Genomic DNA, 204,965 nt, shown 5'->3' with positions numbered 1-204,965 from the left:
TTTGGTGCCAAACACACCCTTGGGGGGGGCCCCCCCATGCTGGTGGGACTGGGCGGCCCCGAGCCGCCGCTCGGCGCGGCCGAACCCGTAGGCCTGGGCGGTGTCGAAGAAGTTGATGCCCGTCGACCTCGCGAGTCCGATCGTCTCGATCGCGGCGCGCTCGTCGACGGGTCCCCAGTCCCCGCCGAACTGCCAGGTGCCGTAGGCCAGAGGGGTCACCTTCAGGCCGGATGCTCCGAGTGTCACGGTTCGCATGTCGTCCTCCTTGGGCGAGTGGGACCTTCTGTCTCGAAGCTCACACCCGCCGCAGGCCGCCGGTAGTGGCCGTGCACTTGGCGCCGTACAAACCGGTCTTGTACCTGGCCTGCGCCCCATCTGAGCAGGCCGTGGGAGACCGCTCCACGAGCTCGTCGTCCACGGAGCCCTACGCCGGCCCGTCCCCTTTCCCGCACCCAGTTTTGCTGTTCCGGCAATTTTTTGCGGCACCGGCAACGAAAGTGGCGTCGTCCCGTGCGCCGTCGCACGCTGGCCGCAACCGAGCGAGAGGCAGACCGACATGGCACACGACCACCAGGCCCCCCACGGGCACCCCGCACAGCACGGCCACGGCCACGGGGGCGACGTCGACTGGGCCGCCATGGCGGCGCTGCTGGAGGCGGAGGCCGAGCTGCTCGGCCCGCTGTACGCGCGCGCACTGAACTGGCTGGGCACGGACGTGACCGAGCCCGGGCTGGTCGTGGACGCGGGCAGCGGGCCCGGGGTGATCGCCTGCCTGATGGCGGAGACGTTCCCCGGCGCGCGCGTGGTCGCCGCCGACGGCTCGGAGCCGCTGCTGGAGCGCGCCCGGGCCCGTGCCGCCCGCCAGGGCTTCGCCGATCGGTTCGACACCCTGGCCGGTGAACTCCCCGGATCCCTGGTGGAGTTGGAGTATCCGGTGGACCTGCTGTGGGCCAGCCGCAGTCTGCACCACCTCGGTGACCAGAAGGCCGCGCTGGCCGCGTTCGCCGACGGCCTCGCCCCGGGCGGCACGCTGGCCATCCTGGAGGGCGGCCTGCCCAGCCGCTGTCTGCCGCGTGACCTCGGCTTCGGCCGTCCCGGACTGCAGGCCCGCCTCGACGTGGCCCAGGAGGAGCGCTTCGCGCGGATGCGCGCCGAGCTGCCCGGCTCGGTCGCCGAGACCGAGGACTGGCCCGCGCTGCTCGCCGCGGCCGGCCTGAAGCACACGGGCACCCGCAGCTTCCTCCTCGACCTGCCGGCCCCCGCCACGGAGCGGACCCGCGCCTTCGTCGTCGGCGCGCTGACCCGCGCCCGGGAGGTCCACGCCGACGCCCTGGACGCCGAGGACCTCGCCACCCTCGACCGGCTGCTGGACCCCGCCGATCCCGGCAGCGCCCACCGACGGCCCGACATCTTCGTCCTGACGGCCCACACGGTGTACCGGGCCGTACGGCCCGTCTGACCAGGCGGCGCCGGGGGCGGCGTACGACGGTGCGCCGCTTCCGTCCGGGGGCCGGAGGGGCCCGGCGGTTCGCCTACGAGCCGCGCAGACGGCGGCCGAGGCGGGTACCCCGACCTGCCGGGCGACGTCGGTGTCGTACCGCCCTGCCCGGAGGGGCACTTGACTTCGAGCGCGCTCCACGTGATGGACTCCCGTGCGTCACCGACACACAGGGGGAAACCGTGAACGACTCTCCGGTCGCACTCGTCACCGGCGGCGCCACCGGCATCGGCGCAGCCGCCGCCCGGCAGTTGCTGGCCGCCGGCCACCGGGTCACCGTCACCGGCCGTACGGAGGCCCGGCTGCGAGACTTCGCCGACGGGCTCGGCAACCCCGAGGGCCTGCTGACCGTCGCCGGCAACGCCTCGGCGTTCGACGACATGCGAGATGCCGTCGGCCGTACGCTCAAGGCGTACGGCCGACTGGACACCGTCGTCGCCAACGCCGGCTTCGCCACCCACGACACGGTCGCCGAGGGCGATCCGGCCGGCTGGACCGAGATGGTGCTCACCAACGTCCTCGGTCCGGCTCTGCTGATCCGGGCCTCCGTCGAGGCGCTCAAGGAGTCCCGCGGCCGGATCGTGCTCATCGGCAGCGTCGCCGGGTTCGTGAACACCCCGGGCAACCTCTACGGCGCCACGAAGTGGGCGGTCACCGGGCTCGCCGAGAACACCCGGCGCCAGGTCACGGAGTTCGGGATCGGAGTGACGCTGGTCGCCCCCGGCCGGGTGGAGACCCCTTTCTGGGACGGCCTCGGCAGCCTGCCCCCGGGGAATCTGCTGACCGCCGACCAGATCGCCGACTCGGTGGTCTGGGCGATCCGGCAGCCGGCCGGGGTGGACGTCAACACCGTGGTCGTACGCCCGTTGGGTCAGCCCAACTGACGTACGGGGGAGGTCAGTTGTTGGCCAGGAACTGCTTGGCCAGCTGGTCCCCGAGCGAGACCGCGGCGCTGTGGCTCTCGATGGGGGAGACCTTGGAGTTCTTGAAGAGGATGTAGGTCACGCCCGAGTCGGCGCCGCCGGTGGCCGGGTCCGGGTCGATGCCCAGCGCCTTGGCGGTGGCGTACGAGGCCTCGCCGATGATCTGCGTGGGGCCGGTGTCGCCGACGACGGCGTACTCCACCTTGTTGTTGTAGATGACGGCGACCACGCCGCCGCCCTTGATGCCGGCGCTCGAGTAGTTCCAGATGCTGCTGGAGCTGGGCACCACGACGTACGGGAGCGACTCCGCCCTGAGCGGCTTGCCGTCGGACTGGTGGAAAGCGGTGTCGTCCTGATACCAGGGGTCGCGGTTCTCGTTGCAGTCGGTGGTGCGCTGGCCGTCGCAGTCGATGTCCATGTCGGCCTTCCAGAACACCGCGCCGTTCTTGCCGCACACGGGGACCGTGGCCGACGTCTCGTCGTCCGTCCTGTACTTGCCGTTCGATATCTGCGAACACGTCTTGACCTTGGCGAGCAGGTCGGCCGCGCTGACCGAGCCCTCCTGGGCGGAGGCCGGGACGCTCCGCGCCGTCGAGCCGGCGGAGGCGTGGGCGGGAAGCACTCCGGCGGCGAGCAGGGCGGCCCCGGAGGCCGCGGCGAGGGTCAGGGTTCGAAGGCGCACTGTGGGGGCCCTTCTGTTAGGAAAGTTTCCTTACCAGGTGCCGTACACCGTGGACCCATCGCCATGTCCTCGTCAACCCTACGGTTGCGGACTCCCGAATCCTGTGCGCATTGCGGTGATTTGAGACCCGTGACAAGACTGAAGAAAGCGGTCTATCCGGATATGTCTGCCGCCGTCGGCCGCCACGGTCACGGCTTCGGGAGGCGAGGCGCATGTTCGTACGCACGGTGTACGCGACCGGCGATCCGGCGCGACTGGGAACGGCCGTCGGGGCGCTGAACACCCGGGGCCACGACCTGCTGGAGGAACGGCCCGGCTATCGGGGCGCCGGCGTCTTCGTCGACCGTGAGCTGGGAAAACTGCTCACGGTCAGCTGGTGGGAGTCCGCGGAGGCGCGCCGCAACAGCGACGAGGTGATGAGCGCGCGGCGGCCGGAACTGCTGCAGCCCTTCGCCGGGACCGTCGCGGTCGAGAACTACGAGGCCGCCGTGTTCCACACCGGGCACCGGGCCCTCACCGGTGGCGGGCTGCGGGTCTCCCGGTTCGAGCTCGACCCGGCGGACGCGGACCTCGCCGCCGACACCTTCCACACCGGCGTGCTGGCCCGGCTGGAGGTGCTGTCCGGTTTCGGCGGCGCGGCTCTCTTCCTGGACCGGGAACGCGGCCGAGGCATGGCCGGCGTCCTGTTCGCCGACCGCGTGTCGCTCGCGGCGAGCCGGGCCCGGCATGCCGCGATCCGCCGCGAGGGCGCGGCAAAGGCGCACGTCACCGTGGTCGCCCTGGAGGAGTTCGAGATCGTCCACGCGGACGTACGGGGCGACTGAGCGCGCCGCTCCCCGCGGGGGCGGCGGAAAACAGTGGAAAACGGCCGCCCGTCCCGCTGTGCGGGCGGACGGCCGTGGCGGGCGGGGGTGTCAGCCCATGTCGAAGGTGGCCGGGTCGGGGCCCAGGCGCCGGTCCTCGTTGAGCGCGCTGATCGCCGCGAGGTCCTCGTCGTCCAGGCTGAAGTCGAAGACCTCGATGTTCTCCCTGATCCGGGACGGCGTCACGGACTTCGGGATCACGACGTTTCCGAGCTGGACGTGCCAGCGCAGTACGACCTGGGCCGGGGTACGGCCGTGCTTCTGGGCGATGGCCACGATCGCCGGCACCTCCAGCAGGCCCCTGCCCTGGCCGAGCGGCGACCAGGCCTCGGTCGCGATGCCCTGCTCGGCGTGGAACTCGCGGGCGGCGTGCTGCTGCAGATGCGGGTGCAGCTCGATCTGGTTGACCGCCGGGATGACGGAGGTCTCGGAGATCAGCCGCCGCAGGTGCTCGGGAAGGAAGTTGGACACGCCGATGGCGCGCACCCGCTTGTCGGCGAGCAGCTTCTCGAACGCCTTGTAGGTGTCGATGTAGGCGCCGCGGGACGGCAGCGGCCAGTGGATCAGGTACAGGTCGACGTAGTCGAGCCCGAGCTTCTCCAGGGACGCGTCGAACGCCCGCAGCGTGGAGTCGTACCCGTGGTCGGCGTTCCAGAGCTTGGTGGTGACGAAGATGTCCTCGCGGGGCAGGCCGGAGGCGGCGATGGCCTTGCCGGTGCCCTCTTCATTGCCGTAGATCGCCGCGGTGTCGATGCTGCGGTAACCGGCTTCCAGTGCCGTGGCGACGGTCCGCTCGGCCTCGTCGTCCGGCACCTGCCAGACGCCGTAGCCCAGCTGGGGCATCTCGACGCCGTTGTTCAGGATGATCGGGGGGACCTTGCTGCTCACGAGCCTCTTGATCCTTCGGTTGTCGACAGGTGGTACTCCCATGGTCAACGATCAGGTGCCGTGATGCATTCCTGACCGCCCGATCCGCTTGGACCGACCGGTCAGTCAGCCCCCGGGGGCGGAGATCGGCCGGAAGCGCATCCGACGTTTTCGGTCCGGACCGTTGGCCGGGGCGGACGATCGACCAGTTGTGGGTGTCCACCGCCAACCGCGGCTGCAACGGAGGCGCAGCGGACGGATCCGACAAGATCTTCCGCGCCGACATCGGCTGACCGAGCGCAGGTGATGGGACGTCAGGTCCGGTAGAGGGCCTCGACCTCGGTGTCGTAGGCCTTCTCGATCGCCTTCCGCTTCAGCTTCAACGACGGTGTGAGCAGACCGTGTTCCTCGGTGAAGGGCTGCGCGAGGATGCGGAAGGTACGGATCGACTCGGCCTGGGAGACGAGGGTGTTGGCGGCGACCACCGCCCGCCGCACCTCCGTCTCCAGGTCCGGGTCGCGCACCAGCTGGGCCGCGGTCATCCTCGGCTTACCGCGCATCTGCAGCCAGTGCTCCACGGCCTCCTGGTCCAGGGTGACCAGGGCGGCGATGTAGGGGCGGTCGTTGCCCACGACGATGCACTGGTTGACCAGGGGATGCTCGCGGACCCGCTCCTCCAGCACACCGGGGGAGACGCTCTTGCCGCCGGAGGTCACCAGGATCTCCTTCTTGCGGCCGGTGATGGTCAGATAGCCGTCCTCGTCCAGCGAGCCGAGGTCGCCGGTGGCCAGCCAGCCCTCGTGCAGGGTCTGGTCGGTGGCCTTCGGGTTGTTGAGATAGCCCTGGAAGACGTTTCCGCCGTGCAGCCAGATCTCCCCGTCGTCGGCGATGTGCACGGTCACGCCGGGAATGGCCTGGCCGACGGTGCCGTAGCGGGTGCGCTCGGGCGGGTTGGCGGTCGCCGCGGCCGTCGACTCGGTCAGGCCGTAGCCCTCGTAGATCTGCACACCGGCGCCCGCGAAGAACAGCCCGAGCCGGCGGTCCATCCCCGAACCGCCGGACATCGCGTTGCGTATCCGGCCGCCCATCGCCGCGCGGACCTTGGAGTAGACGAGCTTGTCGAAGAGCTGGTGCTGCATGCGCAGCCCCGCCGACGGGCCGGGCCCGGTGCCCCACGCCTTGGCCTCCACGGCCTCCGCGTACTTCACCGCGATGTCGACCGCCTTCTCGAACGGTCCGGACCGGCCTTCCTTCTCCGCCTTCCGGCGCGCGGCGTTGAAGACCTTCTCGAAGATGTACGGCACCGCGAGGATGAACGTCGGCCGGAACGCCTGCAGGTCGGGCAGCAGGGCGGCGGCGTTCAGCTGAGGCTGGTGCCCGAAGCGGACCCGGCCGCGGATCGCGGCGACCTCCACCATCCGCCCGAAGACGTGCGCGAGCGGCAGGAACAGCAGTGTCGAGGCCTCGTCGTCCTTCTTGGTGTGGAACACCGGCTGCCACCGCTGGATCATGGTGTCGGCCTCGTACATGAAGTTGGCGTGCGAGAGGACACAACCCTTGGGGCGGCCGGTGGTGCCCGAGGTGTAGATGACGGTGGCGATCGAGTCCGGGGTGACCGCCTGCCGGTGCCGGTGCACCAGCTCGTCGTCCAGGTGCGCCCCGGCGTCGTACAGCTCCTGCACACATCCGGAGTCCAGCTGCCACAGCTGGCGCAGCTGAGGGAGGCGGTCGATGACGGTGGCGATGGTCATCGCGTGGTCCTCGTGCTCCACGATCGCCGCGGACACCTCGGCGTCGAAGAGCATCCAGAAGCACTGCTCGGCCGAGGACGTCGGGTAGACGGGCACCACCTGGGCGCCGATCGACCACAGGGCGAAGTCGAACAGGGTCCACTCGTAGCGGGTGCGGGACATGATGGCGACGCGGTCGCCGAAGCGGATGCCGCGTGCGAGCAGGCCCTTGGCGAGGGCCAGGACCTCGTCGCGGAACTCGGCGGAGGACACGTCCCGCCACTGTCCGGAGGCGTCCTTGCGGCCGAGGGCGATGTGCGCCGGGTCCGCCAGGGCATGCTCGAAGACCACGTCGGCCAGACCGCCCACCGGCGGCGCCGACGTGAGCGGCGGGTTGGTGAACTCGCGCAAACCTCGCTCCCCGATCCTCGCTGCATGGTCACGCCCGTGATGCTCGGCACAGCGCGGTGAAAGCTACCCCACGCCGTCACCGGGCGGGAGGGGGGCGGAAACCCAGCAAAGCTCACGTTTCCGTCCGGCGGTCACCGGAAAATGCCCGCACATGGGGAAGGGACGGACACAGTACTGACGGGTCAGTAAGTTTCGGTGCCGTAATCTCCACCGAATCTGTACGCGGCGATTACGGTGCACACCGCGCCCATCGCCGCATACGCGGCACGGCACCCGCGCGCCCGCGGCCACCCCCGCAAGACCCGCCGTCACCAGCGCGCCGTTCGGCCCCGAGGCGAACGCGGCAACGCTGGGTGTGCCGCGGGAAGCCGCGCGCAGCGAGGTGAGCACGGTGCCGACGACGGCCACGCCGAGGCACGAACCCGGGCACCGGCTGACGTACCCGGTGCCCCGCTGACCGTCGGCGTCAGCCCCCTCGCCGCCGCAGCCGCTCCCCGCCCGCCAGGATCGCCGCCGCCAGCGCGTTCGCGGCCTCCTCCGCGGTGCTCCGGCGGCGGCCGTGGACGAGCACGAAGTCGATCCTGCCCAGGTCGGGCAGGCCGGCGCGGTCCGGCAGCCGGAACAGGCCCGGCGGGATCAGGCGCCGGGAGTGGGCCATCACGCCGAGCCCGGCGCGGGCCGCCGCGATCAGACCGTTGAGGCTGCCGCTGGTGCACGCGATCCGCCAGGCGCGGCCCTCCCGCTCCAGCACCTCGAGCGCACGGGCCCGCGTGATGCCGGGCGGGGGGTACACGATCAGCGGGACGGGCCGGTCGGCGTCCAGGCGCAGCCGCTCGGCCCCGATCCACACCAGGTCGTCGCGCCAGACCAGCTCGCCCCGGGGGTCCTCCGGGCGCCGCTTGGCCAGCACCAGGTCCAGTTTCCCGGCGGCCAGCCGCTCGTGCAGGGTGCCGGACAGCTCGACCGTCAGCTCGAGGTCGACCTCGGGATGGTCGTAGCGGAAGGCCTCCAGGATCTCCGGCAGCCGGGTGAGCACGAAGTCCTCCGACGCGCCGAACCGGAGCCGGCCGCGCACCCGGGTGCCGGTGAAGAACGCCGTCGCCTGTTCATGGACCTGCAGGATCCGCCGGGCGAAGCCGAGCATGGCCTCGCCGTCCTCGGTCAGCTCCACCGCATGGGTGTCCCGGGTGAACAGCTGCCGTCCGGTCGTGTCCTCCAGTCGGCGCACGTGCTGGCTGACCGTGGACTGCCGCAGCCCGAGCCGGCGCGCGGCCTGCGTGAAGCTCAGTGTCTGGGCCACGGCCAGGAAGGTCCGCAGCTGCGTGGGGTCGTACACACCCGCCAGGCTACGCTGCTATCGCGAATCATGATGGCAGTCAGAGTGGTATGTGGGATTCCCGATCGCTGCCCCGGGGAGGACGATGGAGGGGGGCCCTGCGGGCCCGCCGAGGAAACGACACATCAGCAGACGCGTACAGAGACGGACGCGTACACGCACAGCAATCGGAGCACTGTGAAACGCCTGCGCCGGCCGAGTCGGATGCCGATCGACCCGTACATCGTCCTGCTGCTCGGGACCGTGGGCCTCGCCGCGCTGCTGCCGGCCCGGGGCGCCGCCGCCGACGTGGCCTCGGGAGCGTCGACGGCCGCGATCGCCTTCCTCTTCTTCCTGTACGGAGCCCGGCTCTCCACCCGGGAGGCGCTGGACGGGCTGCGCCACTGGCGGCTCCATGCGACCGTGCTGGTCTGCACGTTCGTGCTCTTCCCGGTGTTCGGTCTGGCGGCGCGCTCTCTCGTGCCGGTGCTGCTGACCCAGCCGCTCTACCAGGGGCTGCTGTTCCTGACACTGGTGCCGTCCACGATCCAGTCGTCCATCGCCTTCACCTCGATCGCGCGGGGAAACGTGCCCGCGGCGATCTGCGCGGGCTCCTTCTCCTCCCTCGTCGGCATCCTCTTCACCCCGCTGCTGGCGGCCGGGCTGCTGGGCAACAGCGGCGGGGGGTTCTCCGCCGACTCGCTGGTCAAGATCGTGCTCCAGTTGCTGGTGCCGTTCCTCGCGGGGCAGCTGCTGCGGCGCTGGATCGGAGATTTCGTCGCCCGGCACAAGAGGATCCTCGGGCTGGTCGACCGCGGCTCGATCCTGCTGGTCGTCTACACCGCCTTCAGCGAGGGCATGGTCCGGGGCATATGGCACCAGGTGAGCCCCGCCCGGCTCGGCGGGCTGCTCGTCGTCGAGGCCGCGCTGCTCGCCGTGATGCTCGTCCTGAGCTGGTACGGCGGCAGGGCGCTCGGTTTCGGCCGGGAGGACAGGATCGCCATCCAGTTCGCCGGGTCGAAGAAGTCCCTCGCCTCCGGGCTGCCCATGGCCAGTGTCCTGTTCGGCGCCCACGCCTCGCTCGCCGTGCTGCCGCTGATGCTGTTCCACCAGATGCAGCTGATGGTGTGCGCGGTCATCGCCAAGCGTCGGGCCCGGGACCCGGAGGGGGCCCCGGACGCCGTCACCGCGTCAGCCGCTCACGCGGTCCAGGGGCAGCCACAGGACCGTGTCCTTCGGTGACCGCAGTGCCTTCGGGTCGGACAGCTCCTCGTCGGTGAGCGCCCGGTCCCAGACGTGCACCTCGTCGATCGCGCCGGTGAAGAAGGCCCGGCTGTCCATGCGCTGGCCGATGTGCACGCCGAAGGGGGAGTTGCGGCTGACCGATCCCGGGATGTCGGCGACGGACGTCTCCGTGCCGTCGACGAACAACGACAGCCGCCCGCCGCCCCGGCGCAGCACCAGGTGATGCCACTGGCCGTCGTTGTACGCGGTGGTCGTGCGCACGAAGGCGGTCTGCGGCGCGATCGCCCCGTCCCGGACCGTGATCAGCCCCTGGACGCGGTTGTTCGCCGGCTCCCCGCGCACCCACACCTGCGGCTGCGTGGTGCCGATCCCGCCCATCCACAGCAGTGGCTGCTCCCCGGTCGTGGCCGTGTACCGGAACCACAGGGACGCCGTGAAGTCCTTGGTGCCCAGCGGGAGCGCACTGCTGTACGGCAGGCGTACGGCGTCGTCGGTGCCGTCGAACCGCAGGGCGCCGCCGAAGACGCCGTCCGTCTCCTCCGTGCCGCCGAGCACCGCCGCCGGGCGGGCGTGCGGGGCGAGGTCGGGGGTGACCGGGTCGGGGCCGCGGCGCGGGGCGAGCCAGTCCTCGGTGAAGCGGGCGAAGCGGATCTCGTCGCGCGCGTCCACCGCGCCGCCCTCGTAGATCAGGCCCACCGTGTCGCCGTCCGCGCGGACCATGTCGGAGTAGCCGGACCAGTCCGTGGTGACGACCGTGCCGCGATCCACGCTGTCCCAGGTACGGCCGCCGTCGTAGGAGGAGCGGATCATCATCGTCCGCCGCCGGTCGGGGTCGGCGGGGCAGGCCAGCAGCAGGCGGCCGCCGAGGCGCAGCAGCGAACCCTGCACCATCGGGGCGTACAGGTCGGGCAGGTCGTGGAACGGCGCGGTGAAGCTGTCGCCGCCGTCACGGCTGACGGCCTGGGTGCGGTGGCCGAGGTCGGTGCCGTCCTGCTCCCGTCCGCTGACCAGGAGGGAGCCGTCGCCGCGCTCGGCCAGGGTCAGCTCGGACGGCTTCTGCCGGAAGGTGCCGTCGTCGGCGATGGGCCAGGTGTCGGTGGCGCCGATCCGCCAGTGGCCGCCGTGGTCGTCGCTGACGATCAGCGCCGCGTGGTTGGCGGTGACCCGGCTGCCGTCCCAGGTCTCGGTGTTGACCCCGAAGACCAGCCGGCCCGCGTAGCGGCCCTTGGTGAGCTGGATGCCGTGCACCGGACCGGTCGCGTACCAGGAGTTCCAGTCGGCGGGCAGGATCTCCGGGCTCAGATCGCGCGGCGCGGACCAGGTCCTGCCGTCGTCGTCGCTGTACTGCAGGTGCGGGGTGCGGTCACAGGGGACCGAGCAACTGGCGCTGTCGGTGCGGCCGGTGTTGTACGTCTCGGCGAGCCAGACCCGGCCCGTCTCGCGGTCCACGATCGGCGCCGGGTTGCCGTGGGTGTCGCCGCCGCCGTCGTTGACCACCTGCAGCGGGCCCCAGGTGCGGCCGCCGTCGGTGGAGCGCTTGACCACGATGTCGATGTCGGCGGCGTCCCCGCAGTTGAGGACCCGTCCCTCGGCGAACGCCAGCAGGGTGCCGTCGTTCGTCTTCACGATCGCCGGTATGCGGAAGCAGGCGTAGCCGGGGTCCTGGGACGCCTTGAAGAGCACCTGCTGCGCGAACTCGGTGGACTTTGCGGAGGGCTGGGCATGTGCCGGGTGGGGGGTTGCGAGCGGCACCAGGAGCAGTGCCGCCGTCGTGAGGGCGATGGCGAGTGCGGATCTGAGGCGGGCGGGAAGACCTGACGGCATGGTGCGACCTTGCCCTTCGTCGGCCGGACATCTGGACATCCGGACATCCCATGTCCAACGTGCGCACTGTCGACGGTAGTTGCGGCCGCGGGCGCCCCACAAGAAGCGTGCAGCACAAGGAGCACGCGAAGTGCCTACGGGCGCAGCACGACCTTGCCGAGGTTGGCCCGCGTCTCGATCGCCTCGTGCGCCTCGGCGGCGTCCTGAAGTGCGAACTCGGCGTGCACGGCGGGCTTCAGGGCTCCCTCGGCGAACAGCCGCCACAGGTCCCGGCGCCACTGCTCGTACAGGTCCGGACGGCCGCGGGCGATCAGGGCCATCTGGAACCCGATCACCGACTTGGCGCCCACCAGCAGGTCGTACGCCTGGATGGTGCCGCCGCCCGAGCTGTAGGCGACGAGGCGGCCGTGCGGGGCGAGGGCGGCGAGGGCGGGAGTGAGCAGATCACCGCCGACCGCGTCCAGGACGCAGTCGACGGGTTCTCCCCAGCTGTCGTCGCCGTACTGCACGCAGTCGTCCGCGCCGAGCGAGCGGACGAAGTCCGCCTTCGCCGGGTCGGACACGGCCCCGACGACCCGTCCCGCGCCCCGTGCCCGCGCCAGCTGTACGGCCAGGTGCCCGACACCGCTCGCCGCCGCCGTGACGAGGACCGACTCGCCCGGCGCCGGGCGCGCCGCCTGCAGCGCCCCGTACGCCACGAGGCCGCTGCGCACCAGTGCGACCGCGTCCACGGCGTCGGCGGCGTCCGGGACCGGGGTGGCCATGGCCTCGTGCAGGAGGGCGAAGTCGGCGTATCCGTGCCCGAAGCAGAGTCCGGTCACCCTCTCGCCCGGACGGAAGCGGGTCACGCCCTCGCCGGCCGCCACCACCTCGCCGGCGATCTCCCCGCCCAGCGCGATCGGCTCCGAGGCCTCGGTCACCTTGCGGACCACGGGCAGGGTGACGCCGACCGCCGCGCAGCGCACCAGCAGCTCCCCGGGCCCCGGCTCCGGGACGGGAGCCTCCTCGAGGAACAGCGGGCCACCGGTGGACTCGTACCGGACGCGACGCATGGCGCATACCTCCACGGCCGGGCGATCCCGGCCCCTCGATCGTCGGGGACACCCATAAATTCGTTGGGAGCCCCAACGGTAGGGGAACTTCGTTGGGAGGTCCAACGGTTTCTGGATAGGCTGCCGCCATGGCCGAAGCACCCCTGCCCGCGATCCGCTCCCTGCCCAGCTGGCTCCTCGGTCGCGCCGCCGCACGGGGCCGCGCCCTGGTCGCCGCCGCCCTCGCGGCCGAGGGGCAGAAGATGTGGCACCACGTGGTCCTCTCCGCCGTCCGCGACCTCCAGCCCGTCGCCCAGGCCGACCTCGGCCGCGGCGTGGGCCTGGACCCCAAGGACCTGGTCGGCGTGCTCAACGACCTGCAGTCCGCCGGTCACGTCGTGCGCGCCCCCGATCCCAGGGACCGGCGCAAGAACGCCGTGTCCCTCACCGACGACGGTGCCCGCCTCCTCGCGCGCTGCGAGAAGGCGGCCCGCGAGGCCAACGACGAGCTGCTCGCCCCGCTGACGGCCGCCGAACGTGATCAGTTCACGGGCCTGTTGATCCGGATTTCCGGCACGGACGGCTGACGACGGCTAACGTTCCGTCATGACCGCAGCTCCCGTGCTCGATCCCCAGCGCACCGCCCTGGTCCTCGTCGACCTGATGGAACGCATCGTCGCGCTGCCCCTGGAACCCCGCAAAGGCACCGAAGTTCTGGCCGTCGCCGAGGAGTTGGCGCGCGCCTTCCGCGCCGCCGGAGCGCCCGTCGTGCTCGTCCGGGTCGAACGCCCCTCGGTCGCCGAGCAGCCGCCCGGCAGCTCGCTCGTGCCCGGCCTCGCCCAAGGCGGCGACCTGGAGGTGGTCAAGCGGACCATCGGCGCCTTCCAGGGCACCGGCCTCGACGAGCGGCTGCGCGAACGCGGCGTCACCACCCTGGTGTTCGGCGGCATCGCCACCAACCTCGGCGTCGAGTCCACCGCCCGCGCCGCCGCCGACCTCGGCTACGACCTCGTCTTCGTCGAGGACGCCATGGCCGCCTTCACCGCCGCCGAGCACGAGGCGTCCGTCCGGCTCGACTTCCCCCGGCTCGGCACCGTCGTGCCCGCCGCCGGCGTACGCCTCACGCCCGCCTGACCCCTCACACCAGCGTGCCGCCCCCGTCCACGACCACCACCGAACCGGTGCTGTACCCCCCACGCATCAGATACAGATAGGCCTCCGCCACATCCGCCGGCTCGCCGATCCGCCCCACCGGCAGCGACTCGGCGGAACGGAAAAGTTCCTTCCGCGCCTCCTCGGGCAGCTCCCGCCACAGCTCGGTGCGCACCATCCCGGGCGAGACCACATTGACCCGCAGCGGCGCCAGCTCCACGGCCAGCGCCCGGGTCAGCGACTCCATCGCTCCGCACAGCGCCGACGCGGCACTCGAACCCGGCAGCGGCCGGCGCCCCGCCGTCCCCGTCGTCAGCACCACCGACCCACCCGGACGGATCGACCCGGCGCCGTGCTTCACCGCCGTGTACGCACCCCACAGCCGCGTGTCCAGGAACCTGCGCGCCCGTGCGACGTCCGCCTCGGCCAGCGGCTCCAGCAGCAGCGACTCACCCGCGGTGTACACCAGGTGGTCGAACGCGCCGACCCGCTCGAAGAAGCCGCGTACCGCGTCCTCGTCCGTCGCGTCCAGCACATGTCCCTCGGCCCCCGCCGGCAGCCGCTCCAGCGCCCCGTCCACGCTCTCCCGCCGACGCGAGGCCACCACCACCTCGGCACCCTCCGCCGCGGCGCCCCCGGCGACCGCGAGCCCGATGCCCGACGTGCCCCCGATGACGACGACACGCTGTTCCCGCAGACCCATGGCAAGCCCCTCTCGATACCGGTGTTCCGTCCCGTTCGGACGGTTCCAGCCTGAGACGCGAGGGTGTCTCGCGTCCAAGACCTCTTTCGGCCGCGGCGATACCCTGAAGGCATCACCACCCCTGCGAGTGGAGACGTGAAGGGGGCAGCCATGGACCTGGATCTGCGCAAGGTCCGCTACTTCGTCGCGGTCGCCGAACTCCTCCACTTCGGCCGTGCCGCCGAGCGGCTGCACATCGCCCAGCCGGTGCTGAGCCGTCAGATACGTGCCCTGGAGAAGGACCTGGGCACCGAGCTCTTCGTACGCGACAGCCACGGCGTGACCTTGACCGACGCTGGACGTCAACTCCGCGACGACGCACGACAGTTGCTGGATATGGCCGACGGCACCCGGCGCCGCGTCCTGCGGGCCGCCCGGGGACCGCGGCGGCTCGTGGTCGGGTTCCGCGCCGGTGTCGTGGTCACCCCGGCCCTGCGCGCCTTCGCGGCCGGGCACCCGGACGTCGAGGGCAACGCCCGCAGGGTCGAGTGGGACGACCAGGAACGGCTGATCCTCGACGGCACCGTGGACGTCGCCTTCGTACGGCGGCCGGTGCGGGAGGAGGGCCTGGAACTGCGGCCCCTGTACAGCGAACCGCGCGTGGCGATGCTGCCGGACGGCCACCGCCTCGCCGGGAAGCAGGAGCTGTCGCTCGCCGACCTCGACGGGGAGACGTGGCTGCACTACGCCACCCCGAGGCCGGGCGCCCTGCCGATTCGTACCATCGAGGAGAAGTTCGAATGCGTGGCCGCGGGCACCGCCGTCACGCTCGTGCCGCGCTCGGTCGCCGAGCAGTACTCCCGCCCGGACATCGCCTACGTACCGGTCACCGACGCCGAACCCGACCAGGTGCTGCTGGCCTGGGCGGCCGGCCGCCGCTCGCCCCTGGTCACGGCATTCGTGGAGGCGGCGCAGTCCCTCGGCTGAGGCGGGGCCCGGCGGCGCAGGGGGCGCTCCCCGCCGGCCGGGGCCCCGCCGCCGTGCCGCGGGGAGACACCTCAGCCCTGGGCGGCCGTCTCCCGCAGGGCGATGCGGTCCTCGCCCGCGTACACGTTCATCGAGCTGCCCCGCAGGAAGCCCACCAGGGTCAGACCCGCCTCCGCGGCCAGGTCCACGGCCAGCGACGAGGGTGCCGACACCGCGGCCAGCACCGGGATGCCCGCCATCACCGCCTTCTGCGCCAGCTCGAACGAGGCCCGCCCCGAGACCAGGAGGATCGTGCGCGACAGCGGCAGGCCGCCGTTCTGCAGCGCCCGCCCGACCAGTTTGTCGACCGCGTTGTGCCGGCCCACGTCCTCCCGTATGTCCACCAGCTCGCCCTCCTCGGTGAACAGGGCCGCCGCGTGCAGGCCCCCGGTCCGGTCGAACACCCGCTGGGCCGCCCGCAGCCGGTCGGGAAGGCTCGCCAGCAGCTCGGGGGTGACCCGGACCGGGGGAGTGTCGGCGATCGGGAAGCGCGCGGTCGTCCGTACGGCGTCCAGGCTGGCCTTGCCGCACAGGCCGCAGGAGGAGGACGTGTAGACGTTCCGCTCCAGGGTGAAGTCCGGCAGGGCGACGCCGGGCGCGGTCTTCACGTCGACCACGTTGTAGGTGTTCGATCCGTCCACCGTCGCCCCCGCGCAGTAGACGATGTTCTGCAGATCGTCGGCGGTGGCCAGCACCCCCTCGCTCACCAGGAACCCCGCGGCCAGCGCGAAGTCGTCGCCCGGGGTGCGCATGGTGATCGCGAGCGGCTTGCCGTTCAGCCGGATCTCCAGGGGCTCCTCGGCGACGAGTGTGTCCGGCCGGGTGGAGAGCGCCCCGTCCCGGATGCGGAGGACCTTGCGTCGTTCCGTGACTCGTCCCATGTCCTGATCAGTCCCGGTTCTGTACGTGCTGGTAGCCGAAACGGCCCTTGATGCAGAGATTGCCGTGGGTCACCGGGTTGTCGTGCGGCGAGGTGACCTTCACGATCTCATTGTCCTGCACATGGAGCGTGAGGGTGCAGCCCACTCCGCAGTACGCGCACACCGTGGACGTCCGTGTCTGCCGGGACTCGTCCCAGGTGCCGGCCGCCCGCATGTCGAACTCCGTCTTCGGCGCGAGTGCCCCGGTCGGGCACACCTCGACGCAGTTCCCGCAGTACACACAGGCCGAGTCGGTGAGCCGGGCGTCGTGCTCGACGGCGATCCGGGCGTCGAAACCCCGCCCGGCGACCGAGATCGCGAAGGTGTTCTGCCACTGGTCGCCGCAGGCGTCGACGCACTTGTAGCACAGGATGCACTTGGCGTAGTCCCGCACATACAGGTCGTTGTCGATCCTCGGCTCCTCGTTCAGCCGGGCCGCGCCGGGGCCGAAACGGTCCGGCTTCGCCTCGTACTCCTTGATCCACTCGGCCGCCCCCGGGGTCGTCGACAGGTCGACCGAGGAGGCGAGCAGTTCCAGGACGATCTTGCGGCTGTGCCTGACGCGCTCGGTGTCGGTCCGCACCTCCATCCCCGGCTCCGCCCTGCGCGAGCAGGCCGGCACCAGGGTCCGCGAGCCCTCGACCTCCACCACGCACACCCGGCAGGCGTTCTTCGGCCGCAGCGTGTCGCCCTCGCACAGCGTCGGGATGTCCTTGCCGGCCGCCCGGCAGGCGTCCAGCACGGTCGAGCCCTCCGGTACCCGCGCGGGCTCGCCGTCGAGCGTGAACTCCAGCAGCCGGCGCGGGATCCCCAGCGGTGTGACGGTCATGCGTACGCCCCCAGACGGTCGATGGCGGATTCCACGGCGTTCCACGCGGTCTGCCCCAGACCGCAGATCGAGGCGTCCCGCATCGCCCGGCCGACCTCCCGCAACAGGGCGATGTCGTCGGCGGCCGCCGCCCCGGTGCGCTCGGCGATCCGGCGCAGCGCCTCCTCCTGCCGGACGGTCCCGACCCGGCACGGCACGCACTGCCCGCAGGACTCCTCCCGGAAGAACTCGGCGATCCTGAGCAGCAGCCGGGGCAGCGGCACGCTGTCGTCGAAGGCCATCACCACACCCGAGCCGAGCGTGGTGCCCGCCTCCCTCGTGCCTTCGAAGGTCAGCGGGATGTCGAGCTCGTCGGGCCGGACGAACCCGCCCGCCGCGCCGCCGAGCAGCACCGCCCGCAACCCCCCCCGGACTCCGGCCAGTTCGAGCAGCTCGCCCAGCGTGGCGCCGAAGGGGAGTTCGTAGACGCCGGGCCGAGCCACGCTCCCGGACACGCAGTACAGCTTGGGCCCGGTCGAGCCCGCGGTGCCGATCGCCGCGTACGCCGGGGCGCCCATGGTCAGGATCGGCAGGACGTTGACCAGTGTCTCCACGTTGTTCTCGACCGTCGGCTTGCCGAACAGCCCCTTCTCCACGGGGAACGGCGGCTTGGAGCGCGGCTCGCCCCGGTATCCCTCGATGGAGTTGAACAGGGCCGTCTCCTCCCCGCAGATGTACGCGCCCGCGCCCCGCCGGATCTCGATGTCGAAGGCGTACCCCTGGCCGAGGACGTCATCCCCGAGGAAGCCGCGCGCGCGTGCCTGCGCGATCGCGTGCTCCAGGCGGCGCAGGGCGCGCGGGTACTCGCCGCGCAGATACAGGTGACCCCGGTGGGCGCCGGTCGCGTACGCCGCGACGGTCATCGCCTCGATCAGCGCGTACGGGTCTCCCTCCATGATCACGCGGTCCTTGAAGGTGCCGGGTTCGGATTCGTCGGCGTTGCAGACGAGGTGGTGCGGATGGTCGGGCCGGGACGCCGTGGCCTGCCACTTGCGGCCCGTGGGGAAGGCGGCGCCACCGCGCCCGACCAGGCCGGAGTCGGTGACCTCGCGGATGACCCCGGCGGGCCCGAGCGCGAAGGCCCGGCGCAGCGCGGTGTAGCCGCCGTGCGCGCGGTAGTCGTCCAGCGAGGCCGGGTCGACGACACCCACCCGACGCAGCAGGACGAGGCCCTCCTGACCCGCCTGGGGTACCGCCATGGCCGCCGGCGGCTCCTCGGGCGCCGCGTCGGGCGCGCCGGCCGCGCGTACGGCTTCGTCCACGGTCGCAGGCGCCACGACCGCCGTCCGCACCGGATCACCCGCCCTGACGGCGAGGGCGGCCGGCGCCCGCTCGCACAGGCCCAGGCAGGGGCTGCGCTCGACGTGGACCCCGCTGCCCGGCCCGAGCCCCTCCTCCGCCCCGGCGCACAGGCGCGACGCTCCCGCCGCCGCGCACGCCAGGTCGGTGCAGACGTGCAGGACGGTCGCCGGGCGGGGCTTCACGGAGAACATCGCGTAGAAGGTGGCGACCCCGTACGCGTCGGCCGGCGGGACCGTCAGCCGGCGGCACAGGTAGTCGAGGGCCCCCGCGCTGATCCAGCCGATCCGGTCGTTGATCGCGTGCAGCCCCGGCAGCAGCAGGTCGCGGCGGTCCCTGGCCTCGCGGCCGCCGCGCGCCCACCTCAGGTCGGCGTCGCTGCGGTCGGCGCCCTCCCAGGAGGACTCCGGAGGGCCCAGCAGGGCGTCCACGGCGGCCCGTTCCTCGTCCGTCGGCTTGCTGTCGCCGAAGTGCAGATCCACCAGGTCACCTCACGATGGTCGCGGCGGGAAGCTTCTCTATCCGGATCGCCGACGCCTTGAACTCCGCCGTCCCGGCGATCGGGCAGTTCGCCTCGATCGTCAGCTGGTTGGTGTCCACCTCGTCGGGAAAGTGCATGGTCATGAAGGCCAGACCGGGCCGCAGCGCGGGGTCGACCCACACCGGCGCAACCACCGAGCCGCGCCGCGAGGTCACCCGCACCTCCTCGCCGACGACGACCCCGTACCGCTCGGCGTCCTCCGGGCACAGCTCGACGTACTCGCCGCGGCGCAGCGGGGAGGCGAAACCGCCGCTCTGCACACCGGTGTTGTACGAGTCCAGGCGCCGGCCGGTGGTGAGCCGGATCGGGTACTCCTCGTCGGTGAGGTCCACCGGCGGATCGTGCTGGACCAGCCCGAACGGCGCCGCCCTCCCCCGCCGCTGCGGGTCGGACTCCCACAACCGCCCGTGCAGGTAGGTCGGTTCGAGCCGCTGGGTGCTCGGGCAGGGCCACTGGATGCCCCGGTGCTCCTCGAGCCGCTCGTACGTCATGCCGTAGTGGTCCGGGGACACCGACCGCAGTTCGTTCCAGACGGCCTCGGCGTCGGCGTACTTCCAGTCGTGGCCGAGCCGGGCCGCCAGTGCGCAGATGATGTCGATGTCCTCGCGGGCCTCGCCGGGCGGGGTGACGGCCCGCCGGACGCGCTGCACCCGGCGTTCGCTGTTGGTGGTCGTGCCCTCCGTCTCCGCCCACCCGGCGGTCGCCGGCAGCACCACGTCCGCCAACTCGGCGGTCTTCGTGAGGAAGATGTCCTGCACGACCAGGAAGTCCAGCGCGTTCATCCGCCGTACGGCCTGCTCGCTGTCGGCCTCCGACTGCGCCGGGTTCTCCCCGATGCAGTACACGGCCCGCAGACTTCCCTCCTCCATCGCCTCGAACATCTCCGTCAGGTTCAGCCCGTAGTGCGGCTGGATGACGGTGTCCCACGCCGACTCGAACTTCAGCCGCACGTCCGGGTCGAGGATGTCCTGGAAGCCGGGCAGCCGGTTGGGGATCGCGCCCATGTCGCCGCCGCCCTGCACGTTGTTCTGCCCGCGCAGCGGCTGCAGTCCGGAGCCGTAGCGGCCGACGTGGCCGGTGAGCAGGGACAGGTTGATCAGGGCCCGGACGTTGTCGGTGCCGTTGTGGTGCTCGGTGATGCCGAGCGTCCAGCACAGCTGCGCGCGTTCGGCCCGGGCGTAGGCGTGCGCCAGCTCCCGTATCGCTCGGGCCGGTACGCCGGTCACCTTCTCGGTGAGCGACAGCGTCCACGGTTCCACCAGCGCGCGGTACTCCTCGAAGCCGGTGGTGGCCCGTGCGATGAACGCCTCGTTGGCCAGCCCCGCGTGGATGATCTCGCGGCCGATCGCGTGCGCCATCGGGATGTCGGTGCCGACGTTCAGCCCGAGCCAGCTCTCCGCCCACTCGGCGGTGGACGTGCGCCTCGGGTCGACGGCGTACATCCGGGCGCCGTTCCTGATGCCCTTCAGCACGTGCTGGAAGAAGATCGGGTGCGCGAAGCGGGCGTTGGAACCCCACATCACGATGACGTCGGTGTGCTCGATCTCCTCGTACGACGACGTGCCGCCGCCGGAGCCGAACGCCGCCGACAGACCCGCCACGCTCGGCGCGTGACAGGTCCGGTTGCAGGAGTCGACGTTGTGGGTGCCCATGACGACCCGGGCGAACTTCTGCGCCACGTAGTTCATCTCGTTGGTGGCGCGGGCGCAGGAGAACATGCCGAACGCGCCCCGGTTGCGGGCGAGGCCGCGGGCCGCCCGGTCCAGCGCCTCCTCCCAGCCCGCCCGGCGGAACGGCTCCGCGCGGGAGTCGCGGACCAGCGGGTGGGTCAGCCGGGTGTAGGTCTTCGGTTGCCGTTTCCTCATGCGGCGCTCCTCAGCGCGAGCAGGTCCGAGATGGCGTGCACGGTGCGCAGTGTCGGCACCTCGACGCCGGTGATCTCCGCGAGTTCGACGACGGCCGCGAGCAGCACGTCCAGTTCCAGTGGCTTGCCGCGCTCCAGGTCCTGGAGGGTGGAGGTGCGGTGGTCGCCGACGCGTTCCGCGCCCGCGAGCCTGCGTTCGACGGAGACGCCGACGGTGCAGCCGAGCGACTCGGCGACCGAGAGCGTCTCGCGCATCATCGTCTCGATGACCCGTCGGGTGCCGCCGTGCAGGCACATCTGCCGCATGGTGGCGCGGGCCAGGGCGCTGATCGGGTTGAAGGAGATGTTCCCCAGCAGCTTGACCCAGATGTCCGCGCGCAGCTCCCGCTCCACCGGACACTTCAGACCGCCGGTCCGCATGGCCTCGCTGAGGTCCTGACAGCGAGCCGAGACGCTGCGGTCCGGCTCGCCGATGGAGAACCGGGTGCCCTCCAAGTGCCGTACGACGCCGGGGGACTGGAGTTCCGTGGCCGCGTACACCACGCAGCCGACGGCCCGTTCGGGGGCGAGGATCCGGCTGACGGCGCCGTCCGGGTCCACGCTTTCGAGGCGGTGGCCGTCGTAGGGGCCGCCGTGCCGGTGGAAGTACCACCAGGGGATGCCGTTCTGAGCGGCCACCACCGCGGTGCGCTCGTGCAGCAGGGGCGCGATCAGCGGCCCGCACGCCGCGTACGCGTTGGCCTTCAGGCCGAGGAAGACGTAGTCCGCCGGACCTACCTCGCCGGGATCGTCGGTGGCGTGGGGGTGTGCGGTGAAGTCGCCGCGCGGGCTGAGCACGCGTACTCCGTGCCGCCTCATGGCCGCCAGATGCGGTCCACGGGCGATGAGGTGCACATCGGCGCCGGCGCGGTGGAGCGAGGCACCGACGTAGGCGCCGATGGCGCCGGCGCCGAGAACTGCCACTTTCACGGGGGCACTCCGTTCGGTTTGAGGGATACCGCGGAGAGGGAGACGAGCCGACCATGACGAACGGGCGGCCGAATCCTGTCGACGAAATATTGTCTACAGTATGGAATGATCCTCGGCAAGGGTCGTGCGGCGACCGTTGAACGCGTCCCGGATACCGTTCACCGCATACGGTCGACCGCGCGCTTCTCAACTCCCGCTCCTGGCCCTAGCGTCCGCGAGCATGAGCAGCCCCCCTCTCGCACCCCCGGGCTGGAGCCGCTGGCTCGTTCCGCCCGCCGCCCTCTCCGTCCATCTGTCCATCGGGCAGGCCTACGCCTGGAGCGTGTTCAAGCCGCCCCTGGAGTCCGCCCTGCACCTCGACGGCACCCAGAGCGCCCTGCCCTTCCAGTTGGCGATCGTCATGCTCGGGCTGTCGGCCGCTTTCGGCGGCACGCTCGTCGAACGCAACGGCCCGCGCTGGGCGATGACCGTGGCCCTCGTCTGCTTCTCCTCCGGCTTCCTGATCTCCGCGCTCGGCGCCCAGACCCAGCAGTACTGGCTGATCGTGCTCGGCTACGGCTTCGTCGGCGGGATCGGCCTCGGCATCGGCTACATCTCGCCCGTCTCCACGCTGATCAAGTGGTTCCCCGACCGGCCCGGCATGGCCACCGGCATCGCCATCATGGGCTTCGGCGGCGGCGCGCTGATCGCCTCACCCTGGTCGGCGCAGATGCTCGACTCCTTCGGCACCGATCACTCCGGGATCGCGCTCGCGTTCCTGGTGCACGGTCTGGCGTACGCCGTCTTCATGACGCTCGGCGTGCTGCTCGTGCGCGTGCCCCGAGGGGGCGCGCCCGGCACCGGCGCGGGCGGGCCGAGCTCCGTCGCCGGTGTGCAGGTGTCCGCCCGCAGCGCGCTGCGCACCCCGCAGTTCTGGTTGCTGTGGGTCGTGCTGTGCACGAACGTGACCGCCGGCATCGGCATCCTCGAGAAGGCCGCCCCGATGATCACGGACTTCTTCGCGGACAGCTCCACCCCGGTGTCGGCCTCCGCGGCCGCCGGTTTCGTCGCGCTGCTGTCGGCGGCCAACATGGCGGGCCGGATCGGGTGGTCGTCCGCCTCCGACCGCATCGGCCGCAAGAACATCTACCGCGTCTACCTCGGCGCCGGCGCGCTGATGTACCTGCTCATCGCGCTGTTCGGGGACGCGGCGAAGCCACTGTTCGTCCTGTGCGCCCTGGTCATCCTGTCCTTCTACGGCGGCGGCTTCGCGACCGTGCCCGCCTATCTGAAGGACCTGTTCGGCACCCACCAGGTCGGCGCGATCCACGGCCGGCTGCTCACCGCCTGGTCCACCGCGGGCGTCCTCGGACCGCTGATCGTCAACTGGATCGCGGACCGGCAGAAGGGCGCCGGCGAGCACGGCCCGGCGCTGTACGGGCTGTCGTTCGGCATCATGATCGGCCTGCTCGTCGTCGGGTTCGTCGCCAACGAACTCGTCCGTCCCGTCCACGCCCGCCATCACATTCCCGCCCCGAGGGAGGCCGCCGATGCCCAGCGACAGCAGCCCGCCTAGCCGACGGGGCCTGATCGCCCTCGCCTGGCTGTGGGTGGGAGCACCCCTCGGCTACGGGGTGTACGAACTCGTACAGAAGGCGACACAACTGTTCACGGGGTGAATGCTCGGGCGTCCGGGGGTGTGGGCGAAGCCGACAACCCGGGCGCCCGATTCCTGTGGCTTCACCTGCCGTCGTACTCGTGGGTCACTGATCAGACTGGGGGATCCCGCTACCGACGGCAACGAGGGGACCCCGTATGAACGGCTCGCGCATCGCGGCCATCGGTCACTACCGGCCCGCCCGGGTGCTCACCAACGAGGACCTGGCCGGCATGGTCGACACGAGCGACGAGTGGATCCGCAGCCGGGTCGGCATCCGGACCCGGCACATCGCCGGACCCGACGAGCCGGTCGACGAGCTGGCCGCGCACGCCGCCGCCAAGGCGCTCGCCACCGCCGGTCTGGCCCCCGGCGACATCGACCTGGTCCTGGTCGCCACCTCCACCGCCATCGACCGGTCCCCGAACACCGCCGCCCGGGTGGCGGCCCGGCTCGGCATCCCGCAGCCGGCCGCGATGGACGTCAACGTGGTGTGCGCCGGGTTCACGCACGCGCTGGCCACCGCGGACCACACCGTCCGGGCCGGCGCGGCCACCCGTGCGCTGGTCATCGGCGCCGACAAGATGTCCGACGTCACCGACTGGAGCGACCGCACCACCTGTGTCCTCGTCGGCGACGGAGCCGGGGCCGCCGTCGTGGAGGCCTGCCCGCCGGGGCAGGAGCCCGGGATCGGGCCGGTGCTGTGGGGTTCGGTGCCGCAGATGGGGCACGCCGTGCGGATCGAGGGCACCCCGCCGCGGTTCGCGCAGGAGGGGCAGAGCGTCTACCGCTGGGCCACCACCCAGCTGCCGGCCATCGCCCGCCGCGCCTGCGAGAAGGCCGGGGTGGCCCCCGAGGACCTCGCCGGGGTCGTCCTGCACCAGGCCAACCTGCGCATCATCGAACCGCTCGCCGAGAGGCTCGGCGCCGTCAACGCGGTGGTCGCCCGCGATGTCACCGAGTCCGGCAACACCTCGGCGGCCAGCATCCCGCTCGCCCTGTCCAAGCTGGTCGAGCAGGGGGCGCTCGGCACCGGCGACCGGGTGCTGCTGTTCGGCTTCGGTGGCAATCTGTCGTACGCCGGGCAGGTCGTGCGCTGTCCGTGAGCGTACCCGGCAGGTGTACGGGGGCCTGGATTTTGTGCACCGTAGACTGTACACAAAAGACAATCGATACTGAGCGTCAAGCGTCTGCGTGCCAGACCTGCCCAGGAGGGGGACCCCGTGATGTTGCCGACCGGACTGCCGCAGGGGGCGGTGCCCAAGCTGGAGCGTCCCGGACCGCTGCGGGAACGCGTCTACGAGGCACTGCTCGAGCTCATCACCACGCGTGCGCTGCAACCCGGCCAGCACTTGGTCGAGAGCGAGCTCGCCGGGCACCTCGGAGTCTCCCGGCAGCCCGTGCGCGAGGCGCTGCAGCGGCTCAACACCGAGGGCTGGGTCGATCTGCGGCCCGCGCAGGGCGCGTTCGTGCACGAGCCGACGGTGGAGGAGGCCGACCAGCTGCTCACCGTACGCACCCTGCTGGAGGCCGAGGCGGCCCGGCTGGCCGCCGCCCACGCCGACAGCCCCGGGGTCAGCGCGCTGAAGGAGCTGTGCGCCGAGGGCGAGAAGGCGGTCGCCGCGGACGACGTGGACCGCGCCGTCGCCCTCAACGCGGCCTTCCACACCAAGGTCATGGAACTGGCGGGCAACGCCGTCCTCGCCGAACTCGCCGCCCAGGTGGACCGCCGGGTCCGCTGGTACTACACGCCGGTGGCCCGGCAGCGCGGCCGCCAGTCCTGGATCGAACACCGGGAACTGATCACCGCGATCGCCGACCGCGACGAACAGCGGGCCGCCGATCTGATGCGCGCCCACACCGAACACACCCGCCAGTCGTACCACGAGCGCAACGGGTCCTGAGCAGACGGCTCGGCCCACCCACGCGGTCATCGGCAACCGGAGCCGGCCGTGGTCCGGCGCGCGGACGCCGGCCACCCGGTGGCCAACGGGCCGCAGTCCGAGAGCCGGCCGGTACGCCCGTGTCGTGCGTCGGGAGGGAACCGTGCGCGAGGACGCCGTACCACCGGAGGTACAGCCGCCCTGCGCCGGGAACCGCACTCGGGGCGCGAGCAGCCCTGCCGGCGCCCCTCTCCACGCGGGGGCCCGGTGCGCGCATGCGGCGTTCCCCCTCCGGCGCCCGGTGAACGGGGAGGGGGAACGTCCGTGCGGTGGTGTTCAGGACGCGGGCTGTGTGCGCGGTGCCGCGACGGTCCTTCCGGCCTTGTCCCGGCCCGGCCGGCGCAGCAGCATTGCGATCGCGGCCGCCAGCATCGACACACCTCCGGCCAGCGCGTAGGCCCCGTCGTAGCCCCAGGCGCCGACCACCATGGAGCCGAGGCCGCCGCCGAACAGACCGCTGATCAGCTTGCCGCTGTAGACCAGGCCGTAGTTGGTGGCGTTGTAGTTCTCGCCGAAGTAGTCCGGGGTGAGCGCGGCGAACAGCGGGTAGAAGGCGCCCCCGCCGAAACCGGAGAGGAAGGCGAAGAACAGGAACAGCCATTCGCTCTTGACGTCACCGGCCCAGATCACCCCGAACTGGGCGAGGCCCAGGAGGACGATCACGAAGACGAGCGTCGACTTGCGGCCGAAACGGTCGGACAGCCAGCCCACGACACCCCGGCCGATGCCGTTGATGACCGCCATGACGCCCATCGAGGAGGCCGCGACGAGCGGGCCGAAGCCCACGTCCTTGGCGTAGTCCACCTGGAAGGAGATGCCGAAGATCGAAACGCCGGCGGTCATCACGATGGAGATCCACATCAGCGGGAGCATGCCGGTGCGGATGGCCTCCTTGGGGGTGAACTGCCGTACGGCGGGCGGGTTCTTGGCCAGACTCGCCGCGTTCTTGGTGTCGCCCGCGAAGGTGAGCGGGTCGATGTCGGCGGGCCACCAGTTCTTCGGCGGGTCCTTGAAGAAGAACGCGCTGACCAGCACCACGACCATCACGTAGAGGCCGATCAGGTCCAGGACCCGGTGGTAGTTGGCCGTGTCGAAGGCGTAGTTGAAGACGAAGATGAAGGGGAGCGAGCCGTAGGCGAAGCCGCCGTTCACGAAACCGGTGCGGGCGCCCCGCCGTTCGGGGAACCACTTGCCGACCATGTTGATGCACGTCGCGTAGACCAGGCCGGAACCGAGGCCGCCGATCACCCCGAAGCCGATGATCGCCAGCCAGATCTCGCTGATGTGGGACAGGGCCAGGAAGCCGACCAGGCACATCCCGGAGCCGGTGAGCATGGCCCGGCGCGCGGTCAGGATGCCCTTCTCGCGCAGCCAGCCCGCCGGGAAGGCGATGCCGGCCTGGAAGAACACCCAGATGCTCAGGATCCAGAAGGTGTTGGACTGCGTCCAGCCGTGCGCGTGCGACAGGGTGTCCTCGGCGGAGCCGTACGCGTACTCGAAGACGCTGATGGCCATCATGGCGATCCAGGGCAGATACACCATGAGCTTGCGGGAGTGGCCGAGGATGTCCCGGTCGGTCTCCCCGATCCGGTACACCCGGCCGTGGGCGTCCGTCACCTCGCGGTAGGGACGTCGTTCGGCACCGGTGCTGTTCGTCGCTATCGGGTCTGCCGTCATGTCACGCCATCTCCTCGCCGAGCGGGTGCGGGTTGGGGACGATGCGCCGGGCGCTGGGCCTGCCCGGTGCCTTGAGGAAGAGGGCCAGTACCGCGGAGGCCAGGCCGATGGAACCGGCGAGGACGAACGCGCCGTGGTAGTCCCACTCGCCGACGACGACCGCGCCCAGGCCGGAGCCCACCAGCCCCGAGACCAGCTTGGAGCTGTAGACCATCCCGTAGTTGGTGGCGTTGTGGTTCTCACCGAAGTAGTCCGCCGTCATGGCCGCGAAGAGGGGGAAGATCGCCCCTCCGCCGAAACCGGAGACCATGGAGCAGAACAGGAAGAACGGCATGCTGTGCATCTGGCCGGACACCAGCACTCCGAACTGTGCCGTGCCGAGCACGACACACACGATGATCAGGGTGTTGCGGCGGCCGTGCCGGTCGGAGACCCAGCCGATGACCCCGCGCCCGGTGCCGTTGACGATCGCCTTCAACGACATCGCGGTGGCGACGATCCCGCCCGCGAAGCCCATGTCCTTGCCGAACGGCACCTGGAAGGCGATGCCGAAGACATTGATCCCGGCCGTGCACAGCAGACAGCACCACATCATCCACAAGACGGGCGTACGGGCGGCCTCCCTCGGGGTGTACTGCCGGACCGCGGGCGGGTTCTTCGCCAGCGCCCGGCGGATCCGGGGGTCCCGGCCGACCCTGAGCGGATCGACGTGCGGCGGCCACCAGTTCTTCGGCGGGTCCCGGAAGAACCAGCCGGCCGCGGCCACCACCAGACACAGTCCGATGCCGGCCGTCGTCAGCACGGCCCGGTAGTTGCTCAGGTCCAGCACGGAGGTGAACAGGAACACGAACGGCACCGACCCGTAGGCGAAGCCGCCGTTGACGAAGCCCGTCTTGCCGCCCCTGCGCTCCGGATACCACTTGCCGACCATGTTCACGCAGGTCGCGTAGACGAGACCGGCGCCGATGCCGCTGCACATGCCGAAGCCGAGACAGGCGACGGCCACGTTCGGCGCGTACGCCAGCGACAGATAGCCCAGCAGTGTGCCGGCCGCGCCGATCAGCATGGCCGTACGGGCGGGAAGCCGTCCGCTCTCCCGCAGCTGCCCGGCCGGGAAGGCCACGGCCGCCTGGAAGAACACCCAGACGCCCATCAGCCAGAAGATGTGTCCGCTGCTCCACAGATGCGCCTCGTGCAGCGTGTCCTCCGCCGACGTGAACGCGTACTCGGCGGAGCTGATGCCCATCATGCCCACCCAGGGCAGGACGACCATCCACATGCGTGTGCGGCCCATGAGATCGACGTCTGTTTCGCCGATCCGGTACACGCGGCCGTGGCGATCCGTCACCTCCCTGACGGGGACGGATGCCGGTAGATCGGTGGATTTCATGGCTGCTCTGCACCCCTTGCGTCGAAAGTTCTGGCCAGCGCCCCCTGTCCAATGCCTTTCGTGCGCGCACGGGTCCCGGGGCCGGCCGACGCGCACCGCCGGCCGGCCCCCACCTCGCCTAGGTCATGAGCCGCCTCCCAGCAGTCCGGCCGCCCGCGCCCACCGGTATTTGGCGCCGAGCACGGCCACCGGCCGCTCCGTGGTGTACGGGTAGGCCACGACCCCCCGCTCGTAGAGGTACTGGCAGGCCTCCTCGACCTCGACGTCCCCCGCGAGCGAGGCGACGACCGGCTTCTCGATGCCGCGCTCCCGGAACTCCGCGACCACCCGGGCGGTCAGCTCGGCGAACACCATCGGCGGGGTGACGATCGTGTGCCAGTAGCCGAGGACGAGCGCGTGGATCCGCGGGTCCTCGAGGCCCAGCCGGATCGTGGCCTCGTACGTCGACGGCGGCTCGCCGCCGGTGATGTCGACCGGGTTGCCCGCGGCCCCGAAGGGGGGGATGAACCGGCGGAACGCCTCGTCCAGGTCCGGCGGAATCTCCATCAGGGACAGGCCGTTGTCGGTGACGGCGTCGGAGAGCAGCACGCCGCTGCCGCCCGCGCCGGTGATGATCACGACGTTGTCGCCCTTGGGGGCCGGCAGGACGGGCAGCGCGCGAGCGTACTCCAGCATGTCGTTGAGGCCCGGCGCCCGGATCACCCCGGCCTGCCGCAGGATGTCGTCGTACACGGCGTCGTCGCCCGCGAGGGCTCCGGTGTGTGAACCGGCGGCCTTGGCACCGGCCGCCGTACGGCCCGCCTTGAGGACCACGACGGGCTTCTTCGGTACGGTGTTCCGCGCCGCCTCGACGAAGGCCCGGCCGTCCTTGAGATCCTCCAGGTGCATCGCGATGCACTCGGTGCGCGGGTCCTCGCCGAACCAGGTCAGCAGGTCGTCCTCGTCCAGGTCCGACTTGTTGCCGAGGCCCACGATCGCCGACACACCCGTCTTCGTGGTCCGCGCGAAGCCCAGGATGGCCATGCCGATGCCGCCCGACTGCGAGGTCAGCGCCACCCCGCCCTTCACGTCGTACGGCGTGCAGAACGTGGCGCACAGGTCCTGCCAGGTGGAGTAGTAGCCGTAGATGTTCGGGCCGAGCAGGCGGATGCCGTGCCGTTCGCCGATCGCGACGATCTCCGCCTGCAGTTCGTGCTCGCCGGTCTCCGCGAAACCGGAGGGGATCAGCACGGCGTTGGGGATCCTCTTCCGTCCCACCTCCTCCAGCGCCGCTGCCACGAACTGGGCGGGAATGGCGAAGACGGCCACATCCACCTCACCGGGAACGTCCGTGACACTCTTGTACGCCTTCCGGCCCAGAATGTCATCGGCCCTGGGGTTCACCGGATGGATCTCCCCGGCGAAACCACCGTCGATCAGGTTGCGCATGACCGAATTGCCGATCTTACCCTGCTCGTTGGAGGCGCCGATCACCGCGACCGAGCGTGGCTGCATCAGCCGGCGCATGGACGTGAGGATCTCCTCGCGCGTGTACTTCCTGCGTGGCGGCGGCTGCTTCTCGGCGAGGATCACCCGGATGTCGGCGGCGACCGCGCCCTGAGGCGTGGCGATCACCGGGTTCAGGTCGACCTCGGCGATCTCCGGGAAGTCCGCGACCAGTTGGGACACCCGGCGGATCTGCTCGGCGACCGCCCACCGGTCCACGCCGGCCTGCCCGCGTACCCCGCGCAGGATCTCCGCCGACCGGATGGAGTCCAGCATCGACAGCGCCTCGCCGGCATCCAGCGGCGCCAGCCGGAACGTCACGTCCTTCAGCACCTCGACCAGCACTCCGCCGAGCCCGAACGCCACGACCTTGCCGAAGGTGGGATCGGTGACCGCGCCGACGATGACCTCCTGGCCCGGCGGCAGCAGCTCCTGCACCTGCACGCCCTCGATCCGGGCCGCGGCATCGTACGCACGGGCGTTCTCGACGATCCGGCAGAACGAGGCCCGTACGTCCGCCGCGCCCTCCACGCCCACCACGACACCGCCGGCGTCGGTCTTGTGCAGGATGTCCGGTGAGACGATCTTCATGACCACCGGCCCGCCGAAGCGCGCCGCGGCGGCCACGGCCTCGTCCACGTCCGTCGCCAGCTCCTCGCCCGGTACGGCGATCCCGTACGCGTCGGCGATCACCTTGCCCTCGGGCGCGGTGAGTGCCGTCCGGCCCTCGGCGCGCACCGAGTCGAGGAGCGCGCGTACCCGCAGCTCCCGGTCCTCTGCCATCACGTCAGATCACTCCGTTCGACTTGAGCAGGAGCAACTCCTCGTCAGCGAGGCCCAGTTCGCCGACGTAGACCTCCTCGTTGTGCTCGCCCAGCAGCGGTGAACTCGTCACCTCCACGGGGGAGTCGGACAGCTTCAGCGGGCTGCCGACGGTGACGAACTCGCCGCGCTCGGGGTGCGGGACGCGCACCACCATCTCGTTGGCCGCGAGCGAGGCGTCCTCGATGATCTCCTTGGTGGACAGGATCGGCCCGCACGGGATGTTGTGCGCGTTGAGCTTCTCCAGCACCTCCCACTTGGGGAGGGTGGCGGACCATTCCTCGATCAGCTGGAACATCTTGTTCAGCTTCGGCAGCCGGGCCTCGGGGGTCGCCCACTCGGGGTCGTCGGCGAGTTCGGGCCGGCCGATGAGCTCGCTGATCGGCCGCCAGCCCACGGGCTGCACGATGACGTACACGTAGTCGTTCGGGCCGCCCGGCGCGCACTGGACCGCCCAGCCTGGCTGGCCGCCGCCGGAGGCGTTGCCGGAGCGGGGCACCTCGTCACCGAAGTCCTCGTTGGGGTACTCGGCGAGCGGGCCGTGCGCGAGGCGCTGCTGGTCCCGCAGCTTCACCCGGCACAGGTTGAGCACGGCGTGCTGCATGGCGACGTTGACGCGCTGGCCGCGCCCGGTGCGTTCGCGCTGGAAGAGCGCCGCCAGGATCCCGGCCACGGTGTGCACCCCGGTGCCGGAGTCGCCGATCTGCGCCCCCGTCGCGAGCGGCGGACCGTCCTCGAAACCGGTGGTCGCCATCGACCCGCCCATGGCCTGCGCGACCACCTCGTACGCCTTGAAGTCGGTGTACGGCCCCTCGCCGAACCCCTTGATGGAGGCGTAGACGATCCGGGGGTTGATCTCCTTGATGCGGTCCCAGGTGAACCCCATCCGGTCGACCGCGCCCGGTCCGAAGTTCTCGACCATGACGTCCGAGCGCCGGATCAGCTCGGTGAGGATCTCCTTGCCGCGCTCGCTCTTGGTGTTCAGGGTGATGCTCCGCTTGTTGCAGTTGAGCATCGTGAAGTAGAGGGAGTCGACGTCCGGCAGGTCCCGCAGCTGTTTGCGGGTGATGTCGCCGGTCGGCGCCTCCAGCTTGATGACGTCGGCGCCGAGCCAGGCCAGCAGCTGGGTGGCCGAGGGCCCGGACTGGACGTGCGTCATGTCCAGGACGCGGATACCGTCAAGAGCCTTGGTCATGCCGAGCGCTCCTCACTTGTACATGGTCTGGTTCATGGTTCCGGGGGCGTACGCGTCCGGGTCGACCCAGACGTTGATCAGCGACGGCTTGCCCGACTCCCGGGCCCGGCGCAGCGCGGGGCCGATGTCGGCGGGGTCGCGGACCTCCTCGCCGTAGCCGCCCAGCATCTGCGCGAACCTGTCGTACGCCACGTCGCCGAGGGTGTTGCCGACCCGTTCGCGTTCCTTGCCGTACTTGGCGGCCTGGCCGTAACGGATCTGGTTCATCGAGGAGTTGTTGCCGACGATGCCGACGAACGGCAGGTCGTAACGGACCAGGGTCTCGAAGTCCCAGCCGGTCAGCGAGAAGGCGCCGTCCCCGAAGAGGGCGACGACCTCCTTGTCCGGGCGGGCCTGCTTGGCCGCGAGCACGAACGGGACGCCGACGCCGAGCGTGCCGAGGGGACCCGGGTCCATCCAGTGCCCGGGCGACTTGGGCTGGACGACCTGGCCGGAGAAGGTGACGATGTCGCCGCCGTCGCCGATGTAGATCGAGTCCTCGGTGAGGAAGTCGTTGATCTCGCTGACCAGGCGGTACGGATGGATGGGGGCGGCGTCCGACCTCAGCTGCGGCAACCGCTTCTCGAGCGCCGCCTGTTCGGCCGCGCGCAGCTCGTCCAGCCACTCCTTGCGCTTGGAGGCGCCGCCGTCGACGCGTCCGGACGCGGCCTCGGTGACGGACTTCAGGATCAGGCCGGCGTCGCCGACGACCCCGAGGTCGACGTCGCGGTTCTTGCCGACCGTGCGGTAGTCCAGGTCGATCTGGACGACCGTGGCGTCGGGGGAGAGGCGCTTGCCGTAGCCCATGCGGAAGTCGAAGGGGGTGCCGACGATCACGATGACGTCGGCGTTCGAGAAGGCGTAGCGCCGGGAGAGCTGGAAGTGGTGCGGGTCGCCCGGCGGCAGGGTGCCGCGTCCCGCCCCGTTCATGTACGCCGGGATGTTGAGGGTGCGCACCAGCTCGATGGCGGCCTCGGTGCCCCGGGTCGTCCACACCTGGCTGCCCAGCAGGATCGCCGGCTTCTCGGCGTGCACCAGCAGATCGGCCAGCTTCTCGATCGCCTCGGGATCACCGGCCGAGCGGGTGGAGGCCCGGTAGGCGCCGGGGCGGGGGACCCGTGCCCGGTCGGCCGGCACCTTCGCGTCCAGGACGTCGCGGGGGATCTCCAGGAAGGAGGGGCCGGGCGCGCCGTGGTAGCACTCGCGGAACGCCATGGAGACCATGTCGGCGGCGCGTGCGGTGTCCGGCACCGTCGCCGCGAACTTGGTGATCGGCGTCATCATGTCGACGTGCGGCAGGTCCTGCAGGGACCCCATCTTGTGCTGGGTGAGCGCGCCCTGGCCGCCGATCAGCAGCATCGGGGACTCCGCGCGGAAGGCGTTGGCGACCCCGGTGACGGCGTCCGTCGTTCCGGGGCCGGCGGTGACCACGGCGCAGCCGGGCCTGCCGGTGATCCGGGCATAGCCGTCGGCGGCGTGCGCGGCGACCTGCTCGTGGCGTACGTCGACGACTTCTATGCCCTCGTCGACGCAGCCGTCGTAGATGTCGATGATGTGGCCGCCGCACAAGGTGTAGATGCGGTCGACCCCCTCGGCCTTCAGCGCCTTGGCAACGAGATGACCACCGGAGATCACGTCCTGGGTGTCGTCGGGCATGGCGAAGTCCTGTCCCTTTCGTAGGGGGTTGGGCGGCTCGCTGAGTCCTGTATGCGCACTGCGGCATGCTGTATGCGTGGATTGCATACAGTCGACGAATACTGTATGAAGCTTGTTATCCCCCATCCCGGTGGGTGGTGTCCAGGGGGCGTACCTACTTTTCGGTCACCGATATCCGGCCACTCTCCGTCACCGCGGCCGACTTTGGCGGTGACCCACCGACATAGGCGCAGGCGTCGCGGCAATCGTGACGGCCTGCCGGACAGGAGCCGCACATGGACCTGTACGAACACCAGGCACGGCAGCTCTTCGAGGAACACGGCATCCCGGTGCCACGGGCCGAGGTCACCGACTCACCCAAGGGGGCCCGCGAGATCGCCCGCCGGCTCGGCGGCCGTGTCGTCGTCAAGGCCCAGGTGAAGACGGGCGGGCGCGGCAAGGCGGGCGGGGTCAGGATCGCCGCCGACCCCGCGGCCGCCGAGTTGACGGCACGTCAGATCCTGGGCATGGACATCAGGGGCCACCGGGTCGGCACGGTGATGCTCGCCGAACCGGTCGACATCGCCGAGGAGTTCTACGTCTCCTACGTACTCGACCGCACCGCCGGCTGCTTCCTCGCCATCGCCTCCGCCCAGGGCGGCATGGAGATCGAGGAGGTGGCGGTGTCCCGGCCGGAAGCGGTGGCGCGGATCCCCGTCGACCGGACCGAGGGCGTCACGTCCGCCACGGCAGGCCGGATCGCGAGCGCGGCCGGACTGCCGCCGCAGACCGCCGACGTCCTCGTACGGCTGTGGCAGGTGCTGGTCCGCGAGGACGCCCTGCTGGTCGAGGTCAACCCGCTGGTGCGCACCGTCCAGGGCCGGATCCTCGCCCTCGACGGCAAGGTCACCCTGGACGACAACGCCCGTTTCCGGCACGCCCGTTGGGGCGAGCGGGACCAGGAGCACGGTGACCCGCTGGAGGCGGCCGCCGCCGAGCGCGGCCTCACCTACGTCAAACTCGACGGCGAGGTCGGGGTGATCGGCAACGGCGCCGGCCTGGTCATGTCGACCCTGGACGTCGTCGCGGGCTGCGGCGCCCGCCCCGCCAACTTCCTCGACATCGGCGGCGGGGCGTCCGCGCAGGTGATGGCCGACGGACTGGCGGTGATCCTGTCCGACCCGGCCGTGAAGTCCGTCTTCGTCAACGTCTTCGGCGGGATCACCGCCTGCGACGCGGTCGCCGAAGGGATCGTGGCGGCCGTCGACACCGTACGCCTGACCAAGCCGCTCGTCGTCCGCCTCGACGGCAACAGCGCCGCGCGCGGACGCGCGATACTCGGCGAGCGCGCCCATCCGCTCGTCGAACAGGCCACCACCATGGACGGCGCCGCCCGCCGCGCCGCCGAACTCGCCCACACCGCCTGAGGAGCCGGGACATGGCCATCCACCTCACCAAGGAGAGCAAGGTCCTCGTCCAGGGCATGACCGGCGGCCAGGGCATGCGGCACACCCGGCGCATGCTCGCGGCCGGCACGAACGTCGTCGGCGGGGTCAACCCGCGCAAGGCCGGGCAGACCGTCGACTTCGACGGGCAGGCCGTACCCGTCTTCGGGTCGGTCGCCGACGGCATGCGGTCGACCGGGGCCGATGTCACCGTCGTCTTCGTGCCGCCCGCCTTCGCCCGGGACGCCGTCCTCGAGGCCGCCGACGCCGGCATCCCGCTGGCCGTCGTCATCACGGAGGGCATCCCGGTCCACGACACGGTCGCCTTCACGACGTACGCGGGGCGGAGCGGCACCCGGGTCATCGGACCCAACTGCCCCGGCCTCATCACCCCCGGCCAGTCCAACGCGGGCATCATCCCCGCCGACATCACCAAGCCCGGCCCCGTCGGGCTGGTCTCCAAGTCGGGCACGCTGACCTACCAGCTCATGTACGAGCTGCGCGACATCGGCTTCTCCACCTGCGTCGGCATCGGCGGCGACCCGGTGGTCGGCACCAGCCACATCGACTGCCTGGCCGCCTTCCAGGACGACCCCGACACCGAACTGATCGTCCTCATCGGGGAGATCGGCGGGGACGCGGAGGAGCGGGCCGCGGCCTACATCCGCGCCCACGTCACCAAGCCCGTCGTCGGCTACATCGCCGGGTTCACCGCTCCCGAGGGCCGCACCATGGGCCACGCCGGCGCGATCGTCTCCGGCTCCTCGGGCACCGCCCGCGCCAAGCAGGAGGCGCTGGAGGCGGCCGGGGTCCGGGTCGGCCGGACACCGACCGAGACGGCCCGGCTGGTCCTGGAGACCCTGCACGCCGACTGACGACTGCCCGCGTCACCGAAGCGTTTTCCGCGCCGGCCGGCGGCTGCCTGTTCGTGAAGCGTTCTCCACCGGCCGGCGGCTGCCTGTTCGTGAAGCCTTTTCCGCGCCGGCTGGCGGCTGCCCGTCACCGAAGCGTTTTCCACCCCGCCCCGACCGTGCACCGAGAGCGGAGCAGACGCATGGCACCCACCCTCACCCCGAACCCGCCGCCCGCCGACCTCCCGCCCCCCGCCCTCCTGAAACCCGGCACGGCGTACGCCGACGCGTGGCGGCGCTGTCTCGCCACCGCGCCCGAGGCGTTCCAAGGCGACCGTGTCCTCAATCTCTGGGGAGCCGCCTGGCAACCCGACGGGCGCACACTCCCCGCCACCACCCCGGTCGACGGCACCCCGATCGCCGGGGCCCCGCGCCTCGACGGCGCCACCGCCCAGCAGGCGGTGCGCGCCGCGCTCGACCGGCACCGCGCCTGGCGGCACGTCCCGCTGCCGGAACGGCGGGCGCGGATCGCAGCCACCCTGGACGCGCTCACCGCGCACCGCGACCTGCTCGCCCTGCTGCTCGTCTGGGAGATCGGCAAGCCCTGGCGGCTGGCCCTCGCGGACGTGGACCGGGCGATCGACGGCGTGCGCTGGTACGTCGACGGCATCGAGCCGATGCTGGCCGGCCGGTCCCCGCTGGACGGGCCCGTCTCCAACATCGCCAGCTGGAACTATCCGATGAGCGTGCTCGTCCACGCCGCCCTCGTGCAGGCCCTCGCGGGCAACGCCGTGATCGCGAAGACCCCGACCGACGGCGGTGCGGCCTGCCTCACCCTCGCCACCGCACTCGCCGCCCGCGAGGGGGTACCCCTCACCCTGGTCGGCGGCAGCGGCCGCGAGCTGAACCACGCGCTGGTACGGGCGCCGGAGATCGGCTGCGTCTCCTTCGTCGGCGGCCGCGACACCGGGGCCGACGTCGCCACCGCCGTCGGCGGCCTCGGCAAACGGCACATCCTGGAACAGGAGGGCCTGAACACCTGGGGCATCTGGGACTTCTCCGGCTGGGAGCGGCTCACCGCCGTGATCCCCAAGCTCTTCGACTACGGAAAACAGCGCTGCACCGCTTACCCGCGTTTCGTCGTGCAACGGTCGTTGTTCGACGCGTTCCTCGCCTCCTATCTGCCCGCGGTCCGCTCCGTCCGCGTCGGCCACCCCCTCGCCGTAGCCGACCCCGCCGACCCCCTTCCCGAGCTGGACTTCGGTCCACTGATCAACGCGGCCAAGGCCAAGGAGCTCACCGACCAGGTCGCCGAGGCCGTCGACCGGGGCGCCGTACCGCTGTACCGCGGCCGCCCCGACGACACGCGGTTCCTGCCGGGCCAGGACACCTCCGCCTACGTCCACCCGGTCACCCTCCTCAACCCACCGCCGTCCTCCCCGCTGCACCACGCGGAACCCTTCGGCCCCGTCGACACGATCGTCCTCGTCGACACCGAGGCCGAGCTGCTGGCCGCCATGAACGCGTCCAACGGTGCGCTGGTCGCGACCCTCGCCACGGACGACCGGGCCACCTACGACCGGCTCGCCCCGCAGATCCGCGCCTTCAAGACCGGGCACGGCGTGCCCCGCTCCCGCGGTGACCGCGACGAGCTGTTCGGCGGGTTCGGCGGCTCCTGGCGGGGCGCCTTCGTCGGCGGCGAGCTGCTGGTGCGTGCCGTGACCCAGGGGCCGGCGGGGGAGCGGCTGCCCGGGAACTTCCCGGAGTACCAGCTCATGCCCTGAATCTCACCCTGTGTACGCGGGAGATCGCCTTCCGTGCGCACCCCGATCCGGCGGCCCGGCCCGGCCCGGGCCGCCACCGACGGGACGGATACGCAGGTGAAACGCACTCCGAAACCTTGGTATTGTTGTGCATGTCGCCGCGGGGAACACCCCCTGCAAGGTGACAGACACCTGGTCCGGGTGGCGGAATGGCAGACGCGCTAGCTTGAGGTGCTAGTGCCCTTTATCGGGCGTGGGGGTTCAAGTCCCCCCTCGGACACAATGATTGACGATACGGTGACGAGGGCCTCGACCTTACGGTCGCGGTCCTCGTTGCGTGTTCGTAGCTGATAGTGATGCCCAGGGCTTCGTAGAGCGGGCCTTTCTTGCCTGCGGCAGCAGTCTGGATGCGCTGCGCAATATCTCCAAAACTCTCAATGATCTGCCGGATCTGTTGCGCGTCGAGCGGGGATCGCATCTTCCGGGTGATGGCGGGGTGTGCGTCGAGCTTCTTCTGCGCCGCGCCCTTGTCCCGCTGTGCGTCGTTGATCCACCGGGTGACGACGGCGGGGTCGGCTCCGGCGTCCAGGGCTGCCTGGTAGCGGGCGAGCCCCGCTCGCACTCCCTGATCGCCTGGCGTGCTTGAGCCTGCTCTGGGGCTCTGCGGTGCTTGCTGCGGCGCTCGCGTGGGTGAGCGCTTCGATGGTGGCGCTGAGCCGGGCGGGGGCGAAAGCTCGGGCGATCCACCGGTCCAGGGCCTGGCACACCATGTCTCCCGCAGGTAAACGGCGCGCGGGTGGGTGAGGTCGGGATAGAGGTCGGCTTATGTCCCAAGGGGCCGCCGGCCGCTCACCTGCGATGGCGTCTCGGTCAGCAGCCGCAGGCGTCCGCTCGTGATCCAGCCAGGGTGGGGGAGCCATCCGACGGTTGTTGCGTGTCCACCGGAGTGTCGCGGCGCCCGCGGGCAAGCGCACCGTCGGCCGACGGCCGCCTCGGGGCCAGCGAGGGGGGCGGAACGCCGCTCGCCGCTCAGCCTTCGGCCGGCAAGTGGCTCAAGGCCCGGACCAATGCGGGGTATGCCTCTGCCGTCATCGGGCAGCTTTCCGGGGCGTCGGTACCGCAGGAGGCTCAGTGGGCGACCAGCCGTGAGCTGAGCCACTGGAGCGTGGCGGGGATCTCCCGCCGCCAGGTGTTGAAGTTGTGCCCGCCGCTCGGAAGGATGATCGAGGAAATCCTGGTCACGTTCGTGTCCTGCACGCTCTTGATGAACTTGAGCGTGTCCTTGTAGTTGTGCTCACCGACCCTGCTGCTGGTGACGAGCAGCGACGTCTCGGGCGCGGTCAGATGCTTGAGCGTCCAAAACAGGTCGGATCGATTCTGCAGGTTCTTGTCGCCGTGGAAGAGGTCCCCGGTCGTGGGGTCGATCGGCGCCTTGTAGTACGGCGACAGGCCGGCGGCGGCCGCGTAGGAACCCGGGTGGCGCATCGCGATCTTCAGCGCGCAGTAACCGCCGGTCGAGTCGCCGACGATGCCCCAGCTGGCGGGCGTCTTGTCGACCCGGTAGTGGGCCATCACCGACTCGCGCAGGTCCTTCGCGAAGAATGTCTCGGTCTGCGGGCCACCGGGAACGTCGACGCACTCGGTGTCGCGCGGCGGCGCCACGGTCGGCCGCAGCATCACCAGGATCATCGGCTGCATCTTCCCCTGCCTGGCCAGCCGCTGGGCCGTACTGGGGTAATTCAGCTTGTTCACCAGCGCCTCGGCCGTGCCGGGGTAACCCGTGAGGACCACGGACACCGGGAACTTGCGCGCGCTGTTCTTCGCCTGGAAGTACTCCGGGGGCAGATAGACGAACGCCGGCGTCGAGAGGTGGGTCGTACGGCCGATGATGTCGACCTTCTGCACCTGCCCGGCCACCTGCGGCAGCGTGCTGCTCGCACCGATGACCTTGGACGTGGCGACCACCTGGATGGGGCTGTTGGCACCGCCCGCTATATGGTCGACGACCACTCCCGGGGCGTTCTCCTGGCCGAACAGGTCCGCCCAGCTGGCGTAGAAACCGAAGGCCTGGTTGGCGGCGAGGCCCACCGAGGCGAAGAGCGCCAGCTGGGTGGTGAGCAGCAGGCCGACCCGCCCGCTGACGGCCCGCCAGCTCTGCCTGGCCAGCCGCGGCCACAACCACACCGTGCAGACGAACAGCAGCACGGCGAGGACGATCGCCAGCATCAGCACTTTGTTGCTCGTGAGTCCCATGGGCTGTTTGCGCTTTCCGCCCGGCGCCGCCCACGCTTCGTTGCGAAGGCCTGCCCGGGGCTTTCCTTGGCCTTTGACCCGACTTGTTGGTGGGGAGTGAACCGCTGCTCGCAGAAGTCGGGATGCGATGTCCACAAAGACAGATGGGTAAATGTCGGGCGACGTTCCAACCCGATTGCACACCGGTTTCCGGTCTGTTCAGTGTCCGGCCGGCGGCTGGATGTAGTCCTCCAGGCGGGCCACCGCGAAGCCCTGTTCGCCGATGCGCCTGAGCAGATTCGCGAACATCTCCGTCATGGTGGCGCCCTTGAGCTCGGCAGGGCCGCGGAAATGAGCGAGGATGATGTCACCGGGCCGCAGCTTTTTGCCTGGCTCCTGGTACTGCATGTTGCGTACCTGCATGGACTCACGCCACCAGACGATCGCTCGTGGCCCGCATTCCCCCACCGCGATCTTGGTGTTGTTGTTGTACGCCCCGTAGGGCGGCCGGAAGAGCAACGGGGCGGTGCCGTACTGCTGGGTGAGGATCTTCTGGTCGCCGCACACCTCTTCCTTCTGGCGGGCCAGCGGGAGACTGCTCATCACGGGGTGGTGCAGCGTGTGGTTCTCGATGTGATCGCCCAGCGCCTGCAGCTGCCGGAAGTAGCCGTAGTCCGACTTGATGGCGTCGTTCATCAGGAACATCGTGATCGGAACCTTCAGGTCCCGCATCATCTCGATGAACTTGGGGTCCTTCTCCAGTCCGTCGTCGACGGTGATGAAGACGACCTTCTGGGCTGTCGGTAGGTGTGCGAAGACCGGAACCGGGCCCGTCGGGGACAGCTTGATGGGTTTGTCCGCCGGGGGCTGGGGAGCCGTGGGCAGCGGTGTCAGGCCCCACTTCTGCCAGGCGGCAGGCTCAGCCGTGACGTGCGACGCGGCCCCGGGCGTGCCGCCGACGGTGCCGGACGCCGACGAGGTGGCCGCCGGACCGGTCGCGTTGCCACCGCTCGTGCCGCAGCCGCCGACGGACAGGGCCAGGAACACGCTGGCCAACGGCGCGTAGAACCTGCCGCCCATGTTGCGTCGCTTCACTGCACCGGTCTCCTGACGGCAAAGCTGACCTTGACTCTGCTCGGAAGGTAACCGCGGCATGAAAGGCGAAGTTCAACGGCATGAAAGGCGAAGTTCAGCAGAGGGTGAGAATAGGACCAAGGCCGACATCACGCACTGCCGGTTGGCTCGGCACGGAAGCGCGAGGCGGACGACAAGGGCGGGTGCCGCTGGGTTCGCGGCCTTACAGCCGTACGAACCGGGTCACGGTGGCACTGACGTCCGCGAGCGGCATCGGCGGCGGGCGGCGGGCGGTGTCACTGATCTTGATCAGGACGCCGACCAGCAGCCAGTTGGCCACCACGGACGAGCCGCCCTGGGCGAGGAAGGGCAATGCCTTGCCCGTGAGCGGAATGAGCCCGGTGACACCACCCACGACGACGAAGACCTGGAGGACGAGCGCCGAGGCCAGACCGCCGGCGAGCAGCTTGCCGAACGGGTCGGTGACGGTGAGGGCCGTACGCAGGCCCCCCTCGGCGAGCAGAGCGTAGAGCAGAATGACGCTCGTGACCCCGGTCAGGCCGAGTTCCTCGCCGACCGTGGTCAGGATGAAGTCGCTGCGCCCGGCGAAGCCGATGAGCTCCGGATGGCCCTCGCCGAGGCCGGTGCCGAGGATGCCGCCGGAGCCGAAGCTGAACAGGGCCTGGGCGGCTTGGTCCGAGATGAGCCCCGACGGGCGCTTGTCGGGCGGCAGGAAGATGTCCATCGGGTGCAGCCAGGCCACGACACGGCCGTGGACGTGCGGTTCGAACGAGCCGACGACGAAGGCGCCGACGGCGAACATGGCGACGCCGAACACCACCCAACTGGTGCGCTCGGTGGCCACGTACAACATGATGACGAAGAGACCGAAGAAGATCAGCGAGGTGCCGAGGTCTCGCTCGAAGATCAGGACGAGCAGGCTGAGGATCCACACGGCAGCGACGGGGCCGAGCTGCCGCCCGCGAGGGAGATACATGCCGAGGAGTCGCCGTCCGGCGAGCGCGAGAGCGTCCCTGCGGAGCGTCCGATATCCCGCGAAGAAGACCACGATGACGATCTTCACGAACTCTCCGGCCTGGAAGGACAGTGGGCCGATGAAGATCCACCGCTTCGCGCCGTAGACGTCGCCGGGATAGAAGGCCGGCGCCATCAGCAGGACCAGCCCCATGGCGATGGTGACGTACGGAAAGCGCTGAAGCCTGCGGTGGTCCATGAGCAGCGCCACCGCCGTGGCGAAGACCGCCACCGCGACGCCGCACCACATGAGCTGACCCGGCGCCGCGGCCGTCGAGTGGTGGTAGTGCTACGCGTAGGCGATGTCGAGACGGTGGATCAGGACGAGACCCAGACCGCTCAGCAGGGTGGCCAGGGGCACGATCAGCGGATCGGCGTGCGGCGCGAACCGGCGTACGGTGACATGGCACACCATGGGCAGTGCGGCCGCGGCCAGGCATGTCAGTGCCGCATTCGGCGGCAGCTTCCCGCTGACGGCGAGGGCCGTCTCCGCACAGCCGTAGCAGCAGATGAGGATGGCACCGAGGAGCAGGACGAGCTCCAGGTTCCGGTCACTCATGCGTACTGACCGGCCTGGCCGCACTGCCGGCGTCGCCGCCTCCCGCCGACCAGTCATGCCTCCCCCTTCGATCGGTCCATCCGCCGCGATCCCGCTCGGGACCAAAGTCAGCAAGGTTATATGGTTGCGCAATGACGCAACTGAACTGTAACTGAGGGCGGGTAAGGGGAGGGTCGGTGTGGCGGCACGCAGGCGGAGGCGCCGCAGGTGGTGGCCGGCGGTGATCGGGGTGGGCGTGGTCTTCGCGCTCGTCGGCTATCTCGCCGTCCGGTTCATCCGCTCGGCCACGTCCGACGAATGCACGGCGCACGGCGCGGACGGCACGACCGTCACGCTCGATCCGGACCAGGCATCCCACGCCGCGACCATCGCGGCCGTGGCCCACGCGCGTGGCCTTCCGCAACGGGCCGTCACCATCGCCCTGGCGACCGCGATCCAGGAGTCCAGACTCCGCGACCTCTCCTACGGGGACCGGGACTCCCTGGGTCTGTTCCAGCAGCGCCCGTCCGAGGGCTGGGGCAGCCCCGCCCGGATCCGCGATCCCGTCTACGCGTCGGGCAAGTTCTTCGACGCGCTGGTCAAGGTGCCGGACTACGTCGACCTGCCGGTCACCGCCGCCGCGCAGGATGTCCAGCACAGCGGCTACCCGGGGGCCTACGCAGCACATGAGGCCATGGCGGCGACACTGGCCGACGTACTGACGGGACAAGAGGGGCCGGCGCCGACCTGCACGGCGAGCGGGGTGGGCAAGAGCGATGCGGATGCCGTCCCGGCCGCCGAAGGGAACGGTACCGACGACGCCGGGGCGGGTCGGGGCGACGACGGGGCGGGTGTCGTGCACGAGGGCGGCGACGACGGCGGTGGTGTCGCTGCAGCGGTCCGACGGGAGTTCGGCAGGGTGCCGGCCGCCGTCCCCACGACCGGCGGCGGCGTCAGCTGTCCGGTCGCCGAGACGGCCACGGGCTGGTCCCTCGCCCTGTGGCTGGTCTGTCACGTCGGCGCGTCGCACGCCGCGTCGGTCACGTTCGACAACCGCCTGTGGAGCAGCGGTGCCTCGGACCATGGCTGGACGCACATCCCGCCTGCGTCGGCGGATGCCTCGACGGTGGTCGTGAGGGTGAGCCAGGCGCGCAGAAGGCGCTGGACGGCGAACTGTCCGCCCTTCCGGACTGCTGGAGCAGGCGTTGCGGACTCCCAGGCGATCGGATCAATTGCAGGATTGCGCAATGTCGCATGCATCCGGCCAGAATGGAGCCCGTGACCAGCCATGACACCCCTCCTCCGCAGCGCCTTGGCCCCGAGCACTGGACCGAACTGCTGCATGTCCGACTGGAACGGATCGAGGGCTTGCTCGCTCCGGCCGAGCAGGCATCCGAGTCCGAGCGTCCCGCGTGGCAGCGGCGCACCAGAGGTGAGCAACGCTGGGCGGTGATGGCGACGCTGCTGGTGGCCGTCTGGGTGCAGTGGGCGCTGCCGGAACGGTTCAGCATCCATCCGCACTGGCTACTGCCCGCGCTGGAACTGTTCCTGATGGCGGCGCTGTGGGTGGCTCATCCGCACCGACGGATCGAGTACCGGTCGAGTCTGCTGCGTGTGCTGGGTCTGTTGCTGGCCGCCGCGGTCAGCCTCGCCAACGGCTGGTCGGCCGTCATCCTGGTACGTGACCTGCTGCACGGTACCGAGGGTTCCAACGCCGCGGCGCTGCTGACCACGGGAGGCGGCATCTGGCTGACCAACGTCATCGCCTTCAGCCTCTGGTACTGGGAGTGGGACCGGGGCGGCCCGGTGGCCCGTGCCCTGGGCACGCACCAGCACCCCGACTTCCTCTTTCCCCAGATGCAGCAAGAGGGCATCGCGCCCGACGACTGGGAGCCGCAGTACATGGACTACCTCTATGTGGCCCTCACCAACGCCACGGCCTTCAGCCCCACCGACACCATGCCGCTGTCCCGCTGGGCGAAGCTGCTGATGGCCACACAGTCCACGATCTCGCTGCTGACCCTGGCGCTGATCATCTCGCGTGCCGTCGGGGTCCTGCAGTGACCACGGTGGAGCGCACACCCCGATCGCGCTGATCCGTCACCACAGGGTCAACGTCCTGGGCGCCCGTAGGCCGAACAGGCGTGATCCGGCCGGACGTCCTGCTCCACAGGACTGCTTGTGCCCGGCGCCTACACTGGGTGGGCGCATGAGTGTCGACTGTGAAGTGTGGGCGGGAGGGCAGAGGACCGTGACTGGGAACGTCGGTGGCTTCAAGGATCCGTCGGCCGACGTGCTGGCGGCTGCCGCCGGCGCCTTCGGGCTGCTCGCCTCGTCCGTCAGGCTCCACCTGATGTGGGCGCTGTCCCAGGGGGAGTGCGATGTCACGCACCTCGCCGACCGGGTGGGCGTCGCCCTGCCCGCAGTCAGCCAGCACCTGGCGAAGCTGAAGCTCGCCGGACTGGTGCGCTCTCGCCGTGAGGGTCGGCGGCAGGTCTACTACATCGACGACCCGGACGTCGTGACGCTCGTGCGAGTGATGATCGGGCAGCTGACGGCACGTTCCCACCAGGGGTCCGCGCCCGTACGACTTCTGCACGGGACCAGTGGCTGAGAGCACAGCGGCTTCGGACCAGGAAGCGAACCCGCCTGCTCCGGTTGCGCTGTCGGCGGTGTGGGCGGGACCCGAAGTTCTCGGGGCGCCGGGGCCGGGGCTCTCCGCGCCGACGCTGCTGGAGGTCCTGCGCCGGCTGGACAGCGGTCCGCGCGGCTTGACGGAGGCTGAGGCCGACGCACGCTTGGCCCGTTTCGGCGGCAACACCGTTCCGGCTCCGGGCGCGGCTTCCTGGCCGCTACTGTTCGTGCGCAGCCTGCGTGATCCCTTCACCGCGGTCCTGCTCTGCCTCGGGCTGGTCTCTGCCACCGTCTTCGCCTGGGGCACCGCCTCGGTGATCCTCTTCCTCGTCGTGGTCAGCTGCGTGCTGCGCGCGACGGGTGAGCAGCGGGCCGACCGATCCACGGCCGCGTTGCGCCGGCTGGTCGCCACCACGGTGACCGTCCTGCGACGCGCCGACGAGGCCGCGGCAGCCACGGCTCGCGAGATTCCCGTGGACGACCTGGTCGTCGGCGACGTGATCCGTCTCGGGCCGGGTGACGTCGTACCGGCGGACGTGCGCCTGTTGCGCGCGAGCGGTCTGACCGTGCACCAGTCCGCGCTGACGGGAGAGTCGGCGCCCGTCGCCAAGTACACCGGCGACATGTCCCTTGGCTCCGGGAGCGGACCGTTCGATCATCCAGAATGGTGTTTCCTGGGCAGCAGCGTCGCCTCCGGCAGCGGCACTGCGGTCGTCACCGCGACCGGTACGAGCACTCGGTTCGGTGCCGCGCACGGCCGTACGGCGGTCCGGCCGGAGCCGAGCGCCTTCGACCGTTCCGTCCACGGCGTCTCCTGGATCCTGATCCGGTTCATGCTGCTGACGCCGCCGCTGGTGCTGATGGCCAACGCGGCGTTGCGCGGACGCGGCCTGGAGACGCTGCCTTTCGCGGTCGCGGTGGCGGTGGGGCTGACCCCGGAGATGCTGCCGGTCCTCGTCACCTCCTGCCTGGCCCGCGGGGCGTCACTGCTGGCCCGGACCCACGGGGTGATCGTCAGGCGGCTCCCCGCTCTGTACGACATCGGCGCCGCCGATGTGCTGTGCCTGGACAAGACCGGCACGCTCACCCAGGACCAGCCTGTCGTCGACCGCAGCCTCGGTCCGGACGGCCGGGACGACCCCGAGGTCCTGCGCCGGGCCGCCGTCAACGCGTGGTGGACCCTGCAACTCGCCGACCTGCCCGAGCCCGACGCCCTGGACGAGGCGATCCTGAACGCGGCCGACGAGGAGGACCTCCTCGCGTACGACGGCGTCGCCGCCGTCCCCTTCGACCCGGCCCGCCGCCTCGCCACCGCAGTCGTCCGCTCGCCCGGCCGCCTCGGCATGCACACCCTGGTCGTCAAGGGAGACGCCGAAGCCGTACTGTCCCGCTGTACCCTCTCGGACCAGGAACGCGCACACCTGCGCGACCTCGCCACCCGGCAGGCCGACGACGGGCTGCGCATCCTGGCCGTCGCCACCGCCGAACGCCCGGCACGCACCCGCGACTACACACAGGCCGACGAACGCGGCCTCACCTTCCGCGGCCTGATCACCCTGCGGGACGCGCTCACGCCTACCGCCGCCGAGGCACTGGAGGCCCTCACCGGCCAAGGAGTCACCGTCAAGGTCCTCACCGGCGACCACCCCGGCACGGCCGCCCGGGCCTGCCGCGACCTCGGTGTCCCGGTCCCTGAGGACGCCGTCCTGACCGCGGATGCCATCGACACCCTCACCGACACAGAACTGGCCGCCCTGGTCGCCCGTACCACCGTCTTCGCGCGCTGTACCCCTGACCACAAGGCCCGGATCACCCAGGCACTGCGCAGCGCCGGGCACACCGTCGGCTTCCTCGGCGACGGCGTCAACGACCTGCCCGCCCTGCGCGCCGCCGACATCGGCATCGCTCCGCAGGGCGCCGCCGACGTGGCCCGCGAGGGCGCGGACGTGGTGCTCGCGGACAAGGACCTCACCGCGCTCACCCATGCCATCGACGCGGGCCGGCATGCGGGCCGCAACATCGCCACGTACCTGCGGATCACGCTGTCCTCCAACCTCGGCAACGTGATCGCGATGCTCTCCGCGGGCCTGCTGCTGCCCTTCCTGCCGATGCTCCCCGCCCAGGTCCTCACCCAGAACCTCTGCTTCGACGCGGCCCAGCTCACCTTCGCCCACGACCGTCCGCACCCGTCGGCGCTGCGCCGGCCGACCGTGCTGAGTCCCCGCGACCTCCTGCGCTTCATCGCGGGGTTCGGCCTGCTCAACGCCCTGGCCGACATCGCCACCTTCGCCGTGCTCGCCTTCACCCTCCACGGGCTCGGCACGCGCGGCGACCAGGCGGTGTTCCACTCCGGCTGGTTCACCGAAAACCTGCTCTCCCAGGCCCTGGTGATGGTGCTGCTCCGGGCCGGCCGCCGGGGCGCGCAGGGTCGTAGGCAGGGACCGGTCGGCTGGGCCGCCATCGCCCTGTCCGTCATCGGACTCGCGCTGCCGCCTTCACCGCTCGGCCCGCCGCTCGGTCTCGCCACTCTGCCGATCGCCTACTACCTCCTGCTCAGCGTGGTCCTGGTCCTGTACGCCGCCGCTCTCCTGCTGGCCAGAACGCGTCGGGCCATCCGCCGCCGGGACGGTCGTACCTGGTCCGGCTGCACCGGAACCGGGCGAAGGCGGTAAGGGCCGTCGGTTCAGGATGACTTGCTGACTTGCGCAATAATCCTGGTCGGCGGGGGTAAGGCCCGTGATCGGGGGGAAGGGCGTCCATGCCGCGCGACGACATTCGGCGGGTGCGCGATGCAAATCTGCGGCTGGGTGCTGCCCCGGCCGAGGTCGAAGGGCTCAACGCGGCGTTGTTGAGAGCCGGTTCCTCCGAGCGGCGTCAGGGTGTGCGAGCGGAGTCGGCTCCTGCCGCCGGCCGTCTCGCAGTTGTGGCGGCAATGCCGACGGAGACTCCGCCCCATGCCTCGCCGGTGGGTGTTCGCGCCGGGGGCGGCGGCGGGCCCTGGCGGAACGCGGCGCGGCCTGGATCGTCGCAAGGTACGGAAGGAACGGCCACTGAGGTCGGCCGGGCCCGACCCGGAGGTGAGGGCGCCGGTCCTGTTTGCTAGATTGCGCAACTATGCAATCCGGGCGAGGAAGCCCCCATCTCGCCTGTCCGGACCCAGCCGCGCATGCCTGGCCGTATCCGTGGTGGCCCGGCCTGACGAGCCCGACCGTTCATGGGAGTGCAAGATGAGCGACCCGTTGGACGGCCCGAACGGCCCAGCCACGCGCAGCCGCACCACTGGCCGGGTTCCCGGCCGGCGTACGCACGAGGCCGAGGGCACGCGCCCATCGAGCGGCCGCGCCGCGGCCCGGGCCACCTCCCGGTCACGGGGCGCCACCCGGTCGCGGCGCCGTGCACATCCGGCGGGACGGGCCCGACGGGCGGTCAAGATCGCCGCTATCACCCTGTCCGTGTTGATCCTGGTCACGGCCGGTGCGGGCTGGTGGTTCTACGAGCACCTGAACGGCAACATCGACAGCGTCGCGCTCGACGGCAAGGGCGGCACCGAGAAGGCCGACGCCTTCGGCCGCACCCCGATCAACATCCTGGTCATGGGCTCGGACGGCCGTACCAGCAAGGCCGACTGCGCGCTCGGCGGAGGCTGCTCGAAGACCGGCGTGCAGACGGGAAGCAATGCGGACGTGGAGATGGTGGTGCACATCTCCGCGGACCGCTCCAACGCGACGATCATGAGCATCCCCCGCGACACCATGACCCAGGTGGCCGCCTGCGCGGACAGCGAGACCCACCAGTCCACGAACGGTTACTACGGCCAGATCAACAGCGCGCTGCAGTACGGCCCCGCCTGCCAGGTGGCCACGGTCCACCAGCTCACCGGCATCCCGATCGACCACTTCGTCGAGCTGGATTTCTCCGGCGTGGTGAAGATGTCCGACGCGGTCGGCGGTGTCTCCGTCTGCGTCAGCGACGACGTGTACGACACCTATTCGCACCTGAAGCTCTCCAAGGGCGACCACACGCTCAAGGGTCAGGCGGCGCTGGAGTTCGTCCGTTCCCGGCACGGCTTCGGCGACGGCAGCGACCTCGGCCGTACGACGACCCAGCACCTCTTCCTCAGCTCGCTGATCCGCAAGTTCAAGAGTGCAGGCACCCTCACCGACCCCACCGCTGTCTACGGCCTGGCCGACGCCGCCACCAAGGCGCTGACCGTCGACGACGGCCTGGGCAGCGTGGGCAAGCTGGTCTCACTCGCGGCGGACGTCAACAAGGTGCCGACCAAGCGAATGACGTTCACGACGATGCAGACGGCCCCCGACCCGAACAACAAGGAGCGCCTGGTCGTGGGCCAGGGCGCGAGGACCCTGTTCTCCACCATCGCCAACGACCAGTCGCCGACCGCCGGCTCCGGCACGAAGTCAGCGGCGGCCTCGGCGACCGCGAAGGCCACCGGCCCAACCGTCCGCGCGTCGCAGGTCGCCGTCACCGTCGAGAACGGCACCGCGGTCACCGGCCGCGCCTCGGGCATCGCGACCGCGCTGATCGACCAGGGCTTCAGCTCCGCGACGACCACGGCCAACGCGCCGAGGCCGGCGACCACTACCACCCTCACCTACGGCACCGGTCAGAAGGACGAGGCGACGACGGTCGCCAAGGCACTCGGTCTGCCCTCCTCGCATCTGAAGCAGGGCACGGGCACCGGTCTGATCCTGGTGATCGGCAGCGACTGGCCCGGCGGCACCAGCTTCCCGGGCAGCAGTTCCTCGCCCGCGCCGGCCGACACCAAGACCGCGGTCGGAGGCGCCCACGCCTCCACCCCCGACCAGGCCAAGACCTGCGCCAAGGTCAGCCCCTACAGGACGGTGAACCTCGACGGCGTCCCCATGACACCGTCCCAGGCGTACGCTGCGGCGCGCAGCACACCCGACTCCGACGGCTGACCGGCGACGCACCGGTTGTACAGCGGAGGCGCGTTCTGTTGCAACTATCGGCATGTCGCTCGGCATCATGCCGGTGGCGGGAATTCCGCTGCCGTTCGTCTCCTACGGCGGTTCCTCGATGTTCGCGGTGTGGGTGGCGGTCGGCCTGCTGCAGTCGATCCGGGTGCAGCAGACGAGGCCGTGACGTCACCACTCAGTGACAGACCGACAGCGAGTGGAACGTGCCCGACTTGGTCGCCAAGGCCTCGTTCCAGTCCTTGGCAGGCCCGCGGGCGGTGATGAGGGCGTACCGGACATGCGGCCGGTTTCAGCTCTGCGCGATTCCCGGCTCCGGCGAGGGCAGGGGCGGCAGACAGGTGTCGTAGAGCCAGGCGCGCAGCAGGGGTTCGACCGCTCTCGGCATGGTCCGGCCGGCGTGGGCGATGAAGGCGGCGGTGTCGGCGCTTTCGCCGCGGTGGGCGTGGTGCCAGCCGCGCAGCATGGCGAAGAAGTGGTCGTCACCCATCGTCAGGCGTAGCGCGTGCAGCGTGCACGCGCCCCGGTTGTACACCCGGTCGTCGAAGATGCGGTCGGGGCCCGGGTCGGCGATCCGCAGCCTCGTGCCCTGCCGGGCGAGGGTGTGCCAGGCCGCCCGGGCGATGGTGTCGGCGCAGTCCTCGCCGATGTGCTCCGACCAGAGCCATTCCCCATATGTGGCGAAGCCCTCGTTGAGCCAGGTGTCCCGCCAGTCGCGCAGGCTGACGCTGTTGCCGTACCACTGGTGGACGAGTTCATGGGCCACCAGCGTCTCCCAGGTGCGCTCGCCGTCGATGTGGTTGCGGCCGAAGACGGACGCCGTCTGGTTCTCCACCGGCTGGTCCAGGTCGGCGTCCACGACCACGGCGCCGTACGTCTCGAAGGGGTACGGCCCGAACCACCGGGTGAACGTCTCGAACATCTCCGGCTGGCGGCCCAGATCGTGCCGGGCCGGGCCGGACAGGTGGACGGGGTAGGCGTTGCGGCCGGTGATCGGGCGGCCGGTCGCGCTGTCCGTGGCCTGCCAGGTTTCGTGCGCGAAGCGGCCGGTGTACAGCGCGGCGAGGTAGGGGGCCATGGGACCCCCATGGTGGTACGTCCAGCACTCGGTGGTGTCCGAGGTGCGCCGCTCCAGCAGGGCTCCGTTGGCGAGCGCCTGGTGGCCGCGGGGCACGGTCACCCGGAAGGTGAACTCGGCCTTGTCGTCCGGCCGGTCGTTGCACGGGAACCACGACGGGGCGCCCAGCGGTTGGGCGGCCACCAGGGTGCCGTCGTGTGCGTCGCCCGTGCGGTCCCAGCCGATCTGCCCGAACGGCGTGCGGACCGGGCCGGGCCGGCCGCCGTAGCCGATCTCCAGGGTGAAGGGGGCGCCCGCCGGGATCGGGCGCGGCGCGGGCAGCAGCAGTTTGTGCCCCTTCCGGCCGGGCCGTACGGGGGCCCCGTCGACCAGCGCCTCGTGCACGGAGAGCCTCGCCAGGTCGAGGCTGACCTGACGCAGCGTCTGCTCGGCCACCGCGCGGATGTGCGCCCGGCCCTCCAGCCTGCCGGCGGCCGGGTCATAGGCCAGGTGGAGGTCGTAGGCGAGCGTGCGGTGATCGTAGCTGCCGTGGCCGGCGAAGTAGCGCGGCGCCGGCTTCGGCAGGCCGTCCGCTGCCATCGCCGCCAGAGGGGCCAGCGCCGCGCCCCGGACCAGGGCGCGGCGGCTGCACCAGGTCATGCCCTCTCCTCTTCGGTGAGCCGGGCGGCGGGGCGAGCGGGGGTGCCGGCGATGGGGTTGCCCGCCCAACGGGTGCCGTCGGGCACCGTCTCCCCGCGCATCACCAGGGACGCCGCGGCGATGGACGCACCCGTGCCGATCGCGGTGCCGGGCAGGGCGATGCTGTGCGGGCCCAAGGAGGCGCCGGCGGCCAGCCGCACGCTGTCCATCCGCATGATCCGGTCGTGGAAGAGGTGGGTCTGCAGCACGCAGCCACGGTTGACGGTGGCGCCGTCCCCGATGCTGACCAGATCTGTCTCCGGCAGCCAGTACGTGTCGCACCACACCCCGCGTCCGATGCGCGCACCGAGGCTGCGCAGCCACCAGTTCACCACGGGCGTGCCCAGGTGCGCGGCGATACCCCACGGGACCGCCAAGACCTCCACGAACGTGTCGAACAACTCGTTGCGCCACACGAACGACGACCACAGGGGCCGCTCCACCGGCCGGAACCGGCCCACAAGCAGCCACTTGGCGGCGGTCGTGGTCAGGCAGGCCGCCAGGGACGCGGCCAGAAGCAGCGGGACGCCCGCGAGTGCCGCCAGGGACAAGCCGCCCACGTCCAGGGCCCTCTGCTGGGCCAGTAGCAGGCCCTCCGCCAGCAGCGTGCCGAGGATCACCGGCAGCACGCGGCACGCCTCGACGGCCGCTCGGGCCGCCACCAGCCGCCTGGGCGGGGCGAACGTCCGCGCCGTGTCGCCGGCCTCGGCCGTGCGGGGCAACGGCATCGCGGGCCGGCCGATCCACGACGACCGCGGTTCGGTGCGCACCGGTGCGTCGGACAGCACACCCACCAGGGCATGGTCGGCCACCTCGCGGCCGGGGCCGACGATGCCGGAGTTGCCGACGAAGGCCCGTCTGCCGATCCGCACGGCCCCCAAGCGCATCCAGCCGCCGCGCAGTTCGAAGGGTGCCACAAGCGTGTCGTCGGCGAGGAACGCCCCGTCCTCGACCCGGAGCAGCGACGGCAGCGGCAGCACGGTCGAGATCTCGGTGCCGCGGCCGACCCGGGCGCCGAGGAGGCGCAGCCAGGCCGGTGTCGCAAGGCTCGCGTAGAGCGGGAACAAGCTGCCGCGGGCGCCGTCGAGCAGCCGCGTCACCAGCCACGCCCGCCAGGCGACGCCCCCGTCGGCGCGGTGCAGGCCGGGCGTGATCCCGCGGCTCAGCAGGCGCACGGTGAGTGCGGTGAGGAGCATGCCGCACACGGTGGTCAGCACGGCGAACAGGGGCGCGGCGGCCAGCAGCCGCCAGGTCGCCCCGGACAACGTGGCCGTACCGTGCACCAGCAGCCAGGTGACGACCAGCGCCGGGGCGGCGGACAGCAACGACATTAGCGGCAGCAGGGCAAGGGACAGCGCGTAGGCGAGATGCCAGCGGCGCCGGCGGTCCGCCCGCGGAGCGGGCCAGCCCGCTGCCGCGAGGCACTCGGTGGGTGCAGTCGGCCGTGCGGGGGAGCCGGTCCACACCTCGCCGTCGGGGATGCGGCCGTCCAGGCAGCCGCCGGGGGCGAGTTCCGCACCGTGCCCGAGGACCGCGCCCGGCAGCAGGGTGCTGCGGTGGCCCACCCGGGCCTCTGCGCCGACGACGACCCTGCCGACGTGCAGCCTGTCGCCGTCGAGCCACCAGCCTGCGATGTCCGCCTCCGGCTCGACGCTGCACCCGTCGCCCAGCTCGGCCAGGCCCGTCACCGGGGGCATGGCGTGCAGCCGTATGTCCCGCCCGGTGCGACAGCCGAGGGCCCGGGCGTACAGCGCCGCCCACGGGGTGCCGAGCAGGGACGGCACGCCGAACGCCGCGACCGCGCGCTCCGCGCTCCACAGCCGCAGGTGGACGGCGCCGCCGCGCGGATGGGTGCCCGGAGGGATGGAGCCGGCCAGCGCGCGGGCGAGGGCCGCCCCGAGCAGGCAGCGCACGGGCGCGCTGAACAGCAGCACCCAACCGGCCAGGACCAGCCACCACGAGGTGTGCGGCGCCCACCGGTGCGGTGCGATCCAGCCGAGGACGTCGTCCGCCGTGGCCAGCCCGACCAGGCCTCGCAGCCCGGTGATGCCGTAACCGGCCAGGGAGACGAGGAACTGCACCACGGCGGTCCGTCGGGGCAGGGGCCGGGCGGGGCGCGCCTCCTCCGCTGCGCCGGTCAAGGAGTCGAGATGGTCGGCCATGCTCTGCAGCACCGGATGCCGGTAGAGGTCGGCGACCGACAGGCCCGGGTAGTCCCGGCGCAGTATCGAGGCCATCCGGGCGGCGGTCAGGCTGGTGCCGCCCAGCTCGACGAAGTCGCTGTCCGGGCCGGGCCGCAGGCCCAGCAACTCCTCCCAGACGTCCGCCAGCCGGGCGACGGTCCCGTGCAACCGGTGGGCCGCCTTGCCGCCGTGCCCGGCACCGGCCGGTGGCACCGGCCAGGGCAGCGCCTTGCGGTCCACCTTTCCGGACGCCCGCGTGGGCAGGTCCGCCACCTCGGCCAGCACGGGCACCAGCGGTGCGGGCAGCCGCTCGCCCAGCAGCGCCCTGGCCTTGTCGGCGTCGAGGGCCGAGTGGCCGTCGACGGTCTCCTGCGCGACGACGTAGCCGACCAGCACCTGGGTGCCGGCCGCGGTGGCCTGCACGGCCGCCGCCGCGCCGCGCACCCCGGGCAGGGCGAGCAGGGCCGTGTCGATCTCGCCGAGTTCGACACGGCGTCCGCCGAGCTTGACCTGGTCGTCGGCGCGACCGAGGAACACCAGTCCCTCGGCGTCGGCGCGCACCAGGTCGCCCGAGCGGTAGGCGCGTGGCGAGCCCAGCGCCGGGCACGGCCGGAAGCGTTCCGCGTCCTTGACGGGGTCGAGGTAGCGGGCGGTTCCGGCACCGGCGATGACCAGTTCGCCCTGCTCGCCGAAGGCGACGGGATTCCCGGCCTCGTCCACCACGGCCAACTCCCAGCCGGCGAGCGGCAGCCCGATGCGCACCGACTGCTCGGGCTCCAGTCGGGCGGCGCAGGCCACGACGGTGGTCTCTGTGGGGCCGTAGGTGTTCCACATTTCCCGCTCGGGGCGGGCGAACCGTTCGACGAGTCCCGGCGGGCAGGCCTCGCCGCCCAGGATCAGCAGCCGGACCCGGCGCAGCGCCTCCTCCGGCCACATGGCCAAGAGCGTGGGTACGGTGGAGACTGTGGTGATGCCGCGGGCGTCCAGCCAGGGGCCGAGTTCGAGTCCGGCGCGCACCAGGGACCGTTCGGCCGGTACCAGGCAGGCGCCGGAGCGCCAAGCGAGCCACATCTCCTCACAGGAGGCGTCGAAGGCGACCGAAAGGCCGGCCAGGACGCGGTCGCCGGGGCCGAGAGGCCGGTCGCGCAGGAACAGCCCGGCCTCCGCGTCGACGAAGGCCGCGGCGGAGCGGTGGGTGACGGCCACGCCCTTGGGCGCGCCGGTCGAGCCGGACGTGAAGACGATCCAGGCGTCGTCCGCGGGTGTGGGTGTGGAGCCCGTGACCGCTCCGGACGGCGATACCAGCTCGACGGGCTGCGGGTGCGGCCCCAGGACGTGGCATACGCCGGCCTCGCTGAACACGGTCGCCGCGCGCTCCTCGGGGTCGTCGGCGTCGACCGGGACGTAGGCCGCACCGCAGTGCAGGACCGCGAGGATCGACAGGTACAACTCCGCGGTACCCGATGGCACTCGTACGCCCACCCGGTCGCCGGGGCCGATGCCCCGCTCGGTGAGCCGACGCGCGCGGGTGCGGGCCCCGGCGCACAGCTCCCGGTAGGACAGCACCTCGGCGCCGGCGTCCAGCGCGGGTGCGTGCGGGTGCAGTGCGGCGGTCGCCTCCAGGACGGCGACGAGGGTGCGGGGTGGCGCGGCTGCCGCGGAGCGGAACACGGCCCGGTCCCCCGGGACTTCCGGGGAGGGGTGTGAGGTATCGAGTGCGGTCGAGGTCAAGGTCGTGCCTCTGGATTTCCATGTACCGACGGGCCGGTAGGCCCTTTACGGCCTGTCAGACTCCCTTCGCCGCACGACGCGTTCACCAAGTCGGTGCAATTGATTCACAACCTGCTCATGGGGGGAAATTGGCGAATCAAATACCAGAATTCACCCCGCCGTACCCTGGCGCCGTTCGACCGCCTCACCGCACCGGGATGTCTTGTCAACGTTCCGGCCGAGCGGCCGCACCCCGGAGATGCGGCGATCTGGCGGCTGCGCGAGGTGAAGGCGCCGCCCGTCGCGCGGTACTACTGCGGCTTCACCCCGCCGGGCGCGCGTTCGGTGAGCCTCGCCGCGCCGACGGCCCCGCTGTGCCGGGAGGAGGCCGGTTTGCGGTCCATCGCCGTGTCATGGCGGACGCTGTGGTCGCGCAGCCGGCGCCATTCGGCGACGACCAGTCGCACCACGCCCGGACACCTGGCCGCATTCGGCCCCGATCATGCAGAAGACCGTCTTCATGGGTTCCCGCGCTTTCCGCACCGGGCAGGGGCGGGATCTTCTGCCGCCGGTTGCGGGTACCGCGGCTGGCCCGCGGCTCGCTGCGGCGCTCGTCCGCCAGGTGCAGGGCATGAGTTCACCGGCGCACATCGTAGCTTGCCACATTGCGCAAACGTGCAACCAATATCCCTCGGGGACCCCGTCACCGGAAAGAGATCTCAAGACTGCCGGGGAGGCCGACAATGCGCGGGCGGCGCCCTGGGCATCACGGGCCGCGACCCGGGGCGTCCACCGCCTCTTTCGATCCGCATGCCGATGGCAGCAACGACCGCCTCCACTACCTCCTGAAGGACCGAGACTGGATGCCGTCGTGAGTCTGTCGACGGCCGTCGCGACCGCCCAGGGGCTGGAGATTGTCTTCAGGTGCCGGGCGCCCGGGACGAGCGTCGCAGGTGGTGGCCGCAGTGTTTGGCGACCGGCGATGACGTGCCGCGGCCCGGACCACTATCCCCGTAAGGTCCTTTCACAGCCCGAACAGCGATGCCGCGTTGTCGTGGCATACGGCACGCAGCCACTCCTGTCCGAGATCCAGGCGCTCCAGGGCGTGGAGCTGGTGCGCGTAGGGGTAGGGGATGTTGGGGAAGTCGGAGCCGAGCAGAACGCGGTCGCCAAGTCCGGCGAGCCGGGGCAGGGCATGGCGGGGGAACGGCATGAAGTCCTCGGTGAAGTCGGTGAACGCCATCGTCGTGTCGAGTCGTACCTGGTCGTACCGTTCGGCAAGGCCGAGGAACTCCTCGTACTCGGGCATCCCCAGATGCGCCACGACCAGCCGCAGCTTCGGGTGCCGCGCCAGTACGCGCGCGATCGGTTCGGGACCGGTGTGCTTGCCGGGCGCGGGCCCGGACCCGCAGTGGATCACCACGGGAATCCGCGCTTCGGCCAACAACCCCCAGGCCGGCTGGAGAAGTTCGTCGGCCGGATCGTAGCTCCCCACCTGTACATGCGCTTTGAACACCCGCGCGCCCGCTTCCACGGCCTCGCGAACATACGTCTCGACACCCGGCTCGGGGTGGAGGGTCGCGGTGTGCAGACAGTCGGGGGTACGGCGGGCGAAGTCGACCGCCCATCCGTTCAGCCACCGGGCCATACCGGGCTTGTGCGGGTAGAGCATCGCGGTGAAGGCCCGGACGCCGAACTCCTGGAGGAGGGCCGTGCGTTCGGCCTCACCCCTCCGGTAGGAGATGGGCCACTCGATGCCCCCGATCAGGGGTCCGCTCGTGTCGAAGTAGTCCCAGACCTTGTGCAGGACACGCTCGGGCATGAAGTGCGTGTGGACGTCGACCAGCCCGGGCAGGCCGAGTCGGCGCCAGAAAGAACGGACCTCATCGGCCTGTTCGCCGCTCGAAGTCACGCCCTCGTCCAGGCTACCTGGCGCACCCGTGGCCGCACGCGGCCTTGGTGATCCGGCACTGTGTGCGAGGCCGCGGGCGTGCTCGGGTTCGATGGAGCCGGCAGGGTCGGGGGGTGCCTTGCGGTGATGGTCCATGCCACCCACGATGGGCCTTGGTGAGGGAGCGGGTCCACCTCTGGCCGCAGTGGCGGGTGAGGGATGCGTCACCGGGGCCGCGGCGGTGAGGTGCCGCACGCGGCCTTCGCCTCCGGGCCCTGACGATCGGGGTCGAGGCCCAGGCGGCCTGCCCGTTGCGCCGGCAGGCGGTGGCGACGGTTCTCCCATCGGTGTCAGGGGTGCCGCCGGCGCCCGTGTCCGTTGTGGCTGGGAAGAGCAACCGAACGGCTGCGACGACGTCGGCGCTTCGCGTCACCGGGGAGGGACCGACCTGGTCGGCGGCTGCCTGGACAGGATCGATGGCGTCGCACGTCAGCGTGCGGTGGGCGCCCGGCGTTCTACGATGGGTGAAGATCAAATGCGATCAAGGAGCGTTAAATGATCTTTATCACGGCCAAGTTCCGGATCAAGCCGGAATATGCGGACAGGTGGCCCGAGATCGCGCGCGAGTTCACGGAGGCCACTCGCGGTGAGCCCGGCTGCCTGTGGTTCGATTGGTCGCGCAGCCTCGACGATCCGACCGAGTATGTGCTCGTCGAGGCGTTCCGGGACGGTGACGCCGGTGCCGCGCATGTCCAGTCCGACCACTTCAAGTCGGCACAGCAGGCCCTGCCACCTCACTTGGCCGAGACCCCGCGAATCGTCAACGCGGTCCTGGACCAGGATGACTGGTCCCTGCTCGGCGAAATGGCCGTGCAGGGCTGACGGGATCACGGTGTCTGACGCTGCGGGCGGTGGCCGGCATGGTGTCGGCCGCCGCCTGGCGGAAGGGCTTCAGGTTCGGGTGCGTGGACAGTCGCGTGGCGTCGGCCGGTCGCGTTGCCCGAGACCCCTCGCTTCGCGGCAGGCGGCGGGGTGCTTGCCCTCGCCGTCGCCCTTGACGGCCTTCAGGCCCACGGCACCGTGACTGGTGTTGACCTTGCCGAAGATCGAGTCGGCACCCGAGTAATTGCCGTGGATGAACGTGCTCTGGTCGGTCAGTCGCACGATCTGCTGTTGTTCCGCCCGGTCGCCGTGAAGGCGCTCCGGCCGGAACTGGCGGCCGATGCCGAACGCTGGGCGCGTTTCCGCCGTGAGGTCGTCTCGGTGGCCCTGTTGGGCCACCCGTCCGTCGGCGCCGTCTACGACGCGGGCGAGGACACGATCGACGGCCACCTCGTCCCGTATCTCGTGATGGACTACGTCAAGGGCAACACGCTGCTCTTCATCTCGCTGCGCCTCGTTGATCCACTCGGTGACGACGGCGGGGTCGGCCGGCGTCCAGGGCTGCCTGGTAGCGGGCGAGTCGCTGCTCGCATTCCTTGATCGTCTGGCGTGCTTGAGCCTGTTCGGTGGTCTGGGGCTCTGCGGTGCTCGCTGCGGCGCTCGCGTGGGGGAGCGCTTCGATGGATCTGTTGCGCTTTGAGCGGGGATTGCTTCTTCCAGGTGATTGGCGGGGTGTGCGTCGAGCTTCTGTTGCGCAGCGGTACGCCGCCGACCTCGCGGAGCTGCGGGCGTACGGCGCCGCGGACAGCGCGGTGCGCAGCGCCCACCAGACCGAGACCGCCGCATTCTGGCTGGGCTTATCCCTCAGCCCCTGCACCGAGCCGCTGCGGGTGGCGCTCTCGCGCACGGACCAGGGGATCGCCGGGCAGGCGCGGCTGGTCGCGCTCTTCCGCGCCCGGGGTGACCAGGACGTACACCGCCTGGAAGCAGCTCTCGGACGAGAACGCGGACGCCCGGTCTTCTCCGGTATCCACACCCGGTCGGCCGACGAGGCGGGGATCACGCTCGGCACGAACGTGGCACGGTACGTCCTGCAGAACGAAAGCCCGTTGATCTTCAGGGCTCACCGGCGAGTACTTCAGGCCCTGGCTGGCTTGTCCAAGGAGTACACCGCGACCGGATTCCCGAACAGCATGTCCTCGCGCAGGGGAGCGAAGCCAAGCCGTTCCGCCACCCGCACCGAGGCGGTGTTCCCAGGACGAATCATCGAGATGAAGTAGTCCACGTCCAAGGTCGTGAACCCCCATGCCAGACACGCACGGGCTGCTTCGGTCGCATAGCCATGGCCCCATGTCTCGGCCTTCAGCGTCCAGCCGAGTTCCACCTCGTCGAAGATCTTCCAGTAGTTCAGCCCCACCCGGCCGATGAACTCTCCGCTGGACTTCAGCTCAACGGCACACAACCCGTGACCCCGTTCGGCCCACTGCTGTTCCACCGAGGCCAGCCGTTCCGACGCTTGCTGGTGCGAGTAGGCGCCGACGAACCGGTTCACCCGCTCATCGGCATGGAGCGAAACGAAGGCGCCGACGTCCTCGACGCGAAGAGGCCGAAGTAAGAGTCGTTCCGTCTCGATCACCCGACCAGCCTATCCACACCGCCATCGTCACACCCGGCCATGTCCCCGGCCGTCAACTCAGGACTCCGCGGTGCTGGATCGAGCGGAGGGCGACTCACAGGCCGCCGCCTGGTGAAGCAGGCCCGTGGGAGCGTTGCCGCATGGCCAACGAGGTGAGTTTCCAACCAGACCTGTATCAGGGCACCGCCACCTACTACGACCGCTTCCGGCTTTCCTACCCTGACGCGATGCTCACCGACCTGAGCCGCCGCACGTCCCCATCCGGGCATGGACGTCTGCTGGAGCTGGCCTGTGGCACCGGCCAGCTCGCCTTCCCGCTACGCGACCGGTTCGCGGATGTCTGGGCAGTGGACGCTGAATTCGACATGACGCACGTGATTCGCGCCAAGGCAGCCGCCACCATGGACACGGCCCACTTCCGGGCCATTACCGCCGAAGCCGAGGAATTGGACGTGGAGGCGGGAAGCGTCGAACTGATCGTCATCGGCAACGCCTTCCACCGCCTCCGCCGTGACCTGGTCGCCCGACGTGCCCTCACTTGGCTCGAACCCGGCGGTTACCTGGCCCTCTGCTGGTCGACGAGCCCATGGGCCGGTCCTTTGGCCTGGCAGCAGGCATTCGAAAGTCTCTTGCGCAGGTGGCAGGAGACCCTGGGCGCAACGAGCCGGATTCCGCCCGGCGCTGAGCAACCGCGACAGGCGGACCCCGACCAGTACGTGCTCTCCCGCGCCGGCTTTGCTCCCGCCGAACGGCACCAGTTCACGGCCGAGCATCACTGGACGATCGTCGAACTCGCCGGGCACGTCCGCTCGACATCTTTTCTGCCCCCGTCTGTGCTCGCGGACCGCGCCCCTGCCTTCGATGTCGACCTCATGACCGGACTCGGCCCGTACGCGATCGACGGCCGCCTGACAGAAACGGTCAGCTTCGCCTACGACCTGGCCCGCAAGCCCGCCCCGGCCACCGCCTGACCGACCGCCGCCCACGGTGGCCTCCTGGCGTCGGCGTGGTGTTCAGCACGCAATACACGTTCACCCGAGGTTCGAGAACACCTACTGGCCGCCACGGTCAGATGCTCGCCGCCCACGGTGATCACCACAAGGTCGATGCCATCGGGCGCCGCCGCGCCCAACCGCCGGATGAACGTGGGGAATCGGTCGCCGGGCACGACCACCGAGGCGAAGCCCAGCTCGGTGCGCAGCCGGTCGAGTCGGCTGCGGCCACCAGCGCGTGCTCGTGCCTCCCGAGCAGGTGCGTGACGGCGTCTCCCGGTTGCAGTGGGCTGCCCGCGGCGACGACCCCGCCGACGGCCGGGCCGAACGTGGATCGGCGGTAGCGGTACCGCCTCGGGCTTTCCTCCGATCACGGTGCGCAGCCTGGGGAAGACAAGAAAGTACCGGGCTCGGACGAAGACTTGCCCGGGCCGGGCGCTGGCAGCGGCCGTGCGGCAACGGCGAAATGCTCAGGACCGGGCAGCCCCTCAGGGACGCAGACGAGCCGGACCTCACGGGTGGCGGAGGGCAGGGAAACGGCCATGGGAGGCTCTTGATCGGGGGAAGCGGGCCGAGCGCGGACGCCCCCGGCCGGCGGGGGCGCGCAGACGCTAGCCCATGACGCGCACGTCAGGGGCAGGTGTCCGCAATGCAAGACCTGTCCGGAAAGTTATTGACCGACGTGGTGGACCTCTGCTGAACTCCCGTCTTATGAACCCGCGCGTGGACCTCACTCGGCGGCGCCACATCGATCTGGCGCACGTCTCCAGCGCGTTTTGTTGTCGCTGACGCGGCAAGGGATCGTCGTATCCACCTCCTGAGGGCTCCCCTCTCCTGTCATCTCCCTCTCGTATGAGCCGGGAGCCTGTTCGCGCTCGCCGACGAGGCCGCTGAGAACGCGGCTGTAGCGGTCCTGCGGCCACGCGTCTTTTCTCCGGCCGGCCCAGTCCGGTGTTCCGCGTGGTCGACCAGTCCTGCTCAGTACCCGATCCCCTTCACTCGACTCCCCGTTCCCCAGCACCCCTTGGCGTGCCCATCTGCCCGGGAGGGATCCCCTCATGCCTCCGTCCATCCGAAAGCTCACCGGCCGCATCGGCGCGGTCGTCGAGGACGTCGACCTCGCGGCGCCACCCGACCTCTCGACAGTCACGACGCTCCGAGACGCCCTCAACGCGCACAAGGCGATCGTGTTCGACGACGTGCAGCTCGACAACGCCGGTCAGGAGCGCGTGGCCGGGTGGTTCGGCGAACTCACCACCGCCCACCCGAACGTGCCGGCCGCCGACGGCACGACGCATGTCCTCGCCGTCGACAGCGCGACGTCCAAGGCCAACGAGTGGCACACGGACGTCACCTTCGTGGTCAACCCGCCGCAGCTCACCACGCTCCGGTCCATCGTGACCACGCCCTACGGCGGCGAGACGCTCATCGCCAACGCCGCCGCGGCCTACCGCGACCTCCCCGAACCGCTGCGCGTCCTCGCGGACACGCTGCGCGTCGTGCACACCAACCAGTTCGACTACGCCCGCCCCGCAGCCACGACGGCGCAGCGACAGGAGTACGACCGGGCCTTCGTCTCGACCCCCTACGAGGCTGAGCACCCGGTCGTGCGAGTCCATCCCCTAACGGGCGAACGCGGGCTGTTCATCGGCGGGTTCGCCAAGCGGATCGTCGGCCTGTCGAGCAGCGACTCGGCCGATCTGCTGCGCATCCTCCAGTCGTATGTGACCCGTCCGGAGAACATCCTGATCTGGACGTGGTCCCCGAACCAGCTGCTGATCTTCGACAACCGGATCACCCAGCACTACGCGGTGGACAACTACGACGACCACCCGCGCCGCCTCAACCGGGTGACGATCGCAGGAGAGGTGCCGACCGGTGTCGACGGCCGCCGCAGCGAGCAACTGGTCGGCGATGCCTCGCACTACAGCAGCGTGCTGGCGGTGGCGGCATGACCGAGCTCAGCCTCAAGGCGCCTGCCGTCACCAAGGACCCGGACGCCGAGACGACGAGCGCGCGGGAACGCGAGGTGTTCCTGCCGCGCGACGCCCGCCGCCGGACGCTGCTCAGCAAACTGGGCGAGCGCCTGCGCTGGCCGCTGGGCATCTACACGACTCCGGTCGCGATCCTCGTCGCCTGGGAGATCCTCGCCCGGGCCGGAGCGGTGTCGAAGACCTACGCCCCCGCGCCGACGTCGATCGTGAAGTCCGCCGCCGATCTGTGGCAACAGGGTGTCCTCGGGCCGGACTTGGCCATCTCGCTGCAGCGGGCCGGTATCGGTCTCGCGATCGGTCTGACAGTGGGCATCGTCAGCGGGGTGCTCGGCGGACTGCTACGCAGCGGTGAGTACCTGTTCAACGGCTTGGTACAGGTGCTGAACACGATCCCGCTCCTCGCAGTGCTGCCGCTGATGATCGTGTGGTTCGGCATCGACGAGCTCACGAAGGTGCTGCTGATCTCCTTCGGCGCCGGTGTCCCGATGTACCTCAACCTGTTCGCCGCGATACGGGGCGTCGACCAGCGGCTGATCGAGATGGCGCGCACGACGGGCGCCGGCACCTGGCGTCTGGTGACGCGCGTGCTGGTGCCCGGAGCCCTGCCGGGGTTCCTGGTGGGCCTCCGGTTCTCCCTCGCGTACAGCGTCCTGGGCCTGGTCGCCGCGGAAACGGTCAACGCGGACAAGGGACTTGGCTTTCTCATCACTCAGGGGCAGACGTATCTCCAGACCAACCAGGTCTTCGTGGGGCTGGTGATCTATTCGCTCCTCGGTCTGCTCGCCGACCAGTTCGTCCGGGCTCTCGAGCGGGTGCTGCTGCGCTGGCGACCCAGTTATGAGGCGTCATGAGCAGCACGATTGCGACGGAGCCCCGTCGCCAGACCGGGGTCGTCGTCGAGCAGGCGGTCCGTAGGTTCGGTGACCGAGTGGTGCTCGACCACCTCGACCTCACCATCGCCGACGAGGAGTTGGTGATCCTTCTCGGTCCTTCGGGCTGCGGCAAGAGCACCCTGCTGCGGCTGCTCGCCGGACTGGACCGGCCCGACGGCGGGCGCGTGGAGGTCCCGGCGCGGCGTGCGATCGTCTTCCAGGCCGACCGGCTGCTGCCGTGGCAGCGGGTACTGCGCAATGTCACGCTCGGCCTGCACGGGTCCGACGCGGAGCAGCGGGCCCGCGACGTGCTCGCCGAGGTCGGCCTCGCGGGCCGCGAGAAGGCATGGCCCAAGGAGCTCTCCGGCGGCGAGGCCCAGCGGGTCTCACTCGCGCGGGCGCTGGTCTCCGAGCCCGAACTCGTGTTGCTCGACGAGCCGTTCGCCGCCCTTGACGCGATCACACGGCTGCGCATGCACGACCTCGTACGCGCGCTGCGGACCAGGCATCAGGCGGCCATGCTGCTCGTCACCCACGACGTCGACGAGGCGATCGCCCTGGCGGACCGCATCGTTGTCATGAGCAACGGCGGCATCGGTACCTCGCACGATGTGCACCTCACCGCCGCGGACCGCGAGGCGAGCGTCGCACGCGAGGAACTGCGCGCCCGGCTCCTGGAAGACCTCGGCCTGGCCGGCCGGCACTGACTGTCCGAACCCCTTCACCCAGCACAGAAAGCACGACAACCCATGCGAAAGAGAACCACGAGACTCATCGGCGCAGTCGGCTCGCTCGCTCTGGCGAGTACCCTCGTCGCCTGCGGAGGATCGTCGTCGGACACCGCCGCGCCGTTGAGCAACGCTGCCGACACGAGTGATGCCAAGCACCCCGAGTGGAGCAAGTACACCTTCACCATCGGCGACAACGGCGGTGACGGCAGCCAGGAGCTGGCGAAGGTCACCGGCGTGTTCGACAGCGCGCCTTACAAGGTGAAGTTCGCCCGGTTCACCTACGGTCCGCCGCTGGTGCAGGCCGCCGCCTCGGGCGACATCGACCTCGGCAGCGTCGGCGACGTACCGCCGATCACCGGCGCCGCGAAGGAGTACGGCTTCAAGGTCGTCGCCGTCAACCGCTCGCTCACGCCCACCCAGTCGAACGAGAACATCATTGTGCCGAAGGGCTCGCAGCTGAAGACCGCCGCCGACCTCAAGGGCAAGAAGATCGCTGTCCCGCAGGGCAGTTCGGCCCACGGTCTGGCCCTGAACGCGTTGAAAAGCGTCGGTCTCACGCCCAAGGACGTGAAGCTGGTCTTCCTCGACCCGGCGGCCGGCGCCACGGCGTTCAACACCGGGAAAGTGGACGCTTGGTCGATCTGGAACCCGCAGTCGGCGATCGCGGTCAAGAACGGCGCGCGGATCCTGGTGAAGGGCCTCCCGCCGATCGACCAGACGAGCAGTTACTACGTCGCGAGCGACACGTCGCTGAAAGACAAGACCAAGCGTGCGGCTCTGACGGACGTCCTGAAGAGGCTGTCGCGAGAGTTCGCCTGGGCCGTCAAGAACCCCGACAAATACGCGCAGGCGTTGTCGAAGGAGCAGGGCATCCCGCTGGACGACGCCAAGGCGTCCCTGGCCGCCTACTCGAACCGGGTGACTCCGGTGGAGAAGGCGGACATCGAGCTGGAGCAGAAGCTCGCCGACGCCTTCCTGGAGGCGGGCCAGATCACCAAGAAGGTCGACGTCCCGTCGAGCGTCGACAACCTCCTCCCGGCCGGTTACGACAGCTCGAAGCTGAAGGTCACCTCATGAGTGCGGGACGACGGCAACTCCACCTCAACGCCTTCCTCATGGAGGCGGGCCACCACGAGGCAGCGTGGCGGCTGCCGCACAGCAATCCCCGCGCGGACTTCGACCTACGGCACTGGATCGAGCTGGCGCAGCTGGCCGAGAGCGCCAAGTTCGACTCCCTGTTCCTCGCGGACGGCCCAGCCCTCATCGGCACCGGCGAGTTCCGGCCCCCGGGCCAGCTCGAGCCGCTGACGCTGCTGACCGCGCTGTCCCAGGCGACCAGCAGGATCGGCCTCATCGCCACCGTGTCGTCGACGTACAACGAGCCGTACAACCTCGCCCGCCGGCTCGCGTCCGTCGACCACGTCAGCGGCGGCCGCGCCGGCTGGAACATCGTCACCTCTGCGGGCGCCGACGAGGCGGCCAACTTCGGCCTCGACGACCGCCCCGGTCACGCCGAGCGCTACGCTCGCGCCGACGAGTTCCTGAAGGTTGCCAAGGCGCTGTGGGACAGCTGGGAGTACGAGGCCGTCGTCGCGGACCGGACCAAGGGACGTTACGCCGACCCTGCGCGGCTGCACCGGCTCGGCCATGAGGGCAGGTACTTCAAGGTGGCCGGCCCGCTCAACGTCGAGCGTCCGCCGCAGGGTTACCCGCTGCTGGTCCAGGCGGGCTCCTCGGAGGACGGCAAGGACTTCGCGGCACGGCACGCCGAGGCGATCTTCACTGCGCACACGACGTACGAGCGTGCGGCCGGCTTCTACGCCGACATCAAGGCACGGACCAGGGCCGCGGGGCGGGACCCGGACGGCGTCATCGTCCTGCCGGGCATCGTCCCGTACATCGGCTCGACCGAGGAGGAGGCCCGGGCGCTTGCGCGACAGTTCGATGAGCTGCGCGTCCCGGAGTACGGGCTGCGTCAGCTGGCCGGGGTGTTCGAGACCGAGCCGTCGGTCTTCGAACTCGACGCTCCGCTACCGGAGTTCATCCTGGCGAGGCCGAAGCTGGAGGGCTCGCAGAGCCGTTCCGACCTGATCACCGATCTCGCGGTGAGCGAGCACCTGACGGTTCGGCAGGTCATCTCCCGGCTCGGGGGCGGACGCGGTCACTTCGAGTTCGTGGGCACGCCCGAGCAGGTGGCGGACACGATTATCGCCTGGTTCGAGGGCGGTGCGGCGGACGGTTTCAACATCATGGCTCCCGCGCTGCCGTCGGGCCTTTCGGCCTTCGTCGAGCACGTGCTGCCGATCCTGCGCGGCAAGGGGTTGTTCCGCGAGGAGTACGAAGGCACGACCCTGCGTGAGCACTACGGGCTCCCGGTGCCTGCGAACCAGTTCCATGGCTGACCCGCATTCCGGCCCTGATCCGTTTCCCACGGCCGGCCCGCTTCCCGTGGCTGACCCGCTCGCGACTCCCGCCGCTTCCACTTCCCGAAGCGGCGGGAGTCCGCCCGCGCTGCGGGTCGAGGGCTTGCGCAAGACGTACGAGGACGGCTTCACCGGGTGGCCGGGCTCGACCCGGAGATACCGGATGGCGCGTTCTGCGGGCTGCTCGGCGAACCGGACCGCTGCATCGTCTGCGACCGGTGCATCGAGGTGTGCCCGACGCGCGTCTTCGACCGCGGTGCCGACGGCGTTCCGGTGATCGCGAGACAGGACAGCTGCCAGACCTGCTTCCAGTGCGAGGCGTACTGCCCGACCGACGCGCTGTTCGTCGCCCCACTGGTGACCGCGGTCGCTCCCGGCGCGCGATTCCGTGATGTGACAGAGCTCGAGGAATCCGGTCTGCTCGGCGGATACCGGCGTGAGCTCGGCTGGGGCAGGGGAAGGACGCTCGGTGCCCGCATTGCGGTCGGACCGGAGTATCCGGACCGACCAGGGTCTGGGTCGTCGCAGGATCAATGCCCAGACTCCTTTGCCCGGCCGAGGACGCTGGGCACCGACCCCGAAGAACGACTTGTCGCACGCCGCTCAGACGCTCCGCAAACGGGGACAAGGGATCGCAGGTTCACCACCTGTCGTCCCGGTGGTGCGTGACGTCCCGACGAGACCATCGCCGCATCCCGATGGTTGCAGTGGAAAACGTGTGGTGACTGTGTCGAGCGGGGCCGCCGTCCATCGGGCCGTCCGCGATGCGGGACGGCCCTCTTGACGACGATGTCGGTCGGATCGACACTCACCAACGGAATCCTAGTGATTGGGTAGGGAACATATGAGGCGCTTGGAGCCGGTCACCGCACGCGTGAGCCGTTCGCCTCTGCTGACCTCCCGCCGTCACATCGATCTGCTGCGTGTCTGCAGCGCGATCAACCCCCAGGGCTGAGCCGCGCCCATCCCGTGCCGGCGGCGCCCCGCGAGCGGGGCTCACGCGTCCGACGCGCACGGATGAGCCCCGCTCCCTCGACCGACGTCGCTTCCGCCGCGCGTACGTCCGCGCCCGCTCCCGGGGAGAGTCATGACCGTCACACCGTTGGCCGCCCACGCCTCCGACCGACCCGCGCCCGCCTTCCGGGGCCGGATCGGCCGAGACGCGCGCAGCGGCCACTACGCCGTTCCCGGCCGATACCGCCTCCATCTGTCGACCGCCTGTCCCGACGGCCTGCGCATCGCCATCACCCACGGCCTGCTCGGCCTGGACACCGTCTGTCCGGCCACCTTCCTGCCGGCCGTCCCCGACTGCCCCGAGGGCGGCCACTCGGCCCTGCGGCCGCTGTACGAGGCCGGCGCCCACCGGTACACCGGTCCGGCCGTCGCTCCGGTGCTCAGCGACGAATGGTCCGGGCGGATCGTGAGCACCCATGCCCCGGACATCATGCGCGACCTCGACCGCCGGTTTGGCGGTGACCGTCTCTCGCTCTACCCGTGCGGCGCGGAGTCGGAGATCGAGGCGGTCGAGCGGATGTGCGCGCAGGGCATCGAGGAGGCCGCGCAGCGCGCCGGATCGGCCGGTGGCGAGCCGGTGGAACGTGACCTGGCCCTGAGCGCGCTGCTGGAAACGCTCGGCGCCCTCGACCGCTGGCTCGTCGGCCGCACGTATATGATCCGCGACGAAATCACCGCCGCGGACGTCGAGTTGTGGGTCGCGGTGGTCCATCTCGACACCGTGCACCGCAACCACCTGGATGCCGCCGCGGTCCAGCGCGTCGCCGACCACCCAGTGCTGTGGGCCTACGCCCGACGCCTGACCGCCCACGCCGCGTTCGGCGCCTACCTCGACCTCGACGGCATCGAGCGCCGTCATGACGCCCGCTGCCATGGACTGGAGGCTGCCGGAGCAGCCGTCCAGATCCTGGACTGGGCGGCACACGCGGCCGGTTAGCCGTTCCACCTGGTGGACCGGCATTGACATTCGTTCGGGCAATTGTCTTAACTACGGCCCTGAACGGTCATGAGTGTCAGCGACAAGCCCTGGCTAGCTGGCCGGCAACCCTCGCGCCGCGGTGGGGTGCCCCAGGTGACGACCGGACCGAAGACGTTTCGGTAAGCGCGAGGCCCACAGGGCCGGAACAGTGATGGTGACGCCATGTACGCAGCTCCCAGGACGGCCGCACGCCGCTCCCAGGGCTGCGTACGGCCGTACGCGAACCTGCTCGTCACCGATCGTGCTGTCGATCTGCTCCGCGTGAACAGCGCACTGTGTACCGCACCGGGCTGTGCCCGCTGTCGGGGCTGACCTCTCCCCGCAGCCCCCGCGTTTCCTGACGAACACCGCCCGTGCGGTGTGCCGTTGTCCTCCCTGTCCCCGGTACCCCGCCGTCGTGTGCGCCCCCGCATGCCGCCGCGCTTCCGGGGTGTTCCCACCCAGCCGGAGCCCACCATGAGTGAACCCCCTGGCGCCACCGTCACCCTCCCCGAGGCGCCGACCTCCGACGAACCGTCGAAAGCCCTCACCGCCCAGCGCGTGCTGCCGTTGCGGCGGCCAGGACGCTGGATCGCCACCGCGGTTGTGTTGGTCCTGGTCGCCCAGTTCGTGCACGGACTGGTGACCAACCCCTTCTACCAGTGGGACCGCTGGGGCTACTGGTTCCTGCGCCCCACCATCCTCGACGGCTTGCTGATCACGCTTCAAGTCACCGCCTACAGCGCGGTGCTGGGCCTGATCGGCGGCATCGTGCTCGCTCTGGCCCGGCTGTCGAGGAGCCCCGTGCTGCGCGCGGTCAGCTGGACCTACGTCTGGGCGCTGCGTTCCGTCCCGCTCATCGTGGTGCTGATCTTCCTCTACAACTTCAGTGCCCTGTACAAGACGTTGAGCGTCGGCGTGCCCTTCGGTCCGGCCTTCATCTCCTTCGACGAGTCGAAGCTCGCCACCGACATGGTCGTCGCCGTCATCGGCCTCAGCCTCAACGAGGCCGCCTACGCGGCCGAGGTGGTCCGCGGCGGCATCCTCTCCGTCGACCAGGGCCAGCATGAGGCGGCAGCGGCGCTCGGCCTGCCGAAGGGCTACCAGTTCCGGAAGATCGTCTTCCCACAGGCGCTGCGCTCGATCGTCCCGAACTACGTCAACCAGCTCATCGGCCTGATCAAGGGGACCTCGCTGGTCTTCTACGTCTCCCTGCTCGACCTGTTCGGCTCCGCGCAGACGATGGGCTCCACCTATCCCGGCGACATAGTGCCGCTGCTGCTGGTCGTCACCGTCTGGTACCTGATCCTGACCAGTGTCGTCTCCGTCATCCAGTTCTACGTCGAGCGGCACTACGCCCGCGGTGCCACCCGCAGCCTGCCGCCGACACCGCTGCAGAAGCTCCGCACCGGGCTCACCGACCTGCGGGCCCGCATCCGCCGGGAGGCCGCCGTATGACCGCCGGAACGATCGAGGCCCTGGCGGACGTCGAGGCCGCCACCGTCGAGGTCCACGACGTGCACAAGTGGTACGGCACCCACCGGGTGCTGGACGGCGTCGACCTCACCGTCCGCCCCGGCGAGGTCACCGTGATCCTCGGCCCTTCGGGCTCCGGCAAGTCCACCCTGCTGCGGGTCATCAACCACCTGGAGAAGCCCGAGATCGGCCACGTCAGCATCAACGGCGAGCTGATCGGCGTACGAAGGCAGGGCGACCGGCTGAAGGAGCTCAGCGAGCGGGCGATCCTCACCCAGCGCGGACGGATCGGCTTCGTCTTCCAGAACTTCAACCTCTTCCCGCACCTGACCGTCCTGGACAACGTGGCCGCCGCCCCGGTCGCCACCGGCCGGCTCGGCAGGACCGAGGCCCGGGAACTCGCCCGTGAACTCCTCGGCCGGGTGGGCCTGGCCGACAGGACCGGCGCCTACCCGCGCCAGCTCTCCGGCGGCCAGCAGCAGCGCGTCGCCATCGCCCGCGCCCTCGCGCTGCGCCCCGGCGTCATCCTCTTCGACGAGCCCACCTCCGCCCTCGACCCCGAACTGGTCGGCGAGGTCCTCGCCGTCATCAAGGACCTTGCGACCAGCGGCACCACTCTCGTCATCGTCACCCACGAGATCGGCTTCGCCCGCGAGATCGCCGACCGGGTCGTCTTCATCGACGGCGGCAGGGTCGTCGAGCAGGGCCCGCCCTCCGAGGTCCTCGACAACCCGCGGCACGAGCGGACCAGGGACTTCCTCAGCAAGGTCCTCTGACCCGCCGAGCCCTTCAGATGTCCCCCCACGCCACCCTCATCACCTCCAGCGACAAGGAACGGCCATGCCCACCCAGTTCACCCGACGCAGCCTGATTCGCGGCATCACGGCGGCGACCGCCGTCGCCTCCCTGGCCACCGGGCTCGCCGCCTGCGGTGGCAACAGCGACGCGGCCACCACCACCCAGGCCGCCGCCAAGTCCGGCGAGGTCGTCATCGGCCAGGTCTCCAACGGCGCCGCCCAGCAGACCTCCATCAAGGTCTCCGAGGTCAAGTCCATCAGAGCCGAACTGCCCGCCGCCGTCCGGAAGAGCGGCAAGCTGGAGATCGGCATCGGCGCCCTGCCGGCCGGCTTCCCGCCGCTGGCGTACGTGGGCAGCGACCAGAAGACCCTCACCGGCGCCGAGCCCGACTTCGGCCGCCTGGTCGCCGCGGTCCTCGGCCTCGAGCCCGAGGTGAAGAACTCCACCTGGGAGAACCTCTTCGTCGGCATCGACAGCGGCAAGGTCGACGTGGCCTTCTCCAACGTCACCGACACCGAGGAACGCAAGAAGAAGTACGAGTTCGCCTCCTACCGCCAGGACAACCTCGCCTTCACCGTGCCGAAGAAGAGCACCTGGAACTTCGACGGCAACTACGAGAACCTCGCCGGCAAGACGGTCTCCGTGGGCTCCGGCACCAACCAGGAGAAGATCCTCCTGGAGTGGAAGGCCAAGCTGGCCGAGGAGGGCAAGAAGCTCACCGTCAAGTACTTCCAGGACACCAACAGCGTCTACCTCGCCCTGTCCAGCGGCAAGATCGACGCCTACTTCGGCCCCAACCCCGGCATCGCGTACCACAACCGCCAGGTCGCGACCACTCCCAACGCCACGCGTACGGCGGGCACTTACTCCGGCGCCGGCGCGAATCTGCAGGGCCTGATCGCGGCCACCGCGAAGAAGGGCAGCGGCCTGGCCAAGCCGCTCGCCGACGCCATCAACCACCTGATCGAGAACGGTCAGTACGCCCAGTGGCTCAAGGCCTACAACCTCTCCAATGAGGCCGTCGCCAAGTCCGAGGTCAACCCGCCCGGACTGCCGCTCGACAACTCCTGACCACCGCGTGCCGGGGACTCCGCCGCCGCCCCGCGGTGGAGTCCCCGCGCCGGACAACCCGAGCCGCACACCGGAGACCGCCACACCATGTCCGTCATCGCCCTCGACGCCAGTTCGTCGCACATCCTGGACAACCCCGCCTGGGCAGCCCTCACCGGCCCGCACGCCTCCTTCGCCGAACGCGTCGGCCACGCCGTCCGCTACCAGCAGGACGTGGCGCCCTTCCACGCCCTCTTCGACGAGGACGACCCGCGCGCCTGGGCCGACCTCGCCGCACTCGTCGGCCCCGGCGGCACCGCCGCGGTGCGGGGCGTGACCGAGGCGGCGGAGGGATGGGAGGTCGTGCGCACCGGACACGGCGTCCAACTCGTGGACACCGCCCTGCGCGCCGAGCCCGACCCCGAGGCCGTACGGCTCGGCCCCGACGACGTGCCCGAGATCCTGGACCTGGTCGCCCGCACCGAGCCGGGCCCTTATCTGCCCCGCACCGTCGAGCTGGGCACCTACCTCGGCATCCGTCACCAGGGCCGGCTGATCGCCCTGGCCGGCGAGCGGTTGCACCCCCCGGGCTGGACGGAGATCAGCGCCGTGTGCACCGACCCCGCCCACCGCGGCCGGGGCCTGGCCACCCGTCTGGTCCGCGCTGTCGCCGCCGGCATCAAGGAGCGCGGCGAACGTCCCTTCCTGCACGCCGCGGCCGGCAACGCGAACGCGATCCGGCTGTACGAGTCGATCGGGTTCACCCTGCGCCGCCGTACCGTCTTCTCGCTCGTCCGGCACACCGGGGCCGCCGCGCTGGAAGAAACGGCATAGCCGTGCCGTTGTCCTTGTCGAAGGCGAGTGCCCGGCCCACCCGGACGGAGGTGCGACACATGACACGTGTGCTCCGTGCCGTCCGCCTCCACTCCCGGCCCCACATCGACCTCCAGCGCGTGGCCGGCTCCCTCTGTAGCTCCTGACCCCGTTTCCCAGCCGCCGTGCGCCCCGCCTCCCGCGGGCCGGCGATCTCGTACGGACCTCCAGGAAGGCACCTCCGTGTCCTCAACACCCGCTTCCCAACTGCACCTTGCCGTCGCCCTCGACGGGACCGGCTGGCACCCCGCCTCCTGGCGCGAGCAAGACGCCCGTCCCCGGGACCTGTTCACCGCCGGCTACTGGGCCGACCTGGTCGCCGAGGCCGAGCGCGGCCTGCTCGACTTCGTCACCCTCGAGGACGGACTCGGCCTGCAGTCCTCGCACTACGGCGAGCTCGACGGCCGCACCGACCAGGTCCGCGGCCGCCTCGACGCCGTCCTGACCGCCTCCCGCATCGCCCCCCTCACCCGGCACATCGGCCTGGTCCCGACCGTGATCACCACCCACACCGAGCCGTTCCACATCTCCAAGGCGATCGCCACCCTCGACTACGTCAGCACCGGACGCGCGGGCCTGCGCGTACAGATCAGCGCCCGCCCGCACGAGGCCGACCACTTCGGCCGCCGCACCTTCCCGCCGCTGAGCCTGGAGGAGTTGCGGACCCCGGCCGGTCAGGAGCGGCTCGCCGACCACTTCGACGAGGCCGCCGACCACGTCGAGGTCGTGCGCCGGCTCTGGGACAGCTGGGAGGACGACGCCGAGATCCGCGACGTCGCCACCGGCCGCTTCATCGACCGCGACAAGCTGCACTACATCGACTTCGAGGGCAGCCACTTCAGCGTCAAGGGCCCCTCCATCACCCCGCGTCCGCCGCAGGGCCAGCCGCTGGTCACCGCCCTCGCCCACCAGACCGTGCTCTACCGGCTGGTGGCCCGCCAGGCCGACGTCGGCTACGTCACCCCGCGGGACGCCCCGGACGCCCGGGCGATCGTCGCCGAGATCCGCGCTGAGCAGGAGGCGGCCGGGCGCGCCGGTGAACTCGTGCACGTCTTCGGTGACCTGGTGGTCTTCCTCGACGACGAGCAGGCCGCCGCGGAGGACCGCCGCGCACGTCTCGACGCCCTCGCGGGGGAGCCGTACACAGGTGATGCCCGTGTCTTCGCCGGTACGCCCGCGCAACTTGCTGATCTGCTGCAGGAGTTGGCCGCTGAGGGCCTGACCGGGTTCCGGCTGCGGCCCGCCGTCGCCGGGCACGACCTGCCCGCCGTCACCCGCGGCCTGGTCCCCGAACTCCAGCGCCGGGGCGTCTTCCGCACCGCCTACGAGGCCGACACCCTGCGCGGCCTGCTGGGCCTCGCCCGCCCCGCCAACCGCTACGCCGCCGTCTGAGCCGGAAGGACCCCGCACCGACATGACCAGCAAGCCGCTGAAGCAGATCCATCTGGCCGCGCACTTCCCGGGCGTCAACAACACCACCGTGTGGAGCGACCCGAAGGCCGGCAGCCACATCGAGTTCAGCTCCTTCGCGCACTTCGCGCGAACCGCCGAACGCGCCAAGTTCGACTTCCTGTTCCTCGCCGAGGGCCTGCGCCTGCGCGAACAGGGCGGGAAGATATACGACCTGGACGTGGTCGGACGGCCCGACACCTTCACGGTCCTCGCCGCGCTCGCCGCCGTCACCGAGCACCTCGGCCTGACCGGCACCATCAACTCCACCTTCAACGAGCCCTACGAGGTGGCCCGCCAGTTCGCCAGCCTCGACCACCTCTCCGGCGGCCGCTCCGCCTGGAACGTCGTCACCTCCTGGGACGCCTTCACCGGCGAGAACTTCCGCCGCGGCGGCTTCCTCCCGCAGAAGGAGCGCTACTCCCGGGCCAAGGAGTTCCTGGCCACCGCGAACGAACTCTTCGACTCCTGGCACGGCGACGAGATTGTCGCCGACCAGGCCACGGGCGTCTTCCTGCGGGACGCGAAGGCTGGCTCCTTCGTCCACTCCGGTCAACACTTCGACATCCACGGTCAGTTCAACGTCCCGCGCTCCCCTCAAGGCCGTCCCGTCATCTTCCAGGCCGGCGACTCCGAGGAGGGCCGCGAGTTCGCCGCCTCCTCCGCCGACGCCGTCTTCAGCCGGTACGCCACCCTGACGGACGGCCAGGCCTTCTACACGGACGTCAAGAACCGCCTCGCCAAGTACGGCCGCCGCCACGACCAGTTGCTGATCCTGCCCGCCGCCTCCTTCGCACTCGCCGACACCGACGCGGAGGCGGAGGAACTCGCCAGGGAGGTACGCCGCCAGCAGGTCAGCGGGGCCACCGCCCTCAAGCACCTGGAGTTCGTCTGGAACCGGGACCTGTCCTCCTACGACCCGGAAGGCCCGCTACCCGACATCGACCCGGACGTCAGCGACAACCACATCTCCAAGGGCCGCGCCCAGGTGCGGATGTACCGCGACCCGCTGGCCACCGCCCGCGAGTGGCGCGAGCTGGCAGCCGCCAACAACTGGTCCATCCGCGACCTGGTCATCAACACCGGCAACCGGCAGACCTTCGTCGGCTCCCCGGCCACCATCGCCCGGACCATCAACGACTACGTCCAGGCCGACGCCAGCGACGGCTTCATCCTCGTCCCGCACATCACCCCCACCGGCCTCGACGACTTCGCCGACAAGGTCGTCCCGCTGCTGCAGGAACAAGGTGTCTTCCGCACCGACTACGAGGGCCCCACCCTCCGCCACCACCTCGGCCTTGCCCACCCGGACGAGGCGTCCGACGAGCGGGCGGCGTCGTGAAGTTCCTCGCCATCACGCTCATCGTGCACCGCCCGGACCCCATCACCGGGGTGCAGAAGCCCACTCACGACCGGTTCCGCGAGGTCCTCGACAACGCCCTGCTCACCGAGGAGCTGGGCTTCGACGGCTTCGGCGTGGGGGAGCGCCACGAGCGGCCGTTCCTCTCCTCGTCCCCGACCGTCGTACTCAGCCATGTGGCTGCCCTGACCAAGCGGATCCGCCTGTTCACGGCCGTGACGACGCTCAGCCTGCTGGACCCGGTCCGCGCGTACGAGGACTACGCCACGCTCGACCATCTCTCGGGCGGCCGCCTGGACCTGATCATAGGCAAGGGCAACGGCGCCGCTCAGCGCGACCTGTTCGACGTCACGCCCGAGGACCAGTGGGACCGCAACGCCGAGAGCTACGAGGTCTTCCGGAAGGTCTGGCGCCAGGACAAGGTCACCGCCGACACCCGTTTCCGCCCACCGCTGACCGACGCCGAGGTGTGGCCACGGCCGTACCAGCAGCCGGTCCGGGTCTGGCACGGCAGCGCCACCAGCAAGGAGTCGGTCGACCTCGCCGCTCGCTACGGCGACCCGCTGTTCTCCGCGAACGTCACCAACCCCATCGAGCCGTATGCCGAGTTGATCCGCCACTACCGTGAGCGCTGGGAGTTCTACGGCCACGACCCGGCCAACCTCGCGGTCGGCGCCGGGACGGCTGCCATCTACGTGGCCCCCACCTCTCAGGAGGCGCTGGCCGGGTACCGGCCGATCTTCGAGTCCAACCTGGCGTTCTTCAAGAAGGCCGGCCTGCCGGTCGTGTTCGAGACCCTGGAGGACTTCGTCGAACGCAGCTCCGCTCTGATCGGCAGCCCGCAACAGGTCATCGACAAGGTGCACCGCTACCACGAACAGTTCGGCCACACGGTGGTGCACGTGCATGCCGACGCGAGCGGGCTGACGGAGTCCCAGCACCGTGCCTCGCTCGAGCTGTTCCAGTCCGAGGCCGCCCCCGTGCTGCGTCGGGAGATCCCGGATCCGCCGTTCGCCTGGGGCCCCGTGCTTCCGGCATCACCGCTCACGCAGGAGTCCGCCCGTGTCTAACATCTCGCTCGGCGTTCTCGACCTGGCCCCGATCCCGTCCGGCTCGACGGCAGCCGATGCCCTGCGCAACTCCATCGACCTCGCCCGGCAGGCAGAACGCTTCGGGTATGCCCGCTATTGGTTCGCAGAGCACCACCTCAATCCTGGTGTGGCCGGCACGTCACCCGCCGTCGTCCTGGCTCTGACCGCATCCGCCACCTCCACCATCCGACTCGGTTCCGGGGCCGTGCAGCTCGGGCACCGCACGGCGCTGTCCACCGTGGAGGAGTTCGGCCTGCTCGACGCGCTGCATCCGGGCCGCTTCGATCTGGGCCTGGGCCGCTCAGGCGGCCGCCCGCCGGGACAGCCGGCTACACCCTTGCCGACGGCGACCCCGGTCGTCGACGGTCGTACCCCGAACGGCCTGCTGATCCCACCGCGCTTCTCCTTCGAGCATCTGCTCGGCTCACCCCGCATCGCGCTGCAGCGCAGGCTGCTCTTGCTACCGGGAGCCGAGTCGCAGGACTACGCCGAGCAGATCGGCGACATCCTCGCCCTGCTGGCAGGCACCTACCGTTCCCCGGAGGGTGTCGAGGCGCACGTCGTGCCGGGCGAGGGCGCCGACGTGGAGGTGTGGATCCTGGGCAGCAGCGGTGGTCAGAGTGCCTCAGTCGCGGGCCGCAACGGTCTGCGGTTCGCGGCGAACTACCACGTCAGCCCGGCCACGGTCCTGGAGGCGGTGGAGGGCTACCGGTCCTTCTTCCAGCCCTCCGAGTTCCTCGAAAAGCCGTACGTCAGCGTCTCGGCGGACGTCGTCGTCGCAGAGGACGACGCAACGGCCCGTGAACTCGCCACCGGCTACGGCCCGTGGGTGCGCAGCATCCGTACCGCCGAGGGTGCCATCGAGTTCCCGACGCCGGAGGAAGCGCGCGCCCACACATGGACCGACGAGGACCGGGCCCTCGTCCAGGACCGCCTCGACACCCAGTTCGTCGGCTCGCCGGACCGGGTCGCCGACCAGTTGGAACAACTGCAGGAGGCCACGGGCGCGGACGAGTTGCTCATCACGACGATCACTCACGACCACACGGACCGGGTCCGGTCGTACGAACTGCTCGCGGAGGAATGGCGTCGACGGGGGCACTCCTTCCAGCAGTGAAGGCCCGCGCCACTGCCGCATCCGAGGGCCTGGACCGTTTCTGGCGCAACGTCCGCACCCGCACCCTCCACGACCCTGTCGCCTGCAAGCGGCGTCTCCCCGGCAGAGGCGCCCCCTTCTCCCTGAAAGAGGACCCATGGCCACTGTCCTGTCCGTCTCCGGCAGCCCTTCCGCCTCCTCCCGCACCAACCGCCTCCTGCGCCACCTGGACCAGCGACTGATCGCTCAGGGGCACGACGTCGTTCCGCTCGACGTTCGCACCATCCCCGCCGAGGCCCTGCTCGGCGCGGACTTCCGGCATCCGGCGATCGTCGAGGCCACCGCGTTGTTCGCGAGCGCCGACGGCGTCGTCGTAGGAACACCCGTCTACAAAGCGTCGTACTCCGGAGTCCTCAAGGCGCTCCTCGACCTGCTCCCGCAGTACGCACTCACCGGAAAGACGGTCCTCCCTCTCGCGACCGGCGGCTCCACCGCGCATGTCCTCGCCATCGACTACGCTCTGCGTCCGGTCCTCAACTCCATGGGTGCCGCGCACATCGTGCAGGGCTGGTTCACCCTCGACAAGGACATCACCGCCCACGACGACGGCTCGATCACTGTCGCACCGGCCGCCGCCGAGGCCCTCACCCAGGTCGTCGACCATTTCTCGCTGGCGCTGGGCCGTACCCCGCTGCTGGCCGCGGCGAGCTGAAACCATGACCGCACACGTCATCACCGACGAAGCCGAGGCCGTCGCTGTCGCGTCCGCCCTGGCCGACGAGTTCCGGGCGGGCGCCTCGGCCCGCGACGCCGAAGGCCGGCTTCCCGGCGAGGAGCTGGACCGGCTCCCCGCCTCGGCGCCGACGAATGTCCCCTGATCACACCCTCGATCGGAGCTCCGCGTGTCCCTCACCTTCCACTGGTTCCTGCCGACCGACGGAGACAGCCGACACGTCGTCGGCTGCGGCCATGGCACCCCCGCCGCCGAGTCCGGGCGCGACCGGCCGCCGACGGGAGCCTGGTGCGAGGAGGCGTGGCTGACCACCGCGATGGTCAGCCGTTGCCTTCCGGCCCGGCTTCGTCTCACCGACGCTCGCCGCGCAGATGGCCTCCACCTTCCAGCGGCAGACCGGCGGACGGCTTCTGCTCAACGTCGTCACCGGCGGCGAAAGCCACGAGCAGCGGGCCTACAGAGACTTCCTCGACAAGGACGCGCGTTACCGCCGTACCGGCGAATTCCTCGAGATCGTACGAGGGTTGTGGGAGGGCAAGACCGTCGATGTGCGCGGTGAGCACCTCCATGTCGAGGACGCGAAGCTCGCACGGGTGCCCGACCCGGTCCCCGAGATGTACTTCGGGGGCTCCTCGCCGATCGCGGGAGAAGTCGCCGCCACACACGTCGACGTCTGTCTCACCTGGGGCGAGCCGCCCGCCGCCGTCGCGGAGAAGATCGCCTGGATCCGGGCGTTGGCCGACAAGGAGGGCCGTAGCGTCCGCTTCGGCATCCGCCTGCGTGTCATCACCCGCGACACCTCCGAGCAGGCCTGGGCCGAGGCGAACCGGCTCCTGGACGGCTTCGACCCGGAGGCGGTCAAGACCATCCAGGCGGGCCCGGCCCGCAGCGAGTCCGAGGGCCAGCAGCGCACGCTCGCCCTGCACGACGGCGGCAGCCGTGACCGCCTGGAGATCCGCCCCAACCTGTGGGCGGGGATCGGCCTGGTGCGCGGTGGCGCGGGCACCGCCCCGAAACTTCAGGCGCGGGGCCTGTGGCAGCACCCGTACGGACAGCGGGCCGCCCCCTCGGCCCAGGTGCCGTTCGCCGGCACCGGGCGCCCGCGATGACCACCTGGTCGCGGCGGAGGTCGACGGCGCCCATGTGATCGCTGACGACGCCGAGGCGGTCGCCGTCGCCGCCGAGCCGACCTCCACGTTCGCCCGTGAGGATGGTGATCGTTCAATGCCTGCCGGGTTGTCCCTCCGCCGGCGTCACGGAGCTGATGTGGTCGCGGGCGTCGTAGGTGGCGCGGGCGGCGGTGATGTCGGCTCGGTGGCGTTCTGCCCAGCCGACGAGCCCGGTGAGGGTCGCGTGGAGCTCGCGGGCCATGGGCGTGAGGCTGTATTCCACCTTGGGCGGCACGGTGGGGTAGACGGTTCGGACAAGCAGGCCGTCGCGTTCCAGCTTGCGCAGGTTCAAGGTGAGCATGCGGCGGCTGATGCCCGTGATGGCGCGTTCCAACTCGGTGAACCGCACCGGCCCGTTCGCGGCGGCGACGAGGATCCCGATGCTCCACTTTCCCGCGACATGGTCGAGGACCTCGGTGAGCGGGCACGCCTCGTTGCTGACCTGGTCGGACACATCGGTGTGACTGCGTGACACGAAAGTGCCTCCTTCCGCCGCACGTCATGGTTACAGAGGATGACTGCTGTAACAAGTCGTGCACCGTTGGAAGGGGGCCTTGTGCCCAGAACCGTCTCATCAGCACAGACATCGCGTTGGGGGGCATTGGCCGTGCTCTGCGCCGGTCAGTTGATGGTCATCCTCGACGGGACCGTCGTAAACGTGGCGCTGCCGGTCATCCAGCAAGACCTCGGTTTCTCCTCGCCGGCTCTGGCCTGGGTGGTCAACGTCTATCTGGTCCCCTTCGGTGGTCTACTGCTCCTCTCCGGTCGGCTCGGCGACCTCATCGGGCGCAAGCGCGTCTTCATCACCGGCCTGAGCATCTTCACGACTGCCTCGCTTCTCTGCGGTGTGTCGCAGGATTCGGCGATGCTGCTTGCCTCCCGGTTCGTCCAGGGCATAGGCGGCGCGGTGACCTCCGCCGTCACCCTCGGCATGGTCGTGACGCTGTTCCGGCAGTCGAATGAGCGGGCCAAGGCCATCGGCGTCTACAGCTTCGTCCAGTCAGCCGGCGGCTCGTTGGGCCTCCTCGCCGGCGGTGTCCTGACGCAGACCATCAGCTGGCACTGGATCTTCTTCGTCAACGTTCCGATCGGCATCGTGGCCGCGCTGTTGGCCCGGCGCATACTCACGTCCGAGCACGGTGTCGGCCTCGGCAAGGGGATCGATGCCCTGGGCGCGCTCCTGGCTACCTCCGCACTGATGCTCGGTGTCTACACGATCGTCGAGACCACCAGCTATGGCTGGGCTTCCGCGCACACGCTGGGCTTCGGCGCTGCGGCCCTCGCCCTGCTCCTGGCATTCGTCACCCGCCAGGCGAGGGCGAGTCACCCCCTTCTGCCCCTGCGCGTGTTCCGCTCGCGCAACGTCTCAGCAGCGATGGGCATCCAGGCCCTCATGGTGGCCGGAATGTTCAGCTTCCAGTTCCTGTGCGTTCTCTACCTACAGAAGGTGCTCGGCTTCGACGAGGTCCACACCGGCCTCGGCATCTTCCCGGTCTCGGTCGCGATCGGCGCGCTGTCGCTCGGCTTCTCACCCAAGCTGATCTCACGTTTCGGCCCCCGTGCGGTACTCCTTCCAGGACTCTTGCTGATCACAGCAGGTCTCGCCGTCCTCGGCCGCGTACCGGCAGGAGGGAGTTACGTCGTGGACGTCCTGCCCGCACTGCTGCCGCTCGGTATCGGCTTCGGCCTCGCGATGCCGTCGCTGGCCACGCTCGCGATGTCAGCGGCCACGCCCCAGGACTCAGGGATCGCCTCCGGCATGTTCAACACCATGCAGCAGATCGGCAGCGCCTTTGGCCTCGCGGCCCTCAGCACCCTCGCCGCCTCGCACACCAATGCCCTGCTGGACGACGGGGCCAACACCACCTCAGCACTCACGGGCGGCTACCAGTTCGCCTTCCGCATCGGCTCGTGCATCGTCGCCGCTGCGCTCCTCCTCGCCGCCACCCTGCTGCGCTCCACCGCCACGCCACAACGTCCGGCGGCCGAAGAGATGCCGGTCACCGAGAACGCCACTCGCTGACCAGACGGCGACGCCAGCCCAGGCCCGGGAGGATTCTGTGTTCGCCGGAGGAGATGTGCCCGTCGTGGCATCGCTGATCATCGCTCCCGTCCGCGAGGAGTTTCTTGCGTCCTTGCCGATGTGGGTCACCACCCATCCGCTGGGATGCCATCGTCGACGGATCCCGGACGAGGTGATCTTCGACAGGCTCATCGAGGTATGGGTGTCCGGGATGGGGTACGAGCGAGTGGCGGACGCGACGTGCTCGGCGACCACCTTGCGCAGGCGCCGGGACGAGTGGACAGCCGCCGGCGCGGGCGAGGCCCTGCGCCTGGCCGCGCTTTCCGCCTATGACCGCATGATCGGCCTCGGCCTGGAACAACTCGCCGCTGATGGCTGCCAGACCAAGGCCCCCTCGGGCGGCGAGTGCGCGGGCAAGAGCCCTGTCGACCGGGCCAGACAAGGTGTCAGACGCTCACAGCTCACCGATGCCTACGGCATCCCGTCCACCCGCTCAGCGTTTCCCGGTTGCCGATCTACATTGTCACCGGTCAGCGCAGCCGGACCACGGCGACGACCGAGTGCCGGGTCGTGTCCGCCACGACTTCCCCCACCACATCACCGACGGCGGGCGTGTAGGAGTCGCCGGCATTCGTAAACGCCCGCCCGGCCTGCGCGACCAGGCGCGGGCCGACGACGGAGGCGAGCGTGAGGTCAGCCTCTGGGACAGCGCGACGCGTCCGTCGGGCAGCCGCACGGCGAGGGCCTTTCGGATGGCGGCCCGTGCCGGTGAAGCCGACCACATGGCGTCGACTGTGTCCGCGTGCCACTGGTAAAGGGCCGTTATTCAAAAGCTGCGCTATTCCTAGGACCACGCCTTGTTCATGGGCGGTCACTGACCGAATGCTTTTTGTCCGGCCGCCGGCACGCTGCCGGCCTTCTGGAGACTCGTCGGAATGCTCTCCCCCCGACGTACCCGGCCGTGGGTGGTGAGAGACCGGGCAGGGCGAGTGCCTCTCCGGTTGCAGTGCCCCTGTTCGGGTTCTTTACTAGTAGGTACAAATCCATCTGAACCATGCGGTCCGTGAGGTGGCGTGGCGGAGTATTCCTTCGTCGGCGAGGGCGTCACAAGGTGGGCGGGCATGGGTTGGCGTGTGTCGGCGTGCTGTGCTCTCTGCAGGTCTCCGGGTGAGCTACATCGAGGAAGAAGTGGACATCCTGGGACAGTTTGATGGCAAGGTCAGTTTGGTGGCTGCCCGACCTGGATCGGCTTGGCTACAGCCCGTCGGTTCGCCGCCGAGGGCTCCACCGTGCGTCTCACGGGCGGGAGCAGAACCGAGCTGGACACAGCCGTGGAATTCCTCGGGAGCGGGGCCGTCGGCATCCGAAGCGATGCCTCAAGTTTCGGCGAAGCGACGACGCAAGGAGTCGTGTCCCATGCTCGCCATTCACCTCACGCAGTTCGGGGAGCCGGAGAAGAGCCTGAAGGTGGTGGACGTGCCCGAGCCCCCGGCTCCCACCGCCGGACAGGCGCTGGTCCAGGTCGAGTACGCCCCGCTCGACCACCACGACCTTCTCCTGGCGCAAGGTATCTATCCCGTACGCCCTGAGCCGCCGACAGCCATCGGTAACGAGGGTGTCGGGACGGTCGTGTCCGTAGGGCCCGGTGTCATGGAGGTCCGTCCCGGCGAGAGGGTCCTGCTTCCCTTCGGCGTCTTTTCCTGGTCCGAGCGGGTGGTGGCCGAGGCGGCAGACCTGACCGTCGTGGAAAAGTCCATCAGTCTTGAACAGGCAGCGATGCTCACCATCAATCCCGTCAGCGCGGGGCTCCTGGTCAGCCTGCGTGACCTCCCGGCCGGTTCCTGGGTGGTGCAGAACGCGGCCAACAGCGGGGTGGGCCGGTCTGTCATCGTGTTCGCCAAGGAACGAGGGTTGCGCACGATCAACCTCGTGCGCAGCGCGGAACTCGTGAGCGAACTCCACGACCTCGGTGCCGACATCGTGGTTGTCGACGCGGCGGACGCCGGCGCGCGCGTGCGGGAGGCCATCGGCTCCGATCCGGTGCTCCTCGGCCTTGACGGTGTCAGCGGTGCGGCGACTGCACTATTGCTGGACGTACTGACCGACGGCGCCCTGCTGGCGATCTACGGGTATCTGAGCGGCCAGCCGTTCACGCCCGATCCTGACGTGTTGAGGACGAAGAACATCACCACGACGGAATTCTGGATGTACCAGGACGAGTTCCTTCCCCGGCTTCCGGCTCTGAACGCGGAGTCCGCGCGGCTGGTCTCCGAGGGAAGACTCGTCCTGCCCTCCGCGCCCGTCTACAAGGCGGCGGACTTTCCCGAGGCGCTCGCGTACTTCCGGGAGAACGGCAAGGTCCTCCTGGACTTCAACCCGCATCGCGCGTAGGCGCCGCCGCACCTGCCGCCGAGGCCGGGACCACCCCGACAGGAAGCGGCCGGAGCCGACCACACAACCGCTGCCGGGGCGCCGGCACGACCCCCGACACACGATCAAGGATGGGCAGCATGGCCGCACAGAGCACCATCGGCATTCTCGGCGCGGGAGAGATCGGCCGGGCCGTCGCCGACAAGGCCGTCCGCCACGGACACGAGGTACTCATCGGTAACAGCCGGGGCCCGGAGACACTCAAGGCAGTCGTAGAGCAGCTGGGGCCGAAGGCCCACGCCGTGACAGCCGAGGAGGCGGCGCAGCCGGACCTCGTCTTCCTCGCGGTCCCGTTCTCCGCCGTACCGGACCTGACCAGCCTTACCGACTGGGCCGGGAAGATCGTCGTCGACACAACGAATCAGTTCGCCGCGGCCAACCCCTGGCGGGGCCGCTACGACGTCGGCGACCTCACGGGCAGCGAGTGGGTCGCCCAGCGCCTTCCCGGAGCGCGGATCGTGAAGGCGTTCAACAGCCTGTTCGCCGCGTTCATCGCCGCGGACCCCCAGCACGAGGAAGGCCGCCAGGTGGTCTTCTACGCGGGCGACGACGCCGACGCGAAGGCGGCCGTGGCCGGCTTGCTCGACGAATTCGGATTCGCCGCCCTGGACCTCGGCGCTCTACGGGAAGGCGGGCGGCTGATGCAGCTCGACGGCCCGCTCAGCGCGAAGCACCTGCTGCTCATGGACGTCGGCTGACGCCCCGGCCAAGCCCCATACGCACCGGCGCACAGGAGGAGAATCATGAACCGTCGTGTCGTCTGGACCCGTAGCGGGACGCCCGCCGACGTCCTGACCGTCATCGAGGAGCCCGAACCGGAAGCACCCGTGCGCGGTCAGGTCCTCATCCGCGCCACGGCCTTCCCGGTCCACCCTGGTGATCTCCTAGGTCTCGAGGCTTTCCCCACGACGGCTGCAGAGCCGATACCGGTCGGCGTGGAAGGAACCGGCTTGGTGGAGGCCATAGGCCCGGACACGCGCGTGGCTCCGGGCGTCGAGGTCGGCAGCCGCGTAACAGTCTTTCCCCTGCCGGGAGGATGGTCACAATGGGTCCTGGCGGACGCCGAGATGGTCGTCCCCGTGCCTGATGACCTGTCGGACGAGGTCGCCGCGCAGATGCTGACGAACCCGCTCACCGCGGTGATGCTGCGCCGTGAAGCGGAGCAGCACCCGGCCTTGGGATACGACGGTTATCTGGTGCAGGCCGCCGCCGGCTCATCGGTCGGGCGGCTGGTAACCGGCGTGATGCAGTACCACCACGTGGGCCTGGTCAACGTCGTCCGCAGTGACCGCGGTGCCGCCGAGCTGCGGAAGCGGTTCCCGGACGTCCCGGTCGTGGCCACAGAGAATCCGGGCTGGGCCGACGAGGTCCGCAAGGCAGCCGGCGGCCGCCCGCTCAGTGTGGCCTTCGACCCCGTCGGCGGAAAGCTGACAGAAAGCCTTCTGGACCTGTTGGCGCCGGGCGGCAGGCTGATCATTTACGGGGAACTCGCCGACGAGCCGATCTCGGTGCATGCGTCGACGCTGCTGCACCGAGCGCTGACGGTGCGGGGCGCGACCCTCGGCCGGTGGCTGTTGGAGGCATCCGCCGAGAGGCGGGCATCGGACTCGGTCGCCGCGACGCTGATCGCGCTTGTGTGCAAGGACCAGTTCGACGTGGCCGCTACATACGACCTCGGCGAGCTGGCCACCGCCGTGAAGCACGCGGTGCAGCCCGGCAAGGTCGGCACCGTCCTCATCCGCCCCTAGTAGCCGCCGCTACCAAAGGCGGAGTCCTGCAACTTCAGTTAGGGAAGCAAGGTAGCCATGAACGTGGACGACGTCCGGGAGCTGGCGCTCTCTTTCGCCGGAGTCAGCGAGTCGCGTCCGTTCGCCCCGGACCGCGTGGTGTTCAAGGCAGAGGCGAACAACAAGGTGTTTGCCATCCTCAGTGGCCATGAGTTCCCGGACGACCAGGTGACAGTCAAGGCCGATCCGGATCGGGTCACCGAGTTGCAGCACCGCTTCGAGGCAGTGCACCCGGCGTACAAGCTGAACAAGCGATACTGGGTCAACATTTCGTTGGCCGGCGATGTCCCGGACGAACTGATTCGGGAGCTGATAGAGGACAGCCACGACCTGGTCGCACCATGAGCCCCCGGGCGTCCAGGTGCACAAATCGCCGACGCTGCGCGGCAGGAGCGTCGACCGCTGGATGTCAGACACCTCCCTCGGCAGGCAGACATCCGACGTCGCCGCCGCGAAGATGATCGCGATGGCGGCCAAGGACCCGGTCTCGGCGACCTGGCAGAGGCCGTGCAACACACGCAACGGCCCGGCAAGGTCGGCACCGGCCTCATCCGCCCCTGGGTAGGCGCCCCTGCGCTGCTGCTGATCGTCCTGTTCGTAGGGGGCTTGCGCGCAATGGCCGGGCGACGCCCGTGACGCCCGGCGGGGCAGGACCTCCACGGCGTGCGGTCCATGGCACTGAAAACCCAAGGGCCGTCCAGAACAGGACCGGGTCACGGCGCTGAACGGTCCTCCAGCCGACCCGGCGCCGGCTCGTCCGTGGACACGCGGGGAAGAAGGGCCAAGGCCTGCTCGGCAGCACCGATGACAACCTCCGCTGCGGCTCCCGCCCTGCCCAGGGCCTCCAGTCCCCTCAGCACGGCGAGGAGAAGGCTTGCGAGCCCGTGCGTGTCCGCTTCGGCATCCAGCGAGCCCTCCTCCTGGGCCCGGGCGAGGCAGTCCGACAGCTCGCTGTGCATTCCGCGGACAGTGGCAGCAATCCGCTCGGCGACGGTCTTGTCGACCGCGGCGAGTTCCGTGGCGCTCCTGGCCATCATGCAGCCGCGCCGCTCCACGTCCCTGCTGATCGCTTCGGAGATGTCGCATACAAGGCTTTCCAGCTGCGGGAGGGCCGGTCCCGGGCCGCGCAGAGCCGAACGCCAGGCTTCGATCGCGTCACTGTTGTAGCTGTCCAGAGCCTGCAGGAACAGGGCGTGTTTGTCTCCGAAGGCTCCGTACAAGCTTCCGCGTCCCAAGCCTGTGACGGCGCTCAGATCGTCGATGGAGGTTCGGTCGTAGCCGTGGGACCAGAACTGGTCGCGAGCAGCCCGCACAACCTCCTCGTCGTCAAACTGCCGAGGCCGGGCCATGAGAAAACTGTACGCCGTCTACGAGGCATTACGGGGAGAAGGCAGGGCAGTACGAGCCTGTTTCGAGGCTTGTGAAACCGGCTCGCCCGAACGGCCAAGCCTGTGCTGCCCGCCCGCTCGCCCTCGGAAGGGGGCCCCGGGAACCCCTATGATCCGATGAGCGGAAAAAACGGCGGAGACGCGGGGAAGGCTCGTTTCAAAGGGAAGAGGGGAGCGTTGCAGTTCCTGTCGGCACGACCCCGAATTTTGTCAGCAATTTGCACATCGGTATATATGAACCCGTCCTTGTCGGCTGCGCAGGCAGCACTTAGCCAGTCGGTTGCCATACGAGTCTCGATGCTGTCGCGGCGCAAGATGATGTCCACTGCAATTGATTTATCGGCCAGCAATAGAGCGCCTTGCCCTGCAGAGTCTGCCCCTCCCGGCACGGCCACCGATCTGCCTGCGCACGAACGGACTTCTAGCTCAGTGGCAGCGTAATAGATTCCCGCTCCTTCGAAGTGTTTCCAGCGGGCGGTCGGCAAGGGGTTGGAGCCTTACGGCACGGGAAGGGGAATGCTGACGAGGTCCGAATTTCGCGCCTGTACAGCGGCAAGGCGGGTCAGTACCCGCCTCCGCTCCTCCCACCCCTCGGGGGGAGCGGAGGCGCCGCGAAACTGGCCCCATGCCTGATAATCCGCCCCGCGTCACCCGCCCACGAGGACGTCCACCCAAAGATGCGCAATTCGCCCCGACCGACCATGTCATGGCCGCCGCGATCGAGACCTTCTCAGTGCATGGATACGAGAATGCTGACCCGGAATTTCATCGAGTACTCGGCAACGCGCCCCTATCTGGCCCGCCTCGTCACTTTGGAGGGTGCGGCTGCCACGGATCGCCTGGGATACCTCTACCACCATTACATCGAGCCCATCAGGTCGCGCTTCATCCCCGTTTTTGAACTCCGCCGAGAACGTGGCCGAAGTGCTCCTCAACGGCCTCTCCCTGTCCGGCTGAGCGTGCATGGACCTGGGAGGCTTGTAACGTCCCGGAAAGCACCGTGCAACCGCGCTCCGAGCGGTTCAGATGCCGTGGGTTTCTGACGTTGTCGGCCGGCGTCGGGTGACCTCATACGGCCCGAAGACGGCCCCGGGCCTTGATCGTCCGGGGCCCTCTTGTATCCGGCTTCTGCACCTCTTCGGGTAGGGCGGTCATGTCAGGTGACGCGCAGTCCGCCGTCGATGAACAGGTCCTGGGCGTTGACGCCGGTGTTCCGGAGGAGGAAGTCGGTGGCTTCCGCGACTTCCTCCATGGTCACCAAGCGCCCGATGGGGGTACGCGGTACGTGAGGGTGGTCGGGCACGTCGCGCCACCTCGGGCTGTCTCCCACCACGCCGGGATGGAGCGCGTTGACACGATGGGGTGCGATCTCCAGTGCGAGGGTCTTCATCAGTCCGGTGATACCCGAGTTGACGGCGGTCACGATGGTGGAACCGGGGTAGGGGCGTTCTTTGGCCAGGCCGCCGAAGAGGACGACCGACGCGCCGGGGGTGAACCGGTCACGCAGGACGCGCACGGTCTCCGTGTACCCCACCAGCTTGATGGTCACGGCTTCCACGGCCTTGGCGATGTCGAAGTCCGCGAGGGTGTTGAAACCCTCTGAGACGCCGGTGATCACCAGGTTGTCGACGTCCCGTACGTCGGCGAGCGCTCCGTCGATGGCTTCCGGCCGCGACAGGTCAACGGCCAGACCCCGGACGCTGCCGGCGATTTCGGCGGCCACGGTATCGGCGCGCTCTCTGGTGCGGCTGGTGATGATGACGCTGTCGCCGCGGTTGGCGTATCGCTGCGCCAGTACGCGTCCCAGCGCGCCGCTTCCTCCGACGATGATCGAGGTGGTCACAATCCACAGGTCCCTTCAGTGGATATGCAGCAAATGAGATATTTTATGCGGGGAGATGCGGACGGTTGGGACGCCACCGGAGTGGTCACTCGGACGGCCCGGCAGCCGTCCCGCCGATCGGTCGCCGGGCCGGTAGGTCAACGTCAGGGTCCGCGCTGTGTCGAGCATCGTGACCAGCACCGGTTCGCCGGCTGACCGCTCCGGAATCCGCGGCACATGCCGGTACTCACGGCTTGAAGGCGGCGAGTGACCGCTCATCGTCCGGGCCAGAGATCAGGTGCCGCGGCCAGGGCGGTGAGGGCCGCGCGGTCGCCCACGGCATGGTCGACGGGTTCGCCGGTGACCAGGAGCCGATAGTAGATCGGCGCGGCGATCAGTCCGATCAGCTCATGGGGATCGGTGTCCGCCGGTAGTTCACCGCGCTGGATCGCCCGTTCGACGATGGGAGCGGCGAGCCGCTGCCGTTCGGCGAAGTGGTTCCGCTTGACCTCGGCGACCTCCGGCGCTCTGGCTGCATCGGAGAACAGCACGGCTAGCAGGATCGCGCCCGCGTCGCTGGTGAGAACGTCCACGATCGATCGGGCGTACGCACGCAGGTCGGTCTCGATCGCACCGGTGTCCGGAACCGGGACCCTGGCTTCGACCAGGTCGCCCATGGCGGCTGCCAGCAGCGTGTCCTTGGTCCCCCACCGTCGGTAGATGGTCGTCTTGTGCACGCCGGCCCGCACTGCGATGTCCTCGATGGACAGTGCGGCGTAGCCGCGCTGTCCCAACTCGAGCAGCGTCGCCTCGTATACGGCCGCACGCACCCGAGCGCTGCGACCGCCCGTGCGGACCGTGCCGCGCCGTTCGGTGAAGGTCGCCGAAGCCATATTGCAACTCCTTGTTGCGTTTACTGGCACCAATATGCCACAGTTGCGCAAAAGGGACAAAACATCGTCGGCGCAACCATGACCTGCAGCGTCCGTCATCGCTGATAGTTCAAGATTCAACCTTATTGCCTCATTCAGGCATAGTTTGGGCAGTTTCCACTGCAAGCGGGCGTCGAACAACCGTCTCCGCCTAAGGACAGAAACATGGGTGTACAGGTAAAGGGGTCCACCGCATCCCGTGTCACCGCCATTCGGTCGTTGAGGCAGGTGATCGCCCTGAAGCGGCCCTCCTGGCGGATGTGGGAAGAGGACCGGCCGTTCTCGCCGGCGCTCCTGACTCCGCTGTTGGTGATCGTGCTGGCCTCGGTGGCGGCCCTCTTTACGCCCCACCTGGAGTTCTACCGGCTGCTCGGGGCGGCCCCCGCGCTTGCCGCCGCGATGTTCTCCGTGGCCGGCACGCTGGGCATCGGGCTGCTGACCCTGATCGCCGGCTTCGTCATTTCCGCCGCCGACCACACTCTGGAGCGGACTCCCGGAATCTTCACCTTGATCACGGTCGCGGCTGTCACCCTGGCCGCCGCTTACGCCAGCCAGGTACGGCAGCACCGGGAGCGCACCCTCGCCGAGGTCCGCTCCGTGGCGGAGACGGCGCAGCGCGTGCTGCTGCGCCCGGTCCCGCATCACCTCGGGCACATCGACGTCGAGGTTCTCTACCAGGCGGCCGCCGCGCAGGCCCGCATCGGCGGCGATTTCTACGAGGCGCAGCAGACCTCGCACGGAGTGCGGCTGATCATCGGTGACGTGCGCGGCAAGGGCCTGCCGGCCGTCGAGGCCGCCTCGGTCGTCCTCAGTTCCTTTCGGGTGTTCGTCGAGGACGCCCCGCACCTGCCGGACCTGGCACACCGACTGGAGACCAGCATCAGCCGTTACGGCGAGGACGTGGCCTCCGACGACGCGCTGGAACGCTTCGTCACCGTCCTGCTCGTCGAGATCCCCGCCGGAGAACCCATCGCCCGCCTGGTCAACTGCGGACACCCTCCGCCGCTGCTGCTGCACGGCGGCGAAGTGTGCGAGGTGGAACCCAGCGCGCCGTCACCGCCCCTCAACATGGCCGCCCTGCTCGGCGAGCAGCACTACCAGGTCGACACCATTCCGTTCGGCACCGGCGACAGCCTGCTGCTCTACACCGACGGCGTCAGCGAGACCCGCGACGGTATCGGGACCTTCTACCCCCTCGCCCAGCGCGTCCGCCGATGGGCCCTTGCCTCGCCTCGCCAACTCCTCGACCACCTCCACCAGGACCTGCGCGCCTATGTCCACGGCACCCGTGACGACGACCTCGCCGCCCTGGTGGCCCACCGCGTCACACCGTGCGACCTGGAGTCGGCCGAACTAGGAGGGCTACGGCCACTCCGGTCGACTGGCCCCGACATCGGTTGAGCACGTGCGCAGCCCTCTGACGTGCAACTTGGCACGACGGATCGGGCAGTCCCGGACGCAGGGATATCAGCGCGGTTTACGTGGTGGTTCGAGACCAGGACTGTCCGCGGCGCGTACGCAAGCGAAGGTCACGGTCGCAGACGAGTACGTGCCCACGCACAGCACCCGTAGGCGGCGTCGGCCACGACGACCGGTGGACTCAATCCCCAGTCGGCCAGCGTGTCGAGCATGTCCAGGGCCAGCCGACCCTTCTCGTGGTGTCTGACCTCGGTTTGGACGCGGGCGGCAGTCCGGCGGTCGTTGTCCGCTTCCCATTCCTGAGGCAGGAACAGCCGCCACTGCAGCGGGCGTGAGACGATGTCGGTCGCAGCGTGGACGCTGTCCGCGACGTGGCAGTTGGCGTCTTTGCCCAGGGCCCCGCAGTACTGCGGGGCGACCGCGACCGACATTCGGCTGCCTCAGCTCACCGCTACCCCGTACGGCTGGGAGCCCACCGTGACCGTCGCGACGACCTTGCGGGATGCGGAATCGACGACGGCGAGAGTGCCCGCTCCCTGGTTGGTGACGTAGATCGCGTCGTGGGTGACCTCCAGGTTGAACGGGTCGGTGCCGGGCGGGCCGAGGTCGATGGTCGCCGAGACGTGCTTGCTGCCGGTGTCGATCACGGAGACGTTGCCGGGTCCGAGGTTCGCGGAGTAGGCGTAGTGGCCGTCCGGGCCGATGGCCACGTCGAAGGGGCCCGTGCGGACGTTCACGGTGGTCGCCTTGCCGGTGTCGGTGGCGATGGCGAGTACGTGCGTCCCGACCTCGTCGGCGACGTAGGCCGCCTTGCCGTCCTTGGTGACGGCGACGGCCACCGGGGACTGCCCTGCGGGGAGCTGCCGGGTGACCTTGTGGGTGCGGGTGTCGATGACCGACAGGGTGCCCGATCCGGAGTTCGCGACGTACGCCTGGGCACCGTCGCGGCTGAGGGCCACGTTCACCGGGGACCTGCCGACGGGGATGGTGGCTGAGGCCCACTGGGTATGGGTGTCGATCACGGAGACGGTGTTCGAGGTGCCGTTGGTGACGTAGAGGGACCCGCCGTCGGGGCTCAGCGCGACTCCGGTGGGGCTCTTGCCGACGGGCACGGTGGCCACGGTCCTGTAGGTGCGGGTGTCGAGGACCGAGACGCGGGCCGAGCCGCTGTCGGCGACGTACAGGCGTCTGCCGTCCTTGGCGACGGCCACACCCTCGGGCGCCGTACCGGCCCGCACGGTGGCGACCACCTTGTGGGTGTGGGCGTCGATCACCGAGACGGTGTCGTCCTGCTGGTTGGTGACGTAAACGCGGCTGTCCGCGCGGGCAGCCGCGGACGGGAGGCCCGCGGCCACCGGGTGCGCGGAGGCGGTGGGCGCACAGGGGACCAGCAGCAGGGCAATGCCCATCGCGAGGACCGGCCGTACTGCCCTGCCATGGCCTCGGCGGCTCCCTGCCGATGTCCGCGCGGCAGACAACATCTCGCCTCCTGTCCGCAGTGCCGAGGTCCGGTCCGGTGGCCCGGCTCGGTGTCAGGTCAGCAGCCCGCGGGCGTAGTAGTCCTTGTCGTCCCGGACGCCCGGGAGCGCGAAGAAGTAGCCTCCGCCCCGAGGGCTGATGAAGGGCACCAGGGCTTCGCCCTGCAGCCGGGTCTGCATGGTGATGTAGGTGTTGAGTTCCTGCTGGAAGCAGTTGAACGCGTGGCCCATGTCGAGCTCGGGCAGGTTGGGACTGCGGTCGTAGTCGAAGCTCCGGCGCAGGATGGTGCTGGTCGCCGCGGTCTCCGGGGTCTGCGGGTTCGCGAGCCGGATGTGGCAGTTGAGCGGGGTGATGAGTCCCTGGGGGTCGTTGGTGTAGATGGGGTCGAACTTGTCGTCGTCGTTCTCGCCCAGCGCGTACAGGGGGGCGCCGCTCGCCTTGCGGCGGCCGAAGATGCGCTCCTGTTGGGCGACGGGCACCTTCTGCCACGCCTCGATGAAGAAGTGCACGATACGCACCACGTGATAGGTGCCGCCCGCGGCCCAGGCCGGTTCAGCGCTCTTCGGCTGGACCCAGACCGCCTGGTCCATCTGGGACGCGCTGGTGGTGTCGACGTTCGAGATGCCGTCCTTGAAACCGAACCAGTCGCGCCGGACTCCGACGGGGCGGTGCGGATTGCGCTGGCCGTCGATGCGCCAGCGCAGCTTCGCCGCCGACTCGGTGTGCATCAGGATGTCGAGCAGGGCGTTCACCGTGGTGTCCCGGTTATCGGCGCATATCTGGAGCAGCAGGTCCCCCTGGCTCAGAGCCGGATCCAGGTCGTCATGCCGGAACGGCTTCATCGTGACGAGCTGGACCGGCTTCCGGGCGCGCAGACCGTATCGGTCGTCGAAGAGAGAGGCGCCCACGCCTACGGTCACCGTGAGACCGTCTGCCACGACCGTGGGTCCCAGGATGCCCGAGCTTGACGGTGCCGCGGTCGGAGACGTTTCGGGCGGTTTTCCACCGGCCGTGAGGAAGCGGGCGCGCGCAGTCAGCCTGCGGAACAGCTCGGTGAGTTCGGTGCGGCCGGATGCGGTGACGTCGAGCGCGACAAAAATGGCGACTCGTTGTGGGTGAGGGGGAAGGGCGATGCCCGCCTGGTGGTAGCCGTGGAAGGGGATCGTCCGGGACTTGGGTTCGTCCGCGTCCACGGGGTTCGTTCCCGCGACTGCTGCACCGCCTTTGAGAGCGGTCTCGCCCGCCGTTCCGACCACGAGGCCGGCAGCGGTTCCCTGCAGAAACGTCCGTCGGGCGAACGCCCCCATCGGGCATTCCGTCCCGCTCCATTCGTCGTCCGGTGACGTCTTGTCGGTCATGACGTCCTCCACGGATCGAGCATCCACCGAACACCTGTTTCATACGCTATTTCGGACGCGTCAGTCCCACCACTCGGGAGTATGACGGCATGGCGAGGTCACTCCCCGGAGGTTCTGGCCAGCGGGGCGCGCGTACTCGAAAGGGGGCCTGCCCTCATGATGGTGGACACGCTTCGTTGATCACGTGGCGAGCGTGGACTTAGAGGGCGTTTATACAGGTCAGGACCTATATGCGACTCTCGCCCTCGCCGTGCTTTGAAGGCTTTCATCCCGTAGGCGTCGAATGGCCTTCCCCGGGGCGGAGGCTTGGTCATGCCATACCCCAGCGACCTGTCCGATGCCCGATGGGCGGCGCTCGCGTGGGTGAGCGCTTCGATGGTGGCGGGAGCCGGTTCGGGGCGAAGGCCCGGGCGATCCACCGGTACGGGGCCTGGCACAGGATGTCTTCGCGCAGGTAGACGGTGCGGGGGCGCGTTGCTAGTGGACGCGGCTGCGGATGGTGGCGGGCTGCATCTTGCGCCCGCACATGCTGCACCGGACCCGGCGGCGCAGAGCGTCGGGGCGCGCGCCCCGTTTGCCGGCGCGCTCCTGCCGCCCCCTCGTTGCGGGCGCGCCGTGCGCGCGATGCGGGCGGCATCGAAGAGATCAGGGCTGATGATCGCTTCGTGGGCGGGCTCGATGGAGTGGATCCACTCCTCGACGGGGTTGCGTTGCTTGTTCCAGACCTCGTAGCCGGTGTAGCGGGCGTTGAGGAGGAGGGCGCGCACGGCACGCTGCTGCCGCGCGGTCTTCTTGCGGTGCGGATTTCGGGCGGCGTCGTGCGAAGGGCAGGGGATGCCTTCCAGGGTGAGCTGGGCGGCGATGGCGTCGTAGCTCATGCCGTCGACCCGCCAAGCTCCACGCGGACAAGGGGTACGACTCCGCTCACCTGCGGCGATGGTTGACCCAGCGGGGGATCCGGCACCGCATCGCACGCAAGGGCATCGAGACCTCGCAGCGGCTGGGCCGCCACAGGTGGACCATCGAACGCACTATGGCGTGGCTTGCAGGCTGCCGTCGCCTCCACCGCCGCTACGAGCGCAAGGCCGAACACTTCCTCGCCTTCACCAGCATCGCCTGCACCCTCATCTGCTTCCGCCGACTGAACAAGTAACCTCACGCCCAATCCATCATTAGCTGCAGCAGTATGGTCCGGATGAGCAGAGCAGAGCAGTTGCAGAACGCGTCCCGACTTTGGGAGGAGCACCTCCGTGCCGTGTTCCCGGCCGGTTTGCGCGGCGCAGAGCTGGCAGACATCGACATGGTGCTACTCGACGCGAGCGTCGCCGGCTGCGTCTCCACCTGGCTGAACAACGCCGGCACCCTCGACCCAGCGCGCAGCCGGATCCTGCAGGACAGCATCAAGGACCTGGATCGAGTCCTCCTGGAGATCACCGAAGCTCAAGAACTCCGATACTTCCAGCGCTTGCGCCAGCTGGCCATGCTCGTATCAGCGGCCTCCCGCGCCGCCAAATGAGATGGCTTCTAATACTGCAACGGTGCTTGCCGTGACTGATGGCCAGTTCAGGGGCTGTGTCCGCGTCGCTTGTAGTGACTGACCCGGGCCTGGTGTTGGCGTCGTCGACGCCAGGTTGACCAGTGCAGGACTTGTTCGATGGGGGCCGGCCGACGGTCGGTGAGGCGGGTGATCAGGCGCCTGATTTCGGCGAGGCTGAGGTGGATGAGCGGGGAGGATCCGTTTCTGCTTTCCCGGTGTCCAACTCGCGGGCGCGCAGGATGGTGAGGCAGGCGTGGGCGGCCATGGCGAGGGTCATGTGGCGGTGCCAGCCGGGGTAGCGGCGAACTTGGTAGTCATCCAGGCCGCATTCCTGCTTGGCGGTCTGGAAGCATTCCTCGATGGCCCACCGGCTGCCCGCGACACGTATCAACTGGTCCAAGGTGGTCTCGGCGGGGCAGTAGGCGATGTAGTAGGAGATCTCGTCGGGTCGGCTGACGCTGCGACGGGCGATCACCCAGTGCCGGCGATCCTCGCGGTGCCAGGGCCGCACCTCGACGCGAGCCCAGTCGTAAACGCGCAGGCCGTGAGCCCCCGCTCCGCAAGAGCGACGCTTCCACTTCTGCCGTGGCAGTCCACCGAACAGGTCGTGGACAGGGTGATCGAGGGCCCAACGCGTGACGACGGTGTCATGCCGGGTGGTGGCCATGACGTGGAAGACGTCTGCCTGCTCGAGTTCGAACCGCCAGCCCTTGGAGAAGCCGTAGGCTGCATCCGCGGTCACCCAACGGAACGGGATCTTGTCCGCGACGGCCTTTCGGACCATCGCCTTGGCCATGGACACCTTCGTCTCGAACGCCACCTCGTCACTGATGCCGGCCCGACGACACCGCTCGCGGTCATCCGTCCAGGAAGTAGGCAGATACAGGCGGCGATCGATCAGCGTTCTACCCCGGTCGGTGGCATAGGCGAGGAAGACACCGATCTGGCAGTTTTCCGTGCGTCCGGCCGTGCCGGAGTACTGCCGCTGAACGCCGGCCGACCGTGTTCCCTTCTTCAGGAATCCGGTGTCGTCCACGATCAGGACCGCCTCAAGATCCCCGAGACTTTCCACCACGTACTCACGGACGTCGTCCAGGACCTCGTCGGCGTCCCACTCGATCCGGTTCAGCATCCGCTGGATCCGGTCCGGACCGTCATGACCGGCCTGTCCGGCCACGGTCCAGCCGTTCTTGCGCTGCAGCGGAGCGATCAGACCCCGCATATACGCCAGAGCCGACTCCCGCGGCTCCGACCTGCTGAAACGATGCACGAACCGCTCGTGCACCGCGTCCAGTTCACGCGCCCACAGCCTGACATCGGAAGGGTCCCCACCCATAACCACACCAACGACCAACCTGGCCATCAGTCACGGCAAGCACCGTTGCAGTACTTATACTGCAGTCAGAAATCGTGTCCTGAGGTGGTTCTTCTCGTTGTCCGGTCGTGGAGGGGGTTGCTGAAGTCGAGGGCTGGGCCGAGGAGTTGGAGTCGGTCTTCGCGCGGGTAGCGGGCCGGTTCGGGCGGGCGGAGCTGCGGTGGCGGATGCGGGACTACGTCCGCGGCCTGCCGGCGCCGGTGGGCCGCAAGAACGGCTGGCAACTGGCCGAGTACGCAGGGCATCGTGACCCTGCTGGGCTGCAGCATCTGCTGAACGGTGCCCGCTGGGACGCCGATGCCGTTCGGGATGACCTGAGGGAGTACGTCGGTGAACGACTGGGTCCGGGCGGAGTGCTGATCATCGATGACACCGGATTCATCAAGAAGGGCACCACGTCAGCCGGGGTGTCGAGGCAGTACACCGGCACATCCGGAAAGATCGACAACTGCCAGATCGGTGTCTTCGCGGCCTACGCCACCGGCCATGGCAGAGCCCTCGTCGACCGCGAGCTCCACCTGCCCAAGTGCTGGACCACGGACCGAGAGCGGTGCCGGGAAGCGAAGATCCCCGACGAACGCACCTTCGCGACCAAGGGCGAGCCGGCCAAGGGCCTGGTCCGCCGCTGCATCCCCGCAGGACTGCCCGCCGCGTGGGTGACTGCCGATGAAGCCTACGGACAGGACTGGTCCTTCCGCCGCCTGCTCGAACAGCTCGACGTCGGCTACGTCGTGGCGGTGCCGAAGTCCCAGCAGATCAAGTCCCTGGCCGGCTTCTGGCGCATCGACCAGCTCATCGACGAAGCACCCGACGACGCCTGGCAGACCCTGTCCTGCGGCGACGGATTCAAGGGCCCACGCCCCTACGACTGGGCCGCGGCCAAACTGCCCGCCAACATCATCTTCGACCCGGACCCACCCACCCATCACCGCTGGGTGATGGCCCGACGCAGCCTGTCCGACCCCACCGAACTCGCCTACTACCTCGCCTACGCGCCCGCCGGCGTCGAGATCGCCGAACTGGCCCGCGTCGCCGGCTCACGCTGGGCCATCGAAGAGGTCTTCCAGGCCGCGAAGAACCAGTGCGGCCTGGACTGGAGTACTAAACGGGCATTAAGTCAGATCTTCCTCGGGGCGGGATCGCTCGATCGTGGTACTGATCAAGGGCGACGGCGAACCCAACGCCTGGCCGCGCAGCAAGCGCAGGGGGCGGCTGAATCCCAGATACCGGGCAGATGTGGCCGGTGACGAGGGGGAGAACGGCGCGCACACCCTGGCCAAACACGTGAACGTCACCTCACGGGAGTTGCGTGCACGACTGCGGGCAGAGCCTGAGAGGGACCGGGTCTCCCGGTACGTTGACGAAGCCTCCGCGCAGAAGTACACCGACGGCGTGGTGCTCCGGCGCCAGAAGGAAATCGAAGCCTGGCTCGCCAAGAACAAGGGCCGAAAGCTTGAGCTCGAAGCGCACTTTGACGAGAACACCGGGTTGAGTCTGTCCCGGGAGAAATTTCGCAACGGATTGCCGCCGGACTGGGTCAAGGGTGCCAGAGTGATCCTCAAGCGGGACCCATCGGCCGCGATGGGCTACCGCGTACTGACGTCCTATCCCGTCCCCTAACACCAGAACAGGTTCGACAGCACCATGACACCGGTGGATGACCGTTTTCAGGAGCTGCGTCAGCTCCTCCAGGCGTACGAGCAGCCGGGTTACACCTTCGACGATACGCTCGAAGCACCGGGAACGGCGCTGGGCGCTTACCTCCGGGTGGCCGCATTCGCCCCGGAGCGCGCGGCGGCGGCCGTGCGGGAGATCCAGGGCCTCCTGGCCCTGGGCCTGTTCAGCGACGCGGTCGCTGAGGACGTCGAGTTGCTGCCCCACATCCGTCCGCCACGAGGTGTAAGCGTCGAGGACTGCCTTCGCGTCATCCAGACGCATCTTGAACGTTTTCTGGAGGCTCCGCCGTCGCCCCGGTCCATGGTTCGGCCCAAGATCGCCTGGGAATGGAGGAATCGGTTCCCGGCGCTGGCTCACTTCCTCGGCGCCTACTTCTACCAGGACAGCCTCGTGGTGGAGTACTCCACACATGCCGAGGCAGTCGACGACTACCTCTCGGGCGAACTGCAGGAGGATGTCGAAAAGACCGCGGCGGAAATCGTTGAGTTCGTGACACTCAACCCGTCGGACGAGGAGCTGGATGAGGCGGCCACCACACTCGGTCTCTATGAACCTGCACCAACAGGTGTTTCTCTCCGCCAGTGGCTCATGGACGTCAGGGACGTCATCATTCACCGCCATCCCCACGGCTGAGTCATCCACGACGTGTCGACCGGCCTACCGCTAGGCTCCTTGCTCACACCTATCTGTTCACGACCCCGCACACCAGCTCCCTCACCGCTGCCCATGAGAACATCACCAGCGGACGGAGACCGATGCCCTTGGAAACACGCATCGCGGCACGTCGGAACTGAAGGGCCCCAACGCGTCCGCTGCCTAGAACTCGCCGGACCGGTAGGGCGTCGAATTCCCGGTGCCGATACGGCGCGACTACATGGTGAAGATGCGCAGGACGACGAGTGCGGTGGCGGGGTCGGGTTCGAGTTTGTGGAGTTGCTGTCCGGCGGCTGCCTTGGCGGGTTGGGGTGCGTGCCGGGGTCCGCGATCCGGTAGCCGTAGGGCGGTCGTCCGTCGAGGTAGCGGCCTTGGAACTGGGCCTGGGAGCTCATCGCGGTTCGGACCCGGATCTTGATGCGGTTGTGCTCGCCCTTGCTCATGCCGCCGAAGACGGGCATGACCGGGCCGCGGGCTTCGTTGTCGGGATCGATCGGTCTGCCGACCTCCAGGACCCCAGGGGGATGCGGAAGTGGACGAAGACGGGGAAGGTGTTGCCGAACTGGTTGCCGTAGAAGGTACGTTGCGGCTCTCCGATCATGTCGGCGTCGAAGCCGCGGTTCGGTCGCGGAGGGCTGTGAGGAGTTCGTTGCTTCGGGGCGGCCTGCCAGGCCCCGGAACGGCTGTGGCCGACGTCGAAGTACTCGGCGACCGTCCGGCCGCCGGCGGGCTCGATCAGTGCTCGGGCGCGAGTGAGATGCCAGTTTCTGGAGGCCTCCGGGTCCTGCAGGTCCTCGGTGGAGCAGCGTCCGGCGAAGGCGAAGTGGATCACGTGCGGTCAGGCGCCCGTGTGTGTGGCGTGGAGTGCATTGTGGGTGTTATATAGCGGTCTGTCGTACCTCGATTGGGCGAGAAGGGCCAGCGGGGGCTGCTTGCAGGCCCCGGTTGTGGTCGCTGATAAGGGCTACGGCGTCAGCCTCCCCTTGCGCCTCGCACTGGAGGAACGGGGTCCGGCCTATGCGCCGGCCCTGACCGGGAAGGAAGTCGCCCACCCTGAGGAGACCGAACCGCACCGGCCTGCCTATGGTGCCCTGGGACCTCCGACCCTGCCGCGTTACCGAACCCCGCTACGAGCCCTGTCCCAGCACGCAGCCCAGATCACTACGGACACGCTCGCCGAGGTGACCTGGCGGCAGGGCAGCAAAGGGCGGATGACCTCACGGTTCGCCGTGCTCACGGCACCCCCGGCGGGCAAGCAGGCACTGGCCGCCGCCCTGGAAGCAGGCGGCGGGAACTACCTGTGGGACGGTGTCCTGCCCGCTTACACGGTGCTGGTGGAACGGCCTGCCGGGCAGGAAGCTCCGACCGGCAACTGGATCTCGAACCTGCCCGCCACCAAACCCGTCGCCGACCTCGTGCGGTGGGCGAAGATGCGCTGGCGGATCGAGCACGACTACCGGGAACTCAAGCACGGGCTGGACCTGGGCCACTTCGGTTCCCGTAACTGGCGCGGCAGGCACGACCACATCACCCTCTCACCGCCGCCCAGGCCTCCCTCACCCTGCGGCGGCTCGATCCCAAAGCCCCCGATGCCGGCCTGAGCCTCTACCAGGTCGATCCGCGCCGCCCGGCCGGACGGCGCGGATCCACGTGATTCTGGACAACCTGTTCCGCCCACAAGGGCGCCAACATCCGACGCTGGGCGATGAAGAACAAGGTCGAGTTGTGCTGTACCCCGACCTACGCCTCGGGGGCGAACCCCATCGAGGCGCACTTCGGACGGCTGAGGCAGTTCACCATCGCCGACTCGAACCACCCCACCACACCGTGCAGACCGAGGCCCTGCACGCCTGAACACACACCTGACGGCTGGGATGCGCCGCTACATCGCCGAGCGGGACTGGCTCACCGGCTACCAACTCCCGCCCTGTGCACCCGACCTCAACCCGGTCGAGGGGATCTGGTTCGGTACTGCGGCGCACCACCACGGCCAACCGCGCGTCGCCGACCCGCAAGACCTGATCACCGCCGTCCGGCGGGGGCCTGCGTCAGCTCCAGTACCGTCACGACGTCATCGACGGCTGCCTCACCGGAACCGGACTCGTCACCGCACCACCATGGCAACACCACGTATTCAAAGTCGGTAACCGCCTGAGGTGTCTATGCGGTCACAGCACTAGGTCAGTTGTGACACTGCCACTCACCCGTCACAGCCGTAGCCATCCTGACCGTCGCGACACTCGCCACCGCCGAGGTAGCTCACGACCTCCTCCTGCTGAGGACGGTCGGCGTCTGGTAGGTACTCGGCCAAGGCAGCAAGGCCGCAGTGGGGAAGCTGAGGCAGACACTGGTCGATCGGCTTGCGGCAGTTGACATGACCGGCCGGGAGGATGCCCTCCTCGCCCTCAGCTGAAGCGGGACCGAGCGCCGATATCATTGGCCGCACGTCACAACCGCCAACTGCAAGTTCCAGGTGACGTAACTTGCTCGGACCTATGGCCGCGAGGTGAACTGGTCGGAGCGAAGCCTTTGCGTGGCCGCAGTGAGGCACTTGCCCGGCTGTTGAGTAGCGTGCGAGCTGCCAAGCAGCACAAGTCCGGCTCTGTCCTGTTGATCTCCGGCCCAGCCGGGCTCGGCAAAACGGCTCCCCCTCACCGGATGCCCCGCGCCTGATCTCGGGGCGTGCCGGCCCGGGGCTCGGCGGGCCGGTGGTTCAGCAAGGGCGGGACGGCCCGTTACTCGTACCGGTACCTCAGCGAATCCGCCTCCGCCTGCTCGATGTCAGCGATCGTCAGCTGTGGCATCCGCAGCTGGGCCAGCGTCACCTCGGCCGACGTCGGCTGGGCGTCCGCCGGCAGCCACTGCTCCGGCTTCCAGGCCCCGCTGCGCAGGAGCGACTTGGGGCAGTGCGGGTAGACCTCCTCGATGCCCAGCACCAGCGCACTGGCCGGCGGCTTGCCCACGGCGGTCAGCTGCGACAGCAACTCCGGGCGGGTGGAGACGCAGGCCCGGCCGTTCACCCTGAGCGTCGTCGTGCGCCCGGGGATGACGAACAGCAGTCCGGCCCGTCCGGTGGCGACGACGTTCTGCAGGGTGTCAAGACGCTTGTTACCGGTCGCGTCCGGTATCGCCACCGTCCGTGTGTCCAGGACGGCGACGAACCCGGCGGGACCGCCGCGCGGGGAAACGTCACAGTTGCCCTCGGCGTCCGCGCTGGCGACCAGGACCAGCGACGAGCATCCGATCAACCGCGCGGTCTGTTCGGTGAGTTCGGTCATCTGCTTGCGCACGGCCGCGTCGCTGGGGAGTTCGTAGGCCCTGCGCAGCGTCTCCTGGTCGGGCACGGCGTCGAGGCGGAGTGATTCGAAGGCACTGCCGGCAAGGGGTGGCGTCATGGCCCCGACCCTAATGGGCCGACCGGCGATTGATCTTGGCCATCGCCGAGCCCGCCGGCGTGGTGTGGCGGCGACCTCGGAGGCGGTCCGGGTCGGGGGCCGGCAGGGGGGGAGCGGTGTCAACGGGAGGTGGTTGCGGGTCCTCGGCGGTCTCGGGCCACGAGGGGATCTTCGCGTGCCAGGCGAAGTGCGATCTCCTCCAGTTGCCGCGCCAGCGGGTGTGCCCCACGAGCGGGACAGACCAGTACCAGGGGGACCGGTGGCGCGTCGGGCACGGCGATATAGCGCAGGCCGGGGTGCGTGTGCAGCCGCGCGGATTCAGGCACGACGCCGACACCGCGGTCGGCGGCCACCATCTCCAGGCATTCGTCGAAGGTCTGGCACTCGGCTGCGATCCGTGGGCGGTTGTCGTCGGGCCACAGCCGGGGATCCACCGTCCCGCTGCGGGTGTTGACCACCAAGGGATGGCGGGCGAGTTCGCTCCACCGCAGCCGTCGTCTGCGGGCCAGCGCGCCGTACCGGGAGACGGCCGCGACCCGGGGCTCCCGGCGCAGTTCGACGACGCGCAGGCCCGGTTGGGTGACTGCGCCGTGGAGGACGGCCGCGTCGACGACACCGCGGTCGACACCGGCCAGCCGGTCGTCACGGCGGACGAGCTCGACGCGCGCACCGGTTTGCTTCTCGAAGGCGTTCAGGGCGGCCGGAAACCGGTCGCCTGGCAGCAGCCAGGTGAACCCGATCTTGAACGATCCATCCGATCGCACGGCCTGAAGGGCCCCGTCGAGCCGTTCCAGGATCTCGCGCAGATCCTCGCTCAGCCGTCGGCCGGCGCCGGTGAGCGCGACACTGCGGGTCGTGCGGTCCACCAGCCGCACGCCCAGGGCTGTCTCCAGGCTGCGGACGGCCCGGGTGAGGGTGGGCTGGCTGATCCGGCACACGGCGGCGGCCCGAGAGAAGTGCTCTTCCTCGGCCAAGGCCACGAAGTACCGCAGATGCCGCAGGTCGATATCCATACACCAGCAGCATAAATCCCGTCGCCCGGGTATTTCTCTTCCCTGTGGCGGCTGCCTAGCCTCGCTGCGCAGAACGCGTCCGTGCCGACGCCGAGCGTTGATCAGAAGGCAGTGATCCACCATGCGCAGCGAAGATGTACTGAGCCAGCCGACCACCCCGCTCTCCGGCCCCGCCTACCCTCCGGGCCCGTATCGCTTCTACCGCCGCGAGTACCTCAACATCACCTACCGGACCGACCCGGACGCCATGCGCGCGGTCGTCCCGGAGCCGCTCGAGGTCGGCGACCCGCTGGTGCGCTTCGAAGTGATCCGGATGCCGGACACCACCGGCCTGGGCGACTACACCGAGTCGGGCCAGGTGCTGCGGGTCCGCCACGACGGAGAGCCGGCGGACTACATCCACTGCATGTACCTGGACAACGCGCCCGCCATCGCGGTCGGCCGGGAGGCCGGCGCCTACCCGAAGAAGCTCGGCAACGCTCGCCTCTACACCGACTCCGACACCCTCGTCGGCACCCTCGACTACGGCAGCCTGCGCGTGGCCTGCGCGACCATGGGCTACAAGCACCGACCCCTCGACCCCGAGGAGGCTCGCGCCGAGGTCGGATCGCCCACTTACATGCTCAAGATCGTGCCGGGCTACGACGGACTTCCACGCATTGCCGAACTGGTCCGCGCCGACTTCACCGACCTGGAGATCCTTGGCGCCTGGACCGGCCCCGCCCGCCTGCAGTTGTTCGAGCACGCTCTCGCCCCCCTGGCCGACCTGCCCGTCCGCGAGGTCGTCTCCGCCAGCCACGTCCTGACCAACCTCACCCTTCCCAGCCCCAAGATCGTGCACGACTACCTCGACGGGGCGTCCGCATGACCACCGCACCCCTCGACCTGGCCGTGCGCAGGCCAGTAGTCCCACCTCGGTGTCCGGTCGGCTCTCGGTGAGCGGGTGGCCGAGGATCTGCTCGGCCTTGCGTACGCGGTAGTGGGCGGTGTTCTTGCGGACTCCATTGCGTGCGGTGTGCCGAGGTCCGAGGGACACCCGAGCACGCGTACGACGATTCCGCCGGCCATGCGTAGTCGATCCGCCGTCCCTTTTGCCTCTGCCTCGTCAGAGGGCGTCGACGCCACTCACCTTCCAGCCGTCGGAGGTGCGGGTGAGCGTCAATCGCACCCGGTTCAGGTCCAGCCGGGGCTCCGGGACCTGGGTGCTCCGGGTGACCTGGTCGACGAAGAGCAGGACGACGGCCTTGTCCGGTGTGGCCGACACGACGGACGCGGCGGGGGCGCCGCCGTCCGAGGGTGTGGCCACGGTCGCCTTCACCACGCCGTGGTACGTCGTCGCCGTCGGCGCGACCACCGTCTTCGTCGTCCTGCCGTACTGGTCGCGGAAGTGCCCGGTCAGCAGGGCGCGGGCCCGGGCGAAGTCCCGGTCCAGGTGCCGGTAGTCGTACGACAGCACGACCGGCGCCGCCTTCCGCGCGGCCGCGAGGGCCTCGCCCCGGGCCTGCTCCGCCTGCCGCCCCTGCCGGTACTGCCACCCGAGGACGGCGGCCACGACCAGGACCGCCACGAGCACGAGGCCCAGCACCGCGGTGAGCACGCCCCGTCCGGCCCTGCGCGAGGGCGCTCCCTCCTCCGGCTCATCCTCGAAGGGCTCGGGCGCGGGCTCGGGCGGATCCTCCCAGCCGTCCGCCGGGGGCTCGACGAGCAGGGTGCGCCCGGGCACGGCTTCCTCTTCCGGGCGGCCGGCGCGCTCGGGGCGTGCCGGCCGCCCGGCGCGCTTGGCCGCCGCGCGGGCGGCCGCGGTCATGGTGCGGCGGGCCGGGGAGCCGGTGCCGCGGGTGCGGGAGGTCGGGTTCGCCACGGTGTCTCTCCTCATTGACGGCCTCACAGTCGGGTCAGCCCACGAACGTGACGTCGGAGGTCAGCCAGCGGCCGGCCACGCGCACGAGGTCGAGCTGGAGCCGGTAGGTGCGCGCCTGGCCCTCGGGCGCGGCGGTGTTGGTCACCTTGCTGTCGGCCACGACCAGGACCAGGGCCGAGTGTGCGTCGGACCGCACGATGCCCGCTTCCAGGACCTGCCCCTCGGACACCGACTTGTTCTGGGCCACGAGCTTCGTCAGCTGCGCGGTCTGCGCGGCGAACTGCTTCTTGAAGTCGCCGGTGGCGCCCTGCAGCACGGTGCGGCTGTCCCGGTCGTAGTGCCGGTAGTCGAGCGAGGTGAAGTTCAGCGCCGACTGGCGGGCCGCCGCCAGGATGTCCTGACGGCGCTGCTCCGCCGCGCCCTGGTCGGCCAGCTTCAGGCCCAGCCAGACACACAGCACGGTCGTCAGCACGGTCGCGGCGAGCCCCGCCGACAGCAGCCTCGCCCGGCCCCCTGTCACGCCATCGGTCCCACGAGCAGCCATTGCCACGACTCCTTTCCGAACACGGTCTGTTCGCCACCCGTCGAGCCGATCTCGACGGGCGTTCCGTCCGGGCCGGTCACGGCACCGGTCTCCGGGTCGTACGGGGCCACGAACGCGGCCTGGCCGGCGCTGTACCGACCGGTGGTCGGGCCGGGCGCGTTCTGGGCACCGCGCACGGAGGTCTTGCTGCCGCGCGGTGCCGTGCAGCGCGCGCCGGTGTTCGCCGAGCGCGTGCTGGTGTCGGCGGGGACGCGCCGCTGGGTGCCGTAGCCCTGGGTGCACGCGGGCGGGTCGTCGGCGTTCACGGTCAGCCCGAAGTGGGTGGTGCCGTCGCCGGGGATGACCGTGTAGCTGCCCGCGACCGTGAGCGGGAGCGTGACCAGGGCCTGTTCGACGCCGGGCAGCCGGGCCAGGGTGATCTGGCCCCCGCTGACGAGGTTGGCCAGCAGGACCGGTACGTGCGGCCGGGTGGACTTGAGCAGGGAGTCCACCTGCTGGTCGGCGGGCGTGGTGTTGCCGATCAGCTTGCGCAGATCGCCGTCGCTCGACTTCAGCTGCTCGGTGAGCGTGGCCAGGTCGCGGGAGAACGACTTGATGGCCGAGCCCTGGTCGGCCTGTGTCTTGAGCACCTTCCGCGAGTCCTCGATCAGCGCGACCGTCTGGGGGAGCGACTCGGACGCCGATTCCACCAGCGCGTTGCCGGAGTCCACCAGCCGGCTCAGGTTCGGTCCGGTGCCGGCGAAGGCCTTGCCCAACTCGTCCACGGTGACCCGCAGATCGTCCTTGCCGACCGAGTTGACCAGCCGGTCGAGGCTGAGGACCAGGGCGGTGACCGGCAGCGGGGTCCGGGTGCGGCTGCGCGGGATCGGGCTGCCGTCCATGAGGTACGGTCCGCCCGCCCGCCGCGGCTGGAGGTCGACGTACTGCTCGCCCACCGCCGAACGGTCGGCGACCACCGCGAGCGTGTCGGCCGGGATCCGCGGGGCGCCGTCCTCGATCCTCAGCGCCACCGAGACCCCGGACCCGGTCAGCTGCAGATCGCCCACGCGGCCCACCGGCACGCCCCGGTAGGCGACCTCGGCGCCGGGGAAGACGCCCCCGGACTCGGCGAAGTCCGCGCGCACGGTGTACCCGCGGTGCAGGACGTCGTCCACGAGGCCCGTGTACCGGGCGCCGACGTACGACACCCCGAGGGCGGTGACGGTCGCGAAGGCGAGCAGCTGGGCCCTGACCGTACGTGTGATCACGGCGTTATCCCCTTCAGCATCAGCTCGGCGAGGCCGAGGTCGATCCCGGGCGGGAGGCGACGCGAGCCGTTCCCGGTGCTGTAGGCCGCGGTGCACACAGGCGGGCACAGCAGGGTGCTGCCGTCGGAGGGCGTCGAGGGCACGGCGGGTGCGGAGGGCACGGGGGGCACGGACGGGGTGCCCGGCAGGGACGGGACGGACGGGAGAGGGGTGGGAGTGGGGAGGCCGGGAAGGTGCGGGGTCCCGGGGGCCGGGGGCTTCCCGCCCTTGCCCGGCTTGCCGGTGACGTTGCCGTACAGGTCCGCCAGGTCGAGGTCGGCGGTGATCTTCAGGTTGACGTAGTCGCCCTTGACGGCGTCCGCCGCGTTGCGCGGGAACGGGTAAGTGGTGAGGATTTCCAGGGAGTTGGGCAGGTCGTCGCCCGCCTTGTCCAGCTCCTGCAGGATGGGCCGGAGATTCTTCAGGTTGGCGACGGTGTCGTCGTGGGAGGCGTTCACCACCCTGGTGCCGGTCTTACCGAGTGTGGACAGGGCGGTGAGCATGTTCGTCAGGTCCTTGCGCTGGTCGGCGAGGGCCTTCAGAGCGGGTGGCATGGTGTCGACGGCCAGGGCGATCGTCTTCTTCTCGTTCTTCAGCCGCTTCGCCAGCCGGTCGACGCCCTTGAGCGCGCGCACGATCTCCGCCCGCCGGCCGTCGAGGCCACCGAGGAACGTGTCGAGCTGCTTCAGCAGGGACCTGACCCGGTCCTCGCGGCCGCTGAGGGCCTTGTTCAGCTCGACGGTGATCGTCTTCAGCTGGGCCACCCCGCCGCCGTTGAGCAGCGCGGACAGGGCCGACAGTACCTCCTCGACCTCCGGGTTGCGGCCGCTGCGGGACAGCGGGATGAGGTCGCCGTCGTGGAGTCGTCCGACGGGCGCGGTGCCGGCCGGCGCGGACAGGGCGACGTACTTCTCGCCGAGCATGCTCGTCTGCCTCAGGTCGGCGACCGCGTTGCCGGGCAGCTTCACCGAGTCGGCGATGCGCAGCCGTACCCGCGCGTGCCAGCCGTCCAGTTCCACCTTCTCGACCGCGCCCACGGTGACGTCGTCGACCTTGACAGCCGACTGCGGCACCAGGTCCAGGACGTCCCGGAACTCGACGGTGACGTGGTAGGCGTGGCCGTCCGAGGCGGCGCCGCCGGGGAGCGGGACGTCGTACCAGCCGTTGAACTCGCAGCCGGTCAGCAGCAGCGAGCCGATCGCCGTCCAGGCGGCCACCCGCCTCGAGCGCTTCACGCTCATGCCGGTGCCCCCAGGATTCCGCCGAGGGTCTTGTCGACCGTGCCCGTCGACGCCGGGGCCGACGGCACCTCGGGCAGGGAGTCGAAGAGCTTCTTCAGCCCGGCGCAGTTGTCGTGGTCGTCGCCGGTCGTCTTCAGGATCGAGCAGAGCAGCGATGACGGATCCTGAGGGGTTTGCGCGTTGTTGCGGGTGTCGAGGGTGCCGGAGGCGGGGTTGTAGGCGTTCTGCAGGTTCGACAGGCCCGTGGGGGCGACGGTCAACAGCTCCTCCAGTGCGGCCCGTTGGGTGACGAGGACCTTGGTGACCTTGGCCAGGCCCTGGACGTCCGAGGTCAGCGCCTTCTTGTTGCCCTTCACGAAGCCGGCCACGTCACCGAGTGCGGCGGCCAGGTACTTCAGCGCGGCGGCGAGATCCCTGCGTTCCCCGGCCAGCTGCCCGGCCACGTCGGCGAGGTCGGTATTGAACGACCGCACGCTGGTGTCGTCCGCAGCCAGCGCGGCCGTGAACACCTGGAGGTTCCGTACGGTCCCGAACAGGTCGCCGCGCCCGTCGGACAGTGTGGTGACCGCCTGGGACAGGTCGCCCACCGTCTGGTTGAGGTTCCGGCCCTGCCCCCGGAGGTCGCCCGCGCTCACCCCGAGCAGCCGGGACAGCGAGCCCTGCTTGTTGGCGCCGTTCGGGCCGAGCGCCTCGGCGGTGGTGTGCAGGCTGTCGAAGATCCGGTCCAGCTCGACGGGGACGGCCGTACGGGACTCGGGGATGACGTCTCCGTCCCGCATGACCGCGCCCTTGCGGTACACCGGCAGCAGCTGCACGTAACGGTCGCTGACCACCGAGGAGTTGACGATGGCGGCCTGCGCGTCGGCGGGGACCCTGCGCCCCCGGTCGTACTCCAGCTCCACCCGGACCCGGTCGCCCTCCGGCGTGATCTTCTCGACCTCGCCGATGCGGACGCCGAGGACGCGGACGTCCGAGCCGGGGTAGATGCCGACGGTGCGCGGGAAGTACGCCGTGACGCGGACGGGGCCGGGGCCCGGCCAGAGGACGACGGCGAGGCCGACGACGACCGCGAGCGCGGTGAACAGGGCCAGGAGTCTGCGGGTCACCGGGTGCCTCCCGTCCGTGGCGTGACCGGGGCGGCGACCAGGTTCTGGACGTAGGAGTCGAACCAGCGGCCGTTTCCGAGGGTGTTGGTGAAGAGCCGCACGTAGGGGGCGAGGAGCTGGACGCTGCGGTCCAGGCTCGCCTGGTTGCGTTCGAGCATCTTCAGGAAGGTGTCGAGGTTCTTCAGTGCGGGCCCGATCTCCTTGCTGTCGTCGTCGACCAGGCCGGACAGCTCGACGCCCAGCAGCGCGGAACTCTTGAGCAGGGTGTGGATCGCCGCGCGCCGGTCGTCGATCTCCTTGAACAGCGCGTCACCGTCCTTCACCAGCGCGGAGAAGTCCTTGGTGTGACCGGCCAGCACCCTGGTGACCCCGTTTGCGTGGTCGAGGAGCCCGCGCAGCGCCCGGTCTCGGGAGGCGACGGTCCGGGAGATCCGTGACAGGCCCTTGATCGACGCCCGCACCTCCTCGGGGGAGTCCTGGAAGGTGAGGGAGATGGTGTCCAGCGCCTTGGCGAGCCGGTCCGTGTCGACCGCCTCCGTGGTGGTCGTCAGGTCGCTGAAGGCCTGGACGACGTCGTACGCCGACACGGTCCGGCCGAGCGGGATCTCGCTGCCCGGCTTCAACTGGCCGGGCCCCTTCGGGTACAGGGCCAGGTACTTCGCGCCGAGGATCGTCTTGACGCGGATCGCCGCGCCCGTGTCGGTGCCGAACCCGGGGCGGCCCTTCACCCTGAAGGTGACCTTGACGTGGTCGCCGTCCAGGCCGACGCCCTCGACCTTGCCGACCTTGACCCCGGCGATCCGCACCTCGTCGCCCGGCTTGAGCCCGCCGGCCTCGGAGAAGGCCGCGCTGTAGGTGTCGCCGCCGCCGATCAGCGGCAGGCTGTCGGCGTTGAAGGCGGCGAACGTGAGCAGCGCGAGGACGGTGAGGCCGACGGCGCCCACGATGACCGGGTTCCGCTCGCGGAAAGGCTTCATGCGTGGCCGCCTGAGCCGGATCCTGGGCAGCTTCGGTGGCAGGACGCGCACCTTGACCAACGGCTGGGGGCGGGGCTTGCGCTTCGGGAGCAGCCGGGGGAGTTTCGGCAGCCTCGGCGGCAGCACCCGTACCTTCACCAGCGGCTCGGGACGGCGCTGCCGCAGGACACGCGGTCTCATCCGCCACACCTCGCCCGCGCCACGTGCAGGTCCGGGGTGATCACCTGCTTGGTCTTCGGCAGCACGATCCGGCCGTCGAAGTCACAGAGGTAGAAGTTGAACCAGGAGCCGTAGGACGCCGTCCCGGTCAGCGCGTTGAGCTTGTTCGGCAGTCGCTTCAGGACGCCCTCCACGGTGTGCTCGTTCTTGTCCAGGGTTCCGGTGAGATCGCCGAGCCCGGCGATGTCGTCCTTCAGCGGTGGACGCGCGTCCTTCAGCAGCCCCGACGTGACGTCGGTGAGGTCGCCGATGCTCACCAGCGACTCCCCGATGGGCTTGCGGTCGGCGGCCAGCCCGGACACCACCCGGCGCAGCTGTGTGAGCAGATCGGAGAAGCGGGAGCCGCGCTTGTCGAGCGTGTCCAGGACGGTGTTGAGGTTGTCGACCACCGAGCCGATCAGCTTGTCGCGGTCGGCCAGGGTGGTGGTGAGTGAGGCCGTGTGCGCCAGCAGGCTGTTCACGGTGCCGCCCTCGCCCTGGAGGGTCTGGACGATCTCGGTGGCGAGCTGGTTGACGTCGCTCGGGCTGAGTGCGGCGAACAGCGGCTTGAAGCCGTTCAGCAGGGCGTTGAGGTCCAGCGCCGGCTGGGTCCGGGACAGCGGTATGGTTCCGCCCGGCCGCAGCCGGGCGGTGACGTCGCCGGGGCCCTCGGTGAGCGCGATGTAGCGCTGCCCGACCAGGTTGCGGTAGCGGACGACCGCGTGGGTCCCCGCGAGCAGCGGCCGGTCCGCGCTGACGGTGAACGTGACCTCCGCCAGGGTCCGGTCCTTGACCCGGATGCCCTCGACCTCTCCCACCCGCACTCCGGCCACGCGGATGTCGTCGCCGGTCTCCAGCCCGGTGACGTCGGTGAACACGGCGTGGTAGGTGTCCTTCGGGGTGAAGGAGATGTTGACGATGGTGGCGGCGAGCAGCGCCGTCGCCGCGATCGTGACCAGTGCGAAGAGGCTGAACTTGACCAGCGGGGCGGCGGTCTGCCGGGTTCCTGACCCGCTCATGCGACACTCACCGCCGTTCCGCGGGCGAGCGGACCGAACAGCAGGGTCGCGACGGACGGCACCTGGTCGGCGGGGACGCCCATGACGGGGGCCACGAGCGAGCCGACGGCCCGCTGCTCGGCCCGGGTGGCGGACACGTTGACACCTCCGGGGAGTGCGCCGCCGGAACCTCCGGCCGACGTACCGTCATCGAGATGGGGTTTCGGGCCGGGCACCTGAGGATGCGGCAGGCCACGGCAGTTCGGGCCGGACCGCTCGCCGTACACCGGCTCCTCACCGGGCTGGTACGCCCCCTGCGGCCGGACGACTTCGAGGGTGATCCGCATCTCGCCGCCCCGGAACGCGTCCTCCGAGGCCTTCTCCTGCCGGACCAGTCCCTGGAACAGGCACGGGTACTCGGGGGAGTATCGGGCGAACAGCTCCAGCGTGGGACGGGAGACCCGGCCCAGGGTGATCAGCCGGTCGCCGTTCTCGGACAGGAAGCCGTTCGCCGTGTCCGCCACGGACGCGGTCGAGCGGAGCGCGGCGGCCAGCTGGTCCTTCTTGTCGACGATCGTGCGGCTGGTGGTGACCGTGTTGCGCAGGATCCGCATCAGGTCGGGCGCGGCGTCGCCGTACACCTCGGCGACGTCCGCGAACCGCGAGATGTCCTCCTCGAGGGAGGGCATGTGCGGGTTGAGACGGCGCAGATAACCCTCGACCCGGGTGAGGTTGTCACCGATCCGGTCGCCGCGGCCCTCCAGCGCCGTGGCGAACGCCGACAGCGTCGCGTTGAGCTCGCCCGGCCGGACCGTGCGCAGCAGCGGCAGCAGGTCGTTCATCAGCTGCTGCACCTCGATGCCGGCCTTCGTGCGGTCCTGGGTGATGACGTCTCCGGCGCGGACGGGCCGAGCCGAGGAACGCGGGGGCGGGACCAGGTCGACGTACTTCTCGCCGAACAGCGTCTTGGGCAGCAGACGCGCGTGCACGTCCGAGGGGATGTACGGGACGTACCGCGGATCGAGCGCGATGTCGAGCGTGGCCTTGGTGCCGTCCGCGTGCACCTCGCGCACCTCGCCGACCAGCAGCCCGCGCAGCTTGACGTCGGCGCGTGGATCGAGCTGGTTGCCGAGGGTGCCGGCCTCCAGGGTGATGGGCACGACGGACGTGAACGCCTGCTGGTAGACGGCCACCGCGAGCGACAGCAGCAGCGCGAGCACGGCGAGGAAAGCGACGCCGTAGAGCCTGAGTCTCGTTCTGTGCATGCGCACCGCTCTCACCCCGCTATCCGTACGGTCGTGGTGGCGCCCCAGATCGCGAGGCTCAGGAAGAAGTCCAGGACGTTGACGGCGACGATCGAGGTCCGCACCGCACGGCCCACCGCGACGCCGACGCCCGCCGGGCCGCCGCTCGCGTGGTAGCCGTAGTAGCAGTGCACCAGGATGATCAGCACGGCGAAGACGATCACCTTGCCGAAGGACCAGAACACGTCGACGGGCGGCAGGTACTGGTGGAAGTAGTGGTCGTACGTGCCCGTCGACTGCCCGTAGTACCCGGTGGTGATGGTGCGGGCGGCCAGGTACGAGGACAGCAGCCCGATCACGTACAGCGGGATCACCGCGACGAAGCCGGCGATCATCCTCGTCGTCACCAGGAACGGCAGCGAGGGGACGCCCATCACCTCCAGCGCGTCGGTCTCCTCGCTGATCCGCATCGCACCGAGCTGCGCGGTGAACCCGGCGCCGACCGTCGCGGACAGGGCGAGCCCGGCCACCAGCGGGGCGATCTCCCGGGTGTTGAAGTACGCCGACAGGAACGCCACGAAGTTGGAGGTGCCGAGCTGGTTGAGGGCCGCGTAGCCCTGGAGGCCGACCTCGGTGCCGGTGAAGAAGGACAGGAACGCGATCACGCCGACCGTGCCGCCGACGACGGCGAGCGCGCCGCGCCCGAAGCTCACCTCGGCGAGCAGCCGCAGGATCTCCTTCTTGTAGCGGCGCAGGGTGCGGCCCGTCCACGCCAGGGAGCGCCCGTAGAAGGACAGTTGGGTGCCCAGCTCTTCCAGTGAGCGCAAGGGGCGATCGAGGACTTTCCGAGGTCTCATCGGCTAACCCCTCTGCGGGACGACCTGGAAGTACACCGCGGTCATCACGAAGTTGGTCACGAACAGCAACATGAAGGTGATCACCACGGACTGGTTGACGGCATCGCCCACACCCTTCGGACCGCCCTGCGCCGTGAGCCCCTTGTACGAGGCGACGATCGCCGCGATGGCCCCGAACACGAGCGCCTTGATCTCCGCCGCCCACAGGTCGGACAGCTGGGCGAGGGTGGTGAAGGACGCCAGGTAGGCGCCGGGCGTGCCGTGCTGGAGGACGACGTTGAAGAAGTAGCCGCCCGCGACACCGACGACCGAGACGAGGCCGTTGAGCAGCACGGCCACGACCATCGACGCCAGCACGCGCGGTACGACGAGCCGGTGCACCGGGTCGATGCCGAGCACCTGCATCGCGTCGATCTCGTCCCGGATCTTGCGCGCCCCGAGGTCCGCACAGATCGCCGTGCCGCCCGCGCCCGCGATCAGCAGCGCGGTGACGATCGGCGAGGCCTCGCGCAGCACCGCGAGCACGGACGCGGCACCGGAGAAGGACTGCGCGCCCAACTGCCGTGTCAGACTGCCGATCTGCAGCGCGATGACCGCCCCGAAGGGGATCGAGACCAGCGCCGTCGGCAGAATGGTGACGCTCGCGACGAACCACGCCTGCTGGATGAACTCCCTTGCCTGGAAGGGCCGTCGGGGCAGGGTCCGCACGACGTCCAGCGCCATCGCGAAGAGGTTGCCCGAGTGCCGGAGCGCACCCGTCGGGGAGAGCCTCATGCGCTGCTCGCCCCCGTCCCGTGCAGCTCTGCCTCGCGTCGCGCGATCGCCTCCCAGCGAGGCGGGCGGGTGATGCCGGGGCCGGGCAGCAGGCGGGGTGTCAGGCCCCGGACTCGTGGACCCTCGTCTATCTGGGCCAGCTCCTGCTCGACCTGGGCCGCGTCCTTCTCCTCCGCCATGCCGATCGGCCCCTGCATCCGGCCGTTCAGGAACTGCCGTACGACGGGCTCGTCACTGGTCAGCAGCTCCTCACGGGGCCCGAACATCACCAGCTCGCGCCGGAACAGCAGCCCGATGTTGTCCGGGACCTGGCGGGCCGAGGCGATGTCGTGGGTGACGATGAGGAAGGTCGCGTCGATCTGTGCGTTGAGGTCGACGATGAGCTGGTTGAGGTAGGCCACGCGGACCGGGTCCAGACCCGAGTCCGGCTCGTCGAACAGGATGATCTCCGGGTCGAGGACCAGGGCGCGGGCGAGCCCGGCACGCTTGCGCATACCGCCGGAGATCTCGCCGGGCAGCTTCCCCTCGGCGCCGATCAGCCCGACCATGTCCATCTTCTCCAGCACGATGCGCCGGATCTCGCTCTCGGACCTGCGGGTGTGCTCGCGCAGCGGGAAGGCGATGTTGTCGTACAGGTTCATCGAGCCGAAGAGCGCGCCGTCCTGGAACAGCACGCCGAAAAGCTTCCGCACCTCGTACAGGTCGTGCTCACGGAGCCTGGTGATGTCCCGGCCCTGGATCGTGATGGAGCCGCGCTCCGGCTTCAGCAGCCCCACGAGCGTTTTGAGGAACACCGACTTGCCCGTCCCCGAGGGACCGAGCATCACCGAGACCTCCCCGGCGGGCAGCGTCAGCGAGACGTCCTGCCAGATGACCTGGTGGCCGAAGGACTTGGTCAGCCCTTCCACACAGATCTCGACACCCATCCGGTTCTACCCTTCGCCCGTGGAGCGGCTCCGACATCTGCTCTACGGGCAGGCGCGGGGCGTCCGTCGCGGCGACCGGGAAATTTTTTCGGACGGGTTTACGGCGTGCTACGGCAGCTTCGGCGACGGCGTGCTCGAAGGCAGCCTCGGGACAGGGACGGGGGAGGAGAGCGGAGCGGCCGGTAGCGCCGAGACCGGGGGAAGCGACGGGACCGAGGAGGCGGCCGACCCCGTCGGCAGGTCCGGCACCTTCGGCACGCCGGGCAGCTGCGGCGCCGGCAGCCCCGGGAGCGGGGACGAGGACACGTTCGGCAGGGACGCCAGGGGCACCGGCAGCGGCAGGGACGTTCCCCCGGTCGGTGAGGGCGTCCGACTCCGGGCCCCGGGCGCCGGGGGCCGGGAGGTGGGCGTCTTGGGGGTGTGCCCCCGGCCCGTGGCGTCGCTGCGCCGGACCTGCGCGTCGCCGGCCACGGCCGGCCGCGGCGCCGGACCGTTCCCGTTTCCGCCCGCATCGAGCGCGTACGGCAGCAGGAACCCCGCCACCGCCAGGGTCGCCGCCGTCGAGGTCACCGCGACCACCTGGGCCTTGCCACCCCCGCGCAGCCGCCCGCGCCCGACCAGGAAAAGCACCAGCGCGAGCGTCGCGGCCAGCGAGGCGCGCAGGGTCCGCCGGGCCCGGGCGAGCAGCGACTCGACGGTCCGGTAGCTGAGCCCCATCCGCACCGCGACCTGGCTCACGTCCAGGTCCTCGGACTTCAGCCGGAGCGCCTCCGCCTGCCGGGCGGGCAGCTCACCGCTGCGCACGGCGAGCCACTTCGCCTCGGCCCGGTCGCACACCGCCTCCTCGACGGGTACCGGGCCCGGCGCGACGAGCGTGGGGCGGCTGCCCACCTCGGCCTCGCGGTTGACCTGCCGGTACCGGTCGACGCACAGCCGCATCGTCACCGTCGTCAGCCAGGCGCCGAGCCGCTCGTCGTCGAGGTCCGGGCGTTCCGCGGCCCGCAGCATCGCCTCGTGCACGGCGTCCTCGGCATCCTCCTGGCTCATGGAGCGTCGCCGGGCCACCTTGAGCAGCTGCTCGCGATGGCTCCACATGCGCTGCCAACGCTCCTCGGCGGTCGCTGTGTCCGCAGGCATCTCCGTCGCCATGAGGGCCCCTTCGCACTCACCCGCCGGTTCTGGGCTTCCGGCGGGTGGCGACATTACCGCCGGGTAGTCGTGGTTGTGGAGGGGGAGGCGCCCATCGTGTTCCAGCCGTTGCCGATGGTCAGCGGCCCCGCGTCGGGCAGGACGCCGCCGGGCAGCGTGAGAGTCGGCTCGGGGACGGGGACCAGCGGCGTCCCGGACGCCTTCGGGACGCCGGCCGTACGGGACGGGCCGGGGGAGGGTGAGACGGGCGGCGTCGACGGCGTGCGCGAGGGACCAGGGCCCGGGTTCCGGTCGCCCGAGCGCTTCGACGGCGAGGACTTCGGCCTCTTCGGGCGGGACGGCTTCGGCCCGTCCGACCGGGCTCCGGCGGACGCGTCCGGCACCACGCGGTGTCCGGTCAGGTAGTACGCGTACCAGGCTTCGACCGTGCGCAGATAGGCGTCCGAGTGGTTGTAGCCCAGGATCGCCCGGTCCAGGTCGGCGGGGTGTGACAGGTCCCGGCCGCCCGCGCACAGGTAACGGCCGGCGGCGAGCGCCGCGTCGTAGACGTTGTTCGGGTCCGACCGTCCGTCGCCGTTGCCGTCCGCGCCCCAGCGGGCCCATGTGGACGGGATGAACTGCATCGGGCCGACCGCGCGGTCGTACACCGCGTCCCCGTCGTACGCGCCGCCGTCGGTGTCCGGCACGACGGCGATGGCGCCTCCGGTCAGCCGCGGGCCGAGGATGGGCGTCACGGTCGTACCGTCCGGGGTCACCCGGCCGCCCCGTGCCTGCCCGGACTCCACCTGGCCGATCGCGGCCAGCAGTTGCCAGCGCAGCCGGCAGCCGGGCGCGCTGCGCGCCAGCTCCTCCTCGGCGCGCCGGTACGCGGCGAACACGCTCGCGGGCAGGGCCCCGCCGCTCATCGTTTCCGGTGCCGAGCCGTTCTTCCGTGTCCGCAGCGGGGGAAGGCCGGTGCGGTACGGGGTGTCGCCGGACACGCTGGGGCCGGGCTCGGCGGGCGCCGCCGTCCGCGCGGGCTCCGCGGCCTCGGCCGAGACCGCCCCCGGCGCCTGCGACGCGGTCAGGACGGCCATCGCCGCCGCCGCGATCGCCGTACTCCTGGCACCCCTCAGTGCCCCCTCGAGTGCACGCGCTGTCACTGTGCAGCCCCCTCCGTGGGTGAATCCGTCGTCTGCTCTACGCGGCCGGAGGGCAGGTCCGTCGCGCGAACCGGGCGGATGGGGCGGGCGCCTTTCCGGGAGCGGGGTACACACGCGTGTCGTCAAGGTCTCACCAAGCGTTCGGGGCGGTCACCGATCTCGATCGCCGGCCCACCCGACCACGCTCGCAAGGGTGGGCTGCGGACCACGACGCAACCCTCGCGTGCCGCAGCCGGGGGAGACGCAGGACGCCGCCGTCTGGCTCGAAGCGGGAGCTGGGTGCGGCCGTGCGCCGGGCGGATGGCGCTGGTGTGGCCATGACGGCACCGGTAGCGGGCGGGGGAATGGGCAGGGGAGGCCGGTGTCGATGAGGGCGCGGGTGATGCGGGCAATGCCGTGCCGGGCCAGTCGCTGGGTATGCGTGGCCCACGGCGTGCAAGGGCACGGTGGGGATGCGGGCCGACGACATCGACGAGGCGGTAGCCGTACGGCGGGCGGCCGCCGAGCCGGCGGCCCTGCTCGCGGGTCCGCACGGTCGTCGCGGCGCGGGTGCGCATCCGTGCCCGGCGATCTCCCGCCTGGACAGGATCCCGAGCGGATCGTCAACTCCTCCTGCGGATCTTGTCCTCGGCGAGACGAGCCTGTTCCCCGTCTACGGCGATGTGGGCAGGTGCGGGGAGCGGAGCACGAGCAGGGTGATCTCGCTGGGGGCGAAGACGCGGAACGGCGGGCCCCAGAAGCCGGTGCCGCGGCTGGTGTAGAGGAGGGTGCGGGTGCCGTGGTGGCTGAGGCCGGCGAGGGCGGGCTGGTCGATGCGGACCAGGTGGTGGAAGGGCCAGATCTGGCCGCCGTGGGTGTGGCCGGAGAGCTGGAGGTCGACGCCGGCGGCTGCCGCCCGGTCGGCGAACTTCGGCTGGTGTGCCAGGAGCAGGACGGGCAGGTCGGGGTCGGCACCGTTCAGGGCTCCGGCGAGGTGGGCGCGGTGGCCCGCCAGGCCGGAGGACTCGGCGGTGACGTCGTCCACGCCGGCGACCACGAGGGTGTCGCCTCCGCGTTCGAGCAGCAGATGGCGGTTGCGCAGCGGCTCCCAGCCCAGCTCGTCCATCAGGTCGACCCAGCCCTGGGCCTCGCTGTAGTACTCGTGGTTGCCGGTGACGTAGACCCGGGCCCGGGTGGCCCGCACGGTACCGAGTGGGGCGGCCTGGGCACGGCGGCGTTCGGCCGTGCCGTCCGCGATGTCGCCGGTGTGGCAGACCAGGTCTGCCTCCAGGGTGTTCACCGTCTCGCATACCCGTGCCGACCAGCGAGCGCGATCGAGGGGACCGTAGTGGGTGTCGGTGATGAGGACGACGCGGATACCGTCCAACCCGGCACCCAGCCGTGGGAGTTGCACGTCGAGTCGGCGCACGCGTGGCACGCGGCGGGCCTCGGTGTACCCCCAGGCGAGCAGTACGGCGGTTACGCCGAGGACGGCCCAGGTGACGATTCGGGCCCGGTCCTGACTCTCCTCGACGCCGGCCACGGTCAGGGCGAGCCGCAACGGGACGCCGAGCAGAACGGACCAGGTGAACAGAACCCAACTGGTACCCAGCAGGGTGTCACCGACGATCGCCGCCCGGTCCTGCTGGCGCCGGCCGTGGCCGCGCGCCATCGCGAGCGGCATACCGACGAGGCCGAGGACGAAGAGGGCGGTGCCGACCGGCGTCACGGGCAGCGGCCAGTGCTGGCCGGTGTACAGGAGTACCCAGCAGGGCACGGCCCACAGCAGGACGGGGGCGATCAGGGGGATGTAGCGCATCAGGCGGTGCAGTCGGCTCGGCCGCGGCGCTCGCGCTTCACCGTCGGCGGGTCGGATGTCACTGGTGGCGGTCACGCTTCCCCTCCCTGCCCAGGCTGCCGTCTCGCGCACTGTACCCGGTCACCCTGGGGCCGGCCGGACGAGGAGCTGGACAAGGCGGCGACCGCACTCGGTCTCTGCGAGCCTCCACCGGTAGGCGTCTTTCTCCGCCAGTGGCTCAGGGACGTCAGGGGCATCGTCATTCACCGCAGGGCGTCAACGCGTTCGCCGCCTGGAACTCCCCGGAGCCCGTGGCAGGTTCCGGAATGGGCCCCGTGGGGATCGCCGATGGGGCGGTGTCAGCGTTGGCCGGGTTCGCCTCCGCAACACGCGAACGTGCCCTGCATCGCATGGAAGTAACTCGTTTTTTGCGGGCTTGTAGGAGCGGAGTAAGGGCATCCGGTGGCCAGGAGGTTGATGACAATGGTTCCTTTGCTTCTGGTTCTTCTGCTGGCCCTGGTCCTCTTCGGCGCGGGCTTCGCGCTGAAGGCGCTGTGGTGGCTCGCGGTGATCGTCCTGGTCGCGTGGCTGCTCGGCTTCGTCGTCCGGCCCGCGGGCAGCGGTGGCCGCAGGGGCCGCTGGTACCGCTGGTAGACGAACCCGTCCGAGTACGCGGAGCATGTGAGGCGCGCAGGAGGAGTGGGGCCCGGCCGGACACGGCCGGGCCCCACACGCGCGAGAAGACACCCTCACCGACGTCGGCCACGCCAAGGACGCCCGCGCGGACGGTGGGACCTGGCCGCTGCGCTCTCCCCCGAGGACGTCCGCCGGTACCTGCCGGAAGGCGGTCCCGTGCCGATGTGGCTCACTTCGCGGAAACCGCCGTGGAGCAGTTCGGCCGGACGAAGGCCTCGCAACTGGGCCCGGACGTTTCCAGCGGCTGCTGCGTTCGCCGCTGCCGGGACGAGGCGAACCGCGCGGTGCGGCACGGGCCACCCACGGCACCTTCGCCCGGCCGGTCACGGCATGAGCGCCCGTATCCGGCCGGACGGATCGAGCAGGCACGGCCGGCCCGCGTGCACCGGGACGACCCGGCGCTCGTGCCTGCGCTGCCACGGCCGGTGGTGGACGAGGAGCTGCGCCGGGTGGTCGTCCAGGTGATCCGCCCGGTCGCGGAGCGGCTTGGCCATGGGATCGAGGAGCCCTGGTACGGAACTCCGGTGACCGGTCTCGTCTCGGCGCTGGAGCGGGTGGTCACCGAAGCGTGTGCCGATCTCGGTCACCCGCTGTTTCTCCCTGCCGTTAGGGCTGCTTCGTGCCGGTGCCGCGCGTCACAGGCACGCGGCACCCGCGGGGTGCCGCGGGCCTGCGACTTCCTGCGGCCCTTCCTGGCGTTGGCACCAGCGGGGCCGTCCCGCCCTCTACGGGGACGGACGGCCGGAGGGCGACCGGCGCGGCTCAAGAGCGGCTATCAAGCCCGAACTCCCCGCGCTGTCTGATTCGTTGACGAGCCCATTGCTGCTCAGTAACTTCTTTTCAGCTAGTTGTAACAATTTTTCATCAGGTCATGGCTACTGAACCAGGCCATCACCGTAATTTTCCGCGAAGCGTGGCCCGCCCACGCGCCGAGTTCGTCACACCTCGCACCCCACCCCCACCCTCCAAGGAACCGAGGACGAGGATGAGAACCACCGGAAGATCCTCCGCGCCGCCCGCCTCAGGCCGGCAGCGAACCGCCGTCGTCGCGGTGCTCAGCATGCTGGCGGCACTGCTGGCGGTGCTGCAGGCCGGACCCGCCCACGCCGCCGGGACCGACCTGGCGGCGGGCAAGACCATGAGCGCCGGCAGCTACACCCAGAGCTACACACCGGCCAACGCCAACGACGGTAACCAGGCCACCTACTGGGAGAGCGCCAACAACGCCTTCCCGCAGTGGCTGCAGGTCGACCTGGGCGCCACCACCAGCGTCAACCAGCTCGTGCTGCAGGTGCCGGTGACCAACTGGGCCGCCCGGACCCAGACGCTGTCGGTCCAGGGCAGCATCGACGGCAGCAACTTCACCACCATCGTGGCGTCCGCCTCGTACACGTTCGATCCGGCCACCAACAGCACGGTCACCATCAACTTCGCGGCGACCGGCACCCGTTACCTGCGGACGCTGATCACGGCCAACACCGGATGGCCGGCGGCCCAGATCTCCGAGTTCAAGGTGTACGGGCCGAGCACCACCGACACCACGCCCCCCACCGCGCCCGGCACCCTGACCTACACCCAGCCGCAGTCCGGTCAGATCGCCCTGTCGTGGGGAGCGTCGACCGACAACGTCGGCGTCACCGCCTACGACGTCTACCGCAACGGCGCGCTGGCCGTCACCGTCGGCGGCACCACCTTGACCTGGACCGACTCCCAGCCGGCCACGGCGACGGTGTCGTACTACGTCAAGGCGCGCGACGCCGCCGGCAACGTCTCGCCCGCCGGCAACACCGTCACCCGCACCGGCACCGGCGGCAGCGGCACCAACCTGGCGCTGCACAAGCCGATCACCGGTACCCCGTACACGTACACCTACGCCCCGGCGAACGCGAACGACGGCGACCTCACCACGTACTTCGAGGGCTCCTCGTACCCGAGCCGGCTCACCGTGCAACTCGGCGCGAACGCCGACGTCACCTCCGTCGTGGTGAAGCTCAACCCGGCCTCGGCCTGGTCCACGCGCACCCAGACCATTCAGGTGCTCGGCCGTGAGCAGAGCGCGACGGACTTCACCAGCATCTCGGCCGCGCAGACGTACACCTTCGACCCCAACACCGGCAACACCGTCACCATCCCGGTGAGTGCCACGGTCGCGGACGTCGAGCTGAGCATCACCGGCAACAGCGGAGCCCCCGGCGGCCAGGTCGGCGAACTCCAGGTGATCGGTACTCCGGCCCCCAACCCCGACCTGACGGTCTCCGCGTCCTCGTGGTCCCCGTCCGCCCCGGTGGAGACCGACTCGGTCACCGCGTCCGCCACGGTCGCCAACGTGGGCACCGCGGCCTCTCCGGCCTCCAACGTCAACTTCTACCTGGGCAGCACCAAGGTCGGCACCGCCCCCGTCGGCGCTCTGGCCGCCGGCGCCTCCGCCAAGGTGTCCGCGGTGATCGGCACGCAGACGGCCGGTACGTACCAGCTCACCGCCAAGGTGGACGAGGCGAAGAGCTTCATCGAGCTGGGCTACGACAACAACACCTACACCAACCCGAACAACCTCGTCGTCGCGCCGGTACAGAGCTCGGACCTGGTCGGAACCGTGGACTGGAGCCCGAACAACCCCTCGGCGGGCAGCAGCGTCAAGTTCTCGGTGACGCTGAAGAACCAGGGCACGGTCGCCTCGGGCAGCGGTTCCCACGGCGTCACGCTCACCCTGCTCGACAGCACCGGCAAGACGCTCACCACCCTCACCGGCTCCTACACCGGCACGATCGCCGCCGGCGCCGCCGCTCCCCCGGTGAGCCTGGGCAGCTGGACGGCCGTCAACGGCAAGTACACGGTGCACACCGTGGTCGCCGTCGACCCCAACGAGCTGTCGGTCAAACAGGCCAACAACACCAGTGACACCTCGCTGTTCGTCGGCCGCGGCGCCAACATGCCCTATGACGTGTACCAGGGCGAGGACGGCCAGATCGGCGGCGGCGCCGCCGTGGTCGGCCCCAACCGCACCATCGGCGACCTGGCCGGCGAGGCGTCCGGGCGCAAGGCCGTCACCCTGAACACCACCGGTTCCTACGTCCAGTGGACCACCCGGGCCAGCACCAACACCCTGGTGACCCGCTTCTCCATCCCGGACGCCCCCGGCGGCGGCGGTGACACGGCCACCCTGAACGTCTACGTCGACGGCACCTTCCTGCAGACCATCACGCTGAACTCCAAGTACGCCTGGCTGTACGGCGCGGAGACCGGTCCGGGCAACAATCCCAGCGCCGGATCGCCGCGTCACATCTACGACGAGGCGCACGTGATGCTCGACCGGACCGTGCCCCAGGGCAGCGTGATCAAGCTGCAGAAGGACTCGTCCAACACCTCGCAGTACGCGATCGACTACATCAACACCGAGCAGGTCGCCCCGGTCGCCAACCCGGACCCGAACGCCTACCTCACCCCGGCGGGCTTCGGCCAGCAGGACGTACAGAAGGCGCTCGACACCGTCCGGCAGGACACCACGGGCAAGCTCGTAGGCGTCTACCTGCCCGCCGGGCAGTACCAGACCACCGGTAAGTTCAACGTCTACGGCAAAGCCGTCAAGGTGGTGGGCGCAGGACCCTGGTACACCCAGTTCAACTCCCCTGCCACGTCGGAGAACTCGGACGTCGGGTGGTCGGTGCAGAGCAGCGCCGACGGCTCCTCGTTCCAGGGCTTCGGCTGGTTCGGCAACTACACCTCCCGCATCGACGGGCCCGGCAAGGTCTTCGACCTGACCGACGTCTCCGACATCACCGTCGACGACGTCTGGATCGAGCACCAGGTGTGTGCCATCTGGGGCACCCACGTGAACGGGCTGAAGGCGACGAACATGCGGATCCGCGACACCTTCGCGGACGGCATCAACCTCACCAACGGCAGCCAGAACAACCTGGTGAGCAACGACGAGGCCCGGTCGACCGGCGACGACAGCTTCGCGCTGTTCGCGGCCCAGGACCACAACTCCTCGGACCTGACGAACAACACCTTCCAGAACCTGACCGCGCTGACGCCGTGGCGGGCGGCGGGTGTCGCCGTCTACGGCGGTGAGAACAACACCCTGCAGAACCTGTACGTGGCCGACACGCTGACGTATTCGGGCATCACCATCAGCTCGCTGAACTTCGGCTACCCCTTCCAGGGATTCGGCACCCAGCCGACCACCGTCCAGAACGTCTCGCTGGTGCGCGACGGTGGCCACTTCTGGGGCGGCCAGGTGTTCCCCGCGATCTGGCTGTTCTCCGCGACCCAGCCGTTCCAGGGGATCCGGGTGAACGACACCGACATCGTCGACCCGACGTACGCCGGCATCATGTTCCAGACCGACTACGTCAACGGCACGGCGCTCAACCCGATCAAGGACACCGTCTTCACCGACACGTCCATCACCGGGGCACAGCAGAGCGGAGACGCCTACGACGCCAAGTCCGGCTACGGAATCTGGGCCAATCCGATGCCCGAGTCGGGACAGGGCCCGGCCGTGGGCTCGGCGACGTTCAACCACCTGACCCAGACCAACAACCACATCGACGTCTACAACCCGACCACGACCTTCACCATCAACGTCAATCCCTGACGCCGATGCGTCATCCGACGACGCTCCGTCAGGAGTCGTCCTGAATTCCGTGCGCGACCCCCGGGGGCCGGCCCACAACCGCGTGGGCCGGCCCCCGGGCCGTTGTACGCAGCGCGTTCTTTCGGTCCACTGGAGAATAATTTCTTTGCTGGATCAGATTCTTGCGACCCCCCGTCATGCTCAGTACGGTCGGGGCGCCGTCCCCCCACATTCCCCGGAGGAGCATCCAATGCGCAGAATTCCAAGGCCCTTACGCGGCACGGCGCTCGTCCCGCGCCTGGCCGTGGCCCTTGTCGCCGCGCTGGGCATGGTGTGGCTGTCCCTGGCGCCGGCCGGCGCCGCCTCCCGCACCGCGGCCGCCCCACCCGCGTCGGCCGCCGGCGCGAAGCCCGCCGCGAGCACGACGGTGGGCGCCACCACTCCGTTCACCACCTATGAGGCCGAGGCCGGCACCCTGGGCGGGGGTGCCAACAGGGTGTCGCTGGCCTCGGCGCCGACGACGCAGTACTCGAGCGCCGCACTCGAGGCGTCCGGGCACGCGTACGTCCACCTCGGCAGCACCGGTCAGTCGGTGCAGTGGACGAACAACACGGGCCAACCCATCAGCTTCATCAACGTCCGGGCCAGCATCCCCGACTCCTCGTCGGGCGGCGGCACCACCGGCACGCTGAACCTGTACGTCAACGGCACCTTCCGGCAGGCGTTGAACCTCAACTCCAAGCAGACCTGGGTGTACGAAGGCAACAACAACTACAACACCAGCGACAACCAGAACCCGGCGGACGGCTCTCCGCGGGTGTTCTTCGACGAGTCGCACACGTTCGTCGCCGGTACGCCCATCGCCCCCGGCAGCACCTTCTCGCTGCAGAAGGACTCCTCGAACAGCGCGTCGTTCTACGACGTCGACGCCATCGACGTGGAGAACCCGCCGGCACCGATCGCCCAACCCGCCGACTCGATCTCCCTCACCAGTTGCGGCGCGGTGTCCGACGACAACCCGACCAACGGGTCGGCCGACCCCCAGTCCGTGGACAGCACCGCCGCCATCCAGAACTGCATCAACCAGGCGCAGTCCCAGGGCAAGATCCTCTGGATTCCGCAGGGCACCTTCTACGTGAAGGGCACCACCGGCCTGCGCGCGCAGGGCATCACCATCGCCGGGGCCGGGATGTGGTACAGCACGATCTACCGTGACGTGCCGGTGCCCAACAGCACCCCGCTGGCGGCGCTGTTCTCCCTGACCTCGTGCACCGTGCGGGACTTCCACATCGACGCCAACGCCGTCAGCCGCGGCACTGTCGGCGGCGATGGCGGCGCCATGGACACCACCGGCACCAACTGGGTGGCCGACGGCATCTGGACCCAGCACACCATGTCCGGCTTCTGGGCGTCGGGCACCGGCGGAAAGGTGCAGAACAGCCGCCTGACCTCGATCTGGGCCGACGGGATCAACCTGAACAACGTGTCGCTCGACGCGGACACCGGAAACGACCTGACCGCCACGAACAACTTCGTGCGCGGCACCGGCGACGACGCGATGGCGATCAACTCGGTCAACTACAACACCAGCGGGAGCACGACGACCTACTACCACCCGATGACCGACATCACCTTCACCGACAACACCGCGATCGCGCCGTGGGGAGGCAAGGGCATCGGGATCTACGGCGGAAGCGGCCACCAGGTCAGCAACAACTACATCAGCGACACCGCGCGGTACATCGGCCTGGGCGCCGGCCGCTTCGGCGTCAACGGCAACGACCTGCTGTCCGCGACCGTGACCGGCAACGTCGTCGTCAGATCGGGCGGCAACGCCTACAGCCAGGGCCAGCCCGCGCTGCACATCGGCAACGGCGGCGACGGCCAGAACACCGGCGTCGTCGACCACGTCACGGTGACCGGCAACACCGTGTCCGACTCCCTCTATGACGCGATCGGCTTCTCCACCTCGACCGACACGCTGCTGCAGAACAACACGATCACCAACCCCGGCCGCAACGGAGTGGTGATCGCACCGCCGTACTACCCCGCGCCCAGCGGATCCGCCACGATCACCGGAAACACCCTCACCGGACTGCACTCGGGGAACGTCGCGTTCACCAACAACTCCAGTGGCTTCACCGCGACGGTGAGCGACAACAGCTGGCAGGACCCCGCGCCCGAGGGTCCCTACGGCGGTACTCCCGCCGCCGTGCCGGGCACCGTCCAGGCGGAGGACTACGACACCGGAGGTCAGGGCGTCGCCTACAACGTCGCCTCGGTCAACGGCAACGGCACTGCCTACCGCTCCGACGGCGTCGATCTGGAGACCACCTCCGACACCGGCGGCGGCTACAACCTCGGCTGGACCGGCAGCGGGCAGTGGTTCCGCTACACCGTGGACGTCGCCACGGCCGGCACCTACACCGTCAGCCTGAGGACCGCGGCTCCCGCCGCCGTGACCGGCGCGTTGCACCTGTCCAGCGCATCCGGAACCAACCTCAGCGGAGCGGTCGACATCCCCGCCACCGGCGGCTGGCAGACCTGGACCACGGTGAGGGCCGACGTCACACTCCCGGCCGGTCGGCAGGTCCTCACGCTCAACCAGGACAACGGCGGCTGGAATCTCAACCACCTCACTTTCGCCGCGACGAGCGGCTCCCCCTCGGCCACGGTGTCGGCCTCGCCGGCCTCGCTGACCTTCGCCGGCCAGACGCCGCACACCACCAGCGCCGCGCAGACGGTCACGGTGACCAACACCGGCACGGCGACAGCGACGGTCTCCGGCGTCACCGTCTCCGGTGACTACGCCCAGACCAACACCTGCGGCACCTCCATTGCCGCCGGGGCCTCCTGCTCGGTCGGCGTCACCTTCACGCCGACCGCCTCCGGCACCCGCACCGGCACGCTCACCGTCAACAGCAACGCCTCCAACGGCCCCACCACCGTGGCGCTGTCCGGAACCGGCGCCACGAGCAGCACCAACCTGGCCGCCGGCAAGGCCACCAGCGAGTCCAGCCACACTCAGACGTACGCCTCGTCGAACGTCACCGACGGCAACCAGTCCACCTACTGGGAAAGCGCCAACAACACCTTCCCGCAATGGGTCCAGGTCGACCTCGGCTCCGCCCAGAGCGCGTCCCGCGTCGTCCTCCAGCTGCCCGCCGGCTGGGGCCCCCGCACCCAGACGTTGTCCCTGCTCGCGAGCACGGACAACGCCACCTTCACCACCCTCAAGGCGTCGGCGAGCTACACCTTCGACCCGTCCGGCAGCAACACCGTCACCCTTGCCTTCCCCGCCACCGCCCAGCGCTACTTCCGGGTGAACATCACGGCGAACACGGGGTGGCCGGCCGGACAGATCTCGGAGTTCCAGGTCTGGAACTCCTGACCTCACCGGCGGACGGTCCGGCTGACGGCATGGCGGTTCCGCCGAGTCCACGTGACTCGGCGGCACCCCGGGTTCGCTGGGCGGTCGCGGGGAACGTGATGGTGACCGTGTTGCCGGTGGCGGGGTCGAAGGTGTACGTGGCCGATGCCTTGACGGTGGAGAAGGCGGTGCCGTCGGTGCTGCCGAGCAGCGACAGCGTCTGGTGGCGCGAGCCCCAGCCCGCGGGCAGCTGGAGGACCACCCGGTCGGCGCTCTGCTGGGAGCCGAGGTCCACCTGGACCCATTGCGGGAAGGTGTTGTTGGCGCTTTCCCAGTAGGTGGACTGGTTGCCGTCGGTGACGTTCGACGAGGCGTACGTCTGGGTCACGGTCTTCGCGCCGGCGGAGGAGCCGACCACCGTGCCGGGGAAGGACAGGTTCGCCGGGCCGGCGCTCAGCACAGGGCCGGCGGCGGCGCCGGTGCCGGTCAGGCTGACGGTGTTGGTGGTGCCGCCCGCGCCGACGGTCAGCGTTCCGGTGCGGGTGCCGGTCGCCGTCGGCGTGAAGGTGACGCTGACGGTGCACGAGCCGTTCGCCGCGATGGCGCCGCCGCAGGTGTCGGTCTGGGCGAAGTCGCCGCTGGTGGTGATGGAGGAGACGGGCGCGGACGAGCCGGTCGGGTTGGAGACCGTCACGGTCTGCGCCGCGCTGGTCGTACCGCCGGCCTGCGAGCCGAAGTTCAGCGCGCTCGGGGAGACGGTGACCGTGCTGGCAGGGTGGGGCGGGTAGACCGGGGTGGGCCACCCGCCGCAGTACGCGGTGCCTCCGATGCCCGAGTTGCCGCCGCCGTCGGTCACCGTGAAGTTGCCGCCCTCGCAGCCGTAGACGGGTGCGGGCCCGTTGACGCCGGTCGCGGTGACGTCGGTGAAGCTCCCCGAGCCGCCGGTCTGCTCCTCGAGCGCGAAGGCGCCGGTCCCGGCGATGGTCACGTTGTTGAGGTTGACACCGCTGACGGTGCCCTCGACCCACTGGATCGCCTCATAGGGGCTCTGCTGGATCAGCGCGTCGGTCCCGTTGACCGGGCCGTCGATGGCCCCCTGACTGCCGTCGAACCACAGCGAGCCGACCCCGAACTGCCAGTTGGGGTCGAGGCTTCCGTTACGGATCAGCGTGTTGTCGGAGATGGTCGTGGTGCCGACCGGGGTGGAGCTGAAGCGCTGTCCGACGGGGAAGCCGCCACCCTGGGTGATGCCGGTGTCCTGCACAAGGTTTGCCGCTCACGGTGTTGTCGTGCCCGCCGTAGATCGCGATGCGTTGGCGAGCATCTGCAGCTGCACCGTGTTGTCGGAGTTGGTGTCGTTGGCGTCGGCACCGATGCCGGCGTCAGCCCAGGTCGCGATGCCGTCGTCGCCCGTGTTGCGGATGTCGCTGCCCGTGACCTTGGAGTTGGTCACGCCGCCGTGGAAGTTGACGCCGTCGGCGGTGGTGTCGCGGACCCGCATGCCGCTGAAGGTCAGGCCGTCCATCGGCCCGTCCATCCAGGCGCCGACCTTCTCGTGCTCGATCCACACTCCGGACACGGTGGAGTTGCTCATCGCGCCGCCGATGCCGTTCACCTGCGCGCGCTGTCGTTGCGGTCCTGGACGTCACCGGAGATCGCGAAGATCTGCAGGTGCACGCCGGTGCTCGGCGACGGCGCGGAGTTGCCGTAGAAGCCCGGCGCCGACCCGGTGACCGTCGAGTACCACATACCGGCACCGGCGATCGTCACGTTGTCCACCGCGATGTGGCCCGGGATCTTGTACGTGCCCGGGGGCATCCACACGGTGCCACCGGCGCCTGCGGCGCTGATCGCCGCGTTGAAGGCGCTGTTCGAGTCGTTGACTCCGCTGGCGTCCACGCCCTTGCCGGTCACGGACACCGAGCCGGCCGGCTGCGTCAGCGAGGCACCGACCTGCTCGAAGTCGGCGAAGGCCGTAGAACCAGCTGTATGCGTTGGTCAGGGTGAAGTTACTCTGCTTGGTGCCGTTGACGTACAGGGACGGCGGCGCGTTGTAGACCGACCCGTCCGAGCCGTCCGGGATGCTGTACCGGAAGTCGATCGAGTTCGCGGCCACCGGAGTGGTCAAGGTGACGTACTTGCCCGCCCCCTTCAGCGTCACCGCCTTGCGGTAGGAGCCTTCGTCGGCGAGCCGGCCCTGGGGTGTAGCTGGGACCGATGACGCTGCCGTTGGCGGCGGCGTTCTCCGCCTGGACCTCGACGTAGGGCAGGGCGGCACCGCTGCCGCCGGTGGCGGCGGCGGCCCATGCCGAGGGCGCCGTCAGGAGGACGCCGGTGGCGACCGGCAGTGCGCCGCTGCCGCCCAGGGCGAAGCCGTCGTGAGGCGTGCCGCCGTCGGGTGGGGTGCCCGCGGTCAGGTGCCCTTTGAGCACGACGCAGCGCTTCGCCGGCCCTTCGTTGGCCGGGCAAGGTGGTGCAGGTGCCAACAGGTGGAGCGGGGGGATTCGATCACAGGCGGCGGCGCGTGCAGCACCGTATTGGCTCGGACAGACCCGAGCAATATTCCGATCAGACTCTGTTTCGACCTTGCTTTTTCTTGTAAGTTCCCGATCTACAGCCTCCTGGTCGCGTCGGCGTGGCAAGAAGTCCGGCGTCCCTGGGGACAGTGCGTCCGTCCCGGCGCCGGATCGTCCCTCAGATGGCGCGTTCTTGCCGTAGCCGGCCTGACGTTCTTGCTGCAAAGACTGACGAATTTTTACACGAGGCCGTAAGTGGATTGCGGATCATGCCCTAGGCTTGAGTCATGACACGACGACTTGCCGAGGTGGCCAGGAAAGTCGGGGTCAGCGAGGCGACGGTGAGCCGGGTGCTCAACGGCAAGCCCGGTGTCTCCGAGCAGACCCGCGAGGCCGTGCTGACCGCCCTGGACGTGCTCGGCTACGAGCGCCCGACCCAACTGCGGGGCGAGCGCTCGAGGCTGGTCGGGCTGGTCCTGCCGGAGCTGCAGAACCCCATCTTCCCCGCCTTCGCCGAGGTGGTCAGCAGTGCGCTGGCGCAGCAGGGCTTCACGCCGGTGCTGTGCACGCAGACGGCGGGTGGCGTCTCCGAGGCCGACTACGTGGAACTGCTGCTCCAGCAGCAGGTCTCGGGCGTGATCTTCTTCGGCGGGCTGTACGCCCAGGCCGAGTCCCCGCACGAGCACTACGAGCGGCTGTACCGCCGCGGTCTGCCGACGGTGCTGATGAACGCCGCCATACCCGACCTGGACTTCCCCCAGGTCAGTTGCGACGACGCGGTCGCGGTGGAACAGGGTGCCGGGCACTTGCTGTCCCTGGGCCACCGGCGGATCGGCCTGGTGCTCGGGCCGCCCGATCACATGCCGTCGCGGCGCAAGCTGGCGGCGGCTCACACGGTACTGGAGAGGGCCGGGCTGGAGCTCGACGAGGCGGACGTCGCACACGCGCTGTTCTCCCTGGAGGGTGGTCAGGCCGCGGCCGCGCGCCTGCTGCAGCAGGGCGTCACCGGCATCATCTGTGCCTCGGACCCGCTGGCCCTGGGGGCCGTACGCGCTGCCCGCAGGCGCCGGCTCGACGTGCCCGGGGATGTGTCGATCATCGGCTACGACGATTCCTCGTTCATGACGTGCACCGATCCGCCGCTGACCACCATCCGCCAGCCCATCGAGGCGATGGGCCGCGCCGCCGTGGAACTGCTCGTGGGAGAGCTGGCCGGCGCCAAGGTCACCCACGACGAGCTGCTCTTCGAGCCGGAGCTCGTGGTGCGCGGATCGACCGGTCTGGCACGGAGAGAGCCCGGCAGCTGACGGGGCGCCAACTCGCTGCCCCGGCAAGGGTCGTACCCCCATGGGGTGCGGCCCTTGCGTTGTTTGTGGCTCGTCACATCACGGATTAGCGTTCAGTTCTTGCAAAGTACCGTCGAGATATTGCGGTGCCGACCGGGTCGGTGCTTAAGTGAGGCGCGCCACATCCCACGCACTCCGCCCATGAAGGGGTCTTCCACCCATGCGCAGATCCGCAGCGCTGCTGATCGCCGGCGCTCTCACCCTGACCGCTGCCGCCTGTTCCAGCTCCTCCGGCGGCGGTAACAAGTCGAGCAACGGCAAGGTCACCATCTCCATCGACTGTGCCCCGCCGACCAGCCGCCCGACGCAGCGCAAGCAGTGGGCCGACGACATCGCGGCCTTCGAGAAGCTGCACCCGAACATCACGGTGAAGAGCATCGACACGTTCCCGTGCGAGACCCCTGAACTGTTCACCGCCGCGCTCAAGGGCGGCACCGAGCCCAACGTCTTCTACACCTACTTCACCGACAAGCAGCAGGTCCTGGACGCCGGCCAGGCGGCCGACATCACGAAGTACGTCACCCCCGAGAACCTGCCGGTCAAGAACGACATCATGTCCTCGGTGTGGGACACCCAGAAGGCCGACGGGAAGATCTACGGCATTCCGCGCACCAACTACACCATGGGCATGATCATCAACCGGAAGCTCTTCCAGAAGGCCGGGCTCAACCCCGACCAGCCGCCCCAGACCTGGGCCGAGGTGGAGGCCGACGCCAAGAAGATCGCCGCCGTGGGCAAGGGCATCGCGGGCTACGGCGACTACAGCGCGGGAAACAACGGCGGCTGGCACTTCACCGCCGAGATCTACGCCCAGGGCGGCCGGATGGTGAGCGACGACGGCACCAAGGCGGCCTTCAACAACCCCCAGGGCCTGGCCGTGCTGCAGAACCTGCACAAGCTCCGCTTCGGCGACAACGTCATGGGCAGTACCCAGCTGTACAAGTGGGGCGACCTCCAGAAGCAGATGGCCGCGGGCAAGTTGGGGATGTACATCGCCGCCCCTGACGACATCACCTACATGGTGCAGAGCCTCGGCGCCCACTACGAGGACTTCGGCATGGGCCCGATCCCCGGCCAGAGCGGACCCGGCGCCGGCACCCTCACCGGCGGCGACGACTACATGTTCAACGTGAAGGACACCCCCGAGCAGATCAAGGCCGGGATCCAGCTGCTCAGCTACCTCTGGCTGACGGAGGGCCAGGGCCAGCAGTACAACTACACCCGCTCCAAGTCCTCCGGCCAGGCGGTCGGACTGCCCCAGCCGCAGCTGTTCCAGGGCGCCACCGCCACCAAGGACGCCCAGCTCAAGGCCGCCAACGCCACCATGTCGGTGCAGGCCTTCGAGTCCTTCGTCAAGGCCAACGTCCCCGGCGTGACCGAACCCGGCAACGCCCAGGCCATCTACAAGATCCTCGACACGGCAATGGCGTCCACGCTGACGAACCCCAACGCCGACCTGCAGAAGCTGCTGGACACCGCCGAGCAGCAGGTCAACCAGGTCCTCGCCAACGCCCAGTAGTCGCAAGGGCCGCCAGGCCCGGGACGAGCAGCCTTCCAAGGAGATCGACGATGGCGGTCGTGACCGCATCCTCCGGAACCGACGCGCCGCCCGCCAGGGCGGCCGGTCGGGCCGGGGCACTGCGCAGGTCCGTACAGCGCAACCTCACCGCACACGGCTTCCTGATCGGCGCGGTGCTCTGCTTCGCCTGCTTCCAGTGGTATCCCATGGTCCGCGAAGTGATCATGAGCTTCCAGAAGGCCAGGGCGGGCAGAACCACCTGGGTCGGCCTGCACAACCTCAACCAGATCGTGCACGATCCCAGCTTCTGGCCGGCCTGGCGCAACACCGCCGAATTCACCGGCCTGGCCCTGCTGTTCGGGTTCGCGCTGCCGTTCGTCATGGCTGTGGTGATGAACGAACTGCGGCACGCGCGCGGCTACCTGAGGATCCTGGTGTACCTCCCGGTCATGCTTCCGCCGGTGTCCTCGCTGCTGCTGTTCAAGTACCTGTACAACCCCGAGTACGGCCTGATCAACCGCTCCCTGCAACTGCTGCACCTGCCCACCTCCGGCTGGCTGCAGTCCCCGAACACGGCGATGCTCGCCGTCGTCATCGCCTCCACCTGGATGAACATGGGCAGCGCCACGCTGATCTACCTGGCGGCGCTGCAGAACATACCCGGGGAGCTCTACGAGGCCGCCGAACTGGACGGAGCCGGACTGCTGCGCCGCGTCTGGCACGTGACGATCCCGCAGACCCGGCTCATCCTCTCGCTGATGCTGATGCTTCAGATCGTCGCCACCATGCAGGTGTTCGTCGAGCCCTTCATCCTCACCAACGGCGGCCAGGGGGTGGAGGGTTCGACCACCACCGTCGTCTACCTGATCTACCAGTACGCCTTCAACTTCTCCAACTACGGCGCCGCCTGCGCCCTCGGCCTGCTCCTGCTGCTGGTGCTCGCCGGGTTCTCGGTGATCTACGTGCGACTCAACCGGAGGCTGGAGTCATGAGCGACACCCGCACCCTGGTCAATCCGGCCCAGCTGAACCGCACGCTCTACCGCGCGGTGCTGATCCTGATCGTCGTCGCCTTCACGCTGGTCTTCCTGGGCCCCCTCTACCTGCTGGTGTCGGGCGGGCTCAAGGGCACCACCGAGTCCATCCAGACCCCGCCCACCTTCTACCCGCACCACATCGAGGCCTCGAACTACAGCGACGCGTGGACTCGCCTCAACATCGCCCACCTGCTGCTCAACACGATCTGGTACGCCTTCGGGGCGCTGGCCTTCCAGCTCGTCCTGGACGTCGCCGCGGCCTACTCGCTGTCCAAACTACGGCCGGTGCTCGGCAACGCCGTCCTCGGCCTGATGCTGGCCACTCTCATGATCCCAGCCATGGTGCTGGTCGTCCCGCAGTACCTGACCGTGCTGGACCTGCCGCTGATCCACCAGAACCTGCTCAACTCTCCATGGGCGATCTGGCTCCCGTCGGTGGCCAACGCCTTCAACATCTACCTGCTGAAGCGCTTCTTCGACTCGGTGCCCCAGGAACTGCTCGATTCCGCCGCCATCGACGGTGCCGGACCGCTGCGCACACTGCTCTCCATCGTGCTGCCCATGTCCCGGCCGATCATCGGCGTGGTGTCCATCTTCGCCCTGGTCAACGTGTGGAAGGACTTCCTCTGGCCCCTGCTGGCCGAGCCCGACCCGACCAGGCAGACGCTCAACGCCGGCATCTACTCGCTCTCCCTGGGCGTGCCGGAGAACGTGCTGATCGCCGCCTCGGCCATCTCCGCCGTGCCGACGGTGGTCTTCTTCCTGATCTTCCAACGCAACATCATGTCCGGGCTCACCGCAGGCAGCCTCAAGGGCTGAACCATCTCCAGAGGAGACTTCTACCGTGCACCAACCCCACGAGTGGTGGCGTGGCGCCGCGATCTACCAGATCTACGTGCGCAGCTTCGCCGACGCGGACGGCGACGGGGTGGGCGACCTGGCAGGCGTCCGGTCCCGGCTGCCGTATCTGGCCGAACTCGGTGTCGACGCGCTCTGGTTCACCCCCTGGTACGCCTCACCTATGGCCGACGGCGGCTACGACGTGGCCGACTACCGGGCCATCCACCCGGCCTTCGGCACCCTGGGGGAGGCCGAGAAGCTGATCTCCGAGGCACTGGCGTCGGGTATCCGCACCATCGTCGACATCGTCCCCAACCACGTCTCCGACCGGCACCGTTGGTTCCAGGAGGCGCTCGCCGCAGGCCCCGGCTCACCGGAGCGCGACCGGTTCTGGTTCCGTGAGGGCCGAGGCGCGAACGGCGAACTTCCTCCCAACAACTGGATGTCCCAGTTCGGCGGCAGCGCCTGGACCCGCGTCCCGGACGGCCAGTGGTACCTGCACCGCTTCGCCTCCGCCCAGCCCGACCTGAACTGGCAGCACCCCGAGGTGCGCCGGGAGCACGAGGAGGTGCTGCGCTTCTGGTTCGACCGCGGCGCGGCAGGGGTCCGCATCGACTCCGCCGCCGAGGTCATCAAGGACCCGGAGCTTCCCGACCTGGTGGACGGGGCGGACCCGCACCCCTACCTGGACCGCGACGAGATCCACGACGTGTACCGGGACTGGCGCAAGGTCGCCGAGTCCTACACCCCGCCACGCGCCCTCATCGGCGAGGTCTGGCTGCCCGACCCCGAGCGCTTCGCCCGCTACCTGCGCCCCGACGAGCTGCACACCGCCTTCAACTTCGGTTTCCTCACCTGTCCCTGGGACGCCGCGCGGCTGCGCGAGGCGATCACGACCACGCTCGCCGTGCACACACCCGTCGGCGCACCCGCCACCTGGGTGCTGGCCAACCACGACGTGACCCGGACCGTCACCCGCTACGGCCGTGCCGACACCGGGTTCGACTTCGCGGCCAAGACCCACGGCACCCCCACCGACCTCGCACTGGGCACCCGGCGCGCCCGGGCGGCAGCGCTGCTGAGCCTGGCGCTGCCCGGCTCCGTCTACCTCTATCAGGGCGAGGAGCTCGGCCTGCCCGAGGTCGAGGACCTGCCGCACTCGGTCATCGAGGACCCGATGTTCCACCGCACCGGGGGAGCCGACCCGGGCCGGGACGGCTGCCGCGTGCCGCTGCCGTGGGGCGGCGACGTCCCGCCGTTCGGCTTCGGCCCCGACGGCACCCGGCCCTGGCTGCCCCAGCCCCCGAACTGGTCGGCGATGACGGCGGAGCGGCAGGTGGCGGACCGGGACAGCATGCTGAGCCTGTACCGCACGGCGCTGCGCCTGCGCCGGAGCGAGACCGCACTCGGCGACGGGCAGATGACCTGGCTTCCCAGCGGCCCTCAGGTCCTCTCCTTCACCCGCGACGCCGGCTTCGGCTGCGTCGTCAACCTGGGCCCGGAGCCGGCGCCGCTGCCACCGCACCGGCAGGTCCTGCTCAGCAGCGCACCGCTGACGGACGGACAGCTGCCCACCGATACCGCGGTCTGGCTGCGCCTGCCCTGACCCGGACGCGGCACCGACCGCACCCGGGCCGCGCCGCTCCTCGAGGTGAGCGGCGCGGCCCGCCCCTTCCCACAGCTCCCGCGAGGATGCATCGCCTTTCCACCACAGAATCGAGGCGCAGTGAACCGCACAAGCAGACGTACCGGCGCGCGGCGAAGAGCCGCCGCGGCCCTGGCGGTCGTGACGGCGACGGTCGGCCTCACCGCAGTGCCCGCCGGTGCCGCCGGGGAGACCCAGGCCACGCCGGTGACCCGCGCCGGGCTCGACCCCGCCCTGGTAGCCGGTCGCGGCGCAGACCTCGGCTTCCTGGAGCAGGAGGCGGAACACGCCCCGACCGACGGCACCGTCATCGGGCCGGGTCGCACCCCGTACACGCTCGCCGCCGAGGCTTCGGGCCGCAGCGCGGTCAGTCTCGCGCCCGGCCAGTACGTCGAGTTCACGCTGCCGCGTGCCGCCAACGCCATCACCGTGCGCTACAGCGTCCCGGACGCCTCGACCGGCGGCGGGATCACCGCCCCGCTCGACGTCAGCGTGAACGGGCGCCACCGCAGCACCATGACGCTGACCTCGCAGTACGCCTGGCTGTACAACCTGTATCCCTTCACCAACGACCCCACCGCCGACGTGCTGCACCCCGACTGGTGGATCACCGAGTGCGGCTGCGTGCCGAGCGCCACCACCCCGGCCCCGGTGATTCCCAAGCCGTTCCGGCCGAACCACTTCTACGACGAGCAGCGGCTGTTGCTCGGCCGTACCTATCCGGCCGGTGCGCACATCCGGCTGCGTGTGCCGCGGCGCAGCGTGGCCGCGGCCACCGTGATCGACCTGATGGACTCCCAACTCGTCGCTCCGCCGAAGGCGGACCCGTCCGCGGCCAACGTGCTGGCCTTCGGAGCGGACCCCAGCGGACGGCGCGACTCCGCCGACGCCATCGACAAGGCCATCGCCTTCGCCGGACGAGCACACCGGAAGGTCTACATCCCTCCGGGGACGTACCAGGTCAGCCGCCACATCATCGTCGACGACATCACCATCGAGGGCGCCGGCAGCTGGTACACGATCATCAAGGGCCACCAGGTCACCCTCGCGGCACCGGCCCCGGACGGCTCGGTCCACACCGGCGTCGGCTTCTACGGCAAGGACGCCTCGGCGGGCGGCAGCCACCACGTGCACCTGTCGGGCTTCGCCATCGAGGGCGACGTGCGCGAACGGATCGACACCGATCAGGTGAACGGCATCGGCGGGGCACTGAGCGACTCGACCATCGAGGGGCTGTACATCCACCACACCAAGGTGGGCATGTGGTTCGACGGGCCCATGAGCAACCTGCGGATCACCGGCAACCAGATCGCCGACCAGATCGCCGACGGCATCAACTTCCACACCGGGGTGACCGACTCCCTCGTCTCCAACAACTTCATCCGGAACACCGGCGACGACGGCCTGGCCATGTGGTCGGAGAAGACGGAGGACGCGCGCGACGTCTTCGACCACAACACCGTGCAGACCCCGGTGCTGGCCAACGGCATCGCCCTGTACGGCGGAACGGACAACACCATCTCCGGCAACCTCGTCGCGGACCCCATCCGGGAGGGCAGCGGTATCCAGGTCGGCTCCCGTTTCGGCGCCGAAGCCTTCACCGGCCACCTGTGGATCACCGACAACACCACGGTGCGTGCCGGTACTTACGAGCTCAACTGGAACATCGGACTCGGGGCGATCTGGTTCTACGCCCTGGAGAAGGACATCGGCGCGGATGTCGAGGTGGTGGGCGACTCCTTCCTCGACAACACCTACAACGCGGTGATGTTCGTCGCCGACTGGCCGGTGAAGGACAAGTACTCGATCACCAACGTGCACTTCAAGGACATCAAGGTCGACGGTACGGGCACGTCCGTGGTCAGCGCCCGCGCCGCGGGGTCGGCGAGTTTCGAGGACGTGCAGGCCCGCAACGTCGGCGCGGTCAGCGTCAACAACTGCGGATCGTTCCACTTCACCCCGGCTGGTTCGGAGTTCACCGTCTCCGACCGCGGCGGCAACGGCTCCTGGCTCGCTCCGTGGGAACTGCCCAACACCATCACCTGCGACGACCGGCCCGCGGTGGTGCCCCCTCCCGCACCCAGCCCCTGGCCGTAGGAGTCCGGAGGATCCCATCCGACCGGTCACCTCCCCGGCTCTCCAGGCTCCGAGGGCCGGGGGGCGGCCGGCGGCGGGTCACTTCCGGGGCGGACATGCCCGTCCGGCGCCAGCTCAGGTCGGCCGATGAGGGCGGCCGGGACGACCTGGTGGGGCGTGATCGACCGGTTCGGGCAGCTGCGCGACAACCCCAACCGGGAACTGACCAGGTCGCTCAACCGACGCGGCTGAATTACAGCGGCTGTATGTGCTCAAGCATCGGTGGCCGAGCGCCACCGATGCTTGAGTGAGATCATGGACAGCTTCGAGATCGACAACGACTTGGTGCACTCCCTGGTGCGAGAGCAGCATCCGGACCTTGCGGAGTTGGGCCTGCGTGAGGTGCCAGGCGGCTGGGACAACCAGCTGTGGCGCCTCGGGGGCGAGTTGGCTGTGCGCATGCCGCGCACGCAACGGGCGCCCGCCCTCCTGCGCAAAGAGCACCGGTGGCTGCCGACGCTGGCCCCGAGCCTTCCACTACCGGTCCCCACTCCCATGCGGATCGGTGAACCGTCCGCACGATTCCCGCGGCCATGGACCATCGCGGCATGGGTTCACGGCGAACCAGCGGACCGCACCCCGATCAGCCACGACAGCGCGGCCGACGCCTTGGCGGACTTCCTCAAGGCGCTCCATGTGAAGGCACCCGCAGATGCACCGGTCGGTGAGGATCGCGGTGTTCCCCTCAAAACGCTCACGGACGGTTTCGAGAAGATGCTCGAGGAGGTCGTCTCCGGTGGCGCCGGCGTAGACCCCCGGAACGTCCGCGACGTCTGGAACGAGGCCCTTGCAGCCCCCGATCGGCAGGATGCGCCGGTATGGCTGCACGGCGATCTCCACCCGGCGAACGTCGTCGTCTCGAACGGGACGCTGTCGGGCGTGATCGACTTCGGTGACATGTGCGCCGGAGATCCGGCGGTCGATCTCGCGGCTGCATGGGTGCTCCTCCCCGCGGGCGCGGCATCACGGTTCTTCGACGCGTACGCGCACGCGGACGAGGCGATGATCCGGCGCGCGCGAGGGCTGGCTGCCGCGAAGAGCCTCTTCCTCATCCTCATGGGTCGGGCCGGCGACCGTGGTCTTCCGGGTGGCAAGCCGGCGTGGGGACCAGCGGGTTGGGCGGCGCTGGACCGCGTTCTGGCATCCGCCTAGGAGGGGACGGGGGCACGTGCGGCACAGCGGGGGCGCCACTCGTGTCGCACCCGACAGTGTCGACCGGCGACCACCCGGGCGGCCGGGCGGACGGCGACGCAGCGGGGCCCGTCCACACCCGGCCGAAGACGGGGCACATCGCGGATGCCCCGTTCGAGGCGGCCGAGCACATCCGTCGAAGGAATGCGCGGAGGCGGTCCTGGACCGTGTGGTGCAAGCTTCGAAGAGCAGGCGGCACCTCGCCGGTGGGTGGCGGTGAGACTCGCGCCACCTCGGCCTGCCCCGGGCGGGATGACCTGTGAGGGTGACCATGAGTGTGAGGGATCCGAACGCCGGGCGCGCGGAAGCGGCGGACGAGGGCGTTACGGCGGCAGGCGCCGGCGTCGCCGATGCCGATGCGCCACTGGCGGGATGCGCGGCGCTGGTGACCGGTGCGTCGAGCGGCATCGGTGCGGCCACCGCCTTGTCCCTGGCGCGGCAGGGCGCGGCCGTGGCAGTGGTCGCCCGCCGCACGGGGCGGCTGGAGGATCTGGCCGCGGTGATCCGGGACCGGGGTGGCTCGTGCGCCGTCCTCACCGCTGACCTAGCAGACGCGGCGCAGGCACGTCGGGCCGTCGAGGACGCCGCGGATCGCTTCACGCGGTTGGACGTGCTCGTGAACAACGCCGGTTACGTGGCCATGGGCACCATCGGGGAGGGCGACCCCGCGGACTGGGAGCGGATGGTCGATCTCAACTTCAACGCTGTCCTGCACCTTTCGCAGACGGCGTTGCCCCACCTGCTCCGCGCGGCCGCGAACGGCCCGCGCGGTGTCGCCGATCTCGTGAACGTCAGCTCCGTCGGGGGCCGGGTGGTGCGCGGGAACAACGGTGTCTATTCGGCGACCAAGCACGCGGTGGGCGCGTTCAGCGAGGCCCTGCGCCAGGAGGTGACGGGAAGGGGCGTCAGGGTGGGGCTGGTCGAGCCGGGTATGACGGCGACGGAGATGGCAGCCGGCCCCGGGGCCGCTGCCGCCCGTGGCATGCCGCAGACCGCCTGGCTGGATGCCGAGGACATCGCCCGTGCCATCACCTTCATGATCACTCAGCCCCCGCATGTCGCGGTCAACGAGATCATGGTGCGCCCCACGGCCCAGGAACACTGACCGTCGGCGGGGGAGACGTACGCGGTGTCGCGAGCGGGCACCCCCTCGAGAGGGCCCGCCACCCGCGTCGGCTGCGTCACCGCCCGATGTCGGTTACGTTGATAAAGCACCAGGTCAGAGGGTGGTAACACACCGCAACACACCGGGGACGCGCGATGACCGGCCTGACCGTTGTCCTGCTGCTCGTGGTCCTGGCCACAGCCGTGGCGACCGGTGCCCGGCGCTGGAGCATGCCCGCTCCCTCGCTCCTCGTGATCGCCGGGCTGGTCGTCGGGCTGATGCCCTGGGTTCCCGAGGTCCGTCTGCCACCTCAAGTGATCAACGTGCTGGTGCTGCCTCCCCTGCTCTACGCCTCGGCCGGGGAGATCTCCGTCCGCGACCTGCGCACCGTGTGGAGGCCGGTGAGCGGACTCGTCTTCGGCCTGGTCCTCGCCTCGGCCCTCGCCGTCGGGTACGTGGCCGCCGCGATCACTCCGCTCACCGCCGCGACCGCCCTCATCCTCGGCTCCGTCCTGGCCAGCACCGACCCCGTGGCCATCACCGCGCTCGGCCGACGTCTGTCTCTCCCCCCGCGCGTCCAGGCCATGGTGCAGGCGGAAAGCCTGTTCAACGACGCCACGTCGCTGGTCCTGTACAAGGTCGCCGTGGTCACCGCGGTCACCGGCAGCGCCGTCAGCGTGCCCGGGACCGTGGAGGAGTTCCTGATCCTCGCGGGCGGAGGAGCCCTCATCGGCGCCGCGGTCGCCGCGGTGGTGACCCTGATCCTCAGACGGACCGACGACCCCATGCTGGAGACCGTCGTCGCATTGGTCACCCCGTACGCCTCCTACGTCATCGCGGAGCAGTCGCACACCTCCGGTGTGACCGCCGTCATCGTGTCCGGGGTCGTGCTCGGCAGCACCGGCCACAAGCTCAGCGACGCGCCCGTCCGCCTCCAGGTCCACGCCGTCTACGACACCGTGACCTTCCTGCTGGAGAGCGTCGTCTTCGCCCTGATCGGCCTCGAGCTCCCCTCGGCCGTCCGCCATCTCGCGCGCGACGAGCACGGCTGGCCGCTGTGGGTCCCGGTGATCGCCGTCACCCTGCTGGCGATCCGCCTGCTGTGGATCTTCCCGCTGTCCGCCCTGATCCACCACCGGCACATGGAGGGTGACAGCCGCCTCTCGTGGCGGGTTCCGGCCGTCCTGTCCTGGGCGGGCACCCGAGGCGTCATGCCGCTGGCCGCCGCGCTCTCCATCCCCCTGGTCACCCACACGGGGGCGCCGCTGCCGCACCGGGCACTCATTCTCACGCTCACCACCGGGACCGTCGCGCTCACCCTCGTCTTCCAGGGTTTCACCCTGGCCCCCGTCGTCCGCCGCTCCGGCATCGCCCTGGAACCGGAGCACACCGCTCGCGAGGAGGCGCGGACCCGCCGGCACATCGCCCACGCAGCGCTGGAAGAGCTCAAGCAGCTCGGTGATCTGGATGAGCTCGCCGATCTGGGCGCCGCCGCGCAGGCCGCCTTGAAACAGGCCCGTCGTCATCTGGAAGCGCGCATCCACCAGGTCGAAGACGCCCACTACAGCGACCCGGACGCCCGTCCTGCCGACGCCTACCGCGAGATTCGCCGGACACTCATCGCCATCGAGGAGGCCGAGCTCCAGCGCCTCTACGAAGCCAACAGGATCAGCAACGCCACCCGGCGCCGGATCCAGCACGAACTCGACCTCGAAGAGGCCAGCCTCCGCCCCCACGACTGACCGCCGGCCCGGGACGCGCGGTGCGATGCCTCCGAGCTTCTGAGTGACATCTCGGATCAGGCCGGGAGGCAGGGCCGACACGGAGCGTGGCGCCGGTGTCGCGACCGGTCCGTTTCTGTGTGGGGAGTGGCGTGGTGTCAGTGGGTCGCGCTGCCCGCGACCCACGCGCTCCACGGCATGTTCCAGTCGCCGAGCCCGTTGTCCGGCGCCAACGCGGTCCTGTCGTCGGAGTTCTTGACGATCACGACGTCACCGATCATCGAGTTGTCGAAGAACCACGCGGCGGGCTGCCTGCCGTCGCCACCGCCCTCGACGTCCTTCAGGCCCACGCAGCCGTGACTGGTGTTGACCTTGCCGAAGACCGAGTCGGCACCCCAGAAGTTGCCGTGGATGAACGTGCCCGAGTCGGTCAGGCGCATGGCGTGCGGTACGGCCTCGATGTCGTAGGCGGGTTTGCCGTCCTTCATGAGGCCGACGCTCGCACCGTTCATGTGGATCTGCTTGTACTTCTCGGAGATGACCATCCGGCCGTTGTACGTAGGGTGCTCGGGACTGCCGGACGAGACCGGGATCGTCTTGATCGTCTTGCCGTCCCGTACGACGGTCATCCGCTTGGTCTTCGCGTCGACCGTGCTGATCTGGCTCCGGCCGATCTTGAACGTGACCGACTTCCGGACGCCGTGGAGGGTGAGCCTGACGGTGACGGTGGACCCGGGCTTCCAGTAGTTCTCGGGGCGGAAGTCCAGGCGGTCGTCGTTGAACCAGTGACCGACGACCCGCTGCCCGCTGCTGGAGCTGACCTGGATCTCCGACTCCACGGCGGCCTTGTCGCCGATCGCCTTGTCGAAGTTGACCGTCACCGGCATGCCCACGCCGACGGTCGAGCCGTCCTCGGGGGAGAGGTGCCCGATGAAGTCGTTGGCCGGGGAGACCGTGGTGATCGTGGCGTTCGCGGTGGCGGAGCGGCCCTTGGCGTCCTCGGCCTCCGCGGCGATCTGATACTTGGTGGCCCGCCCCAGCCGGCCGTTCGGCTTCCAGGAGGTGCCGTCCGCGGACAGGGTGCCAGGGATCTCGGCACCGGTCGCGACGGCGGTCATGGTCACCTTGGTGAGCTTGCCGCTACTGACGGTGACCGTGACGGGGGCGTTGATCCCGACCTCGTGGGCACCCTGCCCGGGCGTGATCTCTATCCGGGCGTCGGAAGCGTCCTGGGCGGCTGTCTGATCCACCCGCGCCTGCGGGGTCGGGTGGTTCCCGGCATGGTCGGGGCCGGTCGCGGCGCTGCTGGTACCGCCCAGGGCCGTGACTGCGAGGACGCCGCCGAGTACGCCGGCCGTAGCCATCAGCCCGGTGCTCTGCTTACGTGCCGTGATCAAACGTTTCTCCCATACCACTGGTCTTCGCGTGCCTGACGTGCTGCTCGCCGGAGGAGAGCAACCAGCTCTGCACCCACTTACAGGCAGGCGTCTGTCCAGTTATAGGCAGGCATCTATCCAGAAATCGGCACATTGTGGTGAAGGCCACGCGTCGTCGGACGCGCCGCCGCAGGGAGGGGGGATCCGGCGTCAGCGGCCCGGCAGCCGGAGGAAAGCCGAGGAGCGCGGTCGGGATGCGGACCCGGCCGGAGGGTTCACGGGGCGTCGACGAGCGCGGCCGGCGCCGCGGCCAGGCGGTCCAGCCCCGGCCCGGCCGGTCCGCCCGGTACGCAGGTCCCGGCGAACGGGCTGTCCAGACCGGTCCCCCCGCGGACCGCGAACGCCGTCCGGGCCGTCTCGGCCGGCTCCGGCGGGGTGTGGAGGGGGTCCGTGCCCAGGCACACCCCGGCGGACGCGGCAGGTCGCCGCGCAGTTCACTGGGGAGCGGCTCGGTCGGATACGCGTGCACGCGGCGGATCACCGAGATGCCGCGATCGATGCCGCGGTGAGCCTGTCCACGGCCGTCGCGACCGCCTCGGGGCTGGAGATCATCGTCAGGTGCCGGGCGCCCGCGATGAGCGTCGCGGGTGGTGCGCCGATGCGCCGGGCGGTCTCCTGCGGCGTCTGCCGGGTGAACACGTCGTCCCGGGCACCGAACACCACCGACTTGGGCAGGCGCACCCCGGCGAGCCGAGCCACCTGGTCCGCCGGCAGACCCGGCACCCCGGCCCTCAGCATGCTCCACAGCGCGTCCTCCGCGCCCGGCACCCGGAGCGGGCGTCGCCACTGATCCAGACCGGCGGCGTCCAGGCGTGGGCAGGAGGGCCCGCACTGTGCGTCGTACACGCTGCGGATCACCGCGTCGACTCCGAGCCCGAGGCGCAGCAGGCTGGTGCGGTACGGATCGATCAGCACGTACTTGAAGGCCGGCGGCGGCCCGGCACCCGTGTCGAGGGCGTCGCCGTCGAGGAGCATCACACCCCCGAGCCGGCCAGGGGCCCGCAGGGCCGCCTCGGTGACCACGGCGGCCCCGCTGGAGTGCCCCACCAGCAGCGGGCGCTCGCCGGGACCGCCGAGGTGCATGGCGTCCAGGAAGCCGAGGAGCTGCCGGGTGAAATGGTCGACGGTGTACGGGCCGTGACGCTCGCTGTATCCGTCGCCCGTCAGGTCGAGCGCATACACCCGGTGGTCGCGGGCGAGCAGCGGGGCAAGGCGGGACCAGGTGTCCACGGACTCGAAGGCCCCGTGCACCAGGACGACCGGTGGGCCCGCCGTACCCCAGGTCTGGTAGCGCGTGCGGATGTCGGCGGCCTGCACGTACCGGAGCCCGCGCGGCGGCGCGGCGCGCCCGGCCGTGACGCCGTTGTAGACGAACGAGGCCGCCGTGACGGCCGGCAGCACGACGGCACAGGCCAGCGCGGCGCGCCGCAGCCACCGCCGCAGCCGGGAGCGGCGCGGCGGGTGCGCGTGCTCGGCAGGGAGCGACGGCGGAGCGGATGCCGGATGGGCGTCACCGCCACCGCCACCGCCACCGTCTCCGGCTTCGGCTCGGCGAAGATCAGCTGTCACGGCACACAGCATCGCCCACGGCGCACCCGCGGTCGTCATGCGGGGGGAGCCATCGTGACTACTCCGCCGGGTGTAGAGGAACGCCGATCACGGGTGGCGCGGTCGGGCGACGCGGGGACCGGCCTGGCTGTCAGGAGCCGTAGCGGTGGCCTCCCTGGGACTGCTGTGCCGTCGGGGACGGGGAGGCGCCGGTCGGCGAGGCGGCCTCGGTGGTGGCCGCCGGAGCGGGGCTCGTGCCGGCGGACGGGGTGCTCGGCGACGCGGAGGGGGAGGTGCCGGTCGTGGGAGTGGCCGAGGGGGGCGTCCGGCCGAGCGCCGTCAGCACCGCGTCGGTGACCAGACCGTCCGCGTTCGTGGTGAGGACGACGGGGTCGGCGGCGCCGAGGAGCTGGTCGCAGTGCAGGTTCGTGAACGTCTGATTGGCCCGTGCGGCGAGGAAACCGAAGAGGTTCGGCGCCGTGGCCGGGTCCGGCGAGGGCGCCTTCTCGAAGAGCGCCTTGTCCTTGAAGACGCGGCGGATGCCCGCCGGGTCGCGGAACAGGGTGGTGCAGAAGGCCGCTCCGTCACCGTCGGCGCCGGCACCGACCGCGGGCATGTCGACTCCCGCGCGGTACGCGTCGGTCTTCGCGACACTGCTACGGCCGTCGACGAGCGTCATCGGGTCGTTCTGCGGGACCAGCGCGATCGGCGCCTTCTGGTCCGCCGCAGCGGACAGTTCGTCCAGCGCGAGGGCGGACGCGGCCTGGCCGTCGCCGGACTGGTCGGGCGCGGTGAACGGCTTGCAGCCGAGAGCGGGGTCCATGAACTGGGTCAGCAACAGGTTGTCGCTGCCGTTGGCCAGATCCCGGGGGGCGCCGGTGGTCGCCGACCCGGCCCTGCCGTTGTGCCGGTGGTGTCGGTCGCCGCGGTTGGTCAGCCGGCCGGCCCTCTTGAGCGCGGCCCTGCTCGCGGCGTTGTTCTGGGCGATACGGCCGTGCGCGTCGGCGAGGTAGTGGGTCACCACGTTGTCGCTTCCGTCCTGGTCCACGACGGAGAAGTCCCGGGTGGTCGGGCAGGGCAAGCCGTCCTTGGCCGTCCCTAGCGCCGGAATCCTGAGGTGCCCCTTGGCGATCTGGGCGCCCGCGGCCCGGAAGAAGGCCGGCGCATTGCAGTAGGCGAACTGACCGAAGACCGAGCCCCGCAGGCCGTTGACGCACTTGCCCTGGGCGAGACTGTCGGGACGACCGCTTGCTCGCAAGGTCAGGTCGGCGCTGTTGAAACCGAACCAGATGCCCACCGTCGAGCCGCGCGGCACCGAGGGCCGGGCGGTGCGCGCGGCCGGTCTCGTTCCCTTGTCGATCACCAACGGGTTGTAGAGGGTCAGCTTGCCGGTCGGGGTGACGATCGCGGCTTCCACGAACGCCGACTGATCGGGGTCGGCCTCGTGGCAGGGACCCTGTGCCGGATGCGTCGCGACGAGTCTGTACGGCGTGGCCAGGCCACTGGCGGTGAGCGGATGGTCCGGCACGAGCAGCGTGCAGTTCGGATCGAGTTCACCGGCAGCCGGAAGCTGCGCGGCGGCCTTCTGGTTCCCCTGCGTGCGGTGCTGGTCACGGCTTTCCGCCGCGAACACCGAACCCGCGACCACGGCGAGCACGAGCGGCCCGCCGATCAGCGCGAGCGACACCTTCGACCGCTTCCAGCGTCGGGCGTGCTCCCGCCGCGACGTACGCGACGACTGTGTCAGGTTCTGGCGGGCCACTGAGCTGCTCCTCACTGTGCGTCCCCCGCGGGGAGTGCCCCACGGTCGCGCGGGCGCACGACGATCACGACAGTGCGGACCCTTCTCGGCACGACGGAGGGCCGACCAGCCCGCTCGCCCGCCACGACGGATCCACTCGCGGTACGTGCCGAGCCCATGGGATGTTCAACGGCCGCACCCGCCATTGCCGAACCTTGACCGGGCGGGGGTCCGGCCTGGTGACGGAGGTGGCCCCGTCCTGCACCTCCACGACGCGGCCGGGCTCGGACAGGGCGGTGGCCTGTGCGGCCGGAACCGGCCCGACGAACGGGGCGGCCGGCCGCCGCCCTCGCTCTCGTGACGTCCACCGACACCCTCCGTAGGGCGTACGGACGCCCGGTCTCCGTTCGACCGCTGAGCCGAGGCGAGTGACCGCCGGAGCGGTGCGGCGCCGCGCGCGGCTGTGGCTCGCCCGCCGCGCCCAGGTCGGTCGGGGGTGAGGCGACTCGCCCTCAACCGCGCTCAGCCGACGCGGAGTTCGGCTGCCGTAGCCTACTCGGCGGCGCTGTCGGCGTGGCCGCCGCGGCCACGGCGCCCCGGCGGCACGGTGGCCGCAGGCACCGGTCCCGACGGTCTCGGGGCCGGTCGTCGACGGCTCCCTCGTGTCCGCACCGGTTCAGCGGCCGGTCGGCGCCTGGATGTAGTCCTCCAGACGAGCCACTGCGAAGCCCTGCTTCTCGATGTGCCTCAGCAGGTTCGCGAACATCTCGGTCATGGTGGCGCCCTTCATCTCCGCCGGCCCGCGGAAGTGGGCGAGGATGATGTCACCGGGGCGCAGCTTCTTGTCCGGCTGCTGGTACTGGAGATCGCGGATCTGCATGGACTCCCGCCACCAGACGATCGCCCGCGGCCCGCACTCTCCCACGGCGATCCTGGTGGCGTCGTTGTACGCGCCGTAGGGCGGCCGGAACAGCAGCGGCGCCGTGCCGAAGTGCCGGGTGAGGATCTTCTGGTCGCCGCACACCTCTTCCTTCTGCCGGGCAAGCGGGACGGTGTTCATCGGGGGGTGGTGCAGAGTGTGGTTCTGGATGTGGTTGCCCAACGCCTGCAGCGGTTTGAAGTACCCGTAGTCCGACCTGATGGCGTCGTTCATCAGGAACATCGTGATGGGGACCTTCAAGTCCCGCATCATCTGGACGAACTTGGGATCCTTCTCCAGTCCGTCGTCCACGGTGATGAAGACGATTTTCCGCGACGTCGGTACGTGCGCGAAAACCGGGACCGGGCCCGTGCGGGAGAGCTTGATGGGCTTGTCCACCGGGGGCTCGGGAGCAGTCGGCAGCGGCGCCAGCCCCCACTTGCGCCAAGTGGCGGCGCGAGCCATGACGTGCGACCCGGTGCCGGGCGTGCCGCCGGCGGAAGCGGACTGCGCCGGCGTGGCGGCCGGGCCGCCGTCGCTCGTGCCGCAGCCGCCGGCGGCCAGGGCCACGACGAGCGCACCCGTCAGTGATGCACAGAACCTGCCACGCCTGCTGCGTCGCTTCACCGCGCCGGTCTCCCTGGCTGTCCCATCGATCTTGACTCTGCCGGGGAAAGTAACCGCAGCACGCAAGGCGTCGTTCAGCGGCGGGTAAGGATGCGACTAGGACTGCGCCGGTGAGGAAGGCGTTCCCCCGCTGCTCGTAGTCCGGTCTCGGTCATCGATCACGCCCGCAGCACCGGCAACCGCCGCGCCAGGAGAGCAACGCACTCATGTATCACCGCGCCCGCCTGCACGTTGCGACCAGCGGCGACGAGCTGGGGCAGGCTGATCGGCGCGGGGCGTCTTGCCTCGGTGAGTACGCTGGTATGGGCGTTGACGCGGCGAAGTGTGAACCGGTTACGGCGTCCTGGTGGTAGACCTGAGCTCGAGGCGGGGGCGTTGGCATGGCTACGAGGATCTCGGTGTCCGTCAAGGGGCTGACCGGTCTGGACGATCCGGACCGGATGCTCGACGAGCTGCGGGCGGAGACCGGCCTGCCGTGGCGTTCGCGGCCCGTCGACGACAGCAGGGTGCTGACCGGCGGCATCGTCGAGATCGTCCTCGTGGCCGTGGTCGGCAAGGCGACCGAGATGACCGTGTCGGCCACGGTGGACGCCGTGAAGCGGGTCGTCGAGCGCTGGCGCCACGAGCGGCTGGATCCGCCCGAGACATCGGTCGGCACCGAGTCCGTACCCGACTCCGCCGCGGAGCCGACGGCGGAAGGGCTGGACGGCTGAGATGGCGTCCCGTGCGGTGGTGATTGGACCGGCGAGGTACGCCGTGAACTCGGGGATGGACAGCCATCCGCCGATCGGTGAGAGCGCGCGGATGTACGGCGAGGTTCTCGCGGGCGACGAGATGTGGGGTAACGACTGCTGCCGGGTCCTGACCGAGGACGAGGTCCGGACGGCTGACGGCGTGATGAGGGCGTTGCAGGAGGCCGCGGACGAGACGGGGCCCGACGACATCTTCCTGGTGGTGTATGTCGGCCACGGTCAGTACTGGAGTGACGTTCCCGGGGCGCAGGTCCATTTCTCCGTGGGCTCGTCCTACCGGGACAAGCCATGGACCTGGCTCTCCAGCTGGTATGTCTACCGCGTCATGCGCAAGGCCAGGGCGAGGCTGAAGGTCCTGATCGCCGACTGCTGTTACTCGAACCTGCTGCCCCAGCTGGGGGAGGAGCCCGTCCTGCCCGGAGTGCTGGGCGCGCTGGACGAGGGCACCTGTGTGTTCACGGCCGTCAAGAACGCCAATTTCGCTTCTGCTGACGGTTGTTCAGCCCTGCCGGGGAATCTCTCGAAGTGCACGCCGTTCAGCGGGCATCTGCTGCGCATACTGCAGGATGGCACGAAGGACCACAATCACCAGCTCACCATCGGCCTGCTGCGGGAGGCGGTGAAGAAGGAGATGGAGAACTGCACAGGTGCCCAGCACCAGGTACCGAGGATGTCGCTGAACGACGCCCGTGACGGCAGCCCCCTCTTCACCAACCAGATGGAGCTCAAGAGGCGTGACCCGGTGCCGCAGCTCCCGGTCGAACCCGCGGACTGGGTCAAGACGTTGATGATGGACCGGGACTCCCGTCTCGACGAACTGCTGAAGGACGAGCGGAAGACCGGCGACGTGGTCGCTCTGCTCAGCTCCAGGCCGGATGAGGCCAGCCGGCATCTCGCGCGGCACATCGACGGCAGGGCCAACCAGGCGTTCAGCTCGCCCCATGCCTTCGCCCGCTACTGGAACCAGGTGGAGAAGGCACTGCGCGTATGACGGAGGGGCAGAGGACCGCGGGCTCCGAGGTGGCCGAACGTTCCGGGGGTGACGGTACGACGGAGCCGTGGGGCTTCGGCTACGAATGGGTGACCAAGTGCTCGGTCGCCGCCTTCAAGGAACGCATGCAGGCCATGCGCGAGGGCGAGCAGCCCGTCACCGAGAGCAGCGAGAGGCCCCGGCCCGCCAACGCGATCAGGGCCCTGCACGCGTTCGCCATGTTCAGCACCATCGACCGGCTCGTCGAATGCGCGGTGAGTTTCGACTACCGGGACGCCGTCAACATGGTGGCCACGGCGGCGCTGAGCCGGAACATCATTCAGGCCGCGGAACTCGCCATCCGGCAGTGGGAGGCCGAGTGCGCGAGCGACGGCAGGCACCCGCGGCTGACAGATGGCGTCATCCATGACATCGCCTGCCAGCGGACGGTGCTCGACGTCGCCGTCTTCGTCCGGGAGTGCCGTGGCGCCGGAAAGACCGAGCTGGTGGACAAGACGCTACGCCTGTTCACCACACCCAGTTCCGGGCGGACCAATCTCGACAAGGCCCTCCTCTACATCGCGCTGCGTGACGAGAAGTGCGGGGAAGAGGCCGCCGAGCTCCTCCGCCAGACCCTCGTCGCGATCACCGAGCACGCGCACGTGCCGTCACAGGCCTCGTACACCGTTCCCAGGGAGTTCCAGGACCTCGCCGGCGCGCTCCACCAGCTCAGTCCCTCCGAGCGGATCCTGGAGGAGTGGGTCGACGCACAGTTGCGGATTCCCGATCACGTACCCGGGACGAGACGGATCGTCGCCCATCTCATCGCCACCCGGACCGACAGCCCCGACACCCTCGTGGAACATGTCGGCAGGCGGCTGTCCCAGCATGACATCGCGGAAATCTGCGGCCAGTTGGCCCGTCAGGGTTCCTCCGAGAAGTGCGCGCTGGTCCGTGAGCACGCCGCGTCGCGCGACAACGTGGAGCACCTGGCGGAGATCGTCATCGCCTGGCACCGCTCGGAGGCTCTCACCAGGACGACCAAGGACCTGCTCGTCGACATCGTGGCCAGGGGGACGGCGCGAGCGGCCGGGCCGCGCTCGCCGGTGGAACTCGACTACCTGGACACGGTACTGGGCAACTTCAACGCCCAGCCGGAATGCAGGAGGCTGCTGCGTATCGCCGCCGCGGCGCACACCGACGGCCGCTCCGGAAGCGATCTGGCCGGTCTGCTGGTGCGGATCGAGCGGCCGAGGGACCGCAACCGCGTGGCCCAGACGATCGCGCAGAGACTGGCCGCGCGCGTCCTCGAACAGGGCGCGGACGCCGGGCTTTTCGTCGAGTACGTCACAGCGCTGCGGGGCCACGGCCGCGCCGAGGCCGTCGATCTGGCCTGCAAGGAACTGGCGGACCCGTCCCACTCCGTCGGGGTGCGCCGGGGATCGGGCGCGGTCATCGCCGAGATCGCCGCCCGCCTGTACGGCGCAGAGCTGCCCCGTGACGGCTGGGACCTGCTCGAACGGTGCCTGGAGAACGAGCAGCGGGTCACCCCTCAGGGCGTGGCGCTGGTCGTCGACCGGCTGCGCACCAGCACGATGGAGGAAGAGGACAGGTACTTCCTGCTCCGTGCCACGGTGGGCCGCTGGTCCGACACGAACCGCAGGGAGGAGGCGGTCGAGGAGCTGCGCGGCAGGGGATTCGAGGCGGAGGCCACGGAGGTCATTCGTTCGCTGCGGTAGCGGCCGGGGCGGGGCGACCGGTTCCCGGAGTCGGTAGCAGAGGCGCCACTTCGGCCATGTGGCGTCTGGACGCGTGGACCAGGCCCTCGAAGGCGGCGAGAGCCGCAGCGACGGCCAGGAAGCCCCCGAGGAGCTTGGGGAGGACGCCGGCCGAGGAGTTGCCCAGCAGTGTCAGCAGCGTCAGCACCCCGAGATGACCGATCAGCCAGAGCGCGGCCTGGGCGGCGGGGCTGGTGCGCCAGTGCCGTAACAGTGTCATGTGCACCTTGGCGTCGTACATCCGGCCGAAGGCCGGCAGCCACCGGGCGAGGATCGGCAGGCACAGCAGCAGGGCGCAGCCCACCGCGAGGGTCGCCATGCCCCGCCACAGGGGGGCCCAGCCGGCCCCGTAGAGGATCAGCGCGATCAGGGCGAAACCGGTCCGCGCCAGGACCTCGCGGACGCCGCGCCGCAGACGGGACCAGCCGGTCAGGTGGTCGCGGAGCGACACGAGGACCACGCCCGGGACGGCGTAGACGACCAGTGTCAGGACTCCGGTGATCGCGACGAGGGAGCTCCAGCTGCCGCCGACCGCCAGCAGTGCGATGCTGGCGACGAAGAAGTCGACGACCAGGACAAGCCAGTACACGTCGTACCGCCGCTTCAGGGACGCCTTGCGGGCGGTTTGCAGCCCTCGGTGCGTGAGATGGGCCCGGCTGAGCGCTGCCACCTCGCGGGTGAGCGCATGGGCGAAGACGAGTCCCGCGCCCATGGGTGAGATCACGGCGCCGATCCTGAGCAGCCATCCGAGCCACCCCAGGGAGAGGGCGAAGGCGAACTGGGCATAGGGCGACGACTCGGTGCCGGCCGGACTCCAGTAGGACGCCTGGTACTTCGTGAAGACGACCTGAAGCGATATGTACAGGACTATGGCCCCGGTGATCGTTCCGAAGACCGCCCTGCGGAGCCGGGCCGCCTCGCCGATGCCCCGTTCCCGCCGCTTGATGTTCCCGGCGAAGTCCAGCGGTCCCTGGAAGCCGACGTAGGCGAAGATCACGCCGCTGTCGACGACCGCCGCCAAGGCTGCGCCGGCGCCCTTTCCGGTGCTGCCGCCACTCGCGTGGGGACTGTGGTGGTGGAAGCCGGCCGCGATCAGCAGCGCGACGGTCAGGACGGGGATGACGACCTTCGCCACCGTCAGCCAGGAGTTGATCCTGAAGAAGATCCGCGGGGCCGCCAGGTTCACCGCGGAGATCGCCGCCATGAACACAAGCGCGTAGCCCCAGCCTTTGAGGGTGAGGGCCTGGGAGGAATCCAGGAGCCCGTGGACCTTCCAGGACAGGCCCCTCGTCATCGCGACGGCCTCACTGGAGAGGTTGATCGCGTAGAAGATCCACAGGCCGGCCGCGACCACTGTCGCCACCAGTGCGCCGCTGCTCTGCAGCGGCAGGAATATCAACCCGCCGGTCTTGGGGGCGACGGTGCCCAACTCGACCATGACCGCGGCGATCAGCAGCACGAGCAGGCCGCCGAACACCCAGGCCAGGTAGGCGTCCGAACCGGCCCGGCGGAACGCGACGTCCGCGCCCAGCAGCCAGCCGGAACCGACCATGCCCCCAGCCGCCAGGCCGACGAGGTGGAACACCGACAGCCGCCGCTGCTCGTCCTCGTCCTCCGCCCGCACCGGCTGCCGGCCCTGAGGCTTTAGTTCCCGGACACTCATCCGTCCTGTTCCCCCGCGTAACGTCGACAGATCCTCACGCACAGTGGCGAACAGGGTACTGGTCGGTGCGGGCCGAAGGAACGTTGTTCCGGGCCCGCACTCACCTGCTCGGAGAGGAGACTCCCTTGCCGGCTCGTTGCGCCGGTGCCCGTGCAGCCGCTTGTCGAGGGCTTCTTGCCGGCGGTGGCGGGGGGAGTGTTCGCCCGGCCGTCCACGGGGCCGATCGGCACGTCCACGGTATGAAGAGCGTCCATGCAGCGGGCCAGGGGAGGCCGCTGTGGGTGCGTGGCTGGTCCTGGTGTGGTCGTGACGGAAGCGCTGTACTGGAATTCCCGGGCGTTCCAGTACAGCGCTCGTTCTCAGATCAGCCGAACTGGATCGTGGCGGCCGCGGTCTCCGAGTAGTCGGCGTTCTGGACGCCGACGAAGCAGCCCTGCGCGTTCGTCGTGCAGTCGATGTGGGCGCGCAGTGTGCCGTCCGCGTTGTAGGTGTCGAAGCTGCTGTGGACGGTCAGCGAAACACTAGCGGCGCCGTTGGTGTCGGCCGCTGCGAGCTGATTTCCGTTCGCACATGCGATGGTTGAGGTGCTTCCGATGACCGCGCACTCCGCGAAATTGAGTTGGGCGTTGGCGGAAAAGCCGGTGGCCGATGCGCTGATGACGGAGCCGTCCGACAGGCCGCCGGCCGGTGTGACCGTGACGGCGGGACTCGCGGCTAATGCCGGTGACGCGGCCAGCGCGAGTCCGGCCAGGGTGGCACCCATGGCGACGACTCCGCGTTTCAGTGCTCGCATGGTCGATCATTCCCTTTCAGTGGGGGGTGTCGTCTCGTTGCGCGGCATTCGATGAGCGTGCGGACGTAGATTCCCGACTCCCCATCAGGAAAAGCGGGAATTAACTTGTGTTAATCTCCTGCCGCGATCTCAGTCTAGATCGCGGAGATTTCGCGCGTCAAGGGATCGAATTGCGCCGAGCAATTCATGAGAATTCTGCACGGAAAAGGGGATGGCGAAATTTCCGCTGTGCTGTGGGTCGTTGATGGGCGGTGATCTGTGCCGCGGATCAGGGGACCCGTCTTCGACGCCTGTCGTTCCGTGGCGGCGGCGACGGCCGCGGGCCGGAAGTCCCTGTGCAGGGTGCCACGGGTGTCGGCGAGGGCCTGGGGGCAGTGCGCCACGCGCCGGGGACGGACGGCTCACGCACGGCACCGAGCCCCCGACGGTTTCCACCACGCGCAGCCGTCCCGGTACCAGGCGGCCGTGGCGGCCGGGCCGCGCTCGACGTCGTGGCGCGGCCGGACGGTGGGCTCCCTGTCGGCCGGGTCGGTGCCGCCGCCGTACACCAGCACGGTTCGTCCCCGCGTGCGGACCAACTCGACGTGGCGGCAGTGGACTTCGGCGCAGAGCCGGTCGCGCCGGTGCAGCCCGTCGCCGTGGAGCGGGGCCGGGCCGCCGGCCGGCAGGCGGGTGACGAAGAGCCGGCTGGTCTTGTCCGGGAACTGGCGCGGTCCGTGGTGGTCGGAGCGCCGGGTGACGCGGACGTCCCGTCCGCGCGTACCGTGAGGGGCGAGCGCCGGCAGCTCGGAGCCGGCCTCGGTCGCCGGGCAGGGGGCGGGGGATGAACGGCGGCCGCTCGTCCGGGGCTCCTCGGGGCGTCGGCCCCTGCCTCGTCGGCCGGCACATGGACGCAGGTGCCGGCACCCCGCCGTACGTCGGTGTACCGAGTCCGTGTGCCCGGCACGCCGTCACGGGCGAACGCGCCGCCGTCGGCGATGGAGCGGTCTCCGTGCGACTCCGCGACTTGCACCACTTGGTCGTGCCCGGCCGTCAGCCGGTTCACCGACCCGGCGTGCGTCGGTTCGCCTCCCGTCGTGACGGTCCCGCCGGTGACGAGGATCCGGGTGCTCATGTGTCCGGCGGCGGCCGTCATACGCTCATCCGCACCTTGCCGTGAACGCCGGGTGCGGACAGGGACGTCGGGGAGTGCGCAGCCGGACCGCGGCGCGCCTCCTCCACCATCTCGATCAGATAGCGGCCGTAGCCGCTCTTGGCGAGCGGCTCGGCGAGGGAGAGCAACTGGACGTCGTCGATGAACCCCGCCCGCCAGGCGGCCTCCTCCACACAGCCCAGCTTCAGTCCCTGGCGTTCCTCGACGACCCGTACGAACTCCGAGGCGCGGGCGAGGGAGTCGAAGGTCCCGGTGTCCAGCCAGGCCGTCCCGCGGCCCAGGACGGAGACACGCAGTTCACCCCGTTCCAGGTAAGCCGCGTTGACATCGGTGATCTCCAGTTCTCCTCGCGCGCTCGGTTTCAGGCCTCGGCTGATCTCCACGACACTGTTGTCGTAGAAATAGAGTCCGGGAACGGCGAATCTCGACGCGGGCGCGGACGGTTTCTCCGCCAGGGAGCGGGCGCACCCCAACTCGTCGAATTCCACCACACCGTAGGACGACGGATCCTCAACCGCGCGGGCGAAAATATGAGCACCGCGCAGGGCGTGGAACTTCTGCAGTTTCTCGCGGAGTTCGACTCCGTGAAAGATATTGTCACCGAGGATGAGAACGACCGGCTCGTCGCCGATGAATTCCGCGCCGATGACCAACGCCTGGGCCAGGCCTTTGGGGAGGGGCTGGACCGCGTACTCCAGCCGCACGCCGAGCTGGGAGCCGTCACCCAGCAGCCGCTGGAACAGGGCACGGTCCTCGGGGGTGGTGACGAGGAGAATCTCCCGGATCCCCGCCAGCAGCAGGGTGGACAGCGGGTAGTAGATCATGGGCTTGTCGAAGACCGGGATGAGCTGCTTCGACACCGCCCGGGTGGCCGGCCACAGCCGGGATCCCACACCGCCGGCCAGAAGAATAGCTCGCATGACCACTCCCTGATCACTACCTCTCGGACCGACGGTGCGCCCCACTCTCCCGGAGCCGTTCCGGCACCGTCTGCTCACTCCTGAGCACTTCGCGGGCGCGGAACAGAGCACAGTGAGTTCCGACCTGGCAGCTTCGCGCCATGGCACCAAATCATCACCCGAAAGAGTGGTCCGCCCGGTCGGCGGCGAGGCACACTTCCGGCGGAGGTCACCGCGCTGGACGTGAAGTCCGCAAAGCCGCCTGCGCGGTCTCCGCTTTTTATGGTCGCGACGACGGTCCCGGGCATTCCCCACCTGCAGGGTTTCACCCGCTCTGGAAATCCGGGAGCCAGTAGCTGACGGAGGGGGAGAACGACCGTGAGGACCAGTCTCCATTGCGTGATAGCGCAGCCCATCGAAGAAAGCGAAGTCATACCTTCCACGGGGGAGTGCTGTCGTTGATTACCGTGCAGTCCGCGGGTCTCGGTGAGACCCTTGCCCGCCTCATACGTTCCGACGCCCTGGCTGCCTCGACCATCGAGGTCGCCCGCCGCGAGCCGGTCTACGGCTGTCTCGACCGCGACCGCAGCATCTATCTGGTCGAGCAGGGCCTCGTGAAGGCGATCGTGCCGTCCCGCGAGGGCAAGGAGTGCCTGCTGGACATCTACAGCGCGGGCGACGTGTTCGGTGAGCTCTGTCTGGTACGGGACGGGCGGGCCGAGTCCGTGACCGCGATGACCCCCGTCGTCCTGCGGCGCATGTCCGCCGCCAAGGTGCTGGCGGCGATGTCGGATGTCGGCCTGCGCGAGCAGCTCGTGCACTACATGGCCGGCCGGCTCTTCGAACAGCAGCAGCTGATCGCCGGGTTCGTGACGGAGGACAGCGAGTACCGGCTGGCCGCGGTGTTGCTGCATCTGGGCCGTAAGCTGGGGCGCCGGGGGAAGGGTCAGCTGCGCATCGAGGAGCGGATCACCCAGGAGGAGCTCGCCGCGATGGTGGGCACCACCCGGTCGCGGGTGGGCTACTTTCTCAAGCGGTTCCGTGAGGCGGGCCTGGTCAGCCGGTCCGGTGACTGCTACCTGGCGCTGCACGAGCCGCGGCTGCTGGACTTCATGGCCGATGGCGACCGGTCCACGCGGTCGCTGGCCGGATCGGCGATGGTGGCCTGACCATGTCGACCCTCGCGTCCGGGGCGGCGCCCCCGCTGCCACCCCACCAGGTGATGCTGTTCCTCCTCCAGGCCGGGGTGCTGCTGGCGCTGGCGTTCTGTCTGGGCCGGCTGGCCGGACGGTGGGGACTGCCCGCTGTCGTGGGCGAGTTGGCCACCGGTGTCCTGCTCGGGCCCACCGTGCTCGGCGCGGCGGCCCCCGATGCGGCCGCGTGGCTGCTGCCCGCACGGGCGGAGCAGGCCCATCTCCTCGACGCCCTCGGCCAGTTCGCCGTCCTGCTGCTCGTCGGGGTGGCCGGGGCGCACCTGGACCCCCGGTTGATCCGTCGCCGACGGGGCCTGCTGCTCAGGGTCGGAGTCTCCGGCCTGCTGATCCCGCTCGGACTGGGTGTCGCCGCCGGCTACCTGGTGCCGCTTTCGCTGGTGGGCGACGGCACACACCGCACCACCTTCGCGCTGTTCCTCGGCGTCGCGCTCAGCGTCAGCGCGATCCCCGTCATCGCCAAGACCCTCTCCGACATGAATCTGTTCCACCGGGACGTCGGGCAGCTGATCATGGCCTCCGCCGCCGTCGACGACGCGGTGGCCTGGTTCCTGCTCTCGCTGGTGTCCGCGATGGCCGCCGGATCCCTCAGCCTCGCCGCCACCGGCGTTGCGGCCGCCCGCCTGACCGGTTTCGTGGCGGTCGCCGTCGCCGCCCGTCCCCTTGTCCGCGGCCTGTTCCGGCGCCTGGACCGGGGCGGCGACAGCGGGCCGGTGTCCGCCGTCGCCGTCATCGTCATCCTGCTCAGCGGTGCGGCGGCGCAGGCGCTGAGCCTGGAGGCCGTGTTCGGCGCCTTCGTCGCCGGTCTGCTGATCGCCTCCGCGGTCGATCCGCGCCGGCTCTCGGCACTGCGCGACGTGACCCTCGCCGTCCTGGCGCCGTTGTTCCTGGCCTGCGCCGGGCTGCGGGCCGACCTCACCGCGCTGCGCGACCCACGCGTCGCGCTCACCGGTCTGGTGCTGCTGGTCCTCGCCATGGCGGGCAAGCTGGCCGGTGCCTCGCTCGGCGCCCGGCTGAGCGGACTGAGCCGGTGGGAGGGCGTGGCCATCGGAGCGGGCCTGAACGCCCGCGGCGCGGTCGAGATCGTGGTCGCCGGTGTGGGGCTGCGCCTGGGGATCCTGACGACGACGACCTACACCCTCGTGGTGCTGATCGCCGTCCTCACCTCCGTGGCGGCGCCCGTTCTGCTGCGCCGGGCCATGGCCCGGGTGGAGAAGACCGCCGATGAGGAGCTGCGCGAGGCCGACGCGGCCCTGCCGGCCGAGGACGGCGAACGCGGCGGCGTCACCTGACCCGCGCTCCGGGCCGGCCGCGGACGGGAGCCCTCCCGGACGCGGCCGGTGGCGTGCCACCCCGGGTCAGGCGGTCAGTTCCGCAAGCTTGACGAGCGTGTTCCAGTTGCGGCCAGTCACCGTGACCGCGTGCCGGCGCTCCAGGAACGCGCTGACGTCCGGTGCCTCCAACGGGCCCTGCGGACACCAGTGGTAGACGACGCCACTGCCCAGGCGCACCTCGTCCGGCGCCAGGCTCCTCGGGTCGTGTGCGGCCACCCGGCCGGGATCCAGAGGCGCCGACAGGAACAGGGCGAACATCCACGAGGGCTTCACCGCGACGTCGGCCAGCGGATGGGCGTCGATCACGGCGCGCAGCTCCTCGCCGGTGCGGATCAGGCAGCGTACCTCCTTGCCGAAGCGCTCGCTGATGCCGGTCTCGATCCGGTCCGCGACCAGTTCCGGGGCATCGGGACTGCTGAGCACCGCGTTCCCGCTCTGCAGATACGTACTGACGTCGTCGTAACCCAGCTCGCACAGCAGGTCGCGCAGCTCCGCCATCGCGATCTTCTTCTTGCCACCGACGTTGATCCCCTTGAGCAGAACGGCGTAACGAGGCATCGAGCCAACTCCCCTTCGTAGCTCTGTGCAGTGCGTTCATCGTGGACCCCGCACGGAGCCCCACAGTGCTCAATCTTGCACAGACCGCGCCCTCGAGCCGGGGCAGCATGCGCGAGAGTGCGCCACGCGTCCCCGTCCGCCGGAAGGACCGTCCCAGTGATCAGCGAAGCGACGACGGCGTTCCTGGCCGAGCCCCTGCCCATCGTGGTCGGTACCCGGCGACGGGACGGCCGGGTGAAGATGACCCCGGCCTGGTTCGAGTTCCAGGACGGTTTCTTCTGGCTCAACAGCCGACGCGGAACGTACTGGCTCGCCCATGTCGAACGGGAGCGCCGAGCCAGCCTGTTACTGATCGACCCGCACGACATGTACCGCGTGGTCCACGCCGAGACCCGGTTGACGGGGACCACCACCGAAGGCGCAGGAGCCCATCTGGACCGGTTGTCGCACCGGTACCGAGGGGAGCCCTACCGGGCTCTCGCGCCGATGACCCGGGTCATTGTCCAACTGGAGCCGCTGACCGTGCGCAGCACGCTCGACGGGCGGCCGTGACGAGGGGGGTAGGCATGGGCCTGGCGCGAGCGTCCGAACGGCGCGCGCAGATAGCAGCGGTGTTCGACAGGGTGTCGGACGTGTACGACTCCGTCGGCGTGCCGTGGTTCACGCCGATCGCCGAACGGCTGGTCGGGGAACTGCGGCCGCGGCCGGGGGAGCGCGCGCTCGATCTGGGCTGCGGGCGCGGGGCCGCCTTGTTCGCCCTCGCGGACGCGGTGGGCCCCGGCGGCCGGGCCACCGGGATCGACCTGTCGGCCGGCATGGTCGAGGCGACCCGCGCGGAGGTCCGCGCACGTGGCCTGAAACAGGTCGACGTGGCACGCATGGACGCGGCCGCCCCGGAACTGCCGTGCGGCGCCTACGACGTGGCCGCCGCCTCGTTCGTGATCTTCTTCCTGCCGGGTCCCCTGGCCGCCTTGCGCGCATGGCGTGATCTGCTCGTGCCCGGCGGACGGCTCGGTCTGTCCACGTTCTCGGACCACGCCTCAGGCTGGCTGGAGGAGGTGTTCCACGACTTCCTGCCGGCCTCCCCGTTCCGGGCGGCGAGCCCGTTCGACACCGACGAGGGAGTCGAGGAACTGCTCCGATCAGCCGGTTTCGACGCCGTACGGAGCACGACCTTCGCACTGGACGTCGTCTTCCGCGACCTCGAACAGTGGCGCGCCTGGTCCTGGTCGCACGGCCAGCGGGCCACGTGGGAACGCATCCCGGCGCGGCGGCACCCCGAGGTGCTGGCCGCGGCAGCCGGTCACCTGGAGCGATTCCGCTCGGGCGACGGCACGTACCGGATCGGGCAGCCGATACGGCTGACGCTGGCCGAGCGGCCCCGCTGAGACGGGCGTACGACGGCGGGTCCCCGCAGGACCGAGGGCCCGCCGTCGCCGCCTGCCCCTACTTGCGGAACACCGCCTGGTCGGCCGTCTCGATCCGCAGCTCGCTGGGCCGCTCGGCAGGGAGCAGGAAGGACAGCACGGACCGCCGGATCCGCTCGGCGGCGCTCCGGCCGCCGGCGGTGGCCGGGTCCAGCCGCACCGACAGCGTGTACTGGGCCGAGCCGTCCCGTTCGTCACCGACCGAGGTCGCGCAGTCGACCACGCCCGGTAGCGTCTGCACGTGTTCGCGCACCGCCGAGAGCGACACCTTCTCGCCGCGCACCACGACGAAGTCCGACAGACGGCCCTGGAAGCGGAGGTAGCCGTCCCCGTCGATCCGGAAGCGGTCGCCGGTGGCCACCACGCCCGGGCCGACGAGGCAGCGACCGCCCGTGGGATCGCCGATCTTGGCGACCAGGGCGGTGTCGGTGTGCACGAGCAGTTCGCCGGCGCCGTCGGCGACGTCCCGGAGAGAAACCCCGACGCCCGGCACGGGCAGCCCGACGGAGTCGAAACGGTGCTCCGGCTCCCGGTGCGCGGCCAGGGTGGCCACGCGGGGGCCGGCCTCGGTCAGCCCGTAGGTGACGTACAGCTCGGTGTCGGGCAGGGCGGCCCGCAGACCGGCCACATGACGGGCCGCCAGCCGGTCGCCGCCCACCGTCAGCATGCGCAGTTCCCGCGGGAGCCGCTCGCCGCGGTGCAGCAGCAGCCTGGCGATGGTCGGAGTGATCGACGAGCTGCTGATCCCGTGCCGGGAGAGCAGCCTGGGGTACTCGGCGGGCGAGAAGGGCGGCCCGGAGATCACCAGACGGGCGCCGGTGACCAGGCCGGCCATGGCCTGCGCGACCACCGCGTACGAGTAGAACAACGGCAGGCTGACCAGCATCGTGTCATCGGCCCTCAGGCCCACCGCCGCCGCATGCCGGGACGCGTTGCGCACCAGGGAGTCCACGCGGTGCAGACAGACGCTGAACATCCCCGAGGTCCCCGACGTCAGCAGCAGCGCGCTGCCGGACGGGTACGACGGGCCCGCCGCGGCTCCCCCCTCGAGCAGCACGGCGGCGGCGTCCCCGGCCGTGCGGGCGGCGCCGGACGCCCCCAGCCGGGCAGGGTCCACCCGCGTGCCGATCACCGCGCCGGCCGCCACCCGCCGGGCCAGCTCCGCGATCCGGGCCGAGGGCGTGGCGGGGGACACGGTCAGCGGAACACCTCCGGCCAGCAGCACCGCGAAGTAGTGCTCCAGCAGCCGGCGGCTGTTCGACAGGGACAGGATCACCGGTGTGCCGGGCGGCAGCCGCAGACGGGAGATGTCCGCGGCGACGTCGGCGAGCGGAGGACCGGGGCGGGAGGAGGACAGATCGACGCTGCGGTCCAGCAGGGACACCACGTCGTCCCAGCCGAACGGCAGGGCGGAGGGACGGACGGGTACGGGCTCACTCGGCACGGGATCACTCACCTGGGTCGGGGACGAGCAGCTGATCGAGCTCCGCCCGGCCGTCTGTCGGGCGGGACGCGGGCCGGACGACCGCGCACCGTGACGTGTGGACGCCGTCCCGCACGAGGTGGACGGCGAGCAGCACGTGCGAGGCCTGTCCGCCGTCCAGCCACGCGGCGGTCACCGCGGCGGCCGGATCCAGTCCGTGCGCCGGGTCCATGGCCAGGGCCAGCGTGGGGCCCCGGAACTTCCAGCGGATGCACGGCAGGCCCGCCAGCACCCCGGGATTGGCACCGGCGAAGCGCAGCGGCGAGATCCGGCCCCGCTGCGCCGAGTCGGCGAGTGCCGTCATGGTGAGCGCCGAACACGTGCTGCTCAGGGTGATGACTCCGACCCGGTCGGGTGCGGCGCTGAGGTCGTCGGCCGCGGCGCGCAGGGCCTCGTCCACCGCGGCCGTGACCAGCCAGGCGACCGGGTCGGCGAAGAAGGACGGTTTGTTGTGCGCGAGTTGGGCGGGACGGCCGGAGCTGACCGACCCCACCGCGGTCACCGTGAACGCGGTCATGCGGCACCCCTCTCGAAGAGGAGACAGCTGTTGAATCCACCGAACCCGATGGTCAGGCTGGCGCCGAGGGCACCGTCGAAGCTCTGCGCACCGCCGACGGCCGTCGGCAGCGGAAACTCGGGCAGCGGCTCCGCCAGGCCGACGACGGGCGGCACCTTGCGGTCGCGCAGCGCGAGGATCACGGAGACCGCCTCGATCGCACCGGTGGCACCCAGGCTGTGCCCGAGCGCTCCCTTTGTCGCGAAGACGAGGGGCGGGCGGGTCACCCCGGAGAACAGCCGACGCAGACTGACGCTCTCCACGGCGTCGTTGACCGGGGTCCCCGTGGCGTGCGCGTTGACCACCGCCACCTCTTCGGCGGTGCGGCCGGCGTCCGCCAGAGAGCGCCGCACGGCGAGGACCACGCTGTCCCCGGACGGGTCCGGCGTGGTCAGGCCGGCCGCGTCGTTGGCCGAGCCGGTCCCGCGCAGCACGGCCCGCACCGGTGCCCCGCGCCGCCGCGCCGACGCGCCGCGTTCGAGGACGAGCAGAGCCGCACCCTCGCCGAGCACGGTGCCGCTGTGCCGTACGTCGAAGGCCCGCAGGGCGTCCGGGCTGAGCGTGCCGAGTGCGGAGTGTCCCAGCCGTTTGCCGGGCGTCAGGACATCCGCACCGCCCGCCACACAGATGTCCGCCTGCCCGGAGCGCAGCAGCGCGGCCGCGACCAGGACGCTGTCGGCCCCCGCGGAACAGGCCGTCGCGACCACCACCGGCCGGTGCGGATGGCCCACGTGCCGGGCGGCGTCCACCGCCCAGTCGTCCGCCGCGGCGAACGGCTCGTCCAGCAGCGGCCCGTAGCTCGTGCCCAGGACCACCCGTACGCCCGCGTCGGCGGGGTCGAGGCCGGCGGAGGTGAAGGCCGCCTCGAGGACGGAGACGGTCAGGGCCCTCTGCCGCCGCGCGGCGGACTCGCCGAGCGGCAGCCCTGGCACCGTCCCGGCCAGCGGAGTACGGACCGGGAAGGCGGACGGCGTCTCACGTAGTCCCGTCTCCCCGGCGAGGAGCCGGCACCACACCCCCTCCAACGTGTCGCCGAGCGGCGTCGACCAGGCCAGGCCGGTGACGCAGACGTCCTCCGGGCCCGCGTGCGAGGCCACCGGTCACCGTGCCGGGGAGGAGCTCTTCAGCCGCTCGACCAGGGCGGCCACGTCGGCGATGGTGTGGAAGTGCTCAGGAGTGAAGTCGTCGGCGGGAATGGTCACCGAGAACCGGCTCTCGCACTGCGCACGCAACTCGACGAACCCGAGCGAGTCGAGTCCGTAGACATCCCGCAGGCTCTCGTCGTCCCTCATCTGGTCGACCGGCACTTCGACGAAAACGTCGGTGACCAGGATGTCCTTGATGGTGTCCGTGACGTTCATGGTCCGGCCTCTCTCGCGGCGTCGGGCGGTGCGTGTCTGACTCACCGCCACAGTTCCGGGCCGGACAGCGCCGGGTCTGGTCAGTATTGAGCAGCCCCCGTCGGCAGCGGATGTGACGCTCCTGTGCACAGCACACGAACACCCCACGTCCAGACGGGAGCTCACCACCATGCCTGCCTCCTCTTCCCCGCTGCGCCGACGGTCCCTGCTGAGGGGTGCCGGTGCCATGGTCCTGGCTGCGGCTGTCGGCAGTGGCATGCTCACGGCCTGCTCCTCGGACGACTCCGCCTCGCAGGCGACCGCGGCGAAGCCACGGGCGGTGGACACGCTGAAGATCGCCGTAGGTGATCCGACGAAGGCGACCGGCACCGACCCGCGCGCCGTCGGCAACGGCCTGAGCTCCATGGTGATGTTCCACCTCTACGACAGCCTGATGAGCCTGGAGGGCGACAAGTACACCTACAAGCTGGCCCGTTCGGTGACGCCGAACGCCGACGGCACGAAGTGGACGATCACGCTGCGCGACGGAGTCACGTTCCACGACGGGCGACCCGTGACGGCCGCGGACGTGGCCTACAGCCTGCGCACCGTCGGTGCTCCGCCCAGCAACCGCGCGTCCGTCTTCGCCGACGTCGACCTGGCCCACATCAAGGTCGTCGACACGCACACGCTGCAGGTGCCGCTGAAGCAGGCCCGCGGTGACTTCCGTGAGGCGGTGCTCGCCACGTACTCGCCCGTCTTCCCGGCCGGGACCACGGACTTCAGCAAGGACGCCGGCTCCGGCCCCTACAAGCTCGACGGCATCGACGGCGGGAACGTCCGGCTGGTCGCCAACGACACGTACTGGGGCGGCAAGCCCGCGATCAAGCACCTGGAACTGCTCAGGATCGACGATCCGGCCGCCCGGCTGAACGCCGTCAAGGGCGGCCAGGCCGACTACGCCGTGGGCGTCAGCGCCGTCGGCGCGGCCGCGGAGAAGACCGACAAGGCGATCACCGTCGTGCGGTCGGGCCTCGCCAGTGCGAATGCGCTCAGCTTCTCGATGAACCAGACCATCGCGCCGTTCGACAACCCGAAGGTGCGCAAGGCCCTGCGACTGGCGATCGACCGCAAGCAACTCGTCGACACCGCGCTGCTCGGCAACGGCCGGGTCGCCGACGACGTGGTCGGCGAGGGCCTGCCCGGTTACGCCACGGACCTGCCGGCCCGACAGCGCGACGTGGCGGAGGCCAGGAAGCTGCTGCGGGAGGCCGGCGTCACCAAGCTGACGCTGCGGACGTCGGAGATCGTGCCCGGTATGACCGACGCCTCCCGGCTCTTCGCCCAGCAGCTGTCCGACGTCGGGGTGAAGCTCACCCTCCAGAACGTGCCGGCCGACGCCTACTACGCCGACCTCGCGTCCCTGACGAAGCAGCCGTTCCAGGCCTTCTACTACGCCAACCGCCCGGCGCCGCTGCACCTGGCCGCCACCACCTCCAAGGGAGCCTTCTTCAACGTCACCGGCGCCGGCCCGGACCACTTCAAGCAGCTCGCGGCCGCCCAGCGGATCGTCGACGACGGCCGGCGCGCCGAGGCCTTCAAGAAGATCGAGCGGGACTTCTACGACAACGGTGGCGACATCATCTGGGCCTTCCAGGACCAGCTCGACGCGACTCGGATCCCGTTGAAGGGCGTCGTTCGCATCGGCGCGATGCCGGTGTTCGGCACCGCCACGGCAGGATGAGGCCGGCGGCCGCGGTGGGCCGCAGGCTGGCCGGGGCGCTGGGGACCCTCCTCGGTGCCTCGGCCCTGCTGTTCGCCGGTTCCCAGATGGTGCCCGGGGACGCAGCGAGCGCCTCGCTCGGCGCCGGCGCCACCACCGCCGAAGTCGCCCGGGTGCGGGCCGAGTACGGTCTCGACCGGCCGCTGGTCCAGCAGTATCTGGAGTGGGCGGGCCGGGCGGTGCGCGGCGATCTCGGCCGGAGCCTGTACGACCGCAGACCCGTCCTGGACGTGGTGGTCACCCCCTTTCTCGACACGGGCCTGCTGGTCGGCCTCACTGTCCTCGCCACCGTGCTGCTGGCCGTCGCGCTCGGACTGCTGACCGGGATGCGGCCGGGCAGCCGAACGGACCGGCTGCTGTCGGGGGCCGCCGTCGCGATCGTGTCGGTGCCGCAGTTCGTCACGGCCGTCCTGCTGGTGCTGCTCCTGGGCACCGGGCTGCGGCTCCTGCCGGCGGTGTCGCTCGTGCCCTTCGGCGGCACACCGCTGGACCGCCCGGAGATCCTGGTGCTGCCCGTGCTGTCCCTCACCCTGTTCTCGGCTTCCTGGGCGAGCCGGATCGTGCGCGCCGCGGTCCTCGACGCCGACGCCGCCCCGTACGTGGAGGCGGCACGGCTTGCCGGGCTGCCCGAACGCAGGGTGATCCTGCGTCATCTGCTGCCCGCCACGGTGGCGCCGTGCGTGCAGGCCTTCGCCTGGCTGATCGCCGCCCTGTTCGGAGGCACGGCCGTGGTCGAGCGGGTGTTCGGCTATCCGGGTCTGTCCGAGACCCTGGTCGGCGCCGTACAGCACCACGACACGCCCGTCCTGGAGGGCGTGGGGCTGCTGCTCGCCATGGTGACCGTCACCTGCCTGACACTGGCCGACGTGCTCGCCGCTGTGGCCACTCCGAAACTGAGGAGTGCCTCATGACGCGCCGTATCGCGGCATGGTTGTCGCTGCTGCCGCTGGTGGCCGTGCTCGCCGTGGCGCTGGCCGGGCCGCTGTTCGCCGGACACGATCCGGCCCGGGTGGTCTCCGTGCCGTACGCGGTGCGGGCCCCGGGCCTGCCGCTGGGCGCCGACGGCGCCGGACGGGACGTGTGGGCGCGGTTCCTGTGCGGTGGGCGGGACCTGGTCGTGCTGCCGCTGCTCGGCACGGTGGCCACCATGGTGCTGGGCACGGCCGTGGGCCTGGTGGCCGGCTACTTCCGGGGACCCGTGGACGCCGTGTTGTCGCGGACGGCCAACCTGCTGCTGGTGATTCCCCCGGTGCTGTCGCTGCTCGTCCTGCTGCACGGCTGGGGCTACTCCGGGCCCGTGCTGTTCGCGACGGTCCTGATCACCGGGGTGCCCTTCGTCTCCAAGGTGGCCCGTGCGGCGACCCTGACCGTGATGCGCACGGGGTACGTGGAGCAGGCCATGGCCCTTGGCGACGGCCCGTTCACCGTCATGGCACGGGAGATCGTGCCCAACATCGCCCGCCCCATCCTCGCGGACGCCGGAAGCCGGTTCGCGATCGCCATCTTCATCACCGCCTCGGCCGGATTCCTCGGATTCGGCCCGGGCGAACCGAACTGGGGAGCCATGATCAGCGAGAACATCGAGGGCATCACCCTCTCGCCCTGGGGCGTCGTCCTGCCCGCCGTCGCCCTGTCCTGCCTCACCGTCTCGGCCAACCTGCTGCTGGACCGGCTCACCGCGCGGATCCCGTCGTGATCGCCGTACAGGAGCTGACCGTACGGGACGCGGCGGACCGAGCGGTCCTGGACAGGGTCTCCTTCGCGGTCGCCGCGGGCGAACGGGTCGCCGTGGTCGGCGAGTCCGGCTCCGGCAAGACCACGCTCGCCCACGCGCTGCTGGGCGTGGCGCGCAGGGGGCTGCACGTGGCCGGCGGGGAGGTGCGGCTCGCCGGTCACGACATGTTGGCGCTCGACGGGTCCACCGTCCGGGCGGTGCGGCGCAGAACGGTGTCCTACCTGCCGCAGGACCCTCCCGCACATCTGACCCCCCATCTCCGCGTCGGCGCGCAGATCGCCGAGACGGCCGTGGCGCGTGCCGAGGCCGACATCGTCGGGCACCTCCTCGAACGGGTCGGGCTGCCCGCCGACCGCGCGTTCCGGCGACGGTTCCCGCACCAGCTCTCCGGCGGCCAGCAGCAGCGGCTCGCGCTGGCCCGGGCGCTGGCACCGCAACCGACGGTCCTGATCCTGGACGAGCCGACCACCGGTCTCGACGTCCTCGCCCAGCGCAGGGTCCTCGACCAGCTCGACGAACTCGTCGCCGAGCACGGACTGACACTGGTGCTGATCACGCACGAGCTGCCGGCCGCCGCACACCTCGCCGACCGGCTGGTGGTGATGCGGGACGGCCGTATCGTGGAGGACACGGCCCTGTCCCGGGCCTTCACCGACCCGGAGTCGGCGTACACGGCCCAACTGCTCCGGGCGGCTCCGACGATCGACCGGGCCCTCGCGCCCGCGGGGCCCGGGCCGGCCGCCGAAGGGCCGGCGGCCGCCGAGTGCGCCGCGGGGCCGGCAGCGGTGGACGCAGGTCTCGCCTCAACCTCCGTGGCGGGTAAGTCCGTTGCCGTGGCGTCCGCGTCCGGTGGGCCCCCGCTGCTGAGCGTGCGGGAGCTGCGAGCCGGGCACGGCCGGCAGTCCGTGATCGCCGAGGGGATCTCCTTCGACGTGGCGGCGGGGGAGTGTCTGGCGTTGCTGGGATTGTCCGGTGCCGGAAAGACGACGCTCGCACGCTGTGTCAGCGGTCATCACCGGCCCGACGGGGGCACCGTGGCTCTCGCGGGGGAAGTCGTGCCGGCGCGGCTGCGGGACCGGAGTACCGAACAGTTGCGCAGGATCCAGCTCATCGCCCAGGACGCGTCCCTCTCCCTCAACCCGCGCCGCACGGTGGAGGCCGCGCTCACCCGGCCGTTGCGGAAGCTGCAGGGCATGAGCCGTGCCGAGGCCGCGCTCGAAGTCACCCGGCTGCTGTCACTCGTCGGTCTCGACGCCTCCGTGGCCGCCCGCTGGCCGGGGCAGCTCTCGGGCGGCCAGCGCCAGCGGGTGACCATCGCCCGGGCCCTCGCGGCCCGCCCGGACGTGCTGCTGTGCGACGAAGTCACCGCCAGCCTGGACACCCGGGTCCAGGCGGCGGTGCTCGACCTGCTGGACGACTTGCGTGAACGCCTCGGCCTCGCCCTGGTGTTCGTCACCCACGACCTCGGCGTCCTCGCCAGGATCGCCGACCGGGTCCTCGTCCTGGCCGACGGCCGGGTGTGCGAACAAGGGCCGGTCTCACGCGTACTGACGGCTCCCCGGCACCAGTGGACCCGAGCCCTCGTGGAAGCCGCGCCGTCCCTGACGCCCCGCCGCGCGGGCGCGCCGCCCGCCGCGTCCTCGGCGACCTCCTCCACGAACACCTGACGCACGCCGGCAGAGACGGCGAGGGACTCCACCGGAGCCCCTCGCCGTCCGTGTCCCGTGGCCGGCTCAGGCCGTCACCGGTGCTTCGCCCTCCTCGGCCTCGGCGGCCGGCATCATGCCGACAGGCGGCTGAGGGAGCCGTGGCAGGGCCAGCATCAGCAGGAACGCGACGCCCAGACCTCCGACCACCCACCACAGGGAATTGACGAAGGCGTCGTTGAACGCCGTCGCCGGCGAAACACCGGCACCGGCACCGTCCAGAACGTCGAAGAAGGTGACCGAGGACAGCCCGAGGCCCAGCGCGATGCCCAGCTGGTTGGTCGTGTTGATCAGGCCGGAGGCCGAGCCCGCGTGCTGGAACGGCACCTGGGAGAGCACCGAACCGGTCAGCGGTGTGATGATCAGTCCCGTACCGGCTCCCATCACCGCGAGCGGCAGCACCATGGCCCAGGGACCGATGCCGCTGCCGTAGTGCCGGGCTTCCAGGGCGAACAGTGCGGCCCCCGCGGCCATGATCAGCGCACCGGCCTGCAGCACCTTTCGGCCGTGGGGCGCCAGTTTCTGCATCGCCAGCACCGCGGCGACCGACGTGGCGATCGCGTTGGGGGTGCCGGTCAGGCCCGTCTTCAGCGGGCTGTAGCCCAGACCGAGCTGGAGGTGGAGCGTCCACACCATCAAGAAGATGCCGCAGACCATGCTGACGGCCAGCTGGATGCCGATACCGGCGGCGAAGCTGCGCACCCGGAACAGCGACAACTCCACCAGCGGCGAGCCGTCGCGGCGACTCTTGACGCGCTCGTACAGCACGAAGCCGGCGAAGACCACGAAGCTGCCGGCCATCAGCGCGAAACTCCAGGCGGGCCAGCCCAGTTCGCGGCCCCGGGTGAGCGGCACGAGCAGCATCAGCAGCCCGGCGCTGGCCAGCACGATGCCCACCGGGTCCAGGCGCAGTGCCTGCGGGGCCTTCGACTCACCGATCAGGCGCATGCCGAAGACGAGCCCCGCCAGGCCGATCGGCAGATTCAGCAGGAAGACCGCGCGCCAGCTCAGGCCGAACACATCGCCCTGGGTCAGCACCGCCCCGACCAGGGGCCCCAGCACGGCCCCCATGCCGATGACCGAGCCGAACAGGCCGAACACCTTGCCCCGCTCCTCCATGGGGAAGGTGACATGGATGGTCGACAGCACCTGGGGCACCATCAACGCCGCGCAGGCGCCCTGCAGCACCCGCGCCGCGATCAGAAGGCCGGGGTCGCCGGCCACGCCGCACAGCGTGGAGGCGACGGTGAAGCCGCCGATGCCGATCAGGAAGACGCGCTTACGGCCGTAGATGTCCCCGAGCCGGCCACCGGTGATCAGCCCGACCGCGAACGCGAGGGCGTATCCGGCGCTCACCCACTGCAGCGCGCTGTAGGAGGCGTCGATGTCCTTCCGGATGGTGGGCATGGTGATGTTGACGATCGTGACGTCGATGACGTCGACGAGACTCGCGGTCAGCAGGACGGCGAGCGCGCGCCAGCGGCGGGGATCCGCGCCCCCGGCGGCGACCGGGGTCGGTGAAGTCATGGGGGTTCTCCTCAGGGCGGGATGGAACAGGGGGCTCCCGGGCGGGAGCCCCCTTGTGGGTGGTGGGTCAGCCGCAGCGCTCGCGCAGCTCGCGTTTGAGGACCTTGTTCTGCGAGTTGCGCGGCAACGCGTCCAGGACGAGCACCCGCACCGGGCGGTGACCGGTGTCGAGCCGCGCGGCCAGATGCGCGTCGAGATCGGTGGCGTCGTGCGCGGGGTCGAGCACCACCGCGGCCGCCACCTGCTGGACGGGGGAACCGGCCGGGACGCCGAAGGCGGCGGCCTCGATCACGGCCGGGTGTTCGTACAGGGCCGCCTCGACGGCCAGCGTGGAAACCGGTCCTCCGGCGGTACGCACCGCGTCGGCACGACGGTCGAAGAAGTGCAGTCGGCCCTCGTCGTCGAGGTGCCCCAGGTCCCCCGTGCGGTACCAACCGTCCGCCTTGATCCGCTCGTTGACCTCGGGCAGGCCGAGGTACAGCCGCTTCGGGGCCGGATGGCGCAGCCATATCTCGCCGACCCGGCCCGTCGGCAGGTCGGTGCCGTCCTCGTCGACCACGCGCAGCTCGGTGACCGGTGTCGGCTGTCCGACCGACAGCGGGTACTCGGGGTCGAAGACATTCACGCACAGCGCGGGGCTCGCCTCCGACTGCGAGCAGGCGCTGGTGATGCGTACGCCGGGCACCATCTCCAGCAGCTGCCGGGCGCGGGCGGGCGGCAACGGCGCCGAGCCGCAGGCGAACATCCCGACGGACGACAGGTCGTACGTCTCGTGGAGCCGGGCCAGCACCATCTGGTTGGCGATCCACGGGTTGATCGCGACCATGCCGACGCGGTACTTCTCGATGAGCTGTCCGCTGCGGTCGATGTCACCCGGCGGGGCCAACACCGTGACGACCTTGGCGATGGTGGCGATGTTCAGCGCGCTGGCGCTGCTGCCGGTGGCGATCTGCAGCGTGGTCAGCAGATACGAGGCCGAGCCGAAGGCGTCCATCGCCTCGGGCTTTCGGCCGAAGACGGCGTTGCCGTGCGGAATGGTGTACGCCTTGGCCGGCCCGGTGGTGCCTGAGGTGAACACCACGTCCGCGAGGTCCTCCGGTGCGATCGCCACACCGGGATCAGTGCGGTCGGCGCCGGCGAGCGCGTCCGTGGCCAGTGTCCGGCCGGACCAGGCGGCGGGTGCGGTTCGGCCCGGCGCGTGCAGGAGCCGGGACACCTCGGCCACCGTCATCCGCCGAGCCAGTTCCCCGGCCGGCTGGTCGGCGTTGAGGTGCACCGCGGTCGCCCCCGACTTCAGCACCGCGAAGTAGGCGACGGCGTACTCGACCCACTCCATGCCGCCGAAGAACAGCCCGATCCTCTCGCCCCGGCCGGCACCGTCGGCCAGCAGCCGGTGAGCGAGGGCGTTGGAACGCTCCTCCCAGTCCCGGTACGTCAGTTCGGCGGCGCCGTCGACCACGATGGCCACGCCGTCCGGCTGCACGCGCGCACGGTGGCGCAGCAGGTCGGGCACGGTGAGCGGCGCCACCGCCGCCTCAGGACTCAAGGTCGTAGTCCACGACGAAGTCGTGCCCCGGCAGGATCTCCGCGGTGCCGGAGATGCCCTTGAAGTCGCCGGTGCCCGAACCGGGCACGATGTCCAGGGACTTGCGGTGGTCGTCGCCGTGGGCCATCGAGCGGTGCGCCAGCATGAAGCTTCCCTTCATGCCGTGGAACTCCAGGTCGAGCTTCTCGATCGCGACGTAGACGGCCGGACCGCCTTCCACCCCGCACATGATGGCCTCCAGCACGCTGGTGCCGGTCATCTCTCCGGTGAAGGTCTTCGCGCCCTTCCTTCGCTGGGCCTGCGCCTCGTCCCATCGGATGACCTCGTCGCCCTCCCATGTGTCGAAGGTGAAGGCTCCGGTGACGCGCTTACTCATGGTCCGCCTCTTCGGTGTCGGTTGCCGTGGATGGGATGCAGGAAATGGGGGGCAGCGGGATCGTCGGCCAGCAGGCGAAGACCGCCTCGACCATCTCGGGCCCCGTGAGGAAGTCGGCCAGGGAGCGCAGTAGGGGGGCAGGGCCCCTCCGAGGTGTGTCGTCCACGGCGTCTCCTCTCGGGCGTGCCGCACGGGGCGAAGGCCATGCTCCGGGTGCGACGGCGCGCGGGTCTGGTCACTTTTGAGCGTCCGCACACGGCTGTGCGGACCGGGCCAGCAACCTGTCGGCGGCCTCGGCCACCTCTGCGGTGCGCAGCAGGTCGCCGTGCGGCACGTCGAAGAAGCGGGCGGAGCCGAACAGGGCCGAGCGCTGGGGTTCCGGGATGATGTGCAGGCCGATGCCGGCGGTGGCGGAGTTGAGCACGTCGGCGCTGCGCCAGGCGGGGCGCGGATCGAGGTCGATGGCGCCGGCCAGCCAGTGCAGATAGCCGTTGACGAGGTCGGCGCCGTCCTCGGCGGCCCGCTCGCTCCACCCGGCGCGCACGATGGCGGGCCGCAGCTCGTCGCGGAACAACTCGCCGAGCCGGTCGGCCAGTTCCAGCGCACCGGTGGCGGCTGCGGCCTCGGCGACACGGCGGCGGCCGTCGGCCAGCTGCTCCTCGGTGAACGCCTTGGCGAGCCGGCGGTAGAACCCCTCCACGTGCTCGGTCAGCATGTGGCGCTCGGCGAACCCCGGATCGAACAGCACCAGGCGGGGCCTGTCCTGCCACTCGGCGATCCGGTCGGCCATGACGCCCGCGTAGATGCCTCCGCCGCAGAAGCCCAGCAGGGCACGGACCTTCAGGCCGCTGCCGCGGATGCCGTCGAGCCAGCGCTCGGCCTGGTCACGGCCGGTCATGCCGGCCTCCTGGCCCCAGGGCACCGGGGCGGTCTCCCAGATGGTGTGGCCGGTGTCGAGCAGCTTGACCAGGTCGTGGAAGTTGGCGGCCTGTCTGCCGGTCGCGGCGAAGTCGGCGACGACGACGAGTTCGCCGCTGTCCTCGCTGCGAAGGACGTTGAACGCCTCGGGCTTCGTCATGTCAGATTCCTGCGGGGTGAGAGGGCGGAAGGGCGGAGAAGGACGGAACGCGGTCAGCCCGCGGCGACGGCCTCGATCTCCAACAGCCAGGAGTCGACCCAGAGGTCGGCGAAGGTGTAGAGCATGGCCGGACGATGGTCGCCGAGGACCTCGCGCCGGATCCGGGAGCAGGACTCGCGGTACCGCGGACCGGCCAGGATCACCGTCACCTTCACCAGATTGCGCACCGTCATTCCTGCGGCGGTGAGCACCGCGATCACGTTGTCCCAGGCGAGGCGGCACTGCTCGTCGAAGGTCTCGGGCACGTGTCCGTCGGCGGTCTGCGGCGCCTGGCCGCTGATGAAGAGCAGATCCGCCCCGGCGGGCACCCGTACCCCCTGGGCGTAGCTGGCCATGCGGCCGGGGCCGTCCGCGGGGTCGACTGCCCGCGCCGGTACCGGCGGCTCAGTCGGCGGCACGGTCGTCCCCCCCGTCCTGAGCGCTCGCCGACCGCTGGCCGGGATGCGGCTCGCTGCACCACTCCGGGACGCCGCCCTCCTCGTTGCGGCCCTTCTCGACGACCGCGAGGTTGTGGTACACATGCACGCCGACCACCTGGGCGCCGATGCCGTCCGGCTTGCCGTGGTTCTCGTGGTGGAGCCCGTCGAGCAGCTCCTTCAGCAGCCCGACGGAGGTTCCCGGCCCCGCTGAAGGACCCGCGACCCCTCCATAGGACGGCGAGTACGCGGTCCACAGGTCCTCGATCACATAGCGGCCGCCCGGCCTGAGATGGGGCAGCAGGGTGCGGAACGAGATCAGGACGTGCGCGTTGACATGGCTTCCGTCGTCGATGATCACGTCGAACGGGCCGTACCGCGTGGCGATCGCTTCCAGGCGGCCGGGGTCGGCCTGACTGCCGATCAGGGTCTTGACCCGGGGCTGGTCGGCCACCGTCTTGTCGAACAGGTCGAGGCCGTACACCAGGCCACGGGTGAAGAAGCGGCGCCACATGCGCAGCGAGCCGCCCCCGAACGTCGTCGTCGTGTAACCGCCGACACCGATCTCCAGCACACGCACCGGCTTGTCCCGCAGATCGGCGAAGTGGTGCTCGTAGTGCGGCGTGAACCAGTGCAGGCTGCCCCACTTGTCCGAGTAGTAGCGGGTGGCGAGGGCGCCGAGGTCGGCGGGCCGGTCGATGCCGGCGAGCACCGCGGCGGCCGCCTGTCCGGCCGACCGGGTCACATTCGGCATCGTGAGGTCGGGCCGCGGGCTCGCGGCCTTCTCGAACGCGGGCACAAGCCGTCGTCGTCCGGCCCGCCGGCCCCCGGCCGGGCCGAAGAGATCGTCGACCAGGTCCAGCAGGTCGTACTCGATGACCATCGCGGCCCGGTCGCTGACCCCGGGGTACAGGCGCACCGGCTCCCCGTGGACGGCCTCGACGACATGGCCGACCCGCAGGTCGCCGTGGGTGATGTCGAACTGCAGCGCGAGCGGCGAGTCGAACAGGTCCATGACCGGGATGTCGGCGCGGAAGGACACCTCGTCCGCGAGCAGGGCACAGACCCGCTCGGCCCCGAGCTCCTCGACCACCGTCCGTACGGACGCGGACCGGCCGCCGGCAACCAGGATCAGCTGCTCGATGGCGTCGTTGTCCAGCGGCTGCCGGTGCGGTTCCGTCGCGGCGCGAGCGTCTGTCGTCATACCGGGAGCATGGGCGCGCCCCGCGGGCCTGCGCTGCTCCGAATTGAGCAGACGGCACCGGCCACGGATCCGACAGTGGTCCTGCCGCGGCGGGCGCGCCGGGCACACAACCGTCGCTCAGGAGGCAGACATGACCGACCTCTCCGCCCTGCACCCGGTCTTCCGCCGGCAGATCGAATGCATGATGGCCAACGACAAGGAAGGCCTCATGCAGACCTACCACCCGGAGGTGAAGTCCCTGCGCTTCCAGGGCGTTCTGGAGGGCAAGGAGGCCATCAGCGACCTGATGGAGAAGTACGAGGACCTCGACCCCGAGTTCCTCGGTGTGCTGGAGTACGTGCACAGCGACGACCAGATCATGACCCGCAGCGCCATGCGCATCAAGGGCGAGGAGATCGTCGCGGTCGGCTCCTACGTGGTCAAGGACGGCAAGATCTGGCGCCAGTTCGGCTGCGACGAGGGTGGCGTCCGGGACTGGTGGGCGTAGCGACGTGCGGATCCTCGTCACCACTTCGCCCGGACACGGCCACACCTTCGCCACCGTCCCACTGACCTGGGCGTTCCGCGCGGCCGGTCACGAGGTGCTGTTCGCCACGGCGGGCCGGCTGCCCGCCGACCTCCCCGCGGTGGTGGGAGCCGGCCTGCACGTCGCCGAGATCGCCTCGCGCGAGCGCATGGAAGCCCTGCGCGAGCAGCTGCGGGCACGGACGCGCGCGGAGGCCGACAGGCTCGGACTGAGCCCGGCGCAGATGGCCGGGCGTCAGATCGAGGAATGCCGCCGTGCCCGCGAGGTGCGCGACGGCAACGGCTGGGCGTTCGCCGCCCGCATATTCGGCCCGATGTCCGCCGGCACACTGGACGGCCTGGTGGAGGTGGGCCTCCGCTGGCAGCCCGACCTGGTGGTGTTCGAGTCCATGCAGGGCGGCGGCCCGCTGGTGGCCGCGCTGCTCGGGGTACCGGCCGTGGAGCATCCCATCGGCTTCGCCCGTGGCCCGCAGGTCGTCGACGCACTCGCCGCGTACCTCGCCGGGGACTACGCCCGCTACGGGGTACGGCCGCCCCGCCGCAGCACCGCGCTGGACGTCTCCCCGCCCAGCATGGGGATCGGTCCCGCCTACGGCCGCCCCATGCGGTACGTGCCGTTCAACGGCGGCGGGCTGGTCGGCGACTGGCTCGCCCCGCGCACCGGGCGCCCCAGGATCGCCGTGACCCTGGGCACGGTGCTGCCCGAACAGGGGCCCGGCGGGTTCGCCCCGGTCATCGAGACCGCCGCGCGGCTCGACGCGGAGTTCCTGCTCACCGCGGAGCACGCCCGGCTGGCGGAGTACGGCCCGCTGCCGGACAACGTCCGCGGCTGCGGCTACGTGCCGCTGCGCGTACTGCTGGAGAGCTGCGACGCGCTGGTGCACCACGGCGGTTCGTCCACCACCCTCACGGCGCTGGACGCGGGTGTGCCGCAACTGGTGCTGCCGCACATGTCCGACCACTTCATCAACGCCGAGGCCGTCCGACGGCGTGGCTGCGGAGTCGTCGTCGAGGACACGACCGCGGTGGCCGACGCACTCGGCGCGACCCTCGGCGACCTTGCCCTGGGCGCCGCTGCGCGCGAGGTCCGCGCGGAGATGGCGGCTCTTCCCGCGCCCGCGCAGGTGGCCGACGAGCTGGTCCGCTGGGCCCTCACCGACCGGCCCGACACCGCGCAGCAGACGGCACCTTTCCCGCCCGCATCCGCTCAGCAAGGAGCAAGGACGTGACCAACGCCCCCGAAGAAGCCCGCACCCCGGCACTCCACTCGGCCAACTCCGGCTTCACCGTGCACCGCACCGGCCAGCTGGAGTACGGATTCGCCGCCGAGGGCGGCGAGTTCGGCGCCGACCTGGTGCGCTACCTGAACAACGCACAGGGCGATGTGATGGGCGCCTACCTCTACAAGGAGGTGCTGGGCGCGAAGGACAAACTGCACTGGTTCGTGCACCTGAAGTCCCCGCACGACTACCAGCGGCTGCTCACGATGGTCGACCACGACCGCGAGTACCAGGACATCTCCACGCTGGACCGGCTGCCCGGCAAGGGCGGCGGCAACTGGGAGCGCATGTTCCTGCCCGGCACCTTCTCGGAGCGCATCCTGTGTCCCCAGCACGGCGTGGGGCACCCTCCGGAGGGCGCGGTCGACCCGTCGGAGATGTTCACCGACCCGGCCGTGTACCAGACCAGCCAGCCCGAGTCGGTGCAGCTGACCACGGCCGACGCGGGCGCGGTCGTCCTGCGCACCGCCAAGGCCCGCTACGCCCTGCGCGACCAGGCGCGCTACTACGGCGTCGAATGGTCGGAGTACGTCAACACCGCGCTGCCGGGCGAGGTGACCGCCTTCCTCTACGAGGAGATCTTCGGCCACCAGGACACCCTGCACTGGCTCATCCACCTGCGTTCCCTCGACGCCTACGAGAAGGTCGAGGCGCTGGTGGGCGACCCCGGCTACCAGGAGTTGCACGGCAAGAAGCGCGTCCCCGACCAGTACGGTGGTGGCGGCTGGGGCGACCTGTTCGTGCCCGGAAGCATCCAGGACACCGTCCTGGTGCCGTACACCCCGGCGGGCTGATCGCCATGGCCGTGGGCATCGAGGCGATCAACGCCTATGTCGGGCAGGCGTCGCTCGGCGTACCGCAGCTCTTCGAGGCCCGCGGCCTGGACGACCGCCGCAGGGGCAACCTCATGATGGAGCGCAAGTCCGTCAACCTGCCCTGCGAGGACCCGGTCACCAACGCGGTCAACGCCGCCAAGCCCCTCGTCGACGAACTGACGCCCGAGGAGCGCGACCGCATCGAGCTGATCGTCGTGGGCACCGAGTCCGGCCTGGACTTCGGCAAACCGATCAGCACCTATGTGCAGCACTACCTGGGGCTCGGCAAACGCTGCCGGTCCTTCGAGGTGAAGCACGCCTGCTACGGCGGCACGGCCGCGTTGCAGACCGCGGCCGGCATCGTCGCCGCCTGCCCGGTGCCCGGTGCCAAGGCGCTGGTCATCGCCGCCGACGCCTCCAGCGTCGCAGCCCGCGACACGTACTGGGAGCCCTCGCAGGGCGCCGGCGCGGTGGCGATGCTCGTCGGCGGTGCGCCCGGGATCCTCGCGCTCGATCCAGGCGCCAACGGGTACCACAGCTTCGAGGTGATGGACACCCTCAGGCCCCGCCCCGACCTGGAGGCCGGCGACTCCGACCTGTCGCTGATGGCCTACATGGAATGTCTCGTGCACAGCTTCGCCGCCTACCGGGAGCGCGTGCCGTCCGCCGACCTGATGACCACCTTCGACCACCTGGTGTTCCACACGCCGTTCGCCGGGATGGTCAAGGGCGCCTATCGCAGACTGCGGCGCGCCCAGGCCCCCGCCACCCCCCAGGAGGCCGACCGCGACTTCGCGGAGCGGGTCGAGCCCTGCCTGCGGTACGCCACCCAGGTCGGCAACGTCTACTCGGCGGCCCTCTACCTGGCGCTGTGCTCGCTGATCGACCACGTCGTACTCGACGTCCCCAAAAGGGTCGGCATGTTCTCCTACGGTTCCGGCTGCGCCTCGGAGTTCTACAGCGGTGTCGTCTCGCCGCAGGGCCGCCGGCAACTGGCCGGCCGAGGGATCAAGGCCGCGATCGCCGACCGCCATCCGCTGACGATGCCGCAGTACGAGCTCATCAGCGACCTGAGCACGCAGCGCATGAGCGGCGTGCGCGACCACGCCTACGACGTCACCCCCTACGCGGAGGTGTACGAGAGCAGGTTCGCCGGCCGTGGACTGCTGGTGCTCGACAAGGTGGTCGACTTCCACCGCCGTTACCGATGGAGCTGATGTGGACGTGGCACCCGGACGGACCCTGCGCGTCGAGCGGCAGCGTGAGACGCTCCGCGTCGTCATCGACCGCCCCGACCGCAACAACAGCATCAACGACACGTTGATGCGTGACCTGCACGCCGCCCTCGACGAGGCGGAAGGCGACCCCACGACACGGCTGGTCGTCATCGAGGGCAGCGGACCTGTCTTCTGCTCGGGCATGGACTTCGGCGACGCCGCCGACAGCAACCGCGCCGACGACGGCCTGGCGGCGCGCGGCGGACAGGTCTTCTACGGGCTGCTGAAGCGGCTGGCGTCGCTTCCCAGGGTGGTGGTGAGCGTGGTCGACGGCCGGGTCACCGGCGGCGGCGTGGGCATCGCCGCGGCCAGCGACTTCGTGTACGCGAGTGCTCGCAGCAGCTTCGCCCTCCCCGAGGCGCTGTGGGGCCTGCTGCCCTGCTGCGTCCTGCCGTTCCTGATCCGGCGCACCGGCTTCCAGCCCGCGTACGCGATGACGCTGAGCACCCTGCCGGTCACCGCCGAGCACGCCGCCCGGATCCACCTCGTGGATGAGGTGATGGACGACGCCAGGCCCGCGCTGCGCCGTCTCGCCTCCCGGCTCACCAAGATCGACACGAGCGTCGTCGCCGACGGCAAGCGCTACTTCGAGCAGCTGCGACAGCCGGCGGAGCGCCATGAGCAGGTGGCCGTCACCGAGTTCGCGCGGCTGATGTCCTCACCCGTCGTGCGGGGCCGTATCGCCGGCTTCGCGCAGAACCAGCTGATGCCCTGGGAGAACCGGTGACCGCCTCACCCGACAACCCCGTCCTGCTGCCCGACGGCTCCACGCCGGATCCCTACCCGCGGTACGCGGACCTCAGGGAGACGGGTGAGGTCCACGTCGTCCAGGAGCCCACCGGTCTGTGCCGGTGGACCTTCGTGGGACATGAGCACGGGCGGCGCATGCTCGCCGACCCCCGGCTCACCAAGGACCCGCGCGCCGCCTGGGACGAGCTGGCCGCCGCCGGATATGTCACCGGCGACCCCCACACCGACCAGCACATGTTCCATCTGCTGAACACCGACCCGCCGGACCACACACGGCTGCGGGCCATGGTCCAGGGCAGCTTCAGCACCGGCCGGGCGGCCGCGCTGCGACCCCGGGTGGTGCGCACGGTGCGCGAACTCCTCGACGGGCTCGACCCGCACCGCCCCGTGGACCTGATCGCCGAGTACGCCCTCCCCCTGGCGGTGCGTGTCATCGGCGAGATCCTGGGCGTGCCGACCGAGAACTTCGACGAGTACCACGCCTGGGCCTCCGCCGGGCTGGCCGTGCCCGGCGCGGCCACCACCATGAGCCGCGCCGAGGCGTACACCCGGATGTGCGGCTTCTTCACCGATCTGATCAGCCGCAGACGGGCGGAGTTGCGCACGGCGGCCGAAGTGCCGGCCGAACCCGATGTGCTCACCGGCTTGTTGCTGGCCCAGGAGGCAGACGGAGCGCTCACCGAGGACGAGATGACGGCACTGCTCATCTTCCTGCTGAACACCGGGCAGGAACCGACGGTGAGCATGGTCGCGAACGGAATGCTGGCGCTGCTGCGCCATCCCGAGCAGCTCGACCTGCTGGCGCGTGACCCCGGGTTGCTGCCGACGGCGGTCGACGAGTTCCTGCGGTACGACGGCCCGGTGGCCCTGTCCACCCTGCGCGTCGCCCGTGAGGACATCGAGGTGGACGGCACCGTCGTCCCCAAGGGCGGCATCGTCTCGGTCATCATGAACTCCGCCGACCGGGACGAGCGGCGCTTCGCCGACCCCGACCGGCTCGACGTCACCAGGTCGCCCAATCCGCATCTGGCTTTCGGGCACGGCATCCACCGCTGCGTCGGAGTTCCCCTCGCCCGGCTGGTCGGCGAAATCGCCTTCGGGGAACTCCTCGCCCGCCATCCGCGGCCCGCCCTGGCCTGTGCCCCGGGGGAACTGCGCTGGCGGTCCACCCGGGTCATGCGCTCCTTGGCCGCACTGCCCGTCCTGCTCGCACCGGGCGACACGTGACCGGCCCGCTGCCCGGCCGCGGCCGCCGGCTCGCCCTCCCGGCGGGCCGGCGCCCGCGGTGTGCCGCCGGGGCCCGGTGGTTCTGCGCGACTTGGCGGCCGTTCGCTCCCGAGGAGCGGAAGCCGGTTCCGCGCGCCTGCCGTGGAGCGGCGTCCCGCGCGACGCCACGTGCTGTCCCGGCGGTCCGCGCCGGCCCCGGCGATCGCCGCCCATGGTGTCGTCCGGCACGGGCCCGACGCCGTTCCCGCCGCCTCGGCACGGGAACCGCCGACGGAAGGAGGGGCGTCCCGTGGGGGCGCCCCTCCTTCGTGGCTTTCGACGCCGGCGGAATCAGCCGAGCGTGAACTCCAGGGTGTAGTCGGCGTTCTCGTACCCGCCCGTGCCACCGAGGCCGGCCAGCTCGCTCGAGCCGGAGCCGGGGACGACCTCCCAGGTGACGTGCGCGCCCGTGGCGTCGAACGTGCCCTGCAGTTGCAGGACGAACGACCCCTTACGGCCCTCCAGTTCGCCCTCGAAACGCTGGGTTCCCACGAAACGGGCCGGTCCCTCCGCGGGGTAGACCAGCAGCCAGTCGCACCGCCCACGGCCCTGAAGATCGCCGCTGAACGCGGCCTGGGAGTGCGCGGTGGCTTGCTTGCTCTGTCCCTCGGCCTCGGCGACGGACGCCTCCACCCAGTCGGTGACGTCCAGCGTGCCCTTGGCGGTCGTGGTCATGAATGATCCTTCACTCGGTGGGGGACGGCGCGCCGGCACCCGGCCGGACGCGCCCGGTCAGTCAGGACGTCCGTCGCCAGTAGACGCCCCAGGAGTCGATCGGGACGATCTCGTCGGTGATGCCCTGCGCCTCACGGTAGTCGTGCACCGCCTGGCGGCAGGCGGAAATGCGATAGTCGTCGATGATCGCGTAGCCACCGACGGACAGCTTCGGATACAGGTTCACCAGCGCGTCCATGGTGGATCCGTACAGGTCGCCGTCGAGTCGGAGCACCGCGAGCCGCTCGATCGGCGCGCTCGGCAGGGTCACGTCGAACCAGCCCGGCAGGAAGCGCACTTGCTCGTCGAGCAGCCCGTAGCGCCGGAAGTTCTCCTCCACCTCCGCCTGCGGGACAGCCAGCACGTCGTTGAACCGGTCCAGGGCGATCTCCCGGTCTCGCGGATGGCCGGCGGAGGAGTCCGGTATGCCCTCGAAGGAGTCCGCCACCCAGACCCTGCGCTCCTTCTCTCCGTACGCGGCCAGCAGGGCGCGCATGAAGATGGTCACGCCGCCGCGCCAGACACCCGTTTCGATGAGGTCGCCGGGCACTGCCTCGGCGACCACCTGCTCCACACAGTGCTGCAGGTTGTCCAGCCGTTCCAGGCCGACCATCGTGTGCGCGACGGAAGGCCAGTCGAGGCCGGCGGTACGCCGGTCCGGATCGTATTCCCGCCCGGGATGCCATTCCACCGCCTGCGGCGGGTCCTGGTAGATGACGTTGGTCAGGATGCGCTTCATCAGATCCAGATACAGCTCAGCGGCCACTGCGACCTCCCAGGTACTCGTCGAGCGCCGCCTGCCAGGGACGGCGTATCCGCCGGACGAACGGGGGCAGTTCGCCGCCGAGCGGAGTGTGGTGGGGGCGAGGCGCGGAGGTGAGCACCGGCTGCCCCACGGGGACGACCCGCGCCTGGATGCCGAGGCGCTCCAGAGCCGTTCTGCCGAGTCGGTACCAGGACGCGCTGCCCTGGTTCACCAGGTGGTACCGCCCGCTCCCGGCACCGTGGTGCAACAGGTCGAGCACGGCGGCGGCGAAGTCCACGGTGTACGTGGGGGACATCACCACGTTGTCCACGATGCGCACCTCGCCGGTGCGCCGGGCGGCTTCGGCGATGCGGTCGACGAAGCAGGCGCGCCGCCCCGCGCCGTCCGGCGGCGGACCGAACAGGGCCGCGGTGCGCAGGACGAGATGCCGCTGCGGGCTGCCCAGCCGGGTCTCCTGCTCGCCGGCGAGCTTGCTGGTGCCGTACGTCTGCAGCGGGCTCGGCAGGTCCTCCGGCAGATAGCAGCGTTCGCCCATGCCGTCGAAGACGAAGTCCGTGCTGACGTAGACCGGCACGGCACCGGACTCGGCGCAGGCCCGGCTCACCCATCTGGCCCCGAGCGCGTTGACGGCGTACGCCTGCTCCGGTTCCCGGTCGCACAGATCCGCCGGCATCAGGACCGCCGCGTTGACGCACGCGTCCGGTGCGACGTCGCGAAGCGCCCGCGACACCGCCTTGTGGTCCGTGACGTCGACGTCCCGGCGTCCCAGCGCCGTCAGTTCCGTCACTCGCGGATCCGCGGCCGCCACAGCCCGGAATCCGGTGCCCAGCAGGCCCTCCGCCCCGAGCAGCAGTATGCGCATGACATCCACCTTCCGGCCTCTGCGGCCCAGCCTCGCCGGTGGGACGGCAAGGGGTCTGCTCCAAACTGAGCAGACCCCTTCGCGGCTCGCGTCCTAGCGTTCCGGCCTGACGCCCACACCAGGACGACCCAAAGGAGGCGGGCCCCGATGACCACGCAGTTCCTGCCGCCGGCCCACCAGCAGATCTCCCTTCCGGCCGACGAGCAGCTCCACACGGTGAACGCGCGTGTCGTCGTGGCACGCGTGGCGCAGATGCGCGCCGGGCTGCGCGCCGACGCCCTTGCCTTCGCCCGTGCCGAGGCCCGTCGGCTGAGCGACGAACTGTCGGGCACCGCCGGCGCCTACGTCTACGAGGAGACCTTCGGCACGAAGGACCGGCTGCACTTCCTCGTCCACCTGGAGTCGCTGGGAAGCTACTACGAGCTCCTGCGCCGCGGCGACGAGGCCAAGCAGGGCCAGGGCCCGGACGAGTGGAACCGGCTCTTCACCCCGGGCAGCGTCCAGGAGACCGTGCTCATGCCGCAGTTCTGGGGCATGTACGGCACCAAGGTCGACGGGGAGCTGGAGAAGCAGAGCACCGTCTACCGCAACGCGGGCCCCGCGGCGCTGCCGCCCGCGCGTGAGCAGACGAGTCTGCCGCTGCAGAGCATCCTGCACTCGGGCAACGCGGGCATCGTGATGCACCGCAGGGCCCAGATGGCGTCCGAATTCCGCTCCGAGGCACGCCAGTTCGGTCGTGTCGTGGCCGAGTCGATCAACAAGAACCTCCCGGGCGAGTGCACGGTCTTCGTCTACGAGGAGGCCTTCGGCCAGGCGGACCAGCTGCACTGGCTGATCCACCTCAAGGACATCAACACCTACATGCGGCTCATGGAGCTGCACGTCCGGGACGAAGAGGTGCGCGACATCTACTTCCGGGACTGGATTCCCGCGGAGAAGGGCGGCGGCACCTGGGCCGGCCTCTTCCTCGACGGAACGATGTCCGACGTGGCGCTCACCCCGCTGCGCTGACCCAGGAGGCAACCCGATGGAACCGATGACCGACGAGCAGCGCGCCCGGATCGTGCCGGCCGCCTCCCACCAGACCGGCTCGGGCACCGAGCTGTTGCACTCCGGCACCGCCGGAGTCGTGGTGCAGAAGGTCGGACAGCTGAGGTCCGAATTCCGCGACCAGGGCCGGATGTTCGCCCGCGAGGTCGCCAAGCACGTCAACTCCCGGCAGGGCGGCAACGCGACGGCCTTCGTCTACGAGGAGAGCTTCGGATACGAGGACCGTATCCACTTCCTCATCCACCTGCGCTCCCTGGACACCTACTACGACCTCGTCGAGATGGGCGACCAGGACCGTGCCTACCGCGAGTCGATCGCCAAGGACCGGGTGCAGGACGACTCCGGCGGCGCCTGGGACCGCCTCTTCGTCGACGGCAGCGTCCGGTCCAACGTCCTGCTGCCCTGGGACCAGGGCACGTCCGAACCGCTGAACTCCGCCAACGCCGGGATCCTGGTCCTGCGGTCGGTGCGCATCGGCCACGGGTTCCGCCCCGAGGGCCGCGAGCTGGCCCGCGAGCTGGCCGCCGACGTGAACGGGAAGTTCGCGGGTGAGGCGTCGGTGACGCTGTTCGACGAGGCCTTCGGCGACCCGGACCGGGTCCACTGGCTGATCCATCTCAGGGATCTCACCGTGTACGGCCGGCTGCGGGAGGCGCTGGCCTGCGAGGGCAGGCCCGGCACGTTCGTCGACGGCACCCTCACCGAGACCGCGCTCACCCCCCACCACTGGGGTCTGTACGCCACCCGGCAGGACCAGTAGCGAAGGCCCGAAGGCCCAGGGGGAGGAGTCGAGACGATGGCCGTGGTGTGGGTGTTCCCCGGGCAGGGAGCGCAGCGCGTCGGGATGGGGGCCGAGGTCCTCGACCGCTACCCGGACCTGGTCCGGCAGGCGGACGCGATCCTGGGGTACGGGCTCCGCGAGGTCTGTCTGACGGGCGCCGCACCCGGGCTGGCGGACACCCGCTCGGTGCAGCCCGCCCTGTTCGTGGTGAACGCGCTCAGCTGGCTGGCGCACCGCGCGGAGCATCCCGCCCCCGATGTCCTGGCGGGCCACAGCCTCGGCGAGTACGACGCCCTGTTCGCGGCCGGCTGCTTCGACTTCGCCACCGGCGTGCGGATGGTGCAGCGGCGCGGGGAACTGATGTCACGCGCCGGGGGCGGCGGCATGGTCGCCGTCCTCGGCGCCGCGCCCGACCGGCTCGCGAGCGTGCTGGCGCGGGCCGGTGTCGACGACGTCGACCTGGCCAACCGCAACTCCGCCGAGCAGGTGGTGCTCGCCGGTCCCCACGACTCGCTGCGCCGCGCCGCCGACGCCGTTCGCGGGGCGGGGCTGGGCCGGTGCGTGCCGCTGCGCGTCAGCGCACCCTTCCACTCCCGGCACATGGCCGCGGCGGCCGCCGAATTCGACGACTTCCTTGCCGGGATCACCTTCACCGATCCCCGGATTCCGGTGGTGTCCAACGTCACCGGCCGTCCCTACCCGCCCGGCGCCGTACGGGAGCTGCTGGTGAGTCAGATCGTCGGCTCCGTGCGCTGGTGGGAGAGCATGAGCCGACTGCTCGACGAGGGCGTCACCGAACTCGTCGAGATCGGCCCGGGCCGCGTGCTCACCGACCTGTGGACGGCCATCCGCAAGCAGCCGGCCACTCCCGGGGCCACGGACCCGGTGGGCGGCCCGGCGCGCCGGTCGACCCCGTCGCCGGCCCTGGGATCCCCCGTTCTCGTGACCCCGGCGGCCCCGAAGGCTCCGGCCCCGGCAGACGTACGGATCCGGCCGGAGTGGCTCGGGTCTGCACGGTTCCGAGCAGACTACGGGGTGCGCTACGCGTACGTGGCAGGCTCCATGTACCAGGGCATCGCCTCGGCGGATCTGGTGGTCCGCATGGCGCGCGCCGGGTTGATGGGCTTCTTCGGCACCGGTGGCCTGAGTCACCACGAGATTGACGCCGCGCTGCGGGACATCCGGGACCGGCTGCCCGCCGGTGTCGGCTTCGGGGTCAACCTGCTCGCCCAGCCGGCGGATCCCACCGCGGAACGCGAGCTCGTCGAGCTGTTGCTGCGGCACGACGTGCGCCACGCCGAGGCCGCGGCGTTCACCGCGATCACCCCGGCCGTGGTGCGGTTCCGCTTCGCCGGCGCGCACCGCGCCGCCGACGGCACACCGACCGCCGTACGCCACGTCCTGGCCAAGGTGTCGCGGCCCGAGGTCGCCTCCGCCTTCATGGGTCCCCCGCCGGCGCCGCTGCTGAAGCGCCTGGTGGCCGAGGGCGCCCTCACCCCGGACGAGGCGGACGTCGCCGCCCTGCTGCCGGTGGCCGGCGATGTGTGTGTGGAGGCCGACTCCGGCGGACACACCGACGCCGGCAACCCCTATGCGCTCATGCCCGCCATGCTGCGCCTGCGCGACACCATGACGGCCCGCCACGGCTACCCCCGGGCCATCAGGGTCGGCGCGGCCGGCGGCCTCGGCGCTCCCGAGGCGGTCGCCGCCGCGTTCGTCCTCGGCGCCGACTTCGTGCTGACGGGATCCGTGAACCAGTGCTCCGTGGAGGCCGGCACCTCCGACGCGGTCAAGGACCTGCTGGAGACCCTCGACGTGCAGGACACCGCGTATGCGCCCGCCGGCGACATGTTCGAGCTGGGGGCGCGGGTCCAGGTGGTGCGCAAGGGAACGCTGTTCCCCGCCCGCGCCAACAAGCTCCACCAGGTCTACCGGCAGTACGACGGACTCGACTCCCTCGACGACGACACGCGCCGCACCATCGAGGAACGGTACTTCCGCCGGACCTTCGACGAGGTCTGGGCCGAGACCAGCGCGTACCTGCGCACACACCGGCCCGACGAACTGGAGCGGGCCGAGCGGAACCCCAAGGTGCGGATGTCCCAGGTGTTCCGCTGGTACTTCGTTCACTCCACCCGGATCGCCCTGCGCGGCGCTCCGGGCGAACAGGTCGACTACCAGATCCACTGCGGACCGGCGCTGGGGGCGTTCAACCGCCTGGTGGCGGACACACCGCTGCGGACATGGCGCCACCGCCATGTGGACGCCATCGCCGAGCTGCTGATGACCGGGGCCGCCGAACTCCTCCACGGTTCGCTGCGCACCTGGTCCCTTGCCACCCCGGGAGAGTGACGTGCGGGAAGACGAACGGACCGAACGGCTGCTGCGGATCCTCGCGGGCGTGCTGCCCGGCGAGGACCTCACCCTGGACTTTCCCCTGCGGGAGCAGGGGCTCGAGTCACTGGCCCTGACCCGGGTCTGGTTCCAGCTCCGCAAGGAGTTCGGCGTCGACATCCCGCTCTCCTGGCTGCGCCGGTGCCCGACGCCGGCCGCACTCCTGGCCCGCGTCACGGAACACGGTGCCGGTGACCAGGCTCCGGGGCACACGCTCGCCGCGCCGGGCCCCGACGATCCGCAGGATCGGCACGCGCCGTTCCCCCTGACGGACCTCCAGCAGGCCTACCTGGTGGCCAAGGGCGACCTGGCCGCCGACCCCGTCGGCTGCCATGTGTACCGGGAGTTCGAGGTCGAGGACCTCGATGTCGCGGCGCTGGAGACGGCCTGGCGAAAGGTGGTGGCCCACCACGACATGCTCCGGGCCGCCGTCACCGCGGACGGCCGGCAGCGCATCGTGACCGAAGCCGAGCCACCGGCTGTCGTCGTCGGCCCCCGAGGCGAGGCCGGTGCCGTGCGGGAGCGGCTCTCGCACCACCGTTACGAGCCCGGCGCCTGGCCCCTGTACACCGTCGAGGTGTCCCACGCCCCGGGCGGACGGTCCGTGGTCCACCTCAGCATCGACGCGCTGATCGTCGACGGCCACGGACTCGGCGTCCTCCTCGAGGACTGGTGGCGGTGCTACCACGACCCCGGACACGAACTCGTCCTGCCCCCGGTCACCGTCCGCGAGTGCGTGCGACAGCTCGACGCCGAGCAGCGCACCCCCGCCCACCGGGCCCGGCTCGACTACTGGGCCGACCGCCTGACCGGGCTGGCGCCCGGCCCGGCACTGTGCCGTCCCGCCGGAGACCACCCGCGGCGGGTCCCGCTGACCGGCTGTGTGGACCGCAGGCAGTGGGAGACGATCGGCCGGCTCGCCGCCTCCTGGGAGGTGTCGCCGACCGCACTGGTACTCACCCTGTTCGCCGAGAACTTCGGCCGGCAGCGAGACGCGCGGCCGCTGTCGCTGGTGCTCACCACCAGCTCGCGTTCCCGGCTGCCCGCACAGGCCGACGATGTGGTCGGCCCGTTCACCTCCAGTCTGGTGCTGCCCCTGCCGAACACCCTCGACCGCCCGCTCCGCGCCGCCGCCACCGAGGTGCACCAGCGGCTCTGGGAGGGCCTCGACCACTCCGCCGTGTCAGGCGTGTCGGCGCTGCGGGCCCTGCGCGCCAAGGAACGTTCGGCGGCGGCCGTGGAGCTGCCGGTGGTGTTCACCAGCCTCCTCGGCAGCGGCCGCCCCGGCGACGACGGTTTCGCGGGGGCCGTCACATACGCCGTCAGCCAGACCACGGGCGTCGCCCTGGACCACCAGATGTGGGAGCGCGACGGCGCGCTCCACCTGCGGTGGGATGTGGCCGCCGAACGGTTCGCGCCCGGCGAGGCCGAGGTACTCTTCGCGGGCTTCCTCAACGCGCTGCACGCCCTCGGCGACGAGCCCGTCGCGCGCCGCCGGCTCAACGACCTGCAGCAGGCCTACTTCGTACCGCGCGCGGCGGGAGAACCCGGGCCCTGGGACGGCTGCCAGGTCCACCACTCCTTCGAGGTCGACGACCTGGACGTGCCGCGCCTGACGCGTGCCTGGCTGCGGCTGGTACGGGCCTACGACGTGCTGCGCACGGTGGTCACCCACGACGGTGCCCTGGCCGTCGGCGACCACGTCCCCTCCGCCTGGGCCGTCCCCGTCATCGACCTGTCGACCTGCCCGGAACCCGAGGCGTTCCTGAGCGACCTGAGCGCGCGCATGGCCGGCCGTGCCCACCCGCTGGGCCGGGGCCCGCACTCCGAGCTGTGTGTCACGGTCGGCCACGGCCCCGCCACCGTTCACCTCACCACCGACCTGACGATCCTCGACGGGCGCAGCATCCACTTCCTCGTCCGAGAGCTGTTCCGGTTGTACGCCGACCCCGACGCCGTCGTCCGGCCCTCCGAGGGCCCCGACGCGTACGTCGCCGAACAGGACCGGCGGCGCCGGCTGCCCGGGCACGCCGAACACACGGCGCACTGGCGGCAGCGCATCGCGGCCCTGCACCCGGGGCCCCCGGTGCTCCCGGCCGGCGACCAGCGGGCCAGGCAGCGGTTCGCCGGAGAGCTCACCGGCTGGAACACCGTCAAGAAGCGGGCCGAGCAGGCGGGTCTGAGCCCCGACGACCTGCTCGCAGCGGCCTACACGCAGGCGCTGGCGGAGCACTGTCCGGTGCCCTTCAGCCTGCCCGTGGTGCGCTGGACCGAGGAGTCCGCGCCCTACCGCCCCGGCGAGTACACCGCGCTGAGCTGGGTGACCCGTACGGACGCGGGCCTCGGGCTGTGGGAACAGGCGGCCGTGTTCCGCGGGATCCTGGACGAGGACCGCACCGCGGACGGGGCGAGCGGGCTCGCGGAGCTGCGCCGCAGGGTGATGAGGGAACGCCGCGAGCGCGCCTTCGACCTGCCCGTCGTCTACACGGGGCGGCTCGACGTGTCCGGCCAGCAGCTGCCCGCCGGTGTCCGCCTGGGCCCCTGGCTGACCTGCACACCGGACGTCGCGCTGGACTGCATCGCGCTGGACGAGGGCGACCTGCTGCGCTTCTACTGGGACGCCACGCCCGCGCAGTTCCCGCCCGGCCGGCTCGACGCGATGTTCACGCGGTACCGGGCGCTCCTGGAGTCCCTCACCGCGGGACCGGAGCAGTGGAACGCCACGGAGACCGGCTTTCCCGCCGACCGCCAGGTGCAGCGGCTGTTCGAGGAGCAGGCCGAGCTGCGCCCGGACGCCGTCGCCGTGCGGTGGTCGCACGGCGGCACCCTGACCTTCGACGGGCTGAACCGGTGGGCCAACCGCATCGCCTGGGCCCTGCGCGAGCTCGGCGTGGGCCCGGGTACGCCGGTGGGCATCAGTGTGCGCCGTGGCCCGGCGATGGTCGCTGCCGTGTACGGCGTGCTCAAGGCAGGCGGCTGCTACGTGCCCCTGGAACCGTCGCTGCCCGCGGCCCGGGCGGAGGCCATCCTGAGCGACGCGGAGATCGCCCTGATCGTCAGCGACGCCGGGGACGGGCCCGACGCCCGTCGGCCGGTCCCGGCCGGGGTGACGGTGGTACCCGTCGACGCCCAGGGGCGGCCTGAGCACGACCCGGCGCCCCTGGGCTCGGTGGACGACACCGCCTACGTCATCTTCACCTCGGGCAGCACCGGCAAGCCCAAGGGGGTCGCCGTCTCCCACCGCCCGCTGCTCAACCTGCTGAACTGGTGCGTGCGAACCCACGGGTTCGGCCCGGGGGACGTCGGCCTGTGCGTGACCTCCCTCGGCTTCGACCTGTCGGTGTTCGACGTACTCGGCCTCCTCGGTCATGGCGCCTCGCTGTACGTGGCCGACGAGACGGAGCAGCGCGATCCGCACCTGCTGCTCGAAGTGCTGCTGAACGAGCCGATCACGTTCTGGAACTCCGCGCCGACCACGCTCAACCAGCTCGCCCCGCTCTTCCCCGGCCGCCTCGGTCAGGCCGGCACCGACACCCTGCGCCTGGTGTATCTGAGTGGGGACTTCACACCGCTGCCGCTGCCGGACGAGATCCGGCGGCTGTTCCCGCAGGCCCGCGTCGTGAGCCTGGGAGGGGCCACCGAGGCCACCGTGTGGTCCAACTGGTTCGAGATCGGCCGTGTCGACCCGGCCTGGCGCAGCATCCCCTACGGCAGGCCCATCGACAACGCCCGCTACTACATCCTCGACCAGGATCTGCACCCCTGCGACACAGGCGTCGAAGGCGACCTCTACATCGGAGGGGAGTGTCTCAGCCAGGGCTACTACCGACAGCCCGCGCTGACGGCGGAGCGCTTCGTGCGTGATCCCTTCGTGGACCGTCCCGGCGCCCGGATGTACCGGACGGGGGACCGGGCGAGCTTCTTCCCCGACGGGGTCATCTGTTTCCACGGCCGCGCCGACAGCCAGGTGAAGATCCGTGGCTTCCGGGTCGAACTCGGCGAGATCGAGCATCATGTGCGCACCGCCCCGGGCGTGAAGGACGTGGTCGCCCTGGCGCAGTCGGACCCCAGCGGCGACCGCAAGGTCGTGGCCTACGTGGTGCCCGACGGCTCCGAACCACCCCAAGTGGCCGAGCTACGGCGGCACGCCGCAGCCCGCCTGCCGGAGTACATGGTGCCGAACGTCGTCGCGTTCGTGGACACCTTCCCGGCCACCTCCAACGGCAAGCTGGACCGCGGGGCGCTGCCCTGGCCGGTGGAACCGGGGAGCCGGCACCTGCTGGGCAGCGGTCCGGCCGGCCCCGGGCAGCCGTCGCCCGCCACGACCGGCTCCGACGGCGGGGACCCTGTCGCCGCACCGGCTCACCCGGCGGATCCCGCGTGCACACCGGGCGACGCGGCGGTGGCCGTGGCGTCCGACCCCGATGCGGCGGGCCTCACGGTGGAGATCGCGGAGATCTTCGCCGAGCTCCTGGGCGTCGCCTCGGTCGAGCCCACGGCCGACATCTGGGACCTCGGCACGACGTCCTTCACGATGGTGCAGGTCTCCGGCGTCCTCCGGGAACGCCACGGCTGGCGGGTGCCCGTCTCCGCGCTGCTGACCGACCCGACCATCGCCGGCATCGCCCGGTCGGTGGCGGCGGCGACGGACCGGCCGGGCGCGCCCGAACCCGAACCGAGCCGGGCCGCCGTGACCGGGGGCACCGAGCCGGAGCGGCCCGGACCGGCGGACACCACGGCCGGTCTGCGCACGACAGCCGATGTCACCGGGGCCCCCGCCGCCGAGCCGGCGGCCGGGACCGCTCCCGCCGGGCCCCCGGCGGACGGCGGACCGGGGCCGCTGGACTTCTTCTCGGCCGAGGAGCGCGCGGAGTTCAAGAAGTCCCGCTGGGACCTGCGGCGTCCTGCCGACGGCGCCCCGGTCGTCCTGCTCGACGAGGAGGGCGTGGCCGACGAGCACTTCCGCTGGCGGGCCACTCGACGGGAGTTCGGCCCCGGACCCGTCCCGGCTGCCGCGTTCGGGAGCCTGCTCGGCCTGTTGCGGGAGACCGAGGTCGACGGCCGCGTCCGGCGCCTCTACCCCTCGGCCGGGGACACCTACTCGGTCCAGGCCTACCTGCACGTGCGTCCCGGCGGCGTCGAAGGCGTGCCCGAGGGGCTCTACTACTACCACCCGGTCGAGCACGCTCTGCACCTGGTCACCGCCCACCCGGAACTCGCCCGGTCCCGGCACTTCCCGTACAACCGCCCGGTCTTCGACGGCGCCGCCTTCGAGCTGTACCTGTTCGGCGCCGTCGACGCGATCGAACCGCTGTACGGCGGGGACAGCGAGTCCTTCCAACTCCTGGAGGCCGGCTACATCGGGCAGTTGCTGCTGCTCGCCCAGCCGTCGACGGGCGTGGGCCTGTGCCCGATCGGCACCCTCACGCTGGACGGCGTCCGCGTCCAGCTGGGGCTCGCGGAACGGCACCGCTACCTGCACGCGTTCCTCGGCGGCACGCTCGCCGGGACACCGGCCGCCGTCAGCGCACGCGGCGAGCGTCCGCTGTTCGCGGCGCCGCCCGCGGCGGCACCGGCCGTACCCGGGCGGATCGGCCCGGCGGCCGGCGGCGCGGAGATCGCCATCGTGGGGGCCGCGGGCCGCTTCCCCGGCGCCGACGACCTCGACACGTTCTGGCAGAACCTCAGTCGTGGCGCCCGGTCGCTGATCGACGTGCCGGAGCAGCGCCGAGCGCACTTCCCGGCGCACGCCCCGGCCGGCGGTTACCTCTGCGACGTCGACTCCTTCGACAGCCTGCTCTTCCGTATCGCCCCCGCCGAGGCCGCCGGACTCGACCCGCAGTTGCGGCTCCTGCTGCACACCGTCTGGGACTGCATGGACAGCGCCGGCCACACACCGCGGTCGCTCAGCGCGGCCGGGCGGGTCGGCGTGTTCTGCGGTGCGATGTGGTGGGACCACCAGCACGTGGGCGTCGACCGGGCCCGCGACGGCCATGCCGCGACCATCTCCGCCACCGCATCCGAGGCCGCCAACCGCATCTCGCACTTCTTCGGCTTCGACGGCCCCAGCCTGGCCGTCGACACGTCCTGCTCCTCCTCACTGACCGCGTTGCACCTGGCGGTCGAGAGCCTGCGCCGAGGTGAGTGCGACTCCGCCCTGGTCGTGGCGGCCAACCTGCTGACGCACCCCTACCACACCCGGTTGCTGGCCGATCTGGGGCTGCTCGCCGAGCGCGTGCCCGACGGCGCCTTCGATGCCCGGACAGCGGGCTGGTCACCCGGGGAGGGCGTCGCGGGCGTCCTGCTGCGTCCGCTGTCCCAGGCCGTCCGTGACGGTGACACCGCTCACGCGGTCATCGAGGCCACCGGCATCGGCCACGCGGGCGGAGCCGGCCGGTTCGGCACCCCGCAGGCGGACCGGCTGGCCGACTCGATCGACCGGACCCTGGCCACCGCCGGCCTGACGCCGGGCGACGTCGACTACGTCGAGTGCGCCGCGGCGGGCGCGCTGCTCGCCGACGCGTCCGAACTCGAAGCGCTCGGCACCGTGTTCGAGGGGGAGACGGTCCTGGTGGGGACGGTCAAGCCGAACATCGGGCACCTGGAGGCGGCTGCCGGACTGTCCCAACTGGTCAAGGTCCTCATGCAGTTCCGGCACGGCCGGATCGCGCCGACCCTGCTGGCCGACCCCGCGCACCGGGACGTCGCATGGCCGCGGAGCCTGCGGCCGGCCGAGCACCTGGTGTTCTGGCCCGGCGACGGACCCGGCCGCGCCCTGGTCAACGCCGTCGGGGCCACGGGAACGTACGGCCATGCGGTGCTGCGCGCCTGGCAGCCGGCCGAGACCGGCGGCAGTGCGGAGCCGGCCGAGCGGGACGGCCGGACCGGCCGTCCCGGACGGTACGCATTCCCCCTGACCGCACAGACCGACGAGCGGCTGGCCGAACTGGCCGGCCTGCTCAGCCGGCGGCTGGGCACCCGCCCCGTCCCCGCGCTGGGCGACATCGCCTTCACCCTCCAGTCCGGCCGTACGCACCTCGGGTGCCGTGCGGTACTGGAGGCGTCGTCCCCGGACGAACTGCGGTCGGCACTCGACGCCCTCGCCGAGGGCGGCGCGCCGCCCGCCCTCGAGGACGCCGCCCTGACGGCCTGGCGGTCCGGAGCCGACATCGACTGGTCCGGCTACCGCCCGGCAGGGGCGCGGCGCCTCTCCCTGCCCAGCCTCCCCTTCGCCGCCGAGCCACTGCGGCTGGAGCCGACCGCGGCCGCGGGGAGCGCGGCGCCGCCTCCTCCCGTCCGCGCGGACGGGTCCGGTGCGGCCCACGCCGAGACAGAGGCGTACCTCATGGCGCTGTACGCGGAGGTGTCGGGCATCCCCGTCGAACGGCTCGACGCGCACGCCCCGCTGGAGCAGTACGGCGTCTCCTCCTACCAGGTCGCACAGCTGGCGGCGCGCCTGACCGCGGATCTGGGCGAGCGGATCCCCGGCACCCTGTTCTTCGCGCACCGAACCCTCGCGGCGGTGGCGGGCGCACTCGCCCGGACGGCCGGGTCGCGCCCGCCCACGGCACCGTCGGCCGCACCCGTTCCGGCCGGGCAGCGGGCCGAGGCGGGCCGGGGACGCGAGGGCGAGCGCATCGCCGTCGTCGGCATGGCGGGCCGCTATCCGCGCTCGGAGGGACTCGACGCCTTCTGGCAGCACCTCGTCGACGGCGACGACCTGATCTCCGAACTGCCCGGGCAGCGCCGCCTCCCCGGCCTGGAGCAGGGCGCGATGACCGGCGGGTTCCTGGACGACGTCGCGGGTTTCGACCCGTTGTTCTTCGGCATCACCCCCCGTGACGCCGCCGTACTCGACCCGCAGGAGCGGCTCTTCCTGCAGACGGCGTGGCACGCGCTGGAGGACGCGGGCTACAGCCGGTCCAGGTTGCGGGAGCGGCACGGCGGCCGGGTCGGCGTGTTCGTCGGATCGATGTACAACGAATACCCGTTCTTCGGGCTCGGCGGGCCCCGGCCGACCGGCTCGGCCATCGCCGGGATCGCCAACCGCGTCTCGTACTTCCTCGACCTCAACGGGCCGAGCCTCACCGTGGACACGATGTGCTCCTCCTCGCTGACGGCCGTCCATCTGGCGGTCGCCGCCCTGCGCCGCGGGGAGTGCGAGGCGGCGCTGGTGGGCGGAGTCAACCTCTCGCTCCATCCGAACAAGTTCGCCACGCTGCGGGCTCTGCACATGGCGTCGTCGGACCACCGGTGCCGCAGCTTCGGGGCCGACGGCGACGGGTTCGTGCCCGGCGAGGGCGTCGGGGCCGTACTGCTCAAGCCGCTTGCCAGGGCCGTCGCCGACGGGGACCGCATCCACGCGGTGGTGCTCGGCACAGCCGTCAACCACGACGGGAAGACCAACGGCTACACCGTGCCCAACCCCGTCGCGCAGGCGGAGACGATCCGGCAGGCTCTGGCGGACGCCGGCGTGACCCCCGGGGACATCGGCTACCTGGAGGCACACGGCACCGGCACCGCGCTCGGCGACCCGATCGAGCTCGACGGACTGACCAGGGCCTTCTCCTCCGCGGAAGCCGACCCCGGACACTGGCCGATCGGTTCGGTCAAATCCGGCATCGGCCATCTGGAGGCCGCGGCGGGCATGGCCGGACTGACCAAGGTGGTGCTCCAGTTCCGGCACGACACGCTGGTTCCGTCGCTGCACGCCGAGCGGCTCAACCCGCACATCGACTGGGACCGCAGCCCCTTCCGGGTCCAGCGCGAGGCGACCCCGTGGCCGACGGACCTGCCGCGCCGGGCAGGCATCAGCTCCTTCGGCGCGGGCGGCACCAACGCGCACATCGTCGTGGAGGCGCCGCCGTCCCTTCCCGCCCGGCAGGCTCCCGGCGGACCACAGACGGTGGTGATCTCGGCGCGCACCGAGGAGCGCCTGCTCCGGCTCGTGGAGGCCTGGCTGCGCCTGCTGCGACAGCGGCCGGCACCGCTCGCCGACCTGGCGCACACGTCCCGGGTGGGCCGGGAGGCACTCCGTGAGCGGCTGGCCACGGTGGTGGCCGGCCCCGAGGAGCTGACCCGGAACCTGGAGGGCTTCCTGGCGGGCGATCTCTCCGCGGTGCACCGGGGGAGCGCGGAGCAGGCCCGTGGACCCGAGGTGGATCCGCTGCAGCCCCTGGACCGGATCGCCGCGCAGTGGGCGGCGGGCGGCCGCGTGGACTGGGCCCGCGTGCACCCGGAGCCGGGCCGCATCGCCGACCTGCCCGGCTATCCCTTCGCGGCACAGCGCTGCTGGGCGGACGACCCGGCCGGGAGCGCGGCCGGCGCGCTGCCGGTGGGGGTCGTGGCGGAGACCGACGGCCCCGACGCGGACGTCGTCCTGCTGGCCCGGGAGTGGCGGGACGAGCCGTTCGGCACAGCGGCCGCCGGGCAGGGGGCGAGCGGCACGGTGCTGTGCCTGGTGGCCGACGAACGCCCCGGGCTCGACGCGGCGTTCGCCCCGGCCCGTCTGGTGGTCCTGCGCCAGGGCGTCGACTTCACGGACGTGCCGACCGCCGTCACGGCCGTCCGGACCCTCCTGAAGGGCAGCACGGTGGACGGCGTGCTCGACCTGTGCGCCCTCGCCGAGGAGAGCGGCGACGAGTGCGACGCGGGGCCGTGGAACGCCCGGCTGGCGATCCTGCAGCAGGTGCTCGCGGCCCGTCCGGCAGCCGGGGTGCGGATCCTTCAGGTGACCAGCGGTCTGTTCGGCCTCCCCGGCGCCCACCCGCGGCCGGCCGGCGCCCGGCTGGCAGGATTCGTGCGCGTCCTCGGCGCCGAATATCCCTGGGCGCGCTCGACCGTCGTCGACACGGACGATCCAGGCGACCTCCCGCACCTGGTGGCGGCCTGGCACGACACCGCCCCGTACGGGGAGATGCGGATACGCGCCGGCGTGCGGCAGCGGCCCTGCCTGGTGCCGGCGCCCGCCGGACAGGCGCGCTGGCGCCCTGACCCGGAGCGGGTGTACCTGGTGACCGGCGGCACCCGCGGCCTGGGCGCGCTCGCCGCGCGGCACCTCGTCGACCGCGGTGCGCGCCGGATCGCCGTGCTCGGTCTGCGGTCCTTGCCGCCGCGTCACGAGTGGGCGAGCGAGGACCTGCCCGGCCCCGTGGCCGAGGCCGTGGCGGCCATCCAGGAACTGGAGCGGCGCGGGGCGCGCGTCATGCATCACTCCGGCCCCCTCGACGACCGGACGGCCCTGGCAGCCTTCCTGGCCGAGGTCAGGACCGCGCTCGGGCCCATCGGAGGCGTGGTGCACTGCGCGGGGCGGTCGTCGACAGGACCGGCCGCATTCGTGCACAAGGAGCTGGCCGACGTGCGTCGGGTGCTGGCACCCAAGGGGGACGGTCTGGACGCCCTGCTGGACCTGACGAGGCATGACCCGCTCGAGTTCACGCTGCTGTTCTCCTCCGTGAGCGCGGCCGCCCCGGTGCTGGCGGCGGGAGTGACGGACTACGCGGCCGCCAACGCCTACCTGGACCTGGTGGCCTGGCACCGGCCGGGTGTCCGTGCCGTGAACTGGCCTGTGTGGCGGGACAGCGGCGGCGCCACCGGCCAACCGGACGCCGCGGCCCGCATCGGCCTGCGGGCGCTGCCGGACGGCGCCGGTCTGGCCGTACTCGATCGCGTGCTCGGCGGGCCTGCGGCCTCGGTGCTGCTGCCCGTCCAGGGGGCGGACAGCGGCTTCGACGCCGAAGCGGCGCTGCGGATCCCGCAGCCGGCCGCGCAGGCTCGTCCGGCCGTCGGCCGCGCCCCGGCCGGCTCGGCCGTACGGCCCGGAGCCGCGGACGAGGCCTGCCCGAAAGACGCGACGCCGCCGGCCTGGCTGGTGACGGTGGTGGCCGAGGCCCTCGGGATCCCGGAGCCCGAGCTGGAGCACGACGTGACCTTCGGCGATCTCGGGGTCGAGTCGGTCCTGCTCGCGGAGCTGGTCACCCGGATCGAGGCGCGGACCGGCCGGCCCCTGGAACCCACGGTTCTGCTCGACCACCCGACGCTGCGGCGTCTGGGCGCCCACCTGTCCCGGTCAAGCGTGGCGCCGGCGGACGCTCCCGCCGCCCAGGCCGCTCCGGTCGGTTTGGTGGGCCCGGCCGCTTCCGCCTCCTCGGTCCCGGCCGCTGCGGCGGCTCCGGCCGCCCCCGACCGGCGGATCGCGGTGATCGGCATGGCCTGCCGCTTCCCCGGCGCGCCGGACCTCGTCGCCTTCTGGCAGCTGCTGCGGACCGGTGGATTCGCGGTCACCGAGGTGCCACCCGGCCGTTGGGACGTGGACCGGCTCTACCGGCCGGAGCACCAGGCCGGCCACAGCATCAGCAAGTGGGGCGGCTTCGTGGACGCGCTCGAGGACTTCGACCCGGAGTTCTTCGGCATGAGCGACCGCGAGGCACGCGACCTCGATCCGGCGATCCGGCTGACCCTGGAGGGCACCGCCTCGTGCCTGCGCGACGCCGGTTACTCCGACGGCGAGTTGCGCGGCGCGGACGTCGGCGTGTTCATGGGCGCCCGCATGTCCGGCTACCGGCGCCGGATCGGGTTGACGGCCGCCGCCGGTGGGCTGGGCGGCGACCAGAACTTCATCGCCGCGCGCGTCGCCCACCAGTACGACTTTCGCGGACCCGCCCTGGTCGTCGACAGCGCCTGCTCCTCCGCGCTCGTCAGCGTGCAGACCGCGGTGCGCAGCCTGCTGGCCGGCGAGTCCCGGCTGGCGCTGGCCGGCGGCGTGGAAGTGCTGCTGGACGAGGAGCCCTACCTGGAGTTCAGCGTGGCGCGCGCCCTGTCGCCGAAGGGCCGGTGCGCCAGCTTCGACAAGGACGCCGACGGTTTCGTGCCGGGCGAAGGGTGCGGTGTGCTGCTGCTCAAGCCACTCGGCCGGGCACTGGCCGACGGGGACCGGGTCCACGCCGTGCTGGAGGCCGTCGCGGTCGGCAACGACGGGCACACGATGGGACTGACCACCCCGAACCCCGTCGCCCAGGCGCGGGTCGTGCGGCGCGCACTGGCCGACGCAGGGGTGAGCGCGCAGGACGTCGGCCTGCTGGAAGCCCATGGCACCGGGACGATGATCGGGGACCCCATGGAACTGAGGGCCCTGACCGAGGTGTTCCGGGAGCACACGCACGGTACCGGGTTCTGCGCCCTCGGGAGCGTGAAGTCGAATCTGGGGCACCTGCTCAGCGCCGCCGGGATCGCGGGGCTGATCAAGGTGCTGCTCGCGGTGGAACACGCCGAGATACCGCCGACCCTGTTCTGCGACACGCCCAACCCGCGGTTCGACTTCGCCGGGTCGCCCTTCGTGCCCGCCACCAGCCTCAGGGCGTGGACCGGGGTGCGCCGTATCGCCGGCGTCAGCGCCTTCGGCCTGGGAGGCACCAACGCACACGCGGTCGTCTCACAGCCTCCGGCGAACCGACCGCGGCGCACAGCCCTGCCGGCTCCCGCGTTCCACCGCCGACGCCTGTGGTGGGACCGCCAGGACGCGGACCTCCCAGAGCCCGTCCGGACCGAGGCCGGCGGCCCGCAACCTCCCCGTCCGGCCCCGGACACCCCCGGCAGGGACCGCTCGGGCGACGAACGGCCCGCTGCCGAGCCCCTGATCGCCTCCACGTTGACGCTCACCTTCCGCGCCCGAGACAAGGCCGACGCATGACGACGATTCTCCCGTTCCCGCTCACGACCGAGGCCGGCAGGCCGCCCGTCGCCGAGATCACCGGTCCGCCCGACCGTCTCCTCGGACACCGCGAGGCGCTGGAGGCGGTCGTCGCCGGATACGGCGCGGTGCTGGTGCGCGGTCTCGACCTGTCCGACGAGGCCGCGGCCGCCGCCGCGGTACGGGCCGTCACCGGTGAACCGATGGACGAGCGCGAGCCGTTCGCCCCGCGCGCCGTCCTCGGCCCGCACCTGTACTCGTCGACCGAGTGGCCGCCGGACCAGCCGATGTGCATGCACCACGAACTGAGCTACTCCCTGCGGGTCCCCTCCCGTCAGGTGTTCGTCTGTCTGACCGCACCGGCCACGGGCGGGGCGGTGGCGCTGGCGGACGGGGCCGCGGTGCTGCGCGACCTTCCCGCCGGCCTGGCCGACCGCGCCCAGCGGCACGGCTGGGAACTGCTGCGCACGCTGGGCGGCCCGGTCGGCGTGGACTGGCAGAGCGCCTTCGCCACGACCGACCGGGCCGAGGTGGAGCGGTACTGCGCACAGGAGGGCATCACCTGCACCTGGCGTCCCGACGGTACGCTGCACACCCGGCGGGTCCGGCCGGCCGTGCGACGGCACCCCGCCACCGGCGAGCTGATCTGGTTCAACCAGCTCGCTTTCCTCAACGAGTGGACCATGGACCCGGCCGTGCGCGAGTACCTGATCTTCGAATGCGGCCCGGACGGCCTGCCGTTCACGACGCGCTTCGGCGACGGCACGCCCCTGGACCGTGCCGCCGTCGACTCGATCAACGCCGTCTACGACGCGCACACGATCCGCGAGCCCTGGCGGGACGGCGATCTGCTGGTGGTGGACAACCTGCGCATGGCCCACAGCCGGGAGCCCTACCAGGGCGAACGACGCGTGGTCGTCGCCCTGGCGGACCCGGTGGACCTCAGTCGAAGCTGAGCGAGCGGAACAGCGAGACGTCCTCGCTCAGGAGCGAGCAGGCCCGTACGGTGGCCGCGACCTTCTCGACATAGCCGGGGTCGGCGGTGTCCAGCAGTACCCCCAGCATCGTGCCGCTGTGCGCCGCCACGACCCCGAGGGCACCTACCTCCCGGCTGATGCGCAGGACGTCCGGCAGGGTGCGCTTGGGCCACAGCGCCTGGTTCATCTCCGCGCTGCGGGTGGCGACCGAGCCGGCCTCCGTCAGGTCACCGCGCCGTACGGCGCCGGACAGGCGCTCCAGCAGCCGCGCGTACTCGCGCCGGTCCGCCGCGGTGAACGGCTTGGCGATCCGGTTGAAGGCGACGGTGTCGACCGTACCGCCCTCGTCCAGGCCGACCACCGTCATGGTGGGCAGCGATCCCAGGTGACTGCGCAACCGCACGCGACGGTGGTCGAACGCGACGATCCCCGGATACAGCACCCCGTCGGTCGGCTCCACCCGGCGCAGCAGCTCTTCCAATCGCGCATCGGGCAGTGAGGTGCCGAGGGCGTTGGCGACGGCGCGGGCGGTGGCCACCAGATCGGCCGAGGAACTGGCCATGCCCTTGCCCTCGGGCAGCGTGCTGTCGAGAGTGAGCACTCCGCCGACGGGCGCGCCGGCCCCCTCGAGGACCATCTCCGCCATCCGCCGGGCCTTGTCCTTGTGGCCCGGACGGACCGACACGCCGGCGGCGCCGGGTACGGCCCGGAAGGTGGCCATCGTCCAGCGGGCGACCGGCAGCGTCACCAGGAAATCGGCGTCGGGTTCGGGCAGTACGCCCTGGAGGAGCTCGCCGAAGGTGCCGAAACACGTGCTGACCCCCGTGGCGGGCCGGGGGGGGGGCGGGGGGCCCCCCCGGGCCGGGGGGGGGGGGGGGGCCCCCCCCCGCCCCCCGGGGGGCCGCCCGCGGGCAGCCACACGGCCCCCACCCCCCCCCC

General features: G+C 70.6%; 158 protein-coding genes, 1 tRNA gene, 12 pseudogenes and 1 riboswitch. Of the genes and pseudogenes, 95 read left to right on the top strand and 76 right to left on the bottom strand.

The genetic code is table 11. The features are described 5' to 3' along the window. Window positions 1-255, bottom strand: a 255-nt coding sequence (locus tag AB0L59_RS27830; protein ID WP_365588800.1) for an aldo/keto reductase, incomplete at its 3' end; no start/stop codon positions are given. 301 nt (window positions 256-556) lie between these two features. On the opposite strand from AB0L59_RS27830, the gene AB0L59_RS27825 reads away from it, so the two are divergent. Both AB0L59_RS27825 and AB0L59_RS27820 read left to right on the top strand, forming a co-directional pair. After that, a complete protein-coding gene (locus AB0L59_RS27825) occupies window positions 557-1,459 on the top strand; it encodes a class I SAM-dependent methyltransferase (protein WP_365588798.1) in 903 nt (300 codons plus the stop codon). A gap of 221 nt (window positions 1,460-1,680) precedes the next feature. Further along, entirely contained in the window at window positions 1,681-2,382 is a 702-nt protein-coding gene (locus AB0L59_RS27820; protein ID WP_365588796.1) for an SDR family NAD(P)-dependent oxidoreductase, read from the top strand. A 13-nt stretch (window positions 2,383-2,395) separates the two neighbouring features. Here the strand turns inward: AB0L59_RS27820 and AB0L59_RS27815 are convergent, their stop codons facing one another. Next, complete coding sequence (locus AB0L59_RS27815) at window positions 2,396-3,103, bottom strand: glycoside hydrolase family 75 protein (RefSeq protein ID WP_365588794.1); 708 nt, start codon at window positions 3,101-3,103, stop codon at window positions 2,396-2,398. A 212-nt stretch (window positions 3,104-3,315) separates the two neighbouring features. On the opposite strand from AB0L59_RS27815, the gene AB0L59_RS27810 reads away from it, so the two are divergent. Next, window positions 3,316-3,927, top strand: a complete 612-nt coding sequence (locus AB0L59_RS27810) for a hypothetical protein (RefSeq protein ID WP_365588792.1) — start codon at window positions 3,316-3,318, stop codon at window positions 3,925-3,927. Between the two features lie 90 nt (window positions 3,928-4,017). On the opposite strand, the gene AB0L59_RS27805 is transcribed toward AB0L59_RS27810, so the two are convergent. The 3 genes from AB0L59_RS27805 to AB0L59_RS27795 form a co-directional block, all read right to left on the bottom strand. Continuing rightward, window positions 4,018-4,854, bottom strand: coding sequence for an aldo/keto reductase (locus AB0L59_RS27805; RefSeq protein WP_365588791.1), 837 nt, complete (start codon window positions 4,852-4,854; stop codon window positions 4,018-4,020). A 293-nt stretch (window positions 4,855-5,147) separates the two neighbouring features. Next, on the bottom strand, window positions 5,148-6,974 hold the full coding sequence (locus tag AB0L59_RS27800; RefSeq protein ID WP_365588789.1) for an AMP-dependent synthetase/ligase: 1,827 nt from the start codon (window positions 6,972-6,974) through the stop codon (window positions 5,148-5,150). A 466-nt stretch (window positions 6,975-7,440) separates the two neighbouring features. Beyond that, window positions 7,441-8,310: a LysR substrate-binding domain-containing protein gene (locus tag AB0L59_RS27795; protein WP_365588787.1), complete on the bottom strand. Its 870-nt coding sequence runs from the start codon at window positions 8,308-8,310 to the stop codon at window positions 7,441-7,443. A gap of 204 nt (window positions 8,311-8,514) precedes the next feature. Here AB0L59_RS27795 and AB0L59_RS27790 point away from each other — a divergent pair, with 204 nt between their 5' ends. Further along, window positions 8,515-9,531, top strand: coding sequence for a bile acid:sodium symporter family protein (locus AB0L59_RS27790; RefSeq protein WP_365588784.1), 1,017 nt, complete (start codon window positions 8,515-8,517; stop codon window positions 9,529-9,531). On the opposite strand, the gene AB0L59_RS27785 is transcribed toward AB0L59_RS27790, so the two are convergent. Both AB0L59_RS27785 and AB0L59_RS27780 read right to left on the bottom strand, forming a co-directional pair. Next, on the bottom strand, window positions 9,481-11,358 hold the full coding sequence (locus tag AB0L59_RS27785; RefSeq protein WP_365588781.1) for a sialidase family protein: 1,878 nt from the start codon (window positions 11,356-11,358) through the stop codon (window positions 9,481-9,483). The two genes, AB0L59_RS27790 and AB0L59_RS27785, sit on opposite strands and share 51 nt — an antisense overlap. Window positions 11,359-11,492: 134 nt before the next feature. Then, the gene (locus AB0L59_RS27780; RefSeq protein WP_365588780.1) at window positions 11,493-12,410 is read right to left on the bottom strand and encodes a zinc-binding dehydrogenase; all 918 of its coding nucleotides are present in this window, start codon (window positions 12,408-12,410) and stop codon (window positions 11,493-11,495) included. Window positions 12,411-12,538: 128 nt separating this feature from the next. Between AB0L59_RS27780 and AB0L59_RS27775 the strand changes: the two genes are divergently transcribed. Continuing rightward, a complete protein-coding gene (locus AB0L59_RS27775) occupies window positions 12,539-12,976 on the top strand; it encodes a MarR family transcriptional regulator (RefSeq protein ID WP_365588778.1) in 438 nt (145 codons plus the stop codon). A 19-nt stretch (window positions 12,977-12,995) separates the two neighbouring features. Next, window positions 12,996-13,523: an isochorismatase family protein gene (locus AB0L59_RS27770; protein ID WP_365588775.1), complete on the top strand. Its 528-nt coding sequence runs from the start codon at window positions 12,996-12,998 to the stop codon at window positions 13,521-13,523. Between the two features lie 4 nt (window positions 13,524-13,527). On the opposite strand, the gene AB0L59_RS27765 is transcribed toward AB0L59_RS27770, so the two are convergent. Further along, on the bottom strand, window positions 13,528-14,244 hold the full coding sequence (locus AB0L59_RS27765; RefSeq protein ID WP_365588773.1) for an SDR family oxidoreductase: 717 nt from the start codon (window positions 14,242-14,244) through the stop codon (window positions 13,528-13,530). A gap of 150 nt (window positions 14,245-14,394) precedes the next feature. Between AB0L59_RS27765 and AB0L59_RS27760 the strand changes: the two genes are divergently transcribed. After that, the gene (locus tag AB0L59_RS27760) at window positions 14,395-15,210 is read left to right on the top strand and encodes a LysR substrate-binding domain-containing protein (RefSeq protein WP_365588770.1); all 816 of its coding nucleotides are present in this window, start codon (window positions 14,395-14,397) and stop codon (window positions 15,208-15,210) included. 71 nt (window positions 15,211-15,281) lie between these two features. Here the strand turns inward: AB0L59_RS27760 and fdhD are convergent, their stop codons facing one another. The 5 genes from fdhD to AB0L59_RS27735 are packed head-to-tail and all read right to left on the bottom strand — an operon-like array spanning window position 15,282 to window position 21,710. After that, a complete protein-coding gene (fdhD, locus tag AB0L59_RS27755; RefSeq protein ID WP_365588768.1) occupies window positions 15,282-16,130 on the bottom strand; it encodes a formate dehydrogenase accessory sulfurtransferase FdhD in 849 nt (282 codons plus the stop codon). A 7-nt stretch (window positions 16,131-16,137) separates the two neighbouring features. Further along, window positions 16,138-16,998 (bottom strand): 2Fe-2S iron-sulfur cluster-binding protein, encoded by an 861-nt coding sequence (locus AB0L59_RS27750; RefSeq protein WP_365588765.1) that lies wholly within the window; start codon window positions 16,996-16,998, stop codon window positions 16,138-16,140. Next, entirely contained in the window at window positions 16,995-18,818 is a 1,824-nt protein-coding gene (locus AB0L59_RS27745) for an NADH-ubiquinone oxidoreductase-F iron-sulfur binding region domain-containing protein (protein WP_365588762.1), read from the bottom strand. The genes AB0L59_RS27750 and AB0L59_RS27745 overlap by 4 nt, the downstream gene beginning before the upstream one ends. A 4-nt stretch (window positions 18,819-18,822) precedes the next feature. Further along, window positions 18,823-20,742, bottom strand: coding sequence for a molybdopterin-dependent oxidoreductase (locus AB0L59_RS27740; RefSeq protein WP_365588760.1), 1,920 nt, complete (start codon window positions 20,740-20,742; stop codon window positions 18,823-18,825). After that, window positions 20,739-21,710 (bottom strand): 2-dehydropantoate 2-reductase, encoded by a 972-nt coding sequence (locus tag AB0L59_RS27735; protein WP_365588758.1) that lies wholly within the window; start codon window positions 21,708-21,710, stop codon window positions 20,739-20,741. Before AB0L59_RS27735 ends, AB0L59_RS27740 begins: the two co-directional genes overlap by 4 nt. A gap of 220 nt (window positions 21,711-21,930) precedes the next feature. Here AB0L59_RS27735 and AB0L59_RS27730 point away from each other — a divergent pair, with 220 nt between their 5' ends. The 4 genes from AB0L59_RS27730 to AB0L59_RS27715 all read left to right on the top strand — a co-directional run bounded on the left by AB0L59_RS27730 (window position 21,931) and on the right by AB0L59_RS27715 (window position 25,250). Next, complete coding sequence (locus AB0L59_RS27730) at window positions 21,931-23,265, top strand: OFA family MFS transporter (protein WP_365588756.1); 1,335 nt, start codon at window positions 21,931-21,933, stop codon at window positions 23,263-23,265. Then, window positions 23,240-23,368, top strand: coding sequence for a hypothetical protein (locus tag AB0L59_RS27725; protein WP_351803529.1), 129 nt, complete (start codon window positions 23,240-23,242; stop codon window positions 23,366-23,368). The genes AB0L59_RS27730 and AB0L59_RS27725 overlap by 26 nt, the downstream gene beginning before the upstream one ends. 136 nt (window positions 23,369-23,504) lie before the next feature. Next, complete coding sequence (locus AB0L59_RS27720) at window positions 23,505-24,452, top strand: beta-ketoacyl-ACP synthase III (protein WP_365588753.1); 948 nt, start codon at window positions 23,505-23,507, stop codon at window positions 24,450-24,452. Window positions 24,453-24,572: 120 nt separating this feature from the next. After that, complete coding sequence (locus tag AB0L59_RS27715; RefSeq protein WP_365588817.1) at window positions 24,573-25,250, top strand: GntR family transcriptional regulator; 678 nt, start codon at window positions 24,573-24,575, stop codon at window positions 25,248-25,250. A 315-nt stretch (window positions 25,251-25,565) separates the two neighbouring features. Here AB0L59_RS27715 and AB0L59_RS27710 read toward each other — a convergent pair whose 3' ends face one another. The 5 genes from AB0L59_RS27710 to AB0L59_RS27690 form a co-directional block, all read right to left on the bottom strand. Beyond that, window positions 25,566-26,966: an OFA family MFS transporter gene (locus tag AB0L59_RS27710; RefSeq protein ID WP_365588751.1), complete on the bottom strand. Its 1,401-nt coding sequence runs from the start codon at window positions 26,964-26,966 to the stop codon at window positions 25,566-25,568. 1 nt (window position 26,967) lies between these two features. After that, a complete protein-coding gene (locus AB0L59_RS27705) occupies window positions 26,968-28,356 on the bottom strand; it encodes an OFA family MFS transporter (protein WP_365588748.1) in 1,389 nt (462 codons plus the stop codon). Between the two features lie 123 nt (window positions 28,357-28,479). After that, window positions 28,480-30,624, bottom strand: coding sequence for an acetate--CoA ligase family protein (locus AB0L59_RS27700; protein ID WP_365588745.1), 2,145 nt, complete (start codon window positions 30,622-30,624; stop codon window positions 28,480-28,482). Between the two features lie 4 nt (window positions 30,625-30,628). Further along, window positions 30,629-31,858 carry a formyl-CoA transferase gene (frc, locus tag AB0L59_RS27695; protein ID WP_365588742.1) on the bottom strand — a complete coding sequence of 410 codons (1,230 nt, stop codon included), beginning with the start codon at window positions 31,856-31,858 and terminating at the stop codon, window positions 30,629-30,631. A 12-nt stretch (window positions 31,859-31,870) separates the two neighbouring features. Then, the gene (locus AB0L59_RS27690; RefSeq protein ID WP_365588739.1) at window positions 31,871-33,553 is read right to left on the bottom strand and encodes a thiamine pyrophosphate-binding protein; all 1,683 of its coding nucleotides are present in this window, start codon (window positions 33,551-33,553) and stop codon (window positions 31,871-31,873) included. Between the two features lie 275 nt (window positions 33,554-33,828). On the opposite strand from AB0L59_RS27690, the gene sucC reads away from it, so the two are divergent. The 5 genes from sucC to AB0L59_RS27665 all read left to right on the top strand — a co-directional run bounded on the left by sucC (window position 33,829) and on the right by AB0L59_RS27665 (window position 38,237). Further along, on the top strand, window positions 33,829-34,959 hold the full coding sequence (sucC, locus tag AB0L59_RS27685; protein ID WP_365588737.1) for an ADP-forming succinate--CoA ligase subunit beta: 1,131 nt from the start codon (window positions 33,829-33,831) through the stop codon (window positions 34,957-34,959). Window positions 34,960-34,970: 11 nt separating this feature from the next. Further along, the gene (sucD, locus tag AB0L59_RS27680; protein WP_365588735.1) at window positions 34,971-35,852 is read left to right on the top strand and encodes a succinate--CoA ligase subunit alpha; all 882 of its coding nucleotides are present in this window, start codon (window positions 34,971-34,973) and stop codon (window positions 35,850-35,852) included. 179 nt (window positions 35,853-36,031) lie between these two features. Next, entirely contained in the window at window positions 36,032-37,612 is a 1,581-nt protein-coding gene (locus AB0L59_RS27675) for an aldehyde dehydrogenase family protein (protein ID WP_365588733.1), read from the top strand. A 174-nt stretch (window positions 37,613-37,786) separates the two neighbouring features. Next, window positions 37,787-37,871: transfer RNA gene (locus AB0L59_RS27670), tRNA-Leu, on the top strand. A 57-nt stretch (window positions 37,872-37,928) separates the two neighbouring features. Further along, complete coding sequence (locus AB0L59_RS27665; RefSeq protein WP_365588730.1) at window positions 37,929-38,237, top strand: hypothetical protein; 309 nt, start codon at window positions 37,929-37,931, stop codon at window positions 38,235-38,237. Window positions 38,238-38,719: 482 nt separating this feature from the next. Here the strand turns inward: AB0L59_RS27665 and AB0L59_RS27660 are convergent, their stop codons facing one another. The 3 genes and pseudogenes from AB0L59_RS27660 to AB0L59_RS27650 all read right to left on the bottom strand — a co-directional run bounded on the left by AB0L59_RS27660 (window position 38,720) and on the right by AB0L59_RS27650 (window position 42,491). Then, window positions 38,720-39,844 (bottom strand): alpha/beta hydrolase-fold protein, encoded by a 1,125-nt coding sequence (locus AB0L59_RS27660; protein ID WP_365588728.1) that lies wholly within the window; start codon window positions 39,842-39,844, stop codon window positions 38,720-38,722. Between the two features lie 198 nt (window positions 39,845-40,042). Next, entirely contained in the window at window positions 40,043-40,918 is an 876-nt protein-coding gene (locus tag AB0L59_RS27655; RefSeq protein ID WP_365588725.1) for a polysaccharide deacetylase family protein, read from the bottom strand. Between the two features lie 202 nt (window positions 40,919-41,120). Beyond that, a pseudogene (locus tag AB0L59_RS27650) lies at window positions 41,121-42,491 on the bottom strand (FtsW/RodA/SpoVE family cell cycle protein). A gap of 220 nt (window positions 42,492-42,711) precedes the next feature. Between AB0L59_RS27650 and AB0L59_RS27645 the strand changes: the two are divergent. The 6 genes and pseudogenes from AB0L59_RS27645 to AB0L59_RS27620 form a co-directional block, all read left to right on the top strand. After that, complete coding sequence (locus AB0L59_RS27645) at window positions 42,712-43,752, top strand: hypothetical protein (RefSeq protein WP_365588722.1); 1,041 nt, start codon at window positions 42,712-42,714, stop codon at window positions 43,750-43,752. Next, entirely contained in the window at window positions 43,749-44,534 is a 786-nt protein-coding gene (locus AB0L59_RS27640) for a hypothetical protein (protein ID WP_365588720.1), read from the top strand. The genes AB0L59_RS27645 and AB0L59_RS27640 overlap by 4 nt, the downstream gene beginning before the upstream one ends. Window positions 44,535-44,721: 187 nt before the next feature. Continuing rightward, window positions 44,722-45,084 carry a metalloregulator ArsR/SmtB family transcription factor gene (locus AB0L59_RS27635; RefSeq protein ID WP_365588718.1) on the top strand — a complete coding sequence of 121 codons (363 nt, stop codon included), beginning with the start codon at window positions 44,722-44,724 and terminating at the stop codon, window positions 45,082-45,084. 58 nt (window positions 45,085-45,142) lie between these two features. After that, complete coding sequence (gene mgtA, locus AB0L59_RS27630) at window positions 45,143-47,776, top strand: magnesium-translocating P-type ATPase (RefSeq protein WP_365588716.1); 2,634 nt, start codon at window positions 45,143-45,145, stop codon at window positions 47,774-47,776. A gap of 555 nt (window positions 47,777-48,331) precedes the next feature. Next, the gene (locus tag AB0L59_RS27625; protein ID WP_365588714.1) at window positions 48,332-50,044 is read left to right on the top strand and encodes an LCP family protein; all 1,713 of its coding nucleotides are present in this window, start codon (window positions 48,332-48,334) and stop codon (window positions 50,042-50,044) included. 46 nt (window positions 50,045-50,090) lie between these two features. Beyond that, window positions 50,091-50,228 (top strand): annotated as a pseudogene (locus AB0L59_RS27620) (FtsW/RodA/SpoVE family cell cycle protein); the annotation flags it as partial. Window positions 50,229-50,351: 123 nt separating this feature from the next. On the opposite strand, the gene AB0L59_RS27615 reads toward AB0L59_RS27620, so the two are convergent. The 4 genes from AB0L59_RS27615 to AB0L59_RS27600 form a co-directional block, all read right to left on the bottom strand. Beyond that, window positions 50,352-51,776, bottom strand: a complete 1,425-nt coding sequence (locus tag AB0L59_RS27615) for a M1 family metallopeptidase (RefSeq protein ID WP_365588712.1) — start codon at window positions 51,774-51,776, stop codon at window positions 50,352-50,354. Further along, window positions 51,773-55,669, bottom strand: coding sequence for a Pls/PosA family non-ribosomal peptide synthetase (locus AB0L59_RS27610; RefSeq protein WP_365588709.1), 3,897 nt, complete (start codon window positions 55,667-55,669; stop codon window positions 51,773-51,775). Before AB0L59_RS27610 ends, AB0L59_RS27615 begins: the two co-directional genes overlap by 4 nt. A gap of 350 nt (window positions 55,670-56,019) precedes the next feature. Continuing rightward, window positions 56,020-56,178 (bottom strand): hypothetical protein, encoded by a 159-nt coding sequence (locus AB0L59_RS27605; RefSeq protein WP_365588706.1) that lies wholly within the window; start codon window positions 56,176-56,178, stop codon window positions 56,020-56,022. A gap of 554 nt (window positions 56,179-56,732) precedes the next feature. Further along, window positions 56,733-57,755 (bottom strand): amidohydrolase family protein, encoded by a 1,023-nt coding sequence (locus AB0L59_RS27600; RefSeq protein WP_365588704.1) that lies wholly within the window; start codon window positions 57,753-57,755, stop codon window positions 56,733-56,735. 399 nt (window positions 57,756-58,154) lie between these two features. Between AB0L59_RS27600 and AB0L59_RS27595 the strand changes: the two genes are divergently transcribed. Further along, window positions 58,155-58,481, top strand: a complete 327-nt coding sequence (locus tag AB0L59_RS27595) for a putative quinol monooxygenase (RefSeq protein WP_365588701.1) — start codon at window positions 58,155-58,157, stop codon at window positions 58,479-58,481. A gap of 114 nt (window positions 58,482-58,595) precedes the next feature. Then, window positions 58,596-59,081: a hypothetical protein gene (locus tag AB0L59_RS27590; RefSeq protein WP_365588820.1), complete on the top strand. Its 486-nt coding sequence runs from the start codon at window positions 58,596-58,598 to the stop codon at window positions 59,079-59,081. A 538-nt stretch (window positions 59,082-59,619) separates the two neighbouring features. On the opposite strand, the gene AB0L59_RS27585 is transcribed toward AB0L59_RS27590, so the two are convergent. Beyond that, a complete protein-coding gene (locus tag AB0L59_RS27585; protein ID WP_365588699.1) occupies window positions 59,620-60,117 on the bottom strand; it encodes a GNAT family N-acetyltransferase in 498 nt (165 codons plus the stop codon). Between the two features lie 140 nt (window positions 60,118-60,257). Here AB0L59_RS27585 and AB0L59_RS27580 point away from each other — a divergent pair, with 140 nt between their 5' ends. The 21 genes and pseudogenes from AB0L59_RS27580 (at window position 60,258) to AB0L59_RS27480 (ending at window position 80,136) form a co-directional block, all read left to right on the top strand. After that, window positions 60,258-61,088: a class I SAM-dependent methyltransferase gene (locus AB0L59_RS27580; protein WP_365588697.1), complete on the top strand. Its 831-nt coding sequence runs from the start codon at window positions 60,258-60,260 to the stop codon at window positions 61,086-61,088. A gap of 1,079 nt (window positions 61,089-62,167) precedes the next feature. After that, entirely contained in the window at window positions 62,168-63,064 is an 897-nt protein-coding gene (locus AB0L59_RS27575) for a TauD/TfdA family dioxygenase (protein WP_365588694.1), read from the top strand. Continuing rightward, complete coding sequence (locus AB0L59_RS27570) at window positions 63,061-63,954, top strand: ABC transporter permease (RefSeq protein ID WP_365588692.1); 894 nt, start codon at window positions 63,061-63,063, stop codon at window positions 63,952-63,954. Before AB0L59_RS27575 ends, AB0L59_RS27570 begins: the two co-directional genes overlap by 4 nt. Then, window positions 63,951-64,682 (top strand): ABC transporter ATP-binding protein, encoded by a 732-nt coding sequence (locus AB0L59_RS27565; RefSeq protein ID WP_365588689.1) that lies wholly within the window; start codon window positions 63,951-63,953, stop codon window positions 64,680-64,682. The genes AB0L59_RS27570 and AB0L59_RS27565 overlap by 4 nt, the downstream gene beginning before the upstream one ends. Window positions 64,683-64,826: 144 nt before the next feature. Next, window positions 64,827-65,783 (top strand): aliphatic sulfonate ABC transporter substrate-binding protein, encoded by a 957-nt coding sequence (locus AB0L59_RS27560; protein ID WP_365588686.1) that lies wholly within the window; start codon window positions 64,827-64,829, stop codon window positions 65,781-65,783. Then, window positions 65,780-67,108, top strand: coding sequence for an LLM class flavin-dependent oxidoreductase (locus AB0L59_RS27555; protein WP_365588683.1), 1,329 nt, complete (start codon window positions 65,780-65,782; stop codon window positions 67,106-67,108). Before AB0L59_RS27560 ends, AB0L59_RS27555 begins: the two co-directional genes overlap by 4 nt. 156 nt (window positions 67,109-67,264) lie before the next feature. Beyond that, window positions 67,265-67,798 carry a ferredoxin family protein gene (locus AB0L59_RS27550; RefSeq protein WP_365588680.1) on the top strand — a complete coding sequence of 178 codons (534 nt, stop codon included), beginning with the start codon at window positions 67,265-67,267 and terminating at the stop codon, window positions 67,796-67,798. A gap of 175 nt (window positions 67,799-67,973) precedes the next feature. Continuing rightward, window positions 67,974-68,084 carry a putative leader peptide gene (locus AB0L59_RS27545; RefSeq protein ID WP_365232358.1) on the top strand — a complete coding sequence of 37 codons (111 nt, stop codon included), beginning with the start codon at window positions 67,974-67,976 and terminating at the stop codon, window positions 68,082-68,084. A 132-nt stretch (window positions 68,085-68,216) separates the two neighbouring features. Then, the gene (locus tag AB0L59_RS27540) at window positions 68,217-69,080 is read left to right on the top strand and encodes a glutathione S-transferase C-terminal domain-containing protein (RefSeq protein WP_365588677.1); all 864 of its coding nucleotides are present in this window, start codon (window positions 68,217-68,219) and stop codon (window positions 69,078-69,080) included. A 65-nt stretch (window positions 69,081-69,145) separates the two neighbouring features. Further along, window positions 69,146-69,254, top strand: a riboswitch (SAM riboswitch). A 324-nt stretch (window positions 69,255-69,578) separates the two neighbouring features. Next, entirely contained in the window at window positions 69,579-70,559 is a 981-nt protein-coding gene (locus AB0L59_RS27535) for an amino acid ABC transporter permease (protein ID WP_365588674.1), read from the top strand. Next, window positions 70,556-71,353 (top strand): amino acid ABC transporter ATP-binding protein, encoded by a 798-nt coding sequence (locus tag AB0L59_RS27530; protein WP_365588672.1) that lies wholly within the window; start codon window positions 70,556-70,558, stop codon window positions 71,351-71,353. The genes AB0L59_RS27535 and AB0L59_RS27530 overlap by 4 nt, the downstream gene beginning before the upstream one ends. A 64-nt stretch (window positions 71,354-71,417) precedes the next feature. After that, complete coding sequence (locus tag AB0L59_RS27525) at window positions 71,418-72,446, top strand: ABC transporter substrate-binding protein (protein ID WP_365588669.1); 1,029 nt, start codon at window positions 71,418-71,420, stop codon at window positions 72,444-72,446. 87 nt (window positions 72,447-72,533) lie between these two features. Then, window positions 72,534-73,259: a GNAT family N-acetyltransferase gene (locus AB0L59_RS27520; protein ID WP_365588667.1), complete on the top strand. Its 726-nt coding sequence runs from the start codon at window positions 72,534-72,536 to the stop codon at window positions 73,257-73,259. A 59-nt stretch (window positions 73,260-73,318) separates the two neighbouring features. Next, on the top strand, window positions 73,319-73,405 hold the full coding sequence (locus AB0L59_RS27515) for a putative leader peptide (protein WP_319193969.1): 87 nt from the start codon (window positions 73,319-73,321) through the stop codon (window positions 73,403-73,405). A gap of 76 nt (window positions 73,406-73,481) precedes the next feature. Beyond that, window positions 73,482-74,690 (top strand): LLM class flavin-dependent oxidoreductase, encoded by a 1,209-nt coding sequence (locus AB0L59_RS27510; protein ID WP_365588665.1) that lies wholly within the window; start codon window positions 73,482-73,484, stop codon window positions 74,688-74,690. 22 nt (window positions 74,691-74,712) lie between these two features. Further along, the gene (locus AB0L59_RS27505; protein WP_365588663.1) at window positions 74,713-76,089 is read left to right on the top strand and encodes an NtaA/DmoA family FMN-dependent monooxygenase; all 1,377 of its coding nucleotides are present in this window, start codon (window positions 74,713-74,715) and stop codon (window positions 76,087-76,089) included. Further along, window positions 76,086-77,177 carry an LLM class flavin-dependent oxidoreductase gene (locus AB0L59_RS27500; protein WP_365588660.1) on the top strand — a complete coding sequence of 364 codons (1,092 nt, stop codon included), beginning with the start codon at window positions 76,086-76,088 and terminating at the stop codon, window positions 77,175-77,177. Before AB0L59_RS27505 ends, AB0L59_RS27500 begins: the two co-directional genes overlap by 4 nt. Then, window positions 77,170-78,315 carry an LLM class flavin-dependent oxidoreductase gene (locus AB0L59_RS27495; protein WP_365588657.1) on the top strand — a complete coding sequence of 382 codons (1,146 nt, stop codon included), beginning with the start codon at window positions 77,170-77,172 and terminating at the stop codon, window positions 78,313-78,315. Before AB0L59_RS27500 ends, AB0L59_RS27495 begins: the two co-directional genes overlap by 8 nt. A 136-nt stretch (window positions 78,316-78,451) precedes the next feature. Further along, entirely contained in the window at window positions 78,452-79,006 is a 555-nt protein-coding gene (ssuE, locus tag AB0L59_RS27490; RefSeq protein WP_365588655.1) for an NADPH-dependent FMN reductase, read from the top strand. 4 nt (window positions 79,007-79,010) lie between these two features. Continuing rightward, window positions 79,011-79,151: pseudogene (locus AB0L59_RS27485) on the top strand (SfnB family sulfur acquisition oxidoreductase); the annotation flags it as partial. Between the two features lie 45 nt (window positions 79,152-79,196). Beyond that, window positions 79,197-80,136 (top strand): annotated as a pseudogene (locus tag AB0L59_RS27480) (LLM class flavin-dependent oxidoreductase). Window positions 80,137-80,248: 112 nt separating this feature from the next. Here AB0L59_RS27480 and AB0L59_RS27475 read toward each other — a convergent pair. Then, complete coding sequence (locus AB0L59_RS27475) at window positions 80,249-80,671, bottom strand: helix-turn-helix domain-containing protein (protein WP_365588653.1); 423 nt, start codon at window positions 80,669-80,671, stop codon at window positions 80,249-80,251. Window positions 80,672-80,710: 39 nt separating this feature from the next. On the opposite strand from AB0L59_RS27475, the gene AB0L59_RS27470 reads away from it, so the two are divergent. The 6 genes and pseudogenes from AB0L59_RS27470 to AB0L59_RS27445 all read left to right on the top strand — a co-directional run bounded on the left by AB0L59_RS27470 (window position 80,711) and on the right by AB0L59_RS27445 (window position 86,781). Next, window positions 80,711-82,219 carry an MFS transporter gene (locus tag AB0L59_RS27470; protein ID WP_365588650.1) on the top strand — a complete coding sequence of 503 codons (1,509 nt, stop codon included), beginning with the start codon at window positions 80,711-80,713 and terminating at the stop codon, window positions 82,217-82,219. 55 nt (window positions 82,220-82,274) lie between these two features. Continuing rightward, window positions 82,275-82,703: pseudogene (locus tag AB0L59_RS27465) on the top strand (IS5/IS1182 family transposase); the annotation flags it as partial. A gap of 932 nt (window positions 82,704-83,635) precedes the next feature. Next, the gene (locus AB0L59_RS27460; protein ID WP_365588648.1) at window positions 83,636-84,610 is read left to right on the top strand and encodes a zinc-dependent alcohol dehydrogenase family protein; all 975 of its coding nucleotides are present in this window, start codon (window positions 83,636-83,638) and stop codon (window positions 84,608-84,610) included. 107 nt (window positions 84,611-84,717) lie between these two features. Further along, window positions 84,718-85,347, top strand: a pseudogene (locus AB0L59_RS27455) (NAD(P)-binding domain-containing protein); the annotation flags it as partial. Window positions 85,348-85,476: 129 nt separating this feature from the next. Beyond that, on the top strand, window positions 85,477-86,397 hold the full coding sequence (locus AB0L59_RS27450) for a zinc-binding dehydrogenase (RefSeq protein ID WP_365588645.1): 921 nt from the start codon (window positions 85,477-85,479) through the stop codon (window positions 86,395-86,397). A gap of 57 nt (window positions 86,398-86,454) precedes the next feature. After that, the gene (locus tag AB0L59_RS27445; protein WP_365588642.1) at window positions 86,455-86,781 is read left to right on the top strand and encodes an MmcQ/YjbR family DNA-binding protein; all 327 of its coding nucleotides are present in this window, start codon (window positions 86,455-86,457) and stop codon (window positions 86,779-86,781) included. A 368-nt stretch (window positions 86,782-87,149) separates the two neighbouring features. Here the strand turns inward: AB0L59_RS27445 and AB0L59_RS27440 are convergent, their stop codons facing one another. The 3 genes from AB0L59_RS27440 to AB0L59_RS27430 form a co-directional block, all read right to left on the bottom strand. Beyond that, the gene (locus tag AB0L59_RS27440) at window positions 87,150-87,785 is read right to left on the bottom strand and encodes a TetR/AcrR family transcriptional regulator (RefSeq protein ID WP_365588639.1); all 636 of its coding nucleotides are present in this window, start codon (window positions 87,783-87,785) and stop codon (window positions 87,150-87,152) included. A 1,195-nt stretch (window positions 87,786-88,980) separates the two neighbouring features. Then, the gene (locus AB0L59_RS27435) at window positions 88,981-89,667 is read right to left on the bottom strand and encodes an SDR family oxidoreductase (protein ID WP_365588636.1); all 687 of its coding nucleotides are present in this window, start codon (window positions 89,665-89,667) and stop codon (window positions 88,981-88,983) included. Between the two features lie 254 nt (window positions 89,668-89,921). Continuing rightward, complete coding sequence (locus tag AB0L59_RS27430) at window positions 89,922-90,539, bottom strand: TetR/AcrR family transcriptional regulator (RefSeq protein ID WP_365588633.1); 618 nt, start codon at window positions 90,537-90,539, stop codon at window positions 89,922-89,924. Window positions 90,540-90,743: 204 nt separating this feature from the next. Here AB0L59_RS27430 and AB0L59_RS27425 point away from each other — a divergent pair, with 204 nt between their 5' ends. Next, complete coding sequence (locus AB0L59_RS27425; RefSeq protein WP_365588631.1) at window positions 90,744-91,979, top strand: PP2C family protein-serine/threonine phosphatase; 1,236 nt, start codon at window positions 90,744-90,746, stop codon at window positions 91,977-91,979. Window positions 91,980-92,143: 164 nt separating this feature from the next. On the opposite strand, the pseudogene AB0L59_RS27420 reads toward AB0L59_RS27425, so the two are convergent. From AB0L59_RS27420 to AB0L59_RS27405, 4 genes and pseudogenes are all read right to left on the bottom strand, one after another. Next, a pseudogene (locus AB0L59_RS27420) lies at window positions 92,144-92,431 on the bottom strand (transposase); the annotation flags it as partial. A gap of 6 nt (window positions 92,432-92,437) precedes the next feature. Beyond that, window positions 92,438-93,406 carry a cytochrome D1 domain-containing protein gene (locus AB0L59_RS27415; protein WP_365588628.1) on the bottom strand — a complete coding sequence of 323 codons (969 nt, stop codon included), beginning with the start codon at window positions 93,404-93,406 and terminating at the stop codon, window positions 92,438-92,440. A gap of 123 nt (window positions 93,407-93,529) precedes the next feature. Then, window positions 93,530-94,834, bottom strand: coding sequence for a Dyp-type peroxidase (locus AB0L59_RS27410; RefSeq protein WP_365588626.1), 1,305 nt, complete (start codon window positions 94,832-94,834; stop codon window positions 93,530-93,532). A gap of 98 nt (window positions 94,835-94,932) precedes the next feature. Continuing rightward, window positions 94,933-95,712 carry a recombinase family protein gene (locus AB0L59_RS27405; protein WP_365588623.1) on the bottom strand — a complete coding sequence of 260 codons (780 nt, stop codon included), beginning with the start codon at window positions 95,710-95,712 and terminating at the stop codon, window positions 94,933-94,935. A gap of 2 nt (window positions 95,713-95,714) precedes the next feature. On the opposite strand from AB0L59_RS27405, the pseudogene AB0L59_RS27400 reads away from it, so the two are divergent. Together AB0L59_RS27400 and AB0L59_RS27395 are read left to right on the top strand one after the other, a co-directional pair. Further along, window positions 95,715-95,987 (top strand): annotated as a pseudogene (locus tag AB0L59_RS27400) (transposase); the annotation flags it as partial. A gap of 42 nt (window positions 95,988-96,029) precedes the next feature. After that, entirely contained in the window at window positions 96,030-96,350 is a 321-nt protein-coding gene (locus tag AB0L59_RS27395; RefSeq protein ID WP_365588621.1) for a hypothetical protein, read from the top strand. A 172-nt stretch (window positions 96,351-96,522) separates the two neighbouring features. Here the strand turns inward: AB0L59_RS27395 and AB0L59_RS27390 are convergent, their stop codons facing one another. Continuing rightward, window positions 96,523-97,707, bottom strand: a complete 1,185-nt coding sequence (locus tag AB0L59_RS27390) for an IS701 family transposase (protein ID WP_365588618.1) — start codon at window positions 97,705-97,707, stop codon at window positions 96,523-96,525. A gap of 107 nt (window positions 97,708-97,814) precedes the next feature. On the opposite strand from AB0L59_RS27390, the gene AB0L59_RS27385 reads away from it, so the two are divergent. From AB0L59_RS27385 to AB0L59_RS27365, 5 genes and pseudogenes are all read left to right on the top strand, one after another. Then, window positions 97,815-98,993 (top strand): IS701 family transposase, encoded by a 1,179-nt coding sequence (locus AB0L59_RS27385; protein ID WP_365588617.1) that lies wholly within the window; start codon window positions 97,815-97,817, stop codon window positions 98,991-98,993. Continuing rightward, complete coding sequence (locus tag AB0L59_RS27380) at window positions 98,983-99,366, top strand: RNase A-like domain-containing protein (protein WP_365588615.1); 384 nt, start codon at window positions 98,983-98,985, stop codon at window positions 99,364-99,366. The genes AB0L59_RS27385 and AB0L59_RS27380 overlap by 11 nt, the downstream gene beginning before the upstream one ends. Before the next feature lie 24 nt (window positions 99,367-99,390). Further along, window positions 99,391-100,056 (top strand): contact-dependent growth inhibition system immunity protein, encoded by a 666-nt coding sequence (locus AB0L59_RS27375; protein ID WP_365588612.1) that lies wholly within the window; start codon window positions 99,391-99,393, stop codon window positions 100,054-100,056. Between the two features lie 773 nt (window positions 100,057-100,829). Next, the gene (locus tag AB0L59_RS27370; RefSeq protein WP_365588609.1) at window positions 100,830-101,678 is read left to right on the top strand and encodes a transposase; all 849 of its coding nucleotides are present in this window, start codon (window positions 100,830-100,832) and stop codon (window positions 101,676-101,678) included. Next, window positions 101,679-101,931 (top strand): annotated as a pseudogene (locus AB0L59_RS27365) (transposase); the annotation flags it as partial. An 881-nt stretch (window positions 101,932-102,812) separates the two neighbouring features. Here the strand turns inward: AB0L59_RS27365 and AB0L59_RS27360 are convergent. Both AB0L59_RS27360 and AB0L59_RS27355 read right to left on the bottom strand, forming a co-directional pair. Then, complete coding sequence (locus AB0L59_RS27360) at window positions 102,813-103,472, bottom strand: MSMEG_1061 family FMN-dependent PPOX-type flavoprotein (protein ID WP_365588607.1); 660 nt, start codon at window positions 103,470-103,472, stop codon at window positions 102,813-102,815. A gap of 119 nt (window positions 103,473-103,591) precedes the next feature. Next, window positions 103,592-104,485: a LysR family transcriptional regulator gene (locus AB0L59_RS27355; RefSeq protein WP_365588604.1), complete on the bottom strand. Its 894-nt coding sequence runs from the start codon at window positions 104,483-104,485 to the stop codon at window positions 103,592-103,594. 121 nt (window positions 104,486-104,606) lie between these two features. Between AB0L59_RS27355 and AB0L59_RS27350 the strand changes: the two genes are divergently transcribed. Beyond that, window positions 104,607-105,353: an acetoacetate decarboxylase gene (locus tag AB0L59_RS27350; RefSeq protein WP_365588601.1), complete on the top strand. Its 747-nt coding sequence runs from the start codon at window positions 104,607-104,609 to the stop codon at window positions 105,351-105,353. A gap of 237 nt (window positions 105,354-105,590) precedes the next feature. On the opposite strand, the gene AB0L59_RS27345 is transcribed toward AB0L59_RS27350, so the two are convergent. From AB0L59_RS27345 to AB0L59_RS27280, 14 genes are all read right to left on the bottom strand, one after another. After that, a complete protein-coding gene (locus AB0L59_RS27345; RefSeq protein WP_365588599.1) occupies window positions 105,591-106,346 on the bottom strand; it encodes a hypothetical protein in 756 nt (251 codons plus the stop codon). A gap of 34 nt (window positions 106,347-106,380) precedes the next feature. Continuing rightward, window positions 106,381-106,890 carry a hypothetical protein gene (locus AB0L59_RS27340; RefSeq protein ID WP_365588596.1) on the bottom strand — a complete coding sequence of 170 codons (510 nt, stop codon included), beginning with the start codon at window positions 106,888-106,890 and terminating at the stop codon, window positions 106,381-106,383. After that, window positions 106,863-108,137: an MlaD family protein gene (locus AB0L59_RS27335; RefSeq protein ID WP_365588594.1), complete on the bottom strand. Its 1,275-nt coding sequence runs from the start codon at window positions 108,135-108,137 to the stop codon at window positions 106,863-106,865. The genes AB0L59_RS27340 and AB0L59_RS27335 overlap by 28 nt, the downstream gene beginning before the upstream one ends. Beyond that, on the bottom strand, window positions 108,134-109,417 hold the full coding sequence (locus AB0L59_RS27330) for an MCE family protein (RefSeq protein ID WP_365588592.1): 1,284 nt from the start codon (window positions 109,415-109,417) through the stop codon (window positions 108,134-108,136). The genes AB0L59_RS27335 and AB0L59_RS27330 overlap by 4 nt, the downstream gene beginning before the upstream one ends. Next, a complete protein-coding gene (locus AB0L59_RS27325) occupies window positions 109,414-110,523 on the bottom strand; it encodes an MCE family protein (RefSeq protein WP_365588589.1) in 1,110 nt (369 codons plus the stop codon). The genes AB0L59_RS27330 and AB0L59_RS27325 overlap by 4 nt, the downstream gene beginning before the upstream one ends. Then, window positions 110,520-111,500, bottom strand: coding sequence for an MCE family protein (locus AB0L59_RS27320; RefSeq protein ID WP_365588814.1), 981 nt, complete (start codon window positions 111,498-111,500; stop codon window positions 110,520-110,522). Before AB0L59_RS27320 ends, AB0L59_RS27325 begins: the two co-directional genes overlap by 4 nt. A gap of 176 nt (window positions 111,501-111,676) precedes the next feature. Beyond that, window positions 111,677-112,717: an MCE family protein gene (locus AB0L59_RS27315; protein WP_365588586.1), complete on the bottom strand. Its 1,041-nt coding sequence runs from the start codon at window positions 112,715-112,717 to the stop codon at window positions 111,677-111,679. After that, entirely contained in the window at window positions 112,714-113,961 is a 1,248-nt protein-coding gene (locus AB0L59_RS27310; protein ID WP_365588583.1) for an MCE family protein, read from the bottom strand. The genes AB0L59_RS27315 and AB0L59_RS27310 overlap by 4 nt, the downstream gene beginning before the upstream one ends. 11 nt (window positions 113,962-113,972) lie before the next feature. After that, a complete protein-coding gene (locus AB0L59_RS27305) occupies window positions 113,973-114,797 on the bottom strand; it encodes an ABC transporter permease (protein WP_365588581.1) in 825 nt (274 codons plus the stop codon). Window positions 114,798-114,800: 3 nt separating this feature from the next. After that, window positions 114,801-115,571 carry an ABC transporter permease gene (locus AB0L59_RS27300; RefSeq protein WP_365588579.1) on the bottom strand — a complete coding sequence of 257 codons (771 nt, stop codon included), beginning with the start codon at window positions 115,569-115,571 and terminating at the stop codon, window positions 114,801-114,803. Further along, window positions 115,568-116,497 carry an ABC transporter ATP-binding protein gene (locus AB0L59_RS27295; RefSeq protein WP_365588576.1) on the bottom strand — a complete coding sequence of 310 codons (930 nt, stop codon included), beginning with the start codon at window positions 116,495-116,497 and terminating at the stop codon, window positions 115,568-115,570. Before AB0L59_RS27295 ends, AB0L59_RS27300 begins: the two co-directional genes overlap by 4 nt. A 108-nt stretch (window positions 116,498-116,605) precedes the next feature. Then, complete coding sequence (locus AB0L59_RS27290; protein ID WP_365588574.1) at window positions 116,606-117,646, bottom strand: sigma-70 family RNA polymerase sigma factor; 1,041 nt, start codon at window positions 117,644-117,646, stop codon at window positions 116,606-116,608. A 53-nt stretch (window positions 117,647-117,699) separates the two neighbouring features. Then, window positions 117,700-118,788 (bottom strand): lytic transglycosylase domain-containing protein, encoded by a 1,089-nt coding sequence (locus tag AB0L59_RS27285; RefSeq protein WP_365588572.1) that lies wholly within the window; start codon window positions 118,786-118,788, stop codon window positions 117,700-117,702. A 652-nt stretch (window positions 118,789-119,440) separates the two neighbouring features. Next, a complete protein-coding gene (locus AB0L59_RS27280) occupies window positions 119,441-120,661 on the bottom strand; it encodes a metallophosphoesterase (protein WP_365588569.1) in 1,221 nt (406 codons plus the stop codon). A gap of 387 nt (window positions 120,662-121,048) precedes the next feature. On the opposite strand from AB0L59_RS27280, the gene AB0L59_RS27275 reads away from it, so the two are divergent. After that, window positions 121,049-121,219, top strand: a complete 171-nt coding sequence (locus AB0L59_RS27275; RefSeq protein WP_365588567.1) for a hydrophobic protein — start codon at window positions 121,049-121,051, stop codon at window positions 121,217-121,219. A 365-nt stretch (window positions 121,220-121,584) separates the two neighbouring features. Here AB0L59_RS27275 and AB0L59_RS27270 read toward each other — a convergent pair whose 3' ends face one another. Then, window positions 121,585-121,848: a hypothetical protein gene (locus tag AB0L59_RS27270; protein ID WP_365588564.1), complete on the bottom strand. Its 264-nt coding sequence runs from the start codon at window positions 121,846-121,848 to the stop codon at window positions 121,585-121,587. A gap of 398 nt (window positions 121,849-122,246) precedes the next feature. On the opposite strand from AB0L59_RS27270, the gene AB0L59_RS27265 reads away from it, so the two are divergent. Beyond that, window positions 122,247-125,858 carry a discoidin domain-containing protein gene (locus AB0L59_RS27265; protein WP_365588562.1) on the top strand — a complete coding sequence of 1,204 codons (3,612 nt, stop codon included), beginning with the start codon at window positions 122,247-122,249 and terminating at the stop codon, window positions 125,856-125,858. Window positions 125,859-126,087: 229 nt separating this feature from the next. Further along, window positions 126,088-129,228, top strand: a complete 3,141-nt coding sequence (locus tag AB0L59_RS27260) for a discoidin domain-containing protein (RefSeq protein ID WP_365588560.1) — start codon at window positions 126,088-126,090, stop codon at window positions 129,226-129,228. Window positions 129,229-129,310: 82 nt separating this feature from the next. On the opposite strand, the pseudogene AB0L59_RS27255 reads toward AB0L59_RS27260, so the two are convergent. Beyond that, a pseudogene (locus AB0L59_RS27255) lies at window positions 129,311-131,522 on the bottom strand (choice-of-anchor D domain-containing protein); the annotation flags it as partial. A 488-nt stretch (window positions 131,523-132,010) separates the two neighbouring features. Between AB0L59_RS27255 and AB0L59_RS27250 the strand changes: the two are divergent. The 9 genes from AB0L59_RS27250 to AB0L59_RS27210 all read left to right on the top strand — a co-directional run bounded on the left by AB0L59_RS27250 (window position 132,011) and on the right by AB0L59_RS27210 (window position 144,283). Further along, window positions 132,011-133,030, top strand: a complete 1,020-nt coding sequence (locus AB0L59_RS27250; protein ID WP_365588557.1) for a LacI family DNA-binding transcriptional regulator — start codon at window positions 132,011-132,013, stop codon at window positions 133,028-133,030. Window positions 133,031-133,229: 199 nt separating this feature from the next. Then, window positions 133,230-134,588, top strand: a complete 1,359-nt coding sequence (locus AB0L59_RS27245; RefSeq protein ID WP_365588555.1) for an extracellular solute-binding protein — start codon at window positions 133,230-133,232, stop codon at window positions 134,586-134,588. A 50-nt stretch (window positions 134,589-134,638) separates the two neighbouring features. Continuing rightward, the gene (locus AB0L59_RS27240) at window positions 134,639-135,580 is read left to right on the top strand and encodes a sugar ABC transporter permease (protein WP_365588552.1); all 942 of its coding nucleotides are present in this window, start codon (window positions 134,639-134,641) and stop codon (window positions 135,578-135,580) included. Continuing rightward, the gene (locus tag AB0L59_RS27235) at window positions 135,577-136,443 is read left to right on the top strand and encodes a carbohydrate ABC transporter permease (RefSeq protein WP_365588549.1); all 867 of its coding nucleotides are present in this window, start codon (window positions 135,577-135,579) and stop codon (window positions 136,441-136,443) included. The genes AB0L59_RS27240 and AB0L59_RS27235 overlap by 4 nt, the downstream gene beginning before the upstream one ends. 25 nt (window positions 136,444-136,468) lie before the next feature. Next, window positions 136,469-138,070, top strand: coding sequence for a glycoside hydrolase family 13 protein (locus AB0L59_RS27230; protein WP_365588546.1), 1,602 nt, complete (start codon window positions 136,469-136,471; stop codon window positions 138,068-138,070). A 207-nt stretch (window positions 138,071-138,277) separates the two neighbouring features. After that, the gene (locus AB0L59_RS27225) at window positions 138,278-140,206 is read left to right on the top strand and encodes a glycosyl hydrolase family 28-related protein (RefSeq protein WP_365588811.1); all 1,929 of its coding nucleotides are present in this window, start codon (window positions 138,278-138,280) and stop codon (window positions 140,204-140,206) included. Between the two features lie 294 nt (window positions 140,207-140,500). Beyond that, window positions 140,501-141,397 carry an aminoglycoside phosphotransferase family protein gene (locus AB0L59_RS27220; RefSeq protein ID WP_365588543.1) on the top strand — a complete coding sequence of 299 codons (897 nt, stop codon included), beginning with the start codon at window positions 140,501-140,503 and terminating at the stop codon, window positions 141,395-141,397. A gap of 310 nt (window positions 141,398-141,707) precedes the next feature. Continuing rightward, window positions 141,708-142,541: an SDR family NAD(P)-dependent oxidoreductase gene (locus AB0L59_RS27215; protein WP_365588540.1), complete on the top strand. Its 834-nt coding sequence runs from the start codon at window positions 141,708-141,710 to the stop codon at window positions 142,539-142,541. Between the two features lie 155 nt (window positions 142,542-142,696). Further along, complete coding sequence (locus tag AB0L59_RS27210; protein ID WP_365588537.1) at window positions 142,697-144,283, top strand: Na+/H+ antiporter; 1,587 nt, start codon at window positions 142,697-142,699, stop codon at window positions 144,281-144,283. A 137-nt stretch (window positions 144,284-144,420) separates the two neighbouring features. Here AB0L59_RS27210 and AB0L59_RS27205 read toward each other — a convergent pair whose 3' ends face one another. From AB0L59_RS27205 to AB0L59_RS27185, 5 genes and pseudogenes are all read right to left on the bottom strand, one after another. Further along, complete coding sequence (locus AB0L59_RS27205) at window positions 144,421-145,659, bottom strand: Ig-like domain-containing protein (protein ID WP_365588535.1); 1,239 nt, start codon at window positions 145,657-145,659, stop codon at window positions 144,421-144,423. 254 nt (window positions 145,660-145,913) lie between these two features. Then, window positions 145,914-146,188 (bottom strand): annotated as a pseudogene (locus AB0L59_RS27200) (N-formylglutamate amidohydrolase); the annotation flags it as partial. Then, window positions 146,176-147,279 carry an alpha/beta hydrolase gene (locus tag AB0L59_RS27195; protein WP_365588808.1) on the bottom strand — a complete coding sequence of 368 codons (1,104 nt, stop codon included), beginning with the start codon at window positions 147,277-147,279 and terminating at the stop codon, window positions 146,176-146,178. The pseudogene AB0L59_RS27200 and the gene AB0L59_RS27195, both read right to left, overlap by 13 nt. A 118-nt stretch (window positions 147,280-147,397) precedes the next feature. Beyond that, entirely contained in the window at window positions 147,398-149,008 is a 1,611-nt protein-coding gene (locus tag AB0L59_RS27190) for a hypothetical protein (RefSeq protein WP_365588532.1), read from the bottom strand. Window positions 149,009-149,663: 655 nt separating this feature from the next. Continuing rightward, on the bottom strand, window positions 149,664-150,533 hold the full coding sequence (locus AB0L59_RS27185; protein ID WP_365588529.1) for a polysaccharide deacetylase family protein: 870 nt from the start codon (window positions 150,531-150,533) through the stop codon (window positions 149,664-149,666). 380 nt (window positions 150,534-150,913) lie between these two features. Here AB0L59_RS27185 and AB0L59_RS27180 point away from each other — a divergent pair, with 380 nt between their 5' ends. Genes AB0L59_RS27180 through AB0L59_RS27170 form a run of 3 tightly spaced genes read left to right on the top strand, consistent with a single transcriptional unit; the run spans window position 150,914 to window position 153,994 of the window. Beyond that, window positions 150,914-151,246 (top strand): hypothetical protein, encoded by a 333-nt coding sequence (locus AB0L59_RS27180; protein ID WP_365588527.1) that lies wholly within the window; start codon window positions 150,914-150,916, stop codon window positions 151,244-151,246. A 43-nt stretch (window positions 151,247-151,289) separates the two neighbouring features. Next, complete coding sequence (locus AB0L59_RS27175; RefSeq protein WP_365588524.1) at window positions 151,290-152,276, top strand: hypothetical protein; 987 nt, start codon at window positions 151,290-151,292, stop codon at window positions 152,274-152,276. Further along, window positions 152,273-153,994, top strand: a complete 1,722-nt coding sequence (locus AB0L59_RS27170; protein ID WP_365588521.1) for a hypothetical protein — start codon at window positions 152,273-152,275, stop codon at window positions 153,992-153,994. The genes AB0L59_RS27175 and AB0L59_RS27170 overlap by 4 nt, the downstream gene beginning before the upstream one ends. Here AB0L59_RS27170 and AB0L59_RS27165 read toward each other — a convergent pair. The 3 genes from AB0L59_RS27165 to rfbA all read right to left on the bottom strand — a co-directional run bounded on the left by AB0L59_RS27165 (window position 153,975) and on the right by rfbA (window position 158,562). Then, window positions 153,975-155,696, bottom strand: a complete 1,722-nt coding sequence (locus tag AB0L59_RS27165; protein ID WP_365588518.1) for an APC family permease — start codon at window positions 155,694-155,696, stop codon at window positions 153,975-153,977. The two genes, AB0L59_RS27170 and AB0L59_RS27165, sit on opposite strands and share 20 nt — an antisense overlap. Window positions 155,697-156,060: 364 nt before the next feature. Then, a complete protein-coding gene (locus AB0L59_RS27160) occupies window positions 156,061-156,489 on the bottom strand; it encodes an enediyne antibiotic chromoprotein (protein ID WP_365588515.1) in 429 nt (142 codons plus the stop codon). 1,131 nt (window positions 156,490-157,620) lie between these two features. After that, entirely contained in the window at window positions 157,621-158,562 is a 942-nt protein-coding gene (gene rfbA / locus AB0L59_RS27155; protein WP_365588512.1) for a glucose-1-phosphate thymidylyltransferase RfbA, read from the bottom strand. A 446-nt stretch (window positions 158,563-159,008) separates the two neighbouring features. Here rfbA and AB0L59_RS27150 point away from each other — a divergent pair, with 446 nt between their 5' ends. Together AB0L59_RS27150 and AB0L59_RS27145 are read left to right on the top strand one after the other, a co-directional pair. Beyond that, entirely contained in the window at window positions 159,009-159,710 is a 702-nt protein-coding gene (locus tag AB0L59_RS27150; RefSeq protein WP_365588805.1) for a Crp/Fnr family transcriptional regulator, read from the top strand. Window positions 159,711-159,712: 2 nt separating this feature from the next. Continuing rightward, window positions 159,713-161,044: a cation:proton antiporter gene (locus AB0L59_RS27145; RefSeq protein WP_365588510.1), complete on the top strand. Its 1,332-nt coding sequence runs from the start codon at window positions 159,713-159,715 to the stop codon at window positions 161,042-161,044. Between the two features lie 66 nt (window positions 161,045-161,110). Here AB0L59_RS27145 and AB0L59_RS27140 read toward each other — a convergent pair whose 3' ends face one another. After that, a complete protein-coding gene (locus tag AB0L59_RS27140; protein ID WP_365588507.1) occupies window positions 161,111-161,644 on the bottom strand; it encodes a DUF1697 domain-containing protein in 534 nt (177 codons plus the stop codon). 156 nt (window positions 161,645-161,800) lie between these two features. Here AB0L59_RS27140 and AB0L59_RS27135 point away from each other — a divergent pair, with 156 nt between their 5' ends. Next, a complete protein-coding gene (locus AB0L59_RS27135) occupies window positions 161,801-162,196 on the top strand; it encodes a pyridoxamine 5'-phosphate oxidase family protein (protein ID WP_365588504.1) in 396 nt (131 codons plus the stop codon). Between the two features lie 14 nt (window positions 162,197-162,210). Beyond that, window positions 162,211-163,032 carry a methyltransferase gene (locus AB0L59_RS27130; RefSeq protein WP_365588501.1) on the top strand — a complete coding sequence of 274 codons (822 nt, stop codon included), beginning with the start codon at window positions 162,211-162,213 and terminating at the stop codon, window positions 163,030-163,032. A 58-nt stretch (window positions 163,033-163,090) separates the two neighbouring features. Here AB0L59_RS27130 and AB0L59_RS27125 read toward each other — a convergent pair whose 3' ends face one another. From AB0L59_RS27125 to AB0L59_RS27110, 4 genes are read right to left on the bottom strand one after another with little or no spacing between them, the layout of a single operon-like run. Then, window positions 163,091-164,515, bottom strand: a complete 1,425-nt coding sequence (locus AB0L59_RS27125) for a class I adenylate-forming enzyme family protein (protein ID WP_365588499.1) — start codon at window positions 164,513-164,515, stop codon at window positions 163,091-163,093. Between the two features lie 4 nt (window positions 164,516-164,519). Further along, window positions 164,520-165,071, bottom strand: a complete 552-nt coding sequence (locus tag AB0L59_RS27120; protein WP_365588496.1) for a polyketide synthase — start codon at window positions 165,069-165,071, stop codon at window positions 164,520-164,522. Next, window positions 165,068-166,207 (bottom strand): beta-ketoacyl-[acyl-carrier-protein] synthase family protein, encoded by a 1,140-nt coding sequence (locus AB0L59_RS27115; RefSeq protein WP_365588493.1) that lies wholly within the window; start codon window positions 166,205-166,207, stop codon window positions 165,068-165,070. Before AB0L59_RS27115 ends, AB0L59_RS27120 begins: the two co-directional genes overlap by 4 nt. Window positions 166,208-166,210: 3 nt before the next feature. Beyond that, window positions 166,211-166,471: an acyl carrier protein gene (locus AB0L59_RS27110; protein WP_365588490.1), complete on the bottom strand. Its 261-nt coding sequence runs from the start codon at window positions 166,469-166,471 to the stop codon at window positions 166,211-166,213. Window positions 166,472-166,640: 169 nt separating this feature from the next. Here AB0L59_RS27110 and AB0L59_RS27105 point away from each other — a divergent pair, with 169 nt between their 5' ends. The 4 genes from AB0L59_RS27105 to AB0L59_RS27090 are packed head-to-tail and all read left to right on the top strand — an operon-like array spanning window position 166,641 to window position 171,635. Then, a complete protein-coding gene (locus AB0L59_RS27105; protein ID WP_365588487.1) occupies window positions 166,641-168,194 on the top strand; it encodes an ABC transporter substrate-binding protein in 1,554 nt (517 codons plus the stop codon). Between the two features lie 14 nt (window positions 168,195-168,208). Beyond that, window positions 168,209-169,144, top strand: a complete 936-nt coding sequence (locus tag AB0L59_RS27100) for an ABC transporter permease (RefSeq protein WP_365588485.1) — start codon at window positions 168,209-168,211, stop codon at window positions 169,142-169,144. Beyond that, the gene (locus AB0L59_RS27095) at window positions 169,141-169,929 is read left to right on the top strand and encodes an ABC transporter permease (protein ID WP_365588482.1); all 789 of its coding nucleotides are present in this window, start codon (window positions 169,141-169,143) and stop codon (window positions 169,927-169,929) included. Before AB0L59_RS27100 ends, AB0L59_RS27095 begins: the two co-directional genes overlap by 4 nt. Further along, window positions 169,926-171,635: an ABC transporter ATP-binding protein gene (locus AB0L59_RS27090; RefSeq protein WP_365588480.1), complete on the top strand. Its 1,710-nt coding sequence runs from the start codon at window positions 169,926-169,928 to the stop codon at window positions 171,633-171,635. Before AB0L59_RS27095 ends, AB0L59_RS27090 begins: the two co-directional genes overlap by 4 nt. Before the next feature lie 66 nt (window positions 171,636-171,701). Here AB0L59_RS27090 and AB0L59_RS27085 read toward each other — a convergent pair whose 3' ends face one another. The 6 genes from AB0L59_RS27085 to AB0L59_RS27060 all read right to left on the bottom strand — a co-directional run bounded on the left by AB0L59_RS27085 (window position 171,702) and on the right by AB0L59_RS27060 (window position 177,881). Then, window positions 171,702-173,201: an MFS transporter gene (locus AB0L59_RS27085; protein WP_365588477.1), complete on the bottom strand. Its 1,500-nt coding sequence runs from the start codon at window positions 173,199-173,201 to the stop codon at window positions 171,702-171,704. Window positions 173,202-173,268: 67 nt separating this feature from the next. Then, a complete protein-coding gene (locus AB0L59_RS27080) occupies window positions 173,269-174,747 on the bottom strand; it encodes a class I adenylate-forming enzyme family protein (RefSeq protein ID WP_365588475.1) in 1,479 nt (492 codons plus the stop codon). Continuing rightward, window positions 174,737-175,123 (bottom strand): DUF3224 domain-containing protein, encoded by a 387-nt coding sequence (locus AB0L59_RS27075; protein WP_365588472.1) that lies wholly within the window; start codon window positions 175,121-175,123, stop codon window positions 174,737-174,739. The genes AB0L59_RS27080 and AB0L59_RS27075 overlap by 11 nt, the downstream gene beginning before the upstream one ends. 235 nt (window positions 175,124-175,358) lie before the next feature. Next, a complete protein-coding gene (locus AB0L59_RS27070) occupies window positions 175,359-176,201 on the bottom strand; it encodes a hypothetical protein (RefSeq protein WP_365588469.1) in 843 nt (280 codons plus the stop codon). A gap of 53 nt (window positions 176,202-176,254) precedes the next feature. Continuing rightward, complete coding sequence (locus AB0L59_RS27065; RefSeq protein WP_365588467.1) at window positions 176,255-176,596, bottom strand: RidA family protein; 342 nt, start codon at window positions 176,594-176,596, stop codon at window positions 176,255-176,257. A 49-nt stretch (window positions 176,597-176,645) separates the two neighbouring features. Beyond that, on the bottom strand, window positions 176,646-177,881 hold the full coding sequence (locus tag AB0L59_RS27060; protein ID WP_365588464.1) for a hypothetical protein: 1,236 nt from the start codon (window positions 177,879-177,881) through the stop codon (window positions 176,646-176,648). Window positions 177,882-178,011: 130 nt separating this feature from the next. Between AB0L59_RS27060 and AB0L59_RS27055 the strand changes: the two genes are divergently transcribed. From AB0L59_RS27055 to AB0L59_RS27030, 6 genes are read left to right on the top strand one after another with little or no spacing between them, the layout of a single operon-like run. Then, window positions 178,012-178,368, top strand: coding sequence for a nuclear transport factor 2 family protein (locus AB0L59_RS27055; protein ID WP_365588462.1), 357 nt, complete (start codon window positions 178,012-178,014; stop codon window positions 178,366-178,368). A gap of 4 nt (window positions 178,369-178,372) precedes the next feature. Beyond that, window positions 178,373-179,635 (top strand): glycosyltransferase, encoded by a 1,263-nt coding sequence (locus AB0L59_RS27050; RefSeq protein ID WP_365588460.1) that lies wholly within the window; start codon window positions 178,373-178,375, stop codon window positions 179,633-179,635. After that, complete coding sequence (locus AB0L59_RS27045) at window positions 179,632-180,480, top strand: DUF6039 family protein (protein WP_365588458.1); 849 nt, start codon at window positions 179,632-179,634, stop codon at window positions 180,478-180,480. The genes AB0L59_RS27050 and AB0L59_RS27045 overlap by 4 nt, the downstream gene beginning before the upstream one ends. Before the next feature lie 5 nt (window positions 180,481-180,485). Then, window positions 180,486-181,718, top strand: a complete 1,233-nt coding sequence (locus tag AB0L59_RS27040) for a hydroxymethylglutaryl-CoA synthase (RefSeq protein ID WP_365588455.1) — start codon at window positions 180,486-180,488, stop codon at window positions 181,716-181,718. Window position 181,719: 1 nt separating this feature from the next. Next, window positions 181,720-182,505 (top strand): enoyl-CoA hydratase-related protein, encoded by a 786-nt coding sequence (locus AB0L59_RS27035; protein WP_365588453.1) that lies wholly within the window; start codon window positions 181,720-181,722, stop codon window positions 182,503-182,505. Next, a complete protein-coding gene (locus AB0L59_RS27030) occupies window positions 182,502-183,755 on the top strand; it encodes a cytochrome P450 (protein WP_365588450.1) in 1,254 nt (417 codons plus the stop codon). Before AB0L59_RS27035 ends, AB0L59_RS27030 begins: the two co-directional genes overlap by 4 nt. Before the next feature lie 330 nt (window positions 183,756-184,085). On the opposite strand, the gene AB0L59_RS27025 is transcribed toward AB0L59_RS27030, so the two are convergent. From AB0L59_RS27025 to AB0L59_RS27015, 3 genes are all read right to left on the bottom strand, one after another. After that, window positions 184,086-184,469, bottom strand: a complete 384-nt coding sequence (locus tag AB0L59_RS27025; protein ID WP_365588447.1) for a DUF3224 domain-containing protein — start codon at window positions 184,467-184,469, stop codon at window positions 184,086-184,088. Between the two features lie 61 nt (window positions 184,470-184,530). Continuing rightward, on the bottom strand, window positions 184,531-185,274 hold the full coding sequence (locus AB0L59_RS27020; protein WP_365588444.1) for a TylF/MycF family methyltransferase: 744 nt from the start codon (window positions 185,272-185,274) through the stop codon (window positions 184,531-184,533). After that, entirely contained in the window at window positions 185,264-186,136 is an 873-nt protein-coding gene (locus AB0L59_RS27015; RefSeq protein ID WP_365588441.1) for an NAD(P)-dependent oxidoreductase, read from the bottom strand. Before AB0L59_RS27015 ends, AB0L59_RS27020 begins: the two co-directional genes overlap by 11 nt. Window positions 186,137-186,265: 129 nt before the next feature. Between AB0L59_RS27015 and AB0L59_RS27010 the strand changes: the two are divergent. The 6 genes and pseudogenes from AB0L59_RS27010 to AB0L59_RS26985 form a co-directional block, all read left to right on the top strand. After that, a pseudogene (locus tag AB0L59_RS27010) lies at window positions 186,266-186,556 on the top strand (DUF6039 family protein); the annotation flags it as partial. Between the two features lie 96 nt (window positions 186,557-186,652). Next, the gene (locus tag AB0L59_RS27005; RefSeq protein WP_365588803.1) at window positions 186,653-187,147 is read left to right on the top strand and encodes a DUF6039 family protein; all 495 of its coding nucleotides are present in this window, start codon (window positions 186,653-186,655) and stop codon (window positions 187,145-187,147) included. 16 nt (window positions 187,148-187,163) lie between these two features. Next, window positions 187,164-187,946 (top strand): DUF6039 family protein, encoded by a 783-nt coding sequence (locus tag AB0L59_RS27000; protein WP_365588440.1) that lies wholly within the window; start codon window positions 187,164-187,166, stop codon window positions 187,944-187,946. 36 nt (window positions 187,947-187,982) lie between these two features. Beyond that, window positions 187,983-190,319 carry an ACP S-malonyltransferase gene (gene fabD / locus AB0L59_RS26995; RefSeq protein ID WP_365588438.1) on the top strand — a complete coding sequence of 779 codons (2,337 nt, stop codon included), beginning with the start codon at window positions 187,983-187,985 and terminating at the stop codon, window positions 190,317-190,319. A gap of 1 nt (window position 190,320) precedes the next feature. Further along, on the top strand, window positions 190,321-203,049 hold the full coding sequence (locus AB0L59_RS26990; protein WP_365588435.1) for an amino acid adenylation domain-containing protein: 12,729 nt from the start codon (window positions 190,321-190,323) through the stop codon (window positions 203,047-203,049). Then, on the top strand, window positions 203,046-204,005 hold the full coding sequence (locus tag AB0L59_RS26985) for a TauD/TfdA family dioxygenase (RefSeq protein WP_365588432.1): 960 nt from the start codon (window positions 203,046-203,048) through the stop codon (window positions 204,003-204,005). The genes AB0L59_RS26990 and AB0L59_RS26985 overlap by 4 nt, the downstream gene beginning before the upstream one ends. Here AB0L59_RS26985 and AB0L59_RS26980 read toward each other — a convergent pair. Beyond that, window positions 203,992-204,774, bottom strand: a complete 783-nt coding sequence (locus AB0L59_RS26980; protein ID WP_365588430.1) for a kinase — start codon at window positions 204,772-204,774, stop codon at window positions 203,992-203,994. The genes AB0L59_RS26985 and AB0L59_RS26980 overlap by 14 nt on opposite strands. Between the last annotated feature and the right edge of the window lie 191 nt (window positions 204,775-204,965).

It is taken from the genome of Streptomyces sp. NPDC052109 (assembly GCF_040680195.1).
Taxonomy (GTDB): domain Bacteria; phylum Actinomycetota; class Actinomycetes; order Streptomycetales; family Streptomycetaceae; genus Streptomyces.
This window is presented reverse-complemented; position numbering and strand designations above follow the sequence as displayed.

Excerpts from the sequence above, each read along its gene's own strand:
- AB0L59_RS27375 (WP_365588612.1), top strand. The coding sequence starts at position 99,391 with ATGACACCGGTGGATGACCGTTTTCAGGAGCTGCGTCAGCTCCTCCAG.
- AB0L59_RS27765 (WP_365588773.1), bottom strand. The coding sequence starts at position 14,244 with ATGGGTCTGCGGGAACAGCGTGTCGTCGTCATCGGGGGCACGTCGGGC.
- AB0L59_RS27320 (WP_365588814.1), bottom strand. The coding sequence starts at position 111,500 with ATGAAGCCTTTCCGCGAGCGGAACCCGGTCATCGTGGGCGCCGTCGGC.
- AB0L59_RS27395 (WP_365588621.1), top strand. The coding sequence starts at position 96,030 with ATGAGCAGAGCAGAGCAGTTGCAGAACGCGTCCCGACTTTGGGAGGAG.
- AB0L59_RS26985 (WP_365588432.1), top strand. The coding sequence starts at position 203,046 with ATGACGACGATTCTCCCGTTCCCGCTCACGACCGAGGCCGGCAGGCCG.
- AB0L59_RS27740 (WP_365588760.1), bottom strand. The coding sequence starts at position 20,742 with ATGAGGAAACGGCAACCGAAGACCTACACCCGGCTGACCCACCCGCTG.
- AB0L59_RS27025 (WP_365588447.1), bottom strand. The coding sequence starts at position 184,469 with ATGACCACGACCGCCAAGGGCACGCTGGACGTCACCGACTGGGTGGAG.
- AB0L59_RS27825 (WP_365588798.1), top strand. The coding sequence starts at position 557 with ATGGCACACGACCACCAGGCCCCCCACGGGCACCCCGCACAGCACGGC.
- AB0L59_RS27785 (WP_365588781.1), bottom strand. The coding sequence starts at position 11,358 with ATGCCGTCAGGTCTTCCCGCCCGCCTCAGATCCGCACTCGCCATCGCC.
- AB0L59_RS27570 (WP_365588692.1), top strand. The coding sequence starts at position 63,061 with ATGACCGAGCTCAGCCTCAAGGCGCCTGCCGTCACCAAGGACCCGGAC.
- AB0L59_RS27110 (WP_365588490.1), bottom strand. The coding sequence starts at position 166,471 with ATGAACGTCACGGACACCATCAAGGACATCCTGGTCACCGACGTTTTC.
- AB0L59_RS27545 (WP_365232358.1), top strand. The coding sequence starts at position 67,974 with ATGAGGCGCTTGGAGCCGGTCACCGCACGCGTGAGCCGTTCGCCTCTG.
- AB0L59_RS27095 (WP_365588482.1), top strand. The coding sequence starts at position 169,141 with ATGACGCGCCGTATCGCGGCATGGTTGTCGCTGCTGCCGCTGGTGGCC.
- AB0L59_RS27750 (WP_365588765.1), bottom strand. The coding sequence starts at position 16,998 with ATGACCGTCACACCGCTGGGGATCCCGCGCCGGCTGCTGGAGTTCACG.
- AB0L59_RS27415 (WP_365588628.1), bottom strand. The coding sequence starts at position 93,406 with ATGGGCATTGCCCTGCTGCTGGTCCCCTGTGCGCCCACCGCCTCCGCG.
- AB0L59_RS27075 (WP_365588472.1), bottom strand. The coding sequence starts at position 175,123 with ATGAGTAAGCGCGTCACCGGAGCCTTCACCTTCGACACATGGGAGGGC.
- AB0L59_RS27065 (WP_365588467.1), bottom strand. The coding sequence starts at position 176,596 with ATGGCCAGCTACGCCCAGGGGGTACGGGTGCCCGCCGGGGCGGATCTG.
- AB0L59_RS27215 (WP_365588540.1), top strand. The coding sequence starts at position 141,708 with ATGAGTGTGAGGGATCCGAACGCCGGGCGCGCGGAAGCGGCGGACGAG.
- AB0L59_RS27725 (WP_351803529.1), top strand. The coding sequence starts at position 23,240 with ATGCCCAGCGACAGCAGCCCGCCTAGCCGACGGGGCCTGATCGCCCTC.
- AB0L59_RS27330 (WP_365588592.1), bottom strand. The coding sequence starts at position 109,417 with ATGAGCGTGAAGCGCTCGAGGCGGGTGGCCGCCTGGACGGCGATCGGC.
- AB0L59_RS27040 (WP_365588455.1), top strand. The coding sequence starts at position 180,486 with ATGGCCGTGGGCATCGAGGCGATCAACGCCTATGTCGGGCAGGCGTCG.
- AB0L59_RS27515 (WP_319193969.1), top strand. The coding sequence starts at position 73,319 with ATGACACGTGTGCTCCGTGCCGTCCGCCTCCACTCCCGGCCCCACATC.
- AB0L59_RS27210 (WP_365588537.1), top strand. The coding sequence starts at position 142,697 with ATGACCGGCCTGACCGTTGTCCTGCTGCTCGTGGTCCTGGCCACAGCC.
- ssuE (WP_365588655.1), top strand. The coding sequence starts at position 78,452 with ATGGCCACTGTCCTGTCCGTCTCCGGCAGCCCTTCCGCCTCCTCCCGC.
- AB0L59_RS27130 (WP_365588501.1), top strand. The coding sequence starts at position 162,211 with ATGGGCCTGGCGCGAGCGTCCGAACGGCGCGCGCAGATAGCAGCGGTG.
- AB0L59_RS27140 (WP_365588507.1), bottom strand. The coding sequence starts at position 161,644 with ATGCCTCGTTACGCCGTTCTGCTCAAGGGGATCAACGTCGGTGGCAAG.
- AB0L59_RS27355 (WP_365588604.1), bottom strand. The coding sequence starts at position 104,485 with ATGGATATCGACCTGCGGCATCTGCGGTACTTCGTGGCCTTGGCCGAG.
- AB0L59_RS27625 (WP_365588714.1), top strand. The coding sequence starts at position 48,332 with ATGAGCGACCCGTTGGACGGCCCGAACGGCCCAGCCACGCGCAGCCGC.
- AB0L59_RS27390 (WP_365588618.1), bottom strand. The coding sequence starts at position 97,707 with ATGGGTGGGGACCCTTCCGATGTCAGGCTGTGGGCGCGTGAACTGGAC.
- AB0L59_RS27555 (WP_365588683.1), top strand. The coding sequence starts at position 65,780 with ATGAGTGCGGGACGACGGCAACTCCACCTCAACGCCTTCCTCATGGAG.
- AB0L59_RS27060 (WP_365588464.1), bottom strand. The coding sequence starts at position 177,881 with ATGACGACAGACGCTCGCGCCGCGACGGAACCGCACCGGCAGCCGCTG.
- AB0L59_RS27675 (WP_365588733.1), top strand. The coding sequence starts at position 36,032 with ATGGCACCCACCCTCACCCCGAACCCGCCGCCCGCCGACCTCCCGCCC.
- AB0L59_RS27615 (WP_365588712.1), bottom strand. The coding sequence starts at position 51,776 with ATGACCTGGTGCAGCCGCCGCGCCCTGGTCCGGGGCGCGGCGCTGGCC.
- AB0L59_RS27310 (WP_365588583.1), bottom strand. The coding sequence starts at position 113,961 with ATGCACAGAACGAGACTCAGGCTCTACGGCGTCGCTTTCCTCGCCGTG.
- AB0L59_RS27715 (WP_365588817.1), top strand. The coding sequence starts at position 24,573 with ATGTTGCCGACCGGACTGCCGCAGGGGGCGGTGCCCAAGCTGGAGCGT.
- AB0L59_RS27505 (WP_365588663.1), top strand. The coding sequence starts at position 74,713 with ATGACCAGCAAGCCGCTGAAGCAGATCCATCTGGCCGCGCACTTCCCG.
- AB0L59_RS27440 (WP_365588639.1), bottom strand. The coding sequence starts at position 87,785 with ATGGCCCGGCCTCGGCAGTTTGACGACGAGGAGGTTGTGCGGGCTGCT.
- AB0L59_RS27160 (WP_365588515.1), bottom strand. The coding sequence starts at position 156,489 with ATGCGAGCACTGAAACGCGGAGTCGTCGCCATGGGTGCCACCCTGGCC.
- AB0L59_RS27770 (WP_365588775.1), top strand. The coding sequence starts at position 12,996 with ATGACCGCAGCTCCCGTGCTCGATCCCCAGCGCACCGCCCTGGTCCTC.
- AB0L59_RS27240 (WP_365588552.1), top strand. The coding sequence starts at position 134,639 with ATGGCGGTCGTGACCGCATCCTCCGGAACCGACGCGCCGCCCGCCAGG.
- sucD (WP_365588735.1), top strand. The coding sequence starts at position 34,971 with ATGGCCATCCACCTCACCAAGGAGAGCAAGGTCCTCGTCCAGGGCATG.
- AB0L59_RS27180 (WP_365588527.1), top strand. The coding sequence starts at position 150,914 with ATGGCTACGAGGATCTCGGTGTCCGTCAAGGGGCTGACCGGTCTGGAC.
- fabD (WP_365588438.1), top strand. The coding sequence starts at position 187,983 with ATGGCCGTGGTGTGGGTGTTCCCCGGGCAGGGAGCGCAGCGCGTCGGG.
- AB0L59_RS27170 (WP_365588521.1), top strand. The coding sequence starts at position 152,273 with ATGACGGAGGGGCAGAGGACCGCGGGCTCCGAGGTGGCCGAACGTTCC.
- AB0L59_RS27730 (WP_365588756.1), top strand. The coding sequence starts at position 21,931 with ATGAGCAGCCCCCCTCTCGCACCCCCGGGCTGGAGCCGCTGGCTCGTT.
- AB0L59_RS27600 (WP_365588704.1), bottom strand. The coding sequence starts at position 57,755 with ATGGACCATCACCGCAAGGCACCCCCCGACCCTGCCGGCTCCATCGAA.
- AB0L59_RS27005 (WP_365588803.1), top strand. The coding sequence starts at position 186,653 with ATGCCGCAGTTCTGGGGCATGTACGGCACCAAGGTCGACGGGGAGCTG.
- AB0L59_RS27250 (WP_365588557.1), top strand. The coding sequence starts at position 132,011 with ATGACACGACGACTTGCCGAGGTGGCCAGGAAAGTCGGGGTCAGCGAG.
- AB0L59_RS27525 (WP_365588669.1), top strand. The coding sequence starts at position 71,418 with ATGCCCACCCAGTTCACCCGACGCAGCCTGATTCGCGGCATCACGGCG.
- AB0L59_RS27260 (WP_365588560.1), top strand. The coding sequence starts at position 126,088 with ATGCGCAGAATTCCAAGGCCCTTACGCGGCACGGCGCTCGTCCCGCGC.
- AB0L59_RS27145 (WP_365588510.1), top strand. The coding sequence starts at position 159,713 with ATGTCGACCCTCGCGTCCGGGGCGGCGCCCCCGCTGCCACCCCACCAG.
- AB0L59_RS27430 (WP_365588633.1), bottom strand. The coding sequence starts at position 90,539 with ATGGCTTCGGCGACCTTCACCGAACGGCGCGGCACGGTCCGCACGGGC.
- AB0L59_RS27565 (WP_365588689.1), top strand. The coding sequence starts at position 63,951 with ATGAGCAGCACGATTGCGACGGAGCCCCGTCGCCAGACCGGGGTCGTC.
- AB0L59_RS27340 (WP_365588596.1), bottom strand. The coding sequence starts at position 106,890 with ATGGCTGCTCGTGGGACCGATGGCGTGACAGGGGGCCGGGCGAGGCTG.
- rfbA (WP_365588512.1), bottom strand. The coding sequence starts at position 158,562 with ATGCGAGCTATTCTTCTGGCCGGCGGTGTGGGATCCCGGCTGTGGCCG.
- AB0L59_RS27700 (WP_365588745.1), bottom strand. The coding sequence starts at position 30,624 with ATGGCAGAGGACCGGGAGCTGCGGGTACGCGCGCTCCTCGACTCGGTG.
- AB0L59_RS27295 (WP_365588576.1), bottom strand. The coding sequence starts at position 116,497 with ATGGGTGTCGAGATCTGTGTGGAAGGGCTGACCAAGTCCTTCGGCCAC.
- AB0L59_RS27760 (WP_365588770.1), top strand. The coding sequence starts at position 14,395 with ATGGACCTGGATCTGCGCAAGGTCCGCTACTTCGTCGCGGTCGCCGAA.
- AB0L59_RS27105 (WP_365588487.1), top strand. The coding sequence starts at position 166,641 with ATGCCTGCCTCCTCTTCCCCGCTGCGCCGACGGTCCCTGCTGAGGGGT.
- AB0L59_RS27360 (WP_365588607.1), bottom strand. The coding sequence starts at position 103,472 with ATGACGCCACCCCTTGCCGGCAGTGCCTTCGAATCACTCCGCCTCGAC.
- AB0L59_RS27660 (WP_365588728.1), bottom strand. The coding sequence starts at position 39,844 with ATGGGACTCACGAGCAACAAAGTGCTGATGCTGGCGATCGTCCTCGCC.
- fdhD (WP_365588768.1), bottom strand. The coding sequence starts at position 16,130 with ATGGGACGAGTCACGGAACGACGCAAGGTCCTCCGCATCCGGGACGGG.
- AB0L59_RS27165 (WP_365588518.1), bottom strand. The coding sequence starts at position 155,696 with ATGAGTGTCCGGGAACTAAAGCCTCAGGGCCGGCAGCCGGTGCGGGCG.
- AB0L59_RS27265 (WP_365588562.1), top strand. The coding sequence starts at position 122,247 with ATGAGAACCACCGGAAGATCCTCCGCGCCGCCCGCCTCAGGCCGGCAG.
- sucC (WP_365588737.1), top strand. The coding sequence starts at position 33,829 with ATGGACCTGTACGAACACCAGGCACGGCAGCTCTTCGAGGAACACGGC.
- AB0L59_RS27000 (WP_365588440.1), top strand. The coding sequence starts at position 187,164 with ATGGAACCGATGACCGACGAGCAGCGCGCCCGGATCGTGCCGGCCGCC.
- AB0L59_RS27445 (WP_365588642.1), top strand. The coding sequence starts at position 86,455 with ATGAACGTGGACGACGTCCGGGAGCTGGCGCTCTCTTTCGCCGGAGTC.
- AB0L59_RS27410 (WP_365588626.1), bottom strand. The coding sequence starts at position 94,834 with ATGACCGACAAGACGTCACCGGACGACGAATGGAGCGGGACGGAATGC.
- AB0L59_RS27245 (WP_365588555.1), top strand. The coding sequence starts at position 133,230 with ATGCGCAGATCCGCAGCGCTGCTGATCGCCGGCGCTCTCACCCTGACC.
- AB0L59_RS27690 (WP_365588739.1), bottom strand. The coding sequence starts at position 33,553 with ATGCCCGACGACACCCAGGACGTGATCTCCGGTGGTCATCTCGTTGCC.
- AB0L59_RS27790 (WP_365588784.1), top strand. The coding sequence starts at position 8,515 with ATGCCGATCGACCCGTACATCGTCCTGCTGCTCGGGACCGTGGGCCTC.
- AB0L59_RS27235 (WP_365588549.1), top strand. The coding sequence starts at position 135,577 with ATGAGCGACACCCGCACCCTGGTCAATCCGGCCCAGCTGAACCGCACG.
- AB0L59_RS27425 (WP_365588631.1), top strand. The coding sequence starts at position 90,744 with ATGGGTGTACAGGTAAAGGGGTCCACCGCATCCCGTGTCACCGCCATT.
- AB0L59_RS27120 (WP_365588496.1), bottom strand. The coding sequence starts at position 165,071 with ATGACCGCGTTCACGGTGACCGCGGTGGGGTCGGTCAGCTCCGGCCGT.
- frc (WP_365588742.1), bottom strand. The coding sequence starts at position 31,858 with ATGACCAAGGCTCTTGACGGTATCCGCGTCCTGGACATGACGCACGTC.
- AB0L59_RS27300 (WP_365588579.1), bottom strand. The coding sequence starts at position 115,571 with ATGAGGCTCTCCCCGACGGGTGCGCTCCGGCACTCGGGCAACCTCTTC.
- AB0L59_RS27520 (WP_365588667.1), top strand. The coding sequence starts at position 72,534 with ATGTCCGTCATCGCCCTCGACGCCAGTTCGTCGCACATCCTGGACAAC.
- AB0L59_RS27595 (WP_365588701.1), top strand. The coding sequence starts at position 58,155 with ATGATCTTTATCACGGCCAAGTTCCGGATCAAGCCGGAATATGCGGAC.
- AB0L59_RS27460 (WP_365588648.1), top strand. The coding sequence starts at position 83,636 with ATGCTCGCCATTCACCTCACGCAGTTCGGGGAGCCGGAGAAGAGCCTG.
- AB0L59_RS27720 (WP_365588753.1), top strand. The coding sequence starts at position 23,505 with ATGAACGGCTCGCGCATCGCGGCCATCGGTCACTACCGGCCCGCCCGG.
- AB0L59_RS27540 (WP_365588677.1), top strand. The coding sequence starts at position 68,217 with ATGACCGTCACACCGTTGGCCGCCCACGCCTCCGACCGACCCGCGCCC.
- AB0L59_RS27195 (WP_365588808.1), bottom strand. The coding sequence starts at position 147,279 with ATGCTGTGTGCCGTGACAGCTGATCTTCGCCGAGCCGAAGCCGGAGAC.
- AB0L59_RS27780 (WP_365588780.1), bottom strand. The coding sequence starts at position 12,410 with ATGCGTCGCGTCCGGTACGAGTCCACCGGTGGCCCGCTGTTCCTCGAG.
- AB0L59_RS27575 (WP_365588694.1), top strand. The coding sequence starts at position 62,168 with ATGCCTCCGTCCATCCGAAAGCTCACCGGCCGCATCGGCGCGGTCGTC.
- AB0L59_RS27315 (WP_365588586.1), bottom strand. The coding sequence starts at position 112,717 with ATGAGCGGGTCAGGAACCCGGCAGACCGCCGCCCCGCTGGTCAAGTTC.
- AB0L59_RS27220 (WP_365588543.1), top strand. The coding sequence starts at position 140,501 with ATGGACAGCTTCGAGATCGACAACGACTTGGTGCACTCCCTGGTGCGA.
- AB0L59_RS27305 (WP_365588581.1), bottom strand. The coding sequence starts at position 114,797 with ATGAGACCTCGGAAAGTCCTCGATCGCCCCTTGCGCTCACTGGAAGAG.
- AB0L59_RS27775 (WP_365588778.1), top strand. The coding sequence starts at position 12,539 with ATGGCCGAAGCACCCCTGCCCGCGATCCGCTCCCTGCCCAGCTGGCTC.
- AB0L59_RS27580 (WP_365588697.1), top strand. The coding sequence starts at position 60,258 with ATGGCCAACGAGGTGAGTTTCCAACCAGACCTGTATCAGGGCACCGCC.
- AB0L59_RS27350 (WP_365588601.1), top strand. The coding sequence starts at position 104,607 with ATGCGCAGCGAAGATGTACTGAGCCAGCCGACCACCCCGCTCTCCGGC.
- AB0L59_RS27275 (WP_365588567.1), top strand. The coding sequence starts at position 121,049 with ATGGTTCCTTTGCTTCTGGTTCTTCTGCTGGCCCTGGTCCTCTTCGGC.
- AB0L59_RS27705 (WP_365588748.1), bottom strand. The coding sequence starts at position 28,356 with ATGAAATCCACCGATCTACCGGCATCCGTCCCCGTCAGGGAGGTGACG.
- AB0L59_RS27290 (WP_365588574.1), bottom strand. The coding sequence starts at position 117,646 with ATGGCGACGGAGATGCCTGCGGACACAGCGACCGCCGAGGAGCGTTGG.
- AB0L59_RS27055 (WP_365588462.1), top strand. The coding sequence starts at position 178,012 with ATGACCGACCTCTCCGCCCTGCACCCGGTCTTCCGCCGGCAGATCGAA.
- AB0L59_RS27085 (WP_365588477.1), bottom strand. The coding sequence starts at position 173,201 with ATGACTTCACCGACCCCGGTCGCCGCCGGGGGCGCGGATCCCCGCCGC.
- AB0L59_RS27710 (WP_365588751.1), bottom strand. The coding sequence starts at position 26,966 with ATGACGGCAGACCCGATAGCGACGAACAGCACCGGTGCCGAACGACGT.
- AB0L59_RS27530 (WP_365588672.1), top strand. The coding sequence starts at position 70,556 with ATGACCGCCGGAACGATCGAGGCCCTGGCGGACGTCGAGGCCGCCACC.
- AB0L59_RS27405 (WP_365588623.1), bottom strand. The coding sequence starts at position 95,712 with ATGAGCTACGACGCCATCGCCGCCCAGCTCACCCTGGAAGGCATCCCC.
- AB0L59_RS27070 (WP_365588469.1), bottom strand. The coding sequence starts at position 176,201 with ATGACGAAGCCCGAGGCGTTCAACGTCCTTCGCAGCGAGGACAGCGGC.
- AB0L59_RS27810 (WP_365588792.1), top strand. The coding sequence starts at position 3,316 with ATGTTCGTACGCACGGTGTACGCGACCGGCGATCCGGCGCGACTGGGA.
- AB0L59_RS27535 (WP_365588674.1), top strand. The coding sequence starts at position 69,579 with ATGAGTGAACCCCCTGGCGCCACCGTCACCCTCCCCGAGGCGCCGACC.
- AB0L59_RS27470 (WP_365588650.1), top strand. The coding sequence starts at position 80,711 with ATGACTGCTGTAACAAGTCGTGCACCGTTGGAAGGGGGCCTTGTGCCC.
- AB0L59_RS27015 (WP_365588441.1), bottom strand. The coding sequence starts at position 186,136 with ATGCGCATACTGCTGCTCGGGGCGGAGGGCCTGCTGGGCACCGGATTC.